The organism is Pseudomonas sp. MAFF 730105 (assembly GCF_055380705.1).
In genome coordinates, this window is the sequence record NZ_AP018438.1 from 830,172 (window position 1) to 1,059,907 (window position 229,736).

Consider the following 229,736-nt stretch of genomic DNA (forward strand, 5'->3'; position numbering starts at 1 on the left):
GCGCACCGACTTCATCGACAGCGCCGCCCGTATCGAGGCCGCCAACAACCTCACCGTCGGCGCCGGGCGCGACATCAACAACGTTGGCGGTGTGCTGAAAAGTGGCAACGACACCATTCTCGACGCCAAACGCGATATCAATCTCGTCGCCGCCGAACGCATCACCAGCGGCACCCGCGGCCGTCATCGCGACGAAGACATCAAGCAATACGGCTCCAGCCTTGAGGCCGGTCGCGACCTGACCGCCAACGCCGGACGCGACCTCAACGTTGTCGCCAGCCAGATCGATGCCAAACGCGACATCGCCATGGCCGCCGCAGGGAACTTGACCCTGGCTTCGGCGGCGGATGAACAGCACTCCTACAGCAAGAGTAAGAAGGTCACCCGTCAGGAAGATCACGTCGATCAGGTGTCTTCGACCGTGACTGCTGGGGGCCGCGTTGCACTGAGTGCCGGACAGGATCTGACGCTGGTGTCCAGCAAGGTGAAGGCTGAGAAGGAAGCCTACCTGGTGGCGGGGCGCAAGCTTGAGCTGTTGGCTGCGCAGAACTACCACTATTCGCTGTATGACATGAAGAAGAAGGGCGGATGGGGGAGTAAGAAGACGCAGCGTGACGAGGTGACCGATGTAAAGCATATCGGTAGTGAGATCACTGCCGGGGGCGATTTGATATTGCTCAGTGGGGGGATCAGCGTTATCAGGCGGCCAAACTGACAAGTGGAAATGACCTGACATTGCAGAGTGGCGGCTCGATTACCTTTGAGGGCGTCAAGAACCTTAGTCAGGAAAGCCACACAAAGAGCGATTCCAGCCTGGCTTGGAACTCGATGAAGGGTAAAGGTCACACCGACGAAACCCTGATTCAGAGCCAGTTACAGGCTCATGGGAACTTGGCAATCAAAGCCGCCGACGGCTTGCACATCGATGTTAAGCACATCAATCAGAAAACCGTCAGCCAAACTATCGACGCCATGGTCAAGGCTGATCCGAAGCTGGCGTGGCTCAAGGAGGCCGAGCAGCGTGGCGATGTGGATTGGCGGTTGATCAAGGAAACTCACGAGTCGTTTAAGTACAGCCATTCGAGCCTGGGGCAGGGCGCGATGCTGGCGATTATTATCATCGTTACCGTACTGACGGCCGGTACCGCAACTGCGGCGACAGTAGGCGCATCTGCTGGCACGGCAGCTTCCGGGGCGGCCGCGGCGGCAGGTGCATCGGCTGCAACGGCAGCGACTGTAGGTGCTGCTGCATCGGCCGCTGCAACAGCGAGTTTTTCAGCTGCCGTGGCGCAAACGGCGGTCAGCGCGATCAATAACAAGGGTGATTTAGGCGCGACCTTCAAGGATGTCTTTTCATCAGAAAGCCTGAAGGGCTATGTCATTGCTGGGGTCACGGCCGGTTTTACCAAGGGCGTCATCGACCCCGCGCTTGGTGGTAATACAGTGCCGTTCAATAACCTCACAAAAGGTTTTGATTTAAATACGCTTCAAGGCGTTGGTGGTTTTGCACTGCATGCCGGGGCTCAAGGTGTTGCGAGCGGTGTCATCAAAACAGCCATCAATGGAGGGAGTTTCGGCGAGAACCTCGGTGACGGGTTGATTTATCAGGCGGGTAACGTCGCAGCTGCCACAACATTCAACTTTGTTGGTGGTTATGCGCAAGACCATTGGCAGGCTGCGAAAAATTCAGGTGACGTTACTGGCATGGCCATGTGGGCCGAGGGTGGCATTGCTCGTACTGCCATGCACGCATTGGCGGGAGGGGCGATTTCCAGCGCAACGGGTGGAGACTTCAAGACCGGCGCTATCGCGGCAGGTGCCAGCCAAGCCATGGCTCAAGCTCTCAACACTACCTTCGATACACAGCCTGATCTACGACAGGCCTTTTCCCAGGTTGTCGGTTTAACGGCCGCGGGACTTGCTGGCGGTGACGTCGAGAAAGCCTCATGGGTTGCGTTGATGGCTGACGAATACAACCGTCAGCTCCACCAGAAAGAAACAGTAGCGCTTGAAAAGCTGCAAAAGGAATCACCTGAAAAAGCGTATGAACTTAAAGCCGCTGCGTGCGCTTTGGTTCATTGCTCCGCTTCGGTTCCTGTGGATGATCCTCTCTACCAAGAGGTTAAAGCGCTTGAAGCGGACGGGAAGGGTTTCCAGGATGCTCAGGGTAAGCTCTTCGCTACCGGTGCCTTCGACGAATATTCGAGCTGGGATCGAGTCAATGATGATCTGCTGCTTAATGATAAGGAAGCCAAGCAGTCTGCTTTAGCGAGCCGCGCGGTACTCGGCGCAATAGGGGCCGCGGCGGGATTTGGCGGTGCAATAGCCAGTACGCCAGCTTGTGCCACTGGTGTCGGTTGCGCTATACCAGCCTTCTCCGGTTTAGGAGGCGCGGCGGCGTTTGTTGATGGGTGGCAGGCCACCGGACAGCTGTTTGCTCCCTACGACTACACTCAAGGAAGCAAGGTTCTTGCGTCTTTCAGCAGTGCTACCTACCCAGGTGACGTAAACCCGCTTCGTGATTATGGAACCGAGGCCGCCAAGGCTGCGTTGGAAATAGCGCTGCTCAAGGGGGTGGGGAAGTATCTGGATGGGAGTGGGGCTTCGGTCCTGGTTTCGGGGGTTAAGGGTGGCGGGGCGAAAGAACCAAGCATAATTGATCAAAAATATCTTGATCCTATTATCAGTCATCCCAACGCTCATTCTCTTGAACGGCATGGTGGTGCAGTGACCGACGAGCAGCTGATGTATAGGGCCGTGACAGGCGAAGCACCTGACGGTCATATAAAAATAGTTAATGGGAAAACAATTGTTCCACCCATGTCGTCTGCGTTCAATTCTGATGAACTGCTTGTATTTGCGGATCAAGCTGTTCGTAACAATGGAGCGTTGCGGACAGCGATAGAAAGTAATCCAGGGGCTACAATAGTCACGGTAAAACCATCCGATGTTGGTGACTTGGGGGTTGACTTGGGGCGAGGCTTCGAGAGGTTGGCCGGAAGTAAATTACAACCGGATTTGCAAGGTGCGCCTAATATGGTGCCAAATTTGCGCAGTGTTCAGGCTACTTACGAATTTAATTCGTTGAGCAAGTCTTGGGAAACAATTACCATATTTCCGTCGAGGTGAACTCAATGGCTTACCCATTTATAGAAAATATTCTGAGATCGATTTTTTCAGTGGATGTCGGTTTAGAGGAGTGTGATGCTCAAGCCGCTTTGAGGCGGGTTTTAGATGATCCAGAGCAGAAATTAATTATTGAGCAGGAACTGCTGTCTTTGTACAGAGACGATTCTGTATCTTGGGTTAGGCTGTTAGATAATGATGATTATGTTGTGTATCCAGCGGATAGTGAGGAAGATGCAAAGCAATATGTGATGTCAATTATCTGGGATAAAGTTTTTTCATAGCTTTCCTTTTAAACGGGTGGGAGTGGGCAGGGATGGGGAGGGGGTAATTAATAAGTGAGGAATCCGTCCCCTTTTTAATAGTCGTATAAAACGCCAAACAGGGCTTGCTAAGAAAATGTTGCAATCCAAAATAGGCTTGATATGGACGCACGACAGCAAGCACTTTGAGGAACTCCTCAGGGACGGGCCACGATTAGGAGCTGGCTGGAAATCAGCTCGTCTTTAATCGTGGTCTGTCCCCGTTTCACCCTTGGAGTAGATTTGTGGGGATCCCTCAGAATCCGTCCCCTTTTTTTTTGAGTGAGGGATGGAGAAAAATGGAAGTAAGTCACCGTCTACCTAGCGGAGAAAATATAACCATCCAGTACAACTCCGTAACCGGTAAAGCATACGATATGAAAATTACTACGCAGCAACAGCTGCCCCCTGTGCTGCAGCCAGGTAGGACTATTGAGTGATGTGGATATGATTATTCGAGAAATTGGGCGAGAAGAGCCTGTACAGGTGTTTGGGATTTACTGGATAGAGAACGAGCGTTTTTACTGGGTCATTCCTTATGATGGCTACGGTGGCCTGATGGCACTCAGCGATAGAGAAGTCGATGTTCTTGACTCTTCTTTGTCAAGTGATCTCATCCTTTGTAAGGATGGGGGGAGGGGACATGATTCTGCATTGGGCAGCGGAAGATTTGATTGAAAAACTTGTGGAGCGTGATCCACTAGCAATGGATGAGTTCTTAGAGCGCATAAAAGGCTGATGGTGCAAAAGGAACTGCTAATACCGCATTGAAGCTTGGCGAAACCCAAACCATTAATGATGTAAGCATAACTCGTGTCTAGAAAATGGGACGGATTTATTTGATTTTTCTCTGGCACATCCGCTCAGGCCGCAGCGGAAAGCGCCTTCTCTCAAAAAGGGTTTGATGTGACAGGGAAATACATAGAAAAGGTCTGGATTCCAGATGTCAGTAACCCTAGAACAGGTGCATGGGTGCCTAAATGAGTGAAATTATTAAACAATTCGACATTCTTTGCGATGCCGCCATGGCTGCTTTTAATGAGGAGCTGGAAATCTCCTATGAAGAATCTTTATTGAATATTTTAAAGTTTGTGAAAAAGCATCCGGAGTATAGGGCGGATTTTATTGGCAGGTTTAAGATGATCTTGGTATCGAATGATTCGCCATTTGAAGCGGTAGCGTTTTGCATGCGAGAGCTTCAGTGGTCAGAAATTAAAGAGTTCGTAGTTTCAAGAATGAACCCTTCGCAGGATCCTCGTAGTGAGGCTCTTATAAGTGTATTGACTGCATATGATGATTTTTGGCCTGATGCGGATATTTATGCGTATTATGCAAATACGTAAAATATACTGCAGCAGTATTTTGAGGGCGGGGCAGTCCCTGAGGGAACTCCACTTTTTCCTAGATGAAAACAAGAGGTTGGAATATTGTGGGCGTGGATGGGGCATGAAAAAAAGGGAGAAGGGTACGGATCCTGAGGGATCCTGTCTAGTTCTGAAATAGGTTTACACCTGTTTCAGGACTAGACAATGAGGTGAAAAATAAATCCGTCCCCTTTTTGAATGCTTAGGTTTGAACCATCAACTGGATGTTTTGGTGTGATGCGGAATGGAAAAAATAAACACCTTCTTCAGGCCGGACGGCAATGCTGCTTCGCGTCAGCTATGACTCATACCGATGCCTTTGAACTATGCTCTGCTGTTTTGAGCAGGCTTGGGTTTGGTAATGAAACTTTTATGTCTTTGATTCAGAAGTGGAGGTTTTTTGTTGAAGAGTGCCAGGGTGGTTATGGCTGGAATTACTCTGAATATAGAAATGAAATTAGATCAAGGCATTTAATGCAGCAGTTGTTGGAAGATTCGATAATCTCCAATGCGGATGAGTTGAAAGGCTTTTTTGAAGAGTTGGACCGTCTTGATGAAGTATTTAAGTCTCTATTGCAGTCAGGCGTATCGGTAAATGAGGGCGAGAATTGGTGGGAAAGAGGCGTGTTAATGTATGCAGGGGAGGAGTATTGTTTTTATATGAGGCGTGCTCACGGAGTTGCTGTTAGAAATACAGGTGATTAGCCTAGGATAGAACGGCGGGCGCACCTAAGCAATATCCATTTTTTCCTAAAATGAATCAGGAAGTTGGAGCATTTAAGAAGCCTGTATGAGTCGGCAGCTTGCGGTTAGCATGAAATTGCCGACGCCAAGAGAACGAAACACTTTGTATAAAGACCTTTCCCATTGACTTGCAGGACATTTCCTAGAAAATCCCAACCCCTTGCGCCTGCCGTTTCCGGTGCCTAGTCTCTGTCCACCGCTGCCATTCAGCGGTCGGGTTTAGCAGCTCGGAAGTTACGTTAGGCGCATGGCAATCACCATGAGTGCGGGCAGTTTTACGTCCGAATCTTCATGGCGGCTGTGCGCAGGGCATCCTCGGGTGCGCCGGTTTCCTAACGTACCGGTCTGCTAACCTGCGCACGGCTGCCACCCACTCGTTTAGCAGCGAACGTGGCGGCTTCCACTTACGTTAGGAGCACTCCATGGACAAACTCATCCCAGACCCACCCATCCCACCGCTGCACCTGGACATCGCCGCCGATGCCAATGCCGAACGCGTCATCGATTCCTACCTGAACCCCAAACCCGCCCAATCCGACGAGAAACCATCCCCCGACCAGCTCTTCACCATCGTGGATGGCGTCGATGCCGAAAGCCTGTTGGCCAACCTCAGCGAAACCCTGGCTTCCGCCAATGTCATGGCCGGTGACCTGGCGTTCGAGCTGGAAGGTTCTCGGCGACATTTTGCCTTGGGGCTGCAGCAGTTGATCGAACTGGGCCAACTCTTGGCAAACCGGGCATTGGACACCGTCGATCCTCGATAGAAACTTAAAGTTTGGGTTTGGTCGATGATCAAACCCGTTTTTTGCGGCAGCATACGCAACCTGCTCACTTCGGACGCATAGACCGTGCAGACCTCCAACCGCAGTGCCCTGATCGCCCAACTCGCCACCGCACCCGATGACATTGCCGCGCGTGCCGCGCTTTATCGCGTCCTGCTTGATACGGCGGAGGTTTCGCTGGAGGGGTTGCGCGTTGCCGCTGGCCTCTGCGATCCGGCCGCCATGGCCGTGATTGCCCAGTTGAACACCACACCCCACAGGAATCGTCCCGGTCCCTTGTTGCCGCAGCTTCGCGGACTGCCGGTGGACCATGTGGAGCTGGACGATGCCGAGTCGCATTGGCTTGATGCATTGGCCGGGCTGCCGTTGCGCACGCTGATACTCAACGGCCCGAGGTTCCGTTGCGGTCCGGATATATGGCGGCGTTTGCCGGGTGTTGCCCTGGAACATCTGGAGATCAGCAGCTTTTCCCGCGACGATGACGCGACCAGTCTGCCGTCACTCGAACGCCTGCGCTGCCTCAAGTTGGACACCTATGGTGAAGACTTCGACGACAGTTTCCTCCGGCAACTGGGCAGCAGCAGGCTGCAAGAGTTGTCGTTGAACCGTTGCGATGACCTCACGGACGACGGCCTTCGGGCGCTGTCGTCATTCAGGTTGCGCTCACTCACCTTGAAACGCGCCGGAGAGCTGACTTCAGCGGGAATGCGGCACTTGTGCACGCATCCACTCGAACAACTGACCATCAGCTCAAGCGGCGCCATCTTACGGGATCCTTCCTGGCTTGCCGATATGACGGCCTTGCGCTCGCTGAGTCTCGATGACTGCTACGCCTCGGACACCCTGCTTGACGCCATTCGCGGGTTGCCGATCGAACGGCTTTCGTTGCATTCCGCGTACCTCTGCGAGGACGACTTCGAGGGACTCGAAGGCATGCCGCTTGCCGATCTGGATCTCAAATGCTCACGCCAGGTGATCGAGCGTCTGGACGTGCTGCACGGGTTTCCGCTCAAGCACCTGGGGCTTTCCGATGTGCAAGGCATCGACGCGCAGACATTGCGTGATCTGGAGGGGCTCGGCCTGGAATCGCTGGACCTGTCGTTGAACGAGGTGAGCTGGAAGATGCTGAAACAACTGGCCGGCCTGCCGCTGAAGCGGCTGAATCTCAGTTTCTGTCAGGGCATGGATGGCAAGACATTGCGCAAACTGACCGAGTTGGGCCTGCCGTTGGAGCAGTTGGAAATCAGCGGCCTGGACCTGCGCGATGCCGACCTGGCCTGCCTGGGCAACTTGCCGCTGAAGCGCCTCGGCTTGTACGAAAGCCCGTGGCTGACCGACGCCGGCGTCGCTCATCTTGCGGGGCTGCCGTTGCGGGACCTGACCCTTGCGGCGGGGCCGGGGGAATCGCAGCTCACGACCGCCATGGTGCCGGTGCTGGAGCGGTTGCCGCTGGAGAGGTTGTTATTGAGTAATTGCTCGGGGATCAGCACAGAGGGTTGGGATCGCTTGGCACGGTTGTCGGCCCACGTGAGCGGGCCTGGTATTTGACGCCCGTACTTTAAATCCGGGCCTCGATAGAAATAGGCAAGGCTCCCAGGCAAACCGGCATAGGTGCCCCATTTCTCGATAGCTACCATAACCCCGTACCTATCGATTGGAGCTCGCCATGCACAGCAGTAAAACCCTATTCATCACGGGCGTGAGCAGTGGCTTTGGCAACGCCTTGGCCCGGGAGGCACTTGCAGCGGGTCACCGGGTCATCGGAACCGTGCGCAGTGAGGCGGCCTTGCAGGCCTTTGAAGCGCTTTCAGCGGATCGTGCCCACGGCGTCATCCTGGATGTCACGGACTTCGACCGGATCGACAGCGTTGTCGCGGCGACGGAGGCCGCTCATGGTCCGGTCGATGTGTTGGTCAACAATGCCGGCTACGGGCATGAAGGCATTCTCGAAGAGTCGCCGCTGGAGGAGATGCGGCGTCAGTTCGACGTCAATGTGTTCGGCGCAGTGGCGGTGATCAAGGCCTTCCTGCCTTATTTCCGCACGCGGCGTGCCGGTCATATCCTCAATATCACTTCCATGGGTGGCACTATCACGATGCCGGGAATCGCTTACTACTGCGGAAGCAAGTTCGCCCTAGAAGGCATCTCCGATACGCTGAGCCAGGAACTGCGACCGTTCAACATCTTCGTCACAGCCGTCGCGCCCGGCTCGTTTCGAACGGATTGGGCAGGTCGTTCGATGCGCCGCACGGCGCGTAGCATTGCCGACTACGACGCCAGTTTCGATCCGGTACGCAAGGCGCGCGAGGAGAAAAGCGGTAAGCAGCTCGGCGATCCGCGGAAGGCTGCGCAAGCGATGCTGCAAGTAATTGCCAGCCCGACGCCACCTGCACACCTGTTGTTGGGCAACGATGCGCTCAGCCTGGTGCGGGCCAAGTTGAGCCATGCGGCCAACGAGATTGATCAATGGGAAGCGCTCACCCGTTCGACCGACGGTTGACCGGCAAGCAGGAGGATGTCGATGACTGAGGCCGACTCACGCACTTCGCGGATGGTGCAGTTGATGGAGAAACTGGCGCCGGTCGAGGGCTACAATCTCAGCGCGCTGGAGGACATCCGTTTCCTGCGCTCGAACCGCCCGCTGGCGCGCACGCCGGTGTTGTATGACCCCGGTATCGTGATCCTGTGCCAGGGCCGCAAGCGCGGTTATCTGGGCGATGACGTTTACGTCTACGACGCCCAGCACTACCTGGTGGTGTCGGTCCCCGTGCCGTTTACCATGGAAACCGACGCCAGCGCTTCGGAGCCGATGCTGGCGGTCTACATGCGCCTCGACTTGCAGTTGGCCAGCGAGTTGATGCTGCAGGTCGACGAAGCCCTCGGTCCAAGCGATGCCCCGCCCAAGGGCATGTACGCCTCGCCTATGGACGATCAGTTGTGTGCCTCGACGCTGCGCTTTCTTGAAGCCATGAGCTATCCGGGCGAAGCGCAGATACTCGGGCCGTCGCTGATACGGGAGATCTACTACCGTATCCTGACCGGCGAGCAAGGTGGCTCGATGCGCGCCGCGTTGAGTCGCCAAGGGCACTTCGGCCAGATCACCCGCGCGATCCGGAAAATCCACAGCTGCTACGCGGAACGTCTCAGTGTCGAGACGCTTGCCCGGGAAGCCAACATGAGCGTGCCCACCTTTTACCTGCACTTTCGCAACGTGACGGACGCCTCACCCATGCAGTACTTGAAGTCGACGCGCCTGCATCAAGCGAGGCTGCTGATGCTGCGCAACGCGATGAGCGCTTCGACGGCGGCGTTCAACGTCGGCTACGAAAGCGCCTCGCAATTCAGTCGTGAGTTCAAGCGCCTGTTCGGTCGGGCGCCCCAGGCGGAGATCGAATGGATGAAGGCGACTTATGCATTGCCGGCGACGTCTGGGTCGTCGAGTTATGTTTCGTCGCATTAGCGTGGGGTCGGAACGGCAAAGATGGCATTGAACATACGCTGCCCATAAAGGCCGACGGCCAGGCCGAGCACGATCAGCACCACCGCCAGCACTTTGTTCAACGACACACTCTCGTGGAAGACGAAGACCGAGCCGAGCATCCCGAAAATCGGCACCAGCAACGACAATGGCGCCACTGTGGACACCGGGTAGGTCTTGAGCAACGAGTTCCATATCCAATAGGCGAACACGGTATTGGGGTAGACCTGGAACAGAATCGACAGCACGGCGGTCGTGTCTACCTGCTGGATGAATGAGCTATAGCCGGCGCTGCCGTTGATTGCATAGTCGAGGGCGAACAATGGGATCGGCGCGAAGGCGCTGGACCAGACCAGAAACCCGAAGACATCCCGAGTGCTGGCCTTCTTGTTGATGATGTTGGCGACGCTCCATGAGGCCGCGCCAGCCAGCACCAGAAGCACCCCCGGCAGGCTGACCGAGCCGTCGCTGATCATGATGATGCACAAGAGCCCGCCGAAGGCGATCAGCATGCCCAGCACCTGGAAGCGTGTCAGTGCTTCCTTGAACACCCATCCGCCCAACAGCAGGGTAAAGAACGCGCTGAATTGCAGGATCAGGGAAGCGATGCCTGCCGAGAGTCCAGCCTTGATGCCCAGGTTGACCACACCCCACAGGCCGATGCCGAACACCAGTCCATAACCGATGAGGTAGCGCCAGGGCACATCGGGCTTGCGGATGAAGAAGATCGCCGGAAGCGCACAAAGGCTGAAGCGGATGCCCGCCAGAATGAACGGATCCACGGTGGCCAGCCCCAGTTTGATCACCGAGAAATTGATTCCCCAGATTGCCGTGATCAGTACAGCCAACGCTAAGTGCCATGGTTTCATTGATGAGTCGCCTTGATGAGGGGGAGCGTTGTCACGCTGAAGTCAGTTGCAGGTACAACCAATACAACAGGGCCATGCCACTGATGGCTGCGCCCAACAGGCAAACGCTCACCCAACCGAAGTGTGCGTAAGTGTAAGTGGCAGCAATCGCGCCCAAGCCGCTGCCGACTGAGTAAAAGCACATGTAGGTGCCCACCAGGCGGCTTTGCGCATCGGGACGCGCCGCGAAGATCAGGCTCTGATTGGTCACGTGGACGGTTTGCACGGCGAAGTCCAGCAGGACGACCCCGACCACCATGCCCAGCAACGAGCTTTCGACCAACGCGGTGGGCAACCAGGACAAGGTCAATATCCCTAGGGCAATGCCTGTGGTGCGGTTGCCGAGCCCTTGGTCGGCCAATCGCCCGGCGCGTGCCGCGGCCAGGGCTCCCGCCACTCCGGCCAGACCGAACAGGCCGATCTGGGTATGTGAAAGCGACAGTGGCGGCGCGCTCAGCGGCAGCACCATGGCGGTCCACAGCACGCTGAATGCCGCGAATATGAGCAAGGCAAAGGTGCCTCTGATGCGCAGCGTTCGCTCTGTCAGATACAGTTCCAGCACCGAGCGCAGCAACTGCCAGTAGTTGCCCCTGGTCGGCGGCGTTGTCGATGCCGGCATGGTTCGGTACAGCAGCCACGCCATGCCCACCATCAAGACTGCCGACCCGAAGTAGACACCCCGCCATCCGGCCAGGTCGGCGACTGCGCCAGAGACGAAGCGGGCGAGGAGGATGCCCAGCACCACGCCGCTGGTCACGGTGCCGATGGTCTCGCCGCGCTGGTCCGGGCTCGCCAGTGTGGCGGCGTAGGCGACCAACGCCTGCACCACGACGGCCGTCAGGCCGACCAGTACCATCGCACCGAGCAGCATGCCCCAACTTTGCGCCAGCCCTACCGCGCACAAGGCCACGGCCGACAGCAACAGCTGCATCAGAATGAGTTTCTTGCGATTCAGCAGATCGCCCAAGGGGACGATGAACAGCAGGCCCAGCGCATAACCCACCTGGGTTGCCGTGACTACCACACCGACAGTGCCGGGTTGAACCGACAGGCTGGTGGCCATCGACTCCAGCAGCGGCTGTGCGAAATAGACATTGGCCACAGCCATCGCGCAGGTGATAGCGAAGAGAAATGTCTGATGACGGCTGAGGGTGGCTGCACCTACCCGAGGGAGCGGTGTGCTGGCTCCTACTGTTCTTTCGGCTTCGACGTCCATGTTCAAAGGTCTCTCAGCTTAAGCGTCTTCTTTAGACTGGTTTCAAAACAAAACCGATTCGTTGTTTTCTAACAAACCAGGTTTTAATATGCAACCAGTTTTTCCGGCGCTAGAGCGTCCTCATCAACCAGTCGCCCAGTAAGGGGGAGATCATGGCCAGACAGGCACTGCTGGCGCAGAGCGAATGCCCCGTGGCGCGGACCCTTGAAGCCATCGGAGATCGTTGGGCGCTGATGATCATCCGCGACGCTTTCGATGATGTTCGACGCTTCAGCGAGTTCCAGAAACGCCTTGGCCTCGCCAAGAACATCCTGGCGGTAAAACTCAAGATGTTGGTCGAGTTGGGGATATTCGAAGTCCAACCGGCGTCCGACGGCAGCGCCTACAAGGAATATGTACTCACCGAGATGGGGCGCTCCGTGTTTCCCATCGTGGTGAGCATGCGCCAGTGGGGAGAGCGCTTCCTCTTCAACAAGGGCGAGCATTATTCGGTGCTGCTGGATAACGACTTGTCTGAGCCAGTCGAGACCATCACGGTCCGTTCAAAGGCGGGCAGGGTATTGGCTGCGCAAGATTGTCACCGTCGGGTCGTCAAGCGGGATACCTGACCGGCCAAGCCCTGAGGCAGTCGCGTCCTTCAGAGGGCTACGCAAACCTGGCCCCTACACGACAGCGGCATCGCCAGTTTGCTGCACCAACGCCATTGCGAACTTGCCCAGGCCCACCGACCAATCCGAATAGTCGTTCTCATGCATGAAGATGAAAATATCCTGCGGGCGAACCTGCGCTTGAGCGCCGAGATGGTCAGCGATTCTTTTGTACAGGTCCCGTTTCATGGCGTCACTGCGACCCCTGCGCAGCGTGATTTCAATCACCACGAGCTTGTCTGAACGAGCGACGCCATTGAAGGTGCGGCTGTAGAAGAACTGCTCCGGATCATAGTCGGTGACCAGGTTGAACAGTTCATCCTCGGGCATGCCGATGCTCTCGACCAGCGCTTGATGGATGCCATCGACGATGTGTTGGCGTTGCTGCGGGCTGGTGCCCTTGATGACGGCTGTGCGAACGAATGGCATGTGAGGCTCTCTCAATTGCTTTGGGTGGGGCTCCTGTCGTTCCGGCATCCAGGACAGGCAGCCGGATGTGCTGGTGCAGCGGGATTCTGCAAAAACGAGGCGTGCCAGGAAAACGATTTATGGGCCCGAAGTAATTGAGTTAAAGTCACTTAATGAAACGTCGCCTCCCCCCATTGAATGCTCTGCGCTCCTTCGAGGCCGCCGCCCGGCTGGGAAGAATGACGTCTGCCGCCGATGAACTTTCGGTCACGCCCGGGGCGGTGAGTCGCCAGGTACGCCAGTTGGAGTTGAGTCTTGGGGTCGAGCTGTTCGAGGGCACCAAGAACAAACCGCAACTCACCGCCGCCGGCAAAGAACTTCTGCCGGATCTCACGGCTGCACTGGATAGGATCGAAGCCGCGGTCGGCCGAATCAGGGATACCGCGACGGGGATTCTGGACGTGTCCTGCTTCAGCACCTTCACGGTCAAATGGTTGATACCCCGCCTTTTCGATTTCAATGTGAAGTACCCGGACATCAAGGTTCGCTTGAGCTCTTCAGGCGACACGAGCGATCCGGGGCGTGATCGGTATGACGTGATGATCACGGCTGAGCAGGGTCGGCTCGATGGTCAGGAAAACACCCTCCTGTTATTCCCTGAGCGATTGGGTATCGTCCTGTCACCGGCGTTATCCGCGCGTATCCAGTTGACTGAACTCAGTTCGATTTTCCTGCACCCACTCCTGCACACCAAAACGCGCCCGAATGCCTGGGCAAACTGGGGAGATGCGATTGGCTATCAGGCCAGTGCACCGGTCGGCTTGGAGTACGAGCATTACTATTTCACGTTGGAAGCCGCGATTGCCGGGCTGGGGATCTGCGTTGCCCCCTGGCACCTGGTGGCTGACGACATTCGCCTTGGCCGTCTGCTGGCACCGTTCGGGTTTCATCAGAGCAGCTATCGCTATGTGGCGAAGCGGAGCCCGGAACGTAGTAAGAAACTGGAGTTGTTTTGCGAATGGTTGATGGCCCAGGCGCAACGGGATGGCTTGCCTGGGGCTGGCCAGGGGCGATTGCCGGAGTAGTCGATAATTTAAAAATAACGCTTACCGGCAGCAGCACCCGCCGCCGTTCCCGCCACACCCCGAGGTTTTCTTGCTCGCTACGCTTTCCACTGTCGCCAGCTGTGCGGGGTAGCCCGCGTCCTCCAGGGCTGCAAGCAGCGCGTGGCCGTCCGAAACGCCGCTGACCTTCACCCGTCCGGCTTGTAGATCCACGGTTACGTCACTGACGCCTTCAAGTGGGCGCAGCGCTTCGGTGACATGCTTGACGCATGAACCACAGCTCATGCCTTGGACTTGCAGTTCTACAGTCTTCATCGGTGACTCCTCACAAAAAGTGATCATGGAAAGACAGACGCATGAGGCTTTTCTGCGACGTTGGCTTATCCTCAACCTTGCCGCCATGGCAAGGTCAAGGGGGTGCTTTCACTCAATCAATGGAAGCCTGCCGCAGACGCAAGGCGTTGAATACCACCGACGCCGAGCTCACGCTCATGGCCAGTGCGGCAACGAGTGGTGACAGGAGGTGGCCGGTAAGCGGGAAGAACAAGCCGGCGGCGAGTGGGATGCCCATGGCGTTGTAAAGGAAGGCGAAGGTCAGGTTCTGGTGCATGTTTCTCACCGTTGCTACTGACAGGCTGCGGGCACGCAGGATACCGAGCAGATCGCCCTTCACCAGGGTGACCTGAGCGCTGTTCATCGCCACGTCAGTGCCAGTGCCCATGGCGATACCGACATCCGCGCGAGCCAATGCGGGGGCGTCATTGATGCCGTCGCCGGCCATCGCCACGCGGTGTCCGGCTTGTTGCAGAGCGGCCACCAGACGTTCTTTATCTTGCGGCTTGACCTCGCCATGCACCTCCTCGATGCCCAACTGGCGAGCGACCGAGCGAGCCGTCGTAAGACCGTCACCCGTGGCCATGATGACCTTGACGCCATCCGCCTGCAAACGCTCGACGGCCAGCTTCGTGGTGGGTTTGATGGGGTCGGCAACCGCCAGCAAACCCGCCAGGGCACCATTGACTGCCAGGTACATGATGCTCGTACCGTCGTCGCGCAGCTTTTCGGCATGCACGTGCAAACTCTCGGTGGAAACGCCCGCCTCCTGCATCAACGCGGTATTGCCCAGCATCAGGCGCCGCCCCTCGACCTGACCACTTACACCAATGCCCGAGGCTGACTCGAAGGTTTCAGGTGTTGCCAGTTGCAGCCCAGCGGCACGAGCCTGTTCGACGATGGCGTGGGCCAATGGATGCTCACTGCCCTGATCCAGGCTGGCGGCCAGGCGCAGCACTTCATCCTGAGTAAAACCGGATACGGCTTCGACGCTGTGGAACGCTGGTCGACCCTCAGTGAGGGTGCCGGTTTTGTCGACTATCAGGGTGTCTATCTTGCGCAGGTTTTCGATGGACGCGGCATCGCGAAACAATACGCCGCTGCCAGCGGCTTTCCCGGTGGCGACCATGACGGACATCGGTGTCGCCAGGCCAAGGGCGCACGGGCACGCGATGATCATGACCGCGACAGCGTTGATCAGCCCGAACACCCAACTCGGCTCGGGCCCCCACAGCCCCCAACCGAGAAGAGTCAGCGCGGCGATACTAATCACCACCATCACGAAGTAGCTGGCAATCACGTCTGCCAGCCGTTGCATCGGCGCTTTTGAGCGTTGTGCCTGCACCACCATCTGCACAATCTGTGCGAGCAGGGTCGCCGACCCTATCTTCTGTGCCTGCATCACCAGACTGCCGTGGATGTTGAGGGTGGCGCCGATCAGCGCGTCGCCGGCCCGCTTCATTATCGGTATGGGTTCGCCGGTAAGCATCGACTCATCCACAGCGCTTTCGCCTTGCAACACCTGGCCATCGACAGGCACTTTTTCGCCTGGGCGCACACGTAATGTGTCGCCACTGTGTACGTGCGTCAGTGGGATGTCTTCTTCCGTGCCGTCGGCATTGATCCGGCGGGCAGTCTTTGGCGCCAGTCCAAGCAGCGACTTGATGGCAGCCGAGGTTTGCGAGCGAGCCCTGAGCTCGAGCATCTGGCCGAGAAGGGTCAGTGAGATGATCACCGCCGCCGCTTCGAAGTACACCCCGATGCGGCCGTCCATCATGAAGTTGCTGGGGAATACCTCGGGGGCCAGGGCGGCCACGACGCTGTAAAGGAAGGCCGCCGCCGTGCCGAGGGCGATCAGCGTCCACATGTTCGGACTTCGCTGAATCACCGAGCGCACACCGCGCACGTAAAACGGCCAGCCCGCCCAAAGCACCACGGGGGCGGCCAGTCCGAACTCGATCCAGTTTTGCGTGGGGCCGTGAAACAGCACCAAGGCATGGCCGCCCATGGCCAAGACGGTGACGATTATTGTCAGTGGCAATGTCCACCAAAAGCGCTGGGTGAGGTCCTTGAGTTCCGGGTTCTCCTCTTCCTCCAGTTCGGGAATCACCGGCTCCAAGGTCATGCCGCACTTGGGGCAGACGCCGGGGCCGATCTGTCGAATTTCCGGATGCATGGGGCATGTGTATTCAGCGGCATCCGTTAACGGTTCTGCTGCTGCCTGGTGGACGTGTTCGATATTCACTTGAGCTATTCGATAACGCTCGGGCGCTGCCCGGAAGGTCGCTTGGCATTTCTGACTGCAGAACCGGTAGTTCTGCCCCTCATATTCCGTGCTGAACGGGCTGTCGTGACTGACGGGCATGCCACATACCGGATCATGGGCGCCGATGAGTTGGGGGCCAGTGTTCTGCATCGGGCCGTGCTCTGGAGCAACCTCAGGGGTGTTCATGAGCTACCTCCTGTTCGCATCCTTGATTGAGGTTGAGGTGTCGCCGTGATGATTGTGGCCACCATGGTGATGTCCGAAAACATGCATCAGCGGGCACAGCAGCAAAATCATGTAAGGCAGTAAACCCAGCACATGGCCGTAGTGTTCTCTTGCCAGATAGAACAGCACGATCACCAGCAACATACCGAGCGCTATGCCAGGTCTGCTCCTCCAGAATGTTGGAGAGGTGTCAGCAGAAGGTGGTGAGTCCGTCATGGTTCTGTACTCCCGAGAAACGCGCTGTGGGTGATACGTCGTTTGGTCGATGGGCGTCGGTTTACCCTTGGCGTATTGGCAAAGGTAAACCGACATGCATCGTCTACAGGCTTGTGCGCGTCACTTACCCATCGGCATTTTCATCATGCTCGATTGCTGATCCATCATTTTCATCATCATGTTCATCATTCCCCTCCCCATGCCGTCCTGACTACCGGCTTTGCCCATGCCCATGCCCATGCCCATGCCCATGCCCATGCCATTACAGTTCTCATGCAGCATGGCCATGCTGTCCTTCATCGTCTTCATGCTCTCCTGCATGGCGGCGCGGCGCTCGGCAGGGGTCTTGGCGGCGGCTGCCTTGTCGTAGGCAGCCTGCATTTTCTGCATATGCTCGGTCATGACATTGTTTCGCGTTGCCTCAGTGGCTTCGCTTGTCTGGGCGGGCGCGGTCGGCGTCTGCTCGACCGCCGAGGCCATGAGTGGGCTGCTCACGAGCAGGGTGGCGAGGATAAGTTTCAATGAGGCATGCATGGCAATCTCCAAAGGATGAGGACAACTCAGGTAATACCGAGCCGCGCCGGGCTGGCGCAGTCAGACAGTGCGGCGCAGATCGGCGCGCAGAGGGTCGGATTAATCGTTCAAGCGCACGAAAATCAGACGGACAGGCGGGCTGGCGGGTACAGGACGCCGTAATGCAAGAAAGGCAAAAGCGGAGGGGGTGGCGGGATAAAAAATCAGCAGCGCAGGGATCAGGAACAGAAGGGGCCAACTGAACAGATCAAGTATTTGAAAAGGGAGCGAAGGGCTTACCGCTATCGCTGCATCGGCGCAGTGCTGAAGGCAACCGACGGCATGGGCTTCGTGGCCATCGTCATCTTGCGCGGTGTTCAACGAGGCATGAGTTGTCGCCGGATTGTGGCTGGGCTGAACCAGACACCCCTGGGCCGCCGCGAGACCAAACGCTAACACCCACAGCACGATGGCGAGGCGTAGTAACGCTGGTTGACGATGGCGAAACCAGAACATGGAGAATCTCCGGTACTGATTAGCGGGTTCTGGTTTTTAACGTACAGCACATCGAAGTGCCAGGTTTGATCTGCATCAATTTAAATTGAGCTTCAAAGGGGGATGTGGGTTGTCGACAAGACCTGGCGCAACCCCATGAACGAGCGAATCTGACGAACCCCGGGCAGGTAAAGCAATTGCTCCGCGTGGAGCCGGTTGAAACTGTTGCTGTCCTTGGTTCGTATCAACATGAAGTAGTCGAATTCCCCCGTCACCACATGGCATTCCATGCAGCCGAACACCTTTTGCGCCGCGGCTTCGAAGGCGGCGAAGGATTCCGGCGTCGAGCGGTCCAGCACCACGCCGATCAACACCACCATCCCTGCATCGAGCGCTTGATTGTCCAGCAACGCGACAATGCCCTTGATCAGGCCCGCCTGCTTGAGGCGTTCGACGCGTCGCAGGCAGGCCGGCGCGCTCAGTTTCACCTTCTCGGCGAGCGCCACATTAGAGATAGAGGCGTCTCGCTGCAGGGTCTTGAGAATGGCGCGGTCGGTCCGGTCCAGCGGGTGCGGCTCCGCACCTGGGGTGGCGGGTTTCCTGTGATGATTTGTTGCGTTCATGTTGGTTTCTACACAATAAAAATACGTTTTAAGTATTAACTGATAATTTATGTTTCTTCAATTGATTGAAACTTGCAACACATATTTTTGGCTTTGTTCTTAATATTGAACGTGTCGAAGCCCCTCTGAAAGAACCTGGAACGCAGCCTTTTGCCTTTCGGTCTGGCGCTTGGATATTCAATAAACAAGGAGCAGAGTCATGAACCTGAATCGTTTCAAACGTTATCCGCTGACCTTCGGTCCTTCTCCCATCACGCCCTTGAAACGTCTCAGCGAACACCTTGGCGGCAAGGTCGAGCTGTATGCCAAACGTGAAGACTGCAACAGTGGCCTGGCCTTCGGTGGCAACAAGACGCGCAAGCTCGAATACCTGATTCCCGAAGCACTCGAACAGGGTTGCGACACCCTGGTGTCCATCGGCGGGATCCAGTCGAACCAGACCCGTCAGGTCGCCGCTGTCGCTGCGCATCTGGGCATGAAGTGCGTGCTGGTTCAGGAAAACTGGGTGAACTACTCCGATGCGGTGTATGACCGCGTTGGCAATATCGAGATGTCTCGCATCATGGGCGCGGATGTTCGACTGGACGCCGCCGGGTTCGACATCGGCATCCGGCCCAGCTGGGAGAAGGCCATGAGCGACGTGGTGGAGCAGGGCGGCAAGCCGTTCCCGATACCGGCGGGTTGTTCCGAACATCCCTACGGGGGCCTCGGGTTCGTCGGTTTTGCCGAGGAAGTGCGGGAGCAGGAAAAACAACTGGGGTTCAAGTTCGACTACATCGTGGTCTGCTCCGTGACCGGCAGTACTCAGGCCGGCATGGTCGTCGGTTTTGCCGCGGACGGCCGTTCGAAGAAGGTTATCGGCATTGATGCCTCGGCCAAGCCAGCGCAAACCAAGGCACAGATACTGCGTATCGCCCGGCACACCGCTGAGCTGGTGGAACTGGGGCGCGAGATCACCGAAGACGACGTGGTGCTCGATACCCGCTTCGCCTACCCGGAATATGGTTTGCCCAACGAAGGTACGCTGGAAGCCATTCGTCTATGCGGCAGCCTGGAAGGTGTGTTGACCGACCCCGTGTATGAAGGCAAATCCATGCACGGGATGATTGAAATGGTCCGCCGTGGCGAATTCCCCGAAGGCTCGAAAGTGCTTTACGCACACCTGGGCGGGGCACCTGCGCTGAACGCCTACAGTTTCCTGTTCCGCAACGGTTGATTAACGCCAATGACCTGTAGAAGCGGGTTTGCTCAGGACGCGGTGGGGGAGTCGGCATCCAAGTTGAATGTCACGGCCTCATCGCCGCCCGGAGCAAGCAGCTCCTACCACGCGCCGGGAGTACCGCCATGCATGTGTTATCGCAATCCGCAGTCTGGATCAAGGAACCTTCGGCGGATGCCGGAGTGGTCATCGTTACCAGCGCCGCGTTTCCCAAATACATGATCGACAAGCTGCACGTGGCGATAGATGACTGGGACCAGGTGGCTTATCTAGCCGTCAAGCAATCCGAGGCGTTGATGCTCGACTGGCTGCGGGTCGGATCTGGTCCGGAGCAATCCGCTGGGAACCCCACCTGTGATGCCAGTCAATTGTTGCGTTCCGTCTCCCACAGCAGTTTTTTGCTGGATGTCGAAGTCGGCGCGGTACCCGGCCTGACCTGGCTGGGGTCCGTGCTCGGTCACACGTTGCGCGTCATCGAACTGGGAGCGATAGCCTCGTCCACCGCAGCGATGGATCAACAGGTAGAACACGTGCTTTCGACGACCCGCAGTCTGGCGAAAAGCGTGTTGCAGGCGCGCGGCGTCATTTAGCCAGTGCCGCGCCCATTCGCCTGTGAATCAATCACCTCAAGCAACCAAGGCAACGCCTATGAGCCAAGCTGCCGACTGTCGTACCCACGCTCTGAAGTGGATGCGCGAGCCTTCAAATTGCACACGTATCGTGGTCATCGCGTGTGGGCTTGATAGCGATCATATTGACTTGATCCATCAGGGTTTCAGCTGTTTTGACAATGTTGCGCTGATTCATGTCGATGCTGTGCACACGGTGCCTGGCCAGCTCGCTGAAGTGCGAATGGCCACGGAGGACTACTGTTTTGTAGTGCTCGGTGAACTGGATGAGCGTTTATTGCACGACCTTTCCATCGGTCAGCCCTGCATCTACCCGATTGCATCGGACGGGGCGGCCGAACGTTCGGTCATTGCGGCGGTAGAGCAGGTGAAAAGCCTCGCCCGAGCGAACCGTTCGCACCACTTTGAAGTGTTACCCGACACCTGCAGGAGTTGCTCATGAGCCCGTCCGATATCCAGACCCAATTACCGGGCCAGACAGATGAAGATGCACTGGAAACAGCCGAATGGCAGGAGGCGTTGCTGTCCGTCATCGCCCACAGTGGCACGGTCCGGGCAAAACAGATCCTCGACATGCTGGCGACCGTGGCGAGCACTTCCGAGATCGGTTGGCGTCCCAGCCACGGCACGCCCTATATCAATACGATCAGCGTCGAGCAGCAGCCGGTGTTTCCAGGCGACCTGGCGCTGGAAGAGCGACTGGCGTCGATCATGCGCTGGAACGCGCTGGTCATGGTCGCCAGGGCCAACCAGGCCTATGGGGAACTGGGTGGTCACATCGCCAGTTACGCCAGCGCCGCCGATTTGTTTGAAGTGGGTTTCAACCATTTTTTCAAGGCACGCACCGACACTCATGGCGGTGATCTGGTGTTTTACCAGCCACACTCGGCACCGGGCGTTTATGCGCGGGCCTTTCTGGAAGGGCGCCTGGAGGAACAGGATCTACGACATTATCGGCAAGAGATCAGCGCACGTGCCAATGGCGCTCGGGGTTTGTCGAGTTACCCGCATCCGTGGTTGATGCCGGACTTCTGGCAATTTCCGACCGGCTCGATGGGCATCGGTCCCATAAGCTCGATCTACCAGGCGCGGTTCATGCGTTATCTGGAGCATCGCGGCTTGCAAAACACTTCGGGGCGAACCGTCTGGGGGGTGTTTGGCGACGGTGAAATGGATGAGCCGGAAAGCATGTCGGCACTGACCCTGGCGGCGCGTGAAGGGCTGGATAATCTGGTGTGGGTGGTCAACTGCAACCTTCAGCGCCTGGACGGTCCGGTGCGTGGCAATGGTCGCATCATCGATGAGCTGGAGTCGCTGTTCGGCGGGGCCGGCTGGAACGTCATCAAACTGGTCTGGGGCTCCGACTGGGACGGATTGTTTGCCCGGGATAAAGAGGGCGCGCTGGTGCGGGCATTGTCGGCTACGGTCGATGGCCAGTTCCAGACGTTCGCGGCCAAGGATGGGCGCTTCAACCGCGAGCATTTCTTCGGCCAGGACGAAGCCCTGGCGCATCTGGCCCAAGGCCTGACCGACGAGCAGATCGACCGCCTCAAGCGCGGTGGTCATGACCTGGTGAAAATCTTTGCCGCGTATCAAAGCGCAATGCTCGAAGGCAAGAAGCCTACGGTCATCCTGGCCCAGACCAAGAAGGGCTTCGGCATGGGCGACGCCGGGCAGGGCAAGATGACCGTGCATCAGCAGAAGAAACTCGATAATGAGGCGTTGATCGCATTCCGCAACCGTTTCAACCTGCCGTTGACCGATGAACAGGCCATCTCGCTGAGCTTCTTCAAGCCGGGCGACGACAGTGCAGAAATGCGCTACCTGCATGAACGCCGCCGTGCGTTGGGCGGTTACCTGCCTACGCGGTCTTCGACTTGCGAGTCATTGGCCGTGCCCGATGTAGCCAGCTACGCCGGGTTTGCCATCGCCGCCGAAGGCAAGGAAATGTCCACCACCATGGCCTTTGTGCGCATGCTCAGCGGTTTGCTGCGGGACAAGCGACTGGGGCCGCGAATCGTACCGATCGTGGCGGATGAAGCGCGTACCTTCGGCATGGCCAGCCTGTTCAAGCAGATCGGCATCTACTCCAGCGTGGGGCAGCGTTATGAGCCGGAGGACATCGGTTCGATCCTGAGTTATCGAGAAGCCCTGGACGGGCAGATTCTCGAAGAGGGCATCAGCGAGGCCGGCGCCATCAGTTCCTGGGTGGCTGCCGCGACCAGCTACTCGGTGCATGGCCTGCCGATGTTGCCGTTCTACATCTATTACTCGATGTTCGGCTTCCAGCGCATCGGCGACCTGATCTGGGCCGCGGCGGATCAGCGGGCTCGCGGGTTCCTGCTCGGCGCGACGGCGGGGCGCACGACCCTGGGCGGCGAAGGCTTGCAGCACCAGGACGGCAACAGTCACGTGATGGCGTCGATGGTGCCCAACTGTCGTGCCTACGATCCCGCGTTCGCCGGTGAGTTTGCGGTGATTCTGGATCACGGCATGCGCCAGATGCTGGAGCGCCAGGTCGACGAGTTTTACTACGTCACCTTGATGAACGAGAACTACCCGCAGCCCAACCTTCCCGAGGGTGTCGAGCAGGCGATCATCAAGGGCATGTATGCATTTGCCCGGCATGAAATGACGAATGCGCGCGGCACCGTGCAGTTGCTGGGCTCCGGCACTGTCCTGCGCGAAGTCATTGCCGCCGCCGAGTTGCTGGCCGACGATTGGAGCATCGACAGCCAGGTCTGGAGCGTCACCAGCTTCACCGAGCTGGCCCGGGATGCACGGGAAGTGGAGCGCTGGAATCGCCTGCATCCCGGACAACCGGCCAAATGCAGTCATGTTCAAGAATGCCTCGACGACTCGGCACCGATCATTGCCTGTACCGATTACGTGCGTGCCTTGCCCCAGTTGATCGCCAGTTATCTCGATGCCCGTTACACCGTGCTCGGCACCGACGGGTTTGGCCGCAGCGATACCCGCCACCAGTTGCGCAGGTTCTTCGAAGTGGACCGCCACCAGATTGTCTTGAGTGCGCTGACCTCACTGGTACACGAGGGGCGGCTGGACGCCAGTGTCTGTGCCCAGGCCATTGAACGCTACGCCATTGACGTTGACGCCGTGGCCCCATGGGACGCTTGAAACCAGCTTCATCCTGTGGGCGCGAGCCTGCTCGCGATAGCGGTAGTTGAGTCACATGGATGTTGGGCTTGCTGGCCTCATCGCGAGCAAGCTCGCTCCCACAGGTTTTTGTGTCGTGTGCAGATGCTGTGAACACCCGCGAGTCCATGTGGGAGCGAGCTTGCTCGCGATAGCGGTGGTTGAGTCACATGGATGTTGGGCTTGCTGGCCTCATCGCGAGCAGGCTCGCTCCCACAGGTTTTTGTGTCGTGTGCAGATGCTGTGAACACCCGCGAGTCCATGTGGGCGCGAGCCTGCTCGCGATAGCGGTGGTTGAGTCACATGGATGTTGGGCTTGCTGGCCTCATCGCGAGCAAGCTCGCTCCCACAGTTTTTTGTGTCGTGTGCAGATGCTGTGAACACCCGCGAGTCCATGTGGGAGCGAGCTTGCTCGCGATAGCGGTGGTTGAGTCACATGAATGTTGGGCTTGCTCGCCTCATCGCGAGCAAGCTCGCTCCCACAGTTTTTTGTGTCGTGTGCAGATGCTGTGAACACCCGCGAGTCCATGTGGGAGCGAGCCTGCTCGCGATAGCGATGGTTGAGTCACATGGATGTTGGGCTTACTGGCCTCATCGCGAGCAGGCTCGCTCCCACAGGTTTTTGTGTCGTGTGCAGATGCTGTGAACACCCGTGAGTCCATGTGGGAGCGAGCCTGAACTGGTCAAGTAATTCTGGACACCAGTTAAGGTTTCACGCCGCCAGTTTCTCCATAGCTACCGGCGACCGGTAATCGTTGTAGCTATGGAGCCTGACGTTGTTGTATCGCATCACATAGCGTTGCACATCCACGCGGGCTTCATGCTCCGAACTGTAGCCCGCTTCGGGCACCCACTCTGACTTCAGGCTGCCAAAGAAACGCTCCATCGGGGCATTGTCCCAGCACTCACCTTTGCGACTCATGCTTTGCAGAAGCCCTTGTTTGCGCACCTCATTCCTGAATTTGTGGCTGGTGTATTGGCAACCTTGATCAGAATGAAACAACACCTCTTTTGGGCGCCCTCGCAATTGAACCGCCATCCGCAACGCTTCGCAGGTCAGAGCGGCGTCGGAAATCATTGAAAATGACCATCCCACGATCCGACGAGCAAATAGATCCAAAACCGCTGCGAAATACATCCAGCGTCTGCCGACCTTGATGTACGTGACATCGCCGCACCACACTTGGTTGATCGCAGTGACATCAAACTTGCGTTTGAGCACATGCGGCGCCACCAGCGCTTCCACGCCGCAAGACTTGTACTTGTGCCGACGCCGCTGATGACTGGCAACACCGGCTTCGCGCATCAAACTGCGAGCCATATGGCGCCCAACGCGATGCCCCTTGGCTTGCAGCTCCTTGGAAAGAGTACGAGACCCTGCGGACGCTCTGGATTCCTTGTGATGTTCGATCAGCACGGCTTTCAGTTTCTCCCGCTCAGGCTTCACCTTGCCTTGGCGCTGACGCCAGGCGTAAAAGCTGCTGCGGTTGACTCCAAACGCCCGGCAGCAATTGTTAACGCCGTACTGCTCGTCCAGCTCGTTGATCAACGAGAATGATCTTTGGAGTCCAAAAGCAGGAGAGCACTGGCCTTTTTTAGGATTTCAATGTCCAGGTCTTTTTGCCTGAGCAGCGCTTTGAGCTGCTGGATCTCTCGCTGATCGGCGGTAATCGCCTTGGCCCCTTCCGGGGTCGACCCCAAGCGCTCTTTGCGAACCTGGTCGACCCAACGGCGCAAGGCAGTAGGGCCAATATCCAGACTGGCACAGACCTCAGGAACTGACTGGCCTTCGTCCAGCACCATGCTGGCAGCCTTGAGCTTGAACTCACTGGAATAAGATTTACGCATAGCCAAACACCTCAGATTTGGGCGCCATCATAGCGCCCGATTGAAGTGTCCAAAATCATTAGGCCAGTTCAGCCTGCTCGCGATAGCGGTGGTTGAGTCACATGGATGTTGGGCTTGCTGGCCTCATCGCGAGCAGGCTCGCTCCCACAGTTTTTTGTGTCGTGTGCAGATGCTGTGAACACCCGCGATTCCATGTGGGAGCGAGCCTGCTCGCGATAGCGGTGGTTGAGTCACATGGATGTTGGGCTTGCTGGCCTCATCGCGAGCAGGCTCGCTCCCACAGTTTTTTGTGTCGTGTGCAGATGCTGTGAACACCCGTGAGTCCATGTGGGAGCGAGCCTGCTCGCGATAGCGGTGGTTGAGTCACATGGATGTTGGGCTTGCTGGCCTCATCGCGAGCAGGCTCGCTCCCACAGTTTTTTGTGTCGTGTGCAGATGCTGTGAACACCCGCGAGTTCATGTGGGCGCGAGCCTGCTCGCGATAGCGGTGGTTGAGTCACATGGATGTTGGGCTTGCTGGCCTCATCGCGAGCAGGCTCGCTCCCACAGTTTTTTGTGTCGTGTGCAGATGCTGTGAACACCCGCGAGCCCATGTGGGAGCGAGCCTGCTCGCGATAGCGGTGGTTCAGCTACATAGAGGCTGGACGTGTGTCCTGCTCTTGTTCTTGCTTTGGACTTTGATCTCGACGCCCCGTTATCTCAACAGCTCTCGCCAACCGCCAGAATAGTCGCCACCAAGGCTTGGGCGCGAGGCACCAGCGTGTCCAGTTCCAGGTATTCGCGATCGGTGTGGACCTTGCCACCCACCGGCCCGAGGCCACACAGGGTTGGAATGCCCAGGCTGGCGGTGAATCCCGAGTCGGCGCAACCGCCGGTGAACTCGCCTTCGACGCTGAAACCCAGCGCCAGCGCCTTTTGTTGGTAGATGTTCAGCAGCCGCTCGCTGTGATGGGCTTCCATCGGTAGAAAGGTCGTCGCTTCCTTGAGGATAGCGCTGGTACCGATCAGTTCTTCCTCTGCGACGATGGCCAGGATGGCGGTCAGGATCTGATCCCAGTGCTTGAGTTCGATGAAGCGCACGTCCAGCCGAGCGGAGGCGCTAGGCGCAACGGTGTTGCTGGACGTGCCACCGGATATCAGGCCAACGTTGGTGGTGATACCTGCCGAGTAGTCGGTCAAGGCATGGAGCTTGACGATCTTGCGCGCCAGGGCCTCGATGGCGCTGGCTCCGTCGGCGTGGTTGACCCCAGCGTGCGCCGCGCGGCCGCTGACTTCGATGATCAGCGTGGCACCGCCTTTGCGTGCGCTGACCACGTTACCGCTCGCCCGGCCGGGTTCGGTATTGAGCACGGCGCGAGCGGCACGGGCTGCGCGTTCAATATGGGGCCTGGCGCTGCCGGAGCCGATTTCTTCGTCACCGGTGTACAGAACCTGCACCGGATAGGGCAACTGACCGGCGCGCTTGAGTGCCATGAGGGCGAAGCAATTGAGCACCAGGCCGCCTTTCATGTCGGCGACGCCGGGGCCATAGGCGAGGTTGGCGTCGCGGCTGTAGCCGCGCGTCGTGGTGGTGCCTTTGGGGAATACCGTGTCTCGATGGCCCAGTAACAGCACCGGTTTGCCAGATTCGCCTGGCACCTCGGCGAGTATCACGTCGCCAAAACCATCGACCGGCATGCGCTTGAGCAGGATGCCGTCGGCTTCCAGCTCAGCAGCGAGCAGTGCGCCCACCGCGTCGACGCCCGCTTTGTCATAGCTGTTGGAGTCGGTGTCGACGATACGCTGTAGCAGCGCTTCCATGGCTTGGCGCTGATCAGCTAGCCAGTCCAGCGCCTGTTGTGGAGAGGCGCTCATTGCGCCTGCTCCCGTGCCAGATGTTCCTGAGTCAGGCGTGCCGCGTCGTTGCCCAGGTCCCAGAACAGCCCGGCCATGATCTGCAGGCTTTCCTTGACCACTGGTGCCAGCAGGTGTTCGTTCGGCGCATGTTGTGAGCATGCCGGGTACGAGTGCGGCACCCACAATGTTGGCAGGCCGAGCACGTCCGCGAACACATCGTTGGGCAGCGAGCCACCGAGGTTTGGCAGCAGCGCAGGTTTTTTGCCGGTGGTCTGTGCCAAGGAACTGAGCGCCCAATCGACCCATGGGCTTTGCGGGTCCAGCCGAGTGGCATGCATCACATCGATACGGCTTTGCCTGACCTCTACATTGCTGAAACCATGGGCATCCAGGTGGGTGCGAACCGCCGGAATAAAGGTTGTGTAGTCGCTGTTCACCACGAAGCGGATATGGCAGTGGGCGTTGGCCTTGCCAGGGATCGCATGCACAGGGGCGTCCGGGTTGCCGGTCTTGAAGGCGATGACGTCGAGGGTGTTCCAGCCGAACACCTTTTCGCTCAGCGAGAGCTCCGGATGACCCCAGTTGGCGTCGATTTCCGGATCGCCCGGTCCGCCACCAACGTCAATATCGGCCAGTGCCTGCCGAACCGGCTCCGGCAGTGTCTCGGGCATCAGCCCCGCCACTTTCACCCGACCGTGTTCATCGACCATGCTCGCGATCGCATTGGCCAGAATGATGCCGGGGTTGGCCAGCAGCCCGCCCCAGTTGCCTGAGTGATGCGCACCTTCGCGTAAATGGACCGCCAGCTCGAAGTTGAACACCCCGCGTGAGCCGAGAAAAATCGTCGGTCGTGATGCCGCCAGGCGCGGGCCGTCCGAGGCGATGAAAATATCCGCCGCGAGTTCTTCACTGTGCGCTGCACAGAATGCATTCAAGCCCGGCGAGCCTTCTTCTTCGCCCATTTCCAGCAGCAGTTTGACGTTGAAACCCAGTTTGCCGTCGCGAGCCTTGAGTGTTTGCTCCAGCGCGGTCAGGTTGATCAGGTGCTGGCCTTTGTTATCGGCCGTGCCACGCCCGTACCAGCGATCGCCTTCGACCGTGACCTGCCACGGCGACAGACCTTCACGCCATTGCGCTTCATAGCCACGCACCACATCACCGTGGCCGTAACTGAGAACGGTCGGCAGCTCCGGATGCTCAATGCGTGTGGCGATCAGGAAGGGCCCGCGCTCTGCCACCGGGTTGTCGTAGATCTTGACGCTGAAGCCCATCGCCTCGACATGCGGGGTGATGAAGTCACTGAGATAGCGGTACAACTCAGGCCGGCTGTCCGTTGCCTGGCTTTCGGTGTGCAAGGCGACGCTACGTTCGAGCAGGTTGAAAAATGCGCCGTTGTCGAATTGCTCCGTGGTGTTGCTGATTGCCAATGAACGACTCATGAGTGGGCAAGCTCCGATGTTTGGGCAGGATGGTCGTGAAGGTGGCAACGCACGTTGCCCCCGATAATCGAATCATTGGCCGGGTAGGCCGTCTTGCACGGTGCGAAGCAGCTCGGGCAGCGGGGATGGAACGCGCAGCCGGACGGCGGTGACATCGGATTGGGAAACGTCCCGTGCAGGCCGATATCGGGAATGCCCAGGCGCGGATCGGGCGTGAGCACCGAATCCAGCAAGGCGCGGGTATAAGGATGGTCGGGGTGAGCGAACAACGATTCGCGGGTGCGTTCTTCGACGATGCGCCCCAGGTACATCACCGCGACCCTGTCGGCGAGGTGTTCGATGACCGCCAGGTTATGGCTGATCAATAGATAGGTCAGGCCGAGCTCGCGCTTGAGGTCTTGCAACAGGTTGAGAATCTGCGCCTGCACCGAAACGTCCAGCGCGGAGGTGGGTTCGTCGCAGATCAACACGTCAGGGCGCATGATCAACGCCCGGGCAATCGCCACCCGTTGCCGCTGGCCGCCGGACAGTTGGCTCGGATAGCTGTCGATGACTCGCTTGGGCAGGCCGACCACCTCAAGCATCTCTTCGGTCCGCTTGCGCCGCTCGGCGGCGGTGCCGATGCCGTGCACGATCAGCGGCAGGGTAACGATTTCGCGCAGTGTCTTGCGTGGATTCAGCGACGAATACGGGTCCTGGAATATCGGCTGGATGTGCCGGGACATTTCCTTGCGATCAGTCGCCGCCAGATGTCTGCCATTGACCAGCACATCGCCGCTGGTCGGCGGCAACAGACCGAGCAGCATCTTGGCCAGGGTACTTTTTCCACAACCGGACTCGCCTACCAGACCGAGGGTCTCGCCACGCATCAGACGCAGGGACACGCCGTCGACAGCCTTCAGGGTGGCGGCGGGTTTGAAAAAGCCCTTGTTGATCCGGAACTCGCGACGGATGTCGCACAGCTCCAAAGCGATGTCTTTTTTCATGACCTCACACTCTCCTGAAGGCGGATCGGTGCCGGGGCGGGTGCGGCGAAAAGGCAGCGCGCCATGTGTCCGTCCTGCTCGACTTCGGGGATGTGTTGTGCGCAGGCAGGTATCGCCTGGCCGCAGCGATTGCGGAACGCACAACCGTGCTGTTCGCCCACCAGGCTTGGCACCAGGCCTGGAATCGAGCCCAGCGCTTCACCCGGCTTGGTCCGGCCAGGGATTGGAATACTGGCCAGCAGACCGCGGGTGTATGGATGCTGCGGGTTCTCGAACAGTTGCAAGGCCGGGGCGGTTTCGACGATTTCCCCGGCGTACATCACGGCGACCCGATCGGCGATCCGTGCCACCAGCCCAAGGTCGTGGGTGATGAAGATCACCGCCAGGCCGAGTTCTTTCTGAATGTCGCGGATCAAGCGCAATATCTGCGCTTGAATGGTCACGTCCAGTGCCGTGGTTGGCTCATCGGCGATGATCAGGTCCGGTTCGCACATCAACGCCATGGCAATGATCACCCTCTGACGCAACCCGCCAGACAGTTGATGTGGATACTGACGCAAGCGCTCGGCCGCATTGCTGATGCCGACTTTCTCCAGCATTTGCGCGGCGCGAACCAGGGCATCCTTGCGTGACACTTTGCGATGCTGAGTCAGCACTTCGCTGAGCTGATCGCCAATGCTGTAGGCCGGGTTCAACGAGGTCATCGGTTCCTGGAAGATCATGGCCAGACGGTTGCCGCGCAGGTCGCACATGCACCGCTCGCTCTGGCCGAGTATGTCGATGCCGTCCAGGGTCAGCCGGGATGCGGTGCGTTTAGCCTTGCGTGGCAACAGGTCCATCAGCGCCAACGAGGTCAGGGATTTACCGCAGCCGGATTCGCCGACGATGCACAACATTTCACCGCGCTCGACTTCAAAGTCCAGACCGCGCACGGCATGCAGCATGTCATCCGGCGTCGGACTGTTGCCCATGGGAATGTCCACGCGCAGGTTTTCAACATGGAGTAGTGCCATGTCCGGTACTCCTTTCAATTACGGCCGTCGGACAGGATCAGATCGCGCAGGCCGTCGCCGACCAGGTTGATGCCCAGTACCAGAACCATCAGGGCGACGCCGGGAATGGCGATGACCCATGGGGAAAAGAACATGTAGGGTTTGCCTTCGGCGATCATCAAGCCCCAGGATGGTGTCGGCGGTTGCACGCCAACCCCGAGGAACGACAGCGCCGACTCCAGCAGGATCGCGTGGGCCATTTCCAGAGTGGCGACCACGATCAATGCGCCGATCAGGTTGGGCAGGATTTCACTGGCCAGAATGCGCAGCGTCGAGCAGCCCAGGGCTTGGGCCGAAGCGATGTATTCGGCATCGCGAATCTGTTGCACCGAGGCCCTGACCACCACCGCGAAGCGATCCCATAACAGGCAGCCGAGCAGTACGATGACCACTTTCAGTGAGCCGCCCATCAGCGAGGCTGAGGCCAGCGCGACCATCACCACCGGCATTGCCAACCGGGTTGTGATCAAGTAACTGATGAGTGCATCGACCTTGCCGCCGTAGTAACCGGCCAGCAGGCCCATCACTGTGCCGATGAAACCGGAAATCAGCGCTGCGGAAATACCGATGAACAGCGAAATACGTGCGCCATAGAGCAGTCGCGACAGGTAATCGCGGCCCAGCTTGTCGGTGCCGAGGACGTGTTCCCAGGTGCCCTGGGCCATCCATACCGGCGGCTTCATGCGCAGCATCACGTCTTGTGCATAAGGGTCGTAAGGTGCCAGCCACGGGGCGAACAGTGCACCGGCGAAGATGATCAGCAACAACACCGCGCCGATGGCGAAACCACGATGACGAAAGCTCTTGCCAAGGACTCGGCTCAGGCTGCTCGGTGGTGGCAGGTAGTCATTGATCGCGAGGGTAGTGGGGGTGCTCATGTAAGCCTCCTAGCGCACGCGAATGCGCGGGTCGAGCAGTGCGTTGAGCACATCGGCCAGCAAGGTGAGGATGATGTAGATCACCGCGATCAGCAGGACCACGGCCTGTACCACCGGAAAGTCGTCCCGGGCGATGGCGTCCCAGGCGAGCTGTCCGATGCCTTGCAGGGAGAACACGGTTTCGATCACCACCGAACCGCCGAGCATGAAGCCGAACTCCACCGCCGCCAGCGCGACGACCGGAATCAAGGCGTTGCGCAGTGCATGCTTGAACAACACGCGGGCAGGGCGCAGACCCTTGGCGCGGGCGGTGCGGATGTAATCGGAACTGAGCACATCCAGCATGCCTGCGCGGGTCAGGCGCATGATTGCCGGCGTCGCGTAGTAGCCCAAGGCAATGGCCGGCATGACGAAGTGCAGCAGGGTCGAGTTGCCGGACACCGGCAGCCACTTGAGCGTCACCGCGAACACCACGATCAACATCAGCGCAAACCAGAAACTTGGCATCGCCTGCCCCAGTACGGCAATGCTCAATGCCAGGCGGTCAATCCAGGTGTCACGTTTGACTGCGGCCAGCACCCCAAGCGGAATCGCCACCAGCAGGGCAATGCCCAATGCCATCGCCCCCAGGCTGAGGGTGATGGGCAGGCGATTGACGATCAGGTTGTAGACCGACTCCTGAAAGAAAAAAGAGTTGCCCAGATCCAACTGCAGCAAATCGCCCAGCCAGTTGAAGTACTGGGTCGGCAGCGGTTTGTCCAAACCGTACTGCACGCGGATCTGCTCGATTTGTTCGCTGCTGGCCTCCGGCCCGCCAATGGCAGTGGCCAGGTCGCCGGACAGATGCAAAAGAGAAAAACTGATCACCGACACGGTAATTGCAACGCAGAATGCGATACCCAGACGGCGCAGAAGGAATCCAAGCATGGCAAGTTTCCTCGTATCCATAGGCTGATAGGTGGGGGCTTGCCGTAGCGCGGCTAAGACTGCGCGTCACGGCACCTGTCGATTACTTCCAGCTGGACAGAACGAAACGCGGTAGCTCATCCGGGTAGGGCGTGAACGCCAGCTCGGAGGTATAGGCGTAGTTCATCGAGTAGTTGAACAGCGGCGCCCAATAGGCCTGCTCGCTGATGCGCTGCAACGCCTTGCGGTAGTTGTTCTTGCGCACTTGCGGATCGAGGGCGTTGTCGGCGGTCTGCAACCAGCCCTGGACCTGCGGATCCTTGATGTTGTCGTCCGGGTTGCCTTTGAACCAGGTCCCAGCCGACGCCGAGGTGTCGAGAATCGAGAACGAACCCCAGGCCTGGAACGACATCGGTATCTTGCCGCCACGTTGCTGATCGCGCAGGGCTGCGTATTTCAGGTAGCGCAGCTTGGCGTTGATGCCCACGGCGCGCAGGTTGCCGATGATCGCCTCTACGTAATCACGGTCGCGGTAAGCGAAGATTTCTGTCTCGAAGCCATTCGGATAACCGGCTTCAGCGAGCAGCGCCTTGGCCTTGGCCGGGTCATAGTTGTAGACCGTGGCCGCCGTGGTGTCGCAACCGAATTGCCCCGGATAGCAGGCGACCTGCAAGGGTTTGGCTTCGCCGCCCACCAGCTGCGAGGCCAGTGCCTCGCGGTTGATGGCGTGGTTGATGGCCTGACGCACCTTAAGGTTTTTCATCGGTGAGTTTTCAGTCGAAGTGCCACGAGCATCGAGGATCAGGAAACCGATGCGCATGGTTTCGCCGCTGGTCACGGTCAGGTTCGGCATGCTCTTGAGGTTGACTGCCTGGTCCGGGGCGACGCGCCAGGTCCAGTCGACACCGCCGGTCATCAGCTCGGCCAGACGGGTTTCTGCGTCCGGGATAACCCGAAACGTGAGATGCGCGATGTGCGGTTGGCCCTGTGGGCTGTCCTTGAAGTAGTCCTTATTGAGCGCCATGGTCACGCCTTCGCCCGCCACGACTGACACCGCTTTATAGGGACCGGTGCCAATCGGCTTACGACTGAATTCAGCCAGGCCGACTTTTTCGAAATACGTTTTGGGGTACATCGGTACGGCGTTGGACAGGTATTCCAGTGCCGCAGGAAACGCTTTTTTCAAATGAAGGCGGACGCTGTAGTCACCGGTTTTTTCAGCGCTGCTGATCCAGTCGACGTTTTGCACGGTAACGACTTTCGCTTCGGGCGACACCACGTAGTTGAGGGTGAACACCACGTCGTCGGCGCTGAAGGCGTCGCCGTTGTGAAATTTGACGCCTTTGCGCAGCTCAAAGTCGATGGTGGTGTCGTCGACCTGTTTCCAGCTGGTGGCCAGCATGGGTTTGTAGTCGCCGCTTTTGGGATCGCGGTAGATCAGGTTGTCCCAGATCAGCCGCCCGAGAATCACCCCTTCGCGCAAATCGTTGTGATAGGGGCTGATGTTTTCAGGCTCGCTGTCGGAAGCGTAAACCAGGGTGTCGTTGGCTTTACCGGCATGAGCCGGAAAACTGCTGATGAGGCCCATCAGCGCAAAACTGCAGGCGAAACCTTTGATGCCCATGCCGTCGTCTCCGTTGGCGAGAGTGGTTGAATCAAAGGGCAGCGAATCGCAAACGCGCAAAGGAGGATGAAGCGGTCAGGCAATGTTTTCTTGGTCTGGACACGAATGTAGGGAAAGGGTATCAATGCCGCAAGTTCAATATTGCGATACTTCCTTTGCCGAAAAGGCAACCCTTGGAGGCTCCTATGCAGCTGCATGGCGTGCAGTCCACGGCACTGCGCTACTTTCTTGAAGTGGCGCGATGCGGATCCATCAGCGAAGCCTCAATGCGGCTGAATGTTGCAGCATCAGCGGTAAGCCGACAGATCTCCAAGCTTGAACTGGCCCTGGACGCCAGCCTGTTCGAGCGTCGTGCCCGAGGCATGGTGCTCAGCGAAGCGGGGGTGCGATTGGCGGCCTATGCGCGCAAGTCGCAACTTGAGGCCGAGCAGGTGGTGCTGGAAATTACCGAGCTGCATGGCCTGCAACGGGGACACGTGCATGTCGCCTGCTCGGAAGGTTTCGCACTGGAATACATGCCCAGGAGCATCAGCGCGTTCAGACGTGAGTATCAGGGCATTCATTTCACGCTGGAGGTCTGCGCGCCTGCCGAGGCAACCGAGAAGGTTCGCTCCGGGGAAGCCGACCTGGCGATGACCTTCAGCCTGTCGCCGCAAAAGGAAGTCAAAGTCGAGCATTTCCTCAGCGGGGCCATTTTTGCCGTGGTCTCCAACTCACATCCCCTGGCCGGACGCGAAGCGGTCAGCCTCGCCGAACTGCAACCCTGGCCCATAGCGTTACCAAAGGCCGATACCACGATACGGCAACTGTTCGACATCTGTTGCGGTGTACAGGGGTTGTTGTTCGACCCGGTCCTGACCACTAACTACGTTGCCGCGCTCTATAGCTTCGTCCGCGAAGAAGGCGTGATCAGCCTGGCCAGCGAGATGACGTTGCAGAAACAAGTAGCGGACAAGCAGTTGCGATGCTTGCCGATCCTTGATGAGGGCATGCAGGCACGGCGTATTGAACTGCAGAGCATGGCTGGACGGAATTTACCTACGGCGGTTTCTGCGTTTAGGGATTTTTTGATTGGTGAGTTGGTTAGGGGGATGCGGGGGTGAAAAGAGCAGCATCGAGCAATTGACTCTGACACGGAGCCGACGGCCGTCACCATCGGCGAGGACGTAATCTTTGTCTCTCGGTTTGATCGCCTTGAGATGCCGGTTGGAGAGGTGGCTGGTTTGAGCGTATATGAGAAGTACGCCATGACACTTTTTTAGTATTCCCAAGATCAACCTTGGGTAGCCCTAATTCCTCGTGTTTACTGGGTTTTAGGCATGAACAAGACGTTCATGGAGGCCTTTTTTTTGTTGAGTTGGAGAAAACCTAGTTTCATGTATCTGCAGTCTAAGGCCTGCCTCACGGCACTTGAATAATACATTCTGAGCAAGTAGGCCGCCGTTACGCAAACCACTAACCAAACGCTGTAGAACGGCTCAATTTTTTCCCGTCGGCCTTAGAGTCGATCAATGCAACACGCGGGTTAGGTTGGTTATGGCGAGAAAAATCGTTGGCCCATCTGGCGGGGATGGCGCTCGATAGCAACCCAGCGCATTTAAGTGATGAACCGCGAATGCAGCTAGCTCCCAAGCCATGGCCTCGCCCTCAAGGGTGAATGCCTGGTCGAAGGCAAAGAGGTCGACTCCGGTGATAGCTTGTAAGTCCTTGAGGGGGAGGGCTTTCTGACGAAGTTCGGCAGGCACCGTGGGGTTAGTCCAGGCCCACATCCAACTTGAATGCTTCGGTGCGAAAGAACCAATGCTAATTACTTGCGCCTCGACTGTCAGTTGGTCATGTTCATCGAAGAATTGGATGGTCGCGGTCTCCTGATCGAGCCACCATCTTCCCATATCGCCCAACGAGTAATCTCGACTGAGGTTCTCCTGCTTTATCTTGAGCGCAGCCATGGCCGTTTCCAGCAATGTTTCAAATTTATCCTCTGAAGCTCGTTCTTCCTTGCCAATCAGTGAGACAAACTCCGCAAAGCTCCCCGCAATGCATTTTACTGATCCGTCAGGGTCTATCCCGTCAAAGTACACAATGGGCCATGGCGCAGAAGCACCTCGAAGATCAAAAGCAAAGAGTTCTCCAGCACCATTGCCACCGAACACGAACAGGCCCGGCGCCATTTGCTTATACAATGCAATCATCTTCGGGTCTGACGCAGTCTCTGCGGAGTCGAGAACGAAATACACTGGATCGACAGGTAAAGGCCCTTCTCCACCGTTGCTAGCGCTAAGTAGCTGATAGTACTCATCAGGAAGCATTGGCGGCGCTACTGCCTTAAGCCCGCCTAAGGTGGTGCTGGTAGCGCCAGGCAATTGATCCCACTTTCCATGAATTAGCAATTTTCTACTCCGTTCGGTCGAGCACTACGCTGGGTGGGTAGCGGTGGAGTTTGTGATCGAAGTAGGAAGATTTCAAGCTCAGCCAATCCCCCTCTGGCTCTGCAGATATTCACGAGGTCGTTCTGGCCGACTTCTGCCGTTACACTCGCTTCGTCTCACAAAAAAATCGGTCAACGGCAGACATTTAGGCGGAGTATTTTTTCTCAGTTGTCTACTTGGTCTGGCGAGTGAGCCTGGCCCATCGTCTGCGGTGGACAGCTGGGGCAGCATTCCGACCAGCACCAATCCACTTGAGTTGAACGGTGGCATAATTCCCGCCTGGCATCGAGAGGCAGCACAAGTGCAGAAGATTGACGACCTGATCCAAGAAAAGCTTCGGAACTGGCAAATTCGTCGTTTGGAGGTCAAGGATCGGATGCAGTCACATCCAGAGAAGACCTTGGAGTTGTCGAGGGTGTTGGACCTCATGGATGAGGAGCATGCTGCCATTCTTAGTGGATCGGCAGTTGATCTGACGCGTGACACACGCCTGCCTAGTTCGATTTCTGATCGACCAACTGGTGTCAAGCATTCGTCTCGTCCGGATAACGATACATTTGAGCTGCAATTGCATATCGCGGCTTCGAATCCTGATGATCTGCGCAAGCTGCTGGAAATGGCCGTTTATGAACTACAGAGACAGATTGATACGCAAGGAGTCGTGGCGGCAGCTGAATGCAACACGCATCCCGGTGGCATGTCAGGGACGTTAGGGTCGTATCACTACGAGCTGAGTTGCAAGGACGGCATAAAACATGACTGACTCAATCGAGACAAAGGTGATGCAGTGGATGGAGCCAGAAACGTTGGCGGAACATTTGATACCGTTGCTTGAGCGGTACGACGTTAAAAACCGTGGACATGGAGTCATCTACGTCGACCATGAGCAATACAACATCCGCACTGCCCATATGATCGTCACGGAATTGAGCGTCAGCTTAGGTGTGTCGGCTCAATTGGTTCGCACCCGGTTGGTCGAGTTAGGGTTGCTCAATGACGTCCGCAGTATCCTGCCCATACAAAATGAAGTCGCGCGCATCGTTGACCGAATTCCGTTTCGGACGGACGACGCATCAGATGAAGAGCACTGGGAATTGGATGAAGACTATCCCGATGCTTGACCCCAAAACCTATTTCCCCCTAGCTGCGAGGTTGTATGCACCCGGAGCACTTTGATTTATCTAGCTCCGCCTTCTTGCCCATCACTGATGAGACCTGCGCGCTGCTACTAGGAACTGATGGTGCTACAGCGCTGGTCTCTTTGTCAGACTCTGAGCTTGCAGCGGTGTTGGTGATCCAGAGTTTGGCCCAAGCTGCGGAAAAAGACCTCACCTCTGACGCCATCGAAAGGGTCCTTGCCAGGCTCATTGCCTGGTCCGTGGATGGCCAGCATTCGCCAGAAGTAGGGCTATTGTCCGAGGCGCAGCGGCTGTTCGACCCGCGCAAGTTGTACTTCGGCCTCAAGGTCATTAAAAGCTTGAAGATGGGCTTGTTGCTAGCCGATGAAGTGGCGGCGCGGGATTACCTACTGCCTAGTGGCAAATGGGATGTCGATTACAAGGTCCGCCGCCGTCTGAATAATAACCCGTTCAGTGAGCAGATGGTCACGCCCAAGCGAGAACGGTGGCTGACTGCGGCGCAGGATAAGCTCGTTAGAACCTTTCGCGCCAATCTTGACGAACACTTGCATGTCCAGGGTTATGCAGGGATAGGCAAAAGTCATCTATTAGGCGCCTTGATAGAGCATTTGCGACCTGGCACGAGTTTGCTTCTGGCGCGCACTGAGGGAAAGCTCGCAACGCTCCGACAGCGTATGGGAGCGAACGGCAACAAAAAGCCAGGCCTGACGTTTGAAGACTTTGCCCGAGCGCTGTTGCGTGTACCAGTGCTTCATCAGGGAGCGGCTTCAGCCAAAATACCTCAAGTGCCGAGCCGGGAGGCAGTAGCGCAGGAGCTGGGTGTCCCAGGTTTTCGAGGGTACGACCCGCAGGCGACGTTAAATATCTGCCTCAAGGTGCTTGAGAGCTATTGCCGATCCTGGGACTACAGCCTGTCGGCGAAACACTTACCGTACTTTAAACAAGCGTTATCCGACGTAGACAACAAGGTATTGTTGGAGTATTCGAGCCGTCTGTGGACGTATCTGGACCGCAATCTAACATGGGGCAGGCAGACTGGGTTCGAGACATTGCTGCTGATCAAGCGCGCCAGTCTGGCGGGGTGTGTAGTGCCTGCTCGGTATACCCATGTCTTGATTGACGAGAGCCAGGATATTCCGGAGTCATTGTTGCAGATCATCGAGCGTGGACGTCAGGTGCTGATTACTCTGGGTGATGAGTACCAGCAAGCGAGTGGACCGGTAATCAAGCGACAACGTGAGGTCCGGCAGCGTGATGTCAATTATTCCGTTCGTTCGGGGCGTAATATTGAGCGACTGGTCAATCCGCTGATTTACGTCCACTCGCAGAAGGGTAAGGTGCCGTTTGAGGGCGCTCGCGATGCTGGTGTGAGCATTGAGCACTACCCAAAGGAGTTCCTGCCGCCTGAGGGCTGCGTGGTGCTGACCGCGTCACACTGGGACACCATGAAGTGGGCGATCCAGATGCGTGATGCCAATTACAGCCTACAGTTTTCTACCTCCGAGGCTCAACGAGATTTCCTGCATTTCATGACAACGGCCATCGCATTATTCAAATCGGGCTACTACGGTTTCGAAAAGGGCGGCAATGGCGCTCACTCGGACTTAAATGAAATGTCCGATTGGCAGCAGGTGCGTGACGCCTACCGTTTCGATGGGTCGTTTCGATGGGTAGAGGCGGAGCTGGAAAAAGGCTTCAACGTTGCCGATATGACCCACTTAAGCCTTAGCATTGGGCAATCCGCCAAAGGTTGCACGATGATGCAGGCGCAACATGCGGGAGGGATGGAGTTTGACTGCGTACTGCTGACGCCTGAGCTGCTCACTACTGAGAGGTTCAAGGATGTGCATGCGTTCGATCAGCGGGTTTGTACCATTTATATCGCGATTTCTCGGGCGAAAATGCAGCTATACGTGCCATACGATGTGGTCGAGTGGATCGAGTTTCATAAGTATCAGGGTTACCGGGAGTCACTAGGCTGCTGATTGCTGGATTCAAAGATCACATTGTAGCTACGTGTGGTACAGACTAAGAAAAAGGGGACAGATTTATCTTTTCAGATAATAAATCTGTCCCCTTTTTTCCTTTTTTCCCGGGCGCGAATCGCACTTGGGCTGAACCACCGTTTGAACGGCGTGACCTCGAAGGTTCGGGCCACCTGGGTGCTGCCAACAGCAGCGCTTTGAAACTTCGTTCTAGCGCTCGGATATCGCTGGGTCAATCGTGGGTCAGCGTTGTGGATAATGCTAATTTGAGAAGCTGGAACAAGTTGGAAGTGATGGCATCCAGTAGCCGAGTGACCGTTTGTCGTCTTTGTGAAGTGAGCCCCCGAGCATGGAAATGCAGAGCCTTCCCATGCTCGGGGGCTTGGCCGGTAAAGCTTGAGAAAGGTACCGACGCAAGTCAAATGGCCACGATCGAGCATTAGTACTCAAAGATAGTGGCTTTTGGCCCTGTTACGTGTTGAAACCCTTTTGTACTTTGGCGACGATAGGATTTTCCTACAGCGCTCGACGACAAAGGCCAGGACTTGTGGCGATAAAAGCGGTTTCGAAGGAACGAATAGGCAAAGCTTTGCTGGAATTTGACAGTAAATACCGAAGTAAGCGCGAGTGGCAGGGTTGGGAAAATAACCTGGCCCACCGTTACGCCATTCACGCCGGAGGTGAGCTGTATCCTGCTAAGAAAATCGTCTCCCTGGCTACCGGCATTGCCGTAGGTGAATTCTCCGGTGGGCGTCCTACCAACAGTTACCTAGAGAAGCGAGGCTTCATCATTGTTGAGCTACCGCGAGGGGAGGGTGAACCCGCGTTGCAGTTCACGCGGGGAGCTGTATACGACCGTAAAACCGAGATCAACGGGCCGTTCGGCGGAAGCCTGCAGAGCGGCATTGCCGCGTCGGCTACCTACCCTGCAATTTTTTTGTTTACAGGCGATAGCGGCGAACAATACGGGTATGCCGACCATTGGGAGGAAGGCGCCTACTTTTACACCGGTGAAGGGCAACGCGGGGCAATGACCTTGACCCGCGGTAACCGAGCCATTGCTGAACATTCCGAGGATGGCCGCGCACTGTACTTGTTTAAGTCCCTCGGGAAAGGGAATGGTAACGCCTACGTGGGCGAGTTTTCATGCGCCGACATGTTTACGCGAACCCAGCCGGATGTGGATGGACAGGATCGTGCGGCGCTTGTTTTTCGGTTAGTGCCTGTAGGTATTCCTAGTGGGATCATGGAGGCTGAAGTAGAGGACGAGGCTGACCTTCCCGGCTCTCTGGCTGCCGCACGTTTGGCTGCGTTGGCTGCATGTAAGCCAAGTAGCGCTGAGTTAGGCCAATCCGCGCCGCGTAAGATCTACCAGCGAAGCCGAAAGGTCGCCCACTATGTGCTAATGCGCGCCCAGGGGGCGTGCGAAAGCTGTGAGAAACCGGCGCCATTTATGAAAAAGGACGGCACGCCCTACTTAGAGCCGCATCATGTAAACCGGCTCTCGGATGGGGGGTTAGATCACCCACGTTATGTGGGGGCTGTTTGCCCAAGTTGCCATCGGGAGATTCATTCTGGGGTGCACGGAGCGTTGGTGAATGAGCGGCTGAAGCAACTGTTGGAAGCAATTGAAGGCTGATTGAGTCGTTGTGCCAAGCGAATTTGGCGACTGTCGCCGGATCAGTCGCCAAGTTGCGTACCGGGACTTACGCGAGTTGTCGCAGGTGTTGCCATGCGGGCCGTAAGGATGTTTGTAACGGCTGTTCCGGCCTAGCGTATTGGCACGACTTTCTGGTCCTAGCCACATTGATTGCAGTAGCCGACAGGCTGCCCATCGCTGCTTTGTTAATGTGCTCACTCCAGCAAGCCATCATCGGTCTCCGGCGTTCGATGTATTCCGCTCGGTTGTAGGCACTTCGGACTTCGTCCTTGTCGACATGCGCCAGCGCGACCTCGATCAGTTCCGGATCCCAGCCATGCTCATTCAGGATGGTGCTCGCCATCGAGCGCAAGCCGTGGTTGACTAGACGGTCCGGAAAGCCCATGCGCTTCAACGCGATGTTGGCGGTCTGGCTATTGTATGGGGGCGGGGATTTCTATCTGAAGGGAACACGTACTCTCTGTTACCACTGAGTTGCTTGAGCGTCTCCAGTAACTAAAGTGCCTGATCGGTAAGGGGGATTGTGTGCGGGCGACGCTTTATCGCTGAGGACGAAGTCTTTACCAGTTGCCTTGAGCTGGCGATCGGAGAGGCGGGTTGCGTTAGTAGGCATGGGAACTACTTTCAGCACCGTTTTGGTATCCTGAAAATAGCATTTGGTAGCCCGGGATAGCACCTGGGATACCAAGCGCCTGGAACTCAGAAATCCTCCAAAGCCCTAAAAAGCGCTGAAAGCCCCGTATTTACTGGGTTTCAGGCACAAAAAAAGACGCCCGTGGACGTCTTTAGAGCCGGGGTAATTTGAAACAAGTCGGTATCTATCTGTTTTTTCTAATTAATAGCTTTTTGGTCAACTTGCTTGGAATACCAGTTGGAACGCAGCTTGGTCTGGATTTCGACGGACCCGTGCTTTTTCAGCTCCGCCGCCTATAACGAATCGGAGCCGAATCTCTCAAGCAGATGGTCGCACCGTTCATAGTTGCCCCTGGGCTCGCCGGTACGGGGGCTCCCAGCAACGATACCGTCATTTATTGCTGTTTTGGCTAAGCCGACTCTCGAAGTATTTCGCAGTCGCTTTATCGATGCCGTACAGATAGTAATCCTTCATTCCGCATTTCATAAGGGTTCGGTATGTATTTTTGATGATCAGATCTGTCTAATTTTCCGCGAGGTGGGTTGCTCTTTCATCATTCTTCCCAGCCGCGAATCGCGTTCATCCGAGGATGTCATTACCTTACCGTCACGTATGACTTGGTCTGGCCCGATGATCACCCACGAGTGAAATCGCTCCATCCTTTGTAGAGCTTAATGTGTAAGCTAACCAGATATGCGCAGATTTCCGCAACGAGATTGAACGCGAGCGCGGTCCGCTCGAAAAATCGCTGGTCCTAGGTCGTTTAGAACCCTAGGCGCCGAGCAGGCATTGCATCCTAGCTGCCGTGCTCGGCTTCTTTGAGGAAGTCGAGCAGATCTATGTCGACTAGAGGCGGCCTGCTTGCATCTTGTCACGCTATTCCCTCGCTGAGTGGTTGCGCTACCCCGGTGTAGATACGGTTGACCCTCAGCCAAAATGACACGTCTGCGCTCCGCAGGTTATGCTCGCCGCTGATTCAATTTACAGCGTTTGGCCGGGCGATCCTAATGACTCAAGTCGATCACTTGGATCACTTCAGGCAGCTTCAAGCAATGCTCTGGCATTCCCTTGGCCAAGCTTTAGATTTTCAGCGCAGTACTCAAGACAGTTGAGCGGATGCTGCGCTATGAAAGACACCGAAACGGAGCACTGATGGCGAGTACTGAAGCAAACGCTAGCGACCTGAACTACGCAGATACGCTCTGGAAGGCTGCTGACTCCCTACGCGGGCAGGTCGATGCAGCAGAATATAAGCACATCGTATTGGGCTTGCTTTTCCTCAAGTACATCTCGGATAGCTTCGAGAACCGTCGTGACGAACTACGATCAGAACTTACGAACGACGGCATCAAGGGCGAGCAGCTCGAACGGCTACTTGAGTCTCGCGATGAATACACTGCGGAGCGCGTGTTTTGGGTGCCGCCCGAATCGCGTTGGTCGAACCTGCAGAGCCAGGCGACGCGTCCCGACATCGCCACGCTGATCGATGATGCGATCCTCGCGGTTGAACGTGATAACGCAAATCTCAAGGGCAAGCTGCCCCGCGACTACGCCCGTCGGGGCCTCGACCCGGTCAAGTTGAAAGGACTAACCGATTTAATCGCCGGTATCGGCTTCAAGGGTAGTCGCGGCCAGGCTCGCGATACGCTTGGTCGCGTCTACGAATATTTTCTAGGCAAGTTCGCTGCCGCAGAGGGCAAACTGGGTGGCGAGTTCTATACGCCACGGAGTGTAGTACGCGTGCTAGTCGAGATGCTGGAGCCCTACGAGGGCCGCATCTACGACCCCGCTTGTGGCAGCGGCGGCATGTTCGTTCAATCGGAAAAATTTGTTGAGGCGCATGGTGGACAACGTACCGACGTCTCGATTTTCGGACAGGAGAGCAACCCCACTACGTGGCGCCTGGCACACATGAACCTTGCCATTCACGGCATTGAGGCCAAGTTAGGCGATCAGCCTGCCGACACGTTCCTGCGCGACCAGCACCCCGACCTCATGGCCGACTTCGTACTCGCGAACCCGCCGTTCAACGTGAGCAATTGGTCCGGTCAACTGCTGCGTGGCGACAAGCGATGGGCCTACGGTGACCCGCCCGTCGGCAATGCCAACTACGCCTGGATTCAGCATTTCATCCACCACCTTGCCTACCCCAAGGACAAAGGCGGCGGTATGGCAGGATTCGTGATGGCCAACGGTAGCCTATCGAGCAACACTGGCGGGGAGGGCGACATTCGCCGCAAGATCATCGAGGCAGATCTCGTCGACTGCATCGTCGCATTGCCAGCACAGCTCTTTTTCACTACCGGTATTCCGGTATGCCTGTGGTTTCTAACCCGCGACAAGACCGGTCGTAACATCCGCAGCGGGACACCCAATCGCCCCAGTGGCCGCGCCCGAGAAACGCTCTTTATCGACGCCCGCAAGCTCGGATCTATGCAGACGCGAGTACTACGTGTGCTCTCCGGGGTTGAGGAGACCGAGTGCGTCCCGGGAACGGGCGACCCCCTGCCGTCATCCGACGTTGGCCGTATCGTTTACGCTTACCGCCGCTGGCGCGGAGAGCCCATTCCTGAATGGTGGAACAAAGAAGAGCATGGCCCTTGGGCGTTCGAGCCCACTCCCGGCTTTGCCAAGTCCGTAATGATTGAGGAGATTGCCAAACACGGCCACGTCCTCACACCAGGCCGCTATGTCGGCGCGGAAGATCAGGCCGACGACGCCGAGCCGTTCGCCGAGAAGTATCCCCGTCTGGTAGCAGAGTTGGAAGAGCAGCTGGCAGAGGGCGAGCGGCTTGGTCAACTAATTAGGGAGCAACTTGCGTTTGTTGGTGGAAGCAGTGATGACAAATGACGCAGCCTTGAGTGATCTGTGCGAGTTGATCGTTGACTGCCCTCATTCGACGCCGAAATGGACAGATTCAGGATTTCTTGTGCTTCGCAGTTCCAACATCCGCGGCGGCCGCCTAGATTTGTCCAATCGCAGCTACACCGACGAGGCGCACTACAAACAGCGAAGCCGAAGGGCGGAACTGCGTGCTGGCGATCTCGTAATTACTCGCGAGGCGCCGATGGGGGAGGTGTGTATGATCCCGCTGGACCTTCGTTGCTGCCTCGGTCAGCGTATGGTGTTGCTGCGACCAGATCCCCAAAAATGCGACGGTCGATTCCTTCTCTACGCGATTCAATCACCGATCGTGCAAAACCAGATTTCTTGGAGCGAAGGAACCGGATCAACGGTTAGCAACCTTCGGATTCCTCATTTAGAGGCACTGCGCATTCCTACACCCACGTTGACGGAGCAACGTGTAATAGCCGGCGTTCTGGGTGCTTTGGACGAAAAGATCGAGCAAAACCGTCGGATGGCTCAAACGTTAGAAAAGCTCGCACGCGCGACGTTCAAGGCCTGGTTCATGGAGTTCGAGCCGGTTAAAGCTAAAGCCGATGGGCATACTAGCTTCCCCGGTATGTCCGACTCGACCTTCGCGGCACTACCCGACCGTCTGATGGACTCGCCTCTAGGGCCTGTACCGCAGGGGTGGACGGTGCGGTCACTTAATGAAGTTGCCGACATTAATCCACCTCGACGCTTGTCGAAGGGGCAAGACGCCCCGTATCTCGATATGAAGAACATGCCAACCGATGGCCACGCGCCTGATGCATGGGAGAGGCGGGCACATGGCTCCGGCATGCGATTCATCAACGGTGACACGCTCGTCGCTCGAATCACGCCGTGCTTGGAGAATGGAAAGACTGCGTATGTAGACTTCCTGAGCGACGGCGAGGTAGCTTGGGGCTCGACCGAGTACATCGTGCTTCGGCCGAAGGCGCCGCTGCCAGGAGTCTATGCATACTGCCTTGCCCGTACGCCAGAGTTCCGCGATTTCGCCATTCAGAATATGACCGGTACGAGTGGCCGTCAGCGGGTTTCCGCATCAGCCTTGAACCACTACCACGTTGCCGTCCCGGACTCGGTGACCGCCGCTGCTTTCGGCGACGTCATTCTTCCGCTGTTCCAATGCATTAGAGCTTGTAAGGCCGAATCATCGAAGCTCGGGATGCTGCGTGATTACCTCCTGCCTCGGCTATTGTCTGGATCACTTCACGTAGAATCGAAGGGGGCTGCATGAAGGCGATTTATGCCCTCTTTGAGGATGAACTTACGGCGAGTATCAATACCGATGGAAATATCGAATTTCCTTTTGGCGGGACGCCTCTGACGCCGGTTGCTGCTCTTGGGTCGGACACCACAGCCTATCAGACAGAGTTCCGCGCGTGGCTAAGTGACGTTTGGCTAGAGGACCACCGGAGCCGGCTTGACCGGCTTCTTAAGCTGCATGGCAACAGCGGAAGATTCCACTCACTTGTCGATGCCTTCCGAACTGATCATGTCATTCCCGCAGTTGGATCTGGATTGTCGAAGGCATCTGGGTTTCCACTTTGGCGAGACTTTATTCATCAGCTTCGCAGCTTCACCGAAGTCTCCGAGGATGATATCAATGCCATGCTCGACGCTGGTCAATATGAGGAGGCTGTAGATCGGATCGCGGCAGAAGCCGGGCGCCACTTATTTGATGAGAGGATCGAGCAATCGCTGCGAGTGATTGATCCGAGCAGCATTGATGGTCCAATCCGTCTATTGCCGGCGCTGTTCCCCAGACTTGCGCTTAGCACAAATCTTGACGACGTACTTGAGCACGCCTACGCGGCTGTCGATCAGCGTTTCGATGAGGTTCTCATCGGTCCTCGGATTGAGCATTATCGAAAACTAGCAACTTCCAACAAGCGATTGTTGTTGAAAATCCACGGCGATTGTCGCGAAGCAGAAGGCAGAGTTCTTGGCGTCGTGGAATACGACACTGCATATGCGACAAACGCACCGACACGAGAGTCTCTTGCTCTTATCTGCCGCTCTCACGTTCTCCTCTGGATGGGGTGCAGTCTCGGTGTTGATCGGACTGTCGCTTTGATGAAAGACGTAGTGGCGGGTGATGCTGCCGCGCCGAGGCACTACGCTTTCCTTAGACTCCCGAAAGACGACGCTTACCGTGTCAGTCGCGAAAAATTGCTCGCCGAACGTAAGGTTTTCCCTATTTGGTATGACGATTTGGAAGACGAGGATCTTTCGATCCTGTCCTTACTCGTTGGTTTGCTAGACAAGGGTGGGAAAATCGCTCAACTGGGAGGTGGAAATTGAGTAACGGCGTGCTTTCTGAAGCGGTTGTAGAGCAGCTAGCAATCAAAGCCCTCTTAAGCGTCGGTTTCAAGTCAGGTGAGGCTACCGAAGTTGCAGCCGATCATACTTGGCAAGGTTTTTTCAGCCCATTTATCGAACAGCGATTGTATTCCTCAATCGAACATCTGAACGAAGCAATGCCGACGGCAGCCGTCGCCGATGCGATTCGATCTGTGCGATCGCTCCCTTTCGTTTCATTGATTGCAAACAACCGTCACTTCCACGACTTGCTTACTAGCGGAGTGTCGGTCGAATACAAAGACACTGCCAGCGGCGAAATGCGAGGCGGACGGGCCCGGTTGATTGATTTCGACTGCCCCGCTAACAACGACTTCCTTGTCGTACGGCAACTCACAGTAGCTGGAGTAAACGGAAAAAATATTCGACCGGACTTGGTGCTATATGTCAACGGCTTGCCGCTAGTCGTAATTGAGTTAAAAGACCCTTCAAACAAGGCGGCCACGCTGGATGTCGCGATCGAGCAGCTAGGTCGATACAAGACCATCGCGCCTGACTTGTTCGTACCAAACCTACTGCTGGTTGTCAGCGACGGATTGCTGACACGGGTGGGCAGCATCACCAGCGGCCGGCAACGATTCACTCCGTGGCGGCCTGCGAGTGGTGGCGAACCAACCCTGGAGGCATTGATCCGCGAATTGTTAAACCCCGTCGCGCTGCTGGACTATCTGCGTTCGTGTGTGGTCTTCGAGGAAGACGAGCGGGGGAACATTGTCAAGAAGGTGGCGGGATATCACCAGTTCCGCGCGGTGCGCAATGCCCGCGCGAGCGTGATTGGCGCGATCAAGGCGCCGGAGCGAATTAGCAATGAGGCGGCTGGGAAGGGTGGCGTGGTCTGGCACACACAGGGCAGTGGAAAGAGCCTGACTATGCTGATGCTAGCGGGCACGCTGGTGCGCGCTGCTGAGATGGTCAACCCGACGTTAGTGATCGTCACTGATCGCAACGATCTGGACGACCAGCTCTTCGACACCTTCGCGATGGGCCGCTCACTACTGCGCCAGGACCCAGTGCAGGCAGACAGCCGCGAGCACCTGCGGCTTTTGCTTGATCGAGCAAGCGGAGGAGTGGTGTTCACGACGATCCACAAGTTCACCGAGGTTCACGGCACTATCAGCGAGCGAGCAAATGTGGTCGTGATGGCGGACGAAGCGCACCGTAGCCAGTATGGATTTGTCGAAGGCGGGGCGCGATGGATGCGTGAGGCACTGCCGAATGCATCGTTCGTCGGGTTCACCGGCACGCCCTTAACTGCTGGTGACCGCGTCACTCGTAATGTGTTTGGCGAGTACACAGACGTGTACGACATCCGCCAGGCAGTAGCAGATGGCGCCACGGTACCCATCTACTACGAGTCGTGTATTGTGAAGCTCTCGATTGACGCGGAGGGCGCGCGACAGGCAGAGGTAAAATTAGCGAAGTACGCGACGAGTGACGAGAGCGGGCAGGAGACACCGGAGAATATTCGTATCCCTCTTGAGGAGTTATACGGTACGCCAGAGCGACTGAAACGCTTGGCGAAGTTCGTAGTGGAGCATTGGGAAGAGCGCCGAGCAGCAATGGAAGGCAAAGCCATGCTCGTGACCATGAGCCGTGACATCGCTTCACGGCTGTATGACGAGATTTGCAGGCTGCGTCCAGCGTTGCACGACGATGATGACGCTAAGGGGGTTGTAAAAGTCATTATGACCGGCGGCCCGGACGATCCCGACCACATGGCAAGGCACGCGCGTACTAAGGCACAGCGTAAGTCATTGGCTGACAGGTTCAAGGACCCGGCTGATGACTTCCGACTGGCGATCGTCGTGGACATGTGGCTCACGGGATTCGATGTCCCCAGTGCGCACACGATGTATCTGGATAAACCGCTGGCCGGACACAATCTGATGCAGGCCATTGCGCGGGTGAACCGCGTGTACGGCGAAAAGCCCGGTGGGTTGATCGTTGATCTGATTGGGCTGGCAGATCCGTTGGCTGATGCACTGGCAACGTATGCAAGCGCTACGGGTGAGAAAGACAGGCCGGTCAAAGGATTACAGGATCAAGCGATTCCTGCCTTGCAATCGGCATTCGAGCAACTGCGCAGTTTCTTTCACGACTTCAACTATGCGGTGGCGCTAGAGATTGATCCATCAAAGGTGTTGCGGGTTTATCTGGGTGCTATCGACTACGTGCTTGACGTGAAACACACAGTGGGCGACGAAACAGGATGGCAGCGCTTCGGCGGCATGGTTAAGCGGCTGGCAACGGCTTTCGCTTTGACGGTGCCGCGTGAGGAAGCGCGGGACATTGCCCCGCATCTTGCATTCTTCCAGCGTGTGGCCGCGATGATTCGTAAGCGGCTCGCCGATGAGCACAGTCCAGCAGAGCGTCGAAGCTATCGCTCCTCCGACATCGACGCTGCGGTGCGACAAGTCATCGGGGGGCGGTGGATGCAGGAGAGGTAATCGACCTGTTCGCCGCCGCCGGTCTTGACGCGGCTCGATTGGACATTCTCAGCGATGAGTTTTTGGAGCGGGTATCTGCACTAGATCAGAAGAATCTGGCCTTGGAGACGTTGCGTAAGTTGTTGTCTGATCAGATCAAACTCAGCGAGCGATCAAATCTCGTGCAGGCGCAGAAGTTTCGCGACGCATTGGAAATCGCGATACGCGGCTACACGAACAAGCAGATCAGCACAGCTCAAATGATTGCGCAGTTGCTGGAATTGGCGAAGTGGGTGCGTGAGGCGAAGCAGTATGGGCAAGACCTCGGGCTAAGCGATGAGGAAACTGCGTTTTACGATGCCTTGACGGAGAACGGTTCGGCCAAGGAGGTCATGAAGTCCGACCAGCTTCGCTTGATGGCTCGCGAGCTGGCGGAAATGGTCAAGAAGATGCCCAGGCTTGACTGGAGCCAGCGAGAGAGTGTGCGGGCAGATCTGCGACGCAAGGTGCGTCGATTGCTGGCGATGTATGGATACCCGCCTGACCTGTCCGAAGAAGCTACGCAGCTTGTCTTACGCCAAGCCGAGTTGTCGACAGAGAACTCGGAATAGCGGAATGGAGTACCTGGCGCTGGGGGGCCTAACAACAGCATACAGCCGGTGGCACTGATGCTGAACGTTAGTGTCCTCCACGCTGCTTTACCGTCACGTCGGCGTTTTAGTATCAGGTTTGTCCGCGAGAGCGTACTCATGCTGAGATAGATATACGCACAAGCGTTATCTTGGGAGGGGGCTGTCAAGCGCCGGCTCACCCGAGCGAGTCATCGAAGTAATCGCTATCGAGCCTCGGCACTTTGTAAAGCTGCGAGCTGATACCCACCTCATGGTCAAGCATCAGGTTTACCAGGCGTTTACCGTCGACCAATACCATACCCTCGACCGAACGCGCGAAGTCAACGGCTTGGGCGGTGAAGCCGGAGGTGGTGATGAATACTCCGCGTTTGGCTTTCTGCCCGGCCAAGGCGCCATAAAATGCTTGTAGGTCGGGACGCCCTACAGTGTTCTGCCAGCGCTTGGCCTGCACGTAAACCTTTTCCAGCCCTAGTGCGTCCAGCGAGATCACGCCGTCGATGCCGCCGTCGCCACTGCCGCCGACTTGTTGCAGCGCCTGCCGGTTCGCGCCGTAGCCCAGGCTGTGCAGTACGTCGAGTACGATGTGCTCGAAGCGCGTCGGGCTGGCTTGCAGCAAGTTGTCCAGCAGGTCACCCGCGACGCTGGTGCGCAGCTCGAGAATGGCTTGGTTTAGGCGCTCCTGCGGGCTGCTAGTGGCGAGGTCCGTCTTGGTAATAGGCTCTGACGTATCGCTGCTTTCATCCAGTGAGGCGGCATCCGGTGCTGTCTTCAGCTTCACGCTCATGAAGTTCACAGCTAAGTGTTCGACTTGCTCTGGGCTCAACGGGGTCGGGTTGGCCTGGGCGAATGCACGCCCGGTGTTGGTCAGTTGCCAGTAGCCACGCTTGGCGCTGCTGGAGTAGCCAGCACGCTTTAGCCGATCATGCGCCCAGCCTGATCGATTCTTGTAGGTGGCCTGGCCACTTGCAATGGTCTCCTGCCGCTGTGACTCGCTCAGGCCAAGCGTCATGGCGGCGGCTTCGTGAGCTTCGCTCGCGGTGGAACCCTCAGGATGTATGGCGAGAAAACGCAGGATGGGCTCTATGAACTGATCGTAGGTCGGAACTGACATGGCTCTTTCTATTCCTAATAAGAGGCTTAGTCCAACGTAGTTGCTCAGCGACTACGCTTTGTCTTAGTGAGCCAATTGCTGATCTCAACGCGCTGCATACTATATTCATACCCATGATTTTTCTAAGCGACGAGCGAGCAGTCGCAGGGTTAGGAGATAGTAATACCGCGTTGCATTGCTACGTCGGGCTAGACGCTTTTCGAGGAACCAAATCACATGCTTCCGCTGCCAAGTCCAAGGTGTTTCTCGCTGCCAGCGTTCTGCAATCTCAGCCTGGATGATTTTCGCCTGTCGTACATGGCGTTGTCGAGTTGCGTGTGAGCCCGTCAACACCGCAGACAAGAACAACTCCATGTCGAATGACTTGCTCATGCGCGCTCTCCAATGTAGGCAGCGACCACGTCGATCCGCCCGTGCCCCAGCTCATAGCTGATTTGCCTCCGGGCCTCACGATCAAGGTTCCTATCTACCTGGCAACACTTACCGCCGTTGATAGGCGCGCGATGCCGGGTAATTTGCTCATAGCGCTCACATGCGTACGCCGCTCGTAGCTCATGGAAGCCTTTGAGGTTGAGTGCATGCAGGATGTCTCGCGCAGGGCGGATGATTTCTTGTAGAAACTTCAAGTAGCTTTCGTGCGGCACAATCATGTTGCTGCTTCTCGCTGGCGACACTTGTCGCGCAAGCCCAAGTGCCTCGCGAACATGGTCGTCCACTGCAATCCATCGTGGCGCCGAGGCTCCGGCACGGCCACCTTTGGTGCCGTCCTGGATATTGATCTTTCCGAAGTCTTTAGCTTCACGACTTAGCCGCGGCAGGTCAGCCAAGATGGCCTCACGCAAGCGCATACCGGTGGTTCGCGCCAACAGAATGATCGCGGCGGCTCGTAGCTGATGATGGCGGCAAAGCGCATCGACGATCTGCTTCACCTGTTCGCGGTCTTGGCCCTGCGGCACCGACTGGCGAATCCCAGTGCGCTGCATACCCAACGCCTTGCTCGGACTTGGTAACTTCACGTACTGATCACCGCGAAGCGCCGCCATGGTCCTGTTAAGCTGGATAGCCGGTTTTGTGCGGTGCTGACAGCGAGCTCACCGCGCCTAACCACGTCGCTCAGATACGCCGCATAGTCGGCCAACACCTTTCGATCAATCTGCCGCGCATCATTAATGCCAGGCCCCTGTTCGGAGCGGCACCACTTCACGAATGCCTGCCACCGATCACTGTGCGCTCTGACCGTGCCGTAGTGGCCTCCGCCGAACATGTCTTTCAGCGCTTGCGGCCCTGCGTAGCTCAACTGTCTGCCGTAGTCGAAATTGCGACCATCCCGTCTACCCACCAATGCCATATCGGCCACCTCATTTGCCGTTCTCCGATCCTCGCCCCACGTCATCCCGCCAAGAATGCTGAGTGTTATCAGGGATCAAGGCCCCTGCGACCTGTGGGGAATATCCTCTTCGCGGGACTGGCGGCTCCTTACGACCGGGAGCAAGGGCATCTCATGATCTAGCCTCCTTAACACCGTTGCCGGTGGGCGGGTGGAGGCAGCGCTGGCTGACTAAACCAGCGCCTGAAGATCCTGAGCCGGGTGAACGCAGCAATGCGATGACCGGGGCATGCCTGACTGTCAGTCAGGTGCAGTCCATTCCTTGGTCTGCGGCACCATCATCTACATGGCTGTTGCTGGTGACATCGGCGTTTGTCACGCCGATTGTCACGAGTGGAGTTGCCGCAAAGCCAAATGCGATGAGGGCTGCAGCAGTGCTAGAAGCGCCCGTCTCTTTCCAGGAGAAAGAGACGGGCGCAGGTTGGCGCAAGATTCGGCCAAGCGGATAGGTTGCTGCAGGGCAGCGAAGTAGGAGGTGTTGTCTGGCGCACAAGGGCCAAGATGTGAAGTAGGCATCCATCACTGGGGAGGTGACCGGGCGAGCTGCCGGATGCTATTCGCCATTTGGGGGAACCACCGCGAGAGCGGCGTGACCTTCAAGGTTCGGGTCACCTGGGTTGCTGTCATCGACAGCGCTTGCACGGCCAGTTCTACGCTTGTGGATAAACACGGTCAAGGTTCGAAATTCAGCGCCACTTTGGACTTGAAGAACGGTTATCCACCGGTGGAATTCCGTGGTAAATCCTGGACATCGTTTTGGCTTTTAGCTTTTCAAAGTGAGGTCCTTCCAAACAGGGCGGCTTTGCAGCCCTGTTTGGAAGGACCCGTGCTTAAAAGCGGATAAGCGAGGCTGCTTGCCCCGAATCTTGAACGTTCAGTCGTTGCTGCAGTTCTTGCGCGTGTACAGCGCTAGCGGATCGGCACCACGTTCTTGTCTCTGACTTGGCCATATGCTGAGGCGAGCAGGCTGCCGGTGGCGGCTTTCTGGATGTACTCACTCCACCAGGCCATCATCGGGCGTCGACGCTCGATGTAGTTGGCGCGGTTGTAGGCGCTGCGCACCTCATCCTTGTCGACATGCGCCAGGGCGACCTCAATGAGTTCCGGGTCCCACCCATGTTCATTCAAGATGGTACTGGCCATCGAGCGCATGCCGTGGCTGACCAAGCGATCCTGAAAAACCATGCATTTCAACGCCATGTTGGCGGTCTGGCTATTGGCGTGGGTGCGTGGATTTCTATCGGCCGGGAAGACGTATTCGCGATGGCCGCTGTGAGTCTTCAGTGATTCCAGCAATGCGACAGCGTGATCACTCAACGGGATGCTGTGTGGGAGGCGCTTCTTCATCCGCTCTGGTGGTATGGTCCAGACACGCCTTTCAAAGTCGATGTCTGCCCAGCGAGTGGTCGCCGCTTCTGCCGGGCGAGTCATGGTATGCAACTGCCATTCGATCAGGCCGCGGGTCGTGCGTTTGATGCTGGCGTTCGCGATCTCCAGCATGAGCTCCGGGAGCTCTTCGGGCGGAAGCGCTGCCATGTTTTCTTTCTTGGGCTTCTTGAATACTGCCCTGATACCGCTGAGCGGGTTGGCGAAGATTAAGCCGGAGTTGACGTCGTAGGTCATGATCTCGTTTAGCCGCTGGCTAAGACGCTTGACCGTCTCCAAGCTGCCTTTCGCTTCGATTGGACGAAGCAATGCGATCACCATCGGCGCGGTGATCTTCGCCAGGGATGTCGTCTTCAAATCGGGGAACACGTGCAGCGTGAGCGACCGCCAGATGTCCTCGGCATAGGCCGGGGTGACCGAGTCTTTCTTGAGCTCGAACCACGCGGTGGCCACGTTCTCGAAGGTGTATTCCGTTTCTGCGCGCTTGGCTTCATTCAACGTATTGCGCTGCACCTTCGGATCGATGCCTTGGGCGAGCAGCTCGCGCGCTTCGACTGCCTTCTTTCGTGCGTTCGCCAGTGACAGTTCGGGATAGGTTCCGAAGCCGATGTTGATGCGCTTCTTGGTCACCGGTTCGCGGTAGTTGAAATTCCACAGCAACGAGCCGTTGCTGCGTACTCGGAGCTGCAAACCGTCACCGTCAGTGAGGACGTAATCCTTGGACGCGGGTTTGACTCCCTTGAGCTGTCGATCGGAGAGGCGGGGGTTTTGAGCAGGCATGAGATTGTCCTCAAGCACTGATTCGGTATTCCAAAGATAAGCGCCGGTTGAGCTGGAACACCGTCTGGAATACCTGAATGGCTGGAACTCAGAAACTCCAAAAAGACTACAAAAGTGCTGGAGGCCGCGTATTTACTGGATCGCAGGCACAAAAAAAGACGTCCGTGGACGTCTTTAGATGATGAAATGGTGGAGCCGGGGGATTTGAACCCCCGTCCGCCAGTACTCCGCTGTCGGTACTACATGCGTAGCCGTGTCTATTAAGTTAACCCTCAGCGACCCGACGGGCAGGGTGCTTTGGGCGAGTTGTGTAAGTTTTAGCCGCTTCGTCCACAACGTACTGCACGGCGATTCTGTTCTATATGACAATCACTTTGGGTTTACAGACATCCCCTGATGATTGCTGGACCCGAAGGTACCAGAAGGGAAGGGCTAAGGCTGCTTACGCAGCGAGAGCGTATTCCCCGTAGGTTTCGTCATTGGCAACTATAGGAAGTTGCAACAGTGGATTTACGAGTTCTGTTACCAACTCGGCATGCACCTAAAGTTTCGCAACCGGCGTCGAATCCTAAACGGCCCCGAACCTGTCACTCGGTGAAGCTGTTGGAGCGACAGGCATGTGCAGTGTACGCCAATACGTGGCTGAGGCCAACCCGGAGGTTGGCCTGGCTGTGATTACTGCTTCGGTTCGTTACGAAGTTTATCCACGTCAGACAGCGCTTGGGTGGCTTCGGTGACGCATTTCTTTTCATCGCCGGCAGCCTGGGCCGCTTTGGCGTCCGCTAGCTGCTGCTTGATGTCTACGGCGGTGCTTTCAGAGGTTGCCGGCAACGTGGTGACTTTATCCTGCAGCTCCTGAAGCTTGGCGGTGCACAGGTCGTTATCCGCTGCAAACACCGGAGAGGCCAACAGTGCAGCGGAAATGAACAAGCCAGCAAATGCGGTGTGCTTCATGTGTATCTCCTTGAACGTGTGGTCTCGGTGCTGCCGGTCACGGACAGGCCGAGTCGTTGTCGTAGGGCCCGACAGAGCCGGGCCTATTCAAGTGACTACAGCGAAGCGCAGGAATTCGATTTTTCGTCGAGCCCTGTAGAAAGCCCTTCACCGCTGGCGGGTTTGGCCTGGGTGACGCGGTCTACCAGGTACACCAGGCCGTGGTAGTCGATTGCGCCATGTTGTGTCAGACCAATCTCACAGGTGCGGCTGGTGGAGATACCCTCGGTGCAGTATTGAACCGCGTCCTTGAGGGTACGCAGCGAGTGGGCGTTGAGTTCAGGCGTGGTAAAACCCTTGTCCCCGGCGAAACCGCAGCAATGAATGCCTTCGGGAATGACCACGTGCTTACTGCATTTACGTACCAGATCGATCAGCGCCTGACTTTCGCCAAGGTGCTGGGTACTGCACGTGACATGCACGGCAATCGGCTCATCCTGAGGGTTGAACGCCAGGCGCTCGATCAGATGCGTGCGAATGAAACGTACGGGGTCGTACAGGTCCAGGCGCACGTCGCCAAGGTCTTGGACTAGCCGCAATGTGCACGGGCTGGTGTCGCAGTAGATGGGGTCGAGGCCGCCGCGGCTGGCGTTCAGCAGTGCGCCGATCAGTTCCTGGCGTTTGTGCTCGGCTTGTTCGGCATAACCTTTTGAGGCGAAGGGTTGGCCGCAGCAAAGGCTGTCGACGTTGTCGGGAAAGACGACCTGATAACCGGCTTTTTCCAGTAGCTGTCGGGTTTTTTCGTACAGCGAAACCTGCTCTTTATCTCCTGTCGCAGGGCCCATGACGCGCGACACGCAGGCCGCCAGGTACACCACTCTCGGGCGTTCGTCCGAGACGGCCGGGCTGAAGCGGATGGGGTTTTCCGGCTGTGGCATGGCGGGGGTCCATTGCGGCACCTGGCCCTTGGACAAGCGGTTCAGCCCGGTTGACCAGCGTGCCAGCCGTGGTGCCCCCAGCAGCATGCGCGCGCCGTTGGCAACGTGCAGGGTAAAGCGCGCTCCTTGCAGGGCCAGGGCGAAGTTGCTCGCGAGCCAGTCGGCGGTTTTCGTACGCGTTGCGGTACGGCCGCGGAGCTTTTTCACCAGGTCGCCGGTATTGATGCCTACCGGGCAGCGTTGGGCGCACAGCCCGGTCGCGGCGCAGGTGTCGATGCCTTGATATTGATAGGCCGTTTCCAGCTCGGACGTGTCGATGCCCGCGCGCTTTTTCGCCTGGATGTCCCGCCAGATCACAATGCGCTGGCGCGGGCTCAAGGTCAGGTCCTTGGACGGGCACACCGGTTCGCAGAAACCGCATTCGATGCATTTGTCGACGATCTCGTCGGCGGCGGGCAGGGGTTTGAGGTGCTTGAGGTGGATCTGTGGGTCTTCGCTGAGCACCACATCCGGATTGAGGATGCCATTGGGATCGAGCAGGCGTTTGAGTTGCCACATCAATTGGTAGGCGTCACTGCCCCATTCCAATTCGACGAAGGGCGCCATGTTGCGTCCTGTGCCGTGCTCGGCCTTCAGCGAACCGCCGAATTCCACCGCGACCAACTGCGCCACGTCATCCATGAACGCTTGGTAACGTGCGACTTCTTCAGGGTTGTTGAAGCCTTGGGTGAAGACAAAGTGCAGATTGCCTTCCAGGGCGTGTCCGAAAAGGATCGCTTCGTCGTAATGATGTTTGTCGAACAGCTCGATCAGGCGGTTCACGCCCACTGCCAGCTGTTCTACCGGGAAGGTCACGTCTTCGATGATGACCGTGGTCCCGGTTTTACGCACCGCGCCCACCGCCGGAAAGGTGTCCTTGCGGATGGCCCAGAGTCGGGCGTTTTCCTTTGGGTCTTCGGTAAAGTCGACCTGCTTTTCCACCGGGAAGCCGGCCAGCGAGGCCATGATCCGCGCCAGTTGTTCTTGCAGCAAAGACGAGGACGCGGCGCGGGATTCGATCAGCAGGGCGCAGGCATTTATCGACAGGTGTTGGACGAAATCCGGCATGCCTGGCTTGTCCTGGACGGAGCGCAGACTGCGACGGTCCAGCAGCTCTACGGCCGATACCGGTTGGCTTTTCAGCACGGTGACGGCGTTGCAGCAGGTTTCCACGTCCGGGAACACGATCAGTGCCGAGGCTTTGTTCGGATGGTCGATTACTGTGTTGTAGGTCACCGCGCTGATGAAACCGAGGGTGCCTTCGGACCCCACCAGCAAGTGGCTCAAGATATCCACAGGCTCGTCGAAATCCACCAGGGCGTTGAGTGACAGGCCGGTGGTATTTTTCAGACGGTATTTGTGGCGAATTCGGGCGGCCAGTTCGGTATTGGCGCGGGTCTCGCGTCCGAGAGACGCCAGCCGCTCAAGCAGTTCGCCGTGACTGGCTCGGAACGCGGCCACGCTGGCGTCGTCTTCGGTGTCGAGGCGGGTGCCATCGGCCAGTACCAGGCGGATGCCGGCCAGGGTGTGATAGGTGTTCTGCGCCGTGCCGCAGCACATGCCGCTGGCGTTGTTGGCGACGATGCCGCCGATCTTGCAGGCGTTGATCGACGCCGGATCCGGGCCGATCTTGCGTCCGAACGGTGCCAGCCAGGCATTGGCCTGGGCACCGATCACGCCCGGCTGCAAACGGATCTGCGTGCCCTGTTGGCGAATCTCGCGGCCGTTCCAGTTGTCTCCCAGCACAATCAGCACCGAGTCGCTGATGGCTTGCCCCGACAGGCTGGTGCCGGCCGCGCGGAAGGTGACGGGAACGTGGTCGCGCTGGGCCAGTTTCAGCAGGGCGACCACCTCTTCTTCGCTTTCGACCCGTACCACCAGTTTCGGAATCAGCCGATAGAAACTGGCGTCGGTGCCGAAGGCCAGGGTCGACAGGGGATCGTCGAAACGGCGCTTTTGTGGGATCAGTTGCTGTACGTCATGTAGGAAAGAGGCTGGAAGGCTCATTGGTCCTCCAGAATCAATACCACCAGATCCTTGGGACCGTGGGCGCCATAGGCGAGGACTTGTTCGATGTCGGCGGTTTTCGAGGGACCTGACACCAGCAGGGCGTTGGTGGGCATGCCTTGGGCCCATTCGAATTCCTGCTGCACTTCATAGAAGTTATCGCGGATCTCGCTGGCCTTGAGCAGGGCGAAATGTACTGGCGGTACGAGGCTCATCAGCCGCGGTTCTTCTCGCGTCGGCCACAGGATCAGGCTGCCGGTCGCGGCGATTGCACCCAGGGTTCCGGTCAGGCTGGCGGGGGTGTCGTTGAACAGTTCGGCTTTCCATTCCTCGACCGGCCGGTCGTAGGCCTTGAGAGGCGGCAGGTCCGGATTATTCGCCCAGAACTGTGTGATTTTTTTCCCATGAGTGGTGGTTGGGGCGATCAGCAGGCTCGGCAGCTGCCGGTCGCGCAGCAACTGCGCCAGCAGCGTCGTCCAGCCTTCGCCCGACGTCAGGTGGATTTCGGTGTGCACCGCTTCCATCAGCTTGCGCAACTGCGGGATGCGCTCTTCGGGCGCGTAGCGATAGGTTTGGGTGACCAGGTCGACATCGAAATGGTCGGCAACTGGCGTTGTGCCGGTCAGGCTTTTGCGCAGCTTGGCGAGAATATTGTCCCGAGCGCTCATCGGCGGTCTCCCTGGGCTTTCAGGTGGTCGCGGGCCAGGTCATGCAACGAGCGGGCGGCGGGTTTCGGGGCGCTGTGGTTCTGGGTCCAGGGGCCGACGTTGCTCGGCGTCAGGGCACGCAGGCGCGTGGCCAGAAAGCCGAACAGCCTATACAGCCGTGGCGAACTGTTGAGCCAGGTCCAGGCATTCCAGATGAAGCGTTCCTTGGGCGAATACTTGCTGCCCTGGCCACGCATCACTTGATTCGGACTGTCCGGTGCCTTGACGTTTTCTTCCCGTAGGCGCCGCAGCAAGGCTGGAATCGGAATCTTTACCGGGCACACTTCACCGCAGGCGCCACACAGTGAGGAGGCGCTCGGGTGGTCTGGCACTTTGGCAAGGCCGACCATGTGCGGCGTGATGATTTTTCCGATAGGTCCGGGGTAAACCTCGCCGTAGGCGTGACCGCCGATTCGGGTGTAGACCGGGCAATGATTCATACAGGCGCCGCAGCGGATGCAGTTCAGGGTCTGGCGCAATTCGCTGTCGGCAAAGGCCTGGCTGCGACCGTTGTCCAGCAGCACCAGGTGCACTTCCTGGGGGCCGTCCAGTTCGTCGGCCTTGCGCGGGCCGGAGATCATGTTGACGTAGGTGGTGATCGGCTGGCCGAGGGCCGAGCGGGTCAGCAGCGAGAGCAGCGGCACGACATCGCGCAGGTTCTCCACCACTTTCTCGATGCCGGTCACGGCGATGTGCACCGGTGGCACGGTGGTGGACATCCGTCCGTTGCCTTCGTTTTCCACCAGCAGCAGGGTGCCGGTCTCGGCGACGGCGAAATTGACGCCCGACACGCCGATGTCGGCCTCGAAGAATTTCTGCCGCAAGACCTTGCGACCGATCTGAATGAGTTGGTCGACGTCCTTGGTGTACTCCACGCCGAGTTTGTCGTGGAACAAGGACGCGACCTGACCGGCATTCTTGTGGATCGCCGGCATAATGATGTGTGAAGGCTTCTCGTGGTCGAGCTGGACGATGTATTCCCCCATGTCGGATTCGAGACATTCAATGTCCCGAGCCTCGAGGAAATGGTTCATCTCCATCTCTTCGCTGACCATCGATTTGCCCTTGATCACTTGCCGCGCCTCGTGAGCGCGGATGATCGAGAGGACGATGCCGTTGGCCTCGTCCACCGTTTCCGCCCAGTGCACAGTCACACCGTTGCGGGTCAGGTTGCTTTCAAGCCGCTCGAGCAGGTCGGGCAGCTTCGATAACGCACGGGCGCGGACGGCATTGCCCAGCACCCGCAGGTGTTCTCTTTCGTGGGCATCGCTGAAGGACGTTGCCCGCTTGGTCATCAGTGAATCCATCGCACTGCGAAAGTTGTTTCGCAATTGCGTGTCGCCCAGGGCCTTGTGGGCGCGGGCGCGAAAATCTTCCTGCAATTCAACGGCAGGGATCAGCGTCGGCGTGCTCATGCGGCACCTCCGGTACGCTGCCAGAGGAAGCTCGCCAGGTGCTGACCGCGCAACGCCTCCTGCTGTTTTTCCAGTGCGCCGTTGATATTCATCAGGCAGCCGCAGTCGGCACTGATGACCTTGTGTGCGCCGGATTCCTTCAACGCCCGGGTCTTGTCGGCCACCATCGCGCCGGAAATATCCGGCATGCGCACGCTGAATGTCCCACCAAAGCCGCAGCATTCGCTTTCGTGGCTGTGTTCGACCCGCTCCACATTGCGTAGCTGCGCCAACAGCGCGCGGCCGTGCAGGTGGGTATTCATTTCACGCCGTGCCGAGCAGGACGTGTGCAGCGCAATCTTCACCGGTGTGCCGCTGTCCTCGAGCTGCACCTTGCAGACGAACAACAGGAACTCGGCCAGTTCGTAGGTCCGGGCAGCCAGGGCCTGGATCTGCTTGAGCGTTTCGGGCTCGTCCTTGAACAGGTCGGCGTAATGCTCGCGCAGCATGCCGGCGCAGGAACCCGAGGGCACCACCACCGGATAGTCTTCGGCGAACAACGCCAGTTGCGCCCGCGCCACCGTCCGGGCCTGCTCGGTATAGCCCGAGGTGTACGCCGGTTGCCCGCAACAGGTTTGCCCTTGCGGATACTCCACCCGGATCCCTTCGCGCTCCAGAAGATGAATCGCGTCCATTCCGGCTTCGGGATAGAACAGGTCCACCACGCAGGTGCCGAACAGGTAGACCCGTTGCGGTTTTTCGCTGGGGTATTGCCGAGGCTCGGGCTGTGGCGGGGCGACACGGGTCGCGTTCGGCACGGCGTTGTAAAAAAGCTCGCTCATCAGGCGTGTCTCCGGGTGGTCCCGGTTATCCGTCCGCTGAGGCTGCTGAATATAGAGATCAAATCTTTCAGCAGCCTTGCAGACCCGGTTATCGATAGCGGACGCCGAAGGGTTCCGGCGTCGGTTTTTCCATACAGCTTGTAGGACTCAGTGCACCAGCATGCCGGTGAACCAGTAGGCCTGGGCCAACGTGATCAAGCCGACGATCGTTGCAAAGAATAGGCTGTGTTTCAGGGTAAAACGGAACAGGTCCGACTCTTTGCCCACCAGCCCGGTGGCTGCGCAGGCCACTGCGATTGATTGCGGCGAAATCATCTTGCCGGTCACGCCGCCACTGGTATTGGCCGCCACCAGCAGCGTGTCGTTGACGCCGATCTGGTGTGCGGTGGTGGCTTGCAGCGAGCTGAACAGGGCGTTGGAGGAGGTATCGGAGCCGGTCAGGAACACCCCCAGCCAACCCAGGAAGGGCGAGAAGAACGGAAATGCCGCGCCCGTGCCGGCCAGCACCAGGGCCATGGTCGACGACATGCCCGAGTAGTTGGTGACGAAGGCGAAGGCCAGCACCATGCCGATCGACAGGATGGGCCAGCGCAGTTCGAAAAGGGTTTCCTTGAAAGTGGTAAGACCAGTTTTTGGGTTGATCTTCAGCACCAGCATCGAGATCAGCGCTGAGAAGAAAATCGCCGTGCCGGTGGCAGAAATCGGATCAAGCTTGAATACGGCCGGAATGGCGGTGGGGTTGACCACGATGGGGGCGACCTTGATCACCATCTGATCCAGGTGCGGGATGGCGAAGTTGAATACCCAGGCGTACATCGAGCCGCCGGCGGCGAACATCGCCTTGAAGGGTTTCAAGGTCCAGATCGTGACCAGTACGGTAAGGATCAGGAACGGCGACCAGGCCTTGATGATTTCTCCCAGGCTGTAGGGCGAAGCCACGGTGCTGCGCGGTTGGCCGAAACCGCCGACGCTTGCGGTCACCGTTGTGCCGGAAGTGGCGCCGGCAATCTGCGCGCCTGCGCTGCGTTTGGGCTGCCAGACTTTCAGGAACAGCGTCAGCGAGATCAGGCTGGCGAGGGCCGAGGTGATGTCCGGCAGTTCCGGACCGATGAAGTTGGAGGTGAAGTACTGGGTGACGGCGAAGCTCAGGCCCGCCACCAATGCCGCCGGCCAGGTCTCCCGCACGCCGCGCAGGCCATCCATCATGAACACCAGCCAGAACGGCACGAACAGCGACAGTAATGGCAGCTGGCGTCCGGTCATGGCGCCGATCTTGACAGCGTCGATCCCGGTGACCTGGCCGGCCACGATAATCGGAATGCCCAGGGCGCCGAACGCCACGGGCGCGGTGTTGGCGATCAGGCACAGGCCGGCGGCATACAGCGGGTTGAAGCCCAGGCCCACCAGCAGCGCGGCAGTAATCGCCACCGGTGCACCGAAGCCGGCTGCACCTTCCAGGAAGGCGCCGAAGCAAAACCCAATCAACAGCACTTGCAGGCGCTGGTCATCGGTGATCGACAGCACCGAGCTGCGGATGACCTCGAACTGGCCGCTCTTGACCGTCAATTTGTAGAGGAAGACGGCGGCGACGATGATCCAGGCGATGGGCCACAGGCCATAGGCAAAACCGTAGCCGGCGGCGGCGAAGGCCATGTCGGCCGGCATGTTGAAGGCAAAGATCGCCACGGCAATCGCCAGGGCCAGGGTGATGCTTCCCGCCACATGCCCCTTGAGGCGAAACACCGCCAGGGCCAGGAAGAAAAATACGATGGGAATGACGGCCGCAAGTGCGGACAAGCCGAGACTGCCGAGCGGGCTGTAAAGCTGTTGCCAGGTTTGCATGGTGGGTGAGCCCCTAATTGTTGTTGGTCAGGCACTGGTCAGCGGTTTTGGTTAATTGGTAATACCAATTTACAAGCGCTGTCGGCTAGGGTAAAAGCCTTGGTTGTCATGTGTCAATTTGCCGCCCTGAAACTTTCGTCGAATAAGTGCGGCAGATCCCATCTGATCTGTTTGCCTAAATGGCTTCTGGTGGATGTAGGCAGGGCCCGGATGGGCCAGAATAGAGAGCCCGGCGAGCGGTCGGGATCGTGGAGAGTCGAGTTATGGGGTTTGATCAGATTCGTCAGCGCCGTTTGTCTGACGATATTGTCGAGCGGCTTGAAGGAATGATCCTTGAGGGCACGCTGAAGTCTGGTGAGCGGCTGCCGGCCGAACGGACCCTGGCCGAACAGTTCGGCGTTTCACGTCCCTCGCTGCGCGAGGCGATCCAGAAGCTGACGGCCAAAGGCTTGCTGGTCAGTCGTCAGGGCGGTGGTAACTATGTAGTGGAGTCGTTGGGCTCGACATTCAGCGATCCGCTGTTGCAGCTATTGGAAAGCAATCCCGAAGCGCAGCGTGACTTGTTGGAGTTCCGCCACACGCTGGAAGCATCCTGTGCCTATTACGCGGCGTTGCGGGCCACGGAAGTGGATCGCGAGCGGCTGACGGCGGCGTTCGATGAGTTGCAGGATTGCTATGCCCGCCACGATGAAGTGAGCCGGGCGGAAGAGGGCGCGGCGGATGCCCGGTTCCACCTGGCGATTGCCGAGGCCAGTCATAACGCGGTCCTGCTGCATACCATCCGTGGGCTGTTCGACCTGCTCAAGCGCAATGTGGTGACCAACATCGGTGGCATGTACAAGCAGCGCAGCGAAACCCGCGACATGCTGATCAGCCAGCATCGGGAGCTGTACCAGGCAATCATGGACGGACACGCCGAGCAGGCGCGGGAAGTGTCCAGCCGACATATCTTGTATGTGCAGGAAGTGTTGGAAGAAGTGCGTCAGGAAGTGCAGCGGGTGGCGCGGGCGGAGCGGCGCAAGGGGATGTAGCCAGCCAGGTTTCGGCAACCTGTGGGAGCGAGCCTGCTCGCGATAGCGGTGGGTCGGTCAACTTCGATGTCGACTGACCCACCGCTATCGCGAGCAGGCTCGCTCCCACATTGGATTGTGCGCGGGCTTACTCTTCCTTGCCCTTGTTGCGCACTGCGCGCTGCAGTTCGCGACCGGCATCGCGCTCACGCTCGGTATCGCGCTTGTCGTATTCCTTCTTGCCCTTGCCCAGCGCAATTTCGCACTTGATCAGGTGCTTGCTCCAGTACAGCGAGGTACAGACACAGGCGTAGCCCTTCTGCTGTACGGCAGCGAAGAGTTTTTCCAGTTCACGCTTGTTGAGCAGCAGCTTGCGCGAGCGCACCGGGTCGGCAATCACGTGGGTACTGGCGGTGGTCAGTGGCGTGATATGGCTGCCCAGCAGCCAGGCTTCGCCATCCTTGAGCAGCACGTAGCTGTCGACCAGTTGCGCCTTGCCTGCACGCAGGCTCTTTACTTCCCAGCCGGCCAGGACCATGCCAGCCTCGAAACGCTGTTCGATGAAGTAATCGTGTCGCGCCTTTTTATTTTGCGCGATGGTCCCTGTGGGGTGTTTCTTCTGTTTAGCCATAGGGGCGGCATTATAGGCAGTTGCGTGCGTGTCGGCTACGGTGAAGCAGCATGCTTGAGCACGTTGAATGAATCCCGGACAATGCGGCCTCTTTTTTGAACGCTTGGGCGTGATCACGATGTCGACAGACAAGGTTTCTGTCCACGGCAGTTGGGCTAGCCGCTGGGTCTTCATACTCGCTGCGACCGGCTCGGCCGTGGGACTGGGTAGTATATGGAAATTCCCCTACATGGTCGGCGTCTACGGTGGCGGTGCCTTCGTATTGATGTTCCTGGCATGCATAGCACTCATCGGCGCGCCGGTGATGCTGGCCGAGACCTTGATCGGTCGCCGCGCCCGGCAAAGCCCGGCCAATGCCTTGAAGGTGCTGGCCGTGGAAGCGGGGCACTCGCCCAAGTGGTCGTGGGGAGCCTTCGCCGGGATGATCACGGCGCTGCTGATCCTGTCGTTCTACAGCGTGGTCGGCGGTTGGTCGCTGGATTACATCATCGACATGGGGCGCGGCGACTTTCAAGGCGTGGCACCCGATCAGGTGGGCGCCTACTTCGGCGGTGTCATCTCGGATCCCTGGAGATTGACGCTCTGGCACACCGTCTTCATGTTGCTTTCCGCCGTGGTGATCGCCAAGGGCGTGGTCGCGGGGCTCGAGCGCAGCCTGCGAATCATGATGCCGCTGCTGTTCGTGATGATCCTGGTGCTGCTGGGCTACAGCATGACCACCGGGCATTTCATGGAAGGCCTGCACTTCATGTTCGACTTCAAGCCGGAGAAAGTCCTGGGCGGCCTGCTGCCAGCCATGGGGCATGCGTTTTTCTCCCTGAGCGTCGGGGTCGGCTCGATCATGATCTATGGCGCCTACATGCCCAAGAACGCCTCTCTCACCAGGACCGTCGTCGGTGTCGCGCTGCTGGATACCTTCGTGTCGCTGATGGCAGGTATGGCGTTGTTCCCAATTGTGTTCGCCGCGGGCCTGAACCCCAGTGAGGGCCCAGGCTTGATGTTTGTCAGCTTGCCCTTTGCCTTTGGCAACATGGCGTTCGGTCAGGTGATGGGCGTGATATTTTTCGTCCTGGTCGCCATCGCGGCCTGGAGCTCGGCGATTTCCCTGTTGGAGCCCATGGTGGCTTACCTGGTTGAACGGACCCGGATCAGTCGCGCCTGGGTGACGTTCTGGCTGGCTTTCACCTGCTGGTTCGTGGGGCTGGGGACGGTGTTTTCCTTCAATATATGGAAGCAGGCGAAGTTTTTCGTGAACGAAGACGGCCTGTTCCGCCTCTACCAATGGGGAGCAACCGGAGGACTGGATTTCTTCGGCGTGATTGATTTCTTTACATCACGGATCATGCTGCCACTGGGTGGTTTGTGTTTCGTGGTATTTGCAGGGTGGATCATGGGGCGTGAAGCCGTACGCGATGAGTTGTCGCTGCGCAGCCCTGTATTGTTCGCCTTGAGTCTGTTCCTGATGCGCTACGTGGCGCCGATCGGCATCCTCGTGGTGTTTGCCGCCCAGCTGTGGAAGTGACGCTTACATGACGACACATATTCAACGCTCGGCCTTGCTGCCCTATCCGGCGCAGGTGCTGTACGACCTGGTCAACGATGTGGCGAGTTATCCGCAGTTCCTGCCCTGGTGCTCGTCCGCCGAGGTGCTCGAGAGCTCCGAGACCCATATGCGTGCCAGCCTGGGCGTCGCCAAGGGCGGGCTGAGCCAGCATTTCGTGACGCGCAATACCCTGGTGCCGGGTCAATCCATCGAAATGAACCTGGAAGAGGGGCCTTTCAATCAGCTCCACGGTGTTTGGGTGTTCAAGCCGCTGGGTGAGAAAGCCTGCAAGATCAGCCTGGATCTGTCGTTCGACTACGCAGGCCCGCTGGTTCGGGCCACGCTGGGGCCGTTGTTCAATCAGGCGGCCAATACCCTGGTCGATGCGTTCTGTCAGCGCGCCAAACAACATGCAGAGCTCAAACGTTGATTGAGATAGAAGTGGTCTATGCCGCTGTCCAGCGGCAGGTCTTGCGAAAGTTTACGGTGCCGCAAGGCACGACGGTTCGCGCTGCGCTGGCGGCCTCGGGCATTGCCGATGAGTTTCCAGAGCTCGACCTGGCCACTTGTCCGGTGGGGATTTTCAGCAAGGTGATTGCCGATCCAGAGCGCCAGGCAGTTCAAGCGGGCGATCGGCTTGAGATCTACCGGCCGTTGCTGGCGGATCCGAAGGAAATTCGTCGTCTGCGCGCGGCCAAGGCTGCTCAGGCACGCAAGCCGGATCAATAATCGGGCTTGGATTGCAGGCAATAAAAAACCCGGCATGCCGGGTTTTTTCATGTCGCAATTTATTGCGGCGTCGTGTCCAGTGGTTCTGGCGTCGGGACGGGGACGGTTTCGACGCTGTCCACATCCTTCTGGATCTGGTCCAGCAACGAACCTGGCTTGACCGGTTTTTCCGGTTTCGCCTTCTCGCCGTTCTCGGCCGGTGTGACCGTCGTGCCACTGTCCTTGCCCATGATGGCCTCGTCGCGACTCACGCCAGGCATGAAATCGCCTGACAGGCTGACGAGTTGATCGTTGGCATTGAAGATAACGCTGATGCGTTCCTGCTGGCGTTCACCGCCGCCAGGCTGCAAGCTGTAGAGATAATCCCAGCGATCGGCGTGGAACGTGTCGGTCAGCAGGGGATTACCCATGATAAACCGTACTTGCCGGCGGGTCATTCCCGGGCGTAACTGGTCTATCATGTCCTGCGTCACGACATTGCCCTGCTGGATGTCGATTTTGTAAACCCCGGGGAATGAACAACCGGCGAGTGCGAGCAGTCCCACGAAGGTGAAACTGGTTAGCAAGAGCTTGGTGTTTTGCATCGGTGGGCGACTTCCACTATCTTGGCTGGGACAACGTAAACGCCGATCATACCCGCATTAAGAGTAGCTGCGAAGCAGCATCGCGAGAAAGCTGACCATGGTTGAAAATAGCGAACTACGCAAAGCCGGCCTCAAGGTGACACTGCCACGGGTCAAGATTCTGCAAATGCTCGACTCCGCCGAGCAGCGGCACATGAGTGCCGAAGACGTCTACAAGGCCCTCATGGAAGCAGGCGAGGACGTCGGTCTGGCCACGGTTTACCGTGTTTTGACCCAATTCGAGGCTGCCGGCCTCGTGGCTCGCCATAATTTCGATGGCGGCCATGCGGTCTTCGAATTGGCGGATGGGGAACACCACGACCACATGGTGGATGTGGAAACCCGTGAGGTTATCGAGTTCATCAGTCCTGAAATCGAAAAGCTGCAGAAAGCAATTGCTGAAGAGTATGGCTTCGAGCTGATCGATCACCATCTCGTCTTGCATGTACGCAAGAGGAAGTAAGCGTAGGAAATGAAAGAAGGCGACCTCAGGGTCGCCTTCTTTCATTTGGGGGATCGTCCCGGCTTCTTCAGGATTTCGCCGCGACGACCATTTTTTTCGCGTGGGCCAGGGATTCCTTGGTGAGATCGATCCCTCCCAGCATCCTTGCCACTTCTTCAACGCGCTCGCTCTTGCTGAGCTTGGACACTGCGGTACGGGTGGCGTCCTCGCCACGCACCTTGTGGACAAATAGATGTTGATGTCCTTGTGCGGCGACCTGAGGCAGGTGAGTGACCGTCAGCACTTGGCCGCGCTCCCCCAGCCTGCGTAGCAACTGACCGACAATTTCTGCGGTCGGCCCGCCAATACCCACGTCCACTTCGTCGAATACCAGCGTCGGCACGCGTGAGGTTTGTGCGGTGATGACCTGGATGGCCAGGCTGATTCGTGACAACTCGCCCCCGGATGCAACTTTCGCCAACGCCTTGAGGGGTTGTCCAGGGTTGGCGCTGACCAGCAGCTCCACCTGCTCCAGTCCGTTAGGCTGAAGTTCGTCCCCTGCGTTGGGGCGCAGTTCTATAGTGAAGCGCCCCCCTGGCATGCCCAGGCGCTGGATTTCCTGCTCCACGGCGCTGGCCAGTCCGGTGGCGGCTATGCGGCGCAGCTCGCTGAGTTCCTTGGCCTTCTCCTGGTAATGACGGGCATAGGAGGCCAGTTCATCCCCCAGGCGTTCGATGGACTCGTCATTGGCATTCAGGGTTTCCAGCTCTTCCAGCAGGCGTTGCTGCAGCTCGATGACATCGGTGGGCTGGACGCGGTGTTTGCGGGCCAGCGTATAGATAGTGTCCAGGCGCTCTTCCAGGTATTGCAGGCGCGCCGGGTCGGCGTCGAAATGATCGAGGAACCGGTTGAGTTCCCCCACGGCTTCTTCGACCTGGATCTGTGCGCTGGTCAGCAGGTTGGTTGCTTCGCTCAGGGCGCCGACGGAGTTGTTCACGCTGGAGAGTCTGTTCAGGCTCGCCGTCAGCGCATTGAGCACATTGCCCGAGTCGCTTTCGCTGCATTGCTCGACGACTTGTCGGCAGATGCCCAGCAGGGTTTCGGCATTGGTCAGGTTCTTGTGCTCCTGCTCCAGTTCTTCCAGCTCGTTTTCTCCCAGTGCCAGGTTCTCCAGCTCTTCGAGTTGGTAGCTCAGCAGTTGGTGGCGGGCACGCTGTTCGTCGCCGGAGTTGGAGAGTCGGTCCAGCTCCTGCCGGGTCTGGCGCCAGCGTTGGGCTGCCAGTTGGACCTGGCGGGCCAGGTCGGTGGCCCCGGCATATTCATCGAGCAGGCGACGATGGGTGTCGGTCTTGAGCAGGGATTGGTGTTCGTGCTGGCTGTGGATGTCGATCAGCAATTCCCCGAGAGCCTTGAGGTCACCCAGGGGGCAGGGAGTGCCGTTGATGTAGCCTCGGGAGCGGCCTTCGGCGGTGATGACCCGGCGCAGGATGCACAGGCCATCGGTATCCAGGTCGCGCTCGGCCAGCCAGGCGCTGGCTTCGGGGATATCGACCAGGTCGAAGGTCGCCAGGATGTCGGCCTTGTCTGCTCCGGGGCGTACCACGCCGCTGTCGGCGCGATCACCCAGTGTCAGGCCCAGGGCGTCGAGCATGATCGACTTGCCGGCACCGGTCTCACCGGTAATCACGCTCATGCCTCGGTCAAGTTCGAGGTCGAGGTGTTCGACGATGGCGTAGTTGTGTACGGACAGGTGCACCAGCATAAGGCCGCTCCCAGGCGTTAGGTCTGGTTATTTATACAGTGTTTTGTTTCGGGCTGACAATGCCTTCGCTTAGCTCGATTTGCTTGGGGAAGCGAATTTCTTAGCGCGGCAGGTAATAGATATGCAATTGCTTTTTGTAAGGTCAATTCGTCGAACACCCCTTGAAGCTGGAAAACCCGGCCCCATATACGGGGGCAGAAGCGCGAGTAGAGCTCGCGGACGAAGTTGAGAGGAGAAAACTATGGCTGACGAACAGACGCAGGATACGCAAAACCAAGAGGCCAATCAGACCTCCCAGGATTCGGGTGGCGATCTGGCGGCCCGTGTACAAGTGCTCGAGGAGCAACTGGCCGGTGCGCAGGATCAGGCGTTGCGCGTAGCAGCCGACCTGCAGAACGTCCGCCGTCGCGCCGAGCAGGATGTGGAAAAGGCTCACAAATTTGCTCTGGAGCGCTTCGCCGGCGACCTGCTGCCGATCATCGACAGCCTGGAGCGCGGCCTGGAGCTGTCCAATCCGGACGACGAGAACATTCGTCCGATGCGCGAAGGCATCGAGCTGACCCTGAAAATGTTCCAGGACACCCTCAAGCGCTATCAGCTCGAAGCCCTCGATCCTCACGGTGAACCCTTCAACGCCGAGCACCACCAGGCCATGGCGATGCAGGAAAGTGCCGACGTCGAGCCAAACAGCGTTTTGAAGGTTTTCCAGAAAGGTTACCTGCTCAATGGCCGTCTGTTGCGCCCGGCCATGGTCGTGGTCAGCAAGGCGCCAGCACCGGTTTCACCTTCTATTGACGAGCAGGCTTGAAATCGGGCGCAGCGGCCCCATCTAAGAAGTCAAGCGTTTAAGTGCTACCGCGGTTAACCACCACTGCCGCGGCAACAAAATCCAAGTTCCGGGAGAGTTAACATGGGCAAGATTATCGGTATCGACCTGGGGACCACCAACTCGTGCGTCTCCGTGCTGGAAAACGGCAAGGCCAAAGTCATTGAAAACGCCGAAGGCGCACGTACCACGCCGTCGATCATCGCGTACGCCAACGATGGCGAAATTCTGGTTGGCCAATCGGCCAAGCGTCAGGCAGTGACCAATCCGCATAACACCCTGTATGCGGTGAAGCGTCTGATCGGTCGTAAGTTCGACGAAGAAGTCGTTCAGAAAGACATCAAGATGGTGCCTTACAAAATCGCCAAGGCTGACAATGGCGACGCCTGGGTTGAAGTGAACGGCCAGAAAATGGCGCCGCCACAGATCTCGGCTGAAATCCTGAAGAAAATGAAGAAAACCGCCGAAGATTACCTCGGCGAAGCGGTGACTGAAGCCGTTATTACCGTTCCTGCCTATTTCAACGACAGCCAGCGCCAGGCGACCAAAGACGCCGGCCGCATCGCGGGCCTGGACGTAAAACGCATCATCAACGAACCTACCGCGGCAGCTCTGGCCTATGGCATGGACAAGGCCAAGGGCGATCACACCGTGATCGTTTATGACCTGGGTGGCGGTACCTTCGACGTGTCCGTGATCGAAATCGCTGAAGTCGATGGCGAGCACCAGTTCGAAGTATTGGCTACCAACGGTGACACGTTCCTCGGTGGTGAAGACTTCGACATTCGCCTGATCGACTACCTCGTCGACGAGTTCAAGAAAGAAAGCGGCATGAACCTCAAGGGTGACCCGCTGGCCATGCAGCGCCTGAAAGAAGCCGCTGAAAAAGCCAAGATCGAACTGTCCTCGAGCCAGTCGACCGATGTGAACCTGCCGTACATCACTGCAGACGCCACCGGTCCTAAGCACCTGAACGTAAAAATTTCCCGCGCCAAGCTCGAAGCGCTGGTGGAAGACCTGGTTCAGCGCACCATCGAACCTTGCCGCATCGCGATGAAAGACGCCGGTATCGACGTTGGCTCGATCAACGACGTGATCCTGGTGGGCGGTCAGACCCGTATGCCGCTGGTGCAGAAGCTGGTGACCGATTTCTTCGGTAAAGAAGCACGTAAGGACGTGAACCCGGACGAAGCCGTTGCCATGGGTGCTGCCATCCAGGGCGCGGTTCTGGCCGGTGATGTGAAGGACGTTCTGCTGCTCGACGTCAGCCCGCTGACCCTGGGTATCGAAACCATGGGTGGCGTGATGACCGCGCTGATCGAGAAGAACACCACGATTCCTACCAAGAAATCCCAGGTGTTCTCGACCGCCGACGACAACCAGGGCGCCGTGACCATCCACGTCCTGCAAGGCGAGCGCAAGCAGGCTGCCCAGAACAAGTCCCTGGGCAAGTTCGACCTGGCCGAGATTCCGCCAGCGCCACGTGGCGTTCCGCAAATCGAAGTGACCTTCGACATCGACGCCAACGGCATCCTGCACGTCGGCGCGAAAGACAAGGCCACCGGCAAGACCCAGTCGATCGTGATCAAGGCCAACTCCGGCCTGTCCGAGGAAGAAATTCAGCAGATGGTTCGCGATGCTGAAGTCAATGCCGAGGAAGACCGCAAGTTCGAAGAGCTGGCCAGTGCCCGCAACCAGGGCGATGCCCTGGTGCACTCGACTCGCAAGATGATCGCCGATGCTGGCGAAAAAGTGACCGCTGAAGAGAAGACTGCCATCGAAGCGGCCGTGGTTGCCCTGGAAGCCGCCGTCAAAGGCGACGACAAGGCTGCCATCGAAGCGAAGATCGAAGAGCTGTCCAAGGTCTCCGTGCCAGTGGCCCAGAAAATGTATGCCGAACAGGCTCAGCCAGCTGAAGGCGCCGCGCAGCAAGGCGAATCGGCCGAAAAAGCCGACGACGTCGTCGACGCTGAGTTCGAAGAAGTGAAAGACCACAAGTAATCGCTTGTTGGTCGGCCGGTTGACTGCGTTTGTGCGGTGGCTGGTAGGATGTCGCCGCGCGGGAGCTTGCTCCCGCGTTGGCGTGTCTGGAACCCATGAATTTTTACAGCATGCGACAACGTTCGGGTGCTGATGGCGTGATCGGGAAAGCTCCTGCTTTTCGTAAAGCCTGAGACCAGGATCGCTGAATCGACGTGGTTGGGTCCGGGCCTGTAGGGGCTCAACGAGTTGGGCGAGGCTCAGGAGAGCTTTGCCGGACGTCCTATAAGAGTGCAAAGACTAATGGCAAAGCGTGATTTCTACGAAGTATTGGGTGTCGAGCGGGGGGCGAGCGAGGCGGATCTGAAAAAGGCCTATCGTCGCCTGGCGATGAAGCACCACCCGGACCGTAATCCCGGCGATAAAGCGTCGGAAGAAATGTTCAAGGAAGCCAACGAGGCTTACGAAGTACTGTCCGATTCCAGCAAGCGCGCGGCTTATGACCAATACGGGCATGCCGGTGTCGATCCGAGCATGGGCGGCGGCGGTGCCGGTTTTGGCGGCCAGAACTTCTCCGACATCTTCGGCGACGTGTTCAGCGATTTCTTCGGTGGCGGTCGCGGCGGTGCCCGTGGTGGTGCCCAGCGTGGCAGCGACTTGCGCTACACGCTGGAGTTGAACCTGGAAGAGGCGGTGCGTGGTACGACCGTCAATATCCGCGTGCCGACGCTGGTCAATTGCAAGCCGTGCGATGGTTCGGGTGCCAAGAAGGGCTCCTCGCCTGTCACTTGCCCGACCTGCGGCGGTATCGGTCAGGTTCGCATGCAGCAGGGCTTCTTCTCGGTGCAGCAGACCTGCCCGCGTTGCCATGGCCAGGGCAAGATCATTTCCGATCCGTGCGATTCCTGTCACGGCGAAGGGCGCGTCGAGGAATACAAGACCCTGTCGGTGAAAGTGCCGGCTGGCGTCGATACCGGTGACCGCATTCGCCTGTCCGGCGAAGGCGAGGCGGGTGCCCAGGGCGGCCCGACCGGCGACCTGTACGTAGTCATCAATGTACGCGAGCACTCGATCTTCCAGCGTGACGGCAAGCACCTGTTCTGCGAAGTGCCGATCGGTTTCGTCGATGCTGCGCTGGGTGGCGAACTCGAGATTCCAACGCTCGACGGTCGCGTGAAGCTGAAAATCCCCGAGGGCACGCAGACCGGCAAGCAGTTCCGGATCCGTGGCAAGGGCGTTGCGCCTGTGCGCGGTGGCGGTGCGGGCGACCTGATGTGCCGCGTTGCGGTCGAGACGCCGGTCAACCTGAGTCGGCGCCAGCGCGAATTGCTGGAAGAGTTCCGCAGTTCGCTGGCGGACGACAACAGTCACTCTCCGAAAACCACCGGTTGGTTCGAAGGCGTGAAGCGCTTCTTCGGCGATCTGTAAGGAGGTCGCATGCGACGTATAGCTGTGATGGGCGCCGCTGGGCGCATGGGCAAGGCGTTGGTGGAGGCGGTGCAGCAGCGCTCGCCGCTCTCCGGTCTGACGGCTGCCATCGTTCGGCCTGACAGCACGTTGGTCGGTGCCGATGCAGGTGAGCTGGCGTCGCTGGGACGCATCGGTGTGCCGATGTCCGGTGGCCTGGAAAAAGTGCTCGACGAGTTCGATGTCCTGATCGATTTCACATTGCCGGAAGTGATGCTGAAAAACCTTGCCATCTGCCGCAAGCACGGCAAGGCCATGGTCATCGGTACCACTGGGTTGGACGCTGCCCAGAAGCAGTTGCTGGCCGATGCAGGCAAGGATATTCCGATCGTGTTCGCGGCGAACTTCAGCGTCGGTGTAAACCTGTCGCTGAAGTTGCTCGACCTGACTGCCCGGGTCCTGGGGGATGACGCTGATATCGAGATCATCGAGGCGCATCACCGGCACAAGATCGACGCGCCTTCGGGAACCGCCTTGCGCATGGGTGAAGTGATTGCCGATGCGTTGGGGCGCGACCTGCAGGCCGTGGCCGTGTACGGGCGCGAGGGGCATACCGGCGCCCGTGAGCGGGAAACCATTGGTTTTGCCACGGTACGCGGTGGTGATGTGGTGGGGGATCACACGGTGCTGTTCGCCACCGAGGGCGAGCGCCTGGAGATCACCCACAAGGCTTCCAGTCGGATGACGTTCGCCAAGGGTGCCGTCCGAGCCGCGCTGTGGCTGGATGGCCGCGAGCCTGGTTTGTACGATATGCAGGACGTACTCGACCTGCGTTGATGCCCATGAAGGCGGGGTTCAGGTTATACTGCGCCCCGTTTTACACCGCTTCGCGACACCCTGTCGCATTCCCCTGCCTTTAAGGCTCATTAGCGGTGGACCAAAAAAGCCTTTTTCTGTAAGCTACAGCTTTAGTGTGTCCACTAAAAGCGCGCAGAATAATTCAGTGAAAAAAGCGGGGTGACGTGTCCATACGTCACTCCGCTTTTTTACAACCTGCGATCGCCCTTTCAGGCTTTATTTACGGGAGGTCTTCTTGACTAAGCCAGCCATACTCGCCCTTGCTGATGGCAGCATTTTTCGCGGCGAAGCCATTGGAGCCGACGGTCAGACCGTTGGTGAGGTGGTGTTTAACACCGCAATGACCGGCTATCAGGAAATTCTTACCGATCCTTCCTACGCCCAGCAAATCGTTACCCTGACTTACCCGCACATCGGCAATACCGGCACTACGCCGGAGGATGCCGAGTCCGACCGCGTCTGGTCTGCCGGCCTGGTCATCCGTGACCTGCCACTGGTTGCGAGCAACTGGCGTAATACGATGTCCCTGTCCGATTACCTGAAAGCCAACAACGTCGTGGCGATCGCTGGGATCGACACCCGTCGCCTGACCCGTATCCTGCGGGAGAAGGGCGCGCAAAACGGCTGCATCATGGCCGGCGACAATATCTCCGAAGAAGCTGCCATCGCCGCCGCCCAGGGGTTCCCGGGTCTCAAGGGCATGGACCTGGCGAAAGTCGTCAGCACCAAGAAGCAGTACGAGTGGCGTTCCTCGGTCTGGAACCTGAAGACCGACAGCCACCCGACGATCGAAGCGTCCGAGCTGCCGTATCATGTGGTTGCCTACGACTACGGCGTCAAGTTGAACATCCTGCGCATGCTGGTCGAACGCGGTTGCCGCGTGACCGTGGTGCCGGCGCAAACCCCGGCGGCTGATGTACTGGCCCTCAATCCCGATGGCGTGTTCCTGTCCAACGGCCCGGGTGACCCTGAGCCTTGCGACTACGCGATCCAGGCGATCAAGGATGTGCTGGAAACCGAGATCCCGGTGTTCGGCATCTGCCTCGGTCACCAACTGCTGGCCCTGGCGTCGGGCGCCAAGACCCTGAAAATGGGTCATGGTCACCACGGTGCCAACCACCCGGTCCAGGACCTGGACACCGGTGTGGTGATGATTACCAGCCAGAACCACGGCTTTGCTGTGGATGAAGCGACCCTGCCGGCCAACGTGCGTGCGATCCATAAGTCGCTGTTCGACGGTACGCTGCAAGGCATCGAGCGCACCGACAAGAGCGCGTTCAGCTTCCAGGGCCACCCTGAAGCGAGCCCGGGCCCGAACGATGTGGCGCCGCTGTTCGATCGCTTCATCAATGAGATGGCCAAGCGACGCTGACCGCGTGAAGCCCGAGGGCGGCCCCGAGTACGGCGGCCCCCGCGGGCGCTTCAAAGATTGTTCGACGGCCTAGCCGACAGACCTGCGGATTTGAGTGACAAACCCATGCCAAAACGTACAGACATAAAAAGCATCCTGATTCTCGGCGCCGGCCCGATCGTGATCGGCCAGGCCTGCGAGTTCGACTACTCCGGCGCCCAGGCCTGCAAGGCCCTGCGCGAAGAGGGTTATCGCGTCATCCTGGTGAACTCCAACCCTGCCACCATCATGACCGACCCGGCCATGGCCGACGCCACCTACATCGAGCCGATCAAGTGGCAGACCGTTGCCAAGATCATCGAGAAAGAACGTCCTGATGCGCTGTTGCCGACCATGGGCGGCCAGACGGCGCTGAACTGCGCCCTGGACCTGGAGCGCGAAGGCGTCCTGGAAAAATTCGGTGTGGAAATGATCGGCGCCAACGCCGACACCATCGACAAGGCCGAAGATCGTTCGCGCTTTGACAAGGCGATGAAAGCCATCGGCCTGGAATGCCCGCGCTCGGGTATCGCCCACAGCATGGAAGAGGCCAATGCGGTCCTCGAAAAGCTGGGCTTCCCGTGCATCATTCGTCCGTCCTTCACCATGGGCGGTACCGGTGGTGGCATCGCCTACAACCGCGAAGAGTTCGAAGAAATCTGCGCCCGTGGTCTGGATCTGTCGCCGACCAAGGAACTGCTGATCGACGAATCCCTGATCGGCTGGAAAGAATACGAAATGGAAGTTGTCCGTGACAAAAAGGACAACTGCATCATCGTCTGCTCCATCGAAAACTTCGACCCGATGGGCGTGCACACTGGCGACTCGATCACCGTCGCGCCGGCCCAGACCCTGACCGACAAGGAATACCAGATCCTGCGTAACGCCTCCCTGGCGGTATTGCGTGAGATCGGCGTGGAAACCGGCGGCTCCAACGTCCAGTTCGGCATCTGCCCGGATACTGGCCGCATGGTGGTCATCGAGATGAACCCGCGGGTTTCCCGTTCGTCGGCCCTGGCTTCGAAAGCCACCGGTTTCCCGATTGCCAAGGTCGCCGCCAAGCTGGCCGTGGGTTATACCCTGGACGAGCTGTCGAACGACATCACCGGCGGCAAGACTCCGGCGTCCTTCGAACCGTCCATCGACTACGTCGTCACCAAGTTGCCACGCTTTGCCTTCGAAAAATTCGCCAAGGCCGACGCCCGCCTGACCACCCAGATGAAGTCGGTCGGTGAAGTCATGGCCATCGGCCGGACCTTCCAGGAATCCCTGCAGAAAGCCCTTCGCGGCCTGGAAGTGGGTGTCTGCGGCCTCGATCCGAAGCTGGACCTGAGCAACCCGGAAAGCATGAGCGAGCTCAAGCGCGAGCTGACCGTGCCGGGCGCCGAGCGTATCTGGTACGTGGCTGATGCCTTCCGTGCCGGCATGACCGTGGAGCAGATCTTCGGCATGAACATGATCGATCCTTGGTTCCTGGTTCAGATCGAAGATCTGATCAAGGAAGAGGAGAAGGTCAAGACCCTGGGCATGTCCAGCATCGACCGCGACATGATGTTCCGCCTCAAGCGCAAGGGCTTCTCGGACCAGCGCCTGGCCAAATTGCTGGGTGTGACCGAGAAGAGCCTGCGCGCTCATCGTCACAAGCTGGAAGTGTTCCCGGTCTACAAGCGCGTCGACACCTGCGCGGCCGAGTTCGCCACCGACACCGCCTACCTGTACTCCACGTACGAGGAAGAGTGCGAAGCCGCGCCATCGACGCGCGACAAGATCATGATCCTGGGCGGCGGTCCTAACCGCATCGGCCAGGGCATCGAGTTCGACTATTGCTGTGTACACGCAGCACTGGCCCTGCGCGACGACGGGTACGAGACCATCATGGTCAACTGCAACCCGGAAACCGTGTCCACCGACTACGACACCTCCGACCGTCTGTACTTCGAGCCAGTGACCCTGGAAGACGTGCTGGAAATCGTCCGTGTCGAGAAGCCGAAAGGCGTGATCGTCCAGTACGGCGGCCAGACCCCATTGAAACTGGCTCGCGCCCTGGAAGCCGCTGGCGTACCGATCATCGGTACCAGCCCGGATGCCATCGACCGCGCCGAAGACCGTGAGCGCTTCCAGCAGATGGTCGAGCGCCTGAACCTGCGTCAGCCGCCAAACGCCACTGTGCGCAGCGAAGACGAAGCGATTCGTGCCGCCGCCAAGATCGGTTATCCGCTGGTGGTGCGCCCGTCCTATGTACTGGGCGGTCGTGCGATGGAAATCGTTTACCAGGAAGAAGAACTCAAGCGCTACCTGCGTGAAGCGGTCCAGGTGTCCAACGACAGCCCGGTGCTGCTGGATCACTTCCTCAACTGCGCCATCGAGATGGATGTGGATGCGGTCTGCGACGGCAAGGACGTGGTGATCGGCGCGATCATGCAGCACATCGAGCAGGCCGGTGTTCACTCCGGTGACTCCGCGTGCTCGCTGCCGCCTTACTCGCTGCCGGCGCACATCCAGGACGAGATGCGTGAGCAGGTCAAGAAAATGGCCCTGGAACTGGGTGTGGTCGGCCTGATGAACGTGCAACTGGCGCTTCAGGGCGAAGACATCTACGTCATCGAAGTGAACCCGCGCGCTTCCCGGACCGTGCCGTTCGTCTCCAAGTGCATCGGTGTTTCCCTGGCAATGATCGCTGCCCGCGTCATGGCCGGTAAGACCCTGGCGGAGCTGAACTTCACCAAGGAGATCATTCCGAACTTCTACAGCGTGAAAGAGGCGGTGTTCCCGTTCGCCAAGTTCCCTGGTGTCGACCCGATCCTCGGCCCGGAGATGAAATCCACCGGTGAAGTGATGGGTGTTGGCGATACCTTTGGCGAAGCGTTCGCCAAGGCCCAGATGGGCGCCAGCGAAGTCCTGCCGACAGGCGGCACGGCGTTCATCAGCGTGCGTGATGACGACAAGCCACTGGTTGCAGGCGTGGCCCGTGATCTGATCAACTTGGGCTTCGAAGTGGTCGCCACTGCCGGTACCGCCAGGCTGATCGAGGCGGCGGGCCTGAAAGTGCGCCGCGTGAACAAGGTGACCGAAGGGCGTCCGCATGTGGTCGATATGATCAAGAATGACGAAGTCACGCTGATCATCAACACCACTGAAGGGCGTCAGTCGATCGCCGACTCCTACTCCATTCGTCGCAATGCGCTGCAGCACAAGATCTATTGCACCACCACCATTGCTGCGGGCGAAGCGATCTGCGAAGCGCTCAAGTTCGGTCCCGAGAAGACCGTCCGTCGTTTGCAGGATCTACATGCAGGATTGAAGGCATGAGCATAACCAAGTACCCGATGACTGTTCAGGGCGCGAAGGCCCTGGAAGAAGAGCACGCTTTCCTGACCAAGGTCGAGCGCCCGCGCTTGAGCCAGGCCATTGGTGAAGCGCGTGAACTGGGCGATCTCAAGGAAAACGCCGAATACCATGCCGCTCGCGAAGAGCAGGGCATGGTCGAGGCGCGGGTGCGTGACATTGAAGGTCGCATGCAGAACGCAGTGATCATTGACGTCACCACCATCCCCCACACCGGCAAGGTGATCTTCGGCACCACCGTGGAAATCGCCAACGTCGAGACGGATGAAAGCGTCACTTACCAGATCGTGGGTGAGGATGAAGCTGACATCAAGCTGGGCAAGATTTCCGTCGGTTCACCGATTGCTCGTGCCTTGATTGCCAAGGAAGAGGGCGATGTGGTGGCAGTGAAAACGCCCGGTGGCGTCATCGAGTATGAGATTGTCGAAGTCCGCCACATCTGAACGAAGGCGCCCGCTGCGTGCGGGTGCCATGCTCTGGCAACTTGCCCAGATGCTCTGGGTCGGTGGCCTTTGGCTGCTGCATATCGGCCTGCTGCCGGTGCTGGGGCGAATCGGCCTGGCACCGCTGCTGATCGATGAAATTGTAGACATGCTGACGGCGCTGATGGTGGCGTTTTCAGCGGTCTGTGTGATATTCCAGGCGTTGGTGCTGGTTCAGGCCGAGGGCCGTGCCAGCCTATGGCGCGACATTCGTGGGCAATTGCTGCTCATGTCGTTGTACGCCTGTGGGATGTTTCTGGCGGTGAGTCTCGGCTGGCCGGATGCGAGCCAATGGCGAGTGTTCAGCTACGTGGTGCTGGGGCTTTCCGGGTTGGTGCTGGTGTTGCAGCCAGTGCCTGGATGGAGTGGCAGGGTGCGCGAAGCGCACCCTTGACCCTTTGGCATTACTTGAAGCGGTGTACGTTCGACAGTTGCTTGTTGACGCTGAAATTCTTGCGATAAAGCAATGCCATCTTACCGATGACCTGTACCAGGTCCGCCTTGCCGGTCTTGCACAGTTCTGCAATGGCAGCCAGACGGGCTTCGCGGTCGAGGATGTTGAGCTTGATCTTGATCAGCTCGTGATCGCTCAATGCGCGCTCCAGCTCGGCCAGTACACCTTCAGTCAAGCCGTTGTCCGCCACAATCAGAACCGGTTTCAGGTGGTGGCCAATGGATTTGTATTGTTTCTTCTGCTCTTGAGTGAGCGGCATAATCTGACCCCTGCGTCTGATCTTGTAAAAAAGCGGCGGCCAGTTTACCCGAGCGAGTCCGGGACCGCCCACTTAATCACGACCCGTTTTATGTAGAGGTGGCCTGTGGCCCGTTCCAAGACTAGCCTGAACTGGCTCAAAGAGCATTTCAACGATCCATACGTCAAGATGGCGCAGAAGGACGGCTATCGTTCTCGTGCCAGCTATAAATTGCTGGAGATCCAGGAAAAGGATCGATTGATCCGTCCGGGCATGACCGTGATCGACCTCGGTGCCGCGCCGGGCGGGTGGTCCCAGGTGACCGGTCGTCTGATCGGTGGTCAAGGGCGATTGATCGCTTCCGACATCCTGGAAATGGACAGCATCCCCGATGTGACCTTCATCCAGGGCGATTTCACGGAAGACGCCGTCCTGGCAAAAATTCTGGAGGCCGTCGGAAATACACAGGTTGACCTTGTGATTTCCGATATGGCCCCCAATATGAGTGGATTAGCGGCTGTCGACATGCCTCGTGCAATGTTTCTCAGCGAACTGGCCCTGGATCTTGCTGGGCGGGTTCTGCGTCCAGGCGGTGATTTCCTGATCAAGGTCTTCCAGGGGGAAGGCTTCGACGAATACCACAAGGGCATCCGCAAGCTGTTCGACAAGGTGCAGATGCGCAAACCTTTGTCGTCCCGTGACCGCTCCCGCGAGCAGTATCTGTTGGCGCGCGGCTTTCGCGGAGGGGAAGGATCGGGCAGTGATGAGCGTCTTTGAAAGACCTCGATAGTTTTTTTTGTTTCGCCTTGCAAACGCCGCGTAATGACAATGGCGCGGCCAGGTTTCACAAAGGGTTACAGACGGCGCCTGCCAGAGTCGTAGGTAATGTAGTAAGTTAGGCCGGTGAATATCATGCGAAGCTCGCGCCGATAGCGGAGCCAGCTTCAGAGGGTAGTTAATTGAACGATATGGCAAAGAATCTGATCCTGTGGTTGATCATCGCCGCTGTCCTTGTGACCGTGATGAACAACTTCTCCAGCCCTAACGAGCCACAGACCCTCAACTATTCCGACTTCATTCAGCAGGTCAAGGATGGCAAGGTCGAGCGCGTTGCCGTCGATGGCTATGTCATCACCGGCAAGCGTACCGATGGCGACAACTTCAAGACCATTCGTCCGGCCATCCAGGACAATGGCCTGATCGGCGACCTGGTGGACAACCATGTCGTGGTCGAAGGCAAGCAGCCTGAACAACAAAGCATCTGGACCCAGCTGCTCGTGGCCAGCTTCCCGATCCTGGTGATCATCGCGGTGTTCATGTTCTTCATGCGCCAGATGCAGGGCGGTGCCGGCGGCAAAGGCGGCCCGATGAGTTTCGGCAAGAGCAAGGCAAGGCTGCTTTCCGAAGATCAGGTGAAAACCACCCTGGCCGACGTCGCAGGTTGTGACGAAGCCAAGGAAGAAGTGGGCGAACTGGTCGAATTCCTGCGCGATCCGGGTAAGTTCCAGCGCCTGGGCGGTCGTATCCCTCGTGGCGTGCTGATGGTCGGCCCTCCGGGTACCGGTAAAACCTTGCTGGCCAAGGCTATAGCCGGCGAAGCCAAGGTGCCGTTCTTCACCATTTCCGGTTCCGACTTCGTTGAAATGTTCGTTGGTGTGGGTGCCAGCCGTGTTCGTGACATGTTCGAACAGGCCAAGAAGCACGCGCCATGCATCATCTTCATCGACGAGATCGACGCCGTTGGTCGCCATCGTGGCGCCGGCATGGGCGGCGGTCACGACGAACGTGAGCAGACCCTCAACCAGTTGCTGGTGGAGATGGACGGCTTCGAAATGAATGACGGCATCATCGTCATTGCTGCCACCAACCGTCCGGACGTGCTCGACCCCGCGCTGTTGCGTCCGGGCCGCTTCGACCGCCAGGTCGTGGTGGGGCTGCCGGATATCCGCGGTCGTGAACAGATTCTCAAGGTCCACATGCGTAAAGTGCCGATGGGCGACGATGTGGTTGCGGCGGTTATCGCTCGCGGCACGCCGGGCTTCTCCGGCGCCGACCTGGCCAACCTGGTCAACGAAGCATCGCTGTTCGCCGCTCGCGCCGGTAAGCGCGTCGTGGAGATGAAAGAGTTCGAACTGGCTAAAGACAAGATCATGATGGGCGCCGAGCGCAAATCCATGGTCATGTCGGAGAAAGAAAAGCAGAACACGGCTTACCACGAGGCGGGTCACGCCATCGTCGGTCGCGTCGTGCCTGAGCATGATCCTGTCTACAAGGTCTCGATCATCCCGCGCGGCCGTGCGCTGGGTGTGACCATGTTCCTGCCGGAAGAAGATCGCTACAGCTTGTCCAAGCGGGCGCTGATCAGCCAGATCTGCTCGCTCTACGGTGGCCGTATCGCCGAAGAGATGACATTGGGCTTCGACGGTGTAACCACTGGTGCATCGAACGACATCATGCGTGCCAGCCAGATCGCACGGAACATGGTGACCAAGTGGGGCCTTTCCGAGAAGCTCGGTCCGCTGATGTATGCCGAAGAAGAGGGCGAAGTATTCCTCGGTCGCGGCGGTACCGGCCAGCATGCAAGTTTCTCCGGTGAGACTGCCAAGCTGATCGATTCCGAAGTGCGCAGCATCATCGACCAGTGCTATGGCACTGCGAAGCAGATCCTCACGGACAACCGTGACAAGCTCGATGCCATGGCCGATGCCTTGATGAAGTATGAAACCATCGATGCCGAACAGATCGATGACATCATGGCGGGGCGTCCGCCTCGCGAGCCAAGGGATTGGACGGGTGGTACGGGGACTCCCGGTACGCCTCCGGCGGTACAGGGCGAGCGCCCGGAAACACCGATCGGCGGTCCCGCTGCTGATGTCTAAGGCTTGAAATGACTTCTGTTCAGTCCTCGACCCGGTTGCCTTGTGGCAACCGGGTTCTTGATTTGGCCCGTGTGCATGTCATGGGCATTCTCAATGTCACTCCCGACTCCTTTTCCGACGGCGGCCGGTTTGGTCAGCTCGATGCTGCGCTGCGGCATGCCGAGTCCATGGTGGCTGCCGGTGCGACGCTGATCGATGTCGGTGGCGAGTCGACCCGGCCGGGCGCTCGGGCTGTTTCGCCTGTCGAGGAGCTGGAACGGGTGGCGCCGGTTGTGGAGCGCATACACCGTGAACTGGATGTCATAATCTCGGTCGATACGTCCACGCCAGCGGTCATGCGCGAGACGGCTCGGTTGGGAGCGGGCTTGATCAACGATGTCCGCTCCCTGCAGCGAGATGGTGCCCTGGATGCCGCGGCGGCTACCGGATTGCCGGTGTGCCTGATGCATATGCTCGGTGAGCCGGGAACCATGCAGAACGACCCGCACTATGGCGATGTGACCCGGGAGGTTGGCGAATTTCTGGTCGAGCGCATGAATCAGTGTGCGCTGGCGGGTATTCCTGCCGAGCGGGTGGTGCTGGATCCCGGTTTCGGCTTTGCCAAGACCCTGGAGCATAATCTGAGCCTGTTCAAGCATATGGAAGCCTTGCATGCCCTGGGGCGACCGCTGTTGGTCGGGGTTTCGCGAAAAAGCATGATAGGCAATGCCTTGGGGCGTCCGGTGGGCGAGCGCTTGTATGGCGGCCTCGCTCTCGCGGCGCTGGCCATTACCAAAGGCGCGCGCATATTGCGCGTGCACGATGTGACCGAAACGATGGATGTTGTGCGGATGATCGCAGCAGTGGATTCAGCCGAATAAGAATGACGGAGCACTTATGAGCAAGAAATATTTTGGCACCGACGGTATCCGTGGTCGGGTCGGCGAATACCCTATTACCCCTGATTTCATGCTCAAGCTCGGTTGGGCTGCCGGCATGGCGTTCCGCAAGATGGGCGCCTGCAAGGTGTTGGTCGGCAAGGACACGCGAATTTCCGGTTACATGTTCGAGTCGGCTCTCGAAGCCGGCCTGACTTCGGCGGGGGCTGACGTGATGTTGCTGGGGCCGATGCCGACTCCTGCCATTGCCTATCTGACGCGTACGTTCCATGCCCAGGCGGGTATCGTGATCAGCGCTTCCCATAACCCCCATGATGACAACGGCATCAAGTTTTTCTCTGGCAAGGGCACCAAATTGCCAGATGAAGTCGAGCTGATGATCGAAGAGCTGCTGGATACGCCGATGACTGTGGTCGAGTCGAGCAAGATCGGCAAAGTGTCGCGGATCAATGATGCATCGGGTCGTTATATCGAGTTCTGCAAGGGCAGCGTGCCGACCGGCACCAGCTTCGAGGGGCTGAAAGTCGTCGTCGATTGCGCCCACGGTGCGACCTATAAAGTCGCGCCGAGTGTATTTCGTGAGTTGGGTGCCGAGGTGGTGGTGCTGTCCGCCCAGCCTAACGGGCTGAACATCAACCACAACTGTGGTTCCACTCATACCGACGCATTGCAGGCAGCGGTTCTGGCCGAGCAGGCCGATCTCGGGATCGCCTTCGATGGCGACGGCGATCGTGTCCTGATGGTGGATCACACCGGTACTGTTGTCGACGGAGATGAACTGCTGTTCATCATCGCGCGCGATCTGCATGAGCGCGACAAGCTGCAGGGCGGGGTGGTCGGCACGCTGATGAGCAACCTGGGGCTCGAGCTGGCGTTTGCGGATCTGGATATTCCATTCGTGCGGGCCAACGTGGGTGACCGCTATGTCATCTCGGAGCTCCTGGAGCGCAACTGGGTCGTCGGGGGCGAGAACTCCGGTCACATCGTTTGCTTCGATCACACCACCACCGGTGATGCGATCATTGCCGCTTTGCAGGTGCTGATGGCGCTCAAGGCACGTAACGAGAGCCTTGCGCAGTCACGCCAGGCATTGCGCAAATGTCCGCAGGTATTGATCAACGTGCGTTTCGGCGGTGGGGCGAATCCCATCGAGCATGCCACGGTCCAGCAGGCCAGCGAGCGTGTGACGCAGGCGATGGCGGGGCGTGGACGCGTGCTGCTGCGCAAGTCTGGCACGGAGCCGTTGGTGCGCGTCATGGTCGAAGGCGAGGACGAAGCGCAGGTTCGCGGTTATGCCGAAGAACTGGCAAAGCTCGTTACTGAAGTTTCTGCCTGAATTCGGCTTGCCAGTCATGAAACGGTTGGGTAACATCTGCGCCCACTTTGACCGACGAGGTACAGCATGCGTCGCCCTATGGTAGCTGGTAACTGGAAGATGCACGGTACCCGCGCCAGCGTCGCTGAGCTGATCAATGGCCTTCGTCATCTGGCCTTGCCAAGCGGTGTTGATGTCGCGGTATTCCCGCCTTGCTTGTATATCAATCAAGTGATTGATGGCTTGAAGGGCAAGTCGATTTCGATCGGCGCGCAGAATTCTGCGGTGGAATCCATGCAAGGTGCGCTGACCGGTGAAATTGCGCCAAGTCAGCTGGTGGATGCAGGTTGTTCCCTGGTGCTTGTCGGGCACTCCGAGCGTCGCCTGATCATGGGTGAGCAGGACAAGGCCCTGATTCGCAAGTTTGCAGCGGCTCAGGCCTGCGGTCTGACTCCGGTGTTGTGTGTAGGGGAAACCCTCGAGCAGCGTGAAGCCGGGAAGACCCTTGAAGTTGTCGGGCGTCAGCTGGGCAGCATCATCGAGGATCTGGGTGTCGGTGCTTTTGCAAAGGCAGTCATTGCTTACGAGCCGGTCTGGGCCATTGGTACCGGGCTGACTGCTTCGCCGCAACAAGCGCAGGATGTGCACGCCGCCATTCGCGCCCAGTTGGCGGCAGAGAATTCTGAAGTGGCACGAGGTGTGCGGCTTCTATACGGCGGCAGCGTGAAGGCGGCCAATGCGGTCGAACTGTTCGGCATGCCGGATATCGATGGGGGGCTCATTGGTGGAGCTTCCCTGAATGCAGATGAGTTCGGTGCGATCTGTCGCGCCGCGGGAAACTGAAAAAATGCTGGAAACAGTCGTAGTCGTTTTTCATCTGCTGGGTGCATTGGGCGTAGTTGCTCTGGTATTGCTGCAGCAGGGTAAAGGTGCGGATGCTGGTGCGTCTTTCGGTGCAGGTGCTTCAAATACTGTGTTCGGAAGCCAAGGTTCCTCTACCTTTCTTAGTAAGTTTACTGCTATACTTGCCGCCGGTTTCTTCATGACCAGCTTAGGGTTAGGTTACTTTGCTAAAGAGAAAGCTCATGAGCTGACTCAAGTAGGTTTGCCAAGCCCGGCGGTGTTGGAAGCGCCAAAGCAAAAACCGGCTTCTGATGATGTCCCGGTGCTTCAAGAGCAAAAGTCGGCCAACCCGGCGACTGACGTACCTCCAGCTCAAGAGCAGAAGTAAGAAGGTTTCAAACGCTGTATTTGCCGAGGTGGTGGAATTGGTAGACACGCAACCTTGAGGTGGTTGTGCCCATAGGGTGTAGGGGTTCGAGTCCCCTTCTCGGTACCAATTGAATCAGGAAAGCCCGCAATAGCGGGCTTTCTTGTAGGTGGAAGGGTTACATTGACCCTGTAGAGGATCGGTCGTATACTTCCGCCCCAGCTTTGTCGCGGGATGGAGCAGCCTGGTAGCTCGTCGGGCTCATAACCCGAAGGTCGTCGGTTCAAATCCGGCTCCCGCAACCAGTTTTAGGGCCCCTTCCAAGGGGCTTTTTGTTAGCTGGACACTTTATAACGCCGCTGTTCAACGGCGTTTCAGGGATGGGCGATTCGCCCATTTTTTTTTATTTGCACAGCATGCACAAACATGCACGAGGGGGTTCAGGTGTCGAGCAAGCTAGAACAGTTGCAGGCCTTGTTGGCCCCGGTGGTCGTGGCCCTTGGCTATGAATGCTGGGGTATTGAGTTTTCGGCTCAAGGTCGCCACTCACTGTTGCGCGTTTATATCGATAAGGAAGGCGGTGTGTTGGTGGATGATTGCGCCATCGTCAGCCGTCAGATCAGCGGTGTGCTGGATGTTGAAGATCCAATCAGCACCGAATACACCCTTGAGGTTTCCTCGCCCGGCATGGAACGCCCACTGTTCAGCCTTGAACAGTTTGCTTCGTTTGCCGGTGAACAAGTGAAGATCAAGCTGCGTTCGCCCTTCGAGGGTCGACGCAACTTTCAAGGCCTTCTGCGCGGTGTAGAAGAGCAGGACGTCGTGGTGCAGGTAGATGACCATGAGTTCCTGTTGCCGATCGATATGATCGACAAGGCCAACATTATTCCCAGTTTTGACTGATACGTGCCAGATACTGCGGATCCCGCGGATCCAATGGCTTGCGAAAGGCGAGGCGTACGATGAGCAAAGAAGTACTGCTGGTTGTTGAGTCGGTATCCAATGAAAAGGGCGTACCGGCTAACGTTATTTTTGAAGCGCTGGAGCTGGCTCTGGCCACTGCTACCAAGAAGCGGTTTGAAGACGAAGTTGATTTGCGTGTGGAGATCAATCGCCACACCGGTTCCTATGAAACTTTCCGTCGCTGGACGGTGGTCGAGGAAGCCGATCTGGATGATCCGGCTATCGAAACCTGGCCGAGCAAGGTTGCAGAAACGCATCCTGGCGCCAAGGTAGGTGACGTAGTAGAAGAAAAGATCGAGTCCATCGAATTCGGTCGCATCGCTGCACAGACGGCCAAGCAGGTCATCGTGCAGAAGGTTCGTGAAGCCGAGCGCGCGCAAGTCGTTGACGCTTATCGCGAGAAGCTGGGCGAGATCATCTCCGGCACCGTGAAAAAGGTTACCCGCGACAACGTGATCGTCGACCTGGGCAACAACGCCGAGGCGCTGTTGGCTCGTGAAGACATCATTTCTCGCGAAACTTTCCGAGTGGGCGTGCGACTGCGTGCGCTGCTCAAGGAAATCCGCACCGAGAACCGCGGCCCGCAGCTGATTCTGTCGCGTACTGCGCCGGAAATGCTGATCGAGTTGTTCCGCATCGAAGTGCCGGAAATCGCCGAAGGCCTGATCGAAGTCATGGCTGCCTCCCGTGATCCGGGATCGCGTGCCAAGATTGCGGTCCGTTCCAAGGACAAGCGCATCGACCCGCAAGGTGCCTGCATCGGCATGCGCGGTTCGCGTGTCCAGGCCGTATCCGGCGAGCTGGGCGGTGAGCGTGTGGACATCGTTCTCTGGGACGATAACCCGGCTCAGTTCGTGATCAACGCGATGTCGCCGGCAGAAGTGGCGGCAATTATCGTTGACGAAGATGCCCATGCCATGGACATCGCCGTTGGCGCAGACAATCTGGCTCAGGCCATCGGTCGTGGTGGTCAGAACGTGCGTCTGGCCAGCCAGCTGACGGGCTGGACCCTGAACGTGATGACCGAATCGGACATCCAGGCCAAACAGCAAGCTGAAACCGGTGACATCCTGCGCAACTTCATCGAAGAACTCGAAGTCGATGAAGAGCTGGCGCAGGTACTGGTGGATGAGGGCTTTACCAGCCTGGAAGAGATTGCCTACGTGCCGGTGGAGGAAATGCTCAACATCGACGGCTTTGACGAAGACATCGTCAACGAGCTTCGCGCTCGGGCCAAGGATCGTTTGTTGACCAAAGCCATCGCTACTGAGGAAAAGCTGGCAGACGCCCATCCGGCCGAAGACCTGCTCTCGCTTGAGGGTATGGACAAGGATTTGGCGATGGAACTGGCGGTGCGCGGCGTAATTACCCGCGAAGACCTGGCCGAGCAGTCTATTGACGACCTGCTCGACATCGACGGCATTGACGATGATCGTGCCGGCAAGTTGATCATGGCCGCCCGAGCCCACTGGTTCGAGTAATTAGGCGCGGCCTGAGGAGAGAAGTGCATGACGCAAGTCACGGTGAAACAACTGGCCGATGAGGTCAAAACACCGGTAGAGCGCCTGTTGCAGCAGATGCGTGAGGCAGGTCTGCCGCACACCGCCGCCGAGGAACATGTGACCGACAGTGAGAAGCAGTCCCTGCTGACCCACTTGAAGAGCAGTCACAAGGCGAAAGTGGAAGAACCGCGCAAGATCACTCTGCAGCGTAAAACCACCAGCACCCTGCGTGTTGCCGGTAGCAAAAGCATCAGCGTAGAAGTACGCAAGAAGAAAGTTTTCGTCCAGCGCAGCCCGGAAGAAATCGAAGCCGAGCGCAAACGCGAACTGGATGAACGTCGCGCAGTAGAAAATGCCGCGCGCCAGAAGGCTGAAGAAGAAGCCAAGCGCCGCGCCGAAGAAGAAGCGCGTCGTCAGCCTGCCCCGGCCGCTGCGCAACCTGCTCCGGCGGAAGCCGTAGCGGCGCCTGCCCAGGTGGCTGAGCCCGTGCGTGAAAGTGCACCGGTCCTGGAGGCAGCTCCTGCCCCTGCGGCTGACGCTCGCAAACGCGACGAACCGCGTCGTCCGGACAAGCCACGTGCCGACGAGAACCGTCGTGGCGGTGGTGATGGCGAGCGTAAGAACGCTCCGCATCGTGCTTCGGTCAAGGAAAAGGCGCCGGCTCCAAGGGTTGCTCCACGTACCACCGACGAAGAAAGCGATGGCTTCCGTCGTGGCGGTCGCGGCAAGGCCAAGCTGAAGAAACGCAACGCCCACGGTTTCCAGAGCCCGACCGGCCCTGTCGTGCGTGAAGTGAAGATCGGCGAGACCATCACTGTGGGCGATCTGGCCCAGCAGATGTCGGTCAAGGCTGCCGAGATCATCAAGTTCATGTTCAAGCTGGGTACGCCGGCCACCATCAACCAGGTACTGGATCAGGAAACTGCCCAGCTGGTTGCCGAAGAACTGGGCCACAAAGTGACCCTGATCAGCGACACCGCCCTGGAAGATTCCCTGGCCGAGTCCCTGAAGTTCGAAGGTGAAGCGGTTCCTCGTGCGCCGGTCGTGACCGTCATGGGCCACGTCGACCACGGTAAGACCTCGCTGCTCGACTACATCCGTCGTGCCAAGGTAGCTGCTGGCGAAGCCGGCGGTATCACCCAGCACATCGGTGCGTACCACGTTGAAACCGATCGTGGCATGGTCACCTTCCTCGATACCCCGGGTCACGCCGCGTTTACCGCCATGCGTGCCCGTGGTGCCAAGGCGACCGACATCGTGATCCTGGTGGTCGCGGCGGACGACGGCGTGATGCCACAGACCATCGAAGCTGTTCAGCATGCCCAGGCAGCTGGCGTGCCGCTGGTGGTTGCGGTGAACAAGATCGACAAGCCGGGCGCCGACCTCGATCGCATCCGCAGCGAGCTGTCGGTTCACGGCGTGACTTCGGAAGACTGGGGTGGCGATACTCCATTCGTTCCGGTTTCCGCGAAGATGGGTACCGGCGTCGACGAATTGCTCGAAGCGGTATTGCTGCAAGCCGAAGTGCTCGAACTGACCGCCACCCCATCGGCCCCTGGCCGTGGTGTCGTGGTTGAATCGCGCCTGGACAAGGGCCGCGGTCCGGTGGCCACGGTCCTGGTTCAGGACGGTACGCTGCGTCAGGGCGACATGGTGCTGGTCGGTTCGAACTATGGTCGTGTTCGCGCCATGCTCGACGAGAACGGCAAGCCGATCAAGGAAGCCGGTCCGGCTATCCCGGTCGAGATCCTCGGCCTGGACGGTACGCCGGACGCTGGTGACGAGATGAGCGTTGTGGCTGACGAGAAGAAAGCCCGCGAAGTGGCTCTGTTCCGTCAAGGCAAGTTCCGCGAAGTCAAACTGGCTCGCGCTCATGCCGGCAAGCTGGAAAACATCTTCGAGAACATGGGCCAGGAAGAGAAGAAGACGCTCAACATCGTCCTCAAATCCGACGTCCGTGGTTCGCTGGAAGCCTTGCAGGGTGCTCTGAACGGCCTGGGCAACGACGAAGTGCAAGTGCGTGTGGTCGGCGGCGGTGTCGGTGGTATCACCGAAAGCGACGCCAACCTGGCACTGGCTTCCAATGCAGTACTGTTCGGCTTCAACGTGCGTGCCGATGCCGGTGCTCGCAAGATCGTCGAGCAGGAAGGTCTGGATATGCGTTACTACAACGTGATCTACGACATCATCGAAGACGTCAAGAAAGCCCTGACCGGTATGTTGGGCAGCGACGTGCGGGAGAACATCCTGGGCGTGGCCGAAGTTCGCGACGTGTTCCGTTCGCCGAAATTCGGTGCCATCGCCGGTTGCATGGTGATCGAAGGTGTCGTTCACCGTAACCGTCCGATCCGTGTACTGCGTGAAGACATCGTGATCTTCGAAGGCGAGCTGGAATCCCTGCGTCGCTTCAAGGATGACGCTTCCGAAGTACGTGCCGGCATGGAATGCGGTATTGGCGTCAAGAGCTACAACGACGTCAAGGTCGGTGACAAGATCGAAGTCTTCGAGAAGGTCCAGGTTGCTCGCAGCCTCTGACTCGCGCACTTCAAGAGCCACATCGGGTAGCCGCATGAACATGCGCTGCTTCGCTGGCGGACTCTAAACGCAACGCCCGGTCTGGCTTTTGTCAGGCCGGGCGTTTGCCGCTTTCAGACCTCACGGGTTTCACCGTGGGGCAGTAACAGGTAGCAAGACATGGCAAAAGAATATAGCCGTACCCAACGAATCGGCGATCAGATGCAGCGCGAGCTGGCCCAACTGATCCGCCGCGAAGTCAAGGACCCGCGTGTCGGCCTGGTCACCATTACCGCTGTGGAAGTCAGCCGTGACGTCGGTCACGCAAAGATTTTCATCACGGTGATGGGGCAGGACGGCGCCGATGATGTCGCCCAGAGCATCAAGGTGCTCAATGCGGCCGCCGGTTTCCTGCGCATGCAGTTGGCCCGTGAAATGAAGCTGCGCAGTGTTCCACAGCTGCATTTCCACTACGACGAGAGCGTCGCCCGGGGCGCGCACCTGTCGGCCTTGATCGAGCGCGCGGTGGCTGAAGACAGTCAACACGCGGCTGAACCCGAAGACACCAAGGAGTAACCGGTGGCTCAGGTCAAACGTATCCGTCGTAACGTCAGCGGTATCATCCTGCTCGACAAGCCGTTGGGATTCACCTCCAACGCCGCCTTGCAGAAGGTTCGCTGGCTGCTCAATGCCGAGAAGGCCGGGCACACCGGCAGCCTCGATCCGCTGGCCACCGGCGTGCTGCCGCTGTGTTTCGGCGAGGCGACCAAGTTCTCCCAGTACCTGCTCGACTCCGACAAGGGGTATGAAACCCTGGCGCAATTGGGTAAGACCACCACCACGGCGGATGCCGAAGGCGAGGTTTTACGCGAGCGGCCGGTGACCGTTGGTCAGGCTGATATCGAAGCGGTGCTGCCCGGATTTCGTGGGCAAATCAGTCAGATACCGCCGATGTACTCGGCCCTGAAGCGTGATGGGCAGCCCTTGTACAAATTGGCCCGTGCAGGCGAAGTAGTGGAGCGTGAACCACGTTCTGTTACTATTGCGCGCTTGGAATTGCTGGCCTTTGACGGTAATACTGCACGGCTAGCCGTGGATTGCAGCAAAGGCACTTATATCCGGACCCTGGTGGAGGATATTGGTGAGCAGCTCGGCTGTGGTGCGTACGTGGCGGAGTTGCGCCGGACCCAGGCCGGACCCTTCACGCTGGCCCAGACGGTCACGCTGGAAGAGCTCGAAGCGGTACATGCCGAAGGCGGCAACGAAGCGGTCGACCGCTTCCTGATGCCATCGGACAGTGGGTTGCTGGATTGGCCGCTGTTGCAGTTCTCGGAACACAGCGCATTCTACTGGCTCAATGGCCAGCCGGTGCGAGCCCCGGATGCGCCGAAATTCGGCATGGTTCGGGTACAGGATCACAACGGTCGCTTCATCGGTATCGGTGAAGTGAGCGAAGACGGGCGCATTGCGCCGCGTCGACTGATTCGGTCGGAATGACCGGAACCCGTCTGTGTAACAGCAGGCGGGCGAGTGTGGCTGTTAACAGGCACGGTCACTACTCATTTATAGATACAGGGATCTGTCCCTGGCCTGTTGGTACGGTTTCCCCGGAAACGGTACCTCACAAGAGGAAAGCCACATGGCACTCAGCGTTGAAGAAAAAGCTCAGATCGTGACCGACTACCAGCAAGCTGTTGGTGATACTGGTTCGCCAGAAGTGCAAGTTGCACTGCTGACCGCCAACATCAACAAACTGCAAGGTCACTTCAAGGCCAACGGTAAAGACCACCACTCCCGTCGTGGTCTGATCCGCATGGTAAACCAGCGTCGCAAGCTGCTGGATTACCTGAAGGGTAAGGACGTAAGTCGTTACAGCGCCTTGATCGGCCGCCTGGGTCTGCGTCGCTAATAAGCGATTGCGCTATGAGGTTGGTGGTCTGTCAGTTGCCTGCGCTTTGCGTCGGCAACCGGCAGGCTCCCAGCCTCAAGTTTTATCTGGACAGTCGTTGGGCCGATTCCCCGCACTGCCCAAGAATTTCGCAAGAAGACAAGTTCCCCCAAGAGCCACAAAGAAGGTAGGACACCGTGAACCCGGTAATCAAAAAATTCCAGTTCGGTCAGTCGACCGTTACCCTCGAGACTGGCCGTATCGCCCGTCAGGCCTCCGGCGCAGTGCTGGTCACCGTTGACGACGACGTCAGCGTATTGGTGACCGTTGTCGGTGCCAAGCAAGCCGATCCAGGCAAGGGCTTCTTCCCTCTGTCTGTTCACTACCAGGAAAAGACTTACGCTGCCGGTAAGATCCCTGGCGGTTTCTTCAAGCGCGAAGGCCGTCCTTCCGAGAAAGAAACCCTGACTTCCCGACTGATCGACCGTCCGATCCGTCCGCTGTTCCCAGAAGGCTTCATGAACGAAGTGCAGGTTGTCTGCACCGTCGTTTCCACCAGCAAGAAGACCGATCCGGACATCGCTGCGATGATCGGTACCTCGGCTGCGCTGGCCATCTCCGGTATTCCTTTCGATGGCCCGATCGGCGCTGCCCGCGTTGCGTTCCACGAAAGCACCGGCTACCTGCTGAACCCGACCTACGAGCAACTGAAGGCCTCGAGCCTGGACATGGTCGTTGCCGGTACTTCCGAAGCCGTGCTGATGGTTGAGTCCGAAGCCAAAGAGCTGACCGAAGACCAGATGCTGGGCGCCGTACTGTTCGCCCATGACGAGTTCCAGGTGGTGATCAACGCCGTCAAGGAACTGGCCGCCGAAGCCGCCAAGCCAACCTGGACCTGGGCTCCCCAAGCCGAAGCCACCGAGCTGCTGGGCGCGATCCGTGCCGAGTTCGGCGAAGCGATCTCCCAGGCCTACACCATCACCGTCAAGGCCGACCGTTACGCGCGTCTGGGCGAGTTGAAGGACCAGGTCGTTGCCAAGCTGTCCGGCGAAGAAGGCCAGCCATCGGCTGCCGACGTCAAGGCCGCTTTCGGTGAAATCGAATACCGGACCGTTCGCGAGAACATCGTCAACGGCAAGCCACGTATCGACGGTCGCGACACCCGCACCGTACGTCCGCTGAACATCGAAGTCGGCGTTCTGCCGAAGACCCACGGTTCGGCGCTGTTCACCCGTGGCGAAACCCAGGCCCTGGTCGTTGCCACACTGGGCACTGCCCGTGACGCGCAACTGCTGGACACCCTGGAAGGCGAAAAGAAAGACCCGTTCATGCTGCACTACAACTTCCCTCCGTTCTCGGTGGGTGAGTGCGGTCGCATGGGTGGCGCCGGTCGCCGCGAAATCGGTCACGGCCGTCTGGCCCGTCGTTCGGTCCAGGCCATGCTGCCGGACGCCGACGTGTTCCCGTACACCATTCGCGTAGTATCGGAAATCACCGAGTCCAACGGTTCGAGCTCCATGGCTTCGGTCTGCGGCGCTTCCCTGGCCTTGATGGACGCCGGTGTGCCAATGAAGGCACCGGTTGCCGGTATCGCCATGGGCCTGGTGAAGGAAGGCGAGAAATTCGCCGTCCTGACCGACATCCTGGGTGACGAAGACCACCTGGGCGACATGGACTTCAAAGTAGCCGGTACCGCCAAAGGCGTGACCGCACTGCAGATGGACATCAAGATCAAGGGCATCACCGAAGAGATCATGGAAATCGCCCTGGGCCAGGCCCTGGAAGCGCGCCTGAACATCCTCGGCCAGATGAACCAGGTGATCGGTCAGTCCCGTACCGAACTGTCGGAAAACGCTCCGACCATGATCGCTATGAAGATCGACACCGACAAGATCCGTGATGTCATCGGTAAAGGCGGCGCGACCATCCGTGCGATCTGCGAAGAAACCAAGGCTTCGATCGACATCGAAGACGACGGTTCGATCAAGATCTTCGGCGAAACCAAGGAAGCGGCAGAAGCAGCACGCCAGCGCGTCCTGGGTATCACCGCCGAAGCCGAGATCGGCAAGATCTACGTCGGCAAGGTTGAACGCATCGTCGACTTCGGCGCCTTCGTCAACATCTTGCCGGGCAAGGACGGTCTGGTTCACATCTCCATGCTGAGCGATGCTCGCGTCGAGAAAGTGACCGACATTCTGAAAGAAGGCCAGGAAGTGGAAGTGCTGGTACTGGACGTGGACAACCGCGGCCGTATCAAGCTGTCCATCAAGGACGTGGCGGCGGCCAAGGCATCGGGCGTTTAATCCCCCCTTCGCCTGACTGCTGAACAACAAAACGCCCCGACTGGTTCGGGGCGTTTTGCTGTGTGGGGAAAATCCTTGTGGCACAGGTTGCCTGGTCACGGGCTGGATGCTAGGTTAGCTCACCGCCCGTGTAGCTCAGTCGGTAGAGCAGCGCACTCGTAACGCGAAGGTCGCAGGTTCGATTCCTGTCTCGGGCAAGATTTCCTCTCTCCTTATTTCACCTTCCTGCTCAACTCCTCAACCATGCGTTTGAGCTGATCCATCTCGCGATCCTGATCGCTGATCTTTCCTTTCAGCGTCGATATCTCGCTGTTATTCGAACTCGAGCTGGAGCCGCTATTACGCTTGAGCTCTTCCACTTGCTTGCCAAGGTCGTTCAGGTCGCGCTCCTGTTCCTTGACCGTGCGCTTAAGTTCTTCAATTTCCCGGCTGCTGGAGTTGGAACTGGAACCGCTGTTGCGTTTGAGCTCTTCGATCTGCCGGGCCTGCTCGGCGAGGGTGCGCTTCTGGCTTTCCAGTTCGGTAGCGTTGGCTTTGGCGGCTTGCTGCATGTCCTTCAAGTTATCGATGCTGATACCGGTTTTGTAGAAGACGTCGTTGCCAAATGAGCTGCGAAGGGCCGAAATTTCATCGGATGGCTCTGGATAATTGGACGAGATCTCAACTGCCGCTTGCGCAGCGCCGGTCAGTACCAGGCTGGCGAGTAGCAGGGTCGTGGTAGCCCGCCGAATAGACGTTAACCTTGGAAAGCTGCGCATTACAGAATCCTTATGAAGCGCCGATGTGGCACATCGCTATGACTCGGGATTCTGATAGATGTTCCTCGACCTCTTCCGTACGTGGACATAAGGTTTTTGTGCGGCAGATGTAAAGAGCCGTGTAAATCATCGGCAAAACGTCCTATATTCGTTGCCTGCATGAGCATTGCCCAGCAGTTTTCAAATGATCCACGAATGGTTCCAAGGACCAGGAAAACCGCGCTGCCAGCGGTTCTGTGTCAGAGAGATCCTTGATGATCCAGTCCCATCTTCCATTCCTTCGATCAGCGAGAACGACATGACGGCTAAAGAACTGACCCAAGAAGCCAGACACGAAGAAGCGCTGCGCAAATACGCCCTGGATACGCCTCAGTTACTGGAAGAAATCGGGAACCTGAGCGCCGATGAGCAGAAAGACCAGATTCAGTGGGCTTTCGAAGACGAGGCCGAAGCCCAGGGTTTGCAGCCTTGGGAGCTGACGCTCAAGTACACCAGCACACCTGAAGAGTTCGAGGCGCAGCGTCTTGCCTTGCACAAGGAGGCTGCCGAGGTGCTGGGTGTGGATTGGGATGAGTACTGCGAGATGAATAATCTGGTGGTCTGAAAAAAACGCCAGCCTTCAGGGCTGGCGTTTTTTTATGCTCAGAGACTCAAGCGCATCGACAGATCCACTGCCTTCACATCCTTGGTCATCGCCCCGATCGAGATGTAGTCCACCCCGGTCTCGGCAATCGGCCGCAAGGTGTTTTCGTTGATCCCGCCGCTGGCTTCCAGCTTCGCCTGGCCGCCGTTCAGGCGCACGGCTTCACGCATGTCGTCCAGGCTCAGTTCGTCGAGCATGATGATGTCGGCATTGGCCGCTAGCGCTTCTTTCAATTCCGCCAGGCTTTCCACTTCGACTTCCACCGGTTTGCCCGGTGCGATCTTGTGGGCGGCCGCGATTGCCTGGGCGATCCCACCGCAGGCTGCGATGTGGTTTTCCTTGATCAGGAAGGCATCGTACAGACCGATGCGGTGGTTATGGCAGCCGCCACAGGTGACGGCGTACTTCTGCGCCAGGCGCAAGCCGGGCAGGGTCTTGCGGGTGTCCAGCAGCTTGACCTGGGTGTCGGCGACGAAGTCGGCCAGGTAGCGGGCGCGGGTGGCGACACCCGAGAGCATCTGCAGAAAGTTCAGCGCGCTGCGCTCGCCGGTCAGCAGTGAGCGGGCCGGGCCTTCGAGGTGGAACAGCGCCTGGTCGGGGTTGGCCCGGTCGCCGTCACGCACTTGCCAGTGCACCGCGACACGCGGGTCCAGTTGCCGGAACACGGCGTCAACCCAGGCGGTGCCGCTGATGATCGCGGCTTCGCGGGTAATGATGGTGGCCTTGGCCAAGCGTTCGGCGGGGATCAACTGCGCGGTGATGTCGCCGCTGCCGATGTCTTCGAGCAAGGCGCGGCGCACGTTGGCTTCGATTTCGGCGGTCAGGTCGGCGAGACGTAGGTTCGGCATAACGGGCTCCACAGGCAAAGTGGGCCGATTATAGGGCCAGTGTCCTGTTGTACAAACATTGTTCACCTTGACCTGCATTTGGTCGGCTCTTCGCAACGTTTCCCCGATTTCCCGGTCATTTATTGGGATGTATTTCGAGCTGGGTCACAGAGTCCTCTGGTGCGACGGGGTTCTTTTGCCAGATAATCCGCCTTTCGATTGACGTCATGGCTTTGACGTTACCAACCGAAGAACACCGTTTCAGGAGGCCAGGATGCACAACGACGGGAATGTAGTGCCTTTGCATAAGGTGCCTACCGATCAGGCGAATCGCTCGCCACTCGCCCGTTTGCCTGTGATTCTGCTCCAGGTTCGCGACAAGGCTGCACAACAGCTGCGCCTGGGTTTGCAGAGGCTGTTCGATAACGCCGACGACACCTTGTTCGAAATGGCCGACCGGGCGCGCAACGATGTCGAGCAGAATCTGTTCTTCGAAGCCATGCGGGACCTGCGCCTGAAACGCAAAAGTATCGAGCGCGAATTCATCGAGCAGTTCTTCGAGGCGTTCGTCAGCCTCGCCCAGTACGACCTGACCCATGCCTCCTTGAACACTGCCATCGCCCCCGGTGCTCCGGTCCAGTCGACCCATGACGATCTGGAGCGCCATCTGGCAGTAGAAGCCATGGTCACCCGGGTGCTCAGTCGCGATGGGGCTTCCCTGGATCAACTGACGGCCCGGCTCAGCGTACTGCTGGCCCGACCAATGACGACCTCACAGAACCCCCTGAGCCCGGCGCTGTTGTGCGAGACCTTTCTGCAAGCCGGGCGCAACCTGGGAGTGGAGATCAAGGTCAAACTGATCCTGCTCAAGCTGTTCGAGCGTTATGTCCTCAGCGAGTGCGACCAGTTCTATGCCGAGGCCAATCAGTTGCTGGCGGCCACGGGTATTTTGTCGGACCTCAAGGTTTCGCCGTCCCGGCGCGCGTCGGATCGTGTCGACGATGCTCCGCGCCCCACCTCGGAGCGTGCGGCCAAGCCCCGGGCCGCCGAGGTCGATGACAGCGTGCAGGAAGTGTTCTCCGCCTTGCAGAAACTGGTGATGCAGGTGCGTGGCAGCGTGGCACCGACCCTGGAGCCCAGCGCACCGGCACAGCCGATCTCGACCCGTGACCTGCTGCGCCTGCTTTCCCATTTGCAGCAATACGTGCCGGCGCCCACGCTCCAGGACGAGTTCGACCTGCGCAGCCAGCTCGAACAGCTGCTCACCCGGGTCAGCGTCAAGAGCGGCAAGTCCCGTGTGGTCGAAGGCGCCGACGAGGACGTGATCAACCTGATCGCGATGATGTTCGAATTCATTCTCGATGACCACAATCTGCCAGACACCCTCAAGGCCTTGATCGGCCGCCTGCAAATCCCGATGCTCAAGGTCGCGGTGCAGGACAAGAGTTTCTTCAGTCGTGGCAATCATCCCGCCCGCCGACTGCTCAACGAAATTGCCGCTGCCGCCATGGGCTGGGGCGATTGCGACGATCATCAGCGCGATAGCCTTTATCAGCGTATCGAACAAGTGGTGCAACGCCTGTTGAACGACTTCGTCGATGACCCGGCAATTTTCTCCGAAGTGCTGGCTGAGTTTCTCGCCTTCACCAGTGATGAGCGGCGCCGCAGCGAACTGCTCGAACAGCGCATCCGGGATGCCGAGGAGGGGCGGGCCAAGGCGGAGTTGGCCCGTCAGCGAGTCGAGGGCGCGTTGAATCAGGTCATGTTCGGCAAGGTGCTGCCCCAGGCCGTAGTGGAATTCGTGCAGCAGGCCTGGAGCCAGGTGCTGCTGTTGACCGGCTTCAAGCATGGCGAGCGGTCGGCCGAATGGCAGGCCGATGTCCTGACCCTGGAGCAACTGATCTGGAGTGTCCAGTATCACGATGAGCCGGATGCGGGCCTGCGCTTGCTGGCCATGGTGCCGGAGCTGCTCAAGGCTTTGCGCGAAGGGCTGAGCCGTTCTGCATTCGACCCGTTCGCCACCAGCGAATTCTTCAGCGAACTGGAAGTCCTGCACGTGCAGGCTTTGCAGCGTATGGGCCAAGCCACGGATCAGGCCCGGTCGGCGGATGCACCGGTGATGATCGAGGTGCGGGAGAAGATTGTCCTGCGTCCCGCGTACAAAGCCCCGGCGGACAACGTGACGGTGCGCTTGCCGGCCGATGACGTGGGTCTGCTTCAGGTCGACCAGTTGCGCCTGGGGAGTTGGGTCGAGTTCCAGGAGGATGAGGACAACAGCCTGCGTTGCAAGCTGGCGGCGATCATCCAGAGCACCGGCAAATATATCTTCGTCAATCGTACCGGCCTCAAGGTACAAGAGCACAGTCGCACCAGCCTGGCCCTGGAGTTTCGCCGGGGGGCTGCACGCCTGTTGGACGACACCCTGCTGTTCGACCGGGCGCTGGAGTCCGTGCTCGGCAATCTGCGTCAACTCAATCGCGGCAAGTAATCGCACAGTCCGGGTCGATCACGGCATACTGACGGCATCCCCGTCGTCTTCGAAGGAACCTGTATGCAGCTGGACCCCGCGAGCGGTTGGTGCGATGGCTTGCGTCATTGCCCATCACCCAACTTCAATGCGCGCCCCGAGGGCGAAATCTCCCTGCTGGTGATCCACAACATCAGCCTGCCGCCCGCTCAGTTCGCCACCGGTAAGGTGCAGGAATTCTTCCAGAATCGCCTGGATGTCACGGAACATCCCTACTTTGCCGGTATAGCCGACTTGCGTGTCTCCGCGCATTTTCTGATCGAGCGTGACGGCGCCGTCACTCAGTTTGTCTCTTGTCTGGAGCGTGCGTGGCATGCGGGCGTGTCGTGTTTCGAGGGGCGGGAAACCTGCAACGATTTTTCCATTGGCATCGAGCTCGAGGGCACCGATGACCTGCCGTTCACCGACGCGCAATATACCGCGTTGGTGGAACTGACGCGGCAGTTGCAAGCGGCCTTCAAGGCGATCACCGTGCAGCGCATCTGCGGGCACAGCGACATCGCTCCGGGGCGCAAGACAGATCCGGGACCAGCGTTCGATTGGGCACGCTATCGAGCGGCCCTGACAGAAGGGGAAGGACAATGAGTTTTCTGGTGTTGCTACTGGCGGTCTGGATCGAGAAGTTCTCGGCCTTGCGCCAGCGGCTCCAGCGCGATGGCGCGTGGCTGGGCGAACTGAACCGGATCGAGGCGAGTCCGCGGTGGGCCAACTGGCCCTGGATGGTGCTGCTGGTGATGGTCCTGCTGCCCGTGGCACTGCTGGCGTTGTTGCTGTGGGTACTGGAGCCGCTGGCCTACGGGCTGCTGGTGCTACCGGTGCACCTGCTGGTGGTGATCTACAGCCTGGGGCGTGGGGATCTGTTGGCCGAGCTGGGACCGTTTCGCGATGCCTGGCGCCGCGAAGACCTGCAAGCGGCCACCCACGTGGCCAAGCGCGACCTGGGCATTGAAGCCGACGGTGGCGAGCAGTTGCTGGGACGTGTTCAGGCCCATCTGCTGTGGCAGGCCTACCAGAGCTTTTTCGCGGTGATCTTCTGGTACTTCCTGCTGGGCCCGGTGGCGGCCTTGAGTTATCGCCTGCTGGCATTGGCCGCCGAGCACAGCCAGAACCCCGGCGTGGCCGAGCGGGCAGCGCAACTGCGCCATGCCTTCGATTGGTTGCCGGTGCGGCTGCTGGCGGCGAGTTTCGCCTTGGTGGGCAACTTTGTGGCGGTCAGCCGGGTGATGCTGCATGAACTGCTGAACTGGAACATCAGCGCCGCTCAGTTGGTCGACAAGGTCGGCCTGGTGGCTGGCGAAATTCCTGAGCCCGTGGCCGGGCCGGACGGCATCAACAGCCTCGATCGGCTCTGGGAACTGCTGCTGCGTGCGGCGGTGCTCTGGTATGCCGGGTTTGCCTTGTGGACGGTGCTGGCTTAGGCGACGAATTCATCCTTTGTTGTGTGGAACAAACTGTAGGAGCAAAGCTTGCTCGCGATAGGGACAAGCCAGTCAACATTGTTGCTGATTGACTTACCGTAATCGCGGGCAAGCCTTGCTCCCACGGACAAATACCCTCCCAGGAAAGGAACGGAGCCCATCCCGGCGCCGTTAACCTTAAGTTACAAATCTCCCCTCCGATTTAGGCTATACAGAGACAGCGCCCGATAGTGGCTTTCTGCTGTCTCTGTGCGCATGCCCCATAACAATAAAAACATTCCCGGGAGACTTCCTTGTGAAGAGTTTGCTCTGGCCCGCCGTCGCCCTGATGAACCGCCTGAGTTTCGGCATGAAGTTCAGCCTGATCAGCGTGTTGTTCCTGCTGCCGATGCTAGCGACCAACTTCTTTCTGGTGCGCGATTCCTACCGTGAGTTCCAAGGAACGCACGTGGAACTGCAAAGCCTCGACCTGCTGGGCAGCAGCCTGACCCTGCGCCGAGATCTGGAAACCCTGAACAACCTGGTGCAGATCAACGCCAGCCTGGGCCAGTCCGGCAAGGCCGGCGATGTGGACGCGAAAATAGGCACCCTCGAGCAACAGATCCTTGCGCGGCTGCAAGGCATGACCGCCATGGCCGTGGAGCCTGAACAGGCGAGTCTCTTCGACGCCAAGCGCGACGAAATAATCGCCGCGTTCAAGGCCCAGCAGGCCGAAAGCTCCCTGCAAAGCAAAAGTGCGCTGATCAGCAAGCTGCTCAACAGCTCGCAGATATTCAGCCAGATCATCGCCAGCCAGGCGGGGCTCAGTCGTGACAACCAGAGCGATATTCGTCAGCTCGGCGAACTGATTACCGGCGTGACCCCCGATGTCACCCAGATCCTGGGTGAGGGCCGCGCGCTGGGTGCTTCGGCCTTGGGCCTGGGGTTTCTCAATTCTGCCTCCAGCACCCGGTTCGATGAGCTGCTGGCGCAGATCGAAAAAATCCAGGGTGAATATGGCTTGAAGCTGCAAGATGCGCTGAGCTCCAGTCAGGCGGCCGGCCAAGCCCTTGCTGGCCCGGCTGACGCTAGCAAGGGCACTTTGAAGAAGGCCGCTGAACTGATCGAAGAACAGGTGGTGATGGCCGACGCCCTCGATGCACCCTGGTCGGCATTTTTCGATCAGGTCAGCAGCCTGATGGAGCAGACCTACCGGCTGAATAGCGCAGCGCTGGATTTCCTCGGTGTCCAATTGCAGCATCGCCTGGAGCAGAATCGCAGCCACATGGTGCTGCAAGCCGTGGCGTTAGTGGCGGTGTTCCTGCTGATTTTCTATTTGTATGCCGGCTTCTATGCCTCCACTCGCACCACCCTCCAGTACCTGGGGCGGATGATGGACAAAGTGGCGGCAGGGGACATGACGGTCAATTTCGTGGCCCGCAGCAAAGACGAACTGGGGGAGTTGGGGGAGGTGTTCAACGGCACGGTGGCGAAGATCCACGACCTGATCGAACGGGTGGGTCAGACCGTCGTCGAGGTGGAGCGCCAGGCCAGACAGGTGGAGTCGGTATCGGCCCAGAGTAATCAGGCGGTAGCGGGCCAGCGCAGCCAGATCGAACTGGTCGCCACGGCGATGAACCAGATGTCGGCCACGGCCCAGGAGGTGGCCCGCAGTGCCGCTGCGGCGGTCAGCAGCGCTCACAGTGTGAATGATGAAACGCTTAGCGGGCGCGGGCTGGTGGAATCCCAGCAGGGCAGCATCGTCCGCCTGGCCAGCGAGATCGATCAATCGGTGCAGGTGATCAATCAGTTGGCGACCGATAGCCAGGCCATCAGTCGCGTGCTGGATGTGATCAAGAGCATTGCCGAGCAGACCAACCTGCTGGCCCTCAACGCCGCGATTGAGGCGGCTCGGGCCGGTGAGCAGGGACGTGGCTTCGCGGTGGTGGCCGATGAAGTGCGGACCCTGGCCAAGCGGACCCAGCAATCGACCGAGGAGATTGAAGCGATGATCAGCCGTCTGCACGGTGGCGTGGACGCCGCCGTCAAGGCTATGGGCACCAGTCATGAAATGGCCAGCGGCACGGTCGGTCAGTCGGAGAAGGTGCAGCGGGCGTTGGAAAATATCCTCGGTGCCGTTGGCATGATCGTCGACCAGAACCAGCAGATCGCCGCTGCGGTGGAGCAGCAGACGGCGGTGGCCCATGATATCGATCAGAACATTGTCGAGATTAACCGTGCGGGTGAGCGCACTGCCGAAGGGGCGCACCAGACTGAGGATGCCAGTCGTGAATTGTCGGTCCAGGTGGGGCAGCTCAAGGTGTTGATCAATGCGTTTCGGGTGTGATGATCGTTGCGGAATCCCTGTGGGAGCGAGCCTGCTCGCGATTGGCGGCCTTGTGATTGGCCGGGGTTTTGGGTCGAGTACATATCCGTTGCTGCGGTAACGGCGGCTTAGGGTTCCGCCCTTACGGCGGCTTACTTTTTTTCAAACGCCAAAAAAAGTAAGCAAAAAAGGCTTGGCCCCACCACTCGGCACCTCGCCTAGGCTCGGTGTGCCCTCACTCCGGCATTGCTCCGTGGGCCCGCCGCGAAGGGCCATCCATGGCCCAGCGCGGCTAACCCGGCATCCATGCCGGGTTGCCCACTACGCAATACCTGCGTTCGGCCGTCGTGGTTAACGGGGCCCGGAGATCAAAAGCAAAAGCAAAGCAAAGCAAAAGCAAGGCGGCTTTGCCGCCGACCTGCTTTTTGAGCGTACGTGTTCCCCCTGTGGGAGTGAGCCTGCTCGCGATGGCGTCGGTACATCCAACCTCTCTTACCCAGGCTGACCGCTTTCGCGAGCGAGTCCGCACAGGAGAGTGCGGTCACCAGTCGAACAATTGCCGGGCGTTCGCGGTGCTGGCCTCGGCCAGTTGCTCCGGGCTGATCGCCATGATTGCGGCCAGGGCCTCGCAAATCGCTGGCAGGTGCGCCGGGCTGTTGCGTTGGCCGGGGAACATCGCGGGGGCCATGTCTGGGGAGTCGGTTTCCAGCACAACCGCTTCCAGCGGCAGTTTCGCCAGTACCCGGTGCATGCGCAGGGCCTGGGGCCAGGTGGCGGCGCCGCCGAGGCCGAGTTTGTAGCCGAGCTTGATGTACTCGCGGGCTTCTTCGAAACTGCCGGCGAAGGCGTGGATGATCCCCGCGCGTTTCAGGGGAAGGCGCTTGAGGGTTGCGATCACCGCCGCATGGCTGCGACGCACGTGGATGAGTGCCGGCAGTTCGAATTCCGCCGCCAGTTGCAATTGCGCTTCGAACAGCGTCTGCTGGCGCTCACGGTCCAGGCCCTCGACGTAGTAGTCCAGGCCGATTTCACCCACCGCGCACAATTGCCGATGCCCGGCCAGACGGGCCAGCCAGTCGCGCAGGTGCGCCACGTCATCGGGGCGATGCTGGTCGAGGTACACCGGGTGCAGGCCCAGTGCGGCGTGCAGGTCCGGGTCGCTTTGTACCAGGTCCCAGACCCGCTGCCAGTTGTCCCGATACACCCCCAGCACCACCATCTGCCGGACACCCAGGGCTCGGCTTGCGGCCAGCAGCGCTGGACGATCCGCGTCGAAGTCGGGAAAGTCCAGGTGGGTGTGCGTGTCGATCAGCTCCACGATTCAGTCCTGGTGGATACGCTGCTTGAAGGTCCGCGCAATGGCCTGCACGCCAGGCTGGTAGTCGCCGTTCTCGATGGCCGCCAGGGCCAGTTCCAGTGCCTTGTTGGCGATCAATTGATGCTGCTGGGACATGGCATTGACCGGCAGCGGCAGGAAATCCAGCAGTTGCGTGTCACCAAAGGTGCCCAGGCGCAGTGGGCGCGACTTGAGCGGGAAGTCGTGCAGGGCGTCGAACACCCCTTGCAGCAGTACGTAGGAAGTGGTGATCAGCGCATCGGGCAGATGCCCCAAGCGCATGAGCAAGTCGTCCATCAACTGGCGACCGCATTCACGGCTGAACGATTCGCCGTGCTCGACCAGCACCTGGCCTTCGAATCCGCTCAGTGCCTCGCGAAAGCCCGCGGCCCGTTCCTGGCTGATACTCAACTCGGGACGCGCGCCGACCAGCACGATCTGCCGAGGTTGCGTCTCCAGCAGGCTGCGGGTCAGGTGGAGGCTGGCTTGGCGGTCGTCACTGATCACCGAGCAGAAGTGCTCAGGCTCCATCACCCGGTCGATGGCGATGATCGGAATGCCTTTGGCCTGGAGCTGGCGGTAGCTGTCATCCCCGGCCGGCAGGCAACTGGCGACGATTAGCGCATCGCAGCGCCGGGCGCGGAACAGCTGCAACAGCTGCCGCTCACTTTCTGGCGCGTCATCGGAACTGGCGATCAGCAACTGGTAGCCCTGCGCCCGGGCGCCCTGTTCCAGCAGCTTGGCGATGCGGGCGTAACTGGGGTTTTCCAGGTCCGGCAGGATGAAGCCCAGGGTACGGGTATGCCGACTGCGCAATCCGGCGGCCTGGGGGTTAGGCGTGAAGCCATGTTCTTCGACCACCGCACGCACCCGTTCGACGGTCGCATTGCTGATGCGTTGCTGTTCGGCCTTGCCGTTGATGACATAGCTGGCGGTGGTGACGGACACACCGGCCAGTTGGGCGATATCACTGAGTTTCAACCCGTTTTTCCTTGTTTTTTCGAGTTTGCCCGACACTGAGCGCCCATCCTACCCGATTCGGCGCGACGGTCGTTGTCCAAACACTGGCGACAAGTTGCACTTCAAGGATGAGAGATTATCGAGTAACGTGCCAATCTTTCTAGATTAAACGTTTCAGCAAGCGTATTTTCAAGGCTAGCAGGATTTTTCTGGCCGCACTGCCGCGATACCGCCAAAAGCCGTCCTGTAACGCTAAGCTGTCATTCAAAACAATACCTGGCGCCAACCCGACGCCAAAAAGGAGAAAGCATGCTCGAGCTCAATCCAGAGCAGATATCCATGGCTCAAACCGCCGTGGATAAAGCCGCCGCGCTGCAATTGCTCGCTGACAAACTGGTGGCCGATGGCCTGGTGGCCGAAGGTTATCTCGCCGGCTTGCAGGCCCGCGAAGCCCAGGGTTCGACTTTTCTTGGCCAAGGTATCGCCATCCCCCACGGTACGCCGCAAACCCGCGACCTGGTGCACTCGACCGGTGTTCGTTTGCTGCAATTCCCGGACGGCGTGGACTGGGGCGACGGGCAAATCGTCTACCTGGCGATCGGTATCGCGGCCAAGTCCGATGAGCACCTGCGCCTGCTGCAACTGCTGACCCGCGCCCTCGGCGAGACCGACCTGGGTCAGGCGCTGCGTCGTGCCGGTTCCGCCGAAGCCTTGCTGAAGTTGCTGCAAGGTGCGCCGCAGGAGCTGGCCCTGGATGCGCAAATGATCGGGCTTGGCGTGTCGGCCGACGATTTCGAGGAGCTGGTGTGGCGTGGCGCCCGTTTGCTGCGCCAGGCCGATTGCGTGAGTAACGGCTTTGCCGGGGTGTTGCAGCAAGTCGATGCGCTGCCCCTGGGCGATGGCCTGTGGTGGCTGCACAGCGAACAGACCGTCAAGCGCCCGGGCCTGGCCTTCGTGACCCCGGACAAGCCCATCCGTTATCTGGGACAGCCCTTGAGTGGCCTGTTCTGCCTCGCCAGCCTCGGCGAAGCTCACCAGGCGTTGCTCGAACGACTCTGCGCCTTGCTGATCGAAGGTCGCGGCCACGAGCTGGGCCGCGCCACCAGCAGCCGCAAGGTGCTGGAAGTGCTGGGGGGCGAACTGCCTGCCGACTGGCCCAGTGCTCGAATTGGCCTGGCCAACGCCCATGGCTTGCACGCGCGTCCGGCCAAGGTCCTTGCGCAACTGGCGAAAAGCTTCGAAGGCGAGATCCGCGTGCGCATCGTCGACGGCCAGGATAGCGCCGTGTCGGCCAAGAGCCTGAGCAAGCTGCTGAGCCTGGGCGCCCGTCGCGGTCAGGTTCTGGAATTCATCGCTGAACCGAGCATTGCCGCCGATGCGCTGCCAGCATTGCTGGCGGCCATCGAAGAAGGCCTGGGCGAAGAAGTCGAACCGCTGCCGCCACCGAGTACGCCGCAGGAAAGCCCGATGGCCGAGGTTGCGACCGTGATGCTGGCTCCCGAATCCGGCAGCTTGATCCAGGCGGTGCCTGCCGCTCCGGGCATCGCCATTGGCCCGGCCCATATCCAGGTCCTGCAAGCCATCGACTATCCGCTGCGTGGCGAGTCGGCTGCCATCGAGCGTGAGCGTCTGCAAAACGCCTTGAATCAGGTGCGCCGCGACATCGAAGGCCTGATCGAGCGCGCCAAGGCCAAGGCCATCCGCGAAATTTTCATTACTCACCAGGAAATGCTCGACGACCCGGAGCTGACTGACGAAGTCGACACCCGTCTGAAGCTCGGTGAAAGTGCGCAAGCGGCCTGGATGGGCGTGATTGAAGCCGCCGCGAAAGAGCAGGAAGCCTTGCAGGATGCACTGCTCGCCGAGCGTGCTGCCGATCTGCGCGACGTCGGCCGCCGTGTGCTGGCGCAATTATGCGGCGTCGAAACCCCGAACGAACCCGAGCAACCGTACATCCTGGTGATGGATGAAGTCGGGCCGTCCGACGTGGCGCGCCTGGACCCGAGCCGTGTAGCGGGGATTCTCACCGCCCGTGGTGGCGCCACCGCTCACAGCGCGATTGTCGCCCGGGCCCTGGGTATTCCGGCGCTGGTGGGGGCGGGAGCCTCGGTGTTGCTGCTGGCGCCGGGCACTTCATTGTTGCTGGACGGCCAGCGCGGTCGCCTGCACGTGGAGCCTGATGCCGTCACCCTGCAGCGCGCCGTCGAGGAACGCGACACCCGTGAGCAACGCCTCAAGGCCGCCGCCGAACAGCGTCACCAACCTGCGCTGACCCGTGATGGTCACCCGGTAGAGGTGTTCGCCAACATCGGTGAAAGCGCCGGTGTCGCCGGCGCGGTGGAGCAGGGGGCCGAAGGCATCGGCCTGTTGCGCACCGAACTGATTTTCATGGCCCACACTCAGGCCCCGGACGAAGCGACCCAGGAGGCCGAATACCGCAAGGTGCTCGATGGCCTGGCCGGCCGACCGCTGGTGGTGCGCACGTTGGATGTCGGCGGCGATAAACCGCTGCCGTACTGGCCGATCGCGAAAGAAGAAAACCCGTTCCTCGGTGTGCGGGGCATCCGCCTGACCTTGCAGCGCCCGCAGATCATGGAGGCGCAACTGCGTGCCTTGCTGCGTTCGGCGGACAACCGTCCGTTGCGGATCATGTTCCCGATGGTGGGCAGCGTCGAAGAATGGCGCCAGGCCCGGGAAATGACCGAGCGCCTGCGCCTGGAAATACCGGTGGCGGACCTGCAACTGGGGATCATGATCGAAGTGCCGTCCGCCGCGTTGCTCGCGCCGGTGCTCGCCAAGGAAGTCGACTTCTTCAGCGTGGGCACCAACGACCTGACCCAGTACACCCTGGCCATCGACCGTGGTCACCCGAGTCTTTCCGCCCAGGCCGACGGCTTGCACCCGGCGGTGCTGCAATTGATCGACATCACCGTGCGCGCTGCCCATGCCCATGGCAAATGGGTGGGTGTGTGTGGCGAACTGGCGGCCGACCCGCTGGCCGTACCGGTGCTGGTGGGCCTGGGGGTGGATGAACTGAGCGTGTCGGCCCGCAGCATTGCCGAGGTCAAGGCGCGAGTACGCGAACTGAGCCTCGAACAGGCACAGACCCTGGCTCGCGAAGCACTGGTCGTGGGCAGTGCCAATGACGTGCGCGCATTAGTGGAGGCGCTGTAATGGCGAAGATTCTTACCCTGACCCTCAACCCGGCGCTCGACCTCACGGTGGAACTGGCGCGCCTGGAACCGGGCCAGGTCAACCGCAGCGATGCCATGCACAGCCACGCCGCCGGCAAAGGCGTGAACGTGGCCCAGGTACTGGCTGACCTGGGGCATACGCTGACCGTCAGCGGCTTTTTGGGTGAAGACAACGCCCAGGCGTTCGAGACGTTGTTCGCTCAACGCGGTTTTGTCGACGCCTTTATCCGGGTGCCCGGGGAAACCCGCAGCAACATCAAGCTGGCCGAGCAGGATGGACGTATCACCGACCTCAACGGCCCCGGCCCGAGGGTCGATGAGGCGGCGCAGCAGGCGTTGCTGGCGCGTCTGGAACAGATCGCCCCTGGGCACGATGTCGTGGTGGTGGCGGGCAGCTTGCCCCGGGGCGTCAGCCCACAGTGGTTGCAGGCATTGGTCACACGCCTGAAAACCCTCGGCCTGAAGGTGGCCCTCGATACCAGCGGCGAAGCCTTGCGCGTTGCATTGGCCGCCGGGCCGTGGCTGATCAAGCCGAACACCGAGGAATTGGCCGATGCATTGGGCTGCGAAGTGGTGACCGAGCAGGCCCAGGCCCAAGCGGCGCAACGCCTGCACGCTCAGGGCGTCGAGCATGTGGTGATTTCCCACGGTGCCGACGGTGTGAATTGGTTCAGTGTCGGTTCGGCACTGCACGCTTCCCCCCCAAGGTCACCGTCGCCAGTACCGTGGGCGCGGGGGATTCGCTGCTGGCGGGCATGCTGCATGGCCTGCTCGGTGCGCATACGCCGGAGCAGACCCTGCGCACTGCCACGGCCATCGCCGCGATGGCGGTCACGCAGATCGGTTTCGGCATTCATGACACCGCGTTGCTGGCGTCGCTTGAACAGGGCGTGCGCGTGCGCCCCCTGACAGAACAATAAGAGGGTTCGCGAGAATGAAATTAGCCATTGTGACGGCCTGCCCGAACGGCATGGTCACCAGTGTGTTGTGCGCCCGCCTGCTGGACGCGGCGGCCCAGCGCCAGGGATGGAGCACCAGTGTCGAAGTCCATGACGCGGCCCATCCGGAGCGCCAGTTGTCGGCGGCGACCCTTGAGGCCGCCGAGTGGGTGTTGCTGGTTGCCAGCGGCCCGGTGGACTTGTCGCGGTTCGTCGGCAAGCGGTTGTTCCGCAGCACCCCGGCCCAGGCTCTGCAGGATGTCGATTCGGTGCTGCGCCGTGGCGCCGAAGAGGCAGCGGTCCTGGTGGAGTCGGATGTTCAGCAGGAGGCGGCTGTTGCTGCGCAATCGTCCGCAGCAGTGAGCGAACATGCGCCGCGCCTGGTTGCCATCACCGCGTGCCCGACGGGCGTGGCCCATACCTTCATGGCCGCCGAAGCATTGCAGCAGGCCGCGGCGCGATTGGGCTACGACTTGCAGGTGGAAACCCAGGGTTCGGTGGGCGCGCGCAATCCGTTGAGTCCCCAGGCCATTGCCGAGGCGGACGTGGTGCTGCTGGCGACCGACATCGAAGTCGCCACCGAGCGTTTTGCCGGCAAGAAGATCTACCGCTGCGGCACGGGCATCGCCTTGAAGCAAGCGGAGGCAACGCTGAAAAAAGCCTTGGCCGAGGGACAGCAGGAAACGGCGTCCAGTAGCAGTGCGGGGCCGGCAAAGGCGGAGAAGACCGGCGTCTACAAGCATTTATTGACTGGCGTGTCGTTCATGCTGCCGATGGTGGTGGCCGGTGGTCTGTTGATCGCGTTGTCGTTCGTGTTCGGCATCACCGCGTTCAAGGAGCCTGGTACCTTGGCCGCTGCGCTGATGCAGATCGGTGGCGAAAGCGCATTCAAATTGATGGTGCCGTTGCTGGCCGGTTATATCGCCTATTCCATTGCCGACCGTCCGGGCCTCGCGCCGGGGATGATCGGCGGGATGCTGGCGAGCACCCTGGGTGCCGGGTTCATCGGCGGGATCATCGCCGGCTTCCTGGCCGGTTACGCGGCCAAGGCGATCAACCGTTACGCACGTCTGCCTCAAAGCCTGGAAGCGCTCAAGCCGATCCTGATCATCCCGCTGTTGGCGAGTCTGTTTACCGGGCTGGTGATGATCTACGTGGTGGGCAAGCCAGTGGCGGGCATGCTCGCAGGCCTGACCCATTTCCTTGACAGCATGGGCACCACCAATGCGATTCTGTTGGGTGTGCTGCTGGGGGCGATGATGTGTGTCGACCTTGGTGGCCCGATCAACAAGGCCGCCTACGCGTTTTCGGTGGGCCTGCTGGCGTCGCAGAGTTACGCGCCGATGGCCGCGACCATGGCCGCTGGCATGGTGCCGCCAATTGGCCTGGGCATCGCCACCTTCATCGCCCGGCGCAAGTTTGCCCAGACCGAGCGCGAGGCCGGTAAGGCGGCCTTGGTGCTGGGGCTGTGCTTCATTTCCGAAGGTGCGATTCCGTTCGCGGCGAAGGACCCGCTGCGGGTGATCCCGGCCAGCATCGCCGGTGGGGCGCTGACCGGTGCGCTGTCGATGTACTTCGGTTGCAAGCTCATGGCGCCCCACGGCGGGCTGTTCGTGATGCTGATCCCCAACGCCATCAACCATGCGTTGCTTTACTTGCTGGCGATTGTGACGGGCAGCCTGCTGACGGCGGTGGCATATGCACTGCTCAAGCGGCCGGAGCAAGTCGAGATGGCGTTGGAGCCTGCCAAGGCCTGAGCCAACGCAATCCTCCTGTGGGAGCGAGCCTGCTCGCGATAGCGGTGTATCAGCCAACGACTCTGTTGACTGACCCTCCGCAATCGCGAGCAGGCTCGCTCCCACAGTTGTTTGGGGTGTCCAGGGGATGGTTGTCACACCCGATTAACACGAGCATGTTCTAGTTTTCCCATTTGGGAGGAACACCATGAGCGAATTCGACCTGGGCCGTCGTCGTGTGATGCAGGCCGTGGGGGCGGGGTTGTTGTTGCCGGGGTTGGCGCCGGCGGTGATTGCCTCGGTCAAGGATCGGCCGGTACTGACCGATGGTGTGCAATCCGGTGACTTGCAGGGTGATCGGGTGATGATCTGGAGTCGCAGCGACCGTCCGGCACGCATGGTGGTGGACTGGGACACCCGTAGCGGCTTCTCCAACCCTCGGCGCGTTGTCTCGCCACTGGCCGACAGCCGCAGCGATTTCACCGCCCGGGTCGAGCTCACCGGCCTGCCGCCCGACCAGGCGATTTTCTACCGCGTACACTTCGAAGACGCCCGGAGCGGCGTTGCCAGTGAGCCCTGGTTGGGCCATCTGCGCAGCGCCCCGCAGTTCAAGCGCAATATCCGTTTTGTCTGGAGCGGCGACACCGTCGGCCAGGGCTTCGGGATCAACCCTGACCTTGGCGGCATGCGCATCTACGAAGCCATGCGCCTGCGCCTGCCGGACTTCTTCATCCACAGCGGCGACACGATTTACGCCGACGGCCCGGTGCCGGCCCAGATCACCACGGAAGGCGGGCGCATCTGGCGCAACCTCACCACCGAAGCCAAGAGCAAGGTGGCCGAGACGCTGGACGAGTATCGCGGCAACTACCGCTACAACCTGATGGACGAGAACGTGCGGCGTTTCAACGCTGAGGTGCCGCAGATCTGGCAGTGGGACGATCACGAGGTGGTCAATAACTGGTCGCCGGGCAAGCAGTTGGACGAGCGCTACCAGACCAAGGATATTGGCACCCTGGTGGGCCGCGCGCGCCAGGCCTGGTTGGAATACGCGCCGATGCGTTTGCAGAAGGCCGATGGCGGCGGGCGGATCTATCGCAAGCTCGCCTATGGACCGATGCTGGATGTGTTCGTGCTCGACATGCGCAGCTACCGCGAAGCCAATGACGCCAACCTCGGCGCGGCCAAACCTTTCCTCGGTCGTGAGCAGTTGGATTGGCTCAAGCGCGAGTTGAAGCAATCCCGTGCCCAATGGAAAGTCATCGCCGCCGACATGCCCATCGGCTTGGGCGTGCCCGACGGCGAAGTCAGCCCCGGCGTGCAACGCTGGGAAGCCGTCGCCAACGGTGACCCGGGCCAGGCCCAGGGCCGCGAAGTGGAAATTGCCGAGCTGCTCGGCTACCTGCGCAAGCATCAGGTACGCAACTATGTCTGGCTCACCGCCGATGTCCACTATTGCGCCGCCCACCACTACCACCCGGAACAGGCCGCGTTCCAGGATTTCGAGCCGTTCTGGGAGTTTGTCGCCGGACCGCTGAACGCGGGTAGTTTCGGCCCCAACGTCCTGGACAAGACCTTCGGCCCCGAAGTGGTGTTCCAGAAGGCGCCACCGGCCCAGAACACCTCGCCGTTTGCCGGCTATCAGTTCTTTGGCGAGGTGAACATCGACGGGCAGAGCGGGGAGATGAACGTGGTGTTGCGGGATCTGGAAGGGGTGGCGGTGTTCGAGAAGAAGCTGCAGCCGGTGTGAATTCCTGCCGCACAACATTCCCCCTGTGGGAGCGAGCCTGCTCGCGATGCGGTGTGTCAGTCGACAGAAATGCTGTCTGATGCACCGCTATCGCGAGCAGGCTCGCTCCCACAAGGAAAGTGTAGAGTCGGTCAGTAAACGTCCCGCCGATACCGCCCCTGCTCGATCAGCCGCTCCACTTCCTCGGCCCCCAGCACGTCGTTGAGCACCTGATCCACCCCCGACGCCATGCCCTGCAAGCTGCCGCAGACATAGATCACCGCACCGTCGGCCAGCCATTGCTTGAGCAGCGCAGTGGACTCGCGCAGGCGATCCTGGACGTAGATTTTCTGCTCCTGATCCCGGGAGAACGCCAGGTCCAGGCGTTCCAGGTCGCCGGAGGTCACCCATTCCTGAAGCTCATCGCGGCAATGGAAATCATGCTCGCGCTGGCGCTCGCCAAACAGCAGCCAGTTGCGTTGCGGGCCCTCGGTGACGCGAGCCTTGAGCAAGCTGCGCAGGCCTGCCAGCCCGGTGCCGTTGCCCAACAGGATCATCGGCACACCCTGGGGCGGCAGATGGAAGCCGCTGTTGCGCCGCACCCGCAGGCTGATGGCGCTGCCCAGTGGGGCGTATTCGGTGAGCCAGCCGGAGCCGACGCCCAGGCTGCCGTCGGCATGGCGTTCCTGGCGCACGATCAGTTCCAGCACGCCATCGGCCGGGATCGAGGCGATGGAATATTCACGCGGCGCCAGCGGGGCCAGCGCGTCCAGCAACGCCTGGGCGTGCAGGCCCACCAGATGGGCGCGGTTTTCCGGCAACTGACGGGTCGCCAAGGCCTGCTCCAGGCCTTGCGGCAAGCCGTCGACCTGGACGCGAGCGTTGCCGGCGATACCCAGGCCTTCGAGAAAATGCTCGATGGCCAGCAGGTCGTTGCGCGGCAGTATTTCCACCAGGTCGCCGGCCAGCCAACTGCTTGGCCCAGGGGCGCTGAGGCCCAGCAGGTACACGCCGGAACCACTGCTGTCGGGGTTGAGCAAGGTGCGCTGGCTGAGCGTCCAATGTTCAAAATCGGGGGCTTTCCAGGTGTCCGCCGGCGCCTGCCCGGTCAGTTCGGCCAATTGCTGTTGCCAATGACGCAAGGCGTAAGGGTCGCCGCTGTCGACTTCCACCGGGGCGAACAGGGTCTTGCCGCCGTGTTCCGCCAGCCAGCTGTGCAGGCGCCGGGCGAAACCGCAGAAGTTGTCGTACTGCCGGTCGCCCAGGCCCAGCACCGCATACTGCAGGCGCTCCAGGCCCAGGGGGCGGCCCAGCACCTTGCGCTCGAAACCTCGGGCGCTGTCCGGTCCTTCGCCGTCGCCGAAGGTACTGACCACAAACAAGGCGTGGGTGGAATTGCTCAGGTCCTGCTCGCTGACGCCCGCCAATGGCTGGACGTTCACCGGCAGCCCGGCGGCCTGGAGCTGGCCGGCGGTCTGCCAGGCCAACTGTTCGGCAAAGCCGCTCTGGCTGGCAAAGCCGATCAGCCATGCGGGCGTGTCGCCGTGGCTGGCCGCCAGCCCCTGGCGCGCCTGCCGGACTTGACGTTTCTTGCGGCGACGATCCAGGTACAGCAACCACCCGGTAATGAAGAACAGCGGCATGGTCAGCGCCGCCACTGTCACCAGGATCCGTCCGATCAGGCCGAAATAGCTGCCGACATGCAGGGCATAGACGCTGGTCAGCAGTTGCGCCTTGAGGCTCTTGTCGCTGTAGCGGCTATGTTGGCTGACGACGCCGGTGGCTGGGTCGAGAACGATCTGGTTCAGTGCCCGGTCATGGGGCGAATTCTTCAACAGGTAGAACACCGTCGCCGGTTGCCCGGCCACCGGCGGCAGGCGCACGTTGTAGGACGCCAGGTCCGGGCCGGCGGCGCTGTAGATGCTGCTCCACATGGCCCGGTAATCGACCACCGGCAGCGGGCCTTCGGGCGCGGGGCCACGGTTGCGCACCCGTTCTTGCTTCGGTGAGTCGGAGAGCAGGCGGGTCACGCCTTTGTTGTACCAGTCGTAGGACCAGGTCAACCCCGTCAGCGCCGCCAACAGGTAGAACGCCAGGCACCAGGTGCCGGCCACCGAATGCAGGTCCCAGTTGAAACTGCGGCCTTTCTTCTTCCAGTCGAGGGTCAGCCAGGCACGCCAGCTCTTCCACTGGCGCGGCCAACGCAGGTACAGCCCGGACAGGCAGAAAAACACCAGGATCAACGTGCACGCCCCGGTGATCTGCCGGCCCACGTCATCCAGGGCCAGGATGCGGTGCAGCTTGAGCATCAGGCCGAAGAAGTCCTGGCCCACCACATCGCCCATGAATTGAGCGTTGTACGGGTTGAAGTAGCGCATGGCCCCGCGCTTTTCCCCTGGCGGCGCGGCGAAGATCGCCCGTGCGGCATTCCCGCTGTCGGTCTCGACCCAGAGCATGGCCACGGTTTTTCCGGCGCTGGCCTCGATCTGCTCCACCAGTTCGGCGGGCGGCAGGACACCGGCCGGCTGTTTCTCCACCGTCAGCACCTGCGGGTTCAGCGCCCGCAGGATCTCGTCCTGGAACGACACCGCCGCACCGGTAATGCCCATAAACGCCAGGACCAGTCCGGCACTGATGCCGAAAAACCAGTGCAACTGGAACAGGGTTTTCTTCAACACGTCGCCCGCCTTTCATTCATTACTGTTCATCACGGCGTGCATTATGCCGTGTGTTATCGAGAAGCATTCATAAACACACATAAAAGCCCCGCTCATAAAGATGAGCGGGGCTTTTGCGTACGGCCTGCGATGTCGAAAGCAAACCCTGTGGGAGCGAGCCTGCTCGCGATGGCGGCATGTCAGGCGATAGTGTGGTCGACTGATCCACCGCTATCGCGAGCAGGCTCGCTCCCACAGGTGACCGCATCACGGCCCCAGCCATTTCCGATCAGAAATGGAAGTTGGTGCTCAACAGCGCCGTACGCCCCGCCGCCTGGTTGGCGAAGTGGGTCGAGAACGCTTTGTCGTAGTAGGTTTCGTTCGTCAGGTTTTGCACGTTGAGTTGCAGGTCCAGATGCTTGCTGACCTTGTAGTTGGCCATGGCGTCGTAGCGCACGTAGGAGTCGACCATGGTGGTATTGGCCACGCTGCCGAACACGTCGTCGACGTAGAAGGCGCCGCCGCCGATGGTCAGCTTCGAGGTGAGCGCATAAGTGGTCCAGACGCTGGCGCTGTTCTTTGGCGTGTTTGGCAGCTCATTGCCGTCGGTGACGCTCAACGGACCGCCATCGACCTGTTCGCTGTCCAGGTAGCTGTAGCCGGCGAACACTTGCCATTTGTCGGTAATCTTGCCGCTGGCCGAGAGTTCGAGGCCGTCGACGCGGGTCTTGCCGGCGTTCTCATAAGTCGTGGTATCGACCTGGACCCGGGCGTTCTCCTTCTCGGTGCGAAAGACCGCCGCGGTCAGCGAAAGGCGGCTGTCGAGCAGGTCCCACTTGGTACCGATTTCGTAGTTCTTGGTGGTTTCCGGCTCCATGTCGCTTGCCAACAGGTTGCCGTTGCGGTCCGGCGTGCCGCCCAACGGGTTGCCTTCGGTGCCTTCGCCGACCATGTTGCCCGGCGGTGTGGCCGAGGTGGCGTACGAGACGTAGATACTGCCATTGTCGGCGGGCTTCCAGACCAGCCCCAACTGACCGGTGACGAACTCGCTGACATCGTCACCCTTGGACGTGGTGGTGCCGGCGGCGTTGTAGGTCTTGTACTTCGTATCGAAATGATCGTAGCGCAGGCCCATGTTCACCAGCCATTGCGGCGTCAGCTCCAGGGTATCGAACACATAGAGCGCACGGGTGACGCTGGTGGTGTCGGTACCCGCATAGTTGCGTGCGATGGTGCCGTTCCACGGATCGTTCGGGTTCGGGTTGGACAACGAGGTGCAGTTGAAGCCACTCGATGCACCGATTATCGATGGGGTGCAGTTGGTGTTCGCGGCAGTGGTGCCCGGTACGGTGTCGGTGTTGATGGTGTAGGAGGATTTTTCACCTTTCTCGCGGCTCAATTCGATGCCGGTGGAGAAGCTGTTCTTGAATCCGGCCACGTAGAAATCACCGAACAGGTCGGTCTGGTTGGTGGTGGTGTCGACGTTGCTGACCCGGCTGTTGGCCCGACGCCAGACTGTCCCGTTATTGACGTTGCCTTTGCTGTCGTCGGGTTGGGTCAGAATATAGTCCTGCATGCTGGAGCCGTGGCGCAGGGTGTTCTTGACCGTCAGGGAATCGTTCAAGTCGTGCTCGATGGCGAAGGTCGCAGTGTCGACGCGGGTCTTGCGGAAGTCGCGGTCGGTGAGGCCATAGAAGTTGCTGCTGTCGCCGCCGTCGTTGGGCTTGTCCGGGTTGGACTGGGTGCGGTCGGCCGTTCTCCCCGAGGCTGGCATGCTGTAGGGGATGCCCGAGTCTGGCAGGTCGTTGCTTTCGAGATGGTAGTAGTCGAGGTTGACCCGAGTGTCCGTGCCGAGGCCGAACGCCAGCGATGGTGCGATGCCCCAGCGGTCGTAATTGACCTTGTCGCGGCCGGCGACGTTGCTTTCGTGGCTCATGAGGTTGAGACGGCCGGCGGCGCTGTCGCTGAACTGATAGTTGCCATCCAGGGTGTAGCGTTGGGTCTGGTCCGATCCCCAGGTGAAGCCACCGTCGAAGGAGTCGCCCAGATGCGCTTTCTTGCTCACCAGGTTGATGGTCCCGCCGGCCGCGCCGCGACCGCCGACAGCGGAGTTCGGCCCCTTGCTGACTTCAATGGATTCCACGGCGAAGATTTCGCGGCTTTGCGAGCCCGTGTCGCGCACACCATCCAGATAGGTGTCGCCCTGGGCATCGAAACCGCGGATGAATGGACGGTCACCCTGGGGATTGCCGCCTTCACCGGCGCCGAAGGTGATGCCCGGCACGGTGCGCAGGGCATCCTGCATATTGAGCGCGCCAGTGTCCTTGAGCACTTGCTGGGGATGACAGTCACCGAGCGCGGGGTATCGACCAGCGGCGCGGTGTATTTCGGGGAAGAGGCTTTTTCGACCTGATAGGACGTCGTGTCCTGGGCCTCGCCGGTGATGCTGGTGGCATCGAGGGCAATGGCCTCGCGCGGGGATTTCTCATCGGCATTTTCCGCCGCCTGGACCAGCTGGACCACAGATGTCGCACTCAGCGCGACGCCAATGGCGGATGCCAGCAGGCGGGGTGATTGGAGCGGTAATTGTGATGGTTGACGCGACATGAAGGTGCCTTCCCCAAGGTTTCGAGGCGACGGAATATAGGGTAAACGGGTATTTGTATCAATTGCGAAATATTGCCATTTGAGAGGAATTTACATTCTTTACAGTTTGGCTTTACGGTGTTGATCACGTGATACGTCGTGGGGGTTGTGCACAGTCAATAAGAATCACTACCATTGGCGCCCGTTTTATCCACAGGCTTGATCTCATGTTGCTGCACATTCCCGGTGTGTTTTCTCCTGACGAAGTGCAGCGCATCCGCGAGGCGCTGGAACAGGCCGAGTGGGCGGACGGGAAAATCACCGCCGGTTACCAGTCGGCCAAGGCCAAGCACAACCTGCAATTGCCCGAGGGCCATCCCTTGGCCAAGGAAATCGGTGCTGCGATGCTTGAACGGTTGTGGAGCAATCCGCTGTTCATGTCTGCCGCGATACCCCACAAGGTGTTCCCGCCGCTGTTGAACTGCTATAGCGCTGGCGGCAGTTTCGACTTCCATATCGACAACGCCGTGCGCCAACCCAAGGGCAGCGCAGAACGGGTGCGCACCGACCTGTCGGCCACTCTGTTCTTCAGCGATCCCCAGGACTACGACGGCGGCGAGTTGGAGATCCAGGACACCTACGGCACCCAACGGGTCAAGCTGCCGGCCGGAGATATGGTGTTGTACCCGGGCACCAGTCTGCACAAGGTCAATCCGGTGATTCGTGGTGCCCGCTATGCGTCGTTCTTCTGGGTCCAGAGCCTGGTGCGCGAAGACAGCCAGCGTGCGTTGCTGTTCGAGATGGACGGGGCGATCCAGGCATTGACCCGCGACGTGCCGGATCATCCTTCGTTGATTCGCCTGACCGGCACTTACCACAACCTGCTGCGCCGCTGGGTCGAGGTGTAGATGGCGGATTTTCGTCTGCGCCGCAAGGAAGCGCTCGACGGCGAACGTCTCAAGGCCATGCTTGAAGAGAGCCCGGCGCGGGCCGCCCAGGCGATCCTGCTCGCGGCGGCTGAAGGCGTGCTCGATGCCCAGGCGTTGTTGGGGCAGATCCTGCTCGACGGCCAGGGCATCGCCCGGGATTCGGCCCTGGCGGTACGTTGGTTCGGTATTGCTGCGCGGCGCGGGCATCCGATGGCGCGCAACATGCTGGGACGTTGCCATGAACACGGCTGGGGTTGTGTCGCCGATGCCAGCGTCGCCGCCCGGCATTATCGCCTGGCCGCCGAGGCGGGGTTGGACTGGGGGATGTACAACTACGCCAACCTGCTGGCGACCGGTCGAGGTGTGGCCGAAGACCAGGCGCAGGCCTTGAGTCTCTACCGTCGCGCCGCCGAGGCGGGCCACGCAAAGTCGATGAATCTGCTGGGGCGTTACCTGGAAGATGGACGCTATTGTCCGGCGGATCCGTTGGCGGCGGTTCAGTGGTATCGACGGTCGGCCGAAGGTGGCGACTTTCGGGGGCAGTTCAGCCATGCGGCGGTGCTGGCGGGGGAGGGGCTCATTGACGAGGCCTTGGGCTGGTTGCGCAAGGCGCTGGCTGCCGGGAATGTGAATTTCCTGCGGGTGAGCGGTGAATCGTTGTCGCGGGCCTCCCACCCTGAGATTCGCGCCATGGCGCATATTTACCGACAACGTTTATTGCAACTGACCCAGTTGCAATAGTTGCGTCGGCTCCGCTCATTATTCTGGCTCCAGATAAAGCGTTGTTAACGCTTGGTAATGACTGAATATTTGCCATTGGCTCAGCGCTTGTCCGGGCTCTCGGGCCATTGTCTTGTTTTCTAATAGTTGAAGAGTAGTGGGCGTGCGCGCAACTGCTTTAGAGTCATTTTGCGCGATCGGTAACTATGTTTGTGATGTTTCACTCGGATTACCATCGACGCAACTTAAATGAACTTTAGAAGACAGGAAGTCTACGATGGAATTTAACTTTGACGATAAGGTCGTCGAGGCCGCAGCGCAAGCGCCCAAGGTTTTTATAGAGGCGTCTTTGGGCGGTGGGAGCGAATATAACCGGGAACCTGGCATACAACTTACCAAAGAGCAGATCATCAGTCTGCGCAGGTATGAGGTGCTCGGCTTGTCGCTACCTTACCGTTATAACGATGTGGTTGCCTATTTGAATTATGGCGCAGGTGATGATGGCGGTCTCGGGCTGACAGCCAGGGATTTTCTGCGCACCTTCACAATGACCTATGACCATGCCAAGCGTTGGGCGCCGTTGCGTCGGGAGATCATGCTGACCGGCACTCATCTGAAATTGTTTGCCGAAAAGATCCTCGAGAATGGCGCAGGGATCGTTGAGATTTATGACGACAGTGAGATATCGAAACACCTCAGGGAACATGGAATCAACACCGTAGAGGAATACCTGCAGCTCAAGCTCAAACACCCCAGGCTCCCCGACGTGACGCTGCCTTCGGGAGATATTCCAGAGATCAAGTACTACCTCAATGCCATGCTTTCTGATGTGAAGGATTGCCAGGCGAAGGCGCAAAGTGTCAGGTCGGAGCTGGACCGCTTCGGCACGGACCTGCGGGAAAAGGTGCTGCCGGAAGTCAAGCTGCGGTTGAAAGCGGTGAGCGAAAATTCCTATCGGCAAGACATTCAAGCGCTTCAGGATGATATCGATCAGCGTGCCGCGGAGCTCGATGAGCTTAATAAGAAGTACGATCAGATGGTGAAGGAAGCGATTGTCGCCGCCGCCACCCTCAATGTCGGCGGGTTGATTCTTGGCATCTACCAAGGGGTCCAGGCCGAGAGAATACGCAATCAACGCAAACAATTGAAAGAAGTACAGGACATTGCCATCCAGAACATGGCCAGCAAGAGCCAGACACTGAGTTCGTTGAATCGCGTGCGCGGCGATCTGCAGAACCTGAGTGCCGTTACGATTGAAGCTGAAGTGGCAACCCAGAACCTCATGCTGGTATGGGAATCGCTCGGCTTGTATATCGATTCCTCGGTAAAGGAGGTGGATAAAATAAATAACGCCGTGAACTTGAGTCGGTTTATCCGGAGCGTGAGAAAAGTGCTCACGCCTTGGCGGCATATTCGCACCAGTTCCGATGCATTGCTTGCAGTGTTTGCAGAAGCTCAACGGGAGTACGAAATGGGTAATTTGGTATCAAGGAGGATGGGGCGGATGATGTTGAGGGTTGCCGATTATCCGGCTTTTGAGGTGATGGCGTTACGCGGTCATAACTCGAGCGTTCAGAACTCCAGCGTTCGGGCACAGATGTTGTTTCAGCGGCACGCTTATCTGCCGGGTGTGGTAGAGAGAATGACCGGCCTGGCGCTTGTGATCGACAGTACGACGTTTGGCTTGCGCAGCCGTGCGCAGACAACGATGTATGTATTGGACCGGGCGCTCGGCAACCTCAAGCAGATTCAGGAGGATTTTGAAAACGCCCATGACAGGAATGAGCAACTTGAAATTTCCAGGGAGATGGAAGATGAGCTTCAAGAGGTGTTCGTTGCCGTCGCGCAGCAGACCCGCGAATTGAAAGCACTCCAAGTCGATTTGGGTGCCCGCTATGACAAGAGCGCCTCGGCGCAATGGATCGCCACACTGGAGCAAGACCGGGCGTTTGCGGAGGCGCAAAAAAACAAGGTCGAGGCCAAGCGAGTCGAATTGGATGAGCAGATGAAATCGGTTGCCGATGCGATTGAGTTGATTGGAAGAGCCGGCGTGGAAAAAATCGGTCAGCAGGCCCAATTGACCGTGGATAATCTGATGGCGATGGGCATGGCGCCTCCTCAGGTGCAAATTGCGATGTTGGCCATGGACACGCTGAAGAAAACGCTCTCCGGCATCGCCGAAACCATTTCCTATCTCAACATGGTTGCCGGGTACAACCGGCTTGAGGAACGGGCCAGACAACTTCGCCTGGAGGCAGAGGCGTATACCAGGGACATCGCCCTGATCCAGGGCAAAGTTGAACTGGTCCAGACGCTTGACGCATTGAACAGTGGACGTGGGAATTTTCTTAAGGAGTTCCTGAATATCGTGGCTGCGTTTGAACAGTTCGCGGGGGCTTTCGAGCCGCAGAAGTCGCAACCTGTCGAGGCGCGCGTACGCAGCGCATGTGATCTTATCCCAGGCATGATCAACCATTTGCGCCCCCTCCGTGATTAACCCACGCATCGGAGCGGAGTCTTCCTGACCGCAATGGACATTTCCATTAATGAAGCGATGGTGGACCCATGTCTGCCATCGCCAAGGACAGCCTATGGATCAACTTGGCTATGCATGGACGGGAGCGCAGCGAAAGACCCTGGAGCGCTACGCCCACTTCCTGGTTTCCCTGCGCTCGATCCTGGATAACATCTCGGGCGCTTTTGAACGGCGTCGAAGTGCGGGCCATCAGCCATCCGTGTTGGCGATGGATTCAAGATGGAACAACGCATTCTTCAACGGACAGTATCTATCGGCGCTCTGGCGCTACGTCAATGAGCTCAAAATGTCCTTGAAAAAGGATGTGGATGTACTGGCGGTTTTCAGCCGGGATGCACTCGACATCACCGCGCGGTTCTCCAGAAGGGAAGCGATTGAACACGTGGATTTCAGGCTGTTCAGTTTGTCCCGTTCAGCGCGATGGTTGCTGGCTCCTCCGACGAAGGTCGAGGACCTGACTCATGAGCTTCACTTGCGCTTTATCAACCATAGAAGCGCGATCAGGCAGTGGGTGTTTCGTTTCGATGAACTGTATCGAGAGTCGCTCGGGTTGAACCCGGCGTTCACCAGCGCCATGGATCACCGCGCTTGTCGTTGCCACCTCCAACCGAGCGTGGCGCAGATGTTATTTCAAGAGGCGATTACCACACCCGCCTGGAACCTGGTTTATTCCTCTCGGGACGCTTCGATCAGGGCGATGGAATACAAGGCCGACATTGCCCTGCTGTTCAAGGCATTCAAAAACCTGAACGGACAGATGGGCTTGTTGGCGCAGGATTTATATCAGCGTATGGAGGACGTGGTCCTGACACTCAGGCGCGCAAGCTACGCGGTGCGGCTGGGAGAACTGAATTCGAAATTGAGCACCGCCATGAAAGCGCTAGGTCAATGCGTGGCGCTGCTGGAGGATTTCGAGAACTGGCTGCGCAAATAAAAAAGGTCCATGCATGCTGCATGGACCTTTCTATCGACAGGTTGCGTTATACGTAGAACGACTTCAGCGGCGGGAAGCCATTGAATTCCACGGCGCTGTAGCTGGTGGTGTAGGCGCCGGTCGACAGCCAGTACAGACGATCACCGATGGCCAGGTTCAGTGGCAGGCCGTACTTGTAGTTCTCGTACATGATGTCGGCGCTGTCGCAGGTCGGGCCGGCGATGACCACTTCTTCCATCTCGCCTTTCTTCTCGGTCCAGATCGGGAACTTGATGGCTTCGTCCATGGTTTCGATCAGGCCGGAGAACTTGCCCACGTCGGTGTAGACCCAACGCTCGACGGCGGTACGGGATTTACGGGCGACCAGCACCACTTCACTGACCAGGATACCGGCGTTGGCAATCAGCGAACGGCCCGGCTCGAGGATGATTTCCGGCAGGTCGTCGCCGAAGTCTTCCTTGAGGAAACGGATGATTTCCTCGGCGTAGGTTTCCAGGCTGTTGGTGCGGGTGATGTAGTTGGCCGGGAAACCGCCGCCCATGTTGATCAGTTTCAACTCGATGCCGTCTTCTTCCTTGAGACGCTCGAAGATCACCTTGACCTTGGCAATGGCGGCGTCCCAGACGCTGATGTCGCGCTGTTGCGAGCCAACGTGGAACGAGATGCCGTATGGCACCAGGCCCAGGTCACGGGCCAGGATCAGCAGGTCCATGGCCATATCGGTCTGGCAGCCGAATTTGCGCGACAGGGGCCAGTCAGCGGTGGTCGAACCTTCGGTCAGGATACGTACATAGACTTTCGAGCCCGGCGCTGCCTTGGCGATGTTGCGCAGGTCGGCTTCGGAGTCGGTGGCGTACAGGCGCACGCCTTTTTCGTAGAAGTAGCGGATGTCCCGGGACTTCTTGATGGTGTTGCCGTAGCTGATCTGGTCGGGGGTAACGCCCCGGCTCAGGACCTTGTCCAGCTCATAGATCGAGGCGATGTCGAAGTTCGAGCCTTTTTCCTTGAGCAGGTCGATGATCTCCACCGCCGGGTTGGCCTTCACGGCGTAGTAGACCTTGGCGAACTCGAAACCTGCGCGCAGGTCGTCGTAGGCCTGGGAGATCATCGCGGTGTCGATCACCACGAACGGGGTTTCCTGCTTGTCGGCGAACGCCTTCATTTTCTGAAAGGTTTCGCGCGCGAAATAATCTTCGACCTGGATCGACATACGTTGGGACTCCTACTGGCAAACATCAGGATCAATGGGTTTGAGGGCAAGCTGCCCCCGTGAACGTCCTCCGTATCCCCACTTTGGTTCGCCTACTTCCCAAGGCATGTCGCCGAAAGCAAAAAGGCCATGGGCTGCGTGGTGCCCTTGGCCTTGCTGTCTCGTCGTCAGTACTTGAGCCGGATGGATCGTTTCCAGCATGGACGTTCGGCGCGAACTTTAGGGCGTGAGGGGCCTGAGATCAACTAAAAATGTCGCGTTTTTGCACACATCCGTCGTGCGGTCCGCGACAGCTCCTGATGTAACCGACCTGTGTGACGGATTGATGTTCCCGTTGGATGAGTTAACGAGGCGTTCTGGGGACAGACGATTGCGATGATAAACCCGCAACCCTGTGGGAGCTGAGCTTGCTCGCGATGGCGGTGGGTCAGTTGGCGGCAGTGCTGGCTGTGCCGCCGCTATCGCGAGCAAGCTTGGCTCCCACAGGGTTTGTGGGCAATTAAGCCTGCGCGGTCTCGGCCGGCGAGACGATGCTGGTCTTGCCGCCACGGGACTTGCCGGAACTCAGGTACTCGGCGATGGATTCCTGGGTCACCTCGCCGAGGAAGACCCGTTCGGCGTCCATCACCGGCAGCCACGAGCGGTTGAACTCGTACATGCGCGACAGCAGGATCCGCAAATGCTCGTCATAGGCGGCCGTGGCATTGAACTCCCGCAGGAATTGCGCGCAGGTGCCGGTCTGGCGGTGCAGGTCGCGACGGCGTACATAGCCCAGGGCCTTGTTCTCGGCGCAGGTGACCACCACGTAGCGACGGTCATGCTCGTCCATCAACTCCAGTGCCTCGGCCACCGGGGTTTCCGGGCTGACCGAGGGGGCGTTGTCGGCTGCGTCCTCGGCCTTGACCAGCAGCAGGCGCTTGAGCGTGCTGTCCTGGCCGACGAAGTTGCTGACGAAGTCGTCGGCCGGGTGTGCCAGTAGCGTGTCCGGGTGGTCACACTGGACCAGCTTGCCGGCACGGAAGATCGCGATCTTGTCCCCCAGCTTGATGGCTTCGTCGATGTCATGGCTGACCATGATCACGGTCTTGTTCAGCGCCCGCTGCATGTCGAAGAACTCGTTCTGGATCATCTCGCGGTTGATCGGGTCCACCGCGCCGAAGGGTTCGTCCATCAGCAACAACGGCGCGTCTGCCGCCAGGGCGCGGATCACGCCGATCCGTTGCTGCTGGCCGCCCGACAGTTCACGTGGATAGCGATGCAGGTACTGCTTGGGTTCGAGTTTGATCATGCTCATCAGCTCGCGGGCGCGGTCGTGGCATTTCTGCTTGTCCCAGCCGAGCAGCTTCGGCACCACCACGATGTTTTCCTCGATGGTCATGTTCGGGAACAGGCCGATCTGCTGGATCACATAGCCGATGTTGCGGCGCAAGGTCACCTCGTCGAGGTCGGTGGTGTCTTCACCGTTGATCAGCACCTTGCCCGAGGTGGGCGGGATCAGGCGATTGATCATCTTCAGCGTGGTGCTCTTGCCACAGCCCGACGGCCCGAGGAATACGCAGATCTCGCCTTCGTTGACGGTCAGGTTCACCGAGTCCACGGCCTTGACGTCTTTTCCGTTGCTCTTGAAGGTTTTGCTGAGGTTCTGGAGTTCGATCATTTCGTTAATCCTGTGTAGGGGGTGTTCGCCGCAAATGACGGGCGCGATCTCAGCTCCAACCCGTAGGGCCGAGCCCCACAAAGCGCAATCCGTCGTTGCTCGTCGTTCATTTGGATAAACCAAACTTCTCTCCTCGCGCCTAGTCTTGCGCTTTGTGGGGCATCGGCGCGCCCGTCATTTGCGGCGAACACCCCCTACTAGTCAGCGAGCGTTGCAGCCATTGCAGAAGCAGGTCGGCGAAGATGGCCAGGAGGCTGACCAGCACGGCGCCGACGATCAGCATCGACATGTCGCTGCGGCTGATGGAAGCGAGGATGAGCACGCCCAGGCCACCGGCGCCGATGGTGGCGGCGATGGTCATGACGCCGATGTTCATGACCACGGCGGTGCGCACGCCGGCGAGGATCACCGGTACGGCGATGGGCAGCTCGACCATGCGCAGGCGTTGGCCGAAGGTCATGCCGATGCCACGGGCGGCTTCACGGATGCCCGGTTCCACGCCGGTGAGGGCCAGGTAGGTGTTGCGCATGATCGGCAACAGCGAATAGAGAAACACGGCGGTGATTGCTGGCATCGGGCCCAGGCCCTGGCCGAACTTGGAATAGAACGGCAACAACAGGCCGAACAGCGCAATCGACGGGATTGTCAGCAGCACCGTGGCGCTGGCCTGCAATGGGCCGGCGAGCGCCGGGAAGCGGGTCATGAAAATGCCCAGCGGCACGCCGATGAGAATCGCCAGGCTTACGGCAATGCCCACCAGCATGATGTGCTGCCAGGTCAGGTGCATCACCTGCTGCCAGTCGAGGTGGGAAAAGGCGTTCAACAGTTCCATGGCTTTTTCCTCAATTGATGGGGTGCTGGCGCAGGAAGTCGGCGGCCACCACGGAAGGGCTTTCATGGTCGACGTCCACGCGGGCATTGAGTTGTCGCATGGTTTCATCGTCGAACAGCTCGGCCAGCGGCTTGAGCTGCGCGGCCAATTGCGGATGGGCGTCGAGGAACGCCTGGCGCACCACCGGTGCGGCGGTGTAGTCGGGGAAGTAGTGCTTGTCGTCCTCAAGCAATTTCAGCTTGAAGGCGTTCAGCCGGCCGTCGGTGGTGTACACCAGCCCGGCGAACACCTGGCCGTTGCGCAGGGCGGTGTAGACCAGACCGGCGTCCATCTGCCGGATATTCCTGCGGGTCAGGTTCATGCGGTACTGCTCGACCATGCCCGCCAGGCCGTCGGAGCGGTTGGCGAACTCGGTGTCCAGGGCCACCAGATGGTTCTTGTCCGCTTCGGCCTGCAGCACGCTGTTCAATTGGCTGATGTTGCTGATCTGCGGGTATTGGCGGGCGACTTTCTCCGGCAGGGCCAGGGCGTAGGTGTTGCTGAACTTCGACGGTGCCAGCCAGGCCAGGCCTTTCTTCGCGTCGAGTGCTTTCACCCGGGCGTAGGACTGGGCGCTGTCGAGTTTTTCCGTGACGTGGTTGTAGGCCACCAGCGACACGCCGGTGTATTCCCAGAGCAGGTCCAGTTGCCCGGTTTCATGGGCGCTGCGGGCCAGGTTGCTGCCCAGGCCGCCGGTGATCTGCGCGTCGTAGCCTTTGCTGCGCAGGTATTGCGCGGTGATTTCCGCCAACAGTGTCTGCTCGGTGAAGACCCGGGCCCCGAGGCGGATCAGCGGTTTTTCCGCCGCTTGGGCAAACCCGGCGAACAGCAGCACGCAGCCCAGTATCAAGCTCAACTTCTTCATAACGATTCCTTTATCCAGCCGGCTTTATGACGGTCGCAGACCGCGCTCCAGCCAGAGGCGGCTGGCCAGTGTCACCAGGCCGTCGAGCAACAACGCCAGCAGGGCGGTGCAGGCGGCGCCGAGCAACAGTTGCGGCTGGTTGTTCAGGGCGATGCCGGGGAAGATCAGGCTGCCAAGGCTGTTGGCACCGATCAGGAAGGCCAGCGGCGCGGTGCCGACGTTGATCGCCAGGGCGACCCGCACGCCACCGACGATGATCGGCACGGCGTTGGGCAGTTCGACTTTCCACAGCACCTGGCGCGGGGTCATGCCGATGCCGGTGGCGGCTTCCTTGAGAGAACCCTGGACGTTTTTCAGGCCTTCATAGGTGTTGCGCACGATGGGCAGCAGCGAGGCGAGGAACAGGGCGAAGATGGCCGGCCCGCTGCCGATCCCCAGGACACCCAGGGCGATGGCCAGTACGGCCAGGGGCGGCACGGTGTTGCCGATGTTGAAGACTTGCATGAAGCGCTCGGCGCGCCCGACCATGCCGGGGCGGCTTAAGGCGATACCGGCGGGGATGCCCACGATCAGGGCTGCCAGCATGGAAACCAGTACCAGCATCAGGTGGGCTTGCAGGTAGAACAACAGGTCGTCGCGATAATGTCGGATCGTATCGATGCCGATCCAGTGGACCAACAGGGCCAGGAGCGCGACGACGACCACGCCTCCTGTCAGCCCTTTGCCATAGCGGATAGCCACAGGCGGACTCCTTTGTCTTTCAGTCGGCGCACGCTTCCCCGGGCGGCAGACCCATGGGTTTGCCGGGAAAACGTTCGCGAGAAGCAGCTCTTTTCGATGCCGGTAAACCAGCATGTGGATCGAGCCATGAGCGCAGCCTCGTCAGGCTAACTTGCTGATTTTTCAGCCCCTGACGAATAAATGCAGCAGGGGGGTGGACGTCTCCACGGGGCAAAAGGTTCCCCTGTCAGGAAGCTTGCGGCCATCTTCGATGTGCTCAACGGTTCGGTTCCTGGCACAAGTTGAGCTATAATCGCCGCCCTTTTTTGAATCACCTGCCAGGCGATTTCCCATGACCAAACAGGCCGCCGAAGTCGCGAAACGCCGCACTTTCGCCATTATTTCCCACCCCGATGCCGGTAAGACCACCATCACCGAGAAGCTCCTGCTGATGGGCAAGGCGATTGCGGTTGCCGGTACGGTGAAGTCCCGCAAGTCCGACCGCCATGCCACCTCCGACTGGATGGAGATGGAAAAGCAGCGGGGTATTTCCATTACCACGTCGGTCATGCAGTTCCCGTATCGCGAACACATGATCAACCTGCTCGACACCCCGGGCCACGAAGACTTCTCCGAAGACACCTACCGCACCCTGACCGCGGTGGACTCGGCGCTGATGGTGCTCGACGGCGGTAAAGGCGTCGAGCCGCGGACCATCGCGCTGATGGAAGTCTGCCGCCTGCGGGACACGCCGATCGTCAGCTTCATCAACAAACTCGACCGGGACATTCGTGACCCGATCGAACTGCTCGACGAGATCGAAGCGGTCCTGAAGATCAAGGCTGCGCCGATCACCTGGCCGATCGGCTGCTATCGCGATTTCAAGGGCGTGTACCACCTGGCCGATGACTACATCATTGTCTACACCGCCGGTCATGGTCATGAGCGCACCGAAACCAAGATCATCGAGCGGCTGGACTCCGACGAAGCGCGCGCACACCTGGGCGACGAGTACGAACGTTTCGTCGAGCAGCTGGAGCTGGTGCAGGGTGCCTGTCATGAATTCGACCAGCAGGCGTTCATTGATGGCCAGATGACCCCGGTGTTCTTCGGGACCGCGCTGGGCAACTTCGGTGTGGATCACGTGCTCGACGCCGTGGTCGACTGGGCGCCGCGTCCGCTGCCCCGGGTCGCCAACGAGCGCACCGTGGAGCCGGTGGAAGAGAAGTTCTCGGGCTTCATCTTCAAGATCCAGGCGAACATGGACCCCAAGCACCGCGACCGTATCGCGTTCATGCGCATCTGCTCCGGCAAATACGAAAAAGGCATGAAGATGCGCCACGTGCGCACCGGCAAGGACGTGCGCATCGGCGACGCCCTGACCTTCTTCTCCTCGGAGCGCGAACAGCTGGAAGAGGCTTTCGCCGGTGACATCATTGGCCTGCACAACCACGGCACGATCCAGATCGGCGACACCTTCACCGAAGGCGAAGTCCTGGGTTTCACCGGCATCCCGCACTTCGCCCCGGAACTGTTCCGCCGCGTACGCCTGAAGGATCCGCTCAAGTCCAAGCAACTGCGCCAGGGCCTGCAGCAACTGGCCGAAGAGGGCGCTACCCAGGTGTTCTTCCCGGAGCGCAGCAACGACATCATCCTCGGCGCGGTCGGCGTGCTGCAGTTCGATGTGGTCGCCAGCCGCTTGAAGGAGGAATACAAGGTCGAGTGCTCCTATGAGCCGATCACCGTGTACTCGGCTCGCTGGATTGAGTGCAGCGACAAGAAGAAGCTTGAGGAATTCACCAACAAGGCGGTGGAAAACTTGGCGCTGGACGGTGGTGGTCACCTGACCTACCTGGCCCCGACCCGGGTCAACCTGGCGCTGATGGAAGAGCGCTGGCCGGACGTGAAGTTCCGCGCGACCCGTGAGCATCACTAAGCGCTGAGCCGCAAGACCCAAGCCCCGTTGCGAAAGCCGCGGGGCTTTTTTATACCTCCTTGTTACGGCGCTGCTCCCACAGTGGAACTGCTGATAGAGAGGATATTTGTGTACGACGCCAAACCCTGTGGGAGCAAGCTCGGCTCCCACGGCGGGATGATTATGACAATTTTGAATAAGGTCTATTCGAAAGCGGTCTGTCCCCAAGCGGCATTTCTGCCCCTGATTCTGCGTCCTAGTCTTACGAGCCAGCCTGTTCGGGATTAGATTTCCTGAACGCCGTGGGGTCCCGGCTTTATTCAGGAAAGAGGAATCGGCTATGAATAGGTTTCTACGCGTGATGTTGTTGCTGAAGGTGTTGGTGATGTTGTCCCTGGGATCCGGCGCTGTATGGGCCGAGTGCGTCGACCACGAGCAACATGCCTCGAGCGGGCAAGGGGCGCACGGGGCAATGATGTTTGCTGCGGCCGAAACACAACCGGGGGATCAGGACGATGACGACTCGACGATAGACCAGCCCGACACCGACGATGGGGATGAGGGCGACGAAGGCGACAGCCAGACGTAGCCTCCAGAATGACTAGTTGAAGACCGTGGCGAGGGAGCGAGCTTCCTCGCCACGGGGTCAGTGGATCGTGCCTGAATCGTTATGCCGCACCGTCGAGGAACTGCTCGGCGTAGTGGCACGCTACCAAGCGATTATCCAGAGGACGCAGGGCCGGCTCTTCGGTCTTGCAACGCTCGGTGGCATACGGACAGCGCTTGTGGAAGGCGCAGCCGGACGGCGGGTTGAGCGGGTTGGGCAGTTCGCCGACGATCTTGATCTTCGGCTTGTTCGGGTCCGGGTGGATGGTCGGTGTGGCTGACAGCAGCGCCTGGGTGTACGGATGCAACGGGCGGCTGTAGATCGACTCGTTGGGGCCCATCTCCACCGGACGGCCGAGGTACATCACCATCACATCGTCGGCGACGTGTTGCACCACCGCCAGGTTGTGTGAAATGAACACGTAGGCGGTGTTGAACTCCTGCTGCAGATCCATGAACAGGTTGAGTACCTGGGCCTGAATCGACACGTCCAGCGCCGACGTCGGTTCGTCCGCCACCAGCACCTTGGGTTGCAGCATCATGGCACGGGCCAGTGCGATGCGCTGGCGCTGGCCGCCGGAGAACATGTGTGGATAGCGCTGATAATGCTCGGGGCGCAAGCCCACCTGCTTCATCATCGCCTGGACTTTTTCCCGCCGCTCGGTGGCCGACAGGTTGGTGTTGATCAGCAATGGCTCGGCCAATTGATCGCCGATTTTCTGCCGCGGGTTGAGGGACGCGTAAGGGCTCTGGAACACCATCTGCACGTCTTTGCGCAACTGCTTGCGTTCGGCCTTGTTGGCGCCGGCCACCTCCTGCCCGGCGATTTTCAATGAGCCGGAGGACGGCTCTTCGATCAGGGTCAGGCCCCGGGCGAGGGTGGACTTGCCGCAACCGGATTCGCCCACCACGGCCAGGGTCTTGCCGGCCTCGAGTTCGAACGACACACCGTTGAGGGCGCGCACGGTGGCGTGGCCCTTGAACATGCCACGGGACACTTCGTAATGACGGGTCAGGTCACGGGCGGTAAGTACGACGGCCATCACGCCACCTCCTGGTTCAACGGGTAGAAGCAGCGGGCGAGGCTGTTGGTTTTCGGGTCAAGGGCGGGGCGCTGTTGACGGCAGTTGTCCTGCACGTAGGGGCAGCGTGGCGACAGCAGGCAGCCTTGTGGACGGTCATAGCGACCGGGAACGATGCCCGGCAAGGTCGCCAGGCGTTCGGCGCCCATGCTGTGCTCTGGAATCGCCGCCAACAATGCTTCGCTGTAGGGGTGGGCCGGAATGTCGAACAACTCCGGCACCTTGCCCACTTCTACGGCTTGACCGGCGTACATCACGCAGACGCGCTGGGCGGTTTCGGCCACCACGGCGAGGTCGTGGGTGATCAGCACCAGGCCCATTTCCTGTTCTTTTTGCAGGGCCAGCAGCAGGTCCATGATCTGCGCCTGGATGGTCACGTCCAGAGCGGTGGTCGGTTCGTCGGCGATCAGCAGCTTCGGCTCGCCAGCAATGGCCATGGCAATCGCCACGCGCTGGCTCATGCCGCCGGACAGCTGATGGGGGTAGGCGTCCATGCGGCTGGCAGCACCCGGGATCTCGACTTTTTCCAGCAGTTCGATGGCGCGCTTGCGGACGGCCTTGCCGGACATCTTCAGGTGCAGGCGCAGCACTTCTTCGATTTGGAAACCCACGGTGTAGCTGGGGTTGAGCGCGGTCATCGGGTCCTGGAACACCATCGCCAGGTCCTTGCCGACGATCTGCCGGCGCTGGCGGGCGCTCAGCTTGAGCATGTTCTTGCCATCGAAGTTCAGCGCATCGGCGGTCACGATGCCGGGGTGCTCGATCAGGCCCATCAGCGCCATCATGGTCACGGATTTACCCGAGCCCGACTCGCCAACGATGGCCAGCACTTCGCCTTTTTCCACGCTCAGGTCCAGGCCATCGACCACCGGAACGGCGTTGGCGTCGCCGAAGCGGACGTTGAGATTCTTGATTTCTAGCAGTGACATGGGAATCTCCTCAGGCGGCATTCTTGAGTTTCGGGTCCAGCGCATCGCGCAGGCCGTCGCCCATCAGGTTGATTGCCAGCACGCTGAGCAAAATGGTCAAACCGGGCAGGCTCACGACCCACCAGGCGCGTTCGATGTAGTCCCGGGCCGAGGCCAGCATGGTGCCCCACTCCGGAGTCGGCGGCTGGACGCCCAGGCCGAGGAAGCCCAGGGCGGCGGCGTCGAGGATGGCCGAGGAAAAGCTCAGGGTCGCCTGCACGATCAGCGGTGCCATGCAATTGGGCAGCACGGTGATGAACATCAGGCGCGGCAGACCGGCACCGGCCAGGCGGGCGGCGGTCACGTAGTCGCGGTTCAGTTCGCCCATGACGGCGGCGCGGGTCAGGCGCACGTACGACGGCAGCGACACGATGGCGATGGCGATCACGGTGTTGATCAGGCCTGGGCCGAGGATGGCGACGATCGCCACGGCCAGCAGCAGCGAAGGCAGGGCCAGCATGATGTCCATCAGGCGCATGATGGTCGGGCCGAGGATGCGCGGGAAGAACCCGGCGAACAGGCCCAGCAGGATGCCCGGGATCAGCGACATCACTACCGACGACAAGCCGATCAGCAGCGACAGGCGCGAACCCTGGATCAGCCGTGACAGCAGGTCGCGGCCCAGTTCATCGGTGCCCAGCAGGAACTGGATCTGTCCGCCTTCGAGCCAGGCCGGCGGCGTCAGCAGGAAGTCGCGGTACTGCTCGCTCGGATCATGGGGGGCGACCCACGGGGCGAAGATCGCGCAGAACACCACCAGGATCATGAACATCAACCCGGCCACGGCGCCCTTGTTACGGGAAAACGCCTGCCAGAATTCTTTGTACGGGGACGGATACAGCAGGCTTTGATCGACTGCTACCGAAGGAGTTGGAGTACTCATGGATTTGATCTCAGCGCTGGTGACGGATGCGTGGGTTGGCAAAGCCGTAGAGGATGTCCACGACGAAGTTGACCAGAATCACCAGGCAGGCGATTAACAGGATGCCGTTCTGCACCACAGGGTAGTCCCGGGCGCCGATGGCCTCGATCAACCACTTGCCGATGCCCGGCCAGGAGAAGATCGTTTCGGTCAGGACCGCACCGGCCAGCAACGTGCCGACCTGCAGGCCGACCACGGTCAGTACCGGGATCAGCGCGTTGCGCAGGCCGTGGACGAACACCACGCGCGCCGGCGACAGGCCCTTGGCCCGGGCGGTGCGGATGTAGTCTTCGCGCAGCACTTCGAGCATCGAAGAGCGGGTCATGCGGGCGATCACCGCCAGTGGAATGGTGCCCAGCACGATGGCCGGCAGGATCAGGTGGTGCAGCGCGTCGAGGAACGCGCCCGGATCATCGGCGAGCAAGGTGTCGATCAGCATGAAGCCGGTTTTCGGCTCGATGTCGTAGAGCAGGTCGATGCGTCCCGACACCGGGGTCCAGCCCAGGGACACCGAGAAGAACATGATCAGGATCAGGCCCCACCAGAAGATCGGCATCGAATACCCCGCGAGGGAGACGCCCATCACCCCATGGTCGAACAGGGACCCTCGCTTGAGTGCCGCGATCACCCCGGCCAGCAGGCCCAGGATACCGGCGAACAACAGGGCGGCCATGGACAGTTCCAGGGTCGCGGGAAACAGGGAGCTGAACTCGGTCCAGACGCTTTCGCGGGTGCGCAGCGATTCGCCGAGATCACCGTGGGCCAGTTTGCCGATGTAGTCCAGGTACTGGGCGTACAGCGGCTTGTTGAGGCCAAGGCGTTCCATTGCCTGAGCATGCATTTCGGGATCGACCCGACGTTCGCCCATCATCACTTCCACGGGGTCGCCGGGGATCATGCGAATCAACGCGAAAGTCAGCAAGGTGATGCCGAAGAACGTGGGGATCAGTAATCCCAGTCGGCGGGCAATAAAACTAAACATCTTCAGGTGTACCTCATCAGCCGGTTAGGCATGTCCGGCACCCCTTTGATCAGGGAATACCGGACGCTTTCTTATCTACTTCACCTGGGTGGTGGCGAAGTTGTTGGTGGTGAGCGGGCTAATGGCGTAGCCCTCTACGTTCTTGCGCATTGCCGTGAACATCCGGGTGTGGGCCATGCTGATCCATGGCTGGTCCTGGTTGAAAATCACCTGGGCCTGTTCATAGAGCTTGATGCGCTCCTCGGGGTTCACTGTGGCGCGGGCCTGGTCGATCAGCGCCTGGAATTTCTCGTTGCACCAACGGGCGTAGTTTTCGCCGTTCTTGGCCGCCTCGCAACTGAGCATAGGCGTCAGGAAGTTATCCGGGTCGCCGTTATCGCCCGCCCATCCGGCGGAGACCATGTCGTGCTCGCCGTTTTTCGCGCGCTTGAGCATTTCGCCCCACTCCATGACGCGGATGTCGACCTTGATCCCGACTTTCGCCAGGTCAGCCTGCATCATCTGCGCGCCGAGCATCGGGTTGGGGTTGGTCGGGCCGCCGCCGTTGCGGGTGAACAGAGTGAACACGGTGCCCTCCGGCACGCCGGCTTCCTTGAGCAACTGGCGGGCCTTGTCCAGGTCCCGCGGCGGGTTCTTCAACTCGTGATTGAAGCCCAGCAGCGTCGGTGGGTAGGGGTTGACCGCGACGGTGGCGTTGCCCTTGCCGAACAGCGCGTTGACGTAGGCTTCCTTGTCGAAGGCGATGTCGATGGCTTTGCGCACCCGCACATCGCTCATGTATTTGTGCTGGGTGTTCAGGGCGACGTAGGACACGGTCATGGCGTCCAGTTCATCGACTTTCAGGTTGGCGTCTTTCTTGATGCTCGGGATGTCATCGGGCTTGGGGTACAGCGCGACCTGGCACTCATTGGCCTTGAGCTTCTGCAGGCGCACGTTGTTGTCGGTGGCGATGGCCAGTACCAGTGCATCGGCCGGCGGCTTGCCGCGGAAGTAGTCCGGGTTGGCCTTGAAGCGAACCTGGGCGTCCTTGTTGTAGCGCTGGAAGATGAACGGCCCGGTGCCGACCGGCTTGCTGTTGAGGTCGCCGGCCTTGTTGGCCTTGAGCAACTGGTCGGCGTATTCGGCCGGGTAGATCGAGGAGAAGGCCATGGCAACGTCGGCCAGGAACGGCGCTTCGCGGCGGGTCAGGGTGAACTTGACCGTGTGTTCGTCGACTTTCTCGACGCTTTTCAACAGCTCTTTGAAGCCCATGCTTTCAAAGTAGGGGAAGCCCACGCTCGACAGTTTGTGCCACGGATGATTCGGGTCCAGCTGGCGCTGGAAGCTCCAGACCACATCGTCGGCGTTCATGTCGCGGGTCGGCTTGAAGTATTCGGTGGTGTGGAACTTGACGCCGTTGCGCAGGTGGAACGTGTACGTCAGGCCATCGTCGCTGATCTCCCAGGACTCGGCCAGGCCTGGAATCACTTCGGTGGTGCCGGGCTTGAAATCGACCAGGCGATTGAAAATGGTTTCCGCCACGGCGTCGGCAGTGACTGCAGTCGTGTACTGGACCATGTCGAAGCCTTCCGGGCTGGCTTCTGTGCAAACCACCAGGGGTTTGGCCGTGGCGCCAACGGCGACACTCAGCAGCGCAGCGGCGAGGGCTGCGCGTAGGGGGATCATGTTCATCGTCATATCCTCTGCAATCGGTGAAACGGCAAAAGCCGGACGGCCGACCTCGTGAGTCGACCGTCCGGCGCAGGGTTTACAGAATGTTGAACGGGATGGTGGTGACCAGGCGGAACTCATTGATGTTGCCGTCGGCCTGATGTTCGCTGGCGCGGTGGGTCGTGTAGGTGGCACGAATCGCGGTGGCCTTGAGCGGGCCGCTCTGCACGGCATAAGACGCGCCGACGCCGTATTCGTAGTGACTTTCACCGTCCATCAGGCTCAGGTCGCCGCGCTGGGCACCTGGGTCGGTATAGGCCGTGCCCTTGTAATGAGTGCCGTCAATACCCCAGCCGCGTGCTTGGTAGATATTGAACTTCAGACCTGGCACGCCGTACTCGGCCATGTTGATGCCATAGGCAATCTGGAACGACTTCTCATTCGGGCTGTTGAAGTCCGACAGCAGGGAGTTGGCCAGGTAGATGCCATTGGTTTCGTGCAGGTAGTCGAAGTACTCGTCACCGTTCACTTCCTGATAGGAGAACGTCAGGCTGTGGGCTTGATGCGTAAGACCGAACGACAGGGAGTAGGTATCGTTGTCGATATCTCCCATCAGCTTTTTGCCTTCATCGACGGTCTTGTAGTAGTTCAGGCTCGTGGTCAGGCTCACCACCTGGCTGTCACCCAACTCATGGGTGGCGCCGAAGTAGTACTGGTTCCAGAAGTCTTCGACATTGGCACCATACAAGCTGGTTTTCAGGCTCTTGAACGGCTGATAATTCACACCTGCCATGTAGACTTTGTCGGTTTCCACGCCGGTGGCGGAATACTCGGTACGGAATTTCGACAGGCTCTGTTCGGTTCGTGGCGAGACGCGATCGAACCCGGCGACATCGAACGACAGGTTGTTGAATTCTTCGCTGTGCAGGCTGACGCCTTCAAAGCTGGAAGGCAACGGACGGTTACCGATAACGTCGACAATAGGCGTGCTGAAGTTCTGGCGGCCGGCGGTCAACGTCGTGTTCGAGACACGGAGCTTGACGTTGGCCAGACCCAGTTTGCTCCACTGGTCCACGGCGTCGCCGTTGGAGTCTGCGAGGGTACGGTTCGAACCACCGGCAATATCCTTGCGATCACGGTCCAGCGCGATGGCATTGTAGGCAGCTACTTCCGTACTGACACCGACGGTGCCTTGGGTAAAGCCCGAGGTGTAGTTGACGATGGTGCCCTGCACCCAGTTGATACGCCGGGAAATCGGCGTCCGGGGCACGGTAGGATCATTTTTAACGCTGTTTGGCTTGTAGCTGAACCGATCGTCCCTGCGACGCAGCTCGTTGGCGTACCAGTTGCGAGTCGTGCCGCCCAGGCTCTGTCCGTCGATGAAACCTTTAGCTTCGCTTTGGGCGCTGCTGCCTGCCAGAGTAGTAGGTACGAACTCCTGACTTACAGATTCAGCGTAGGCGGTAGCCGTGATGCTGCTGATGGCCAGGGCCAGTAACGCGGTGCTGCTCAATTTCATGGGTAACGCTCCTTTTTCTTTCTTTTTAATGCCGGTCTTTTTTGGTGATACGGCTATCGGTTTTTACTACTGGCTACAGCTCGCAAACGTTTGCAGTGGGCCTGATCGGCAAATTACGGCAAGACGTCTGCGTGAAGGCCCGTAAGGGCCCTCGCTGTAGGACTAATCGGTTATGGGGTCAGGCTGACGCCCGAGAACACGTTGCGGCCGAAGGGGCTGACCTTGAATCCTTCGACTTTGGCACTCAGCGGCTGGTTGACCGTCGAGTGGGCGACAGGGGTGATCGGCACTTGCTGCTTGAGCAACTGCTGGGCCTGTTTGTAGAGCACGGTGCGCTGGTCGCGGTCGGTGACGACCTTGGCCTGCTTGATCAGCTTGTCGTAATCCTGGTCGCACCACATGGAGTAGTTGTTGCCACCAATGGCGTCGCAGCTGTACAGCGTGCCCAGCCAGTTGTCCGGGTCACCGTTGTCGCCGGTCCAGCCGATCAGGCTGATGTCGTGCTCACCGTTCTTGGTGCGCTTGATGTACTCGCCCCATTCGTAGCTGACGATCTTTACTTTCAAACCGATCTTGGCCCAGTCGGCCTGGAGCATCTCGGCCATCAGCTTGGCGTTGGGGTTGTACGGGCGTTGTACGGGCATGGCCCAGAGGGTGATTTCGGTGCCTTCCTTGACCCCGGCGGCCTTGAGCAACTCCTTGGCTTTTTCCGGGTCGTAGGCGGCGTCCTTGATCGTGTCGTCGTAGGACCACTGGGTCGGTGGCATGGCGTTGACCGCCAGTTGCCCCGCGCCCTGGTACACGGCGTTGAGGATGGCCTGCTTGTTCACCGCCATGTCCAGCGCACGGCGTACTTCGACCTGGTCGAACGGTTTGTGGCGGGTGTTATAGGCGATGTAGCCGAGGTTGAAACCAGGCTTCTCGATCAACTGCAGCTTGGGATCGTTCTTCAATGCGGGTACATCGGCCGGGCGCGGATGCAGGGTAATCTGGCACTCGTTGGCTTTGAGCTTCTGTACTCGCACGGAGGCGTCGGTGTTGATCGAGAAGATCAGGTTCTTCAGCTTGACCCGCTCCGGCGCCCAATAATGGGTGTTGGCGACGTAACGGATGTTGGAGTCCTTCTGGTAGCTCTTGAACTCGAACGGGCCGGTGCCGATGGGTTTCTGATTGATGTCGCTCGGCTTGCCGCTCTTGAGCAACTGCTCGGCATATTCGGCCGACAGGATCGCGGCGAAGCTCATGGCGATGTTCTGGATGAACGCGGCATCGACACTGTTGAGGGTCATGACCACGGTCAGCGGTCCGGTCTTCTCCACCTTGGCGATGTTCTTGTTCAGGCTCATGCCGTTGAAGTACGGGAATTCGGTGGCGTAGGCCTTGCGGAACGGATGCTGCGGATCGAGCATGCGGTTGAAGGTGAACAGCACATCGTCGGCGTTGAAGTCCCGGGTCGGCGTGAAGTAGTCGGTGCTATGGAATTTCACCCCTTCGCGCAGGTGGAAGGTGTATTTCAGGCCGTCTTCGGAAATCTCCCAACTTGTCGCGAGACCCGGTACGACATTGGTCGCGCCCTTTTCAAACTCGGCCAAGCGATTGTACAGCGGCTCGGCGGCATCGTTATCGGTGGCGGTCGTGTATTGCGCCGTGTCGAAGCCGGCGGGGCTGCCTTCGGAGCAGAACACCAGGCTACCGCCAGCGGCGGCTTGGGCCACGGATGTCGCGGCCAGCAGGCCGGTACTCAGCAACGCAGAAAAAACCAGGGTATGGCGCATGACGCTCCCTCTTTCGTTCGGGGTGTTAAACAGTGAACCGGCGTCCATCCGGGACAGGTCCGGGGCACTGAGTTCATTCCATTGCGTGCAGCAATGCCACAGGGTCAGCAGGTCTGCCAGATTCCAACGGTACGGCCGTGGGTTTGGCAGTCAATGCGTAACGTCTGAAAGACTTGTGAGAAAGAGCGATACGTCCTCAAGCAGCTGCCGTAATGCGCAGATGTTTTTGGAGGTAGGCGATTTCCTGGGTCTTGGCTGATAAAACAACGGCGCCGTCAGGAGACGCCGCCGTTGCATACCTCAGTTGCTGACGCTGACGCCGTAGAAGGAGTTCAAGCCAAATGGGCTGATCTTGAAGTCCTGCACGTTGGCGCGCATGGGTTGATACACCGTCGAGTGAGCGATAGGTGTCATTGGCACGGCATCCTTGAGGACGTGTTGTGCCTGTTTGTACAGTTCGGTGCGCTTGGCCTGATCGGTGGTGCGCTTGGCTTCCTTGACCAGACCGTCGAATTTCTTGTCGCACCATTTGGAGAAGTTGTTGCCGGACAGCGAGTCGCAGCCGAACAGCACGTTGAGCCAGTTGTCCGGGTCACCGTTGTCGCCGCTCCAGCCAATGATCATCGCCTGGTTCTCGCCGCCTTTGGAACGCTTGATGTACTCGCCCCATTCGTAGCTGACGATGTTGACGTTCAGGCCGATCTTCTTCCAGTCGGACTGCAGCATTTCAGCCATCAACTTGGCGTTCGGGTTGTACGGACGCTGCACCGGCATAGCCCACAGGGTAATGTTGGTGCCTTCCTTGACGCCGGCTTCCTTGAGCAGCGCCTTGGCTTTCTCAGGGTCGTACTTGGCGTCCTTGATGGTGGTGTCGTAGGACCACTGGGTTGGCGGCATGGCGTTGACCGCCAGCTGGCCGGCGCCTTGGTAGACCGAGTCGATGATCTGCGGCTTGTTGACCGCCATGTCCAATGCCTGGCGGACTTTCAGGTCAGCCAGCACGTTCGGCTCGTTGCTGCCCTTGATCTTGTCCATCACGTTATAGGCGATGTAACCCAGGTTGAAGCCCGCTTGGTCGGGCATCTTCAGGGCCTTGTCTTCCTTCAGGGCCTTGAGGTCGGCCGGGCGCGGGAAGAGGGTGATCTGGCATTCGTTTTTCTTGAGTTTCTGCATGCGCACCGACGGATCGGTGGTGATGGCGAAGATCAGGTTGTCGATCTTCACGTCGTCAGGCTTCCAGTAGTCCTTGTTCCCGGTGTAGCGGATGTTGGAGTCTTTCTGGTAGCTCTTGAACACGAACGGACCAGTGCCGACGGGCTTCTGGTTGATGTCGGGAGCCTTGCCTTCCTTGAGCAACTGGGCGGCGTATTCGGCGGACTGGATCGAGGCGAAGCTCATGGCCATGTTCTGGATGAACGCGGCATCGACGTCCTTGAGGGTGAACTTGACGGTGTGGTCGTCGACTTTATCGATATGGGTGATGTTGGTGTCCATCCCCATGTCGGTGAAGTACGGGAACTCGGTCGGATACGCCTTACGGAACGGATCGTCCTTGTTGATCATGCGGTTGAAGGTGAACAGCACGTCGTCGGCGTTGAAGGTACGGGTCGGCTTGAAGTACGGGGTGGTGTGGAACTTGACGCCTTCACGCAGGTGGAAGGTGTAGGTCAGGCCGTCTTCGGAAATGTCCCACTTGGTCGCCAGGCCAGGAATCACAGCGGTGCCGCCGCGTTCGAACTGGGTCAGGCGGTTGAACATGGTTTCTGCAGAGGCGTCGAAGTCGGTTCCGGTGGTGTATTGACCCGGGTCGAAACCCGCCGGGCTGCCCTCGGAGCAGAACACCAGGTTAGTCGCCGCTTGGGCGAAGGGAGCACTGGCTAATAGGCTTGCGCCGACTAAAAACGGAATGACCGCGTGTTTAAGCATGTTGGCCTCATGATTTGTTGTCATTTTTGGATTTGAGGGCGACCTCGTGAGTCGTCCTGCGGATACTTATGCAGGCCCCATACCCAATGCAAGATCAAGAGCGGTTACAGATCTGAAACAGTGGCACGAACGTACCTTAATGTCGCATCTGTGTAAGTTCTGACGCAGTTGATCGTTTGCGCCGGTTTTTTTGGTGCAAACATTGCTTTTAAACGGTGCGCTACGAGCTTGTCGCGCACCGGGTTGGGGCGGGTTCTACTGTTGCAAACCCACGCCGTAGAAGGGTGTGAGGCCAAATGGGCTGAGTTTGAAATCCACGACTTTTTTGTTTATCGGCTGGAATACCGTGGAGTTGGCAATCGGCGTGATGGGCACCTGTTGCTTGAGAATCTTTTGCGCCTGCCGGTACAGGTCGATCCGTTGCTGGCGGTCGGTCGAGACCTTGGCTTGCTGGATCAGCTTGTCGTAGGCCGGGTCGCACCACTTGGCGTAATTGCTGCCCTTGACCGCCGCGCAGCTGTAGAGCACGCCGAGCCAGTTGTCCGGATCGCCGTTGTCGCCGGTCCAGCCGTAGATCATCGCGTCGTGTTCGCCGTTCTTGGCGCGCTTGATGTACTCACCCCACTCATAACTGACGATGTTGGCCTTGATGCCGATTTTCGCCCAATCCTGCTGGATCATCTGCGCCGACATCCGCGCGTTGGGGTTGGAGGCGCGTTGCACCGTCATCGCCCATAAATTGAGGGTGGTACCGGGTGCCACCCCGGCTTCCTTGAGTAGCGCCTTGGCCTTGGTCACGTCGTGGGGAGCGTCCTTGATAGCCGGGTCGAATGACCACTGGGCCGGCGGCAGGGCGTTCTGGGCCAGTTGCCCGGCGCTCTGGTACACCGCCTTGATGATCGCCGGTTTGTCGATGGCCATGTCCAGCGCCTGGCGGACCTTGAGCTGGTCCAGGGGCGGGTGCGTGACGTTGTAGGCGAGGAAACCCAGGTTGAATCCCGGTTGCTTGAGCACTTGCAGGTTCGGGTCCTGTTCCATCACTTCGATGTCCGCCGGACGCGGGTAGCCGCTGACCTGGCATTCGTTGCGCTTGAGCTTTTGCAGGCGCACGGCGGCGTCGGGGGTGATGGAAAAGATCAGGTTATCGATTCTCACATCCTCGGGTTTCCAGTAGGCCGTGTTGGCGGCGTAGCGGATCTGCGAGTCCTTCTGGTAGCGCTTGAACACGAACGGGCCGGTGCCGACGGGTTTCTGGTTGAGGTCGCCGGCCTTGCCTTCCTTCAATAACTGCGCCGCGTATTCGGCGGACTGCACGGAGGCGAAACTCATCGCCAGGTTCTGCACGAACGCGGCGTCGACGTTGTTCAGGTTGAAGCGCACGGTGTGCTCGTCGACTTTCTCGACGCTCTTGATCGTGGTGTTCAGACCCATGTCGGTGAAGTAGGGCGACTCGGTCGGGTAGGCCTGGCGGAACGGTTGCTGCGGATCGAGCAGGCGCTGGAAGGTGAACACCACGTCGTCGGCGTTGAAGTCGCGGGTGGGGGTGAAGTAGTCGGTGGTGTGGAATTTCACGCCGTCGCGCAGGTGGAAGGTGTAGACCAGGCCATCGGCGGAGACATCCCAGCTCGTCGCCAACCCCGGCTCGACTTCGGTGCCGCCGCGCTTGAACTGGGTGAGACGGTTGAAGACGGTTTCGGCCGAGGCGTCGAAGTCGGTGCCACTGGTGTACTGGCTGGGGTCGAACCCAGCGGGGCTGGCTTCGGAGCAGTAGACCAGGGTAGTGGCGGCCTGGGCCAGCGGGGCGCAGCCGATCAGGGCGAGGGTGAGCAGCAATGGTTGGAAAGTGGTTCTGTCCATGAAATCCCTTGGGGCGTGGTGACGGTTTTCATGGAGAGTAGCGTTGTGGGTGGGAGAGGGGGAAATATCCAAAAGTGAGGGGGACTGTTGGGTTTGGGTATAGCTCTATTGCCTTGGGTTGCGATGAGGTGGCCTGACCGTCGGCCTCTCTCTCCGACTGCACCCCCCGATCCAATTGTGGGAGCGAGCTTGCTCGCGATTTGACTTTTCACAAAGGTCCAGTTGCTGGCTGTCCACATTCCATAAAACGTGGACAGCAGTCGCACGCTGTTCTTAGCGATGTCAACGCGATGTTGCGGATCTGATGGGAGCAAGCTCCCTCGCCGCGGTGTTGCGGTAGGGCTGGAAGCGGCGCGGATCATTCAGGTGCGTCGGAAGGATCTTCTAGACCGAAGGGAAACATCCCACGGCTTTTAAGTTGTCCCTCGGAAGTGGGCTCTCTAACCTTTTGAACGTCGCAGCAAACCAGCGACCAGGAGTGGAAACCTGAAATGAGTAGGTCGTAAGACTCACGACCATAACGGCAAGTGATGGCTCCAATTTCATCGGGAGCATGCACATGAATGAAGGAAAGACCGAACCAAACTTCAATAGAATCCATCCGCTATGGGACCTTGGCGCCGTCGAAGGTTTACTCAAGGACCGCGCCGCGGAGCGTGTCTTGGACCACTACCTCAACCCCAAGTCGCCAGAGCCACCCACCGATCCGCGCATCGACAGCCTGTTCTCCGTAACCGCCAAAGCAGACGCCGACACGCTACCAGCCGTTTCGAGGGTAGCGAGCAGAGCTGATAGAGCGGCGAGAACGGAGGCCTGCCGAGGATCGATCTCGACGCCCAGAAATTGGGAATGAAACCGGTCGGGCTAAGGCGAGATTGAAAAGCGTTCAGCAGGAGCGCTCCAACCCCTATAATGGTTTTTTTGATGAGCGATCAGCCGGAATCGCTTTATCGCCCATTCAAAAATGTTCCAGGATAAATGAATGTTCTATCGACCCTTTGAGATCGCATCGAAGCCTGTGCGTGGGATGTGGTTTAAGCCACTTGGAAATAACAAGGAAAACCGCGAAGACGCTTTGCCCGTGCTGGACTCTTCTGCTACCGAGTGTCGAAAGTCTTCAATTGAATACCGTCCGGATATTGATGGGCTTCGGGCGATTGCTGTTCTGCTCGTGCTTGTTTTTCATGGTGGCTTAGCGCTATTTCCGTCGGGTTTTATCGGCGTGGACATCTTCTTCGTAATTTCGGGGTATTTGACAACCTCGATTATCATGAAGTCGCTGAACAATGGGACATTCACTTTTTCGGAGTTCTATACGCGTCGTATCTGGCGATTACAGCCGGCCATCATCGCGTTGCTGATAGCGACATTGATAGTCACAGCGCTGCTGTATCTGCCGCATGACTTTATCGCTTTTCTAAAAAGTGAAAAGTACACTTCATTACTACTTTCAAACCAGTATTTCTACAAGGCTACAGCGGGTTATGCGACGCCCGATGCGGCGAGCCTGCCGCTTCTGCACACCTGGTCACTGGCCATCGAGTGGCAGTGGTATCTGGCCTTGCCGCTGGGCCTTTGGCTGCTGAACCGTTATGTGGCAAAAAAAGCCTTCAAGGCGACTGTCCTCGGCTTGACGATGGTATCAATGGCGCTTGCTTTGTACCTGTCCCAGGCGCTTCCGGAAAAAAGCTACTACTTCTTCACTGCTCGAATCTTCGAGTTGATGATCGGTTCCTGCGCGGTCATCTTCAGCGCCGATAGATTCAGGCTTAGTCGACTGAGCGCCTCTTTGGTTTGTGGGTTTTCGCTTGCCATAATCATCTACTGCGCTACCCGGGAAAATATCCTGGCGGGTTTTCCGGAGTACCATGCCATTGCAGTGTGTGTCGCCACCGCTATCCTGCTCTTTCGGGGTATAGGCGATGCCAGCATCACGTCGAAAATATTGGCACTCAAACCGTTGGTATTTATAGGCACGCTCTCATACTCTTTGTATTTGTGGCATTGGCCGATCCTCGCGGTGATGAGCTATATGGACATCGCCCTCAATCCGATGCTCACGGTCATCTACTTCGTATCCACTTTCGTGATTGGCTACCTTTCCTTTGTTCTGATCGAAAACAGATTTCGGAAGGCCAGAGCCGGCTTCATCAAGACGCTGGTATTACTGATGATTCTGCCCGCCATCAGCCTTTCGCTGCTCCACTCTTCCGGCCAGAAACACGAGGGATGGCCGAATCGTTTTGGCGAGGGTTCGAGTAACGTGCTTAATGGCTTGAGGGCCTCTGTGCCAGCCAAGCGGGAGAAGTGTCTGGGTGGCAGTGATGGTGCCGACTCCGGCTGCATCATGGGAGCCAAGCAGGCCACGCCACAGGTATTCCTGACGGGAGATTCGTATTCGAACCACTACTGGGGCTTTGTTGAAACGCTGGCCAAAGACGCCAATCTTTCTGTACTAGCGCAAGGGTACCCAGCGTGCCTGACACTGCCCAATATTTACCTCTACAGCCGGCATAAGCATAAGGATACACTGTATCAGAAATGCTATCAGGCCACTCAGCGGTACTACGACATCATTGCTAGAAACCGTTTCCAGTACGTGATTATTGGCCAGCGTTGGGAATCCTATCTTTCCGATGCCATTGTTACGAAACCGGATGATCCTCGTAGCCCTGAACTCTCGTATCAACGCCTGGGCGTGGCGATTCGCGAAGCCCTGGACACTATCGTGGAATCCGGTGCTACCCCGGTCTTTCTGAGGGACGCTTTGCCCATGCCGGCAGGTATCAACAGATGCCTGTTCAAACAAGTCAAGTTGCGGGGCTTGATGGGGAGCGCCGAGCAAAGCAGCCAGTGCGTTTCGGTGCAATCGTCAGGTGATGAAAACCCTGTATTGGTGAAGCTGTTCAATGATTTGAAAGTCGAATATCCGAGCTTGATTCTCATTGATCCGAAAGACGTGCAGTGCAAAGACGGTAGCTGCATGACCGCTGTCGATGGTTTCCCGGTTTATCGTGACGTTGGCCACATGACTGACTACGCCTCTTACAAGTTTGGTGAGATGTACCTCAAGCGCTTCGGTAATCCGCTGAATGTCATTCGTTGATGCTCGGATAATGGATCACTTCCTTGGTGGCGAGGGAACAAGCGCCCTCGCCACCAAGGGCATGGCCACCGTCAGCGTTCAGCCAGCGAAGTAACCGGCAGAACCAGGACCGATCACTGCATCAACACCTCAATCGCCCCATCCGCCGTCATGCTCACCTTGCTGGTGCCTGCTTCCACTTCAGGCGTGACGGACTCGGCATCCATGGAACCGGCTTTCATCATCATCGGTGCGCGCATGTAGGGTTGTGGATAACCGTTGCTGTTGAGGTTCAGGTTGACGATTTTGTAGCCCTTGCCACCCAGGGCTTCGGTGGCCAGTTGGGCGCGGGCCTTGAAGGCGTTGACGGCGTCCTTGAGCAGGGCGTCTTCGCTGCTCTGGCGGGTGGCGGTGGAGATGGCGAAGTCCATGCCGCCCATTTTCATGTCGGTCAGCAGCTCGCCAGTGAGTTTGGACAGGGCGGCGAAGTCGGCGCTTTCCAGGCGCAGTTCGGCGCGTTCGCGCCAGCCGGTGATTTTCTGGCCCTTGCCGTCGTAGATCGGATAGCTGTTGCGGCTGCCCTGGCGCAGGGTGATGTCCTTGACTTCCTTGGCCTGGCCGATGGCTTTGTTCAGCGTGGTGCTGACGGCGGCGGCGAGCTTGGCCGGGTCGGTGTTTTGTTCTTCGGTGTAGAGCGTGACGATCATCAGGTCACGGGCCACTTCCTGGCTGGCTTCGGCGCGCAGGGAAATCTGGTTGTAGTGCAGTTCATCGGCGGCCAGGGCCGGCAGGCTGGCGACGGTGCCGAGGCTGAGGGCGAGGAGGGCGGCGGGGCGACTGAACGTGTGCATGAAAGCTCCTTGGGATGATGTGCAGGGGTAAGGTCCGGGCCTGCGTGAACGATAAGACTCTAGCGTTTGTGGTGTGGTTCGCCCAGTTACAACTTCTATACAGATGCATAAGGCCAATGAAGATCCCCTCGCTACAAGGTGATAGGTAGCGTTCAGGGGCTGTGGCGCTTTGCCGCATAGCTGCCGCTGCAACCCGCGCCTTGGTTATACTCCGTGCGATTCGCCTGGAGCGCTCATCAGGAGAGCTCATGCTCGCCCCTTTGCAAATGACTTCCGCCTCGCGCCAGAATCTCTGGCGGCTGACGTTCATCCGGATACTGGTCCTTGCGGCCCAGGCCGGGTCCGTGGGGCTCGCCTATTGGTTCCAGTTGTTGCCGCTGCCCTGGTTGCAACTGGCGATTACCCTGGTGTGCGCCTCGGTGTTGTGTGCGCTGACGGCCATTCGGCTGCGCGCCTCGTGGCCGGTGACGGAGCTGGAATACGCGGTGCAGCTGGCCTGCGACCTGTTTATCCACAGTGCCTTGCTGTATTTCTCCGGCGGTTCGACCAACCCTTTCGTGTCCTACTACCTTGTGCCGCTGACCATCGCCGCAGTGACATTGCCGTGGCGTTATTCGCTGATTCTTTCCGGTATCGCCCTGGCGCTGTACACCTTGTTGCTGGCGCGGTTCTATCCCCTGGAAACTTTCCCCATCGCTCGGGAGAACCTGCAGATCTACGGCATGTGGCTGAGTTTCGCCCTGGCCGCGTCCGTCATCACGTTTTTTGCCGCGCGCATGGCCGAGGAGCTTCGCCGCCAGGAAGAGCTGCGGGCCATCCGGCGTGAAGAGGGCCTGCGGGACGAACAGCTGCTGGCCGTGGCGACCCAGGCCGCTGGCGCCGCCCATGAGCTGGGCACGCCGCTGGCGACCATGAGCGTGCTGCTCAAGGAGATGCAACAGGATCATCCCGACCCGTTGTTGCAGGACGACCTCAGCGTGCTGCAGGATCAGGTCAAGCTCTGCAAGGAAACCCTGCAATACCTGGTGCGTGCCGCCGAGGCCAACCGCCGGCTGGCGATCGACATGCAGGACGTCACCGACTGGCTCGACGAGGCCCTGAATCGCTGGCACTTGATGCGCCCCGAAGCCAGTTACCGCTTCCAGTGCCTGGGCCATGGCCCGGTGCCACGCATGGCGCCGCCACCGGACTTGACCCAGGCCTTGCTGAACCTGTTGAACAACGCCGCCGACGCCTGCCCCGAAGGCCTGGAGGTGGCGCTGGACTGGAATGCCTACGAATTGACCATCAGCATTCGCGACCACGGCGCCGGTGTGCCGCTGGCCATCGCCGAGCAGATCGGCAAGCCGTTCTATACCACCAAGGGCAAAGGCCTGGGCCTGGGCCTGTTTTTGAGCAAAGCCAGCGTGACACGCGCGGGCGGCTCGGTGAAACTCTACCCCCATGAGAGCGGCGGCACGCTCACCGAGCTGCGCCTGCCCCATGCCGACCGAGGAGACGAACATGAGTGACGAGATCCAAGTCGACGGCGAAGAACTGCCGCACCTGTTGCTGGTGGACGATGACGCCACGTTTACCCGCGTCATGGCCCGGGCGATGTCCCGTCGCGGCTTTCGCGTGAGCACTGCCGGCTCCGCCGAGGAGGGCTTGACCATCGCCCAGGCCGACCTGCCGGACTATGCCGCCCTGGACTTGAAGATGGACGGCGATTCGGGCCTGGTGCTGCTGCCCAAGCTGCTGGAGCTGGACCCGGAGATGCGCGTGGTGATCCTCACCGGTTATTCGAGCATCGCCACGGCGGTCGAAGCCATCAAGCGCGGCGCCTGCAATTACCTGTGCAAGCCGGCGGACGCCGATGACGTGCTGGCGGCGCTGCTGTCCGAGCACGCCGACCTCGACACCCTGGTGCCGGAAAACCCCATGTCGGTGGATCGCCTGCAGTGGGAGCACATCCAGCGGGTGCTGACCGAGCACGAGGGCAACATTTCCGCCACTGCCCGCGCCCTGGGCATGCACCGGCGCACCTTGCAGCGCAAATTGCAGAAGCGGCCCGTGCGTCGCTGAACCTGTGCTGAACGGATGTTGTCCACCCCCTCGCGACACATCGGGCCGTTGCTCTATGATCGGCCCGACTCTTTCTCTTTATTGAGCTTTAACCATGAATCAGAACGCTGAATATTCCGCGGTCAACGATGCAGTGCGCGGCCAGTTTTTCCGCCGTGTCTGGCACATGACCACGCCGTACTGGCGCAGTGAGGAGAAGGGCAAGGCCTGGACGCTGTTGATCGCCGTCATCGCGCTGTCGCTGTTCAGCGTGGCGATTTCGGTGTGGATCAACAGTTGGTACAAGGACTTCTACAACGCCCTGCAAGAGAAGAACAGCGCGGCGTTCTGGCAACTGATCCTGTATTTCTGCGGCATCGCCGCCGTGGCGATCCTGGGCGCGGTGTATCGCTTGTACCTCACGCAGATGCTCACCATCCGTTGGCGGGCCTGGCTGACCGAGCAGCATTTTGCCCGCTGGCTCAGCAACAAGAATTACTACCAGCTGGAGCAGGGCGGCTACACCGACAACCCGGACCAGCGGATTTCCGAAGACCTCAACAGCTTCACCAGCAATACCTTGGGCCTGGGGCTGGGCTTGCTGCGCAACGTGGTCAGCCTGGTGTCGTTCTCGATCATCCTGTGGGGCGTCTCGGGCAGCATCGAAGTGTTCGGCTACACGATTCCCGGCTACATGTTCTGGTGCGCGCTGGTGTACGCGGCGGTGGGCAGTTGGCTGACGCACCTGATCGGCCGTCGCCTGATCGGCCTGAACAACAACCAACAGCGCTTCGAAGCCGACCTGCGTTTTTCCATGGTGCGGGTGCGCGAGAATGCCGAAAGCATTGCACTGTACAACGGCGAGCCCAACGAAAACCGTCGCCTGAGCGGACGTTTCGGACTGGTCTGGCATAACTTCTGGGACATCATGCGGGTGTCCAAGCGCTTGACGTTCTTCACCTCCGGCTATGGCCAGATCGCGATCATCTTCCCGTTCATGGTGGCGGCGCCGCGTTACTTCGCCGGCAAGATCCAGCTGGGCGAACTCATGCAGATCAATTCGGCGTTCGGCAACGTGCAGGAGAGTTTCAGCTGGTTCATCAGTGCCTATACCGACCTCGCCGCGTGGCGCGCCACTTGCGATCGTCTGCTGAGTTTCCGCCAGGCCATGAGCGACAACGAAGAGCGCGTACCGGCTATCGACGTGCAAAACCAGGGTAACCAACTGAAGGTGCACAATCTGGGATTGGACCTGACTGACGGGCGACATCTGCTTAGCGATGCCGACATGACCGTTGGAGCCGGGGAGCGGGTGATGCTCAGCGGCCGTTCCGGTAGCGGTAAATCCACCCTGCTGCGGGCGATGGGGCACCTGTGGCCCACCGGGCATGGACGCATTGTGCTGCCGGCGACGCGTTATCTGTTCCTGCCGCAAAAGCCTTACCTGCCGATTGGCAGCCTGCGCGAAGTGCTGAGTTATCCACAGCCCGGCGACGTCTACCCCAACGAACGTTATGCACAGGTGCTCGAAACCTGCCGCCTGCCGCACCTGATTGTGCGCCTGGATGAAAGCAATCACTGGCAGCGCATGCTGTCGCCCGGTGAACAACAACGCCTGGCCTTCGCCCGTGCGCTGCTCTACGCACCGCTGTGGCTGTACATGGACGAAGCGACATCGGCGATGGACGAGGAAGACGAAGCGACGCTGTACCAGGCGCTCATCGATCAGCTGCCGGGGGTGAGCATCGTCAGCGTCGGGCACCGAAGCAGCTTGAAACGATTCCATCCACGACATGTACGTATCGAAAATGGCCAACTGCTGGAGCCTGCCGCAGTCACCTGATCGGCAGTCGAACACTGTTGTGGCGAGGGGATTTATCCCTGTTGGGCTGCGCAGCAGCCCTCGCCACAATCAGCAATCCTTGACGAGGCCCGCAGGGATACAGTGATCATACAACCACGTTACGCTATGATAATGCGCATTCAATCGCTTGCCGAGTAAGAAGCCCCATGGAAAACCCGATCGACATACCACGCTTTCCCCGTAAGCGCCGCAGCCTGGCGCAGGAGTTGGTGACGGTGCTGACCGAGCAGATCCGTGACGGCCTGCTCAAGCGTGGCGACAAGTTGCCCACCGAGTCGGCGATCATGGAGGCCCATGGCGTCAGCCGCACCGTGGTACGCGAAGCGATTTCCCGCTTGCAGGCGGCCGGCCAGGTGGAAACCCGCCACGGCATCGGCACCTTTGTGCTGGACACCCCCAGCCCGAGCGGTTTTCGAATCGACCCGGCCACGGTGGTCACCTTGCGTGATGTGCTGGCGATCCTGGAATTGCGTATCAGCCTGGAAGTGGAGTCCGCCGGGCTCGCCGCCCAACGCCGCAGCGACGAGCAACTGGCGACGATGCGCGCCGCCCTCGACGCACTGAACGAAAGTGCGACCCACGCCACCGACGCAGTGGCCTCGGACTTCGCTTTCCATCTGGAAATCGCCCTGTCCACGGGCAACCGTTATTTCACCGATATCATGACCCACCTGGGCACCAGCATTATCCCGCGTACCCGGGTGAACTCGGCACGCCTGGCCCATGACGACCAGCAACACTACATGGACCGCCTGAGCCGCGAGCACGAGGAAATCTACGAAGCCATCGCTCGTCAGGACTCCGATGCCGCCCGTGCCGCCATGCGGCTGCACCTGACCAACAGCCGCGAGCGGCTGCGCCAGGCCCACGAAGAAGCGCAAGCACAGGGCTGATCCCCGAGACCCCCTGTGGCGAGGGGATTTAGCGAAACGTTGCACCGCCCCGTTGGGCTGCGTAGCGGCCCCAAAAGTAGCGATGCCGTCCCTCTGACGCACCGAGGTGTCAGGGTTGGGTCTGCTGCGCAGCCCAGCGGGGATAAATCCCCTCGCCACAGGGTGGTCTACGTCCATGGCGACGTACCAGCAGCATGAGCTGGAGAGCCTTACTTGACCTTCAAGCGAACCGGCGCCGAAACCATATCATCGCCATAGTCATCGGACTCGCTGAAATACCGATAGCGCAGTTCGACTACCTGGCCACGATACTTTTCCAGCCTGGCCTTGGGCACGGTCAGTTCCAGTTCGGTGAGTTTCTGGGCGTTGCCCTCGTCATCATAGGTGACCAGGGACTTTCGATCGGACCATTCAACGGGTTCCGAACCGAGTACCGGGGCGACTTCCCACTCGTATCCGATCTTGTCCAGGTCCGGGATTGTGAATTTCAACCCGCCCTCCAGACCCGCCAGATCGATGGTGACTTCGTCTGTGTCCGGGAACTGGACGAGAACAGGCGTTTTATAGGTGCTCATAGTGTCACTCCTTGAGGGATCGACCGTGGCGTTTTGGCTTTAAAGCGCCCTTTGTGGAACTCAGGTTGCGGATTCCGACGGCACGCCATCAACCTAGTCTGTCCGGTAATCGACATGCTCGACACTGCCGTCGCTGTTCAGGTGGAATTCCTTGTAGATGACTTCGTAGGCGTGGTCGCTGCCTGGAAATACCACCCGATCGCCTACGTTGACGTGCAGGTCGAATTCGGCGAAATCCAGCGTCTGTTGTTTGGCTTCGTGGGTGTAGTGGAATCGATGTTGAGTCTTCATGGTTAGCCCTCCGCGACGGTTCAGGCTTTTTTAGGGCAAAGCCTGACGAGGCGAAACTGTCAAAGTCGACAGTGCGGATGAACGGTCCACCGGACTTTTTCCCCCTTGATGACGAAATGCAGTTGACGTTCGTATTTTAAGTTGTACGATGACCTACAACTTCTGGCCGAAGCTTATCTCTCTCATACACATTTTGCGTCCCAGGGTGTTCGAATAATGAATCCACAAGAACTGAAGTCCATCCTCTCGTCTGGCCTGCTGTCGTTCCCGGTCACCGATTTCACTGCCCAAGGCGATTTCAATCGCGACAGCTACATCAAGCGCCTCGAGTGGCTGGCCCCGTACGGCGCCTCGGCCCTGTTCGCCGCCGGTGGCACCGGTGAATTCTTCTCCCTGGCCGCCAGCGAGTACTCCCAAGTCATCAAGACGGCTGTCGACACCTGTGCCACCAGCGTGCCAATCCTCGCCGGTGTCGGCGGTGCGACTCGCCAGGCCATCGAGTACGCCCAAGAGGCTGAGCGCCTGGGTGCCAAAGGGCTGTTGCTGCTGCCGCACTACCTGACCGAAGCCAGCCAGGACGGCGTTGCCGCCCACGTTGAAGCAGTGTGCAAATCGGTGAAAATCGGCGTGGTGGTGTACAACCGCAACGTCTGCCGCCTGAACGCCGTGCAGCTCGAACAACTGGCCGAGCGTTGCCCGAACCTGATCGGCTACAAAGACGGCCTGGGCGATATCGAACTGATGGTGTCGATCCGTCGTCGCCTCGGCGATCGTTTCAGCTACCTGGGCGGCCTGCCGACCGCTGAAGTCTATGCTGCGGCCTACAAAGCCCTGGGCGTGCCGGTCTATTCCTCGGCGGTGTTCAACTTCATCCCGAAAACCGCGATGGACTTCTACAACGCCATCGCCCGCGACGATCACGCCACGGTCGGCAAGATCATCGATGACTTCTTCCTGCCGTACCTGGATATCCGCAACCGCAAGGCCGGTTATGCCGTGAGCATCGTCAAGGCAGGCGCGAAGATCGTCGGTTATGACGCCGGTCCCGTGCGCACGCCGCTGACCGATCTGCTGCCGGACGAGTACGAAGCCCTGGCCGCGCTGATCGACAAGCAAGGCAAGCAGTAACAGACCCGACGAGCCGCTGAGCAATCAGCGGCTCGTTCCCATGCTCAGCGTGGGAGCGACCTCGGAACCAGACAGGCTATTTGTAAGGAGAAGCATCCGTGGCAGATGCAAAGCGTTTCGATAACTACATCAATGGTCAGTGGGTGGCCGGTGCCGACTATTGCACCAACATCAACCCGTCTGACCTGTCCGATGTCATCGGCGAATATGCCAAGGCCGACGCAGCTCAAGTCAATGCCGCCATCGAAGCCGCCCGCGCCGCGTTCCCGGCCTGGTCGACTTCGGGCATCCAGGCTCGTCACGATGCGCTGGACAAAGTGGGCAGCGAGATCCTCGCCCGCCGTGAAGAGCTCGGCCAACTGCTGGCCCGGGAAGAGGGCAAGACCCTGCCCGAGGCCATCGGCGAAGTGACCCGCGCCGGCAACATTTTCAAGTTCTTCGCCGGTGAATGCCTGCGCCTGTCCGGCGACTATGTGCCGTCGGTGCGTCCGGGCGTCAACGTCGAAGTGACCCGTGAAGCCCTGGGTGTGGTCGGTTTGATCACGCCGTGGAACTTCCCGATCGCCATCCCTGCGTGGAAAATCGCCCCGGCCCTGGCCTACGGCAACTGCGTGGTGATCAAGCCTGCCGAGCTGGTACCGGGTTGTGCCTGGGCCCTGGCCGAGATCATTTCCCGCGCCGGTTTCCCGGCCGGTGCGTTCAACCTGGTGATGGGCAGCGGCCGCGTGGTCGGTGACCTCCTGGTCAACAGCCCGAAAGTCGACGGCATCAGCTTCACCGGTTCCGTGGGCGTGGGCCGGCAGATCGCCGTCAGCTGTGTGTCGCGCCAGGCCAAGGTGCAGTTGGAAATGGGTGGCAAGAACCCGCAGATCATCCTCGACGACGCCGACCTCAAGCAGGCTGTCGAACTGGCTGTGCAAAGTGCGTTCTACTCCACTGGCCAACGCTGCACGGCTTCGAGCCGCCTGATCGTCACCGCCGGTATCCACGACAAGTTCGTCGCGGCCATGGCCGAGCGCATGCAGTCGATCAAGGTCGGTCATGCCCTGAAGGCGGGTACGGACATCGGACCGGTGGTTTCCGAAGCCCAACTCAACCAGGACCTGAAGTACATTGACATTGGCCAGAGCGAAGGTGCGCGGCTGGTCAGTGGTGGTGGCCTGGTGACCTGCGACACCGAAGGCTATTTCCTGGCGCCGACCTTGTTCGCTGACAGCGAAGCGGCCATGCGCATCAGCCGTGAAGAAATTTTCGGCCCGGTGGCCAACGTCGTGCGCGTGGCCGACTACGAGGCTGCGCTGGCGATGGCCAACGACACCGAGTTCGGTCTGTCCGCCGGTATCGCCACCACGTCGCTCAAGTACGCCAACCACTTCAAGCGCCACTCCCAGGCGGGCATGGTGATGGTCAACCTGCCGACGGCCGGCGTGGATTACCACGTGCCGTTCGGCGGGCGTAAAGGTTCGTCCTATGGTTCGCGTGAGCAAGGTCGCTACGCGCAGGAGTTCTACACCGTGGTGAAGACCTCCTACATCGGCTCGTAACACGCAGCACCGGTCGGCGCTGAAACCGGCGCCGACCGCACAAATTGATTTCCCGTATAAAAATAAATAGTGGAAGTAGATTAAATGCAAGAAACCAAGCCGACTCGCGTCCGCTATTTGATCCTGCTCATGCTGTTTTTGGTGACGACGATCAACTACGCCGACCGCGCAACTATCGCCATCGCAGGCTCCAGCCTGCAGAAAGACCTCGGCATTGACGCCGTTACCCTCGGTTATATCTTCTCCGCTTTTGGTTGGGCCTACGTGGCCGGGCAGATTCCCGGCGGCTGGCTGCTCGATCGTTTCGGTTCGAAAAAGATCTATGCGCTGAGCATTTTCACCTGGTCGCTGTTCACCGTGCTGCAAGGCTATGTGGGTGAATTCGGCCTCTCCACCGCCGTGGTTGCGCTCTTCATGCTGCGCTTTCTGGTCGGGCTGGCTGAAGCGCCATCCTTCCCAGGCAACGCCCGCATCGTCGCGGCCTGGTTCCCCACCGCGGAACGCGGCACCGCCTCGGCGATCTTCAACTCGGCGCAATATTTCGCCACGGTGTTGTTCGCGCCGTTGATGGGCTGGATCGTCTACCGCTTCGGCTGGCAGCACGTGTTCATCGTGATGGGCGTGGTCGGCATCGTGTTCTCGCTGATCTGGCTCAAAGTGATCCACAGCCCGCGCCAGCACCCGATGATCAACGAAGCCGAGTTCAACCACATCGCCGCCAACGGTGCGATGGTCGACATGGACCAGGACAAGGGCAAGGAGAAGAAGGCCGACGGTCCGAAATGGGATTACATCCGCCAACTGCTCACCAATCGCATGATGCTCGGCGTGTACCTGGGCCAATACTGCATCAACGGTATCACCTACTTCTTCCTGACCTGGTTCCCGGTGTACCTGGTTCAGGAGCGCGGCATGACCATCCTCAAGGCTGGTTTCATCGCGTCCTTGCCGGCGATCTGCGGTTTCATCGGCGGCGTGCTGGGTGGAGTGATTTCCGATTACCTGCTGCGCAAGGGTCACTCGCTGACCTTCGCCCGCAAGGCGCCGATCATCGCCGGCCTGCTGGTGTCCAGCAGCATCGTGGCCTGCAACTATGTCGAAATCGAATGGATGGTGGTGGGCTTCATGGCCCTGGCCTTCTTCGGTAAAGGCGTGGGCGCGCTGGGCTGGGCCGTGGTGTCCGATACGTCGCCAAAACAGATCGCCGGTTTGAGCGGTGGCCTGTTCAACACCTTCGGCAACCTGGCGTCGATCACCACGCCAATCGTCATCGGCTACATCATCAGTGCCACCGGCTCGTTCAAGTGGGCGCTGGTGTTCGTCGGTTGCAACGCCTTGGTGGCGGTGTTCAGCTATCTGGTCATCGTCGGGCCGATCAAGCGTGTCGTGCTCAAGGAACCTACGGCCAAGGATGCCGACCTCGCCAGCCTGTCTGAAGTCAAATCCTGAAGGAGCGGCACCGATGCAATTGATTGAACATGCCGATTCCCCCCGTTATATCCGCCTGCACGAGCGGGACAATGTGGTGATCGTCGTCAATGACCAGGGCGTGCCGGCCGGAACCGAGTTCCCGGACGGTCTGGTCACCGTGGACTTCGTGCCCCAGAGCCACAAGGTCACGCTGCAAGACATTCCCGAGGGCGGCGAGGTGATTCGCTATGGCCAGGTGATTGGCTACGCGTTGCAACCGATCCCCCGTGGCAGCTGGGTCAAGGAAGACCAGTTGCGCATGCCCACCGCGCCACCGCTGGACAGCCTGCCGCTGTCCACCGACGTACCGGCGGCCGATGCGCCGCTGGAGGGTTATACCTTCGAAGGCTACCGCAACGCCGACGGTACCGTCGGCACGCGCAATATCCTGGGTATCACCACCACGGTGCAGTGTGTGACCGGGGTGCTGGATCATGCGGTCAAGCGCATCAAGGATGAATTGCTGCCCAAGTACCCGAACGTCGACGACGTGGTAGCGCTGACCCACAGCTACGGCTGTGGCGTGGCGATCACCGCCACCGATGCATACATCCCGATCCGCACCGTGCGCAACCTGGCACGCAACCCGAACCTGGGTGGCGAGGCGCTGGTGATCAGCCTGGGTTGCGAGAAATTGCAGGCCGGCCAGGTGATGCATGAGAACGACAGCTCGGTGGATCTCAGCGAGCCATGGTTGTATCGCTTGCAGGACTCCAGCCACGGCTTCACCGAGATGATCGAGCAGATCATGGAGCTGGCTGAAACCCGCCTGAAGAAACTCGACCAGCGCCGTCGTGAGACCGTGCCGGCTTCGGAGTTGATCCTGGGTATGCAGTGCGGCGGCAGCGATGCGTTTTCCGGCATCACCGCCAATCCGGCCCTGGGCTATGCCTCGGACCTGTTGCTGCGCGCCGGGGCGACGGTGATGTTTTCCGAAGTCACGGAAGTGCGAGATGCCATCTACCTGCTGACCTCCCGGGCGCAAACCCGGGAAGTCGCCGAGGAGCTGGTGCGTGAGATGGACTGGTACGACCGTTACCTGGCCAAGGGCGAAGCGGATCGCAGCGCCAACACCACGCCGGGCAACAAGAAGGGTGGGCTGTCGAATATCGTCGAAAAATCCCTGGGCTCGATCGTCAAGTCCGGCAGCAGCGCGATCAGCGGCGTGCTCGGTCCTGGCGAGCGCTTCAAGCAAAAGGGCCTGATCTTCTGTGCCACGCCGGCCAGCGATTTTGTCTGTGGCACGCTGCAACTGGCGGCGGGGATGAACTTGCACGTGTTCACCACCGGCCGTGGCACGCCGTACGGTCTGGCGATGGCTCCGGTGGTGAAGGTCTCGACCCGTACTGAACTGGCCCAGCGCTGGCCGGACCTGATCGACATCGACGCCGGTCGGATTGCCACGGGTCGTGCCTCGATCGAGGAACTGGGTTGGGAGCTGTTCCACTATTACCTGGACGTGGCCAGCGGCAAGAAGCAGACCTGGGCGGAACGGCACAAGCTGCACAACGACATCACCTTGTTCAACCCGGCGCCGATTACCTGATCTGACGTTGTCGTTGATCGTTCCCACGCTCTGCGTGGGAATGCAGCCAGGGACGCTCCGCGTCCCGAGAGCCGAACGCGGAGCGTCCGTTGAGGCATTTCCACGCAGAGCGTGGGAACGATCAGTGGGAAAGTGGCTTATCATTAGCCACCTAACGACACCCCTCTCAAGGTCTCCGGCATGCTGGCAATTTTCCTCGAAACCCTGAACATCACCGCGCCGGTGTTTGCCATGCTGTTTCTGGGGGCGTTGCTCAAGCGCATCGACTGGATCAACGACAACTTCATCCACATCGCCTCGTCCCTGGTGTTCAACGTCACCATGCCGGCGCTGTTGTTCCTCGGCATCCTCCATGCCGACCTGCATGCGGCGTTACAGCCGGACCTGCTGATCTATTTTTCCATCGCCACCCTGGTGAGCTTTGCCATGGCCTGGGGCTGGGCGATCTGGCGTTGCCCGCGGGAAGATCGCGGCATCTACACCCAAGGCGCGTTTCGTGGCAACAACGGGGTCATCGGCCTGGCGCTGGCGGCGAGCATGTATGGCGACTACGGGATTTCCCTGGGGGCGATCCTCGCGGCGTTGGTGATCCTGTTCTACAACACCTTGTCGACCATCGTGCTGGCGGTCTATAGCCCGGTGATCAAGTCCGACCCGTGGAGCATCTGCAAAAGCGTGTTCAGCAACCCGCTGATCATCAGCGTGATCATCGCCGCGCCGTTTGCCTATTGGCAGATCGGCCTACCAAACTGGTTCGAGACGTCAGGCAAGTACCTGGCGCAGATGACCTTGCCCCTGGCGCTGATCTGCATCGGCGGTACGCTGTCGCTGGCGGCGTTGCGCAAGAGTGGCAAGATGGCCATGAGTTCGAGCCTGGTGAAGATGGTCGGCCTGCCGGTGCTGACCACCCTGGGCGCCTGGCTCTGGGGCTTTCGCGGGGCGGAATTGGGGATTCTGTTCCTGTACTTCGGCAGCCCGACTGCCGCCGCCAGCTTCGTCATGGCCCGCGCCGCCGATGGCAACCATGAACTGGCGGCGGCGATCATCGTCATCACCACGTTGATGGCGGCGATTACCACCAACCTGGGGATCTTTGTGTTGCAGTGGGGCGGGTGGATCTAGGCTTTTGTGGTGCGCTTGAGGTCCAATCGCGAGCAGGCTCGCTCCCACATTCGACCGCATTCCTTCTGAAAAACCCGATCAACTGTGGGAGCGAGCCTGCTCGCGATGGCGCCAGTCCATACAGCCCCAATCCCGCGCTTTACTCCGGCTTCTGATACGCCTCGATCACTTCCTGCGCCGCCCGAAACGCATCGATCGCCGCCGGCACCCCGGCATACACCGCGCAATGCAGCAACGCTTCGCGAATCTCCTCCACCGTGCAGCCGTTGTTCAGCGCGCCACGCACATGGCCTTTGAGCTCCTGGGGGCATTTGAGGGCAGTGAGGGCGGCGAGGGTGATCAGGCTGCGGGTTTTCAGGGGCAGACCCTCGCGGCTCCAGACGCTGCCCCAGGCATGTTCGTTGACGAAGTCCTGCAGGGGTTGGGTGAATTCGGTGGCGTTGCCCAGGGCGCGGTCGACGAACGCATCGCCCATTACCTGGCGACGCATGTCCAGGCCGGTCTTTGGGGTGTCGGTCATGGCAAATCCCTCTTGTGGTGTTGGCGGCGCCAGGCGCGCACCGAGGTGAACAGCAAGAATACGAGCAGGACCGGCAGCACGTAGAACAGCATCAGCCGCTCCAGTTGGCCAGCCAGGGGCATGCCGGTGGTGAACGACATCACATGGAGCCCATAGGCCAGGTACAAGCCCAGGAGCAACAGACCTTCGGCGCGGGTGACCCGGTACCCGGAGTAGAACACCGGCAGGCACAGCACCGCCACGCCGAGCATTACGGGCAGGTCGAAATCCAGCGCGTTCGGCGAAACCGAAAGCGGCGTCGGTGCGAGAAGGGCGGTCACCCCGAGTACCCCCAGCAGGTTGAACAGGTTGCTGCCGATCACGTTGCCCACTGCGATGTCGCGCTGGCCCCGCAGAGCGGCGATCAGTGAGGTCGCAAGCTCCGGCAATGAGGTGCTGACGGCGACGATGGTCAGGCCGATGATGCGTTCCGAAAGTCCCAGGTCGGTGGCGACTTCCACCGCCGCGCCCAGCAGCAGATGTCCGGCAAAAATCAGCATTGCCAGACCCGCTGCGATCATCGACAGGCTCTTGAGCCAGGACGCTGGTGTCACCTTGACCGCTACGGCATGGGGACGCCCGGAGTGCCGTGACTGACGCAGCAACAAGCCCAGGTACACCGCCAGGGCGATCAGGAGCAGCACGCCGTCCAACCGCGTCAGCTCTTCGTTCCAGGCCAGCACGAACACCAACAGACTGGCGCCGATCATCAGGGGGATGTCCAGGCGCACCAGTTGGCGCGAGACCCGCAATGGAATGATCAGCGCCGACAGGCCGAGGGTCACGAGGATGTTGAAGATGCCGCTGCCGATCACGCTGCCGACGGCGATGTCGGCGTTCTGCGTCAGGGTCGCTTGCAGGCTGACGGCCATCTGTGGCGCGCTGCTGCCGAAGGCGACGACGCTCAGGCCGATGATCAGGGGGCGTACTTGCAAGCGCGCCGCCAGGCCGACAGCGGCCCGCACCAACAACTCGGCGCCGACGATCAGCAACAGCAGGCCACCGAACAGTTCGATCAGGCTGAACAGCGGTAAATCGGCGAGTAGGGAAATGGCCGGGCTCCGTCTATCAATCGTCGAGGGCTTGGACGCGGACCCGCGCGGTGCCGGTGCGCAACATGCCCAGTTGCTCGGCGGCTTCACGGGACACGTCGATCAGGCGGCCTCGGGTATACGGGCCGCGGTCGTTGATACGGACCACGACACTGTCATTGTTGCCCAGGTTGGTGATTTTCACCCGTGTGCCGAATGGCAACTGGCGATGGGCTGCAGTCAGGCTGTGCTGGTCGAAACGCTCGCCACTGGCGGTGCGCTTGCCGTGGTGTCGGGCGCCGTAATAGGAGGCCACGCCTGTCTGGTCGTAGCCGTGTGGATCGACCGTCCCGCTCTGGCTGGCGCAACCGGCCAGCAGGGACAGCAGGGCGCAGGCGCCGAGGAGACGCTTCATTCTATGACCCCATGATCGTTCCCATGCTCTGCGTGGGAATGCAGCCCGTGACGCTCTGCGTCACAAAAAGCGGACGCGGAGCGTCCAGTGAGGCGTTCCCACGCGGAGCGTGGGAACGATCACCGTCCATAAGTCAGCCCTCGAGCTTGCTTTTCAGCAGTTCGTTGACCTGTTGCGGGTTGGCCTTGCCCTTGGAGGCTTTCATGGCCTGGCCGACGAAAAAGCCGAACATCTTGCCACGCTTGGCTTCGTCCGCTGCACGGTACTGTTCGACCTGCTCGGCGTTGGCCGCGAGCATCTCATCGAGTACGGCGGAAATGGCACCGGTGTCGGTGACCTGCTTCAAGCCGCGCTTCTCGATGATCTCGTCGGCGCTGCCTTCGCCATTGGCCATGGCTTCGAAGACCATCTTGGCGATCTTGCCGGAGATGGTGTTGTCCTTGATCCGCAGCAGCATGCCGCCCAGTTGCTCGGCCGACACCGGCGACTCGTCGATTTCCAGCCCCTGCTTGTTCAGCAGGCTGCCCAGTTCGACCATCACCCAGTTGGCCGCCAGCTTGGCGTCGCCGCCGATGCCGACGACTTTTTCAAAGTAATCGGCTTGTTCGCGGCTGGTGGCCAGGACGTTGGCGTCATAGCTCGACAGCCCGAACTGCGCCTGGAAGCGCTCGCGTTTCTGCGGTGGCAGTTCCGGCAGGGTGGCGCGCACGTCGTCGAGGAACGAATCTTCGATCACCACCGGCAGCAGGTCCGGGTCGGGGAAGTAACGGTAGTCGTTGGCTTCTTCCTTGCTGCGCATCGGACGGGTCTCGTCCTTGTTCGGGTCGTACAGGCGGGTCTGCTGGATGACCTTGCCGCCGTCCTCGATCAGTTCGATCTGGCGCTGGATCTCGCTGTTGATCGCCTTCTCGATGAAGCGGAACGAGTTGACGTTCTTGATCTCGCAGCGCGTGCCGAATTCCGCCTGGCCCTTGGGTCGGATCGATACGTTGCAGTCGCAGCGCAGCGAGCCTTCGGCCATGTTGCCGTCGCAGATGCCCAGGTAGCGCACCAGTGCGTGGATCGCCTTGACGTAGGCCACGGCTTCCTTGGCGCTACGCATGTCCGGTTCGGAGACGATTTCCAGCAGCGGCGTGCCGGCACGGTTCAGGTCGATGCCGGTGGCGCCGTTGAATTCTTCGTGGAGGCTCTTGCCGGCGTCTTCTTCCAGGTGCGCCCGGGTGATGCCGACACGCTTGACCGTGCCGTCTTCCAGGGCGATGTCCAGGTGGCCCTTGCCGACAATCGGCAGTTCCATCTGGCTGATCTGGTAGCCCTTGGGCAGGTCCGGGTAGAAGTAGTTCTTGCGGGCGAACACGTTGTGCTGGCCGATCTCGGCGTCAATCGCCAGGCCGAACATCACCGCCATGCGCACCGCTTCGGCGTTGAGCACCGGCAGCACGCCAGGCATGCCCAGGTCGACCAGGCTGGCCTGGGTGTTGGGCTCGGAGCCGAACGTGGTGGAACTGCCGGAAAAGATTTTCGACCGGGTGGTGAGCTGGGTGTGAATCTCCAGCCCGATCACGACTTCCCATTGCATGTGTTTCTCCTCAGAAGCCGGTTGGGGTGCGGGTGTGCCAGTCAGTGTTCAACTGATACTGGTGAGCCACGTTGAGCAGGCGGCCTTCCTGGAAGTACGGCGCGAGCAACTGCACGCCCACCGGCAGGCCATCGACGAAACCGGCCGGCATGGACAGGCCCGGCAAGCCGGCGAGGTTGGCGGTGATGGTGTAGACGTCTTCCAGGTAGGCAGCGACCGGGTCGCTGTTCTTGGCGCCGAGTTTCCAGGCCGGGTTCGGCGTGGTCGGACCGAGGATGATGTCGACCTCGTTGAAGGCGGCCATGAAGTCGTTCTTCACCAGACGGCGGATTTTCTGCGCCTTGAGGTAGTAGGCGTCGTAATAGCCGGCGGACAGCGCGTAAGTCCCGACCATGATCCGCCGCTGCACTTCGGCGCCGAAGCCTTCGCCTCGGGAGCGCTTGTACAGGTCGATCAGGTTTTCCGGGTTTTCGCAGCGATAGCCGAAGCGCACGCCGTCGAAACGCGACAGGTTCGAGGAGGCTTCCGCCGGGGCGATCACGTAGTACGCGGGAATGGCGTGTTGCATGTTCGGCAGGCTGATTTCCTTGACCACGGCGCCGAGCTTTTCCAGCTCCTTGACGCTGTTGTGGATCAGGTCGGCGATGCGTGGGTCGAGGCCGGCGCCGAAGTACTCCTTCGGCACGCCGATGCGCAGGCCTTGCAGCGAGCCGCTGAGGCCGGCGCTGTAGTCTGGCACCGGTTCATCGATGCTGGTGGAGTCGTTCGGGTCGAAGCCGGCCATGCCTTGCAGCAGCAGCGCGCAGTCTTCGGCGGTGCGCGCCAATGGGCCGCCCTGGTCGAGACTGGAGGCGTAGGCAATCATGCCCCAGCGCGACACGCGACCGTAGGTAGGCTTGAGGCCGGTGAGGTTGGTGAACGCCGCGGGCTGGCGAATCGAGCCGCCGGTGTCGGTAGCGGTAGCGGCCGGCAACAGGCGCGCGGCCACGGCGGCGGCGGAACCGCCGGACGAACCGCCCGGTACGTGTTCCAGGTTCCAGGGGTTCTTCACCGGGCCGTAGTGGCTCGACTCGTTGGCCGAACCCATGGCGAATTCGTCCATGTTGGTCTTGCCCAGGGTCACGGCGCCAGCGGCTGCGAGCTTGGCGACCACGGTGGCGTCGTAGGGGGCCTTGAAGTTGTCGAGCATCTTCGAGCCGCAGCTGGTGCGCACGCCCTGGGTGCAGAACAGGTCCTTGTGGGCGATCGGCGCGCCGAGCAGGGCACCGCCTTCACCGTTGGCACGGCGGGCGTCGGCCGCCTTGGCCTGGCCCAGGGCCAGCTCTTCGGTCACGCTGATGAAGCTGTTGAGCTGCGGGTCGAGCTGGGCGATGCGTGCCAGCAGGGTTTTGGTCAGCTCTTCGGAGGAAAACTTTTTATCGGCGAGTCCGCGGGCGATCTCGGCCAGTGTCATGTGATGCATGAGAGGCTCTTTCCCTTTAGTCGATGACTTTCGGAACCAGGTACAGGCCGTTTTCGACCGCTGGCGCGATGGACTGGTAGGCCTCGCGGTTATTGGGTTCGGTCACGACGTCGGCGCGCAGGCGCTGGCTGGCTTCCAGAGGGTGGGCCAGCGGTTCGATACCGTCGGTATTGACCGCCTGCATCTCGTCGACCAGCCCCAGAATGCTGTTCAGGGCTGAAGTGATGTGTGGAAGATCGGCTTCATTGAGGCCCAGACAGGCCAGATGAGCGATTTTTTCCACGTCGGAGCGTTCAAGCGCCATGGGATTCTCCAGTGGAAAACAGAACAGACGCAGTCTGTCCGTGTGTTAGATTGTCGGAACACTACCGCATTTCTATGGTCCAGTGCCCTGTGTCATAAACAGGGCACTGGCCGCGATTGTAGGGTTTGGTGCACAGAAAAGCGGCCAATTTAACATATTGGCGCCTTGCCCAAAATCCCTGTCGTTGTTAGAGTTTGCCGCACTTTTTTACCCACGCGTTGCCTAGGGTCCCTTTCCCATGTTCAAGAAACTGCGTGGCATGTTTTCCAGCGATCTTTCCATTGACCTGGGCACTGCCAACACCCTTATTTACGTGCGCGAGCGCGGTATCGTCCTGAATGAACCCTCGGTCGTGGCCATCCGCACCCACGGTAACCAGAAAAGTGTCGTGGCTGTTGGTACCGAAGCCAAGCGCATGCTGGGCCGTACACCGGGCAACATCGCAGCCATTCGTCCGATGAAAGACGGCGTGATCGCCGACTTCAGCGTCTGCGAGAAGATGCTGCAGTACTTCATCAACAAGGTTCACGAAAACAGTTTCCTGCAGCCCAGCCCTCGCGTGCTGATCTGCGTTCCATGCAAGTCCACCCAGGTGGAGCGTCGTGCCATCCGTGAATCGGCCCTTGGTGCCGGTGCCCGTGAGGTGTTCCTGATCGAAGAACCAATGGCCGCGGCCATCGGTGCCGGCCTGCCGGTGGAAGAAGCCCGTGGCTCGATGGTCGTCGACATCGGTGGCGGCACCACCGAGATCGCGCTGATCTCCCTCAACGGTGTGGTCTATGCCGAATCCGTGCGTGTGGGCGGCGACCGTTTCGACGAAGCGATCATCACCTACGTGCGTCGCAACTACGGCAGCCTGATCGGCGAGTCCACCGCCGAGCGCATCAAGCAGGAAATCGGCACGGCCTACCCGGGCGGTGAAGTCCGTGAAGTCGACGTTCGTGGCCGTAACCTGGCCGAAGGCGTTCCTCGGGCCTTCACCCTGAACTCCAACGAAGTGCTGGAAGCGCTGCAAGAGTCCCTGGCGACCATCGTCCAGGCGGTGAAGAGCGCCCTGGAGCAGTCGCCACCGGAACTGGCATCGGACATCGCCGAGCGCGGCCTGGTGCTGACCGGTGGTGGCGCATTGCTGCGTGACCTCGACAAGTTGCTGGCCCAGGAAACCGGCCTGCCGGTGATCGTTGCCGAAGATCCGCTGACCTGCGTTGCCCGTGGCGGTGGCCGTGCCCTGGAAATGATGGACAAGCACACCATGGACCTGCTCTCCAGCGAATAAGTCTCGCCGGGTCCATGTTGTTCGCCTACGGGCAGCACTTTGCAGTGCTGCCCGTAGGCGTTTATCTTCTGTCATTCGTATCCAGGCCGGTTTGATGCCGTATGAATAAAGAGAACATTTGCCTGGGAGGAGCGGCTTATTAAACCGCTTTTTGCCAAGGGCCCCTCGTTGGGTGTGCGCCTGCTGGTGCTGGCCGTGCTATCGGTTGCGCTGATGGTGGTCGACGCCCGCTTCACACTGCTCAAGCCAGTGCGCAGCCAGATGTCGCTGGTCCTGATGGAATCCTATTGGATCACCGACCTGCCGCAACGGTTGTGGCAAGGTGTGGCCAGCCAGTTTGGCAGCCGGACCGAGCTGGTCGCCGAAAACGAAAAACTCAAGACCGAGAACCTGCTGCTGCAGGGGCGCCTGCAGAAACTGGCGGCCCTCACCGAGCAGAACGTGCGGCTGCGCGAGTTGCTCAATTCCTCTGCGCTGGTCAACGAAAAGGTCGAAGTGGCCGAGTTGATCGGCATGGACCCCAACCCGTTTACCCACCGGATCGTCATCAATAAGGGTGAGCGCGACGGTGTGGTCCTCGGCCAGCCGGTGCTCGACGCCCGCGGCCTGATGGGCCAGGTGGTGGAGTTGATGCCCTACACGTCTCGCGTGCTGCTGTTGACCGATACCACCCACAGCATCCCCGTGCAGGTCAACCGCAACGGCTTGCGGGCGATTGCCAGCGGCACCGGCAACCCGGAACGCCTGGAGCTGCGGCACGTGGCCGACACCGCCGATATCAAGGAAGGCGACCTGCTGGTCAGCTCCGGCCTCGGCCAGCGCTTCCCGGCCGGCTACCCGGTGGCGACGGTCAAGGAAGTGATCCATGACTCCGGCCAGCCATTCGCCATTGTCCGTGCGGTACCGACCGCTGCGTTGAACCGCAGCCGTTACCTGCTTCTGGTGTTCAGCGACAACCGCACACCTGAGGAGCGCGCCAACGACGCTGCCGCGGCCCAGGAAGCCCAGGACCGGCAGGGCGGTGAAGCGGCTGTCCCCGGCGCTGGCGCACCCGTGCCGGCCGCAACGCCGAATCCACCCGTGTCCACACCGGCTACGCCAGCCCCGGCAACCACGCCGGCTGCTGCGCCGACCACTACGCCTGCCAGGTCGGTTGCGCCTGCCGCGCCCGCCGCGACACCGGCCAAGCCCGCAGCGCGTGCACCGACCACTCATGCACCAGCGGCCCAACCGGCGCGCCCCGCCGCCAGAGCGCCCGCCGCCACGCCCGCCACCAGGGGAGCACGAGAAGAATGAGCAGTACCCACTCCGGTAACGGCTGGATAGTCTGGTTGACCTTCGCCCTCGGCCTGTTGCTCAGCGTTTCGCCGCTGCCGCAATTCATGGAAATCCTTCGCCCGTTGTGGCTGGCCTTGCTGCTGGCCTTCTGGGCGCTGGCGCTGCCACACAAGGTCGGCATGGTCACCGCCTGGTGCCTGGGGCTGGCTGAAGACGTGCTCTACGGGACGCTGCTGGGGCAGAACGCGTTGATCCTGACCTTGATTACCTTCCTGGTGCTGTCGTTGCAACAGCGTCTGCGGATGTTCCCGATGTGGCAACAGTGCCTGGTGATCCTGGTGATCTTCGGCCTGGCGCAATTGGTACAGCTATGGCTCAGCGCACTGACCGGCAATCGCCAACCAACCCTGGCACTGGTGCTGCCAGCCTTGGTCAGTGCTTTGCTATGGCCTTGGGTCAGCTTCGGTTTGCGTGGCCTGCGCCTGCGTTTCAAAATCAACTGATTCGCTAGGCTCTGTACGAAAGGTCTTGAGACGAAGGTCAGGCAAGGCGAAAACAGCCGAGGATACATGAGCATTCCGAGGCTGTTTTCAACGCAGCATGAACGCGTATCAAGGCTTTCCGTATAGAGCCTAGGGCTCAAGCGGGAGATGCATTGATGAAACCGCTTTACCTCGCCTCAGGCTCGCCGCGTCGGCGTGAACTGCTCACGCAGATCGGTGTGTCCTTTACCGCCATCAGCGCGGACATTGACGAAACTCCTCTGGATCACGAAACCCCGTCTGCCTATGTCGAGCGTCTGGCGCGTGGCAAGGCCGAGGCCGGGCGGCGGGCCTTGCCGATCGACGATGGTGGTTGCGTGTTGGGCGCCGACACGGCGGTGGTGCTCGACGGGCAGATTCTTGGCAAACCATTGGATCAGGACGGTTCGCGCTCGATGCTGCTGAGCCTGTCTGGTCGCGACCATGAAGTGCTGACCGCTATTGCCGTGCTGGACGGCCAGCGCTGCGAATCCCGGGTGGTTCGCAGTCGGGTGCGTTTTCGCCCTATCACCGAAGAGGAAGCAGCGGCCTACTGGGCCAGCGGTGAACCCCGGGACAAGGCCGGTGGCTATGGCATCCAGGGGTTGGGGGCGGTGTTCGTCGCCGGGCTCGAGGGCAGCTATTCTGCGGTGGTTGGCTTGCCGCTGTGCGAAACCGCGCAACTGTTGGGCCATTTCGGCATACCCTGTTGGCAAACCTTGAACGTGCGTTGAACGCCGTCTGACCAGATGCAGCCATTATCGTGAAAATGCCTGAACGAGACCCTGCCATGAGTGAAGAGATCCTGATCAACATCACGCCGATGGAATCGCGCGTGGCGGTGGTTGAAAACGGTGTGCTGCAAGAGGTTCATGTCGAGCGCACGCAAAAGCGTGGCATTGTCGGCAACATCTACAAAGGCAAGGTGGTGCGGGTGTTGCCGGGCATGCAGGCAGCGTTCGTCGATATCGGCCTGGATCGCGCGGCATTCATCCATGCCTCGGAGATTTCCATGCGCGAGGGACCTGCCGTGGAGAGCATCGGCGCGCTGGTCCATGAAGGCCAGAGCCTGGTGGTGCAGGTCACCAAGGACCCCATCGGCTCCAAGGGCGCGCGCCTGACCACGCAACTGTCCATTCCGTCGCGCTACCTGGTGTACATGCCACGCACCGCCCATGTCGGCATTTCCCTGAAGATCGAAGACGAGGCCGAGCGCGAGCGGCTCAAGCAGGTGGTCAGCGATTGCGTGGAGAAAGAAGGGATCAAGGAAGCCGGTGGCTTCATCCTGCGCACCGCGGCCGAAGGTGCCGGCGCCGATGAGATTCTCATGGACATCCGTTACCTGCGCAGGCTCTGGGATCAGATCGCCGCGCAGATCAAGACCATTGCCACGCCCAGCGTGATCTACGAAGACCTGGGCCTGGCGCTGCGCACGCTGCGGGACCTGGTCAGCCCCAAGATCGAGAAAATCCGCATCGACTCCCGGGAAACCTTCCAGAAGACCACCCAGTTCGTGGCCGAGTTGATGCCGGAAATCGCCGACCGCCTCGAGCATTATCCCGGCGAACGGCCGATTTTCGACCTGTACGGTGTCGAGGACGAAATCCAGAAAGCCCTGGAGCGCAAGGTGCCGCTCAAGTCCGGCGGTTACCTGGTGGTCGATCCGGCCGAGGCCATGAGCACCATCGACGTCAATACCGGCGCGTTCGTCGGCCATCGCAACCTCGAAGAAACCATCTTCAAGACCAACCTGGAAGCCGCCACGGCGATCGCTCGCCAACTGCGCCTGCGCAACCTGGGCGGGATCATCATCATCGACTTCATCGACATGGAGGACGAAGAGCACCAGCGCCAGGTGCTGAGGACCCTGGAAAAACAACTCGAGCGCGACCACGCCAAGACCAACATCATCGGCATCACCGAGTTGGGCCTGGTGCAGATGACCCGCAAACGCACCCGCGAAAGCCTTGAGCAGGTGCTGTGCGAGCCGTGCAGCGCCTGCCAGGGCCGGGGCAAGCTCAAGACCCCGGAAACCGTGTGTTACGAAATCTTCAGGGAAATTCTTCGGGAAGCGCGCGCCTACCAGGCCACCGGTTATAGAGTGTTGGCGAACCAGAAAGTGGTGGACCGCCTGCTCGATGAGGAGTCGGGTAATGTCGCGGAGCTGGAAGCCTTTATCGGACGTACGATTCGCTTCCAGGTGGAAACCATGTACTCCCAGGAACAATACGACGTTGTGCTGCTCTGAAATGGCTCCTGAAGCGGTGGTCTCGCCGATTTGAATATCTTTGCCTGGGGAGTCCACTGACATGGAGCGTTTGACCCGCATTCTGGCCGCACTGACCCGCTGGGGCTTGGGTCTGTGCGCGCTGCTGCTGGTGCTGCTGGCGCTGTATGTCAGCCTCGGACGAGAACTGGCGCCGCTGGTTGCCGAATATCGCACCGAAGTCGAGAACCGGGCCACCGAAGCGCTGGGCCTGCCGTTTCACCTTGGCAGCCTGGAGGGCAGGTGGAGCGGCCTGGCGCCGATTCTGCTGGCTCGCGACGTGATGATCGGCGAAGGGGCCAATGCCATGCACCTGGATGAGGTGCGTGCCGTGCCCGATCTGTGGGGCAGCCTGCTGGCCCGCCAGGTGCGCATTGCCCACCTGACGCTCGGCGGCCTGAAAATCAGCCTAAAGGAAGGCGCCGACGGCAAATGGGCCCTGGAAGGCCTGCCGGTCAAGGACGATCAGCCGTTCGACCCGCAGCAATTGTTTGATCGCATGCAGGTGGTATCGAGGCTCTCGATCCTGGACAGCCAGGTGACCTTGCAGCCGCTGGACCAGGCGCCACTGAGCCTGACCTATGTCGGCCTGAGTCTCAGGACCGGCGTCAGCCGCCAGCGCCTGGATGCGCGCCTGACCCTGCCCGACGGGCAACCGGTGGCAATCAACCTGCGTACCCGCATTCGCGCCGCCGACTGGAAGAACGGCCAGGCCGATGCCTATCTGAGCCTGCCGCAGAGCGACTGGTCGAAATGGCTGCCGAAGCGCCTGACTCGGGAATGGAATTTCTCCCAGGCCAAGGCCGGCGGCGAGTTCTGGCTGAGTTGGGGCAACGGCATGCTGCAAAGCGCCGCCGTGCGCCTGAATGCGCCGGACATCACCGGCGCCTACGCAGACCGCAAGCCGGTACAGATCCGCAACCTGGCGCTCAACGGGTATTTCCAGCGCGCAAGCGAGGGGATCACCGCGACGTTCGACTCCCTGGCGATGAGCCTGGGTGAAACCCGCTGGGAGTCGCGCCTGCAATTGCAGCAGAGCGTTGCCACCGAGAAGACTGAAGAACGCTGGCATTTGCAGGCCGATCGCCTCGACCTGACCCCGCTTACACCGCTGCTCAACGCCTTGGCGCCTTTGCCCGCAGGCGTGGCAACGGCCATCGACCGTCTCAGGTTCACGGGTGCCCTGCGCAATGCGTGGGTGGATTACCGGCCGCAGAATAGCGGCGACCAGAAGGTCAGCTTCGCCACGAACCTGGATACGGTGGGCTTCGATGCCTATCACGGCGCCCCGGCGGCGCGGAACGTCTCGGGCAGCCTCAGCGGCAACCTCGGTGGCGGCGAGCTGCGCATGGACAGCAAGGATTTTTCCCTGCACCTGGACCCGATCTTCGCCAAGCCCTGGCAATACCTGCAAGCCAATGCGCGACTGACCTGGAAGCTCGACCAGCAAGGTTTCACCCTGATTGCGCCGTACTTGAAGGTACTGGGGGAGGAGGGCCGGATTGCCGGCGATTTCCTGATCCGCCTGCATTTCGACCACAGCCAGGAAGACTACATGGACCTGCGGGTCGGCCTGGTGGATGGCGATGGTCGCTACACCGCCAAGTATTTGCCGGCGGTGCTGAGCCCGGCCCTGGATGAGTGGTTGCGCACGGCTATCGTCAAGGGCGCTGTGGATGAAGGTTTTTTCCAGTACCAGGGGTCGCTGAATCACGGTGCCGAGGATGCGGCCCGTAGCATCAGCCTGTTCTTCAAGGTGCATGACGCCGAGCTGGCCTTCCAGCCAGGCTGGCCTTCGGTCGCCAAGGTCAGTGGCGACGTCTTCGTCGAAGACAGCGGTGTGCGCATCTTCGCCAGTCAGGGGCAGTTGCTGGACACCCAGGTCAAAGACGTGGCGGTGAACATTCCCCATGTCCCCAGCGGGCAGCCTTCCCACCTGCTGCTGGAGGGTGGGTTCGCCGGGGGCTTGGGGGACGGGCTGAAAATCCTGCAGACGGCACCGATCGGTACGGCCGAGACGTTCGCCGGCTGGGAAGGCGAAGGCGGCCTGCAAGGCTCTGTGAAACTCGATATCCCGTTGGCCAAGGGAGATCCACCGAAGATCCTGGTGGACTTCAGCACCGCCGACGCCCGGCTCAAACTCAGCGACCCGGTGTTGGAGTTGACCCAGCTCAAGGGCGAATTCCGCTTCGACAGCAGCAAGGGGTTGAGTGGCAAGAACATCGCGGCCCGGGCGTTCGATCGACCTTTGACCGCGCAGATCTTTGCCGATGGCCGTGCCGGTGCGCTCAATACCCGGGTGGTTGCGTCCGGACGGCTGGAGGTCAAGAAACTCACCGACTGGTTGAACGTTACCCAGCCATTGCCCGTTTCCGGGGTCATTCCGTACCAGTTGCAGGTGATTCTCGACGGGGCCGACAGCCAGTTATCGGTCAGCTCCAACCTCAAGGGCGTGGCGGTTGACCTGCCGGCGCCTTTCGGCATGACGGCCGAGACCGGTCGCGACACCGTGTTCCGCATGACATTGCAGGGGCCGGAGCGACGTTACTGGGTCAATTACGGCGACCTCGCCAACTTCACGTATGCAGCGCCGGGCGGGAAGCCGGCCGACGGTCGCGGTGAGCTGTTGCTGGGCGGCGGCGATGCGGTCTTGCCTGGGGCCAAAGGGTTGCGACTGCGTGGGACGTTGTCGGAACTGGATGTCGGGCCGTGGCAGGACCTGATGAACAAATATGCCGGGCAGGACCCGAGCGGCAGCGCCAAGCAATTGCTCAGTGGCGTCGACCTGAAGGTGGGCAAGCTCACGGCCATGGGGACGACCCTGGACCAGGCATCGGTGCAGTTGGACCGCAAGCCGGACGCCTGGGCCTTGCGGCTCGACAGCCAGCAGGCCAAGGGCGGCGCCAGCCTGCCGGATGCGAAGACCGCTCCGATCGGGATCAAGCTTGACTATGTTCGCCTGCCGGCCGCGGACCCGACGGTGCAGGCCGATGAAAACGCGCCGGACCCCTTGGCATCGGTGGACCCCACACGGATCCCGGCGATGGATATCGCGATCGACCAGTTGTTCCAGGGACCGGATCTGATCGGAGCCTGGTCGTTGAAGGTGCGTCCGACCAGCAAAGGCATCGCGTTGAACAATCTGGACATGGGCCTCAAGGGCATGCTTCTGCAAGGCAGTGGCGGCTGGGAAGGCGTTCCCGGTTCCACTCGCAGTTGGTACAAGGGGCGTATCGGCGGCAAGAACCTGGCCGATGTGCTCAAGGGCTGGGGATTCGCCCCAAGCGTGACCAGCCAGGAATTCCACATGGACGTCGATGGCAACTGGCCCGGCTCACCGGCGTGGGTCGCGACCAAGCGCTTTTCCGGCAGTCTCGACGCTTCGCTGAGCAAAGGCCAGTTCGTCGAGGTCGAGGGCAGCGCCCAGGCGTTGCGGGTGTTCGGCCTGTTGAACTTCAACTCCATTGGCCGGCGGCTGCGCCTGGACTTCTCCGACCTGTTCGGCAAAGGCTTGAGCTACGATCGGGTCAAGGGGCTGCTGGTGGCAAGCAATGGTGTCTACGTGACCCGTGAGCCCATTACCCTGACGGGGCCTTCGAGCAACCTGGAACTCAACGGGACATTGGACATGGTGGCCGACCGGGTCGATGCCAAGCTGCAGGTGACATTGCCGGTGACCAATAACCTGCCGATTGCCGCGCTGATTGTCGGCGCGCCAGCGGTAGGCGGCGCGCTGTTTCTGATCGACAAGTTGATCGGCGACCGCGTGGCGCGTTTTGCCAGCGTAAGATATGACGTCAAGGGACCCTGGAAAGAGCCGAAGATCACCTTCGACAAGCCGTTCTGATGGACAACGCCAATCCCTCTGTGGGAGCGAGCCTGTGGGAGCAAAGCTTGCTCGCGATGAACGATGACGCGGGTTTACGGTTGGACCGAGTCGTTCGTATCGCGAGCAAGCTTTGCTCCCACAGCCCTCACGGCAAGGATAAGGACAGGAGGAAAGCACCATGCCAGTCGCAGTGATTCAAATGGTCAGCCAAAGCGAAGTACTCGCCAACCTGGCGCGTGCCCGTGTGCTGCTGGAGCAGGCCGCCGCTGGCGGTGCGCGGCTGGCGGTGCTGCCGGAAAATTTCGCGGCGATGGGGCGACGGGACGTGGCCGACATCGGTCGTGCCGAAGCCTTTGGTCAGGGACCGATCCTGTCCTGGTTGAAACAGGTCGCCCGTGACCTCAGGTTATGGATAGTGGCTGGCACCTTGCCTCTGCCGCCGGTGGACCGGCCCGAGGCCAAGGCCCATGCCTGCTCGCTGCTGGTGGACGATCAGGGCCAGATCGTGGCGCGGTACGACAAGCTGCACCTGTTCGACGTTGATGTGGCCGACAATCGTGGGCGCTACCGCGAGTCTGATGACTATGCTTATGGCGGCAACGTGGTGGTCGCCGATACGCCGGTGGGCAGGGTGGGCCTGACGGTCTGCTACGACTTGCGTTTTCCGGAGCTGTACAGCGAGCTGCGGGCTGCCGGCGCCGAATTGATCACGGCACCCTCGGCGTTCACCGCCGTCACCGGTGCGGCTCATTGGGAGGTGCTGATTCGCGCCCGAGCCATCGAAACCCAGTGCTATGTGCTGGCGGCCGCCCAAGGGGGCCTGCATCCCGGGCCTCGGGAGACCTTTGGCCATGCGGCCATTGTCGACCCTTGGGGGCGAGTGCTGGCGCAACAGGATCAAGGCGAAGCCGTGCTGCTGGCCGAGCGTGACAGCAGCGAACAGGCGTCCATCCGGGCGCGCATGCCGGTGGCCAGCCATCGGCGCTTTTTCTCGCAGGGCGCTCGACAGCGACCTGTCCAAGACGACGAATTCAAGGCGTAAAACATATGAGCGGGTTGTTGTCCTCAGTCAGTGAACACCTTCTAGCCCCCGGCGGCGTGACCCTCGAAAGCCTGCAAGGCGTGCTGGGCGACCTGGCCGGGCCGGGTATCGATGCGGCCGACCTGTATTTCCAGGGCCAGATCTCCGAGTCCTGGTCGCTGGAAGACGGCATCGTCAAGGAAGGCAGTTTCAACCTTGACCAGGGCGTGGGCGTGCGTGCCCAGTCCGGCGAGAAAACCGGATTTGCCTACAGCAATGCCATTACCCTCGAAGCCCTGGGGGCTGCGGCCCGTGCGGCGCGTTCGATTTCCCGGGCCGGGCAGAATGGCACGGTCCAGGCCTTCAGCAGCCAGGACGTCGCGCAGTTGTATGCGCCGGATAATCCGCTGGAGGTCATGAGCCGGGCCGAGAAGGTCGAACTGCTCAAGCGCATCGATGTTGCGACCCGGGCCCTCGACCCGCGCATCCAGCAGGTGTCGGTGAGCATGGCCGGCGTCTGGGAGCGCATCCTGGTGGCGTCCACCGACGGCGGTCTGGCGGCGGATGTGCGGCCGCTGGTACGTTTCAATGTCAGTGTGATCGTCGAGCAGAACGGTCGCCGCGAGCGCGGTGGGCATGGAGGCGGTGGGCGCACCGACTACCGCTATTTCCTCAGCGAAGACCGCGCCATGGGCTACGCCCGGGAGGCCCTGCGCCAGGCGCTGGTCAACCTGGAGGCCATTCCTGCGCCGGCTGGCACGTTGCCGGTGGTGCTGGGGTCCGGTTGGTCCGGTGTACTGCTGCACGAAGCGGTGGGGCATGGCCTGGAGGGCGATTTCAACCGCAAGGGCAGTTCAGCCTATAGCGGGCGCATGGGCGAAATGGTCGCTTCGAAACTCTGCACCATTGTCGACGATGGCACTTTGGCTGGGCGGCGCGGCTCGCTGAGCGTCGACGACGAGGGCACCCCGACCGAGTGCACCACGCTGATCGAGAATGGCGTCCTCAAAGGCTACATGCAGGACAAGCTCAATGCCCGGTTGATGGGCGTGGCCCGCACCGGCAACGGCCGCCGTGAGTCTTATGCGCACCTGCCGATGCCACGCATGACCAACACCTACATGCTGGGTGGTCAAAGCGATCCGGCGGAAATCATCGCGTCGGTGAAAAAAGGCATCTACTGCGCCAATCTCGGCGGCGGCCAGGTGGACATCACCAGCGGCAAATTCGTGTTCTCCACCAGCGAGGCCTACCTGATCGAGGACGGCAAGATCACCGCGCCGGTCAAGGGCGCGACGCTGATCGGTAACGGACCGGAGGCCATGAGCAAGGTGTCGATGGTCGGCAACGATCTGGCGCTGGACAGCGGTGTAGGGACGTGCGGCAAGGACGGGCAGTCGGTGCCGGTGGGTGTCGGTCAGCCGACCCTGAAGATCGATGCGATTACCGTGGGTGGCACGGGCGCATGACAGGAGCAGCGGGTGGAGTACGAGCCTCCACCCGCGGACGTCACTCAGCGCAGGCCGCGTTGAGTCTCGTCCAGCTCACGGATGTACTTGAAGATTTTACGGCTCGAAGCCGGTGGCTTGTTCTGCGCCACTTCGTGCTGGGCCTGACGGATCAGGGAGCGCAACTGCTGGCGATCGGCCTCCGGGTAGTCGACGACGAATTTTTCCAGGGTGCCGTCGTCGCCTGCGATCAAGCGATCGCGCCAGCGTTCCAGGTTATGGAAGCGTTCGTTGTACTGCCGGGTGGAGGCGTCGAGTTGATCGAGCAGCACCAGGATGGCGTCAGTGTCCTGATCGCGCATCAGTTTGCCGATGAATTGCAGGTGCCGTTTACGCGCGATGTTCGCGGTGTGCTTGGGCGCATCGGCCAGGGCCCGGCGCAAGGCGTCGGTCAGGGGCAGTTTGGCCAGCAAGTCCGGCTTGAGTGTTGTCAGGCGCTCGCCGAGGTCAACCAGAGCATGCAGCTCGCGTTTGACCTGGGATTTGCTTTTTTCACCCTCGTAGAGGGAGTCGTCGTAAGAATCAACCATGGGGGCAGTCCGCAAAGAAACGCCGCCATGATAACCAGTCGGGGGCCGCTTGTCCGGCCCGGTCGCTCGAAGGCCTTACCGAAAGCAGAATTTGAGTGGAGAAAGCCATGAGTGCAGTTCAGAGCGTCGGCCCGCAGGCATTGCCGGCACTGCAGGAGCAGGTCGAGCAGATCCTTGCCGAAGCCAAGCGACAGGGCGCCAGCGCCTGTGAGGTGGCGGTGTCCCTGGAGCAGGGCCTGTCGACGTCGGTACGCCAGCGTGAGGTGGAAACCGTCGAGTTCAATCGCGACCAGGGTTTTGGCATCACCTTGTACGTCGGCCAGCGCAAGGGCTCGGCCAGCACATCGGCCAGCGGCCCGGACGCCATTCGCGAAACCGTCGCCGCGGCACTGGCGATTGCCCAGCACACCTCCGAAGACGAAGCCTCGGGCTTGGCCGATGCGGCCCTGATGTGCAAGGAAGCGCGGGATTTCGATCTGTTTCACGCCTGGGACATCACTCCCGAGCAGGCCATCGAGCAGGCGTTGCGCTGTGAAGCGGCAGCATTCGATACCGATCCGCGGATCAAGAACGCCGACGGCACGACGCTCAATACCCACCAGGGCTGCCGGGTGTATGGCAACAGCCACGGTTTCATCGGCGGCTACGCCTCGACCCGTCACAGCCTCAGCTGCGTGATGATTGCCGAAGCCAATGGCCAGATGCAGCGTGATTACTGGTACGACGTGAACCGCCAGGGCAATCTGCTGATGGACCCGCTGGTGATCGGCCAGAAAGCCGCGCAACGGGCGGCCAGTCGCCTGGGCGCACGACCGGTGCCGACCTGTGAAGTGCCGGTGCTTTTTGCTGCCGAGCTGGCCGGCGGATTGTTCGGCAGCTTCCTGTCGGCAGTGTCCGGCGGCAACCTGTATCGCAAGTCCTCGTTCCTCGAAGGCGCCCTGGGCCAGAAACTGTTCCCGGAATGGATGACCATCGACGAACGCCCGCACCTGATGCAAGCCATGGGCAGTTCGGCTTTCGACGGTGATGGCCTGGCCACGTATGCCAAGCCGTTCGTGGAGAGGGGAGAGCTGGTGTCCTACATCCTCGGCACGTATTCGGGCCGTAAACTTGGCATGCCGAGCACCGCCAATGCCGGCGGCGTGCACAACCTGTTCGTGACCCATGGCGAAGAGGACCAGGCGGCCTTGCTGCGGCGGATGGGAAGAGGGTTGCTGGTGACCGAGCTGATGGGTCATGGCCTGAACATGGTGACCGGCGATTACTCCCGGGGTGCGGCCGGCTTCTGGGTCGAAAATGGCGAGATTCAATTCCCGGTCCAGGAAGTGACCATTGCCGGTAACATGCGCGACATGTTCAAGCAGATCGTGGCGGTGGGGAATGATCTGGAGCTGCGCAGCAACATCCGCACCGGTTCGGTGTTGATCGAGCGGATGACCGTCGCGGGCAGCTGACCTGTAATCGCAATAAAGATGGCGCGTCATCCTAGCGGGTGACGCGCCTTTTTTGTGTCCGCTTGGCCCTGTTTCGATTCAGGACATGGACACCCTGTGGCGAGGGGATTTATCCCCGCTGGGGTGCGAAGCGCCCCCAAAAAAGGTCCATGCAATCAACCCAAGACACCGCGAGAGTAGGTTTTGGGGCTGCTTCGCATCCCAGCGGGGATAAATCCCCTCGCCACAATGGCGCTCTCCTGCGCTTGTGTTGAATCTCATTATCATCTAATAATGAATCTCATTACCAGATTGAGCCCCGGTCATGAGTTCTGCCTTGCACGAGCAACCCTACCTTGAAAGCTGGCGCTGGATGAGTCGCCGGATCCGTTGTGCCATGAGCCCGGACGAGCCGCGGCTGATCGAGCAATACCTGGCCGAGGGCCGATATCTGGCCCGCTGCACCGCGACTTCGCCGTGGATGATTTGCGAAACGGCCTTTCGCCTGTTGCTCGACACCGCCTCGGACGTCGCGCTGCCCTGGCATTGGCGCACGCTCTGCCTCGACCAGGCCTGGCGCCCATTGCGTGACCTCGAACGCCAATCACTGTGTCGCTGCCGCCTCACGCGCTGGCAGCGCCATGCCTGGGCGCTGGCGACCTGCGTCCTGGAACCCTCGATTTGTCTCAATGAACCGGTACAAGGATTTCCCGATGAGTAACACCCGTATCGAACGCGACAGCATGGGCGAGCTTCACGTCCCGGTAGATGCCCTTTATGGCGCCCAGACCCAGCGTGCCGTGGAGAATTTTCCCGTCAGCGGCCAACGCATGCCGACGCAGTTCATCCGTGCGCTGATCCTGGCCAAGGCAGCCGCTGCCCAGGCCAACGTGGAGCTGGAACAGATCAGCGTGGCCCAAGGCAAAGCCATCGTCGATGCGGCCCAGGGGCTGCTCGAAGGGCAGTTCATGGATCATTTCCCGGTGGATATTTTCCAGACCGGCTCTGGCACCAGCTCCAACATGAACGCCAACGAAGTGATCGCCACCCTCGCCAGCCGCTTGCTGGGGGAGACGATCAACCCGAACGATCACGTCAACTGCGGCCAGAGCAGCAATGACATCATTCCTACCTGCATTCACGTCAGTGCCGCGCTGGCCCTGCATGAACAGCTGCTGCCGGTGTTGAGGCACCTGGTGCAGGTGATCGAGCACAAGGCCGTGGAGGTTCATCCGTTCATCAAGACCGGTCGTACCCACTTGATGGATGCCATGCCGGTCCGTATGAGCCAGGTGCTCGAGGGGTGGGCGCAGCAGTTGAAAGCCAACCTCGATCATTTGCAGGACTTGCTACCAAGCCTGCAATCCCTGGCCCAGGGCGGTACGGCAGTCGGCACCGGGGTCAATGCGCACCCGCGATTCGCCGAGCTGTTCAGTCAGCAACTGACCCGGCTGACCCATGTGCAGTTCACCCCAGGCAAGAACCTGTTCGCGCTGATCGGTTCCCAGGACACCGCTGTGGCGGTTTCCGGGCAGCTCAAGACCACCGCGGTGTCGTTGATGAAAATCGCCAACGACCTGCGCTGGATGAATTCCGGACCTCTGGCCGGCCTGGGCGAGATCGAGCTTGAGGGCTTGCAGCCAGGCTCCTCGATCATGCCCGGCAAGGTCAACCCGGTGATTCCCGAGGCCACCGCGATGGTCGCGACCCAGGTGATCGGCAATGACACGGTGATCACCGTGGCCGGTCAATCGGGCAATTTCGAATTGAACGTGATGCTGCCGATCATCGCCCAGAACCTGCTGAGCAGCATTGCCTTGATGTCCAGTGTCAGCCGGCTGCTGGCGGACAAGGCCATCGCCACGTTCAAGGTCAACGAGGCCGGGCTCAAGCAGGCGCTGTCACGCAACCCGATCCTGGTTACTGCATTGAACCCGATCATCGGTTACCAGAAAGCCGCTGAAATCGCCAAGAAGGCCTATCAGCAAGGCCGTCCAGTCATCGATGTCGCCTTGGAACACACCGACCTGTCGCGCAGCGAACTGGAGGTCCTGCTGGATCCCGAGAAGCTCACCGCCGGTGGGGTGTAGTGCCGACACCTGCGTGGAGGATTCATCATGGAGCACTGGAAACGCACGACCGAAAGGGCCAATCGTCATTTCATCCTGGGCGAGTTGGTGGACGCCCGCGAGGCCTACCTGCAAGCCCTGGCCCTGGCGCAGGTGCTGTTCGAACGCTGGGCTGATGCCGATGAAGCCGTGGCTGCCTGCGTTGTGTCCCATCACAACCTGGCGGATCTGCACCTGCGGCTGAACCAGCCGGAGGAAAGCGCCGAATACCTGTGCGCCATCCACCAACGGCTGCTGCAGACCCTGCAGGACGAGCGCATGCCTTCGGCCTTGCGTGCCGCCGCGATGCGCCAGAGCCACAAGACCTATGTCGAACTGCTGGGTTTCATCAGTGAACACGGCGAGTACCCACGCACCCAACGGCTGCTCCGCAGCAACGACACGTCATGCCTGCACCGCGATACCCCCCTTCATCATGGAGTTCATTGAAAATGGCTTTTACCTTGCCCGCGCTGCCCTACGCCTACGCTGCCCTGGAACCGCATATCGATGCGCAAACCATGGAAATCCATTACACAAAACACCATCAGACCTATATCAATAACCTCAACGTGGCCGTGGAGGGCACCGAGTACGCCCAATGGCCCATCGAAAAGCTGGTGGCCAGCGTGGAGCAATTGCCACAGGACTTGCGGGCCGCGGTGATCAACCAGGGAGGCGGCCATGCCAATCATTCCTTGTTCTGGGACGTGATGTCCCCTGAGGGGGAGGGCAGCCTGATGGTGCGCTTGCCGCGGCGATCGAGGCGCAACTGGGCGGCCTGGAGCGGTTCAAGGAAGCGTTCACCAAGGCGGCGTTGAGCCGTTTCGGCAGCGGCTGGGCCTGGTTGAGCGTAACCCCGCAAAAGCGGCTGGTGGTGGAGAGCAGCGCTAACCAGGACAGCCCGCTGATGGCCGGTCATACACCCATCCTCGGTCTGGATGTGTGGGAGCACGCCTATTACCTGCGGTACCAGAACCGCCGGCCGGAATACATCAACGCGTTCTACAACGTGGTCAACTGGCCTGCAGTCGCTCGGCGTTACCAGGCTGCGCTTGCCTGAGCTGTTCATCAAACAATCCAAGGCTGACTATGGACACTGAAACTCTGGCGCCGAGGAGCGGGCGGATGTTCCGCTACGCCTTGGGGTCGCTATTACTGTTGGCCGGGATGACATTGCTGGCGGCCGAAGGCCTGGCGTGGCTGGGCCTTGAGCCAAGACTGCTGCGTGCATTGCAAGGCGGTGGGCTTTGCGCCTTGGGAACGGCTTTGGGGGCTGTACCGGTGCTGGTCATCCGGCGAATGCCTCAGGCCGTGAGCGATTCGCTGCTGGGTTTCGGCGCGGGAGTGATGCTGGCCGCTACGGCGTTTTCGCTGATCGTGCCGGGTATCGCTGCGGCCGAGCAATTGGGACTTACGCCCTGGCTGGCCAGCGGCCTGGTCAGTTTCGGCATCTTGGCCGGTGCATTTGGCTTGTACCTGGTGGAGCGAAAGGTGTCCGCCCGTCCTGAACAGCTGGTTGGTGCACCCGGGCATCCGGTCATTGCGCCGCGGATCTGGTTGTTCGTGTTTGCCATCGTGGCCCACAACATTCCGGAAGGAATGGCCGTCGGCGTGTCGGCGGGCGGTGGCATGCCCGATGCCGACAGCCTGGCGATGGGCATCGCCTTGCAGGATGTACCTGAGGGGCTGGTCATTGCTCTGGTACTGGCCGCGGCCGGAATGTCCAGGTTCAAGGCATTCCTGATCGGCGCGGCCTCGGGACTGGTGGAACCCCTGTTCGCGCTATTGTGCGCATGGCTGGTGAGCCTGGCCGGGATGTTGCTGCCGCTGGGACTGGCGGCCGGGGCCATGTTGCTGGTGGTGACCCACGAGGTCATTCCCGAAGCCCGCCGCAACGGTCACGAGAAGCTGGCGAGCCTGGGATTGCTGATGGGGTTCTGTCTGATGATGGTGATGGATACCGCGCTGGCGTGATAGGGAGAATCTGTGATCTATTTGTGGCGAGGGGATTTATCCCCGCTGGGCTGCGAAGCAGCCCCAAAAAGAGCTTAGTCGACCTGATGCTCGGCGGTGACAGATATCAGGGCTGCTTCGCAGCCCAGCGGGGATAAATCCCCTCGCCACAGGGGGTTATTCGCCTTCGTCGAAGTAGCGGTTAATCAGGTCCACCAGGGCGTCCATCGCCTCCTGCGCTTGTTCACCTTGGGTTTCCAGATAGATCGTGGTGCCCTTGCCCGCTGCAAGCATCATCATGGCCATGATGCTTTTGCCGTCGATCGTGGATTCAGGCGTCCGACCGACGCGGATGGTCGTTTCCTTGAACTGGCCAGCCACGCCGACAAACTTGGCTGAAGCCCGGGCGTGCAAGCCCAGCTTGTTGATGATTTCAATTTCCTGAGCAGGCATCGCGATGTGAATCCTTTAGCTGAGGTCGCGGTGGCGAACCTGGACGTTCTTCAGGGATTGTTGCAGGAGCTGACCCAGGCGTTCAGTCAGGTAGACGGAGCGGTGATGACCGCCGGTACAGCCGATGGCAATCGTGACATAGGCTCGGTTGCTTGCGGCAAACCGGGGCAGCCATTTAAGCAGGTAGCCGGAGATGTCCTGGAACATTTCCTCGACATCCGGTTGGGCCGCCAGGTAGTCGATCACCGGTTGGTCGAGCCCGGATTGCTCGCGCAGCTCCGGTTTCCAATAAGGGTTGGGCAGGCAACGCACATCGAACACCAGATCGGCGTCTACCGGCATGCCACGCTTGAAACCGAACGACTCCACCAGGAACGCCGTGCCTGGCTCCGGCTGGTTCAGTAGGCGCAACTTGATGGTGTCGCGTAACTGATACAGGTTCAGGTTCGTGGTGTCGACCTTCAGGTCCGCCAGGTCGGCGATCGGTCCAAGCAACTGGCTTTCGTCTTCAATGGCTTCGGCCAGCGAGCGGTTGGCATTGCTCAGCGGGTGGCGTCGCCGGGTCTCGGAAAAGCGCTTGAGCAGGGTTTCGTCATCGGCATCCAGGTACAGCACATCGCACTGGATATGCCGGTTGCGCACTTCCTCGAGCAGTTCGGGGAAACGGGACAGGTGGCTCGGCAGGTTGCGTGCGTCGACGGAAACCGCCACCAGCGGTTGCGCCAGCTCGGTGTGGATCAGCGCCCGTTCGGCCAGCTCCGGCAGCAGGCCGGCTGGAAGGTTGTCGATGCAATAGTAGCCGCTGTCCTCAAGCACGTTGAGCGCCGTGCTTTTACCGGAGCCGGAGCGACCGCTGACGATGATCAGGCGCATGATTAATGACCGTTCTGCTCGTCCAGGACTACCTGATACAAGGCTTGGTTGCTCGGTGCGCTGCGCAGTTTTTCGCGCACTTCCTTGCGGTCCAGCATGCTGGCGATCTGGCGCAGCAGCTCAAGATGCGCATCGGTCGCCGCTTCCGGAACCAGCAATACGAACAGCAGGTCGACCGGTGCGCCGTCGATGGCGTCGAAATCAATGGCGGCTTCAAGGTGCAGCAGTGCGCTGATGGGCGTGATGCATCCCTTGAGGCGGCAGTGGGGAATGGCGATGCCGTTGCCAAAACCGGTGGAACCGAGTTTTTCACGGGCAACCAGGGCCTCGAAGACGTCCTGCATTTCCAGATCCGGCACTTCGCGGTGGATCAGGTTGGCAATTTGTTCGAGGGCTTTCTTTTTACTGCCGCCCGGCGCGTTCACCATGGAACGGCCGGGGGTCAGGATGGTTTCTAGTCGGATCATGGATTGGGGGGATTAACGACCGGTAGCGCCCTGGAGGAGGCTTTGGGTCTTTTCCTTATGCTTTTTGAGTTGGCGATCCAGCTTGTCGGTCAGCAGGTCAATCGCGGCATACATGTCTGTGTGCTCCGCATTGGCAACCACCTCTCCGCCGGGAATATGCAACGTGGCTTCGATTTTCTGCAGCAGCTTCTCGACGTTCATCGTGACCTGCACATTGGTGATCTTGTCGAAATGCCTTTCCAATCGGTCGAGTTTTTCGCCGATGTAGGTACGCAGGGGTTCGGTCACTTCCAGTTGGTGTCCACTGATGTTGACTTGCATACAGCTTCTCCTTCGTTGCCAGTGCATAAAGCGGCAGGCAGAAATGCCTGCCACTGGAACGCTGTGGCGTGGCCTGTTACATCAACCGCTTGCGTTCGCTCGAAGGCGCGATCCCGAGGGATTCGCGATACTTGGCGACGGTACGGCGGGCCACCTGAATGCCTTGTGCCTCCAGTAAACCAGCGATCTTGCTGTCACTCAACGGCTTTTTCTGATTTTCCGCAGCCACCAGTTTCTTGATGATCGCGCGGATGGCTGTGGACGAGCATTCGCCGCCTTCGGAGGTGCTGACGTGGCTGGAGAAAAAATATTTCAATTCGTAGATACCCCGTGGGGTATGCATGAATTTCTGCGTGGTCACCCGGGAAATTGTCGATTCGTGCATGCCCACCGCCTCGGCGATGTCGTGCAGGACCAACGGCTTCATCGCTTCGTCGCCGTAGTCCAGGAAGCCGCGTTGATGCTCGACGATCTGGGTTGCAACCTTCATCAGGGTTTCGTTGCGGCTCTGCAGGCTCTTGATGAACCAGCGGGCTTCCTGCAACTGGTTGCGCATGAAGGTGTTGTCGGCGCTGGTATCGGCGCGTCTTACAAAGCCAGCGTACTGGGCGTTGACCCGTAGCTTGGGGACCGATTCCTGGTTCAGCTCCACCAGCCAGCGATCGTTGTGCTTGCGCACGATCACATCGGGAACCACGTATTCGGGCTCGGTGGCCTCGATCTGTGAGCCCGGGCGTGGGTTGAGGCTCTGGACCAGTTCGATCACCTGGCGCAGCTCATCTTCCTTGAGCTTCATGCGCCGCATCAGCTGGCTGTAGTCGCGGCCGCCCAGCAGGTCGATATAGTCGGTGACCAGTCGCTTGGCCTCGGCCAGCCACGGTGTCTTGGCGGGTAACTGGCGCAGTTGCAGCAGCAGGCACTCACCCAGGTTGCGGGCGCCGATGCCGGCCGGTTCGAATTGTTGGATCCGATGCAGGACAGCTTCGATCTCGTCCAGCTCGATGTCCAGCTCCGGATCGAAAGCTTCGAGAATTTCTTCGAGGGTCTCGTCCAGGTAGCCCTGATTGTTGATGCAGTCGATCAGGGTCACGGCGATCAGGCGATCGGTGTCGGACATCGGCGCGAGGTTCAGTTGCCACAGCAGGTGGCTTTGCAGGCTTTCGCCGGCAGAGGTGCGGGTGGTGAAGTCCCACTCGTCATCATCGCTGCTTGGCAGGCTGCTGGCGCTGGTCTGGTAGACGTCCTCCCAGGCCGTGTCCACGGGCAGGTCGTTGGGGATGCGTTCGTTCCACTCGCCATCCTCGAGGTTATCCACCGTCGGGGCGGCTTCCTCCTGGTAGGACGGCTCCTGGATCTCGGTATTGGATTTTTGCTCGACGTTGTCGGCCAGCGGATCAGTGTTGTCGAAGTCGTCGCCTTCTTCCTGGCGTTCGAGCATCGGATTGGATTCCAGGGCCTCCTGGATTTCCTGTTGCAGGTCCAGGGTCGACAATTGGAGCAGGCGGATGGCCTGTTGCAGCTGCGGTGTCATCGTCAGCTGCTGGCCCATTCTCAAGACTAGCGATGGTTTCATGGCAGGGGCTTAACACCTTATTCGCCGGCGCACATGCGCCATCCACTACAAGGGCGCCGAAGCGCCAAACCTTAAGCAAATTATATGCCTGAAACTGAAGTGTTTGCCTAGAGGGAGTACTCAATTAGTTTCCCGATGAGGGGATTCATTGAGCCTCTCCCGAGGCGCTGCCTGGTAAAACCGACGGCGCCGGAACAGTTGCCAGACACTTCGCGCTTACAGGCGGAACTCATGGCCCAGATACACTTCCTTGACCAATTCGTTGGCCAGGATGGTGGCGGAGTCACCTTCGGCGATCAATTGTCCATCATTGACGATGTAGGCGGTCTCGCAGATGTCCAGCGTCTCGCGCACGTTGTGGTCGGTGATCAGCACGCCGATCCCCTTGGCCTTGAGATGGTGGATGATCTGCTTGATGTCGCCCACCGAAATCGGGTCCACGCCGGCGAACGGTTCGTCGAGCAGGATGAATTTCGGTGCGGTGGCCAGGGCGCGGGCAATTTCCACCCGGCGCCGTTCGCCGCCGGACAGGCTCATGCCCAGGTTGTCGCGGATATGGCTGATGTGAAATTCCTGCAGCAGGCTTTCCAGCTCCTGGCGACGACCCGCCTTGTCGAGCTCCTTGCGGGTTTCGAGAATCGCCATGATGTTGTCGGCGACCGACAACTTGCGGAAGATCGACGCTTCTTGTGGCAGATAGCCGATGCCGGCTTTGGCCCGGCCGTGCATTGGCTGATGGCTGACGTCCAGGTCGTCGATCAGGACGCGGCCCTGATCGGCCTGGACCAGGCCGACGATCATGTAGAAACAGGTGGTCTTGCCCGCGCCGTTGGGGCCGAGCAGGCCGACGATCTGCCCGCTGTCGATGGACAGGCTGACATCTCGCACGACTTGACGGCCCTTGTAGCTCTTGGCCAGGTGCTGAGCTTTCAGAGTTGCCATTACTGGGGCCTTTGCTCGGTTTTCTTTTTCGGCTGGATGACCATGTCGATCCGTGGGCGCTGCTCGGTCACCTTGTTGCCGGTGGCGCGGCCGGCGCTGGCGAGTTTCTTGTTGGTGTCGTAGACGATTTTCTCGCCCTGGGTGACGTTGTTGTCCTTGTCGATGACCTTGGCCCGATCGATCAGCACGACGCGGTCCTGGGAGGCGTGATACTGGATGGTCACGCCGTAACCCTGCACGGGCTTGGTGTCGCCAGCCGTTTGCAATTGCTCGAAATAAGCCAGGTTGCCCACCGAAGTCACCACGTCGATATCGCCGGACTGAGTACGGGTAATGGTCACGGTGTTGCCGGTGACCTTCATCGAGCCCTGGGTGATGATCACGTCGCCCTTATAGGTGGCGATACCGTTCTTGTCGTCCAGTTGGGCGTCGTCGGCCTGGATGCGGATAGGCTGGTCACGGTCATTGGGAAGAGACCAGGCGCTCGCGCTTCCCAGTGCTGCGCCCAGACTGAGCAAAATAGGGAGGGTTTTAGCGAGCTTCATACTGTCCTCTTACGTTCGATAGCAGGTGTATCCTGCTTTCCTTCAGATACGCCTTCATTCCCGTGCCGGTCGATACACCGCCGGCGCCGTCGATTCTAACGGGTTGCTCGGTCTGCGCATATTGTTGCTGCGGGAACACGGTCATGCGAGTGCTGGTGATGATGGTCGTGCGGTTTTTCTCATCGGTTCGCGCAACGCGTACCGAGTCGATCAGTTCCACTTCGGTGCCGCCGGGATTCACTTCGGCGCGTTTGCTCTGCACGTGCCACGGAAACTCGGTGCCGCGGAACATGTTCAGGTCCGGATTGGCGACCAGGGTAATGTCGGTGGCCTTGACGTGATCGACCTTGTCGGACGTCATTTCGTACTGCACCTTGCCGTCAGGCAGGTATTGCAGTGTATGCGTGTTGGTCGCATACCAATCGATATCGTTTTCCTCGACCTGGACGGCGGGGCGGTCGAGAAAGCGTTCGGGGCTGATGTTCCAGTAGCCCACCGCCGCGAAAATCGCCGCGATGCACGCGAACAGCAGGATGGTGCGAATCTTCTTGCTCAGCATAAATGGCTCACAGGTACGCGGCGTTCGCCGCTTCGAGGCGGCCCTGGGCGCGCAGGATCAGTTCGCAGAATTCACGGGCCGCGCCTTCGCCGCCTCGCGCGGTGGTGACGCCGTGGGCGTGCTCGCGTACGAAGCCGGCCGCATTGGCCACCGCCATGCCCAGGCCAACCCGACGGATCACCGGCAGGTCCGGCAGGTCGTCACCCAGGTAGGCGACCTGTTCATAGGTTAGGTTGAGTTGGCCCAGAAGCTCGTCCAGGACCACCAGTTTATCCTCGCGACCCTGATAAAGGTGGGGAATGCCGAGGTTCTTCGCGCGTCGCTCGACCACCGGGGTCTTGCGGCCGCTGATGATAGCCGTCTGCACGCCAGCGGCCATCAGCATCTTGATGCCCTGGCCGTCCAGGGTATTGAACGTCTTGAACTCGCTGCCGTCCTCGAGGAAATACAGGCGTCCGTCGGTCAGCACGCCGTCCACGTCGAACACGGCCAGCTTGATGGTTTTACCGCGTAGCAGCAGGTCTGCGTTCATTCACATGACTCCCGCACGCAGCAAGTCGTGCATGTTCAGGGCGCCCACCGGGCGGTCTTCGGCATCGACCACCACCAGGGCGCTGATCTTGTGGTCTTCCATGATTTTCAGGGCTTCGGCGGCGAGCATTTCTGCGCGGGCAGTCTTGCCGTGGGGTGTCATGACCTGTTCGATGGTGGCGCTGTGCACATCGATGGTGCGGTCCAGGGTGCGACGCAGGTCGCCGTCGGTGAAGATCCCGGCGAGCTTGCCGTCGGCCTCGAGGATCACCGTCATGCCCAGGCCCTTGCGGGTCATCTCCATGAGTGCGTCCTTGAGCAGCGTGCCGCGTTGCACCTGGGGCAACTCTTCGCCGGCGTGCATCACGTTTTCGACCTTCAGCAGCAGGCGGCGGCCCAGTGCGCCACCGGGGTGGGAGAAGGCGAAATCTTCCGCGGTGAACCCCCTGGCTTCCAGCAGGGCCACGGCCAGGGCATCGCCCATGACCAGGGCGGCCGTGGTGGACGAGGTCGGTGCCAGGTTCAGCGGACAGGCTTCGTGCTCGACGTGGACATTGAGGTTGACTTCGGCGGCCTTGGCCAGCGGCGAGTCCGGGTTGCCGGTGAGGCTGATCAGCCGAATGCCCAGGCGCTTGATCAGCGGCAGCAGGGTAATGATTTCATTGGTGGAACCGGAATTGGACAGCGCCAGGATGATGTCGTCCCGGGTGATCATGCCCATGTCACCATGGCTGGCTTCGGCCGGGTGGACGAAGAATGCCGTGGTGCCCGTGCTGGCCAGGGTTGCGGCGATCTTGTTGCCGATGTGCCCGGACTTGCCCATGCCGACCACGACGACGCGGCCTTTGCTGGTCAGAATCATCTCGCAGGCGTGTACGAAATCAGCGTCGATGCGGGGCAGCAAGCCTTGCACGGCTTCGAGCTCGAGGCGGATGGTACGTTGTGCCGATTGAATCAGATCGCTGGATTGGCTCATGTCAGAAATCGTATAGCCCGATGAAAAGGCGGCGATTATAGCGGCAATGAACAATTCCCTCACGCTAGTTCGTCATGCTTCGTGCAAACACCCCGCCTGATTTGAAATAAAATGCATCCATTTAGCTTAAGCGAGGCTTAACCGGTCAGGGGTGGGCCTTGGGCGCGTGGCCGTTGCAGTGATATAGTTCGCCGCCGGTCCGGATGCCCGGCGGTACCGATGTTGATCGGCTGGCTGGGGCATTCGGATGTGAGGCTGCATCGCAAGGAGTTTAGATGAGTGCCGACAACGCCTACGCGGTCGAGCTGAAGGGGCTGTCCTTCAAGCGAGGGACGCGCAGCATTTTCAATGACATCGATATTCGCATCCCACGGGGCAAGGTGACCGGCATCATGGGCCCTTCCGGGTGTGGCAAGACCACGCTGCTGCGCCTGATGGGCGCACAGTTGCGTCCCAATGCCGGTGAAGTCTGGGTCAATGGCCAGAATCTTCCCGAGTTGTCGCGCAGCGACCTGTTCGATGCGCGCAAGCACATGGGCGTGCTGTTCCAGAGTGGCGCGCTGTTCACCGATCTCGACGTGTTCGAGAACGTGGCGTTTCCGCTGCGGGTCCATACCGACCTGCCGGAGGAGATGATCCGCGATATCGTGCTGCTCAAGCTGCAGGCGGTCGGGCTGCGTGGCGCCCTCGAACTGATGCCGGACGAGCTGTCCGGCGGCATGAAGCGCCGGGTCGCACTGGCGCGGGCGATTGCCCTCGATCCGAAAATCCTCATGTACGACGAGCCCTTCGTCGGACAGGACCCGATCGCCATGGGTGTATTGGTGCGCCTGATCCGCCTGCTCAACGATGCGCTGGGCATCACCAGCATCGTGGTGTCCCACGACCTGGCCGAAACCGCCAGCATCGCGGACTACATCTATGTGGTCGGCGATGGCCAGGTATTGGGGCAGGGTACACCCGAGGAATTGAATGCCTCGGACAACCCGCGCATTCGCCAATTCATGAAGGGGGATCCGGACGGTCCGGTGGCGTTCCATTTTCCGGCCACGGATTACCGTACCGATCTGTTGGGGAAGCGCTGATGCGCAAGAAATCATTAATAGAAAGAATTCGCCTGTTCGGCCGTTCCGGCATCGATGTGCTGGCGGTGCTGGGCCGTTCCACGCTGTTCCTGGCCCATGCCTTGCTCGGTCGCAACGCCTCCGGCGGCGGTTTTGGCCTGCTGGTCAAGCAACTGCATTCGGTGGGGGTGATGTCCCTGGTGATCATCGTGGTGTCCGGGATCTTCATCGGCATGGTGCTGGCGTTGCAGGGTTTCAATATCCTGTCCAGCTACGGCTCGGAGCAGGCGGTCGGGCAGATGGTCGCGCTCACGCTGTTGCGTGAACTCGGTCCGGTGGTGACCGCGCTGCTGTTCGCCGGCCGTGCCGGTTCGGCGCTGACGGCCGAAATCGGTAACATGAAGTCCACCGAGCAGCTGTCCAGCCTGGAAATGATCGGCGTCGACCCGCTCAAGTACATCATTGCCCCGCGCCTGTGGGCCGGCTTCATTTCCCTGCCGGTGCTGGCAATCATCTTCAGCGTCGTCGGGATCTGGGGCGGTTCGTGGGTAGCCGTCGACTGGCTGGGGGTCTATGAAGGCTCCTACTGGTCCAACATGCAGAACAGCGTCGACTTCATGGATGATGTGCTCAATGGCGTCATCAAAAGTGCCGCATTCGCGTTCGTGGTGACCTGGATCGCCGTGTTTCAAGGCTATGACTGCGAGCCCACGTCTGAGGGGATCAGCCGTGCCACAACCAAGACCGTGGTGTACGCCTCGCTGGCGGTCCTGGGCCTTGACTTTATTCTGACCGCCTTGATGTTTGGAGATTTCTGATGCAAAACCGCACCCTGGAAATCGGTGTCGGCCTTTTCCTGCTGGCCGGCATCCTGGCTTTGTTGCTGCTGGCCCTGCGAGTCAGCGGCCTGGCGCCGACCGCGAACACCGATACTTATAAACTTTATGCTTATTTTGACAATATCGCCGGTTTGACGGTCAGAGCCAAGGTGACCATGGCCGGTGTCACCATCGGCAAGGTCACGGCAATCGATCTGGATCGCGACAGTTTCACCGGACGGGTGACGCTGCAGCTGGAGAAGCGCGTGGATAACCTGCCGACTGATTCCACTGCATCTATCCTGACGGCGGGGCTGCTGGGTGAGAAATACATCGGTATCAGCGTAGGCGGGGAGGAAACCCTGCTCAAGGATGGTGGGACCATCCATGACACGCAGTCGTCGCTGGTACTCGAGGACCTGATCGGGAAATTTCTGCTCAATACCGTTAGCAAAGACGCCAAATGAGGAGCTTTTCGATGATCTCTATCTTGCGACGCAGCCTGTTGGTCCTGCTGGCAGCCCTGCCGCTGATGACCAATGCCCTGGCGGCGCCTTCCGCGCATGACATCATCCAGGACACCACGACCCGGCTGCTGGCAGACCTTGCCGCCAACAAAGAGAAATACAAACAGGACCCGGGCGCATTCTATGATGCGCTGAACGGCATTGTCGGTCCGGTGGTGGACGCCGATGGCATCTCCCGCAGCATCATGACGGTCAAGTACTCGCGCAAGGCCACTCCTGCGCAGATGACCCGCTTCCAGGAAAACTTCAAGCGCAGCCTGATGCAGTTCTACGGCAACGCCTTGCTCGAATACAACAACCAGGGCATCACCGTTGGGCCGGCCAAGGATGAAAGCGGTACCCGTACCAGCGTCGACATGCAGGTCAAGGGTAACAACGGTGCGATCTATCCGGTTTCCTACACGCTCGAACAGCTGAACGGCGAATGGAGGGTGCGCAACGTGATCATCAACGGCATCAACATCGGCAAGTTGTTCCGCGACCAGTTCGCCGATGCGATGCAGCGCAATGGCAATGACCTGGACAAGACCATCGATGGCTGGGCCGGCGAAGTCGCCAAGGCCAAGGAAGTGACCGAGCAAGCCAAAGAGAAGCAGGAACAATGATCGAGTCGGTGAGTGAGTCGGCCATTCGTCTGGGCGACGCCGGCGAGTTGTTGCTCAGTGGTGTACTGGACTACCGCACCGGTCCTGCCCTGCGCAAGCAGGGCCAGGCGCTGATCAAATCCGTCAGTGCGGCCGAGCTGGTCATTGACTGCTCGGCGGTGCAGAAATCCAGCAGTGTCGGCTTGTCGCTGTTGCTGTGCTTCATGCGGGACGCCAAGGCGGCCGGCAAAACGTGGAGCATCCGTGGGATGCCCGAAGACATGCGCGAAATAGCCCAGGTCAGCGAACTGACCGAGCTGTTGGCGCAATCCTGACCCACATCGCCGGAAAAGTCCCCCCGTCAGAGTCCTGCTTCGCGGGGTTCGCAGGCGCGGGGCTTTTTTGTATGATGTGCGACCCGCGCGCACAGGGCGCCGATTGAGGTTGAGCATGCAGGCTGTAGAAGTGAAGAGCTTCCTTGAAGGAAAGCTGCCTGGTACGAAGGTGGAAGTTGAAGGCGAAGGCTGTAACTTCCAGCTGAACGTGATCAGCGATGAACTGGTGGCGTTGAGCCCAGTGAAGCGTCAGCAGAGCATCTATGCCCATTTGAACCCATGGATTGCCGATGGCAGCATCCACGCGGTCACGATGAAATTTTTCAGCAGCGCGGCCTGGGCCGAGCGCACCTGAGCCCAAGGGCCTCGAGATTCTTATGGATAAACTGATTATTACCGGCGGCGTTCGTCTTGATGGCGAAATCCGTATTTCCGGGGCAAAGAACTCCGCCCTGCCAATCCTGGCCGCGACCCTGCTGTGCGATGGCCCGGTGACCGTGGCCAACCTGCCGCACCTGCATGACATCACCACGATGATCGAGCTGTTCGGCCGCATGGGCATCGAACCTGTCATCGACGAGAAGCTCAGCGTCGAGATCGATCCACGCACCATCAAGACCCTGGTCGCCCCGTACGAGCTGGTGAAAACCATGCGTGCGTCGATCCTGGTGCTGGGCCCCATGGTTGCCCGTTTCGGTGAAGCCGAAGTCGCGTTGCCTGGCGGTTGCGCCATTGGCTCGCGTCCGGTGGACCTGCACATCCGTGGCCTGGAAGCCATGGGCGCGGTCATCGACGTCGAAGGCGGCTACATCAAGGCCAAGGCCCCTGAAGGCGGCCTGCGTGGTGCGCATTTCTTCTTCGATACCGTCAGCGTGACCGGCACCGAGAACATCATGATGGCCGCTGCACTGGCCAAGGGCCGCAGCGTGCTGCAGAACGCTGCTCGCGAGCCTGAAGTGGTGGACCTGGCGAACTTCCTGATCGCCATGGGCGCCAAGATCAGTGGTGCGGGTACCGACACCATCACCATCGATGGCGTCGAGCGCCTGCATTCGGCCACCTACAAAGTGATGCCGGACCGGATCGAAACCGGTACCTACCTGGTTGCCGCTGCCGTCACCGGCGGTCGCGTCAAGGTCAAGGACACCGATCCGACCATCCTTGAAGCCGTCCTGGAGAAACTCAAGGAAGCCGGTGCTGAAGTCACCTGCGGCGAAGACTGGATCGAAGTGAACATGCACGGCAAGCGGCCCAAGGCCGTCAATGTGCGGACCGCGCCATACCCGGCGTTCCCGACGGACATGCAGGCACAGTTCATCTCCCTCAATGCCATTGCCGAAGGCACCGGCGCGGTGATCGAGACGATCTTCGAAAACCGTTTCATGCACGTCTACGAACTGCACCGCATGGGCGCCAAGATCCAGGTCGAAGGCAACACCGCCATCGTCACCGGCGCCGAGAAACTCAAGGGCGCGCCAGTGATGGCCACCGACCTGCGGGCCTCGGCCAGCCTGGTGATTTCGGCCCTGATTGCCGAAGGCGATACCCTGATCGATCGCATCTACCACATCGACCGTGGCTACGAGTGCATCGAAGAAAAACTGCAGATGCTCGGCGCCAAGATCCGCCGCGTACCAGGCTAGTTCCGGCTGCATGGGCACAAGGATGTGCCTGGATTTCGTTTCAAATCGAGGGTGGTCCACCCTCGATGTGTGTCCGGCGCCGCTTGCGACCGGGCATGTGTACCTTGATAAGGACTGACGTTCCCATGTTGACCATCGCACTGTCCAAGGGCCGCATCCTTGACGACACCCTGCCGCTTCTGGCTGAAGCGGGCATCGTGCCGACCGAGAATCCGGACAAGAGCCGCAAGCTGATCATCCCCACGACCCAGGCCGATGTGCGCCTGCTGATCGTGCGTGCCACCGATGTGCCGACTTATGTGGAGCATGGCGCCGCCGACCTCGGCGTTGCCGGTAAGGACGTACTGATGGAATACGGCGGCCAGGGCTTGTATGAGCCCCTGGACCTGCGGATCGCCCGGTGCAAGCTGATGACCGCCGGCAAGGTCGGTGCGCCGGAGCCCAAGGGACGCCTGCGTGTGGCGACCAAGTTCGTCAACATTGCCAAGCGTTACTATGCCGAGCAGGGTCGCCAGGTCGATATCATCAAGTTGTACGGTTCGATGGAGCTGGCGCCGCTGATCGGCCTGGCGGACAAGATCATCGACGTCGTCGACACCGGCAATACCCTGCGGGCCAATGGCCTGGAACCCCAGGATTTCATCGCGGACATCACCTCCCGGCTGATCGTCAACAAGGCGTCGATGAAAATGCAACACGCCCGCATCCAGGCTCTGATCGATACCCTGCGCAAGGCAGTGGAATCTCGACACCACGGCTGATACACCCGCGCGACCTCTGGTTGCGTCCGTCTATCCGCGTCATAGCCAATTTTCTCAGGTGCCCACGCGAATGGACTGGTAGCTTAGGGCGCCTGAGCATTTGCCATTAATGAGGCCCTCGCTATGACCGCTCCCACCTCGATTCGCCGACTCAACGCTGCCGATCCGGATTTCGCGCATCATCTGGATCATCTGCTGAGCTGGGAAAGTGTGTCTGACGACTCGGTCAATCAGCGGGTGCTGGACATTATCAAGGCCGTGCGCGAGCGTGGCGATGCTGCCCTGGTGGAATTCACCCAGAAGTTCGATGGCCTGCAAGCGGCGTCCATGGCCGACCTGATCCTGCCACGCGAGCGCCTGGAGCTGGCCCTGACCCGGATCACCGTGCCCCAGCGCGAAGCCCTGGAAAAAGCCGCCTCCCGGGTGCGCAGCTATCACGAAAAACAGAAACAGGACTCCTGGAGCTACACCGAAGCCGACGGCACGGTGCTGGGCCAGAAGGTAACGCCGCTGGACCGCGCCGGCCTGTACGTGCCGGGCGGCAAGGCGTCCTATCCCTCCTCGGTGCTGATGAATGCCATCCCGGCCAAGGTTGCTGGCGTGACCGAAGTGGTCATGGTCGTGCCAACCCCCCGGGGTGAAATCAACGAACTGGTGCTGGCCGCTGCCTGCATCGCTGGGGTGGACCGGGTGTTCACCATCGGCGGTGCCCAGGCCGTGGCTGCATTGGCCTATGGCACCGAGAGCGTGCCGAGGGTCGACAAGGTGGTCGGGCCGGGCAACATCTATGTCGCCACCGCCAAGCGCCACGTGTTCGGCCAGGTCGGTATCGACATGATCGCCGGCCCTTCGGAAATCCTCGTGGTGTGCGACGGCCAGACCGATCCGGACTGGATTGCCATGGACCTGTTTTCCCAGGCCGAGCACGACGAAGACGCTCAGGCGATCCTGGTCAGCCCGGATGCCGACTTCCTCGACAAGGTCGCGGCCAGTATCGACAAGCTGTTGCCGACCATGGACCGTGCCGAAATCATCAACACCTCGATCAATGGCCGTGGGGCACTGATCAAGGTCGATGACATGGAACAGGCGATCGAGGTCGCGAACCGCATCGCGCCGGAACACCTGGAGTTGTCGGTCGCCGATCCGCAGGCCTGGTTGCCGCAGATCCGTCATGCCGGTGCGATCTTCATGGGCCGCCACACCAGCGAGGCCCTGGGTGACTACTGTGCAGGACCCAACCACGTGTTGCCGACTTCCGGCACCGCGCGTTTCTCGTCGCCGCTGGGGGTGTATGACTTCCAGAAACGTTCGTCGATCATCTTCTGCTCCGAGCAGGGTGCATCCGAACTGGGCAAGACGGCTTCGGTGCTGGCCCGTGGCGAGTCACTGAGCGCCCATGCGCGCAGCGCCGAGTATCGAATTCTTGATGAGTCCTCCATTGACGGGCAGGGAAATTGAAATGAGTAAATTCTGGAGCCCGTTCGTCAAGAACCTGGTGCCCTATGTGCCGGGCGAACAACCGAAGCTGACCCGCCTGGTCAAGCTCAACACCAACGAGAACCCCTACGGCCCATCGCCCAAGGCTCTTGCTGCGATGCAGACCGAGCTCAATGACAATCTGCGTCTGTACCCGGACCCCAACAGCGATCTGCTCAAGAGCGCCGTGGCCGGCTACTACGGCGTGCAGGCCAACCAGGTGTTCCTCGGTAACGGTTCGGATGAAGTGCTGGCGCACATTTTTCACGGCCTGTTGCAACACGACCAGCCGATCCTGTTCCCGGATATCAGCTACAGCTTCTATCCGGTGTATTGCGGGTTGTACGGCATCCCGTTCGATGCGGTACCGCTGGACGAGCAGTTCAGGATCGATCCGGCGGACTATGCCAAGCCGAACGGCGGGATCATTTTCCCCAACCCGAACGCTCCGACCGGCTGCCTGCTGGCGCTGGACGCGGTGGAGCAGATGCTCAAGGCCAGCCCGGATTCGGTGGTGGTGGTCGATGAAGCCTATATCGACTTCGGTGGCGAGACGGCCATCAGCCTGGTGGACCGCTATCCTAATCTGCTGGTCACTCAGACCTTGTCCAAGTCCCGCTCGCTGGCGGGGTTGCGAGTGGGCTTGGCGGTGGGCCATCCGGACCTGATCGAAGCACTGGAGCGGATCAAGAACAGCTTCAACTCCTACCCCCTGGATCGCCTGGCAAACGTGGGCGGCGCGGCGGCGTTCGACGACCGCGAGTATTTCCAGAAAACCTGCCGGTTGGTCATCGAGCACCGCGAGTGGGTGGTGGCGCAACTGGAGGCCAAGGGCTTTGAAGTGTTGCCTTCGGCGGCCAACTTCATCTTCGCCCGTCACCCCCGGCATGATGCGGCGGGGTTGGCGGCGAAGCTGCGAGAACAGGGCGTGATCGTGCGGCACTTCAAACAGGAGCGGATTGCCCAGTTCTTGCGGATCAGCATTGGCACACCGGAGCAGAACCAGGCGCTGATCGACGCCCTGGGCGAACTCTAAAGCTCTGCGCTGAACTGTAGGAAACCCTCTGTGGGAGCAAGGCTTGCCCGCGATGGCGGTGGGGCAGTGACTCAAATGTCGACTGATTCGGCGCTATCGCGGGCAAGCCTTGCTCCCACAGTGGTATCGCGGGGCCCCTGTGGGAGCGGGCTTGCCCGCGAATGCGGTCTGACATTCAAAATGACTATCGACTGACACTACGCTATCGCGAGCAAGCTCGCTCCCACAGGTGTGTTCTGTGCATTCAGATGCTTTATTCGTGATGCGGCTCGCCAAGGAATGTAAGCGAAGTAAACACACCACGGGTGGCCACGTCCTTGTCATCCTTGAGCGGTATTTCCATTTGCGCGGCGATGACGTTCAAGCCTTCATTGCGCACCAACACCTGGGCCCGACCGTCAGCATCGGTTTCAGTGGAGACGGTGTTCGGCGCGCTGCGGTAATCGCCCACCAGTTTTACCCCGGCCGCGGGCTTGCCATCCAGCAGGACCCGTACCGGCAATGATTGGCCGGGACCTACGGTCAGCGGGTCGACGTCCGGCAGGATCACGAACTTGATCGGCTCAAGCTTTGGCAGCTTCGCTCCGGGCTCATAGATCGCCAGACTGTATTTGAAGGTGTGGGTCGACTCGATCGCGCCGGGTACTTTGCTGCGGCCTTCGTTGATCCACTTCTTGTCGGCGGTCTGGGACCACATGCCGTTGTCCAGCGCCACCGCGAGCACGGCTGGTGGCTTGAGCGGTTGCAGGCGAGCATGGTCGGGCAGGCGTTGCACGGTGACGGGGATCATCTTGCCGCCCAGGTCATAGGCCCAGGCGCCGCTGATTTTCTGTGCCTTGAACGCGTTGTCCTCGGCGCCGTGGCCGTAGATCACCTCAATGTTGCCGCGCCGTTGTTCGGTCCACAAACCGTGGGCCGAGGCTTGTGTCGCCAGGAACAGACCGAGAAGGGCGAGTGTCTTGGAGGATTTCATGCCGATTTTCCTTTTTTATAGATCGAGGGTGAGGCTGACGGTGAAGTTGCGCGGCTCGCCGGGATTGACCCAGTAGTTGCTGTAGGAGCGTTCGTAGTATTTCTCATCGAAGACGTTGTTCAGGTTCAGGCCCACGGTGACGTTCTCACTGGCCTTGTAATGAGCCAGCAGATCCACGGTGTGGTAAGCCGGCAGCTCGAAGTCCTTGCCGGCTTCGCCCGAACGGTCCCCTACGTAAGTGAATGCCGCGCCGACATCCGAGCCGCGCAGGTGCCCGTCCTGGAATTCATAGACACCCAGCAGGCTGCCGCTACGCTTGGCAACGCCCAGGATCCGGCTGCCGGTGGGGATCTCTTTGTCACCTTCGGTCACTTCTGCATCGATGTAGGCAAAGGCCCCGATCACGCGGATGGCGTCGGACAACTGACCGCTGATCTGCAGATCGATCCCCTGGCTGCGGGCCTTGCCCATGGCGCGGTTGGTGTTGGTGTCAGGGTCCAGCGCCAGGACGTTTTCCTTCTCTATATGGAACGCCGCCAGGGTGGTGCTCAGGCGATGGTCGAACAGCTCGCTCTTGATCCCGGCTTCATAGCCGACGCCTTCCTCCGGGTCGAAGGTCTTGCCGCCAGCGTCCAGGCCGTTGTTGGGCTTGAACGAGGTGGAGCCGTTGGCGAACAGTCCGACTTCAGGCGTCAGTTGGTACAGCAGGCCAGCCCGTTGCGTCAGGGCATCGTGGCGTTGGCGGTTGATGAGCTGGGTGGTGTGATCATCGATGCGCTGCTCGAAATGCTCGTAGCGCACACCGAGCATGCCCCGCAGCTTTTCGGTGAAGACGATCTGGTCCTGAAGATTCAATGCACGGCTTTGGACATGCTCGAAGAAATCCGTGCCGGTGCGCAGCCCGTCGGGTTTGGGTTGGCCGTAGATGGGCTGATAGATGTCGATGGGATAGGCGCCGCCGTTGAGGGTGGTGACGCGTTCGTTCTTGCGATAGTCCTCGTATTCACTGCCGATCAGCAGTTCGTGCTGCCATGGCCCCCAGTCGAACAGGCCGCGCAGTTCCAGTTGAGTGATGCTGTCATGCCAATCGTTGTCGCGTTCGCGGTAACGGCGGTTGACGGTATGGCCGTCGGTATTCAGCGGACGCGCTTCGGAGGCGAAGCCCCAGAGTTCGCCTTGCTTGTAATGACTGGCCAGGCGCAGTTGCCAGGTATCGTTGAGCTGATGCTCAAGGGCGACCTGGAGCATGTTGTTGTGGTTGTCGATGTCACCGTCGTTGGGTTCGCCCAGGAAGGTCGAGCGGGACATGCCGCTCCAGCGATTGTTTGGCGCGACGATGCCCCGATCGAATGTCGAGCTGTGTCGCACGATTTCACTCTCCACCAGCAGGCGTGTGTCGGGACTCAGTTGCCAGCTGATGGAAGGCGCCACGAATACCCGCTGGCTGTCGACGTGATCGCGAAAGCTGTGATTGTCTTCCACCGCCAGGTTTACCCTCGACAGCAGGGTGCCTTCGGCGTCCAGTGGTGTATTGACGTCCAGCGCGGTGCGGTAGCGATCCCAGCTGCCGGCACTGGTTTGCAGGGTGGTGAAAGCTTCGGGCTGGGGTTTCTTGGTGACGATGTTGACCGTGCCCCCTGGATCGCCGCGTCCATAGAGGCTGGCCGCTGGCCCCTTCAATACTTCGATGCGTTCGATGTTGGCGGTGTCCGGCGTGCTTGGGTAGCCGCGGTTCGCGCTGAAGCCGTCTTTGTAGAACTCCGACGTCGTGAAGCCGCGCACGCTGTATTCGTAGAGCGTCAGGCCGCCGAAATTGTTCTGCTTCGATACGCCGCCGGCAAATTCCAGCGCTCGTTCGACGCGGGTGCTGCCCAGATCCTTGAGGACATCAGCCGGGATTACGCTGATCGCCTGAGGGATGTCTCGCAGGGCCGTGTCGGTTTTGGTCGCGCTGGCGGAGCGGGAAGCGCGATAGCCCTTCACCGGCCCGGTGGGGGATTCGTAGTCGGCCGTAACGCTGGTGGCCTCCAGTTCCAGGGGCTGGGTTTCCTCGGCAAAGGCCGGGTCGCCCAGCAGACCCAAGGCCAGGCTGGCGAGGGAAATCCGTTTTAGAGATGACATGTTATGTTGTTCCAATTTGCACAATTGAAACAATATAACACTACCAATGAGAATTTATGCTATCTGTGGCTTCTCATTAAATTTTCAGACAGTCAGGCTTTTGTGGCGAGGGGATTTATCCCCGCTGGGCTGCGGAGCAGCCCCAACCCGGAGCACTCAATCTGTCTGACACGCCGAGTCAGCAGCTTTTAGGGCTGCTCCGCAGCCCAGCGGGGATAAATCCCCTCGCCACAGGGGGGTGAGCCGGTTACTGCTCTTCCTTGACCGCTACAGGCGCGGGCGGTGGGCGCAGGCCGATTTCGGCGGTGAGCTTGAGCTCCTTGCCGTTGCGCATCACCTGGATGGTGACTTTGTCGGTGGGTTTGATACGCGCGACCTGGTTCATCGAGCGACGGCCATCGCCGGCCGGTTCGCCGTCGATGCTCAGGATCACATCACCCAACTGCAGGCCGGCCTTCTGGGCCGGGCCATCGCGGAAAATCCCCGCCACCACGATGCCAGGCCGTCCGGACAAACCGAAGGACTCTGCCAGCTCCTGGGTCAGTGGCTGCACTTCGATGCCCAGCCAGCCACGAATCACCTGGCCATGTTCGATGATGGACTTCATCACTTCCATCGCCAGTTTCACCGGGATGGCGAAACCGATGCCCTGGCTGCCGCCGGACTTGGAGAAGATCGCCGTGTTGATCCCGGTGAGGTTGCCATTGGCATCCACCAGTGCGCCGCCGGAGTTGCCGGGGTTGATCGCGGCATCGGTCTGGATGAAGTCTTCGTAGTTGTTCAAACCCAACTGGTTTCGCCCGGTGGCACTGATGATGCCCATGGTCACGGTCTGGCCGACGCCGAAGGGGTTGCCGATGGCGAGGGCGACGTCACCGATGCGGATGCTGTCGGAGCGGCCGATGGTAATCGCCGGCAGATTCTTGAGGTCGATCTTCAGTACCGCGAGGTCGGTTTCCGGGTCGCTGCCGATCACCCGGGCCAGGGTTTCGCGGCCATCCTTCAGGGCTACCACGATCTGGTCGGCACCGCTGGTGACGTGGTTGTTGGTCAGCAGGTAGCCTTCCGGGCTCATGATCACGCCCGACCCCAGGCTCGACTCCATGCGTTTCTGCTTGGGCGAGTTGTCGCCGAAGAAGCGCCGGAATTGCGGGTCCTCGAACAAGGGATGACTGGGTTTGTTGATGACTTTGGTGGTGTACAGGTTGACCACGGCCGGTGCGGCGATGGTCACGGCATCGGCGTAGGAGACGGGCCCTTGCAACAGTGCCTTGCTCTGCGGCGCCTGCTGCAGATTGACATCGAGGCTCGGCAGGCCAACCCATTCGGGGTAACGCTGGATAATCAGTAGTGCGACGAGCACGCCGACCAACAGCGGCCAGCCGGAAAAACGCAGCGCCTTGAGCATCTATCACGTCCTACAAGAGTTGCAGGCGGAATGAGACCGCCCATAATGTCGCGCATTATACGAGGCCGCGCGCGCCTCGGAACGGGATATTTAGGAGTCTTTTCATGGCCGTAGCCCTGAGCACCCTGGTTGAAGAAGCGGACCGTTACCTGGCAAGCAGCCGGATTGCCGATTACTGCCCCAACGGACTGCAGGTCGAAGGTGCACCCCAGGTGATGCGCATCGTCAGCGGCGTGACCGCCAGCCAGGCGTTGCTCGACGCCGCCGTGGAGGCCGATGCCGACCTGGTGCTGGTGCACCACGGTTACTTCTGGAAGGGCGAGAGCCCTTGCATCACCGGCATGAAGCAGCGTCGCCTGAAAACCCTGCTCAAGCACGATATCAGCCTGCTGGCTTACCATCTGCCGCTGGACCTGCACCCTGAGGTCGGCAATAACGTGCAACTGGCCCGCCAGTTGGACATCACCGTCGAAGGACCGCTGGACCCGGAAAACCCCAAGATCGTCGGCCTGGTCGGCTCCTTGTCCGAACCGATGACGCCTCGGGACTTCGCCCGCAAGGTCCAGGAAGTCATGGGCCGTGAGCCGTTGCTGATCGAAGGCGAGCAGATGATCCGCCGGGTCGGCTGGTGCACCGGGGGGGCCAGGGTTATATCGACCAGGCGGTGGCGGCCGGGGTCGACTTGTACCTCAGCGGCGAAGCATCGGAACAGACCTACCACAGCGCCCGGGAAAACGGCATCAGCTTCATTGCCGCCGGCCATCATGCGACCGAACGCTATGGTGTACAGGCGCTGGGCGATTATCTGGCGCGACGCTTTGCCCTGGAGCACATCTTCATCGATTGCCCGAATCCGATTTGATGCAATTGGATCCCTGTGGGAGCGAGCCTGCTCGCGATGCGATCCGTCAGCCAGCCGAGTGTCGACTGATCCACCGCTATCGCGAGCAGGCTCGCTCCCACAGAGGGCGTTGTGAAGCCCGAACCACCAGGCATATCCATATGCTGTTTCGATCTAGTTGGCGCCCTGATTAGAAGAGGTCGCTGTGCTAGGATTCTTCGCTCGAACACGGCCCGCTGGCCGTTCATAAGAAAGTTTTCGTGAGTAGCCATGGTCGACAAACTGACGCATCTGAAACAGCTGGAGGCGGAAAGCATCCACATCATCCGCGAGGTGGCCGCCGAGTTCGACAACCCGGTGATGCTGTACTCCATCGGTAAAGACTCCGCCGTGATGCTGCACCTGGCGCGCAAGGCGTTCTTCCCCGGCAAGCTGCCGTTTCCGGTGATGCATGTCGACACGCGCTGGAAATTCCAGGAAATGTACAAGTTCCGCGATCGCATGGTCGAGGAAATGGGCTTGGACCTGATCACTCACGTGAACCCGGATGGCGTAGCGCAGGGCATCAACCCCTTCACCCACGGCAGTGCCAAGCACACCGACATCATGAAGACCGAAGGCCTGAAGCAGGCCCTGGACAAGCATGGTTTCGACGCAGCGTTCGGCGGTGCCCGCCGCGATGAAGAGAAGTCCCGTGCCAAGGAACGCGTCTACTCGTTCCGCGACAGCAAGCACCGCTGGGACCCGAAAAACCAGCGCCCGGAACTGTGGAACGTCTACAACGGCAAGGTCAACAAGGGCGAGTCGATCCGGGTCTTCCCGTTGTCGAACTGGACCGAGCTGGACATCTGGCAGTACATCTACCTCGAAGGCATTCCAATCGTGCCGTTGTACTTCGCCGCCGAGCGCGAAGTGATCGAGAAGAACGGCACGCTGATCATGATCGACGACGAGCGCATCCTCGAGCACCTGTCCGAGGAAGAGAAGGCCCGCATCGTCAAGAAGAAAGTGCGTTTCCGTACCCTTGGCTGCTACCCGTTGACGGGCGCGGTGGAGTCCGAGGCCGAAAGCCTGACGGACATCATCCAGGAAATGCTCCTGACGCGAACTTCCGAGCGCCAGGGCCGGGTCATCGACCACGATGGCGCAGGCTCGATGGAAGATAAAAAACGTCAAGGTTATTTCTAAGGGGCTGTCATGTCGCATCAATCTGATTTGATCAGCGAGGACATCCTCGCCTACCTGGGCCAGCACGAGCGCAAGGAGCTGCTGCGCTTTTTGACCTGCGGTAACGTCGACGACGGCAAGAGCACCCTGATCGGGCGCCTGCTGCACGACTCCAAGATGATCTACGAGGATCACCTGGAAGCCATTACCCGCGATTCGAAGAAAGTCGGCACCACCGGTGACGACATCGACCTGGCGTTGCTGGTCGACGGCCTGCAGGCCGAGCGCGAGCAGGGCATCACCATCGATGTCGCGTACCGCTATTTCTCCACCGCCAAGCGCAAGTTCATCATCGCCGACACCCCCGGCCATGAGCAGTACACCCGCAACATGGCCACTGGTGCCTCCACCTGTGACCTGGCGATCATCCTGGTGGACGCCCGCTACGGCGTGCAGACCCAGACCCGTCGCCACAGTTTCATTGCCTCGTTGCTGGGCATCAAGCACATCGTCGTGGCCATCAACAAGATGGACCTCAAGGACTTCGACCAGGGTGTATTCGAGTCGATCAAGGCCGACTACCTGAAGTTCGCCGAAGGCCTGAAGATGAAGCCGTCGAGCATGCACTTCGTGCCGATGTCGGCCCTCAAGGGCGACAACGTGGTGAACAAGTCCGAGCGCTCGCCGTGGTACACCGGCCAGTCGTTGATGGAAATCCTCGAGACCGTGGAAGTGGCGGGCGACCGCAACTTCACCGACCTGCGTTTCCCGGTGCAGTACGTCAACCGTCCGAACCTGAACTTCCGCGGTTTCGCCGGCACCCTGGCCAGCGGCATCGTGCACAAGGGCGACGAAGTGGTGGTGTTGCCATCGGGCAAGAGCAGCCGCGTCAAATCCATCGTCACCTTCGAAGGTGAGCTGGAGCAGGCAGGTCCGGGCCAGGCCGTGACCCTGACCATGGAAGACGAGATCGACATCTCCCGGGGCGACCTGTTGGTGCATGCCGACAACGTCCCGCCGGTCACCGACAGCTTCGAAGCGATGCTGGTGTGGATGGCCGAGGAGCCGATGCTGCCGGGCAAGAAATACGACATCAAGCGTGCGACCAGCTACGTGCCAGGCTCCATTGCCAGCATCGTCAACCGGGTCGACGTGAACACCCTCGAAGAGGGTCCGGCCAGTGCGTTGCAGCTCAACGAAATTGGCAAGGTGAAGATTGCCCTGGATGCGCCGATCGCCCTCGACGGTTACGAGAGCAATCGCACCACCGGCGCGTTCATCGTCATCGATCGCCTGACCAATGGCACCGTCGGCGCCGGCATGATCGTCGCCCAGCCGCTGGCTCACGGCAGCAGCACCCACCACGGCAAGCTCGCCCATGTGTCGGTGGAAGAACGCACCCAGCGCTTCGGCCAGCAGCCGGCAACGGTGCTGTTCAGCGGTCTTTCGGGCGCCGGCAAGAGCACACTGGCTTACGCCGTGGAGCGCAAGCTGTTCGACATGGGCCGTGCGGTCTTCGTCCTCGATGGCCAGAACCTGCGCCATGACCTGAACAAGGGCTTGCCGCAAGACCGTGCCGGGCGCACCGAAAATTGGCGCCGTGCGGCTCATGTGGCCCGTCAGTTCAACGAAGCCGGTCTGCTGACTCTGGCGGCATTCGTTGCACCGAGCGCCGAAGGGCGTGAGCAGGCCAAGGACCTGATCGGCAGGGAGCGTTTGCTGACGGTCTACGTCCAGGCCTCGCCTGCGGTGTGTGCCCAGCGTGATCCGCAAGGGCTGTACGCCGCTGCTGGCGACAACATCCCGGGCGAGTCCTTCCCGTATGACGTGCCGCTGGACGCCGATCTGGTGATCGATACCCAGTCGCTGACACTGGAAGAGAGCGTCAAGCAGGTGCTGGATCTGCTGCGCGGTCGCGGCGCGATCTAAGCGCTTCTGGCAATGAAAAAGCCCGCCGATGAGTGATCATCGGCGGGCTTTTTCATTGTCTGAATCCAACAGGGTCAACTGTGGGGGCGAGCCTGCTCGCGATGGCGGTGGGTCAGTCTAAATCTTTGCAAGCTGATGCACCGCCATCGCGAGCAGGCTCGCTCCCACAAGGGATCAGCGGCGCATTGGGTACTCGCGATGCATCTGCTCCAGCAGCGCATCCTTGTCCTGCCACAGCTGGTTGATCCAGCCCTGGAACTCCAGGCGATAGGCGCCGTCCTGGTCGTAGTTCTTCCCGACGAATTGCGGCGGGATCGTCAGTTCCTGGAAGTGCACGACCACTTCATCAACCTTGCCACACAGCAAGTCCCAATACCCCGGACGACCGCCAGGGTAGTGGATGGTCACGTTGATAATCGATTCCAACTGTTCACCCATGGCATCGAGCACAAACGCGATGCCGCCGGCCTTGGGCTTGAGCAGATAGCGAAACGGTGACTGCTGCTGGGCATGCTTGCCTTCGGTGAAGCGTGTGCCTTCGGCGAAATTGAAAATGCCCACCGGGTTGTTGCGAAACTTCGCGCAGGTCTTGCGGGTGGTTTCCAGGTCCTTGCCTCTTTTTTCCGGATACTTTTCCAGATAGGCCTTGGAGTAGCGCTTCATGAACGGGAACCCCAGCGCCCACCAGGCCAGGCCGATCACCGGTACCCAGATCAGCTCCTGCTTGAGAAAGAACTTCAGCGGGCGGACGCGGCGATTGAGCACGTACTGCAACACCATGATGTCGACCCAACTCTGGTGGTTGCTGGTGATCAGGTACGAGTGTTGGTAGTCCAGGCCTTCCAGGCCGCTGAGGTGCCAGCGGGTGCGGCGCAGCAGGTTCATCCAGGCCTTGTTGTTGCTGATCCAGGTTTCATGGATGTGGCTCATGAGCCAGTCGGTGAAGCGTTGGGCGGCGGGGAAGGGCAGCAGGAGCTTGAAGATCGCCACGATGAACAGCGGCGTACAGCAGGCAATGGTATTGAGCGCCAACAGCAGCGAAGCGATGACGCCTCGCGCCGGGGCAGGCAGGAAGTCCAGCATTTAAATATCCATGGGTCGGTTGGCGGCTTGGATCGCGGTGAGGGCGATGGTGTACACGATGTCATCGACCTGGGCGCCACGGGGCAAGTCGTTCACCGGTTTGCGCAGGCCCTGGAGCATCGGCCCGAGGCTGACGCAATCGGCACTGCGTTGGACGGCCTTGTGGGTGGTGTTGCCGGTGTTCAGATCCGGAAAGATGAACACCGTCGCCCGACCGGCCACCTGGCTGTTGGGCGCCAGTTGTCGTGCCACGGTTTCGTTGGCGGCGGCGTCGTATTGCAGCGGGCCGTCGATCAGCAAGCCTTGCTGCGCTTCGTGGGCCAGCAGGGTGGCTTCGCGGACTTTCTCTACTTCCTCTCCGCTGGCCGATTCACCGCTGGAATAGCTGAGCATCGCCACCCGTGGCGTGATACCGAACGCGGCAGCCGAGTCGGCGCTTTGCAGGGCAATCTCCGCCAGCTCCGCCGCGCTGGGGTGCGGGTTCATCACGCAGTCGCCGTAGACCAGCACTTCCTCGGGAAACAGCATGAAGAACACCGATGACACCAGGGAGCAGCCCGGCGCCGTCTTGATCAACTGCAGGGCCGGACGGATGGTGTTGGCGGTGGAGTGGACAACGCCGGACACCAGACCGTCGACTTCGTCCAGCGCCAGCATCATCGTGCCGATCACCACGGTGTCTTCCAGTTGCTGCTCGGCCATCGGGGCATTCAGGCTTTTGCTCTTGCGCAACCGCACCATCGGTTCGACGTAACGCTCGCGGATCGAGTCCGGGTCGAGAACCTCCAGTCCTGGCGGCAGTTCGATGCCCTGGGCCCGGGCCACGGCCTCGACGTCGGCCGGTTTGGCCAGCAGTACGCAGCGGGCGATGCCGCGGGCCTGGCAAATGGCGGCAGCCTGGACCGTCAGCGGTTCGCTGCCTTCCGGCAGGACAATGCGCTTGTTGGCGGCCTGGGCGCGCTGGATCAATTGATAGCGGAACACCGCCGGTGACAGGCGCATCTCCCGCGGCGTACCGCAGCGCTGGTGCAGCCACTGGGCGTCCAGGTGGCTGGCGACGAAATCGGTGATGATCTCCGCACGTTCGCGGTCGTCGATCGGGATTTCCTTGTTCAACCCATTAAGCAGGTTGGCGGTGTCATAGGAGCCCGTGCTCACTGACAGTACCGGCAGGCCCGCCTGCAGGGCGCCACGGCACAGCTCCATGATGCGTGGGTCGGGAAGGGTATCGCTGGTCAGCAGCAGACCGGCCAGCGGTACGCCGTTGATGGCGGCCAGGCTCACGGCCAGGATGATGTCGTCGCGATCGCCGGGGGTCACCACCAGCACACCGGGCTTGAGCAGTTCCACAGTGTTGCGCATGGTGCGGGCGCAAATGATGATGTTGCTCATGCGCCGGCTTTCGTAATCGCCGGCATTGAGCACCTGGGCGCCCATCAAATCGGCCACGTCGCGGGTACGCGGGGCGTTGAGTTCGGGCCGGAAGGGGATGCATCCCAGCAGGCGGAAGTCGCCGCTGCGCAGCAAGGGCGAGTGCTCCTTGAGCCGGGCGGAAAACGCTTCCATGCTTTCGTCGGTACGGACCTTGTTGAGGATCACGCCGAGGACTTTCGGGTCTTTCGGTCCGCCGAACAATTGCGCCTGCAACTCAACCCGCCCGGAAAGCTCGGTCAGCACTTCGTTTTCCGGCGCCGACACCAGGATCACCTCGGCGTCCAGGCTCTTGGCCAGGTGCAGGTTGACCCGGGCGGCATAACTGGCGTTGCGGGTCGGGACCATGCCTTCGACCACCAGTACGTCCTTGCCGATGGCCGCCTGCTGGTAAAGCGTAATGATTTCTTCCAGCAGTTCATCGAGCTGGCCGTCGCCGAGCATGCGCTCGACGTGAGCCAGGCCCAGCGGCTGAGGCGGCTTGAGGCCGTGGGTGCGGGCCACCAGTTCGGTTGAGCGTTCCGGGCCGGTATCGCCGGGATGAGGTTGGGCGATGGGTTTGAAAAATCCGACCTTCAGCCCGGCCCGTTCAAGGGTGCGCACCAGCCCGAGGCTGATGGAGGTCAGGCCCACACCAAAATCGGTGGGCGCGATAAAAAAAGTTTGCATGCGGATTCTCTAAGGGAGCATGGCAAAGGCGAGGCCTATGTATAGCCGTCTACCATCCATTCAGTCACCAAGATTATCGCTAACCGGTGCCTGAGCACACCAGCCGCAATCAAAGGGCTGGCCTATTTTTTCAATACGTTGCGTGGGATCCAGCACCCACGCCCGGGATTGCCAAGGGGGCTGGTGGCGCAGGTGCTGGGTATGCCCGCAGGACAGCTCGGCCACCCAGTGACCCTCCTCGTCCTGATGGAAACCGGTGACCGTCGGTCTGTGTGAGCAAGCCCGTTTGTCAGGGTTCCGTTCGCTTTCGGGCAAATCCTTGTTTAGACTTGTCCGTTCTTCATTCTTATGCAAAAGGTCTCGCCCCATGCTGATCGCCGCCAATAAGGCTGTCTCCATCGACTATACCCTGACCAACGACGCTGGTGAGGTCATCGACAGCTCTGCCGGCGGCGCTCCGCTGGTCTACCTGCATGGCGCAGGCAACATCATCCAGGGCCTGGAAAAAGCCCTGGAAGGTAAAACCACCGGTGACGAGCTGAACGTGACCGTCGAACCGGAAGACGCCTACGGCGAGTACTCTGCCGAACTGGTCAGCACCCTGAGCCGCAGCATGTTCGAAGGCGTGGATGAGCTGGAAGTGGGCATGCAGTTCCACGCGTCGGCGCCGGATGGCCAGATGCAGATCGTCACCATCCGCGACCTGGACGGCGATGACGTCACTGTGGACGGCAACCATCCTCTGGCCGGCCAACGCCTGAACTTCAAGGTCAAGGTTGTCGACATCCGTGATGCCAGCCAGGAAGAAGTTGCCCATGGTCACGTCCATGGCGAAGGTGGTCATCACCACTGATTTCTGCGCTACGCTGAAGTGAACCGGAAAGGCGCCATGGGCGCCTTTTTTAATCGGTTACCTGCCATGGTTGTTTCGAAGATCTGCAAACTTGGAGTTCGTCATGAGTGCTTTTCACGACCTTAAACTGAAAGCCTTGGATGGTCAGGAGCTTCCTCTGGCGCCTTTCAAGGGGCAAGTCGTGCTGGTGGTCAACGTTGCCTCCAAATGTGGCCTGACGCCTCAGTACGCTGCGCTGGAAAATCTCTATCAGCAGTACAAATCCAGGGGCTTCAGCATCCTGGGCCTGCCTTGCAATCAGTTCGCCGGGCAAGAGCCCGGTACCGAGCAGGAAATCCAGGCGTTCTGCAGCAACAATTATGGCGTGACGTTTCCGCTGTCCAGCAAGCTGGAGGTGAACGGTCATGACCGGCATCAACTCTACCGCCTGCTGGCGGGCGAGGGCGCCGAGTTCCCCGGGGACATTACCTGGAACTTCGAGAAGTTTCTGCTCGGCAAGGACGGCCGGGTGCTGGCCCGCTTCTCGCCGCGCACGGCACCGGATGACCCCGCGGTGATCCAGGCGATTGAAAAGGCGCTGGGCTGATCCTTCACCGTTGTAGCGAGGGAGCAGGCTCCCTCGCTACAGGTATTGCGCAAGTTCACTCAATACCCTTTTAATCCTTAATCACTCCAATCAATAGTGCTACCCAGCACTCCCCGCGCTGCATATTATCCTCGTCATATCGACCTGCGACTTTGTCCCGTGGAGTGCCCCATGCCTGTAAAAGCCCTGTTCAAACCTTTCCAACTCGGTACGTTCGAGCTGCCGACCCGGGTGGTGATGGCGCCGATGACCCGTTCCTTTTCGCCGGGCGGCGTGCCGAATGCCAAGGTCATCGAATATTACCGTCGCCGCGCAGCGGCCGGGGTTGGCCTGATCATCACCGAAGGCACGACGGTCGGGCACAAGGCTTCCAATGGGTATCCCAACGTGCCGCACTTCTATGGCGACGCAGCGCTCGCCGGCTGGAAGCAAGTGGTCGATGCGGTGCATGCCGAAGGCGGCAAGATCGTTCCACAGTTGTGGCATGTGGGCAGTGTGCGCCGCACCGGGACCGAGCCGGATGCCAGCGTGCCGGGTTATGGCCCGACCGAGAAGCTCAAGGACGGTCAGGTGGTGGTCCACGGCATGACCCAGACAGACATCGACGACGTCATCGCCGCCTTCGCCCAAGCGGCGAAAGACGCCCAGAGCATTGGCATGGATGGCGTGGAAATTCATGGCGCCCATGGTTATCTGGTGGACCAGTTCTTCTGGGAAGGCAGCAACCAGCGCACCGATGGCTACGGCGGCAGCCTGGCCAACCGTTCGCGCTTCGCCATCGAATTGATCCGTGCCGTGCGAGCCGCCGTTGGCGAAGGATTCCCGATCATCTTCCGGTTCTCCCAATGGAAACAGCAGGACTACACGGCACGTCTGGTGCAGACCCCCGAAGCCCTGGGCGAATTCCTCAAGCCGCTGTCCGAGGCAGGCGTGGATATTTTCCACTGTTCGACGCGTCGCTTCTGGGAACCGGAGTTTGACGGTTCCGAACTGAACCTGGCCGGCTGGACCCGCAAGCTGACCGGCAAGCCGACCATCACCGTCGGCAGCGTTGGCCTGGATGGCGAGTTCCTGCAGTTCATGGTCAATACCGACAAGGTCGCACAACCGGCCAGCCTGGAGAAACTGCTGGAGCGCCTGAGCAATGATGAGTTCGACCTGGTGGCGGTAGGCCGTGCGCTGCTGGTGGATCCGGACTGGGCCCAGAAAGTGCGTGAAGGTCGCGAGCAGGAAATCCTGCCGTTCAGCCGTGAAGCACTGATGACGCTGGTCTGAGTCGCCTGCGCCGACGCCATCGCGGGCAAGCCTTGCTCCCACATTGGATCTTCAGCGGACGGGTCATTTGTGAGCTGCTGATTACCCCGTGGGAGCAAGGCTTGCCCGCGACGCTTTCAGCGATGCGGCACTGCCTGCGGCAGTGTCGATATGGCCTGGCAAGCCCCCCGTAATTGCGCCTCGAACTGCTCGATCACTGACGCCCAACCCTGGCGACTGGCATGCTGACGGGCATTGAGCCTCACGCAACGTAACGTTTCGGACTCCTCCAGCAGCCAACGGGCCGCATCGCAGAACGCTTCCTCATCCCCTGGCATTGCCAGCACGCCGTTGTAGCCATGACGGATGTGCTGTGCCGCGGCGGCCTGGTCATAGGCCACTACGCCCAGCCCGGAGGCCAGGGCTTCCAGCACGACGTTGCCGAAGGTTTCGGTCAGGCTAGGAAAGACGAACACATCCCCGCTGGCATAGTGGCTGGCCAGTGTCTCGCCACGCTGGGTGCCGCAGAAAATCGCCTCGGGCAATTCCTGCTCCAAGGCGGACCGTTGCGGGCCGTCGCCGATCACCACCAGCTTGATCCGCCGCTCGGGGAACGCACTGCACAGCCTGTCGAAACAATGCTTGAGCAAGCCGAGGTTCTTCTCCGGCGCCAGGCGCCCAACGTGGACCACGGCAATGTCGTCATCGCCCAGGCCCCAGCTTTCCCGCAGGCTGACCGAGCGCTTGACCGGATGGAACAACTGGCTGTCCACGCCGCGGGACAACAGCGTAACGCGCTCGAAATGCCGCCGCTCCAGTTCCAGTTGCTGGCTGAGACTAGGCACCAGGGTCAGATTGGAGCGGTTGTGGAACCAGCGCAGGTAATGGGTGAGTACGCGACTCAGCAACCCGAGGCCGTACTGCCGGGTGTATTGCTGGAAATTGGTGTGGAAGCCACTGACCACGGAGATTCCCAGGCGTCGCGCCGCCCGCAGTGCCGATAAACCCAGCGGCCCTTCGGTGGCGATGTACAGCACATCGGGCCGCTGTCGCTTCCAGCGCCGCAACAGCTTGTGCATGGACACCTGGCCCCACTGCAACCCCGGATACCCCGGCAACGGCCAGCCCCTGCACAACAGCAACTCGTCACTGGCCTGGCGTAGATCGGTAGCCTGCCGCGGACGCACCAGCTCCACCCGGTGCCCTCGGGCACGCAGGCCCTCGTGCAAGCGGCCCAAGGTATTGGCCACGCCATTGATTTCCGGCGGGAAGGTTTCAGTGATAAGGGTGATATGCAGGTGTGTGCTCATGACCCCAGTGTCGACCGGGGCCATTTCGCCAGTGTGACGCCTTGATGATGGATTTGTGACCGGTTCAGCCTTGGCGGGCCAGCGCCGTCTCGGCACCTTGCTCGCGCACCCAGAACAGGGTCGCTCCGGCCACGGCCGCTGGCATCATCAGGATGTTGACCACGGGGATCAGCAGCGCCAGGTACACGCTGCCGCCAAAGCCGAGGCTCTGCCAGCGCTTCTGGCGCAGCCAGGCGAGCATTTCGTTCCAGCCCAGCTTGTGGTTGTCCGCCGGGTAGTCGATGTACTGGATCGCCATCATCCACACGCCGAACAGCAACCACAGCGGTGCGGCCACGAGGTTGACCACGGGAATGAACGACAGCACGAACAACCCCAGGGCGCGGGGCAGGAAGTAGCCGAGCTTGCGTGCCTCCCGGGCCAGGGTGCGTGGGATCATGGCGACCAACTCACCCCAACTGAAGGGTGGGAAGTCATCGGTGCCACGGACCACCACCTCGACTTTCTCCGCAAGAAAGCCGTTGAACGGCGCGGCGATGATGTTGGCGAGCATCGTGAAGGTAAAAAACACCATCAGCACCACCAGCACCACGAACAGCGGCCAGAGGATATAGCTGAGGAAGCTCAGCCAGTCCGGCAGCGACGGCATCAACGTGTCGACCCACAGGCTGAATTGATGGCCGGCCAGGTAGATCAGGCCGACGAACAATACGAGGTTGATCACCAGCGGCAACAATACGAACAAACGCAGGCCCGGACTCAAGACCAGCTTGAGGCCTTCTTGCAGATATTGCGGGCCGGACAGGACGGGGGCGGGCATGGGAAGCTCCGAGAGAAGATGAACGCGCCGACCTTACCGGCTTTGCCCGACGCGGGAAAGCGTCTACATGGCGTGTAACAGGTTTATTGAACGGGCTGCTCTATTGAAAGCTCTACCCGATATAGAACTCGCCTATGAGCTGGATTGTTAAACCGTATTTCCTTAATCTTCGCTCCCTCGATACGCTGCACCCATTCTTTTTCAGGACCGTCGAACCAAAGCCTTCCCCAAGTGCGTCAACGGTCCTTTTTATTCCCGCCGCTCACCCGGCGCTCCGGCCCCAAGGGGCTGGTCAACTGGAGCAGGTCATGTCTGAAGTTCGTCATTCGCGGGTCATTATTCTCGGTTCCGGCCCTGCCGGTTACAGCGCCGCTGTTTACGCGGCTCGTGCCAACCTCAAGCCACTGCTGATCACCGGCATGCAGGCCGGCGGTCAACTGACCACCACCACCGAAGTCGACAACTGGCCGGGCGATGTCCACGGCCTGACCGGCCCGGCGTTGATGGAGCGCATGAAAGAACACGCCGAGCGCTTCGAGACCGAAATCGTCTTCGACCATATCAATGCCGTGGATTTCGCCGCCAAGCCTTACACCCTGACCGGCGACAGCGCGACCTACACCTGCGACGCCCTGATCATCGCCACCGGTGCCAGCGCCCGTTACCTGGGCCTGCCGTCGGAAGAGGCCTTCATGGGCAAGGGCGTTTCCGCTTGCGCCACCTGCGACGGTTTCTTCTACCGCAACAAGCCGGTCGCCGTGGTCGGTGGCGGCAATACCGCTGTCGAGGAAGCCTTGTACCTGGCGAACATCGCCAGCACGGTCACCCTGATCCACCGTCGCGAAACCTTCCGCGCCGAGAAGATCCTGATCGACAAGCTCAATGCTCGCGTGGCCGAAGGCAAGATCATCCTCAAGCTCAATGCCACCCTGGACGAAGTGCTGGGTGACAACATGGGCGTGACTGGTGCCCGCCTGAAAAACAACGACGGCAGCTTTGACGAAATCAAGGTCGACGGCGTCTTCATCGCCATCGGCCACACGCCGAACACCTCGTTGTTCGAAGGCCAGTTGGAACTCAAGGACGGTTACCTGGTGGTCAAGGGCGGCCGCGACGGCAACGCCACCGCCACCAGCGTCGAAGGCATCTTCGCTGCCGGTGACGTGGCCGACCACGTCTACCGCCAAGCCATCACCTCGGCCGGCGCCGGCTGCATGGCGGCCCTGGACACCGAACGTTACCTGGACGGCTTGCAGAACGCTTCGTTCTGATTTCAGCCTGAGAGCAAGCGAAGCACCTGTGGGAGCGAGCCTGCTCGCGAAGGCGGTAAATCAGTCAACATTACGCTGACTGTCTCACCGCTTTCGCGAGCAGGCTCGCTCCCACAGTGTTTTGTGTGGTCTGTTCAGCTCAGCTTCGCCAGGCACGCTTCGAGAATATCCAGACCTTCCTCCAGCACCGCCGGCTCGGTCGTCAACGGTGCCAGCAAGCGGATGATATGGCGCGACTTGCCACTGGGCATCAGCAGTAGACCCGCGTCCCGTGCCAGGGCCAGCAACTGGGTCAACTGCGCCGCTGCCGGGGTACCGTCGGCGTGGGCCAGTTCGATGCCGCGCATTGCGCCGACACCCGTCAGGCGGCCCAGGAATGGCGTCAGCCCCCGGCGGCGCCATGATTCGTAGCGGCTGACAATCGCCTCTTCCTGTTGCGTGCCCCAGGCGTGCAGGTGCGTGTCGGTCATTTCCTCCAGGGTCGCCAATGCGGCGGCGCAGGCGATTGGGTTGCCGGAATAGGTGCCGCCCAAGCCACCCTTGGGCAGGTTGTCCAGCAAAGCCTTGCGCCCCACCACCGCACCCAGCGGGACACCGCCGGCAATGCTCTTGCCCAGCAGGATCAGGTCGGGCTCGATGCCCAGTCGCGAGAAGGCAAAACGCTGGCCGGTGCGCCCGAAGCCTGACTGGATTTCATCGATGATCAGCACGATGCCCTTGTCGTCGCAGAACTGTCGCAGGGCCTGGGCGAAAGGGATGTCCAGCGCCAGGAAGCCCGCCTCGCCCTGTACCGGTTCGACGATGAAGCAGGCCACATCGTTGACGTCGATCTCCACGCTGAACAGCCGCTCCATGGCCTGCAAGGCTTCTGCGCAGGTCACGCCGTTGTCCTTGCTCGGATAGGGCAGGTGATAGACCGGGCCGGGCAGTACGCCGATTTTCTGTTTGTAGGGTGCGACCTTGCCATTGAGGTTGAGAGTGGCCAGGGTGCGCCCGTGGAAGCCGCCGTCGAAGGCGATGACGGCGGTGCGGCCCGTGGCCCCGCGCACGATCTTCAGGGCGTTTTCCGCAGCCTCCGCGCCGCTGTTGGTGAGCATGCCGCTGATGGGGTAGTCCACTGGGACAAACGCTGTCAGACGCTTCATCAATTCGATATAGGGCGCGTGGGGAGCGGCGTTGAAGGCATAGTGAGTCAACCGGGTGGCCTGCTCGCGAATGGCCTCGACGACGCGCGGATGGCAATGGCCGAGGTTCAGCACGCCTATGCCACCCACGAAGTCGATATAGCGCTTGCCATCGGTGTCCCAGACCTCGGCGTTTTTGCCGTGGCTGAGGCTGACGGGGTGCACGATGGAGATCGATTGGCTGATGGTTTCGCTGCTCATGGGTGACGGCTCGAAGGAAGAAAGGATTTCCTTTATCTAAGCCGTGAGCAGTGGGGGCCGGCAAACGAAATAAAGTTGCCGGGTCAATCTTAAAAGTCGGGATGTGTGCCAATGCCAAGGGAAACGAAGTGCCTGTGGCGAGGGGATTTATCCCCGCTGGGCTGCGAAGCAGCCCCAGGCGCCAATCGCGATCAACCTGACACGCCTGGGTTGGCAGTTAGGGCCTGCTTCGCAGTCCAGCGGGGATAAATCCCCTCGCCACAGGCGGGGATCAGCGGCGTTGCAGGGGCTGGGCCGCGAACTTCACGCCCGCCAGGCCATGGACCATCAGCGCGCGGATATTGCCGTGGTCGCTGCCGTCGGGAGTGTTCAGCACCGAGCGGTAATGTTCGCCGAACGCCAGCAGCGCTTCTTCGTCGCTCAAGCCTTCGAGCAAGGCCAGGCCGAGGGTCTTGCAGGAGCCTTCGTTCTGTCCGGCCGCGTTTTCCACGCCGCCGTTGATGAAAGCCTGGGGCTGATAGTCGTAGCCATCGGCAATGAAGGCCAGGGTATCGGCGAAAGCGTGTTCGCCACTCTGGAGGCGGGTGCGCAGGGTTTTCAGATCAGGCATCGGGTTTTCCTTTGGCGAACGCCGCTTGTTGCTCGACGCTGGCTTCTTGCTGGTATTGGGCTTTCCATTCGGCGTACGGCATGCCATAGACCCTTTCACGGGCGTCATCGAGGCTGACCTCGATCTGGCGTTCATCGGCAGCAGCCTTGTACCACTTGGACAGGCAGTTGCGGCAGAAGCCGGCGAGGTTCATCAGGTCGATGTTCTGCACATCCTTGCGGCTGTCCAGGTGGGCAACCAGCCGACGGAAAGCGGCGGCTTCGAGTTCGAGGCGTTGTTGGTCGTTCATGGCGGTCTCTGCAAGACAGCTTCAAGGGACAAGCTTCAAGCTGCAAATGGATTGCGGTCAGGCTTGAAGCTTACAGCTTGAAGCCTGTAGCGGCTACGCAGTCGCTCGGCTGGCCGCCAAAGTGATCGACACCGACTCGGCAAAACGCAAGGCGTGGGGTTTGTCGACTTCGACTTCGGCGTATTGCACCGACTCGTTGCTCATGACCAGGTCCAGCAGCTCTTGGGTCAGGCGTTCCAGCAGAGCGAAGCGATTGCCTTCCACATGGGCGATGATCGCTTTGGTGATGGTGCGGTAGTTCAGCGCGTGATCGATGTCGTTGTCGCGTACCGCTTCCTGTGCCGGGTAAAGGATGGTCAGGTTGATCAGGACATCCTGTTTGTTGAGGATTTCATCCTCGTTGATCCCGATGAAAGTGCGCAGGCGCAGGTCCTTGACCCGGATGCGCGCCATGGCTGGCTGAAGTTGTGGCATTTACTTGCTCCGTCGAATCAATTGCAGGAACTCCTGGCGAGTGGTGCTGGACTCGCGAAAAGCCCCGAGCATCACTGAAGTGTTCATGGTCGAGTTCTGTTTTTCGACACCGCGCATCATCATGCACATGTGCTGGGCCTCGATGACCACCGCGACACCGGCGGCCTGGGTAACCTGTTGCACCGCGGCGGCGATTTGCCGGGTGAGGTTCTCCTGGATCTGCAGGCGGCGGGCGAACATGTCCACCAGCCGCGCGATCTTCGACAGCCCGAGAACCTTGCCCGTTGGAATATAAGCCACATGGGCCTTGCCGATGAAGGGCAGTAGGTGATGCTCGCACAGGGAATAGAGTTCGATGTCGGCGACGATCACCATCTCGTCGCTGTCCGAGTCGAACAGGGCGCCATTGACGATCTGCTCGACGCTTTGCTCGTAGCCGTGGCAAAGGTACTGCATGGCCTTGGCGGCACGAACCGGTGTGTCCAACAGGCCTTCGCGGTCCGGATCTTCACCCAGGCCGATGAGGATCTCGCGGTAATTCTGGGGCAGGGATAACGCCATGATGGATCCTCGCAGCAAGGCTATTTGACGTGCCGCCCGCCGTTGACGGTCAGGGTCGTGCCGGTGACATAGGGGTTGTCCAGCAGATACCGCAGGCTCTGGTAGATGACTTCGCTACCGGGCTCGATGCCCAACGCCGATTTGGCCAGGGTCTTGGCTCGATAAGCCGCGTCGTCTTCGGCCTTGAACAGTAGCAGGGCCGGGGCGATACCGTTGACCTTGATCGCCGGTGCGAACTTCGCTGCGAACGACAGGGTCAGGCTGTCGAGTCCGGCCTTGGTGGCGCAATAGGCGATGTGTTTGCTGCTGCCCTTGCGGGTTACATCGTCGCTGATGTGCACGATATCCGCGGGAGTCGAGCGCCGTAGCAGCTCGGCACAATGCAAGTTGATCAGATATGGCGCAAGCATGTGCACGCCGAACATGGCATTGAAGGCCGCCGATTCGTTGCCTGGCGTTTCGACCAGCCATGCCGAGGCGTTGTGCACGATGGCCCGCAGCCGGTCCGTGTGCTGCTTGAGCTGTTCGATGAAGGCCAGGATCCCGTCTTCGCTGGAAAAATCGGCAAACATCGCTGTTGCTCCCAGATCCCGGAGCGTCTGCACACCTGGACGCTCGGTGCGATAAGTGACGATGACCGGATGACCGTCCTCCAGCAATCGGCGGGCGCAGTGCAAGCCGACACGCTGGGCTGCGCCGGTGAGCAGGATAGGGGCGTCGGTACTGGGCATGGACGGACTCGGTTCACAACAGAAGCAAAACTATATCAGTGACTGCGGGATGTACCTATTTGTAGCGGCTGAGCTCATGGGCTGGGCCTGTCGCTCAAGCGTTCGTCATGGCGACACGCCACGAATAATGTGTGACAAAAAACAACAAACTGATGTATCGAATGGGTTTGCTCTTGTCATCGTATGACCAAGAGGGAGTAAACTGGGATCCAATTTGCCAGTCGGGCCTGTTGGACAAAAAATGAGCGTAATCACCGACGATCAGTTCGTTTTCCAAGCGGCAGCGGGCCTGGAGCGCGAAGACCTGTTTCCCATCCGTGAAGTTTCGCGGCTCACGGGAGTGAACCCTGTGACCCTGCGCGCCTGGGAGCGCCGCTACGGTCTGATCCAGCCAACCCGTACCGAAAGCGGTCACCGTCTGTATTCCCTGGGCGATATCGACAAGGTACGCAGCATCCTTTCCTGGATCGAACGCGGGGTCGCTGTCAGTAAAATCAGCAAGATCCTGAGCAAGACCGAATCGTTGCAACCGGTTTCCGTGTTGATTCCATCGGATCTGGTGAGGGTCGACTACGCGCAATGGCAGCGCCAGATCGCGGTCGCGGTCGCCAACTTTGACGATGTAGAGCTGGATCGCATCTATGGGCAGATTTTTTCCAGTTACGCAGTGCCAATCGTCTTTCAGCGCATCCTGATGCCGCTCTGGCGGCAATTGCTGCAACGTCAGCAGGAGTTCGGACAGACCAGCGAATGGCTGTTTTTCGACGGATTCCTGCGCTCGCGTGTCGCGCAACGACTCCTGCTCAAGCGCGAGGACCGGTCGCGACGCGTCCTGGTCAGCGCTATCGCCGGTCAGTGCCGTGAGCTGGAGCTGCTGGTGACGGCGCTGTATGTGTCGAAGGCGGAAGTGGGCATCAGGTTGATGACCGTCGGCCAGCCATTCGACGAACTGACCCTGGTATGCCAGAAGACTCAACCTCTGGCGCTGGTACTGGTGTCCAACCATGTGCCCGTTGCCGAATTGCCCAAGCGTATGAACAGATTGGCGATGAGCCTGGATTGCCCGTTGATGCTGGCCGGCGATGCGTCCGACCTGATGCAGGAAAGCCTGGCAGGATCATCGATCGGTTGCCTGGGCAATGACGGAACAGTGATTCACCAGCGCTTGCGCCAGTTGCTGGCAGGTACCCTGGATACGTAGGTAGCTCATTCGAGTACTCGAATCAACCAAACAGGCCGCTAGAGATGCATGGCCGGGTGAGACAGGCGATGCTGCTGGAGGATGTACTGACGCAGGCGTTCGGTTTCGTCCTGGTCGTTCTGGTTCAAATGGTAGGCATACAAGCCTTGCTCGGTTTCCCGTTCGAAGGTCCCGCGCAACGAAATCCTTTCGTAGCCTGACGGGCTGAACCACAGGACGAATTGTTTCGGCGGTTTGGTACGGCTGCGGTTTTCCAGCAACACACCCTTGCAAGACACTTCGTGGACCCACAAAGGCCCTGGCTGACCCTTGGCATTTTCAAGTGCCACCGGCTCTTCGAGGGCCAGGCGCCAGGGGCGTACTTTCGGTCCGTCCTCGTAGATACTCGGTACACCCAGGCGCAGGTGCATCGCGTGGAATTCATCCTCCACAAGCTGCAACGGGAAAGTCATTTGCTGGTTTTCGAAGCTGGCTTGCAGCGTCACCTGCTCATTGGCCGCCAGACGCGTCAGCAAGTCACGGATCTGCGACCCGCTATTGACCAGCAGGCTGGATGTCACATCCCGTTCATTCAATTGCGGGATGTGTTGCATGGTCCGGATAAAGTCCAACTCATCCTGAGTCAGAAGCGCGTCACGTTGCATGGTGTACTCGAAATGATTTTGCGTTTTCACTGGTGATTGTAGTGAATGACCGTTAATTCGTCGTTTTGTTTGCGCCGTTCGTCGCATCGAGCCGGGCAATCGTCGCACGGGCTTCGGCCAATTCCTTTTCCAACTGGACGACGCGTTGCTGCGCCTTGACCTGGGCCGTCACGTCTTTTTGCACACCCACGAAATAGGTGTGGCCATCCGCCTCGTTTTTTACCGTGGACAGTGACAATTCATTCCAGAACGGCGTGCCGTCCTTGCGATAGTTGCGAAGGATTTCCCGACAAGCGCCGCCTTGATCCAGGGTCTGGCGAATTCGCTCCAGGGAGGGTTGATCGCGATCACCCGATTGCAGGAAACGGCAATCCTGATAAAGGATCTCGTCGCGGCTATAACCGGTCAGCCGTTCGAAGGCCGGGTTCACATAGATCAGAATATTGTCTTCGCCTTCCTTTTCAGCGATGACGATTCCGTCATTGGAAGCATTTATCACCAGTTGCATCAATTGCGCATTGATCATGGAGCACGTCCTTTTTAGCCCATGTAAGTACCGCATTATTGGAAGAACCTGGCGCGATGTCTACTGGCCATTAGTTCTTATCGAGCGTCAATCGTAGCCTTGCGGCTCAGCCTGTTACTATCGCGCTTCTCTTTTATTCAGGCTCAGGACCAGATTGATGAAAGTCGCCATCCTTTCCGGCTCGGTGTACGGCACCGCTGAAGAAGTCGCTCGACACGCCGCCAAGCTGCTCGGTGATGCAGGCTTTGAAACCCTGCACAATCCGCGGGCAACCCTGGCCGATATCCAGGCATTAGGCCCGCAGGCCGTGTTGGCTGTGACATCCACCACCGGCATGGGCGAATTGCCGGATAATCTGATGCCGCTGTATTCGACAATACGTGACCAACTGCCGGCGTTTTTTCGCGGCCTGCCGGGTGCGGTGATCGGCCTGGGGGATGCCAGTTATGGCGATACCTTCTGCGGCGGTGGCGAGCAGATGCGCGAGTTGTTCGCCGAGCTGGGCGTGCGCGAGGTGCTGCCGATGTTGCGCCTGGATGCCAGCGAGAGTGTCACCCCGGAAACCGATGCCGAACCCTGGTTGGGCGAGTTGATCGACGCGTTGCGTGGTTGAGGAAGGCGGCGGGCCCTGCCGGTGACCCGCTCGGCCATTAAGCTGGCTGCCAAGGCAACTACCGTCGCGGTAAGGGCTGACTAGACTCATTCTCTTGTGCCAATACCTATAACGATAAGCCCGAGGTCAGAGCCGTGAGCATAGCGCCCATCCAACCGACACTCAGCATCAAGGACCAGGTCAGTGCCGCTGAATGGCAAACCCGTATCGATCTTGCCGCCTGTTACCGGCTGGTCGCGCTGCATGGCTGGGATGACCTCATCTTCACCCATATTTCTGCGAAGGTTCCCGGCACCGAGGACTTTCTGATCAACCCATTCGGGTTAATGTTTCATGAAATCACTGCGTCGAGCCTGGTCAAGGTCGATCAGGCCGGCCACAAGCTGATGGACAGTCCCTACGAAATCAACCCGGCCGGCTATACCATCCACAGTGCGGTGCACGAAGCACGGGACGATGTCGCCTGTGTGCTGCATACCCATACCGCTTCCGGCGTGGCGGTATCGGCCCAGAAACAAGGCGTGTTGCCGATCAGCCAGCAGTCATTGTTCGTGTTGTCGAGCCTCGCCTATCACGCTTATGAAGGCGTGGCCCTGAATCATGAAGAGAAGGCCCGCTTGCAGGCAGACCTGGGGAACAGCAGTTTTCTGATGCTGCACAACCATGGGTTGCTGACATGCGGTGGCACCATCGCTGATACCTTCCTGATGATGTTCACTTTCCAGCGGGCCTGCGACATCCAGGTTCTGGCCCAGAACGGCGGGGCTGAGCTGATAGCCATCGAACCGAACGTACTGGCCGGTGCCCGGGCGATGATTGCCGGGGTGACCAAAAGCGCCCAGGGCATGGGCGGTGCGCTGGCCTGGCCGGCGTTGCTGCGCAAGCTCGATCAACAAGACCCGGGCTACAGAAACTGATGCCCATGGTCCAGATTCCGCTGCGTATCTGGCGCCAGCGCGGCCAGACATTCCTGTTCCGGGGCCACACCATCCGGTATTGGGTGGCGGGGCATGGCGAGCCGCTGCTGTTGATCCACGGTTTCCCCACGGCCAGTTGGGACTGGCATTACCTGTGGCAGCCATTGGCACAGCGTTATCGCGTGATCGCCTGCGACATGCTCGGTTTCGGCGACTCCGCGAAACCGACGGATCATGTCTACAGCCTGCTGGAGCAGGCGGATCTGCAGCAGGCATTGCTGGCGCATCTGGATGAGCGGCAAGCGGTGCACATTCTGGCCCACGATTATGGTGACAGCGTGGCTCAGGAACTGATCGCCCGGCATTGTGAAGCACGCATCGAAATCGCCAGTTGTGCGTTTCTCAACGGGGGCCTGTTTCCGGAAACCCATCGTCCGGTGCTGGCGCAGAAGTTGTTGCTCAGTCCGTTGGGCTGGCTGGTAGGTCGTGCGTTTTCACGCGAAGGCCTGGCCAGGAATTTTCGGCAGATCTTTGGCCCCTGGCGTGGCCCCAGCGAAAGTGAACTGGATGATTACTGGAGCCTGGTGAAAAACCACGACGGCCCACGGATCATGCACAAACTCATCCGCTACATTCCCGAGCGTCGCGTACAGCGTGACCGCTGGGTGCAGGCGATGCAGCGCGGCGAGGTTCCGATGCGGGTGATCGACGGCGCGTTCGATCCGATTTCCGGCGCGCATATGGTGGCGCGCTATGAGGCCCTGATTCCGAATGCGGATACGGTGCTGCTGCCCGATATCGGGCACTACCCCCAGACTGAAGCCCCCGTGCAGGTGCTCAAGCATTACCTGGCGTTCCGTGAGAACCTCGCGGCGCCAGTGCGGCTGCGGGCCTCGGTGAAGTGTCTGTGACTGCCGGCTCCCTATCGCGAGCAGGCTCGCTCCCACCCTGTCCGGGGTGAACCTGATACCTGTGTCCACCGCCAGTCCCCTGTGGGAGCGAGCCTGCTCGCGATAGCGCTGGGTCAGCTTGCCTCGATGGTGGATCTGCCGCCGAACCCGGTTCGGGTTGAATCCGGCCCCCCGCATCATCCCCTCACCTTATCGCCTACCATTCACTCGCAACCGTGTTGATTGTGACCGTCCGCCCCGTGCCTGACACTCAGGCTTTAAATCCTCGGCCTGCTGGAGTTCTGCCCATGAGTGAGTCTGTGCGCTTCGAAGATAAAGTGGTAATCGTCACGGGAGCCGGCGGTGGGCTGGGGCGGGCCCATGCGCTGCTGTTCGCCAGGCAAGGCGCCAAGGTGCTGGTCAATGACCTCGGCGGCTCCGCGCAGGGGGAAGGGGCCAATGCCTCGGCGGCGGATCGGGTGGTCGCTGAAATCCGCGAAGCCGGGGGCATCGCCGAGGCGAACCACGATTCTGTTACCGATGGCGACAAACTTGTGCAAAACGCCCTCGACGCGTTTGGCCGGGTCGATGTCGTGGTGAACAACGCCGGCATCTTGCGGGACAGGACTTTCCACAAAATGGACGACGCCGATTGGGACCTGGTCTACCGCGTCCACGTCGAGGGCGCATACAAAGTCACCCGTGCCGCCTGGCCGCACCTGCGTGAGCAAAATTATGGCCGGGTAATCTTCACCGCTTCCACGTCCGGCATCTACGGCAACTTCGGCCAATCCAACTACGGCATGGCCAAGCTCGGCCTTTATGGCCTGACGCGTACCCTTGCTATCGAGGGCCGCAAAAACAACATCCTGGTCAACGCCATCGCCCCCACCGGCGGCACGCGCATGACCGAAGGCCTGATGCCACCGCAGGTGTTCGAACAGCTCAAGCCCGAATTCGTCAGCCCGTTGGTGGTGTACCTGGCCAGCGAAGCCTGCCAGGAAACCTCCGGGTTGTTCGAAGTGGGCGGCGGCTGGATGGGCAAAGTACGCTGGGAGCGCAGCCTCGGCGTCGGGTTCGACCCAAGCAAAGGCTTCTCGCCCGAAGACGTTGCTGCCCATTGGCAACAGATCTGCGATTTCGACAACGCGGTGCATCCCAATGACAACCTGGAAGCGTTGAAGGAAATGATGGCGAATATGCAGCGTTACGCCGTGTAACGATTATTGCCTGGGCCGGTTGTCGTTGCCGACGATAACCGTGCTCAGGGAAAGTACTTCTTGACCAGGGCTGCCAGGTTCGCCGCGGTCTCGATGTCCATCACCCCGTCATGTTTCGCCGGCCGAAAGTGCAACTGGAAGGCGCGTACCAAGCGCTGGAAACCCGTGACCGTCGTGGCCGCTGTCGTGTCATACCCATACTTCCTGAACAGCCCCAGCAGATGTTCCCGCGTTGGTACGCCTGTGCATCGGTAGGCCTGCAGGAAAGACTGTTGCGTGCAGTCATCGAACCACGCGCCGATGCCTTTCGAATACAAAGCATGCCAGGGAAACATCGGGCCCGGGTCACTCTTGCGCCCGGCGGCGATGTCCGAATGCGCCACGACATTGACCGGGCTGATATCGGGATAACGCCCGAGTATGTCGAGGGCCAACTGCTCCACTGCTTCGATTTGCTGCGGCGAGTAAGGCGGAAAGGTGAATGTTCCCTGGTGATCAGCGGCCAGATTGACGATTTCGACTCCAATGGACGTGTCGTTCAAATTGTTGCGATTCCCCCAACTGCTCACCCCTGCGTGCCAGGCACGCTTGTTTTCGTCCACCAGATTGAAAATCTGCGGCTCGTTGAAACCTGCTTCCGCATAACTCGGGTCAGTGAAGTCCGGAACCAGGTAATGGGCGCTGACGGAGGCGCCGGTCAGTGCGCTGATGGAAGATGAGAAATTGGCGGCCGTGTAATGGAAAACCAGA

General features: G+C 60.0%; 198 protein-coding genes, 3 tRNA genes, 1 other RNA gene and 6 pseudogenes (2 of these 208 cut by a window edge). 116 read left to right on the top strand and 92 right to left on the bottom strand.

All coding sequences use genetic code 11. The features are described 5' to 3' along the window. From PCOSP_RS03510 to PCOSP_RS03555, 10 genes are all read left to right on the top strand, one after another. On the top strand, window positions 1-715 hold the end of the coding sequence (locus PCOSP_RS03510; protein WP_464710326.1) for a two-partner secretion domain-containing protein. Its footprint begins 4,703 nt before the window's first position; only the last 715 of its 5,418 coding nucleotides appear in the window; its start codon lies off the left edge, out of view; it ends in the stop codon at window positions 713-715. A 20-nt stretch (window positions 716-735) separates the two neighbouring features. Next, on the top strand, window positions 736-3,129 hold the full coding sequence (locus PCOSP_RS03515; protein WP_464710327.1) for a DUF637 domain-containing protein: 2,394 nt from the start codon (window positions 736-738) through the stop codon (window positions 3,127-3,129). A 5-nt stretch (window positions 3,130-3,134) separates the two neighbouring features. Continuing rightward, entirely contained in the window at window positions 3,135-3,410 is a 276-nt protein-coding gene (locus tag PCOSP_RS03520) for a hypothetical protein (RefSeq protein WP_464710328.1), read from the top strand. Between the two features lie 450 nt (window positions 3,411-3,860). Continuing rightward, a complete protein-coding gene (locus tag PCOSP_RS03525; protein ID WP_464710329.1) occupies window positions 3,861-4,106 on the top strand; it encodes a hypothetical protein in 246 nt (81 codons plus the stop codon). Between the two features lie 302 nt (window positions 4,107-4,408). Further along, window positions 4,409-4,771, top strand: coding sequence for a hypothetical protein (locus tag PCOSP_RS03530; protein WP_464710330.1), 363 nt, complete (start codon window positions 4,409-4,411; stop codon window positions 4,769-4,771). A gap of 321 nt (window positions 4,772-5,092) precedes the next feature. Beyond that, window positions 5,093-5,497: a hypothetical protein gene (locus PCOSP_RS03535; protein ID WP_464710332.1), complete on the top strand. Its 405-nt coding sequence runs from the start codon at window positions 5,093-5,095 to the stop codon at window positions 5,495-5,497. Window positions 5,498-5,958: 461 nt separating this feature from the next. Next, complete coding sequence (locus PCOSP_RS03540; protein WP_053194354.1) at window positions 5,959-6,300, top strand: DUF6124 family protein; 342 nt, start codon at window positions 5,959-5,961, stop codon at window positions 6,298-6,300. Between the two features lie 84 nt (window positions 6,301-6,384). Then, window positions 6,385-7,866 (top strand): leucine-rich repeat domain-containing protein, encoded by a 1,482-nt coding sequence (locus PCOSP_RS03545; protein ID WP_464710333.1) that lies wholly within the window; start codon window positions 6,385-6,387, stop codon window positions 7,864-7,866. Between the two features lie 118 nt (window positions 7,867-7,984). Continuing rightward, a complete protein-coding gene (locus PCOSP_RS03550) occupies window positions 7,985-8,818 on the top strand; it encodes an oxidoreductase (RefSeq protein WP_464710334.1) in 834 nt (277 codons plus the stop codon). 21 nt (window positions 8,819-8,839) lie between these two features. Further along, window positions 8,840-9,778 carry an AraC family transcriptional regulator gene (locus PCOSP_RS03555; protein WP_464710335.1) on the top strand — a complete coding sequence of 313 codons (939 nt, stop codon included), beginning with the start codon at window positions 8,840-8,842 and terminating at the stop codon, window positions 9,776-9,778. Here the strand turns inward: PCOSP_RS03555 and PCOSP_RS03560 are convergent. Both PCOSP_RS03560 and PCOSP_RS03565 read right to left on the bottom strand, forming a co-directional pair. Further along, a complete protein-coding gene (locus PCOSP_RS03560) occupies window positions 9,775-10,665 on the bottom strand; it encodes an EamA family transporter (protein ID WP_464710336.1) in 891 nt (296 codons plus the stop codon). The two genes, PCOSP_RS03555 and PCOSP_RS03560, sit on opposite strands and share 4 nt — an antisense overlap. Before the next feature lie 31 nt (window positions 10,666-10,696). Continuing rightward, window positions 10,697-11,920: an MFS transporter gene (locus PCOSP_RS03565; protein ID WP_464710337.1), complete on the bottom strand. Its 1,224-nt coding sequence runs from the start codon at window positions 11,918-11,920 to the stop codon at window positions 10,697-10,699. A 152-nt stretch (window positions 11,921-12,072) separates the two neighbouring features. Here PCOSP_RS03565 and PCOSP_RS03570 point away from each other — a divergent pair, with 152 nt between their 5' ends. Then, a complete protein-coding gene (locus tag PCOSP_RS03570) occupies window positions 12,073-12,528 on the top strand; it encodes a winged helix-turn-helix transcriptional regulator (RefSeq protein ID WP_464710338.1) in 456 nt (151 codons plus the stop codon). A gap of 54 nt (window positions 12,529-12,582) precedes the next feature. On the opposite strand, the gene PCOSP_RS03575 is transcribed toward PCOSP_RS03570, so the two are convergent. Continuing rightward, complete coding sequence (locus PCOSP_RS03575) at window positions 12,583-12,996, bottom strand: tautomerase family protein (protein WP_464710340.1); 414 nt, start codon at window positions 12,994-12,996, stop codon at window positions 12,583-12,585. A 152-nt stretch (window positions 12,997-13,148) separates the two neighbouring features. Between PCOSP_RS03575 and PCOSP_RS03580 the strand changes: the two genes are divergently transcribed. Further along, window positions 13,149-14,060: a LysR substrate-binding domain-containing protein gene (locus PCOSP_RS03580; protein ID WP_464710342.1), complete on the top strand. Its 912-nt coding sequence runs from the start codon at window positions 13,149-13,151 to the stop codon at window positions 14,058-14,060. 21 nt (window positions 14,061-14,081) lie between these two features. On the opposite strand, the gene PCOSP_RS03585 is transcribed toward PCOSP_RS03580, so the two are convergent. From PCOSP_RS03585 to PCOSP_RS03610, 6 genes are all read right to left on the bottom strand, one after another. Further along, complete coding sequence (locus PCOSP_RS03585; protein ID WP_139648115.1) at window positions 14,082-14,354, bottom strand: heavy-metal-associated domain-containing protein; 273 nt, start codon at window positions 14,352-14,354, stop codon at window positions 14,082-14,084. 112 nt (window positions 14,355-14,466) lie between these two features. Then, window positions 14,467-16,737, bottom strand: a complete 2,271-nt coding sequence (locus PCOSP_RS03590) for a heavy metal translocating P-type ATPase (RefSeq protein ID WP_464711862.1) — start codon at window positions 16,735-16,737, stop codon at window positions 14,467-14,469. 90 nt (window positions 16,738-16,827) lie between these two features. Then, window positions 16,828-17,007: a DUF2933 domain-containing protein gene (locus PCOSP_RS03595; protein WP_373682513.1), complete on the bottom strand. Its 180-nt coding sequence runs from the start codon at window positions 17,005-17,007 to the stop codon at window positions 16,828-16,830. A gap of 192 nt (window positions 17,008-17,199) precedes the next feature. Continuing rightward, window positions 17,200-17,613 carry a hypothetical protein gene (locus tag PCOSP_RS03600; protein ID WP_464710343.1) on the bottom strand — a complete coding sequence of 138 codons (414 nt, stop codon included), beginning with the start codon at window positions 17,611-17,613 and terminating at the stop codon, window positions 17,200-17,202. A 99-nt stretch (window positions 17,614-17,712) separates the two neighbouring features. Further along, entirely contained in the window at window positions 17,713-18,108 is a 396-nt protein-coding gene (locus PCOSP_RS03605; protein ID WP_464710344.1) for a hypothetical protein, read from the bottom strand. A 92-nt stretch (window positions 18,109-18,200) separates the two neighbouring features. Beyond that, entirely contained in the window at window positions 18,201-18,710 is a 510-nt protein-coding gene (locus tag PCOSP_RS03610) for an Lrp/AsnC family transcriptional regulator (protein WP_139648122.1), read from the bottom strand. A 199-nt stretch (window positions 18,711-18,909) separates the two neighbouring features. On the opposite strand from PCOSP_RS03610, the gene PCOSP_RS03615 reads away from it, so the two are divergent. From PCOSP_RS03615 to mdeB, 4 genes are all read left to right on the top strand, one after another. Further along, window positions 18,910-19,926 carry a 1-aminocyclopropane-1-carboxylate deaminase gene (locus tag PCOSP_RS03615; RefSeq protein ID WP_464710345.1) on the top strand — a complete coding sequence of 339 codons (1,017 nt, stop codon included), beginning with the start codon at window positions 18,910-18,912 and terminating at the stop codon, window positions 19,924-19,926. A 128-nt stretch (window positions 19,927-20,054) separates the two neighbouring features. Beyond that, window positions 20,055-20,519: a transketolase gene (locus PCOSP_RS03620; protein WP_464710346.1), complete on the top strand. Its 465-nt coding sequence runs from the start codon at window positions 20,055-20,057 to the stop codon at window positions 20,517-20,519. A gap of 58 nt (window positions 20,520-20,577) precedes the next feature. After that, window positions 20,578-21,000, top strand: coding sequence for a hypothetical protein (locus PCOSP_RS03625; RefSeq protein ID WP_139648128.1), 423 nt, complete (start codon window positions 20,578-20,580; stop codon window positions 20,998-21,000). After that, a complete protein-coding gene (gene mdeB / locus PCOSP_RS03630) occupies window positions 20,997-23,696 on the top strand; it encodes an alpha-ketoglutarate dehydrogenase (RefSeq protein ID WP_464710347.1) in 2,700 nt (899 codons plus the stop codon). The genes PCOSP_RS03625 and mdeB overlap by 4 nt, the downstream gene beginning before the upstream one ends. Window positions 23,697-24,426: 730 nt before the next feature. Here mdeB and PCOSP_RS03635 read toward each other — a convergent pair. The 9 genes from PCOSP_RS03635 to PCOSP_RS03675 form a co-directional block, all read right to left on the bottom strand. Then, window positions 24,427-25,263, bottom strand: coding sequence for an IS3 family transposase (locus tag PCOSP_RS03635; protein ID WP_254705043.1), 837 nt, complete (start codon window positions 25,261-25,263; stop codon window positions 24,427-24,429). Beyond that, complete coding sequence (locus tag PCOSP_RS03640; RefSeq protein WP_047230570.1) at window positions 25,260-25,562, bottom strand: IS3 family transposase; 303 nt, start codon at window positions 25,560-25,562, stop codon at window positions 25,260-25,262. Before PCOSP_RS03640 ends, PCOSP_RS03635 begins: the two co-directional genes overlap by 4 nt. Window positions 25,563-26,261: 699 nt before the next feature. Continuing rightward, window positions 26,262-27,416: a M20 family metallopeptidase gene (locus tag PCOSP_RS03645; protein ID WP_464710348.1), complete on the bottom strand. Its 1,155-nt coding sequence runs from the start codon at window positions 27,414-27,416 to the stop codon at window positions 26,262-26,264. Beyond that, window positions 27,413-28,837 (bottom strand): M20 family metallopeptidase, encoded by a 1,425-nt coding sequence (locus PCOSP_RS03650; RefSeq protein ID WP_464710349.1) that lies wholly within the window; start codon window positions 28,835-28,837, stop codon window positions 27,413-27,415. The genes PCOSP_RS03645 and PCOSP_RS03650 overlap by 4 nt, the downstream gene beginning before the upstream one ends. After that, the gene (locus PCOSP_RS03655) at window positions 28,834-29,823 is read right to left on the bottom strand and encodes an ABC transporter ATP-binding protein (RefSeq protein ID WP_464710350.1); all 990 of its coding nucleotides are present in this window, start codon (window positions 29,821-29,823) and stop codon (window positions 28,834-28,836) included. Before PCOSP_RS03655 ends, PCOSP_RS03650 begins: the two co-directional genes overlap by 4 nt. Continuing rightward, the gene (locus tag PCOSP_RS03660) at window positions 29,820-30,836 is read right to left on the bottom strand and encodes an ABC transporter ATP-binding protein (RefSeq protein WP_464710351.1); all 1,017 of its coding nucleotides are present in this window, start codon (window positions 30,834-30,836) and stop codon (window positions 29,820-29,822) included. Before PCOSP_RS03660 ends, PCOSP_RS03655 begins: the two co-directional genes overlap by 4 nt. A 14-nt stretch (window positions 30,837-30,850) precedes the next feature. Then, complete coding sequence (locus PCOSP_RS03665) at window positions 30,851-31,753, bottom strand: ABC transporter permease (RefSeq protein WP_464710352.1); 903 nt, start codon at window positions 31,751-31,753, stop codon at window positions 30,851-30,853. Window positions 31,754-31,762: 9 nt separating this feature from the next. Further along, the gene (locus tag PCOSP_RS03670; RefSeq protein ID WP_464710354.1) at window positions 31,763-32,680 is read right to left on the bottom strand and encodes an ABC transporter permease; all 918 of its coding nucleotides are present in this window, start codon (window positions 32,678-32,680) and stop codon (window positions 31,763-31,765) included. A gap of 82 nt (window positions 32,681-32,762) precedes the next feature. After that, a complete protein-coding gene (locus PCOSP_RS03675; RefSeq protein WP_464710355.1) occupies window positions 32,763-34,283 on the bottom strand; it encodes an ABC transporter substrate-binding protein in 1,521 nt (506 codons plus the stop codon). A gap of 185 nt (window positions 34,284-34,468) precedes the next feature. Here PCOSP_RS03675 and PCOSP_RS03680 point away from each other — a divergent pair, with 185 nt between their 5' ends. Next, window positions 34,469-35,386: a LysR substrate-binding domain-containing protein gene (locus PCOSP_RS03680; protein ID WP_464711864.1), complete on the top strand. Its 918-nt coding sequence runs from the start codon at window positions 34,469-34,471 to the stop codon at window positions 35,384-35,386. Window positions 35,387-35,791: 405 nt separating this feature from the next. Here the strand turns inward: PCOSP_RS03680 and PCOSP_RS03685 are convergent, their stop codons facing one another. After that, the gene (locus PCOSP_RS03685; RefSeq protein ID WP_464710357.1) at window positions 35,792-36,592 is read right to left on the bottom strand and encodes an SMI1/KNR4 family protein; all 801 of its coding nucleotides are present in this window, start codon (window positions 36,590-36,592) and stop codon (window positions 35,792-35,794) included. A 421-nt stretch (window positions 36,593-37,013) separates the two neighbouring features. On the opposite strand from PCOSP_RS03685, the gene PCOSP_RS03690 reads away from it, so the two are divergent. From PCOSP_RS03690 to PCOSP_RS03705, 4 genes are all read left to right on the top strand, one after another. Further along, window positions 37,014-37,475, top strand: a complete 462-nt coding sequence (locus PCOSP_RS03690; protein WP_464710358.1) for a hypothetical protein — start codon at window positions 37,014-37,016, stop codon at window positions 37,473-37,475. Next, complete coding sequence (locus PCOSP_RS03695; protein ID WP_464710359.1) at window positions 37,468-37,833, top strand: hypothetical protein; 366 nt, start codon at window positions 37,468-37,470, stop codon at window positions 37,831-37,833. Before PCOSP_RS03690 ends, PCOSP_RS03695 begins: the two co-directional genes overlap by 8 nt. A 35-nt stretch (window positions 37,834-37,868) precedes the next feature. After that, window positions 37,869-39,836, top strand: coding sequence for a hypothetical protein (locus PCOSP_RS03700; RefSeq protein WP_464710361.1), 1,968 nt, complete (start codon window positions 37,869-37,871; stop codon window positions 39,834-39,836). A 547-nt stretch (window positions 39,837-40,383) separates the two neighbouring features. Beyond that, the gene (locus tag PCOSP_RS03705) at window positions 40,384-41,475 is read left to right on the top strand and encodes an HNH endonuclease (RefSeq protein WP_464710362.1); all 1,092 of its coding nucleotides are present in this window, start codon (window positions 40,384-40,386) and stop codon (window positions 41,473-41,475) included. A 131-nt stretch (window positions 41,476-41,606) separates the two neighbouring features. Here PCOSP_RS03705 and PCOSP_RS03710 read toward each other — a convergent pair. Further along, window positions 41,607-42,036, bottom strand: a pseudogene (locus PCOSP_RS03710) (tyrosine-type recombinase/integrase); the annotation flags it as partial. Between the two features lie 1,246 nt (window positions 42,037-43,282). On the opposite strand from PCOSP_RS03710, the gene PCOSP_RS03715 reads away from it, so the two are divergent. The 5 genes from PCOSP_RS03715 to PCOSP_RS03735 are packed head-to-tail and all read left to right on the top strand — an operon-like array spanning window position 43,283 to window position 50,417. After that, window positions 43,283-44,980 carry a type I restriction-modification system subunit M gene (locus PCOSP_RS03715; protein WP_464710363.1) on the top strand — a complete coding sequence of 566 codons (1,698 nt, stop codon included), beginning with the start codon at window positions 43,283-43,285 and terminating at the stop codon, window positions 44,978-44,980. Further along, window positions 44,970-46,256, top strand: a complete 1,287-nt coding sequence (locus PCOSP_RS03720) for a restriction endonuclease subunit S (protein WP_464710364.1) — start codon at window positions 44,970-44,972, stop codon at window positions 46,254-46,256. Before PCOSP_RS03715 ends, PCOSP_RS03720 begins: the two co-directional genes overlap by 11 nt. Continuing rightward, window positions 46,253-47,323 (top strand): SIR2 family NAD-dependent protein deacylase, encoded by a 1,071-nt coding sequence (locus PCOSP_RS03725; protein WP_464710366.1) that lies wholly within the window; start codon window positions 46,253-46,255, stop codon window positions 47,321-47,323. The genes PCOSP_RS03720 and PCOSP_RS03725 overlap by 4 nt, the downstream gene beginning before the upstream one ends. Next, window positions 47,320-49,827, top strand: coding sequence for a type I restriction endonuclease subunit R (locus PCOSP_RS03730; RefSeq protein WP_464710367.1), 2,508 nt, complete (start codon window positions 47,320-47,322; stop codon window positions 49,825-49,827). The genes PCOSP_RS03725 and PCOSP_RS03730 overlap by 4 nt, the downstream gene beginning before the upstream one ends. A gap of 38 nt (window positions 49,828-49,865) precedes the next feature. Further along, complete coding sequence (locus tag PCOSP_RS03735) at window positions 49,866-50,417, top strand: DUF3387 domain-containing protein (RefSeq protein ID WP_464710369.1); 552 nt, start codon at window positions 49,866-49,868, stop codon at window positions 50,415-50,417. A 196-nt stretch (window positions 50,418-50,613) separates the two neighbouring features. Here the strand turns inward: PCOSP_RS03735 and PCOSP_RS03740 are convergent, their stop codons facing one another. The 11 genes and pseudogenes from PCOSP_RS03740 to PCOSP_RS03790 all read right to left on the bottom strand — a co-directional run bounded on the left by PCOSP_RS03740 (window position 50,614) and on the right by PCOSP_RS03790 (window position 63,804). Continuing rightward, window positions 50,614-51,549, bottom strand: coding sequence for a restriction endonuclease (locus PCOSP_RS03740; protein WP_464710370.1), 936 nt, complete (start codon window positions 51,547-51,549; stop codon window positions 50,614-50,616). 105 nt (window positions 51,550-51,654) lie between these two features. Beyond that, a complete protein-coding gene (locus PCOSP_RS03745; RefSeq protein WP_103308917.1) occupies window positions 51,655-51,921 on the bottom strand; it encodes a hypothetical protein in 267 nt (88 codons plus the stop codon). Further along, window positions 51,918-52,897 (bottom strand): annotated as a pseudogene (locus PCOSP_RS03750) (integrase domain-containing protein). Before PCOSP_RS03750 ends, PCOSP_RS03745 begins: the two are co-directional and overlap by 4 nt. A gap of 948 nt (window positions 52,898-53,845) precedes the next feature. After that, entirely contained in the window at window positions 53,846-55,102 is a 1,257-nt protein-coding gene (locus tag PCOSP_RS03755; RefSeq protein ID WP_464710371.1) for an integrase domain-containing protein, read from the bottom strand. 187 nt (window positions 55,103-55,289) lie between these two features. Then, window positions 55,290-55,682, bottom strand: a transfer-messenger RNA (tmRNA) gene (ssrA, locus tag PCOSP_RS03760). A gap of 95 nt (window positions 55,683-55,777) precedes the next feature. Next, a complete protein-coding gene (locus PCOSP_RS03765; RefSeq protein ID WP_464710373.1) occupies window positions 55,778-56,056 on the bottom strand; it encodes a hypothetical protein in 279 nt (92 codons plus the stop codon). 95 nt (window positions 56,057-56,151) lie between these two features. Beyond that, entirely contained in the window at window positions 56,152-59,019 is a 2,868-nt protein-coding gene (locus PCOSP_RS03770; RefSeq protein WP_464710374.1) for an FAD-binding and (Fe-S)-binding domain-containing protein, read from the bottom strand. Continuing rightward, complete coding sequence (locus tag PCOSP_RS03775; protein WP_464710376.1) at window positions 59,016-59,687, bottom strand: LutC/YkgG family protein; 672 nt, start codon at window positions 59,685-59,687, stop codon at window positions 59,016-59,018. The genes PCOSP_RS03770 and PCOSP_RS03775 overlap by 4 nt, the downstream gene beginning before the upstream one ends. Beyond that, window positions 59,684-61,141: a LutB/LldF family L-lactate oxidation iron-sulfur protein gene (locus PCOSP_RS03780; protein ID WP_464710377.1), complete on the bottom strand. Its 1,458-nt coding sequence runs from the start codon at window positions 61,139-61,141 to the stop codon at window positions 59,684-59,686. Before PCOSP_RS03780 ends, PCOSP_RS03775 begins: the two co-directional genes overlap by 4 nt. Further along, entirely contained in the window at window positions 61,138-61,962 is an 825-nt protein-coding gene (locus PCOSP_RS03785) for a (Fe-S)-binding protein (protein WP_464710379.1), read from the bottom strand. Before PCOSP_RS03785 ends, PCOSP_RS03780 begins: the two co-directional genes overlap by 4 nt. A 147-nt stretch (window positions 61,963-62,109) precedes the next feature. Next, entirely contained in the window at window positions 62,110-63,804 is a 1,695-nt protein-coding gene (locus PCOSP_RS03790) for a lactate permease LctP family transporter (protein WP_175385918.1), read from the bottom strand. Window positions 63,805-64,067: 263 nt separating this feature from the next. Here PCOSP_RS03790 and PCOSP_RS03795 point away from each other — a divergent pair, with 263 nt between their 5' ends. Further along, complete coding sequence (locus tag PCOSP_RS03795; protein ID WP_139648183.1) at window positions 64,068-64,835, top strand: FCD domain-containing protein; 768 nt, start codon at window positions 64,068-64,070, stop codon at window positions 64,833-64,835. Between the two features lie 127 nt (window positions 64,836-64,962). On the opposite strand, the gene smpB is transcribed toward PCOSP_RS03795, so the two are convergent. Continuing rightward, window positions 64,963-65,445, bottom strand: coding sequence for an SsrA-binding protein SmpB (gene smpB, locus PCOSP_RS03800; protein WP_024779966.1), 483 nt, complete (start codon window positions 65,443-65,445; stop codon window positions 64,963-64,965). Between the two features lie 118 nt (window positions 65,446-65,563). On the opposite strand from smpB, the gene PCOSP_RS03805 reads away from it, so the two are divergent. The 3 genes from PCOSP_RS03805 to PCOSP_RS03815 are packed head-to-tail and all read left to right on the top strand — an operon-like array spanning window position 65,564 to window position 67,717. Beyond that, entirely contained in the window at window positions 65,564-66,967 is a 1,404-nt protein-coding gene (locus PCOSP_RS03805) for a sodium-dependent transporter (RefSeq protein WP_464710380.1), read from the top strand. A 7-nt stretch (window positions 66,968-66,974) separates the two neighbouring features. Then, window positions 66,975-67,418 (top strand): type II toxin-antitoxin system RatA family toxin, encoded by a 444-nt coding sequence (locus PCOSP_RS03810; protein WP_464710382.1) that lies wholly within the window; start codon window positions 66,975-66,977, stop codon window positions 67,416-67,418. Then, a complete protein-coding gene (locus PCOSP_RS03815; RefSeq protein WP_464710383.1) occupies window positions 67,415-67,717 on the top strand; it encodes an RnfH family protein in 303 nt (100 codons plus the stop codon). The genes PCOSP_RS03810 and PCOSP_RS03815 overlap by 4 nt, the downstream gene beginning before the upstream one ends. A 59-nt stretch (window positions 67,718-67,776) precedes the next feature. Here the strand turns inward: PCOSP_RS03815 and PCOSP_RS03820 are convergent, their stop codons facing one another. Beyond that, window positions 67,777-68,301, bottom strand: coding sequence for an outer membrane protein assembly factor BamE (locus tag PCOSP_RS03820; protein WP_041025007.1), 525 nt, complete (start codon window positions 68,299-68,301; stop codon window positions 67,777-67,779). Between the two features lie 97 nt (window positions 68,302-68,398). Here PCOSP_RS03820 and fur point away from each other — a divergent pair, with 97 nt between their 5' ends. After that, window positions 68,399-68,803 carry a ferric iron uptake transcriptional regulator gene (gene fur, locus PCOSP_RS03825; RefSeq protein WP_024779961.1) on the top strand — a complete coding sequence of 135 codons (405 nt, stop codon included), beginning with the start codon at window positions 68,399-68,401 and terminating at the stop codon, window positions 68,801-68,803. Window positions 68,804-68,870: 67 nt separating this feature from the next. Here the strand turns inward: fur and recN are convergent, their stop codons facing one another. Beyond that, on the bottom strand, window positions 68,871-70,544 hold the full coding sequence (recN, locus tag PCOSP_RS03830; RefSeq protein WP_139648191.1) for a DNA repair protein RecN: 1,674 nt from the start codon (window positions 70,542-70,544) through the stop codon (window positions 68,871-68,873). A gap of 241 nt (window positions 70,545-70,785) precedes the next feature. On the opposite strand from recN, the gene grpE reads away from it, so the two are divergent. The 8 genes from grpE (at window position 70,786) to PCOSP_RS03870 (ending at window position 81,226) form a co-directional block, all read left to right on the top strand. Then, on the top strand, window positions 70,786-71,352 hold the full coding sequence (grpE, locus tag PCOSP_RS03835) for a nucleotide exchange factor GrpE (protein WP_024779959.1): 567 nt from the start codon (window positions 70,786-70,788) through the stop codon (window positions 71,350-71,352). Between the two features lie 102 nt (window positions 71,353-71,454). Continuing rightward, on the top strand, window positions 71,455-73,371 hold the full coding sequence (gene dnaK, locus PCOSP_RS03840; protein WP_464710384.1) for a molecular chaperone DnaK: 1,917 nt from the start codon (window positions 71,455-71,457) through the stop codon (window positions 73,369-73,371). Between the two features lie 282 nt (window positions 73,372-73,653). Continuing rightward, a complete protein-coding gene (gene dnaJ, locus PCOSP_RS03845) occupies window positions 73,654-74,778 on the top strand; it encodes a molecular chaperone DnaJ (protein WP_041025002.1) in 1,125 nt (374 codons plus the stop codon). A gap of 9 nt (window positions 74,779-74,787) precedes the next feature. Continuing rightward, window positions 74,788-75,594, top strand: coding sequence for a 4-hydroxy-tetrahydrodipicolinate reductase (gene dapB, locus PCOSP_RS03850; protein WP_139648195.1), 807 nt, complete (start codon window positions 74,788-74,790; stop codon window positions 75,592-75,594). Window positions 75,595-75,850: 256 nt separating this feature from the next. Then, window positions 75,851-76,987: a glutamine-hydrolyzing carbamoyl-phosphate synthase small subunit gene (gene carA / locus PCOSP_RS03855; protein ID WP_053152119.1), complete on the top strand. Its 1,137-nt coding sequence runs from the start codon at window positions 75,851-75,853 to the stop codon at window positions 76,985-76,987. 105 nt (window positions 76,988-77,092) lie between these two features. Next, entirely contained in the window at window positions 77,093-80,314 is a 3,222-nt protein-coding gene (gene carB / locus PCOSP_RS03860; protein WP_041024999.1) for a carbamoyl-phosphate synthase large subunit, read from the top strand. Between the two features lie 2 nt (window positions 80,315-80,316). Further along, window positions 80,317-80,793 carry a transcription elongation factor GreA gene (gene greA / locus PCOSP_RS03865; protein WP_030139783.1) on the top strand — a complete coding sequence of 159 codons (477 nt, stop codon included), beginning with the start codon at window positions 80,317-80,319 and terminating at the stop codon, window positions 80,791-80,793. A gap of 28 nt (window positions 80,794-80,821) precedes the next feature. Beyond that, window positions 80,822-81,226: a hypothetical protein gene (locus PCOSP_RS03870; protein ID WP_041024998.1), complete on the top strand. Its 405-nt coding sequence runs from the start codon at window positions 80,822-80,824 to the stop codon at window positions 81,224-81,226. A 10-nt stretch (window positions 81,227-81,236) separates the two neighbouring features. Here the strand turns inward: PCOSP_RS03870 and PCOSP_RS03875 are convergent, their stop codons facing one another. Beyond that, a complete protein-coding gene (locus tag PCOSP_RS03875) occupies window positions 81,237-81,545 on the bottom strand; it encodes a YhbY family RNA-binding protein (protein ID WP_024779952.1) in 309 nt (102 codons plus the stop codon). 105 nt (window positions 81,546-81,650) lie between these two features. On the opposite strand from PCOSP_RS03875, the gene rlmE reads away from it, so the two are divergent. The 16 genes from rlmE to PCOSP_RS03955 all read left to right on the top strand — a co-directional run bounded on the left by rlmE (window position 81,651) and on the right by PCOSP_RS03955 (window position 97,173). After that, window positions 81,651-82,301, top strand: a complete 651-nt coding sequence (gene rlmE / locus PCOSP_RS03880; protein WP_464710385.1) for a 23S rRNA (uridine(2552)-2'-O)-methyltransferase RlmE — start codon at window positions 81,651-81,653, stop codon at window positions 82,299-82,301. A 191-nt stretch (window positions 82,302-82,492) separates the two neighbouring features. Further along, window positions 82,493-84,403, top strand: a complete 1,911-nt coding sequence (gene ftsH / locus PCOSP_RS03885) for an ATP-dependent zinc metalloprotease FtsH (RefSeq protein WP_464710386.1) — start codon at window positions 82,493-82,495, stop codon at window positions 84,401-84,403. A gap of 8 nt (window positions 84,404-84,411) precedes the next feature. Next, window positions 84,412-85,263: a dihydropteroate synthase gene (folP, locus tag PCOSP_RS03890; RefSeq protein WP_175385920.1), complete on the top strand. Its 852-nt coding sequence runs from the start codon at window positions 84,412-84,414 to the stop codon at window positions 85,261-85,263. A gap of 16 nt (window positions 85,264-85,279) precedes the next feature. Then, window positions 85,280-86,617, top strand: a complete 1,338-nt coding sequence (glmM, locus tag PCOSP_RS03895; protein WP_139648200.1) for a phosphoglucosamine mutase — start codon at window positions 85,280-85,282, stop codon at window positions 86,615-86,617. A gap of 66 nt (window positions 86,618-86,683) precedes the next feature. Then, window positions 86,684-87,439, top strand: coding sequence for a triose-phosphate isomerase (gene tpiA / locus PCOSP_RS03900; protein ID WP_139648202.1), 756 nt, complete (start codon window positions 86,684-86,686; stop codon window positions 87,437-87,439). Window positions 87,440-87,443: 4 nt separating this feature from the next. Then, the gene (gene secG, locus PCOSP_RS03905; protein WP_024779946.1) at window positions 87,444-87,827 is read left to right on the top strand and encodes a preprotein translocase subunit SecG; all 384 of its coding nucleotides are present in this window, start codon (window positions 87,444-87,446) and stop codon (window positions 87,825-87,827) included. 22 nt (window positions 87,828-87,849) lie between these two features. Further along, window positions 87,850-87,935, top strand: a tRNA-Leu gene (locus PCOSP_RS03910). A gap of 99 nt (window positions 87,936-88,034) precedes the next feature. Further along, a tRNA-Met gene (locus PCOSP_RS03915) sits at window positions 88,035-88,111 on the top strand. Window positions 88,112-88,250: 139 nt separating this feature from the next. Then, window positions 88,251-88,709 (top strand): ribosome maturation factor RimP, encoded by a 459-nt coding sequence (gene rimP, locus PCOSP_RS03920; protein WP_024779945.1) that lies wholly within the window; start codon window positions 88,251-88,253, stop codon window positions 88,707-88,709. Window positions 88,710-88,768: 59 nt separating this feature from the next. Further along, window positions 88,769-90,250 (top strand): transcription termination factor NusA, encoded by a 1,482-nt coding sequence (nusA, locus tag PCOSP_RS03925; RefSeq protein ID WP_024779944.1) that lies wholly within the window; start codon window positions 88,769-88,771, stop codon window positions 90,248-90,250. A 27-nt stretch (window positions 90,251-90,277) separates the two neighbouring features. Continuing rightward, window positions 90,278-92,806 carry a translation initiation factor IF-2 gene (gene infB, locus PCOSP_RS03930; RefSeq protein WP_053193009.1) on the top strand — a complete coding sequence of 843 codons (2,529 nt, stop codon included), beginning with the start codon at window positions 90,278-90,280 and terminating at the stop codon, window positions 92,804-92,806. A 159-nt stretch (window positions 92,807-92,965) separates the two neighbouring features. Then, window positions 92,966-93,361 carry a 30S ribosome-binding factor RbfA gene (gene rbfA / locus PCOSP_RS03935; protein WP_053193010.1) on the top strand — a complete coding sequence of 132 codons (396 nt, stop codon included), beginning with the start codon at window positions 92,966-92,968 and terminating at the stop codon, window positions 93,359-93,361. A gap of 3 nt (window positions 93,362-93,364) precedes the next feature. Further along, window positions 93,365-94,282 carry a tRNA pseudouridine(55) synthase TruB gene (gene truB / locus PCOSP_RS03940; protein ID WP_024779941.1) on the top strand — a complete coding sequence of 306 codons (918 nt, stop codon included), beginning with the start codon at window positions 93,365-93,367 and terminating at the stop codon, window positions 94,280-94,282. 142 nt (window positions 94,283-94,424) lie between these two features. Further along, window positions 94,425-94,694 carry a 30S ribosomal protein S15 gene (gene rpsO / locus PCOSP_RS03945; RefSeq protein ID WP_002555121.1) on the top strand — a complete coding sequence of 90 codons (270 nt, stop codon included), beginning with the start codon at window positions 94,425-94,427 and terminating at the stop codon, window positions 94,692-94,694. Window positions 94,695-94,870: 176 nt separating this feature from the next. Continuing rightward, complete coding sequence (pnp, locus tag PCOSP_RS03950) at window positions 94,871-96,976, top strand: polyribonucleotide nucleotidyltransferase (RefSeq protein ID WP_024779940.1); 2,106 nt, start codon at window positions 94,871-94,873, stop codon at window positions 96,974-96,976. 124 nt (window positions 96,977-97,100) lie between these two features. Beyond that, a tRNA-Thr gene (locus PCOSP_RS03955) sits at window positions 97,101-97,173 on the top strand. Between the two features lie 15 nt (window positions 97,174-97,188). On the opposite strand, the gene PCOSP_RS03960 is transcribed toward PCOSP_RS03955, so the two are convergent. Beyond that, on the bottom strand, window positions 97,189-97,734 hold the full coding sequence (locus tag PCOSP_RS03960) for a hypothetical protein (protein WP_175385922.1): 546 nt from the start codon (window positions 97,732-97,734) through the stop codon (window positions 97,189-97,191). Window positions 97,735-98,032: 298 nt separating this feature from the next. On the opposite strand from PCOSP_RS03960, the gene PCOSP_RS03965 reads away from it, so the two are divergent. Further along, window positions 98,033-98,338, top strand: a complete 306-nt coding sequence (locus PCOSP_RS03965; RefSeq protein WP_024779938.1) for a DUF6388 family protein — start codon at window positions 98,033-98,035, stop codon at window positions 98,336-98,338. 38 nt (window positions 98,339-98,376) lie between these two features. On the opposite strand, the gene nadC is transcribed toward PCOSP_RS03965, so the two are convergent. Then, on the bottom strand, window positions 98,377-99,225 hold the full coding sequence (gene nadC / locus PCOSP_RS03970) for a carboxylating nicotinate-nucleotide diphosphorylase (protein ID WP_139648206.1): 849 nt from the start codon (window positions 99,223-99,225) through the stop codon (window positions 98,377-98,379). A 253-nt stretch (window positions 99,226-99,478) separates the two neighbouring features. Here nadC and PCOSP_RS03975 point away from each other — a divergent pair, with 253 nt between their 5' ends. The 4 genes from PCOSP_RS03975 (at window position 99,479) to PCOSP_RS03990 (ending at window position 105,475) form a co-directional block, all read left to right on the top strand. Beyond that, a complete protein-coding gene (locus PCOSP_RS03975; protein WP_464710388.1) occupies window positions 99,479-101,692 on the top strand; it encodes a DUF1631 domain-containing protein in 2,214 nt (737 codons plus the stop codon). Between the two features lie 63 nt (window positions 101,693-101,755). After that, a complete protein-coding gene (ampD, locus tag PCOSP_RS03980; RefSeq protein ID WP_464710389.1) occupies window positions 101,756-102,316 on the top strand; it encodes a 1,6-anhydro-N-acetylmuramyl-L-alanine amidase AmpD in 561 nt (186 codons plus the stop codon). Then, window positions 102,313-103,149: a regulatory signaling modulator protein AmpE gene (gene ampE, locus PCOSP_RS03985; protein WP_139648212.1), complete on the top strand. Its 837-nt coding sequence runs from the start codon at window positions 102,313-102,315 to the stop codon at window positions 103,147-103,149. The genes ampD and ampE overlap by 4 nt, the downstream gene beginning before the upstream one ends. 1,621 nt (window positions 103,150-104,770) lie before the next feature. Then, window positions 104,771-105,475 carry a methyl-accepting chemotaxis protein gene (locus tag PCOSP_RS03990; RefSeq protein ID WP_373682515.1) on the top strand — a complete coding sequence of 235 codons (705 nt, stop codon included), beginning with the start codon at window positions 104,771-104,773 and terminating at the stop codon, window positions 105,473-105,475. 520 nt (window positions 105,476-105,995) lie between these two features. Here PCOSP_RS03990 and PCOSP_RS03995 read toward each other — a convergent pair. Together PCOSP_RS03995 and cra are read right to left on the bottom strand one after the other, a co-directional pair. Beyond that, window positions 105,996-106,772 carry a TatD family hydrolase gene (locus tag PCOSP_RS03995; protein ID WP_139648216.1) on the bottom strand — a complete coding sequence of 259 codons (777 nt, stop codon included), beginning with the start codon at window positions 106,770-106,772 and terminating at the stop codon, window positions 105,996-105,998. Window positions 106,773-106,775: 3 nt separating this feature from the next. Continuing rightward, window positions 106,776-107,771 carry a catabolite repressor/activator gene (gene cra / locus PCOSP_RS04000; RefSeq protein WP_139648218.1) on the bottom strand — a complete coding sequence of 332 codons (996 nt, stop codon included), beginning with the start codon at window positions 107,769-107,771 and terminating at the stop codon, window positions 106,776-106,778. Window positions 107,772-108,059: 288 nt separating this feature from the next. On the opposite strand from cra, the gene ptsP reads away from it, so the two are divergent. The 4 genes and pseudogenes from ptsP (at window position 108,060) to PCOSP_RS04020 (ending at window position 115,368) form a co-directional block, all read left to right on the top strand. Further along, window positions 108,060-110,924, top strand: coding sequence for a phosphoenolpyruvate--protein phosphotransferase (gene ptsP, locus PCOSP_RS04005; RefSeq protein ID WP_139648220.1), 2,865 nt, complete (start codon window positions 108,060-108,062; stop codon window positions 110,922-110,924). Further along, window positions 110,924-111,864: pseudogene (gene pfkB / locus PCOSP_RS04010) on the top strand (1-phosphofructokinase). Before ptsP ends, pfkB begins: the two are co-directional and overlap by 1 nt. A 14-nt stretch (window positions 111,865-111,878) precedes the next feature. Further along, the gene (locus PCOSP_RS04015) at window positions 111,879-113,639 is read left to right on the top strand and encodes a PTS fructose-like transporter subunit IIB (protein WP_139648223.1); all 1,761 of its coding nucleotides are present in this window, start codon (window positions 111,879-111,881) and stop codon (window positions 113,637-113,639) included. A gap of 187 nt (window positions 113,640-113,826) precedes the next feature. Beyond that, window positions 113,827-115,368, top strand: a complete 1,542-nt coding sequence (locus tag PCOSP_RS04020) for an alkaline phosphatase D family protein (protein ID WP_464710390.1) — start codon at window positions 113,827-113,829, stop codon at window positions 115,366-115,368. Window positions 115,369-115,499: 131 nt separating this feature from the next. On the opposite strand, the gene PCOSP_RS04025 is transcribed toward PCOSP_RS04020, so the two are convergent. Both PCOSP_RS04025 and PCOSP_RS04030 read right to left on the bottom strand, forming a co-directional pair. After that, complete coding sequence (locus PCOSP_RS04025; protein ID WP_464710391.1) at window positions 115,500-118,025, bottom strand: PepSY domain-containing protein; 2,526 nt, start codon at window positions 118,023-118,025, stop codon at window positions 115,500-115,502. Window positions 118,026-118,293: 268 nt separating this feature from the next. Then, window positions 118,294-120,611: pseudogene (locus tag PCOSP_RS04030) on the bottom strand (TonB-dependent receptor). Between the two features lie 206 nt (window positions 120,612-120,817). Between PCOSP_RS04030 and PCOSP_RS04035 the strand changes: the two are divergent. From PCOSP_RS04035 to PCOSP_RS04050, 4 genes are all read left to right on the top strand, one after another. Next, window positions 120,818-121,498, top strand: a complete 681-nt coding sequence (locus PCOSP_RS04035) for a Fe2+-dependent dioxygenase (protein WP_175385538.1) — start codon at window positions 120,818-120,820, stop codon at window positions 121,496-121,498. Further along, entirely contained in the window at window positions 121,499-122,260 is a 762-nt protein-coding gene (locus tag PCOSP_RS04040; RefSeq protein WP_139648235.1) for a tetratricopeptide repeat protein, read from the top strand. Window positions 122,261-122,516: 256 nt separating this feature from the next. After that, the gene (locus PCOSP_RS04045) at window positions 122,517-124,736 is read left to right on the top strand and encodes an alpha-xenorhabdolysin family binary toxin subunit A (protein ID WP_464710392.1); all 2,220 of its coding nucleotides are present in this window, start codon (window positions 122,517-122,519) and stop codon (window positions 124,734-124,736) included. Between the two features lie 94 nt (window positions 124,737-124,830). Beyond that, the gene (locus PCOSP_RS04050; protein WP_464710393.1) at window positions 124,831-125,709 is read left to right on the top strand and encodes a hypothetical protein; all 879 of its coding nucleotides are present in this window, start codon (window positions 124,831-124,833) and stop codon (window positions 125,707-125,709) included. 46 nt (window positions 125,710-125,755) lie between these two features. On the opposite strand, the gene PCOSP_RS04055 is transcribed toward PCOSP_RS04050, so the two are convergent. The 5 genes from PCOSP_RS04055 to PCOSP_RS04075 form a co-directional block, all read right to left on the bottom strand. Then, window positions 125,756-126,919, bottom strand: coding sequence for a type III PLP-dependent enzyme (locus PCOSP_RS04055; RefSeq protein ID WP_024781129.1), 1,164 nt, complete (start codon window positions 126,917-126,919; stop codon window positions 125,756-125,758). A gap of 499 nt (window positions 126,920-127,418) precedes the next feature. Further along, window positions 127,419-128,576 carry an osmoprotectant ABC transporter ATP-binding protein OsmV gene (locus PCOSP_RS04060; protein WP_139648241.1) on the bottom strand — a complete coding sequence of 386 codons (1,158 nt, stop codon included), beginning with the start codon at window positions 128,574-128,576 and terminating at the stop codon, window positions 127,419-127,421. Window positions 128,577-128,715: 139 nt separating this feature from the next. Then, complete coding sequence (locus tag PCOSP_RS04065) at window positions 128,716-129,408, bottom strand: ABC transporter permease (RefSeq protein ID WP_175361765.1); 693 nt, start codon at window positions 129,406-129,408, stop codon at window positions 128,716-128,718. Window positions 129,409-129,418: 10 nt separating this feature from the next. Further along, window positions 129,419-130,312: a glycine betaine ABC transporter substrate-binding protein gene (locus PCOSP_RS04070; RefSeq protein ID WP_464710394.1), complete on the bottom strand. Its 894-nt coding sequence runs from the start codon at window positions 130,310-130,312 to the stop codon at window positions 129,419-129,421. Window positions 130,313-130,336: 24 nt separating this feature from the next. Then, a complete protein-coding gene (locus tag PCOSP_RS04075) occupies window positions 130,337-131,053 on the bottom strand; it encodes an ABC transporter permease (protein WP_055126890.1) in 717 nt (238 codons plus the stop codon). 331 nt (window positions 131,054-131,384) lie between these two features. On the opposite strand from PCOSP_RS04075, the gene PCOSP_RS04080 reads away from it, so the two are divergent. Both PCOSP_RS04080 and PCOSP_RS04085 read left to right on the top strand, forming a co-directional pair. Further along, a complete protein-coding gene (locus PCOSP_RS04080; protein WP_139648247.1) occupies window positions 131,385-132,968 on the top strand; it encodes a peptide chain release factor 3 in 1,584 nt (527 codons plus the stop codon). 319 nt (window positions 132,969-133,287) lie between these two features. Next, the gene (locus PCOSP_RS04085; protein WP_139648252.1) at window positions 133,288-133,536 is read left to right on the top strand and encodes a hypothetical protein; all 249 of its coding nucleotides are present in this window, start codon (window positions 133,288-133,290) and stop codon (window positions 133,534-133,536) included. Between the two features lie 79 nt (window positions 133,537-133,615). Here the strand turns inward: PCOSP_RS04085 and PCOSP_RS04090 are convergent, their stop codons facing one another. From PCOSP_RS04090 to PCOSP_RS04130, 9 genes are all read right to left on the bottom strand, one after another. After that, on the bottom strand, window positions 133,616-134,596 hold the full coding sequence (locus PCOSP_RS04090) for a peptide ABC transporter ATP-binding protein (RefSeq protein WP_464710396.1): 981 nt from the start codon (window positions 134,594-134,596) through the stop codon (window positions 133,616-133,618). After that, window positions 134,596-135,564 carry an ABC transporter ATP-binding protein gene (locus PCOSP_RS04095; RefSeq protein WP_464710397.1) on the bottom strand — a complete coding sequence of 323 codons (969 nt, stop codon included), beginning with the start codon at window positions 135,562-135,564 and terminating at the stop codon, window positions 134,596-134,598. The genes PCOSP_RS04090 and PCOSP_RS04095 overlap by 1 nt, the downstream gene beginning before the upstream one ends. Window positions 135,565-135,574: 10 nt before the next feature. Next, window positions 135,575-136,486 (bottom strand): ABC transporter permease subunit, encoded by a 912-nt coding sequence (locus tag PCOSP_RS04100; protein WP_041020610.1) that lies wholly within the window; start codon window positions 136,484-136,486, stop codon window positions 135,575-135,577. 10 nt (window positions 136,487-136,496) lie between these two features. Beyond that, a complete protein-coding gene (locus tag PCOSP_RS04105) occupies window positions 136,497-137,507 on the bottom strand; it encodes an ABC transporter permease subunit (RefSeq protein WP_175385532.1) in 1,011 nt (336 codons plus the stop codon). A 75-nt stretch (window positions 137,508-137,582) separates the two neighbouring features. Beyond that, the gene (locus tag PCOSP_RS04110; RefSeq protein WP_464710398.1) at window positions 137,583-139,178 is read right to left on the bottom strand and encodes an ABC transporter substrate-binding protein; all 1,596 of its coding nucleotides are present in this window, start codon (window positions 139,176-139,178) and stop codon (window positions 137,583-137,585) included. A gap of 76 nt (window positions 139,179-139,254) precedes the next feature. Beyond that, window positions 139,255-140,676, bottom strand: coding sequence for an OprD family porin (locus tag PCOSP_RS04115; protein WP_175385530.1), 1,422 nt, complete (start codon window positions 140,674-140,676; stop codon window positions 139,255-139,257). A 170-nt stretch (window positions 140,677-140,846) separates the two neighbouring features. Continuing rightward, the gene (locus tag PCOSP_RS04120; protein ID WP_139648259.1) at window positions 140,847-142,451 is read right to left on the bottom strand and encodes an ABC transporter substrate-binding protein; all 1,605 of its coding nucleotides are present in this window, start codon (window positions 142,449-142,451) and stop codon (window positions 140,847-140,849) included. A gap of 300 nt (window positions 142,452-142,751) precedes the next feature. Further along, complete coding sequence (locus tag PCOSP_RS04125) at window positions 142,752-144,377, bottom strand: ABC transporter substrate-binding protein (protein WP_139648261.1); 1,626 nt, start codon at window positions 144,375-144,377, stop codon at window positions 142,752-142,754. A gap of 255 nt (window positions 144,378-144,632) precedes the next feature. Then, a complete protein-coding gene (locus PCOSP_RS04130) occupies window positions 144,633-146,234 on the bottom strand; it encodes an ABC transporter substrate-binding protein (protein WP_464710399.1) in 1,602 nt (533 codons plus the stop codon). A 982-nt stretch (window positions 146,235-147,216) separates the two neighbouring features. On the opposite strand from PCOSP_RS04130, the gene PCOSP_RS04135 reads away from it, so the two are divergent. Next, the gene (locus PCOSP_RS04135; RefSeq protein WP_464710400.1) at window positions 147,217-149,340 is read left to right on the top strand and encodes an acyltransferase family protein; all 2,124 of its coding nucleotides are present in this window, start codon (window positions 147,217-147,219) and stop codon (window positions 149,338-149,340) included. 113 nt (window positions 149,341-149,453) lie between these two features. Here PCOSP_RS04135 and PCOSP_RS04140 read toward each other — a convergent pair whose 3' ends face one another. Then, window positions 149,454-150,170, bottom strand: coding sequence for an SIMPL domain-containing protein (locus PCOSP_RS04140; protein WP_464710401.1), 717 nt, complete (start codon window positions 150,168-150,170; stop codon window positions 149,454-149,456). Between the two features lie 248 nt (window positions 150,171-150,418). Here PCOSP_RS04140 and PCOSP_RS04145 point away from each other — a divergent pair, with 248 nt between their 5' ends. From PCOSP_RS04145 to PCOSP_RS04160, 4 genes are all read left to right on the top strand, one after another. Then, entirely contained in the window at window positions 150,419-151,681 is a 1,263-nt protein-coding gene (locus tag PCOSP_RS04145) for an ATP-binding protein (RefSeq protein WP_139645732.1), read from the top strand. Further along, complete coding sequence (locus PCOSP_RS04150; RefSeq protein ID WP_003177957.1) at window positions 151,674-152,234, top strand: response regulator transcription factor; 561 nt, start codon at window positions 151,674-151,676, stop codon at window positions 152,232-152,234. Before PCOSP_RS04145 ends, PCOSP_RS04150 begins: the two co-directional genes overlap by 8 nt. A 94-nt stretch (window positions 152,235-152,328) precedes the next feature. Further along, window positions 152,329-154,056 carry an ABC transporter ATP-binding protein/permease gene (locus PCOSP_RS04155; RefSeq protein ID WP_139645734.1) on the top strand — a complete coding sequence of 576 codons (1,728 nt, stop codon included), beginning with the start codon at window positions 152,329-152,331 and terminating at the stop codon, window positions 154,054-154,056. A gap of 167 nt (window positions 154,057-154,223) precedes the next feature. After that, window positions 154,224-154,970 carry a FadR/GntR family transcriptional regulator gene (locus PCOSP_RS04160; RefSeq protein ID WP_139645737.1) on the top strand — a complete coding sequence of 249 codons (747 nt, stop codon included), beginning with the start codon at window positions 154,224-154,226 and terminating at the stop codon, window positions 154,968-154,970. Between the two features lie 209 nt (window positions 154,971-155,179). Here the strand turns inward: PCOSP_RS04160 and PCOSP_RS04165 are convergent, their stop codons facing one another. Next, window positions 155,180-155,545: a hypothetical protein gene (locus tag PCOSP_RS04165; protein ID WP_139645738.1), complete on the bottom strand. Its 366-nt coding sequence runs from the start codon at window positions 155,543-155,545 to the stop codon at window positions 155,180-155,182. Window positions 155,546-155,638: 93 nt separating this feature from the next. Further along, window positions 155,639-155,836: a hypothetical protein gene (locus tag PCOSP_RS04170; RefSeq protein ID WP_139645740.1), complete on the bottom strand. Its 198-nt coding sequence runs from the start codon at window positions 155,834-155,836 to the stop codon at window positions 155,639-155,641. 216 nt (window positions 155,837-156,052) lie between these two features. On the opposite strand from PCOSP_RS04170, the gene kdgD reads away from it, so the two are divergent. From kdgD to PCOSP_RS04195, 5 genes are all read left to right on the top strand, one after another. Then, window positions 156,053-156,964 carry a 5-dehydro-4-deoxyglucarate dehydratase gene (gene kdgD / locus PCOSP_RS04175; protein ID WP_041022062.1) on the top strand — a complete coding sequence of 304 codons (912 nt, stop codon included), beginning with the start codon at window positions 156,053-156,055 and terminating at the stop codon, window positions 156,962-156,964. Between the two features lie 98 nt (window positions 156,965-157,062). After that, window positions 157,063-158,508: an aldehyde dehydrogenase family protein gene (locus PCOSP_RS04180; protein WP_139645742.1), complete on the top strand. Its 1,446-nt coding sequence runs from the start codon at window positions 157,063-157,065 to the stop codon at window positions 158,506-158,508. An 84-nt stretch (window positions 158,509-158,592) separates the two neighbouring features. After that, a complete protein-coding gene (locus PCOSP_RS04185; RefSeq protein ID WP_139645744.1) occupies window positions 158,593-159,957 on the top strand; it encodes an MFS transporter in 1,365 nt (454 codons plus the stop codon). A gap of 13 nt (window positions 159,958-159,970) precedes the next feature. Then, the gene (garD, locus tag PCOSP_RS04190) at window positions 159,971-161,524 is read left to right on the top strand and encodes a galactarate dehydratase (RefSeq protein ID WP_139645746.1); all 1,554 of its coding nucleotides are present in this window, start codon (window positions 159,971-159,973) and stop codon (window positions 161,522-161,524) included. 180 nt (window positions 161,525-161,704) lie between these two features. After that, window positions 161,705-162,646, top strand: a complete 942-nt coding sequence (locus PCOSP_RS04195) for an AEC family transporter (protein ID WP_139645747.1) — start codon at window positions 161,705-161,707, stop codon at window positions 162,644-162,646. Window positions 162,647-162,785: 139 nt separating this feature from the next. Here PCOSP_RS04195 and PCOSP_RS04200 read toward each other — a convergent pair whose 3' ends face one another. From PCOSP_RS04200 to gatC, 6 genes are all read right to left on the bottom strand, one after another. Continuing rightward, window positions 162,786-163,166, bottom strand: a complete 381-nt coding sequence (locus tag PCOSP_RS04200) for a carboxymuconolactone decarboxylase family protein (RefSeq protein WP_041024440.1) — start codon at window positions 163,164-163,166, stop codon at window positions 162,786-162,788. After that, entirely contained in the window at window positions 163,163-164,224 is a 1,062-nt protein-coding gene (locus tag PCOSP_RS04205; RefSeq protein WP_139646125.1) for a calcium/sodium antiporter, read from the bottom strand. The genes PCOSP_RS04200 and PCOSP_RS04205 overlap by 4 nt, the downstream gene beginning before the upstream one ends. Before the next feature lie 49 nt (window positions 164,225-164,273). Next, window positions 164,274-164,651 carry a septal ring lytic transglycosylase RlpA family protein gene (locus PCOSP_RS04210; protein ID WP_047699503.1) on the bottom strand — a complete coding sequence of 126 codons (378 nt, stop codon included), beginning with the start codon at window positions 164,649-164,651 and terminating at the stop codon, window positions 164,274-164,276. A 133-nt stretch (window positions 164,652-164,784) separates the two neighbouring features. After that, window positions 164,785-166,230, bottom strand: coding sequence for an Asp-tRNA(Asn)/Glu-tRNA(Gln) amidotransferase subunit GatB (gene gatB, locus PCOSP_RS04215; RefSeq protein WP_041024438.1), 1,446 nt, complete (start codon window positions 166,228-166,230; stop codon window positions 164,785-164,787). A gap of 10 nt (window positions 166,231-166,240) precedes the next feature. After that, window positions 166,241-167,692 carry an Asp-tRNA(Asn)/Glu-tRNA(Gln) amidotransferase subunit GatA gene (gene gatA, locus PCOSP_RS04220; protein ID WP_139645750.1) on the bottom strand — a complete coding sequence of 484 codons (1,452 nt, stop codon included), beginning with the start codon at window positions 167,690-167,692 and terminating at the stop codon, window positions 166,241-166,243. 16 nt (window positions 167,693-167,708) lie between these two features. Next, window positions 167,709-167,996, bottom strand: a complete 288-nt coding sequence (gene gatC, locus PCOSP_RS04225; protein WP_053152244.1) for an Asp-tRNA(Asn)/Glu-tRNA(Gln) amidotransferase subunit GatC — start codon at window positions 167,994-167,996, stop codon at window positions 167,709-167,711. 238 nt (window positions 167,997-168,234) lie between these two features. On the opposite strand from gatC, the gene mreB reads away from it, so the two are divergent. From mreB to tldD, 8 genes are all read left to right on the top strand, one after another. Further along, window positions 168,235-169,272 (top strand): rod shape-determining protein MreB, encoded by a 1,038-nt coding sequence (gene mreB / locus PCOSP_RS04230; protein ID WP_002555108.1) that lies wholly within the window; start codon window positions 168,235-168,237, stop codon window positions 169,270-169,272. A 138-nt stretch (window positions 169,273-169,410) separates the two neighbouring features. Next, window positions 169,411-170,568: a rod shape-determining protein MreC gene (gene mreC, locus PCOSP_RS04235; RefSeq protein WP_139645752.1), complete on the top strand. Its 1,158-nt coding sequence runs from the start codon at window positions 169,411-169,413 to the stop codon at window positions 170,566-170,568. After that, on the top strand, window positions 170,565-171,053 hold the full coding sequence (gene mreD, locus PCOSP_RS04240) for a rod shape-determining protein MreD (protein WP_041024434.1): 489 nt from the start codon (window positions 170,565-170,567) through the stop codon (window positions 171,051-171,053). Before mreC ends, mreD begins: the two co-directional genes overlap by 4 nt. 155 nt (window positions 171,054-171,208) lie before the next feature. Continuing rightward, on the top strand, window positions 171,209-171,805 hold the full coding sequence (locus tag PCOSP_RS04245) for a Maf family protein (RefSeq protein WP_139645754.1): 597 nt from the start codon (window positions 171,209-171,211) through the stop codon (window positions 171,803-171,805). Window positions 171,806-171,861: 56 nt separating this feature from the next. Next, on the top strand, window positions 171,862-173,319 hold the full coding sequence (gene rng, locus PCOSP_RS04250; RefSeq protein ID WP_041024433.1) for a ribonuclease G: 1,458 nt from the start codon (window positions 171,862-171,864) through the stop codon (window positions 173,317-173,319). Between the two features lie 61 nt (window positions 173,320-173,380). Then, window positions 173,381-177,184, top strand: a complete 3,804-nt coding sequence (locus PCOSP_RS04255; RefSeq protein ID WP_464710406.1) for a YhdP family protein — start codon at window positions 173,381-173,383, stop codon at window positions 177,182-177,184. Between the two features lie 160 nt (window positions 177,185-177,344). Then, a complete protein-coding gene (locus PCOSP_RS04260) occupies window positions 177,345-178,208 on the top strand; it encodes a carbon-nitrogen hydrolase family protein (protein WP_464710407.1) in 864 nt (287 codons plus the stop codon). A 5-nt stretch (window positions 178,209-178,213) separates the two neighbouring features. Continuing rightward, window positions 178,214-179,656: a metalloprotease TldD gene (gene tldD, locus PCOSP_RS04265; RefSeq protein ID WP_003197828.1), complete on the top strand. Its 1,443-nt coding sequence runs from the start codon at window positions 178,214-178,216 to the stop codon at window positions 179,654-179,656. Between the two features lie 44 nt (window positions 179,657-179,700). On the opposite strand, the gene yjgA is transcribed toward tldD, so the two are convergent. Further along, entirely contained in the window at window positions 179,701-180,225 is a 525-nt protein-coding gene (yjgA, locus tag PCOSP_RS04270) for a ribosome biogenesis factor YjgA (RefSeq protein ID WP_041020876.1), read from the bottom strand. Between the two features lie 107 nt (window positions 180,226-180,332). Between yjgA and pmbA the strand changes: the two genes are divergently transcribed. The 6 genes and pseudogenes from pmbA to PCOSP_RS04300 all read left to right on the top strand — a co-directional run bounded on the left by pmbA (window position 180,333) and on the right by PCOSP_RS04300 (window position 185,743). Then, window positions 180,333-181,679: a metalloprotease PmbA gene (pmbA, locus tag PCOSP_RS04275; RefSeq protein WP_139645759.1), complete on the top strand. Its 1,347-nt coding sequence runs from the start codon at window positions 180,333-180,335 to the stop codon at window positions 181,677-181,679. 304 nt (window positions 181,680-181,983) lie between these two features. After that, the gene (locus tag PCOSP_RS04280; RefSeq protein ID WP_139645762.1) at window positions 181,984-182,379 is read left to right on the top strand and encodes a FagA protein; all 396 of its coding nucleotides are present in this window, start codon (window positions 181,984-181,986) and stop codon (window positions 182,377-182,379) included. Then, window positions 182,372-183,748, top strand: a complete 1,377-nt coding sequence (locus PCOSP_RS04285; protein ID WP_464710408.1) for a class II fumarate hydratase — start codon at window positions 182,372-182,374, stop codon at window positions 183,746-183,748. Before PCOSP_RS04280 ends, PCOSP_RS04285 begins: the two co-directional genes overlap by 8 nt. Window positions 183,749-183,775: 27 nt before the next feature. Then, on the top strand, window positions 183,776-184,216 hold the full coding sequence (locus PCOSP_RS04290) for a hypothetical protein (RefSeq protein ID WP_464710410.1): 441 nt from the start codon (window positions 183,776-183,778) through the stop codon (window positions 184,214-184,216). Window positions 184,217-184,218: 2 nt separating this feature from the next. After that, window positions 184,219-184,829 (top strand): annotated as a pseudogene (locus tag PCOSP_RS04295) (superoxide dismutase). A gap of 29 nt (window positions 184,830-184,858) precedes the next feature. Further along, window positions 184,859-185,743: a ZIP family metal transporter gene (locus tag PCOSP_RS04300; protein WP_464710412.1), complete on the top strand. Its 885-nt coding sequence runs from the start codon at window positions 184,859-184,861 to the stop codon at window positions 185,741-185,743. A 156-nt stretch (window positions 185,744-185,899) separates the two neighbouring features. On the opposite strand, the gene PCOSP_RS04305 is transcribed toward PCOSP_RS04300, so the two are convergent. From PCOSP_RS04305 to PCOSP_RS04350, 10 genes are all read right to left on the bottom strand, one after another. Beyond that, window positions 185,900-186,175: an HPr family phosphocarrier protein gene (locus PCOSP_RS04305; RefSeq protein WP_139645772.1), complete on the bottom strand. Its 276-nt coding sequence runs from the start codon at window positions 186,173-186,175 to the stop codon at window positions 185,900-185,902. A 15-nt stretch (window positions 186,176-186,190) separates the two neighbouring features. Continuing rightward, window positions 186,191-187,048 carry an RNase adapter RapZ gene (gene rapZ, locus PCOSP_RS04310; protein ID WP_139645774.1) on the bottom strand — a complete coding sequence of 286 codons (858 nt, stop codon included), beginning with the start codon at window positions 187,046-187,048 and terminating at the stop codon, window positions 186,191-186,193. Window positions 187,049-187,050: 2 nt separating this feature from the next. Next, the gene (ptsN, locus tag PCOSP_RS04315; RefSeq protein ID WP_024777484.1) at window positions 187,051-187,515 is read right to left on the bottom strand and encodes a PTS IIA-like nitrogen regulatory protein PtsN; all 465 of its coding nucleotides are present in this window, start codon (window positions 187,513-187,515) and stop codon (window positions 187,051-187,053) included. Window positions 187,516-187,527: 12 nt separating this feature from the next. Continuing rightward, window positions 187,528-187,836 carry a ribosome hibernation-promoting factor, HPF/YfiA family gene (gene hpf, locus PCOSP_RS04320; RefSeq protein ID WP_003178005.1) on the bottom strand — a complete coding sequence of 103 codons (309 nt, stop codon included), beginning with the start codon at window positions 187,834-187,836 and terminating at the stop codon, window positions 187,528-187,530. A gap of 76 nt (window positions 187,837-187,912) precedes the next feature. Further along, the gene (locus PCOSP_RS04325; protein WP_139645776.1) at window positions 187,913-189,409 is read right to left on the bottom strand and encodes an RNA polymerase factor sigma-54; all 1,497 of its coding nucleotides are present in this window, start codon (window positions 189,407-189,409) and stop codon (window positions 187,913-187,915) included. Between the two features lie 216 nt (window positions 189,410-189,625). Beyond that, complete coding sequence (lptB, locus tag PCOSP_RS04330) at window positions 189,626-190,351, bottom strand: LPS export ABC transporter ATP-binding protein (protein WP_041020870.1); 726 nt, start codon at window positions 190,349-190,351, stop codon at window positions 189,626-189,628. Then, window positions 190,351-190,896, bottom strand: coding sequence for a lipopolysaccharide transport periplasmic protein LptA (lptA, locus tag PCOSP_RS04335; protein WP_041020869.1), 546 nt, complete (start codon window positions 190,894-190,896; stop codon window positions 190,351-190,353). The genes lptB and lptA overlap by 1 nt, the downstream gene beginning before the upstream one ends. Further along, complete coding sequence (gene lptC, locus PCOSP_RS04340; RefSeq protein WP_139645778.1) at window positions 190,883-191,455, bottom strand: LPS export ABC transporter periplasmic protein LptC; 573 nt, start codon at window positions 191,453-191,455, stop codon at window positions 190,883-190,885. The genes lptA and lptC overlap by 14 nt, the downstream gene beginning before the upstream one ends. A 7-nt stretch (window positions 191,456-191,462) precedes the next feature. Then, the gene (locus PCOSP_RS04345) at window positions 191,463-191,987 is read right to left on the bottom strand and encodes a KdsC family phosphatase (RefSeq protein WP_175385519.1); all 525 of its coding nucleotides are present in this window, start codon (window positions 191,985-191,987) and stop codon (window positions 191,463-191,465) included. Then, window positions 191,988-192,962, bottom strand: a complete 975-nt coding sequence (locus PCOSP_RS04350) for a KpsF/GutQ family sugar-phosphate isomerase (protein WP_139645782.1) — start codon at window positions 192,960-192,962, stop codon at window positions 191,988-191,990. 275 nt (window positions 192,963-193,237) lie between these two features. Between PCOSP_RS04350 and PCOSP_RS04355 the strand changes: the two genes are divergently transcribed. From PCOSP_RS04355 to hisC, 10 genes are all read left to right on the top strand, one after another. Beyond that, window positions 193,238-194,047 carry an ATP-binding cassette domain-containing protein gene (locus PCOSP_RS04355; protein ID WP_464710414.1) on the top strand — a complete coding sequence of 270 codons (810 nt, stop codon included), beginning with the start codon at window positions 193,238-193,240 and terminating at the stop codon, window positions 194,045-194,047. Continuing rightward, the gene (mlaE, locus tag PCOSP_RS04360) at window positions 194,047-194,844 is read left to right on the top strand and encodes a lipid asymmetry maintenance ABC transporter permease subunit MlaE (protein ID WP_139645786.1); all 798 of its coding nucleotides are present in this window, start codon (window positions 194,047-194,049) and stop codon (window positions 194,842-194,844) included. The genes PCOSP_RS04355 and mlaE overlap by 1 nt, the downstream gene beginning before the upstream one ends. Beyond that, window positions 194,844-195,311, top strand: coding sequence for an outer membrane lipid asymmetry maintenance protein MlaD (mlaD, locus tag PCOSP_RS04365; RefSeq protein ID WP_041020863.1), 468 nt, complete (start codon window positions 194,844-194,846; stop codon window positions 195,309-195,311). Before mlaE ends, mlaD begins: the two co-directional genes overlap by 1 nt. A gap of 11 nt (window positions 195,312-195,322) precedes the next feature. Further along, window positions 195,323-195,976 (top strand): MlaC/ttg2D family ABC transporter substrate-binding protein, encoded by a 654-nt coding sequence (locus PCOSP_RS04370; protein WP_139645788.1) that lies wholly within the window; start codon window positions 195,323-195,325, stop codon window positions 195,974-195,976. 8 nt (window positions 195,977-195,984) lie between these two features. Then, window positions 195,985-196,290: an STAS domain-containing protein gene (locus tag PCOSP_RS04375; protein WP_139646128.1), complete on the top strand. Its 306-nt coding sequence runs from the start codon at window positions 195,985-195,987 to the stop codon at window positions 196,288-196,290. 115 nt (window positions 196,291-196,405) lie between these two features. Further along, window positions 196,406-196,645, top strand: a complete 240-nt coding sequence (locus PCOSP_RS04380) for a BolA family protein (RefSeq protein ID WP_041020861.1) — start codon at window positions 196,406-196,408, stop codon at window positions 196,643-196,645. 22 nt (window positions 196,646-196,667) lie between these two features. Continuing rightward, the gene (gene murA, locus PCOSP_RS04385) at window positions 196,668-197,933 is read left to right on the top strand and encodes a UDP-N-acetylglucosamine 1-carboxyvinyltransferase (protein ID WP_139645790.1); all 1,266 of its coding nucleotides are present in this window, start codon (window positions 196,668-196,670) and stop codon (window positions 197,931-197,933) included. 125 nt (window positions 197,934-198,058) lie between these two features. Beyond that, entirely contained in the window at window positions 198,059-198,694 is a 636-nt protein-coding gene (hisG, locus tag PCOSP_RS04390; RefSeq protein WP_041020859.1) for an ATP phosphoribosyltransferase, read from the top strand. A gap of 123 nt (window positions 198,695-198,817) precedes the next feature. Then, window positions 198,818-200,155: a histidinol dehydrogenase gene (gene hisD, locus PCOSP_RS04395; RefSeq protein WP_139645792.1), complete on the top strand. Its 1,338-nt coding sequence runs from the start codon at window positions 198,818-198,820 to the stop codon at window positions 200,153-200,155. Between the two features lies 1 nt (window position 200,156). Further along, on the top strand, window positions 200,157-201,209 hold the full coding sequence (gene hisC, locus PCOSP_RS04400; protein ID WP_139645794.1) for a histidinol-phosphate transaminase: 1,053 nt from the start codon (window positions 200,157-200,159) through the stop codon (window positions 201,207-201,209). A 253-nt stretch (window positions 201,210-201,462) separates the two neighbouring features. Here hisC and PCOSP_RS04405 read toward each other — a convergent pair whose 3' ends face one another. From PCOSP_RS04405 to algW, 3 genes are all read right to left on the bottom strand, one after another. Next, a complete protein-coding gene (locus tag PCOSP_RS04405; protein WP_139645795.1) occupies window positions 201,463-202,182 on the bottom strand; it encodes a DUF4198 domain-containing protein in 720 nt (239 codons plus the stop codon). Window positions 202,183-202,197: 15 nt separating this feature from the next. Next, window positions 202,198-204,303 (bottom strand): TonB-dependent siderophore receptor, encoded by a 2,106-nt coding sequence (locus PCOSP_RS04410; protein ID WP_464710417.1) that lies wholly within the window; start codon window positions 204,301-204,303, stop codon window positions 202,198-202,200. A gap of 247 nt (window positions 204,304-204,550) precedes the next feature. After that, window positions 204,551-205,711, bottom strand: coding sequence for a Do family serine endopeptidase AlgW (gene algW / locus PCOSP_RS04415; RefSeq protein ID WP_139645799.1), 1,161 nt, complete (start codon window positions 205,709-205,711; stop codon window positions 204,551-204,553). 104 nt (window positions 205,712-205,815) lie between these two features. Here algW and PCOSP_RS04420 point away from each other — a divergent pair. The 3 genes and pseudogenes from PCOSP_RS04420 (at window position 205,816) to cysN (ending at window position 209,648) form a co-directional block, all read left to right on the top strand. Continuing rightward, window positions 205,816-206,573: pseudogene (locus tag PCOSP_RS04420) on the top strand (Nif3-like dinuclear metal center hexameric protein). Between the two features lie 249 nt (window positions 206,574-206,822). Further along, window positions 206,823-207,740 (top strand): sulfate adenylyltransferase subunit CysD, encoded by a 918-nt coding sequence (gene cysD, locus PCOSP_RS04425; RefSeq protein ID WP_024777503.1) that lies wholly within the window; start codon window positions 206,823-206,825, stop codon window positions 207,738-207,740. Between the two features lie 9 nt (window positions 207,741-207,749). Further along, complete coding sequence (gene cysN / locus PCOSP_RS04430; RefSeq protein ID WP_175361737.1) at window positions 207,750-209,648, top strand: sulfate adenylyltransferase subunit CysN; 1,899 nt, start codon at window positions 207,750-207,752, stop codon at window positions 209,646-209,648. Window positions 209,649-209,822: 174 nt separating this feature from the next. Here cysN and PCOSP_RS04435 read toward each other — a convergent pair whose 3' ends face one another. Genes PCOSP_RS04435 through PCOSP_RS04445 form a run of 3 tightly spaced genes read right to left on the bottom strand, consistent with a single transcriptional unit; the run spans window position 209,823 to window position 213,230 of the window. Continuing rightward, a complete protein-coding gene (locus tag PCOSP_RS04435) occupies window positions 209,823-210,731 on the bottom strand; it encodes an acyltransferase (RefSeq protein WP_464710418.1) in 909 nt (302 codons plus the stop codon). After that, the gene (gene pta, locus PCOSP_RS04440) at window positions 210,732-212,831 is read right to left on the bottom strand and encodes a phosphate acetyltransferase (protein WP_139645807.1); all 2,100 of its coding nucleotides are present in this window, start codon (window positions 212,829-212,831) and stop codon (window positions 210,732-210,734) included. It lies immediately after the preceding gene. A 60-nt stretch (window positions 212,832-212,891) separates the two neighbouring features. Next, window positions 212,892-213,230 carry a DUF3565 domain-containing protein gene (locus PCOSP_RS04445; RefSeq protein WP_139645809.1) on the bottom strand — a complete coding sequence of 113 codons (339 nt, stop codon included), beginning with the start codon at window positions 213,228-213,230 and terminating at the stop codon, window positions 212,892-212,894. Here PCOSP_RS04445 and PCOSP_RS04450 point away from each other — a divergent pair. The 3 genes from PCOSP_RS04450 (at window position 213,199) to PCOSP_RS04460 (ending at window position 215,545) form a co-directional block, all read left to right on the top strand. Continuing rightward, complete coding sequence (locus tag PCOSP_RS04450; RefSeq protein WP_024777507.1) at window positions 213,199-213,684, top strand: FKBP-type peptidyl-prolyl cis-trans isomerase; 486 nt, start codon at window positions 213,199-213,201, stop codon at window positions 213,682-213,684. The two genes, PCOSP_RS04445 and PCOSP_RS04450, sit on opposite strands and share 32 nt — an antisense overlap. Before the next feature lie 103 nt (window positions 213,685-213,787). Further along, window positions 213,788-214,270 carry a glutathione peroxidase gene (locus tag PCOSP_RS04455; protein WP_024777508.1) on the top strand — a complete coding sequence of 161 codons (483 nt, stop codon included), beginning with the start codon at window positions 213,788-213,790 and terminating at the stop codon, window positions 214,268-214,270. Window positions 214,271-214,441: 171 nt separating this feature from the next. After that, window positions 214,442-215,545 carry an NADH:flavin oxidoreductase gene (locus PCOSP_RS04460; protein ID WP_464710419.1) on the top strand — a complete coding sequence of 368 codons (1,104 nt, stop codon included), beginning with the start codon at window positions 214,442-214,444 and terminating at the stop codon, window positions 215,543-215,545. A gap of 116 nt (window positions 215,546-215,661) precedes the next feature. Here the strand turns inward: PCOSP_RS04460 and PCOSP_RS04465 are convergent, their stop codons facing one another. After that, window positions 215,662-216,858: a glycosyltransferase family 4 protein gene (locus PCOSP_RS04465; protein ID WP_175385513.1), complete on the bottom strand. Its 1,197-nt coding sequence runs from the start codon at window positions 216,856-216,858 to the stop codon at window positions 215,662-215,664. Window positions 216,859-216,898: 40 nt separating this feature from the next. Then, window positions 216,899-217,654, bottom strand: a complete 756-nt coding sequence (gene cysZ / locus PCOSP_RS04470) for a sulfate transporter CysZ (protein WP_139645815.1) — start codon at window positions 217,652-217,654, stop codon at window positions 216,899-216,901. A gap of 308 nt (window positions 217,655-217,962) precedes the next feature. Here cysZ and trxB point away from each other — a divergent pair, with 308 nt between their 5' ends. Then, the gene (gene trxB, locus PCOSP_RS04475) at window positions 217,963-218,925 is read left to right on the top strand and encodes a thioredoxin-disulfide reductase (protein WP_003205459.1); all 963 of its coding nucleotides are present in this window, start codon (window positions 217,963-217,965) and stop codon (window positions 218,923-218,925) included. 134 nt (window positions 218,926-219,059) lie between these two features. Here trxB and PCOSP_RS04480 read toward each other — a convergent pair whose 3' ends face one another. From PCOSP_RS04480 to folM, 6 genes are all read right to left on the bottom strand, one after another. Further along, window positions 219,060-220,310, bottom strand: coding sequence for a 2-aminoadipate transaminase (locus PCOSP_RS04480; protein WP_464710421.1), 1,251 nt, complete (start codon window positions 220,308-220,310; stop codon window positions 219,060-219,062). A gap of 271 nt (window positions 220,311-220,581) precedes the next feature. Further along, window positions 220,582-220,920, bottom strand: coding sequence for a HopJ type III effector protein (locus tag PCOSP_RS04485; RefSeq protein ID WP_175385511.1), 339 nt, complete (start codon window positions 220,918-220,920; stop codon window positions 220,582-220,584). Then, a complete protein-coding gene (locus PCOSP_RS04490; protein ID WP_464710422.1) occupies window positions 220,913-221,209 on the bottom strand; it encodes a DUF1244 domain-containing protein in 297 nt (98 codons plus the stop codon). The genes PCOSP_RS04485 and PCOSP_RS04490 overlap by 8 nt, the downstream gene beginning before the upstream one ends. A 93-nt stretch (window positions 221,210-221,302) precedes the next feature. Further along, window positions 221,303-221,683 (bottom strand): dihydroneopterin triphosphate 2'-epimerase, encoded by a 381-nt coding sequence (folX, locus tag PCOSP_RS04495; RefSeq protein ID WP_139645821.1) that lies wholly within the window; start codon window positions 221,681-221,683, stop codon window positions 221,303-221,305. Beyond that, window positions 221,684-222,244 carry a GTP cyclohydrolase I FolE gene (gene folE / locus PCOSP_RS04500; protein WP_139645823.1) on the bottom strand — a complete coding sequence of 187 codons (561 nt, stop codon included), beginning with the start codon at window positions 222,242-222,244 and terminating at the stop codon, window positions 221,684-221,686. 20 nt (window positions 222,245-222,264) lie between these two features. Beyond that, on the bottom strand, window positions 222,265-222,975 hold the full coding sequence (gene folM, locus PCOSP_RS04505) for a dihydromonapterin reductase (protein WP_464710423.1): 711 nt from the start codon (window positions 222,973-222,975) through the stop codon (window positions 222,265-222,267). 241 nt (window positions 222,976-223,216) lie between these two features. Between folM and PCOSP_RS04510 the strand changes: the two genes are divergently transcribed. Beyond that, entirely contained in the window at window positions 223,217-224,176 is a 960-nt protein-coding gene (locus tag PCOSP_RS04510) for a MerR family transcriptional regulator (RefSeq protein ID WP_464710424.1), read from the top strand. A 38-nt stretch (window positions 224,177-224,214) separates the two neighbouring features. On the opposite strand, the gene PCOSP_RS04515 is transcribed toward PCOSP_RS04510, so the two are convergent. Together PCOSP_RS04515 and PCOSP_RS04520 are read right to left on the bottom strand one after the other, a co-directional pair. Beyond that, a complete protein-coding gene (locus PCOSP_RS04515) occupies window positions 224,215-224,820 on the bottom strand; it encodes a hypothetical protein (RefSeq protein WP_139645829.1) in 606 nt (201 codons plus the stop codon). Between the two features lie 52 nt (window positions 224,821-224,872). Then, entirely contained in the window at window positions 224,873-225,346 is a 474-nt protein-coding gene (locus PCOSP_RS04520; protein WP_139645832.1) for a PAS domain-containing protein, read from the bottom strand. Window positions 225,347-225,503: 157 nt separating this feature from the next. On the opposite strand from PCOSP_RS04520, the gene PCOSP_RS04525 reads away from it, so the two are divergent. The 4 genes from PCOSP_RS04525 to PCOSP_RS04540 all read left to right on the top strand — a co-directional run bounded on the left by PCOSP_RS04525 (window position 225,504) and on the right by PCOSP_RS04540 (window position 228,986). Then, window positions 225,504-225,959: a flavodoxin gene (locus PCOSP_RS04525; RefSeq protein WP_139645834.1), complete on the top strand. Its 456-nt coding sequence runs from the start codon at window positions 225,504-225,506 to the stop codon at window positions 225,957-225,959. A 134-nt stretch (window positions 225,960-226,093) separates the two neighbouring features. Then, window positions 226,094-226,876, top strand: coding sequence for a class II aldolase/adducin family protein (locus PCOSP_RS04530; protein ID WP_464710425.1), 783 nt, complete (start codon window positions 226,094-226,096; stop codon window positions 226,874-226,876). Then, window positions 226,876-227,787 (top strand): alpha/beta fold hydrolase, encoded by a 912-nt coding sequence (locus PCOSP_RS04535; protein ID WP_139645838.1) that lies wholly within the window; start codon window positions 226,876-226,878, stop codon window positions 227,785-227,787. Before PCOSP_RS04530 ends, PCOSP_RS04535 begins: the two co-directional genes overlap by 1 nt. A 287-nt stretch (window positions 227,788-228,074) precedes the next feature. Further along, window positions 228,075-228,986 carry an SDR family oxidoreductase gene (locus tag PCOSP_RS04540; RefSeq protein ID WP_464710426.1) on the top strand — a complete coding sequence of 304 codons (912 nt, stop codon included), beginning with the start codon at window positions 228,075-228,077 and terminating at the stop codon, window positions 228,984-228,986. A gap of 44 nt (window positions 228,987-229,030) precedes the next feature. Here PCOSP_RS04540 and PCOSP_RS04545 read toward each other — a convergent pair whose 3' ends face one another. Continuing rightward, window positions 229,031-229,736, bottom strand: partial view of an N-acetylmuramoyl-L-alanine amidase gene (locus PCOSP_RS04545; RefSeq protein ID WP_464710427.1) — the 3' portion only. The gene runs 62 nt beyond the window's last position; only the last 706 of its 768 coding nucleotides appear in the window; its start codon lies beyond the right edge, outside the window — the gene reads right to left on this strand; it ends in the stop codon at window positions 229,031-229,033.

What these genes read in the sequence shown, in the direction of transcription:
- PCOSP_RS03530 (WP_464710330.1), top strand. Translation starts at nt 4,409, where the DNA reads ATGAGTGAAATTATTAAACAATTCGACATTCTTTGCGATGCCGCCATG.
- yjgA (WP_041020876.1), bottom strand. Translation starts at nt 180,225, where the DNA reads ATGGTTGATTCTTACGACGACTCCCTCTACGAGGGTGAAAAAAGCAAA.
- PCOSP_RS04050 (WP_464710393.1), top strand. Translation starts at nt 124,831, where the DNA reads ATGGATCAACTTGGCTATGCATGGACGGGAGCGCAGCGAAAGACCCTG.
- gatA (WP_139645750.1), bottom strand. Translation starts at nt 167,692, where the DNA reads ATGCATCACATGACACTGGCCGAGATCGCCCGCGGACTCGCCGATAAA.
- PCOSP_RS03595 (WP_373682513.1), bottom strand. Translation starts at nt 17,007, where the DNA reads ATGTTGCTGGTGATCGTGCTGTTCTATCTGGCAAGAGAACACTACGGC.
- PCOSP_RS03640 (WP_047230570.1), bottom strand. Translation starts at nt 25,562, where the DNA reads ATGCGTAAATCTTATTCCAGTGAGTTCAAGCTCAAGGCTGCCAGCATG.
- PCOSP_RS04300 (WP_464710412.1), top strand. Translation starts at nt 184,859, where the DNA reads ATGGACACTGAAACTCTGGCGCCGAGGAGCGGGCGGATGTTCCGCTAC.
- PCOSP_RS03565 (WP_464710337.1), bottom strand. Translation starts at nt 11,920, where the DNA reads ATGGACGTCGAAGCCGAAAGAACAGTAGGAGCCAGCACACCGCTCCCT.
- grpE (WP_024779959.1), top strand. Translation starts at nt 70,786, where the DNA reads ATGGCTGACGAACAGACGCAGGATACGCAAAACCAAGAGGCCAATCAG.
- kdgD (WP_041022062.1), top strand. Translation starts at nt 156,053, where the DNA reads ATGAATCCACAAGAACTGAAGTCCATCCTCTCGTCTGGCCTGCTGTCG.
- PCOSP_RS04255 (WP_464710406.1), top strand. Translation starts at nt 173,381, where the DNA reads ATGGAGCGTTTGACCCGCATTCTGGCCGCACTGACCCGCTGGGGCTTG.
- PCOSP_RS03765 (WP_464710373.1), bottom strand. Translation starts at nt 56,056, where the DNA reads ATGAAGCACACCGCATTTGCTGGCTTGTTCATTTCCGCTGCACTGTTG.
- mreB (WP_002555108.1), top strand. Translation starts at nt 168,235, where the DNA reads ATGTTCAAGAAACTGCGTGGCATGTTTTCCAGCGATCTTTCCATTGAC.
- mreD (WP_041024434.1), top strand. Translation starts at nt 170,565, where the DNA reads ATGAGCAGTACCCACTCCGGTAACGGCTGGATAGTCTGGTTGACCTTC.
- ptsP (WP_139648220.1), top strand. Translation starts at nt 108,060, where the DNA reads ATGCTCGAGCTCAATCCAGAGCAGATATCCATGGCTCAAACCGCCGTG.
- PCOSP_RS04445 (WP_139645809.1), bottom strand. Translation starts at nt 213,230, where the DNA reads ATGGAGACAGCCTTATTGGCGGCGATCAGCATGGGGCGAGACCTTTTG.
- PCOSP_RS03745 (WP_103308917.1), bottom strand. Translation starts at nt 51,921, where the DNA reads ATGAGCAAGTCATTCGACATGGAGTTGTTCTTGTCTGCGGTGTTGACG.
- PCOSP_RS04480 (WP_464710421.1), bottom strand. Translation starts at nt 220,310, where the DNA reads ATGAGCAGCGAAACCATCAGCCAATCGATCTCCATCGTGCACCCCGTC.
- PCOSP_RS04485 (WP_175385511.1), bottom strand. Translation starts at nt 220,920, where the DNA reads ATGCCTGATCTGAAAACCCTGCGCACCCGCCTCCAGAGTGGCGAACAC.
- hisG (WP_041020859.1), top strand. Translation starts at nt 198,059, where the DNA reads ATGTTGACCATCGCACTGTCCAAGGGCCGCATCCTTGACGACACCCTG.
- PCOSP_RS04125 (WP_139648261.1), bottom strand. Translation starts at nt 144,377, where the DNA reads ATGCTTAAACACGCGGTCATTCCGTTTTTAGTCGGCGCAAGCCTATTA.
- PCOSP_RS03795 (WP_139648183.1), top strand. Translation starts at nt 64,068, where the DNA reads ATGGGGTTTGATCAGATTCGTCAGCGCCGTTTGTCTGACGATATTGTC.
- PCOSP_RS04515 (WP_139645829.1), bottom strand. Translation starts at nt 224,820, where the DNA reads ATGCAACGTGACGCGCTTCTGACTCAGGATGAGTTGGACTTTATCCGG.
- PCOSP_RS04460 (WP_464710419.1), top strand. Translation starts at nt 214,442, where the DNA reads ATGCCTGTAAAAGCCCTGTTCAAACCTTTCCAACTCGGTACGTTCGAG.
- PCOSP_RS03650 (WP_464710349.1), bottom strand. Translation starts at nt 28,837, where the DNA reads ATGAGTCGTTCATTGGCAATCAGCAACACCACGGAGCAATTCGACAAC.
- PCOSP_RS03590 (WP_464711862.1), bottom strand. Translation starts at nt 16,737, where the DNA reads ATGCCCGTCAGTCACGACAGCCCGTTCAGCACGGAATATGAGGGGCAG.
- PCOSP_RS04410 (WP_464710417.1), bottom strand. Translation starts at nt 204,303, where the DNA reads ATGTCATCTCTAAAACGGATTTCCCTCGCCAGCCTGGCCTTGGGTCTG.
- nusA (WP_024779944.1), top strand. Translation starts at nt 88,769, where the DNA reads ATGAGCAAAGAAGTACTGCTGGTTGTTGAGTCGGTATCCAATGAAAAG.
- PCOSP_RS04070 (WP_464710394.1), bottom strand. Translation starts at nt 130,312, where the DNA reads ATGAAGAAGTTGAGCTTGATACTGGGCTGCGTGCTGCTGTTCGCCGGG.
- PCOSP_RS03780 (WP_464710377.1), bottom strand. Translation starts at nt 61,141, where the DNA reads ATGAGCACGCCGACGCTGATCCCTGCCGTTGAATTGCAGGAAGATTTT.
- PCOSP_RS03810 (WP_464710382.1), top strand. Translation starts at nt 66,975, where the DNA reads ATGACGACACATATTCAACGCTCGGCCTTGCTGCCCTATCCGGCGCAG.
- infB (WP_053193009.1), top strand. Translation starts at nt 90,278, where the DNA reads ATGACGCAAGTCACGGTGAAACAACTGGCCGATGAGGTCAAAACACCG.
- algW (WP_139645799.1), bottom strand. Translation starts at nt 205,711, where the DNA reads ATGCTCAAGGCGCTGCGTTTTTCCGGCTGGCCGCTGTTGGTCGGCGTG.
- PCOSP_RS03645 (WP_464710348.1), bottom strand. Translation starts at nt 27,416, where the DNA reads ATGAGCGCCTCTCCACAACAGGCGCTGGACTGGCTAGCTGATCAGCGC.
- PCOSP_RS04080 (WP_139648247.1), top strand. Translation starts at nt 131,385, where the DNA reads ATGACCAAACAGGCCGCCGAAGTCGCGAAACGCCGCACTTTCGCCATT.
- pta (WP_139645807.1), bottom strand. Translation starts at nt 212,831, where the DNA reads ATGCAAACTTTTTTTATCGCGCCCACCGATTTTGGTGTGGGCCTGACC.
- PCOSP_RS04040 (WP_139648235.1), top strand. Translation starts at nt 121,499, where the DNA reads ATGGCGGATTTTCGTCTGCGCCGCAAGGAAGCGCTCGACGGCGAACGT.
- PCOSP_RS03570 (WP_464710338.1), top strand. Translation starts at nt 12,073, where the DNA reads ATGGCCAGACAGGCACTGCTGGCGCAGAGCGAATGCCCCGTGGCGCGG.
- tldD (WP_003197828.1), top strand. Translation starts at nt 178,214, where the DNA reads ATGAGCGGGTTGTTGTCCTCAGTCAGTGAACACCTTCTAGCCCCCGGC.
- PCOSP_RS04245 (WP_139645754.1), top strand. Translation starts at nt 171,209, where the DNA reads ATGAAACCGCTTTACCTCGCCTCAGGCTCGCCGCGTCGGCGTGAACTG.
- rng (WP_041024433.1), top strand. Translation starts at nt 171,862, where the DNA reads ATGAGTGAAGAGATCCTGATCAACATCACGCCGATGGAATCGCGCGTG.
- PCOSP_RS04290 (WP_464710410.1), top strand. Translation starts at nt 183,776, where the DNA reads ATGGAGCACTGGAAACGCACGACCGAAAGGGCCAATCGTCATTTCATC.
- pmbA (WP_139645759.1), top strand. Translation starts at nt 180,333, where the DNA reads ATGAGTGCAGTTCAGAGCGTCGGCCCGCAGGCATTGCCGGCACTGCAG.
- PCOSP_RS04350 (WP_139645782.1), bottom strand. Translation starts at nt 192,962, where the DNA reads ATGAGCCAATCCAGCGATCTGATTCAATCGGCACAACGTACCATCCGC.
- PCOSP_RS04130 (WP_464710399.1), bottom strand. Translation starts at nt 146,234, where the DNA reads ATGGACAGAACCACTTTCCAACCATTGCTGCTCACCCTCGCCCTGATC.
- dapB (WP_139648195.1), top strand. Translation starts at nt 74,788, where the DNA reads ATGCGACGTATAGCTGTGATGGGCGCCGCTGGGCGCATGGGCAAGGCG.
- PCOSP_RS04150 (WP_003177957.1), top strand. Translation starts at nt 151,674, where the DNA reads ATGAGTGACGAGATCCAAGTCGACGGCGAAGAACTGCCGCACCTGTTG.
- PCOSP_RS03775 (WP_464710376.1), bottom strand. Translation starts at nt 59,687, where the DNA reads ATGAGCGCTCGGGACAATATTCTCGCCAAGCTGCGCAAAAGCCTGACC.
- PCOSP_RS03820 (WP_041025007.1), bottom strand. Translation starts at nt 68,301, where the DNA reads ATGCAAAACACCAAGCTCTTGCTAACCAGTTTCACCTTCGTGGGACTG.
- ptsN (WP_024777484.1), bottom strand. Translation starts at nt 187,515, where the DNA reads ATGATCCGACTAGAAACCATCCTGACCCCCGGCCGTTCCATGGTGAAC.
- glmM (WP_139648200.1), top strand. Translation starts at nt 85,280, where the DNA reads ATGAGCAAGAAATATTTTGGCACCGACGGTATCCGTGGTCGGGTCGGC.
- PCOSP_RS03990 (WP_373682515.1), top strand. Translation starts at nt 104,771, where the DNA reads ATGTCGGCCACGGCCCAGGAGGTGGCCCGCAGTGCCGCTGCGGCGGTC.
- folE (WP_139645823.1), bottom strand. Translation starts at nt 222,244, where the DNA reads ATGGCGTTATCCCTGCCCCAGAATTACCGCGAGATCCTCATCGGCCTG.
- PCOSP_RS04185 (WP_139645744.1), top strand. Translation starts at nt 158,593, where the DNA reads ATGCAAGAAACCAAGCCGACTCGCGTCCGCTATTTGATCCTGCTCATG.
- PCOSP_RS04020 (WP_464710390.1), top strand. Translation starts at nt 113,827, where the DNA reads ATGAGCGAATTCGACCTGGGCCGTCGTCGTGTGATGCAGGCCGTGGGG.
- PCOSP_RS04135 (WP_464710400.1), top strand. Translation starts at nt 147,217, where the DNA reads ATGTTCTATCGACCCTTTGAGATCGCATCGAAGCCTGTGCGTGGGATG.
- PCOSP_RS04200 (WP_041024440.1), bottom strand. Translation starts at nt 163,166, where the DNA reads ATGACCGACACCCCAAAGACCGGCCTGGACATGCGTCGCCAGGTAATG.
- rpsO (WP_002555121.1), top strand. Translation starts at nt 94,425, where the DNA reads ATGGCACTCAGCGTTGAAGAAAAAGCTCAGATCGTGACCGACTACCAG.
- PCOSP_RS03655 (WP_464710350.1), bottom strand. Translation starts at nt 29,823, where the DNA reads ATGAAAAAAGACATCGCTTTGGAGCTGTGCGACATCCGTCGCGAGTTC.
- PCOSP_RS03875 (WP_024779952.1), bottom strand. Translation starts at nt 81,545, where the DNA reads ATGCCGCTCACTCAAGAGCAGAAGAAACAATACAAATCCATTGGCCAC.
- PCOSP_RS03680 (WP_464711864.1), top strand. Translation starts at nt 34,469, where the DNA reads ATGCAGCTGCATGGCGTGCAGTCCACGGCACTGCGCTACTTTCTTGAA.
- PCOSP_RS03625 (WP_139648128.1), top strand. Translation starts at nt 20,578, where the DNA reads ATGAGCCAAGCTGCCGACTGTCGTACCCACGCTCTGAAGTGGATGCGC.
- ampE (WP_139648212.1), top strand. Translation starts at nt 102,313, where the DNA reads ATGAGTTTTCTGGTGTTGCTACTGGCGGTCTGGATCGAGAAGTTCTCG.
- PCOSP_RS04405 (WP_139645795.1), bottom strand. Translation starts at nt 202,182, where the DNA reads ATGAAATCCTCCAAGACACTCGCCCTTCTCGGTCTGTTCCTGGCGACA.
- PCOSP_RS03615 (WP_464710345.1), top strand. Translation starts at nt 18,910, where the DNA reads ATGAACCTGAATCGTTTCAAACGTTATCCGCTGACCTTCGGTCCTTCT.
- PCOSP_RS04145 (WP_139645732.1), top strand. Translation starts at nt 150,419, where the DNA reads ATGCTCGCCCCTTTGCAAATGACTTCCGCCTCGCGCCAGAATCTCTGG.
- PCOSP_RS04170 (WP_139645740.1), bottom strand. Translation starts at nt 155,836, where the DNA reads ATGAAGACTCAACATCGATTCCACTACACCCACGAAGCCAAACAACAG.
- mdeB (WP_464710347.1), top strand. Translation starts at nt 20,997, where the DNA reads ATGAGCCCGTCCGATATCCAGACCCAATTACCGGGCCAGACAGATGAA.
- folP (WP_175385920.1), top strand. Translation starts at nt 84,412, where the DNA reads ATGACTTCTGTTCAGTCCTCGACCCGGTTGCCTTGTGGCAACCGGGTT.
- PCOSP_RS03960 (WP_175385922.1), bottom strand. Translation starts at nt 97,734, where the DNA reads ATGCGCAGCTTTCCAAGGTTAACGTCTATTCGGCGGGCTACCACGACC.
- murA (WP_139645790.1), top strand. Translation starts at nt 196,668, where the DNA reads ATGGATAAACTGATTATTACCGGCGGCGTTCGTCTTGATGGCGAAATC.
- PCOSP_RS04370 (WP_139645788.1), top strand. Translation starts at nt 195,323, where the DNA reads ATGATCTCTATCTTGCGACGCAGCCTGTTGGTCCTGCTGGCAGCCCTG.
- PCOSP_RS04280 (WP_139645762.1), top strand. Translation starts at nt 181,984, where the DNA reads ATGAGTTCTGCCTTGCACGAGCAACCCTACCTTGAAAGCTGGCGCTGG.
- PCOSP_RS04450 (WP_024777507.1), top strand. Translation starts at nt 213,199, where the DNA reads ATGCTGATCGCCGCCAATAAGGCTGTCTCCATCGACTATACCCTGACC.
- trxB (WP_003205459.1), top strand. Translation starts at nt 217,963, where the DNA reads ATGTCTGAAGTTCGTCATTCGCGGGTCATTATTCTCGGTTCCGGCCCT.
- PCOSP_RS04165 (WP_139645738.1), bottom strand. Translation starts at nt 155,545, where the DNA reads ATGAGCACCTATAAAACGCCTGTTCTCGTCCAGTTCCCGGACACAGAC.
- nadC (WP_139648206.1), bottom strand. Translation starts at nt 99,225, where the DNA reads ATGCCGAACCTACGTCTCGCCGACCTGACCGCCGAAATCGAAGCCAAC.
- PCOSP_RS03770 (WP_464710374.1), bottom strand. Translation starts at nt 59,019, where the DNA reads ATGAGCCTTCCAGCCTCTTTCCTACATGACGTACAGCAACTGATCCCA.
- rbfA (WP_053193010.1), top strand. Translation starts at nt 92,966, where the DNA reads ATGGCAAAAGAATATAGCCGTACCCAACGAATCGGCGATCAGATGCAG.
- PCOSP_RS04355 (WP_464710414.1), top strand. Translation starts at nt 193,238, where the DNA reads ATGAGTGCCGACAACGCCTACGCGGTCGAGCTGAAGGGGCTGTCCTTC.
- PCOSP_RS03790 (WP_175385918.1), bottom strand. Translation starts at nt 63,804, where the DNA reads ATGCAAACCTGGCAACAGCTTTACAGCCCGCTCGGCAGTCTCGGCTTG.
- gatB (WP_041024438.1), bottom strand. Translation starts at nt 166,230, where the DNA reads ATGCAATGGGAAGTCGTGATCGGGCTGGAGATTCACACCCAGCTCACC.
- PCOSP_RS04110 (WP_464710398.1), bottom strand. Translation starts at nt 139,178, where the DNA reads ATGAACATGATCCCCCTACGCGCAGCCCTCGCCGCTGCGCTGCTGAGT.
- PCOSP_RS03965 (WP_024779938.1), top strand. Translation starts at nt 98,033, where the DNA reads ATGACGGCTAAAGAACTGACCCAAGAAGCCAGACACGAAGAAGCGCTG.
- recN (WP_139648191.1), bottom strand. Translation starts at nt 70,544, where the DNA reads ATGCTGGTGCACCTGTCCGTACACAACTACGCCATCGTCGAACACCTC.
- PCOSP_RS04465 (WP_175385513.1), bottom strand. Translation starts at nt 216,858, where the DNA reads ATGGCCCCGGTCGACACTGGGGTCATGAGCACACACCTGCATATCACC.
- PCOSP_RS04045 (WP_464710392.1), top strand. Translation starts at nt 122,517, where the DNA reads ATGGAATTTAACTTTGACGATAAGGTCGTCGAGGCCGCAGCGCAAGCG.
- PCOSP_RS03560 (WP_464710336.1), bottom strand. Translation starts at nt 10,665, where the DNA reads ATGAAACCATGGCACTTAGCGTTGGCTGTACTGATCACGGCAATCTGG.
- PCOSP_RS04015 (WP_139648223.1), top strand. Translation starts at nt 111,879, where the DNA reads ATGAAATTAGCCATTGTGACGGCCTGCCCGAACGGCATGGTCACCAGT.
- PCOSP_RS03520 (WP_464710328.1), top strand. Translation starts at nt 3,135, where the DNA reads ATGGCTTACCCATTTATAGAAAATATTCTGAGATCGATTTTTTCAGTG.
- cysD (WP_024777503.1), top strand. Translation starts at nt 206,823, where the DNA reads ATGGTCGACAAACTGACGCATCTGAAACAGCTGGAGGCGGAAAGCATC.
- PCOSP_RS03755 (WP_464710371.1), bottom strand. Translation starts at nt 55,102, where the DNA reads ATGCCTGCTCAAAACCCCCGCCTCTCCGATCGACAGCTCAAGGGAGTC.
- PCOSP_RS04195 (WP_139645747.1), top strand. Translation starts at nt 161,705, where the DNA reads ATGCTGGCAATTTTCCTCGAAACCCTGAACATCACCGCGCCGGTGTTT.
- PCOSP_RS04285 (WP_464710408.1), top strand. Translation starts at nt 182,372, where the DNA reads ATGAGTAACACCCGTATCGAACGCGACAGCATGGGCGAGCTTCACGTC.
- PCOSP_RS04525 (WP_139645834.1), top strand. Translation starts at nt 225,504, where the DNA reads ATGAAAGTCGCCATCCTTTCCGGCTCGGTGTACGGCACCGCTGAAGAA.
- PCOSP_RS03785 (WP_464710379.1), bottom strand. Translation starts at nt 61,962, where the DNA reads ATGAGCGAGCTTTTTTACAACGCCGTGCCGAACGCGACCCGTGTCGCC.
- PCOSP_RS04455 (WP_024777508.1), top strand. Translation starts at nt 213,788, where the DNA reads ATGAGTGCTTTTCACGACCTTAAACTGAAAGCCTTGGATGGTCAGGAG.
- ftsH (WP_464710386.1), top strand. Translation starts at nt 82,493, where the DNA reads ATGGCAAAGAATCTGATCCTGTGGTTGATCATCGCCGCTGTCCTTGTG.
- gatC (WP_053152244.1), bottom strand. Translation starts at nt 167,996, where the DNA reads ATGGCGCTTGAACGCTCCGACGTGGAAAAAATCGCTCATCTGGCCTGT.
- hisD (WP_139645792.1), top strand. Translation starts at nt 198,818, where the DNA reads ATGACCGCTCCCACCTCGATTCGCCGACTCAACGCTGCCGATCCGGAT.
- carB (WP_041024999.1), top strand. Translation starts at nt 77,093, where the DNA reads ATGCCAAAACGTACAGACATAAAAAGCATCCTGATTCTCGGCGCCGGC.
- PCOSP_RS04065 (WP_175361765.1), bottom strand. Translation starts at nt 129,408, where the DNA reads ATGGAACTGTTGAACGCCTTTTCCCACCTCGACTGGCAGCAGGTGATG.
- PCOSP_RS04120 (WP_139648259.1), bottom strand. Translation starts at nt 142,451, where the DNA reads ATGCGCCATACCCTGGTTTTTTCTGCGTTGCTGAGTACCGGCCTGCTG.
- PCOSP_RS04260 (WP_464710407.1), top strand. Translation starts at nt 177,345, where the DNA reads ATGCCAGTCGCAGTGATTCAAATGGTCAGCCAAAGCGAAGTACTCGCC.
- PCOSP_RS04095 (WP_464710397.1), bottom strand. Translation starts at nt 135,564, where the DNA reads ATGTCACTGCTAGAAATCAAGAATCTCAACGTCCGCTTCGGCGACGCC.
- PCOSP_RS03620 (WP_464710346.1), top strand. Translation starts at nt 20,055, where the DNA reads ATGCATGTGTTATCGCAATCCGCAGTCTGGATCAAGGAACCTTCGGCG.
- PCOSP_RS03805 (WP_464710380.1), top strand. Translation starts at nt 65,564, where the DNA reads ATGTCGACAGACAAGGTTTCTGTCCACGGCAGTTGGGCTAGCCGCTGG.
- PCOSP_RS04535 (WP_139645838.1), top strand. Translation starts at nt 226,876, where the DNA reads ATGCCCATGGTCCAGATTCCGCTGCGTATCTGGCGCCAGCGCGGCCAG.
- PCOSP_RS03555 (WP_464710335.1), top strand. Translation starts at nt 8,840, where the DNA reads ATGACTGAGGCCGACTCACGCACTTCGCGGATGGTGCAGTTGATGGAG.
- PCOSP_RS03715 (WP_464710363.1), top strand. Translation starts at nt 43,283, where the DNA reads ATGGCGAGTACTGAAGCAAACGCTAGCGACCTGAACTACGCAGATACG.
- PCOSP_RS04345 (WP_175385519.1), bottom strand. Translation starts at nt 191,987, where the DNA reads ATGAACGCAGACCTGCTGCTACGCGGTAAAACCATCAAGCTGGCCGTG.
- PCOSP_RS04435 (WP_464710418.1), bottom strand. Translation starts at nt 210,731, where the DNA reads ATGCTGGACTTCCTGCCTGCCCCGGCGCGAGGCGTCATCGCTTCGCTG.
- ampD (WP_464710389.1), top strand. Translation starts at nt 101,756, where the DNA reads ATGCAGCTGGACCCCGCGAGCGGTTGGTGCGATGGCTTGCGTCATTGC.
- cysN (WP_175361737.1), top strand. Translation starts at nt 207,750, where the DNA reads ATGTCGCATCAATCTGATTTGATCAGCGAGGACATCCTCGCCTACCTG.
- PCOSP_RS04090 (WP_464710396.1), bottom strand. Translation starts at nt 134,596, where the DNA reads ATGGCCGTCGTACTTACCGCCCGTGACCTGACCCGTCATTACGAAGTG.
- PCOSP_RS03660 (WP_464710351.1), bottom strand. Translation starts at nt 30,836, where the DNA reads ATGGCACTACTCCATGTTGAAAACCTGCGCGTGGACATTCCCATGGGC.
- PCOSP_RS03535 (WP_464710332.1), top strand. Translation starts at nt 5,093, where the DNA reads ATGACTCATACCGATGCCTTTGAACTATGCTCTGCTGTTTTGAGCAGG.
- PCOSP_RS04510 (WP_464710424.1), top strand. Translation starts at nt 223,217, where the DNA reads ATGAGCGTAATCACCGACGATCAGTTCGTTTTCCAAGCGGCAGCGGGC.
- PCOSP_RS04115 (WP_175385530.1), bottom strand. Translation starts at nt 140,676, where the DNA reads ATGAAATTGAGCAGCACCGCGTTACTGGCCCTGGCCATCAGCAGCATC.
- PCOSP_RS03695 (WP_464710359.1), top strand. Translation starts at nt 37,468, where the DNA reads ATGACTGACTCAATCGAGACAAAGGTGATGCAGTGGATGGAGCCAGAA.
- PCOSP_RS04490 (WP_464710422.1), bottom strand. Translation starts at nt 221,209, where the DNA reads ATGAACGACCAACAACGCCTCGAACTCGAAGCCGCCGCTTTCCGTCGG.
- mlaE (WP_139645786.1), top strand. Translation starts at nt 194,047, where the DNA reads ATGCGCAAGAAATCATTAATAGAAAGAATTCGCCTGTTCGGCCGTTCC.
- lptA (WP_041020869.1), bottom strand. Translation starts at nt 190,896, where the DNA reads ATGAAGCTCGCTAAAACCCTCCCTATTTTGCTCAGTCTGGGCGCAGCA.
- cysZ (WP_139645815.1), bottom strand. Translation starts at nt 217,654, where the DNA reads ATGCCCGCCCCCGTCCTGTCCGGCCCGCAATATCTGCAAGAAGGCCTC.
- PCOSP_RS03870 (WP_041024998.1), top strand. Translation starts at nt 80,822, where the DNA reads ATGCTCTGGCAACTTGCCCAGATGCTCTGGGTCGGTGGCCTTTGGCTG.
- PCOSP_RS03585 (WP_139648115.1), bottom strand. Translation starts at nt 14,354, where the DNA reads ATGAAGACTGTAGAACTGCAAGTCCAAGGCATGAGCTGTGGTTCATGC.
- PCOSP_RS03580 (WP_464710342.1), top strand. Translation starts at nt 13,149, where the DNA reads ATGAAACGTCGCCTCCCCCCATTGAATGCTCTGCGCTCCTTCGAGGCC.
- secG (WP_024779946.1), top strand. Translation starts at nt 87,444, where the DNA reads ATGCTGGAAACAGTCGTAGTCGTTTTTCATCTGCTGGGTGCATTGGGC.
- PCOSP_RS03740 (WP_464710370.1), bottom strand. Translation starts at nt 51,549, where the DNA reads ATGTCAGTTCCGACCTACGATCAGTTCATAGAGCCCATCCTGCGTTTT.
- lptB (WP_041020870.1), bottom strand. Translation starts at nt 190,351, where the DNA reads ATGGCAACTCTGAAAGCTCAGCACCTGGCCAAGAGCTACAAGGGCCGT.
- PCOSP_RS04140 (WP_464710401.1), bottom strand. Translation starts at nt 150,170, where the DNA reads ATGCACACGTTCAGTCGCCCCGCCGCCCTCCTCGCCCTCAGCCTCGGC.
- PCOSP_RS03725 (WP_464710366.1), top strand. Translation starts at nt 46,253, where the DNA reads ATGAAGGCGATTTATGCCCTCTTTGAGGATGAACTTACGGCGAGTATC.
- PCOSP_RS04540 (WP_464710426.1), top strand. Translation starts at nt 228,075, where the DNA reads ATGAGTGAGTCTGTGCGCTTCGAAGATAAAGTGGTAATCGTCACGGGA.
- PCOSP_RS03550 (WP_464710334.1), top strand. Translation starts at nt 7,985, where the DNA reads ATGCACAGCAGTAAAACCCTATTCATCACGGGCGTGAGCAGTGGCTTT.
- PCOSP_RS04100 (WP_041020610.1), bottom strand. Translation starts at nt 136,486, where the DNA reads ATGAGTACTCCAACTCCTTCGGTAGCAGTCGATCAAAGCCTGCTGTAT.
- PCOSP_RS04105 (WP_175385532.1), bottom strand. Translation starts at nt 137,507, where the DNA reads ATGTTTAGTTTTATTGCCCGCCGACTGGGATTACTGATCCCCACGTTC.
- folX (WP_139645821.1), bottom strand. Translation starts at nt 221,683, where the DNA reads ATGCCACAACTTCAGCCAGCCATGGCGCGCATCCGGGTCAAGGACCTG.
- hpf (WP_003178005.1), bottom strand. Translation starts at nt 187,836, where the DNA reads ATGCAAGTCAACATCAGTGGACACCAACTGGAAGTGACCGAACCCCTG.
- dnaJ (WP_041025002.1), top strand. Translation starts at nt 73,654, where the DNA reads ATGGCAAAGCGTGATTTCTACGAAGTATTGGGTGTCGAGCGGGGGGCG.
- PCOSP_RS04380 (WP_041020861.1), top strand. Translation starts at nt 196,406, where the DNA reads ATGCAGGCTGTAGAAGTGAAGAGCTTCCTTGAAGGAAAGCTGCCTGGT.
- PCOSP_RS03700 (WP_464710361.1), top strand. Translation starts at nt 37,869, where the DNA reads ATGCACCCGGAGCACTTTGATTTATCTAGCTCCGCCTTCTTGCCCATC.
- PCOSP_RS03675 (WP_464710355.1), bottom strand. Translation starts at nt 34,283, where the DNA reads ATGGGCATCAAAGGTTTCGCCTGCAGTTTTGCGCTGATGGGCCTCATC.
- PCOSP_RS04055 (WP_024781129.1), bottom strand. Translation starts at nt 126,919, where the DNA reads ATGTCGATCCAGGTCGAAGATTATTTCGCGCGCGAAACCTTTCAGAAA.
- PCOSP_RS04160 (WP_139645737.1), top strand. Translation starts at nt 154,224, where the DNA reads ATGGAAAACCCGATCGACATACCACGCTTTCCCCGTAAGCGCCGCAGC.
- hisC (WP_139645794.1), top strand. Translation starts at nt 200,157, where the DNA reads ATGAGTAAATTCTGGAGCCCGTTCGTCAAGAACCTGGTGCCCTATGTG.
- PCOSP_RS03685 (WP_464710357.1), bottom strand. Translation starts at nt 36,592, where the DNA reads ATGCTTCCTGATGAGTACTATCAGCTACTTAGCGCTAGCAACGGTGGA.
- PCOSP_RS04520 (WP_139645832.1), bottom strand. Translation starts at nt 225,346, where the DNA reads ATGATCAATGCGCAATTGATGCAACTGGTGATAAATGCTTCCAATGAC.
- PCOSP_RS04085 (WP_139648252.1), top strand. Translation starts at nt 133,288, where the DNA reads ATGAATAGGTTTCTACGCGTGATGTTGTTGCTGAAGGTGTTGGTGATG.
- PCOSP_RS03975 (WP_464710388.1), top strand. Translation starts at nt 99,479, where the DNA reads ATGCACAACGACGGGAATGTAGTGCCTTTGCATAAGGTGCCTACCGAT.
- PCOSP_RS03720 (WP_464710364.1), top strand. Translation starts at nt 44,970, where the DNA reads ATGACAAATGACGCAGCCTTGAGTGATCTGTGCGAGTTGATCGTTGAC.
- PCOSP_RS03575 (WP_464710340.1), bottom strand. Translation starts at nt 12,996, where the DNA reads ATGCCATTCGTTCGCACAGCCGTCATCAAGGGCACCAGCCCGCAGCAA.
- rapZ (WP_139645774.1), bottom strand. Translation starts at nt 187,048, where the DNA reads ATGCGCCTGATCATCGTCAGCGGTCGCTCCGGCTCCGGTAAAAGCACG.
- fur (WP_024779961.1), top strand. Translation starts at nt 68,399, where the DNA reads ATGGTTGAAAATAGCGAACTACGCAAAGCCGGCCTCAAGGTGACACTG.
- PCOSP_RS03610 (WP_139648122.1), bottom strand. Translation starts at nt 18,710, where the DNA reads ATGAACGCAACAAATCATCACAGGAAACCCGCCACCCCAGGTGCGGAG.
- garD (WP_139645746.1), top strand. Translation starts at nt 159,971, where the DNA reads ATGCAATTGATTGAACATGCCGATTCCCCCCGTTATATCCGCCTGCAC.
- PCOSP_RS04035 (WP_175385538.1), top strand. Translation starts at nt 120,818, where the DNA reads ATGTTGCTGCACATTCCCGGTGTGTTTTCTCCTGACGAAGTGCAGCGC.
- tpiA (WP_139648202.1), top strand. Translation starts at nt 86,684, where the DNA reads ATGCGTCGCCCTATGGTAGCTGGTAACTGGAAGATGCACGGTACCCGC.
- PCOSP_RS03665 (WP_464710352.1), bottom strand. Translation starts at nt 31,753, where the DNA reads ATGAGCACCCCCACTACCCTCGCGATCAATGACTACCTGCCACCACCG.
- PCOSP_RS04155 (WP_139645734.1), top strand. Translation starts at nt 152,329, where the DNA reads ATGAATCAGAACGCTGAATATTCCGCGGTCAACGATGCAGTGCGCGGC.
- smpB (WP_024779966.1), bottom strand. Translation starts at nt 65,445, where the DNA reads ATGGCTAAACAGAAGAAACACCCCACAGGGACCATCGCGCAAAATAAA.
- folM (WP_464710423.1), bottom strand. Translation starts at nt 222,975, where the DNA reads ATGCCCAGTACCGACGCCCCTATCCTGCTCACCGGCGCAGCCCAGCGT.
- PCOSP_RS03540 (WP_053194354.1), top strand. Translation starts at nt 5,959, where the DNA reads ATGGACAAACTCATCCCAGACCCACCCATCCCACCGCTGCACCTGGAC.
- lptC (WP_139645778.1), bottom strand. Translation starts at nt 191,455, where the DNA reads ATGCTGAGCAAGAAGATTCGCACCATCCTGCTGTTCGCGTGCATCGCG.
- PCOSP_RS04305 (WP_139645772.1), bottom strand. Translation starts at nt 186,175, where the DNA reads ATGCCTGCTCAGGAAATTGAAATCATCAACAAGCTGGGCTTGCACGCC.
- PCOSP_RS04325 (WP_139645776.1), bottom strand. Translation starts at nt 189,409, where the DNA reads ATGAAACCATCGCTAGTCTTGAGAATGGGCCAGCAGCTGACGATGACA.
- dnaK (WP_464710384.1), top strand. Translation starts at nt 71,455, where the DNA reads ATGGGCAAGATTATCGGTATCGACCTGGGGACCACCAACTCGTGCGTC.
- PCOSP_RS04060 (WP_139648241.1), bottom strand. Translation starts at nt 128,576, where the DNA reads ATGATCGAACTCCAGAACCTCAGCAAAACCTTCAAGAGCAACGGAAAA.
- PCOSP_RS03605 (WP_464710344.1), bottom strand. Translation starts at nt 18,108, where the DNA reads ATGTTCTGGTTTCGCCATCGTCAACCAGCGTTACTACGCCTCGCCATC.
- PCOSP_RS04210 (WP_047699503.1), bottom strand. Translation starts at nt 164,651, where the DNA reads ATGAAGCGTCTCCTCGGCGCCTGCGCCCTGCTGTCCCTGCTGGCCGGT.
- PCOSP_RS03600 (WP_464710343.1), bottom strand. Translation starts at nt 17,613, where the DNA reads ATGCATGCCTCATTGAAACTTATCCTCGCCACCCTGCTCGTGAGCAGC.
- mlaD (WP_041020863.1), top strand. Translation starts at nt 194,844, where the DNA reads ATGCAAAACCGCACCCTGGAAATCGGTGTCGGCCTTTTCCTGCTGGCC.
- PCOSP_RS03670 (WP_464710354.1), bottom strand. Translation starts at nt 32,680, where the DNA reads ATGCTTGGATTCCTTCTGCGCCGTCTGGGTATCGCATTCTGCGTTGCA.